At 64.9% G+C, this 230,686-nt stretch carries 190 protein-coding genes, 1 tRNA gene and 3 pseudogenes (2 of these 194 cut by a window edge); 90 read left to right on the top strand and 104 right to left on the bottom strand.

What is annotated here, in order from left to right; all coding sequences use genetic code 11:
- The 3 genes in view from ACXAEH_RS10925 to ACXAEH_RS10915 are tightly spaced (at most 19 nt apart) and all read left to right on the top strand, a layout consistent with a single transcriptional unit that may run on beyond the window.
- A protein-coding gene (locus ACXAEH_RS10925) for an NAD(P)/FAD-dependent oxidoreductase (protein ID WP_475032715.1) crosses the window boundary here: on the top strand, positions 1-69 show its 3' portion. The gene continues 1,134 nt to the left of window position 1, outside the view; only the last 69 of its 1,203 coding nucleotides appear in the window; its start codon lies beyond the left edge, outside the window; the stop codon is at positions 67-69.
- A 19-nt stretch (positions 70-88) separates the two neighbouring features.
- Positions 89-1,006, top strand: coding sequence for a LysR substrate-binding domain-containing protein (locus tag ACXAEH_RS10920; protein WP_475032712.1), 918 nt, complete (start codon positions 89-91; stop codon positions 1,004-1,006).
- Entirely contained in the window at positions 1,003-1,755 is a 753-nt protein-coding gene (locus tag ACXAEH_RS10915) for an SDR family NAD(P)-dependent oxidoreductase (protein WP_475032710.1), read from the top strand. The genes ACXAEH_RS10920 and ACXAEH_RS10915 overlap by 4 nt, the downstream gene beginning before the upstream one ends.
- A gap of 281 nt (positions 1,756-2,036) precedes the next feature.
- Here ACXAEH_RS10915 and ACXAEH_RS10910 read toward each other — a convergent pair whose 3' ends face one another.
- On the bottom strand, positions 2,037-4,403 hold the full coding sequence (locus ACXAEH_RS10910) for a methyl-accepting chemotaxis protein (protein ID WP_475032708.1): 2,367 nt from the start codon (positions 4,401-4,403) through the stop codon (positions 2,037-2,039).
- A 600-nt stretch (positions 4,404-5,003) separates the two neighbouring features.
- Here ACXAEH_RS10910 and ACXAEH_RS10905 point away from each other — a divergent pair.
- The gene (locus tag ACXAEH_RS10905) at positions 5,004-5,717 is read left to right on the top strand and encodes a trypsin-like serine peptidase (protein WP_475032706.1); all 714 of its coding nucleotides are present in this window, start codon (positions 5,004-5,006) and stop codon (positions 5,715-5,717) included.
- Positions 5,718-5,750: 33 nt separating this feature from the next.
- On the opposite strand, the gene ACXAEH_RS10900 is transcribed toward ACXAEH_RS10905, so the two are convergent.
- From ACXAEH_RS10900 to ACXAEH_RS10880, 5 genes are all read right to left on the bottom strand, one after another.
- Complete coding sequence (locus tag ACXAEH_RS10900; protein WP_475035563.1) at positions 5,751-6,923, bottom strand: HlyD family type I secretion periplasmic adaptor subunit; 1,173 nt, start codon at positions 6,921-6,923, stop codon at positions 5,751-5,753.
- A 2-nt stretch (positions 6,924-6,925) separates the two neighbouring features.
- Positions 6,926-9,250 (bottom strand): type I secretion system permease/ATPase, encoded by a 2,325-nt coding sequence (locus ACXAEH_RS10895; RefSeq protein WP_475032704.1) that lies wholly within the window; start codon positions 9,248-9,250, stop codon positions 6,926-6,928.
- Positions 9,247-10,539 carry a TolC family protein gene (locus ACXAEH_RS10890; RefSeq protein WP_475032700.1) on the bottom strand — a complete coding sequence of 431 codons (1,293 nt, stop codon included), beginning with the start codon at positions 10,537-10,539 and terminating at the stop codon, positions 9,247-9,249. The genes ACXAEH_RS10895 and ACXAEH_RS10890 overlap by 4 nt, the downstream gene beginning before the upstream one ends.
- A 74-nt stretch (positions 10,540-10,613) precedes the next feature.
- On the bottom strand, positions 10,614-13,715 hold the full coding sequence (locus ACXAEH_RS10885) for an Ig-like domain-containing protein (protein WP_475032697.1): 3,102 nt from the start codon (positions 13,713-13,715) through the stop codon (positions 10,614-10,616).
- A gap of 11 nt (positions 13,716-13,726) precedes the next feature.
- Positions 13,727-14,116 carry a hypothetical protein gene (locus ACXAEH_RS10880; RefSeq protein ID WP_475032695.1) on the bottom strand — a complete coding sequence of 130 codons (390 nt, stop codon included), beginning with the start codon at positions 14,114-14,116 and terminating at the stop codon, positions 13,727-13,729.
- Positions 14,117-14,448: 332 nt separating this feature from the next.
- Here ACXAEH_RS10880 and ACXAEH_RS10875 point away from each other — a divergent pair, with 332 nt between their 5' ends.
- The 3 genes from ACXAEH_RS10875 to ACXAEH_RS10865 are packed head-to-tail and all read left to right on the top strand — an operon-like array spanning position 14,449 to position 19,240.
- A complete protein-coding gene (locus ACXAEH_RS10875; RefSeq protein WP_475032694.1) occupies positions 14,449-16,383 on the top strand; it encodes a PrkA family serine protein kinase in 1,935 nt (644 codons plus the stop codon).
- Positions 16,384-16,401: 18 nt separating this feature from the next.
- Entirely contained in the window at positions 16,402-17,739 is a 1,338-nt protein-coding gene (locus tag ACXAEH_RS10870; RefSeq protein ID WP_475032691.1) for a YeaH/YhbH family protein, read from the top strand.
- Positions 17,726-19,240 carry a SpoVR family protein gene (locus ACXAEH_RS10865; RefSeq protein ID WP_475032689.1) on the top strand — a complete coding sequence of 505 codons (1,515 nt, stop codon included), beginning with the start codon at positions 17,726-17,728 and terminating at the stop codon, positions 19,238-19,240. The genes ACXAEH_RS10870 and ACXAEH_RS10865 overlap by 14 nt, the downstream gene beginning before the upstream one ends.
- Positions 19,241-19,328: 88 nt before the next feature.
- On the opposite strand, the gene ACXAEH_RS10860 is transcribed toward ACXAEH_RS10865, so the two are convergent.
- Entirely contained in the window at positions 19,329-20,441 is a 1,113-nt protein-coding gene (locus tag ACXAEH_RS10860) for an S-(hydroxymethyl)glutathione dehydrogenase/class III alcohol dehydrogenase (protein ID WP_475035561.1), read from the bottom strand.
- Positions 20,442-20,798: 357 nt separating this feature from the next.
- Between ACXAEH_RS10860 and ACXAEH_RS10855 the strand changes: the two genes are divergently transcribed.
- Positions 20,799-23,306 (top strand): heavy metal translocating P-type ATPase, encoded by a 2,508-nt coding sequence (locus ACXAEH_RS10855; RefSeq protein ID WP_475032687.1) that lies wholly within the window; start codon positions 20,799-20,801, stop codon positions 23,304-23,306.
- Entirely contained in the window at positions 23,303-23,692 is a 390-nt protein-coding gene (gene cueR / locus ACXAEH_RS10850) for a Cu(I)-responsive transcriptional regulator (RefSeq protein WP_475032685.1), read from the top strand. Before ACXAEH_RS10855 ends, cueR begins: the two co-directional genes overlap by 4 nt.
- A gap of 63 nt (positions 23,693-23,755) precedes the next feature.
- Here the strand turns inward: cueR and ACXAEH_RS10845 are convergent, their stop codons facing one another.
- The 5 genes from ACXAEH_RS10845 to pcaC form a co-directional block, all read right to left on the bottom strand.
- Positions 23,756-24,418 carry an HAD family hydrolase gene (locus ACXAEH_RS10845; protein ID WP_475032682.1) on the bottom strand — a complete coding sequence of 221 codons (663 nt, stop codon included), beginning with the start codon at positions 24,416-24,418 and terminating at the stop codon, positions 23,756-23,758.
- A 76-nt stretch (positions 24,419-24,494) separates the two neighbouring features.
- Complete coding sequence (locus tag ACXAEH_RS10840) at positions 24,495-25,325, bottom strand: 3-oxoadipate:acetyl-CoA acetyltransferase (RefSeq protein ID WP_475032681.1); 831 nt, start codon at positions 25,323-25,325, stop codon at positions 24,495-24,497.
- Positions 25,326-25,336: 11 nt separating this feature from the next.
- Entirely contained in the window at positions 25,337-25,957 is a 621-nt protein-coding gene (gene pcaG, locus ACXAEH_RS10835; RefSeq protein WP_475032680.1) for a protocatechuate 3,4-dioxygenase subunit alpha, read from the bottom strand.
- Positions 25,957-26,685: a protocatechuate 3,4-dioxygenase subunit beta gene (gene pcaH, locus ACXAEH_RS10830; protein WP_475032678.1), complete on the bottom strand. Its 729-nt coding sequence runs from the start codon at positions 26,683-26,685 to the stop codon at positions 25,957-25,959. The genes pcaG and pcaH overlap by 1 nt, the downstream gene beginning before the upstream one ends.
- A gap of 11 nt (positions 26,686-26,696) precedes the next feature.
- A complete protein-coding gene (pcaC, locus tag ACXAEH_RS10825) occupies positions 26,697-27,089 on the bottom strand; it encodes a 4-carboxymuconolactone decarboxylase (RefSeq protein WP_475032677.1) in 393 nt (130 codons plus the stop codon).
- A gap of 106 nt (positions 27,090-27,195) precedes the next feature.
- Between pcaC and pcaQ the strand changes: the two genes are divergently transcribed.
- From pcaQ to bfr, 6 genes are all read left to right on the top strand, one after another.
- Positions 27,196-28,107, top strand: a complete 912-nt coding sequence (gene pcaQ, locus ACXAEH_RS10820; protein WP_475032675.1) for a pca operon transcription factor PcaQ — start codon at positions 27,196-27,198, stop codon at positions 28,105-28,107.
- 123 nt (positions 28,108-28,230) lie between these two features.
- Positions 28,231-29,139, top strand: coding sequence for an MBL fold metallo-hydrolase (locus ACXAEH_RS10815; RefSeq protein WP_475032673.1), 909 nt, complete (start codon positions 28,231-28,233; stop codon positions 29,137-29,139).
- A 339-nt stretch (positions 29,140-29,478) separates the two neighbouring features.
- A complete protein-coding gene (locus tag ACXAEH_RS10810) occupies positions 29,479-31,137 on the top strand; it encodes a transcriptional regulator (protein ID WP_475032671.1) in 1,659 nt (552 codons plus the stop codon).
- Positions 31,138-31,309: 172 nt separating this feature from the next.
- Positions 31,310-31,768, top strand: coding sequence for a hypothetical protein (locus tag ACXAEH_RS10805; RefSeq protein WP_475032670.1), 459 nt, complete (start codon positions 31,310-31,312; stop codon positions 31,766-31,768).
- A gap of 240 nt (positions 31,769-32,008) precedes the next feature.
- Complete coding sequence (locus ACXAEH_RS10800; RefSeq protein WP_475032668.1) at positions 32,009-34,651, top strand: methyl-accepting chemotaxis protein; 2,643 nt, start codon at positions 32,009-32,011, stop codon at positions 34,649-34,651.
- Between the two features lie 328 nt (positions 34,652-34,979).
- Positions 34,980-35,465 (top strand): bacterioferritin, encoded by a 486-nt coding sequence (gene bfr, locus ACXAEH_RS10795; RefSeq protein ID WP_475032667.1) that lies wholly within the window; start codon positions 34,980-34,982, stop codon positions 35,463-35,465.
- Positions 35,466-35,611: 146 nt separating this feature from the next.
- Here the strand turns inward: bfr and tolA are convergent, their stop codons facing one another.
- From tolA to ACXAEH_RS10770, 5 genes are all read right to left on the bottom strand, one after another.
- The gene (gene tolA / locus ACXAEH_RS10790) at positions 35,612-36,376 is read right to left on the bottom strand and encodes a cell envelope integrity protein TolA (RefSeq protein ID WP_475032666.1); all 765 of its coding nucleotides are present in this window, start codon (positions 36,374-36,376) and stop codon (positions 35,612-35,614) included.
- 113 nt (positions 36,377-36,489) lie between these two features.
- A complete protein-coding gene (locus ACXAEH_RS10785) occupies positions 36,490-36,873 on the bottom strand; it encodes an ExbD/TolR family protein (protein ID WP_475032664.1) in 384 nt (127 codons plus the stop codon).
- Positions 36,874-36,883: 10 nt separating this feature from the next.
- The gene (locus ACXAEH_RS10780) at positions 36,884-37,261 is read right to left on the bottom strand and encodes an ExbD/TolR family protein (protein WP_475032662.1); all 378 of its coding nucleotides are present in this window, start codon (positions 37,259-37,261) and stop codon (positions 36,884-36,886) included.
- Positions 37,262-37,265: 4 nt separating this feature from the next.
- Complete coding sequence (locus tag ACXAEH_RS10775; RefSeq protein WP_475032661.1) at positions 37,266-38,285, bottom strand: MotA/TolQ/ExbB proton channel family protein; 1,020 nt, start codon at positions 38,283-38,285, stop codon at positions 37,266-37,268.
- 316 nt (positions 38,286-38,601) lie between these two features.
- Positions 38,602-38,904, bottom strand: coding sequence for a DUF2218 domain-containing protein (locus ACXAEH_RS10770; protein WP_475032660.1), 303 nt, complete (start codon positions 38,902-38,904; stop codon positions 38,602-38,604).
- A 290-nt stretch (positions 38,905-39,194) separates the two neighbouring features.
- Here ACXAEH_RS10770 and ACXAEH_RS10765 point away from each other — a divergent pair, with 290 nt between their 5' ends.
- Positions 39,195-41,024, top strand: a complete 1,830-nt coding sequence (locus ACXAEH_RS10765) for an ABC transporter ATP-binding protein (RefSeq protein ID WP_475032658.1) — start codon at positions 39,195-39,197, stop codon at positions 41,022-41,024.
- An 81-nt stretch (positions 41,025-41,105) separates the two neighbouring features.
- On the opposite strand, the gene ACXAEH_RS10760 is transcribed toward ACXAEH_RS10765, so the two are convergent.
- The 10 genes from ACXAEH_RS10760 to speA form a co-directional block, all read right to left on the bottom strand.
- Positions 41,106-41,945: a sugar phosphate isomerase/epimerase family protein gene (locus ACXAEH_RS10760; protein ID WP_475032657.1), complete on the bottom strand. Its 840-nt coding sequence runs from the start codon at positions 41,943-41,945 to the stop codon at positions 41,106-41,108.
- Positions 41,942-43,240 (bottom strand): DUF6005 family protein, encoded by a 1,299-nt coding sequence (locus tag ACXAEH_RS10755; RefSeq protein WP_475032655.1) that lies wholly within the window; start codon positions 43,238-43,240, stop codon positions 41,942-41,944. The genes ACXAEH_RS10760 and ACXAEH_RS10755 overlap by 4 nt, the downstream gene beginning before the upstream one ends.
- Positions 43,237-44,496, bottom strand: a complete 1,260-nt coding sequence (locus ACXAEH_RS10750) for an AMP-binding protein (RefSeq protein WP_475032654.1) — start codon at positions 44,494-44,496, stop codon at positions 43,237-43,239. The genes ACXAEH_RS10755 and ACXAEH_RS10750 overlap by 4 nt, the downstream gene beginning before the upstream one ends.
- A gap of 2 nt (positions 44,497-44,498) precedes the next feature.
- The gene (locus ACXAEH_RS10745; RefSeq protein ID WP_475032652.1) at positions 44,499-46,094 is read right to left on the bottom strand and encodes an IucA/IucC family protein; all 1,596 of its coding nucleotides are present in this window, start codon (positions 46,092-46,094) and stop codon (positions 44,499-44,501) included.
- Positions 46,095-46,197: 103 nt separating this feature from the next.
- Positions 46,198-47,967, bottom strand: coding sequence for an IucA/IucC family protein (locus ACXAEH_RS10740; protein ID WP_475032651.1), 1,770 nt, complete (start codon positions 47,965-47,967; stop codon positions 46,198-46,200).
- Between the two features lie 316 nt (positions 47,968-48,283).
- Positions 48,284-50,272, bottom strand: a complete 1,989-nt coding sequence (locus tag ACXAEH_RS10735; RefSeq protein WP_475032648.1) for a TonB-dependent receptor plug domain-containing protein — start codon at positions 50,270-50,272, stop codon at positions 48,284-48,286.
- A 241-nt stretch (positions 50,273-50,513) separates the two neighbouring features.
- The gene (speB, locus tag ACXAEH_RS10730) at positions 50,514-51,374 is read right to left on the bottom strand and encodes an agmatinase (protein ID WP_475032647.1); all 861 of its coding nucleotides are present in this window, start codon (positions 51,372-51,374) and stop codon (positions 50,514-50,516) included.
- Positions 51,371-52,549, bottom strand: coding sequence for a carboxynorspermidine decarboxylase (locus ACXAEH_RS10725; protein WP_475032646.1), 1,179 nt, complete (start codon positions 52,547-52,549; stop codon positions 51,371-51,373). Before ACXAEH_RS10725 ends, speB begins: the two co-directional genes overlap by 4 nt.
- 13 nt (positions 52,550-52,562) lie before the next feature.
- Positions 52,563-53,768 carry a saccharopine dehydrogenase family protein gene (locus tag ACXAEH_RS10720; protein ID WP_475032644.1) on the bottom strand — a complete coding sequence of 402 codons (1,206 nt, stop codon included), beginning with the start codon at positions 53,766-53,768 and terminating at the stop codon, positions 52,563-52,565.
- Positions 53,769-53,812: 44 nt separating this feature from the next.
- On the bottom strand, positions 53,813-55,702 hold the full coding sequence (gene speA / locus ACXAEH_RS10715) for a biosynthetic arginine decarboxylase (RefSeq protein WP_475032643.1): 1,890 nt from the start codon (positions 55,700-55,702) through the stop codon (positions 53,813-53,815).
- A 395-nt stretch (positions 55,703-56,097) separates the two neighbouring features.
- Here speA and ACXAEH_RS10710 point away from each other — a divergent pair, with 395 nt between their 5' ends.
- The 4 genes from ACXAEH_RS10710 to ACXAEH_RS10695 are packed head-to-tail and all read left to right on the top strand — an operon-like array spanning position 56,098 to position 59,686.
- Positions 56,098-57,009 (top strand): siderophore ABC transporter substrate-binding protein, encoded by a 912-nt coding sequence (locus ACXAEH_RS10710; protein ID WP_475032642.1) that lies wholly within the window; start codon positions 56,098-56,100, stop codon positions 57,007-57,009.
- A gap of 31 nt (positions 57,010-57,040) precedes the next feature.
- Positions 57,041-57,994: an ABC transporter permease gene (locus ACXAEH_RS10705; protein ID WP_475032640.1), complete on the top strand. Its 954-nt coding sequence runs from the start codon at positions 57,041-57,043 to the stop codon at positions 57,992-57,994.
- Positions 57,987-58,931 carry an iron chelate uptake ABC transporter family permease subunit gene (locus ACXAEH_RS10700; protein WP_475032639.1) on the top strand — a complete coding sequence of 315 codons (945 nt, stop codon included), beginning with the start codon at positions 57,987-57,989 and terminating at the stop codon, positions 58,929-58,931. Before ACXAEH_RS10705 ends, ACXAEH_RS10700 begins: the two co-directional genes overlap by 8 nt.
- Positions 58,928-59,686, top strand: coding sequence for an iron ABC transporter ATP-binding protein (locus tag ACXAEH_RS10695; protein ID WP_475032637.1), 759 nt, complete (start codon positions 58,928-58,930; stop codon positions 59,684-59,686). Before ACXAEH_RS10700 ends, ACXAEH_RS10695 begins: the two co-directional genes overlap by 4 nt.
- Positions 59,687-59,849: 163 nt before the next feature.
- On the opposite strand, the gene ACXAEH_RS10690 is transcribed toward ACXAEH_RS10695, so the two are convergent.
- From ACXAEH_RS10690 to ACXAEH_RS10655, 8 genes are all read right to left on the bottom strand, one after another.
- Positions 59,850-61,201 (bottom strand): IS3 family transposase gene (locus ACXAEH_RS10690; RefSeq protein ID WP_475031037.1). Its coding sequence is split into 2 segments (ribosomal slippage): positions 59,850-60,865 and positions 60,865-61,201, totalling 1,353 coding nucleotides; the frame shifts between segments, so codons are not numbered across the junction.
- 106 nt (positions 61,202-61,307) lie between these two features.
- A tRNA-Gln gene (locus tag ACXAEH_RS10685) sits at positions 61,308-61,382 on the bottom strand.
- 301 nt (positions 61,383-61,683) lie between these two features.
- Complete coding sequence (locus ACXAEH_RS10680) at positions 61,684-63,615, bottom strand: acyl CoA:acetate/3-ketoacid CoA transferase (RefSeq protein WP_475032635.1); 1,932 nt, start codon at positions 63,613-63,615, stop codon at positions 61,684-61,686.
- Between the two features lie 239 nt (positions 63,616-63,854).
- A complete protein-coding gene (locus ACXAEH_RS10675; protein WP_475032633.1) occupies positions 63,855-65,969 on the bottom strand; it encodes a peroxidase family protein in 2,115 nt (704 codons plus the stop codon).
- A gap of 218 nt (positions 65,970-66,187) precedes the next feature.
- Positions 66,188-68,575 carry a response regulator gene (locus ACXAEH_RS10670; protein WP_475032631.1) on the bottom strand — a complete coding sequence of 796 codons (2,388 nt, stop codon included), beginning with the start codon at positions 68,573-68,575 and terminating at the stop codon, positions 66,188-66,190.
- A 25-nt stretch (positions 68,576-68,600) separates the two neighbouring features.
- Positions 68,601-69,602 carry a cytochrome-c peroxidase gene (locus tag ACXAEH_RS10665; RefSeq protein ID WP_475032629.1) on the bottom strand — a complete coding sequence of 334 codons (1,002 nt, stop codon included), beginning with the start codon at positions 69,600-69,602 and terminating at the stop codon, positions 68,601-68,603.
- 74 nt (positions 69,603-69,676) lie between these two features.
- Complete coding sequence (locus tag ACXAEH_RS10660) at positions 69,677-70,912, bottom strand: NnrS family protein (RefSeq protein ID WP_475032628.1); 1,236 nt, start codon at positions 70,910-70,912, stop codon at positions 69,677-69,679.
- Positions 70,913-71,201: 289 nt separating this feature from the next.
- On the bottom strand, positions 71,202-71,450 hold the full coding sequence (locus tag ACXAEH_RS10655; RefSeq protein WP_039131296.1) for an EF-hand domain-containing protein: 249 nt from the start codon (positions 71,448-71,450) through the stop codon (positions 71,202-71,204).
- Positions 71,451-71,821: 371 nt separating this feature from the next.
- On the opposite strand from ACXAEH_RS10655, the gene ACXAEH_RS10650 reads away from it, so the two are divergent.
- Together ACXAEH_RS10650 and ACXAEH_RS10645 are read left to right on the top strand one after the other, a co-directional pair.
- Positions 71,822-72,952: a GNAT family N-acetyltransferase gene (locus ACXAEH_RS10650; protein WP_475032627.1), complete on the top strand. Its 1,131-nt coding sequence runs from the start codon at positions 71,822-71,824 to the stop codon at positions 72,950-72,952.
- Positions 72,953-72,973: 21 nt separating this feature from the next.
- Positions 72,974-74,206 carry a polysaccharide biosynthesis/export family protein gene (locus tag ACXAEH_RS10645; protein WP_475032625.1) on the top strand — a complete coding sequence of 411 codons (1,233 nt, stop codon included), beginning with the start codon at positions 72,974-72,976 and terminating at the stop codon, positions 74,204-74,206.
- 37 nt (positions 74,207-74,243) lie between these two features.
- Here the strand turns inward: ACXAEH_RS10645 and ACXAEH_RS10640 are convergent, their stop codons facing one another.
- Complete coding sequence (locus tag ACXAEH_RS10640) at positions 74,244-75,410, bottom strand: glycosyltransferase (RefSeq protein WP_475032623.1); 1,167 nt, start codon at positions 75,408-75,410, stop codon at positions 74,244-74,246.
- 186 nt (positions 75,411-75,596) lie between these two features.
- Here ACXAEH_RS10640 and ACXAEH_RS10635 point away from each other — a divergent pair, with 186 nt between their 5' ends.
- Entirely contained in the window at positions 75,597-76,304 is a 708-nt protein-coding gene (locus ACXAEH_RS10635) for a polysaccharide lyase family protein (RefSeq protein ID WP_475032621.1), read from the top strand.
- 48 nt (positions 76,305-76,352) lie between these two features.
- Here the strand turns inward: ACXAEH_RS10635 and ACXAEH_RS10630 are convergent, their stop codons facing one another.
- Both ACXAEH_RS10630 and murJ read right to left on the bottom strand, forming a co-directional pair.
- Positions 76,353-77,450, bottom strand: a complete 1,098-nt coding sequence (locus ACXAEH_RS10630; protein ID WP_475032619.1) for a DegT/DnrJ/EryC1/StrS family aminotransferase — start codon at positions 77,448-77,450, stop codon at positions 76,353-76,355.
- Positions 77,447-79,015 carry a murein biosynthesis integral membrane protein MurJ gene (murJ, locus tag ACXAEH_RS10625; RefSeq protein ID WP_475032617.1) on the bottom strand — a complete coding sequence of 523 codons (1,569 nt, stop codon included), beginning with the start codon at positions 79,013-79,015 and terminating at the stop codon, positions 77,447-77,449. Before murJ ends, ACXAEH_RS10630 begins: the two co-directional genes overlap by 4 nt.
- 334 nt (positions 79,016-79,349) lie before the next feature.
- On the opposite strand from murJ, the gene ACXAEH_RS10620 reads away from it, so the two are divergent.
- From ACXAEH_RS10620 to ACXAEH_RS10570, 11 genes are all read left to right on the top strand, one after another.
- Complete coding sequence (locus tag ACXAEH_RS10620) at positions 79,350-80,594, top strand: sugar transferase (protein ID WP_475032616.1); 1,245 nt, start codon at positions 79,350-79,352, stop codon at positions 80,592-80,594.
- Positions 80,595-80,706: 112 nt separating this feature from the next.
- Positions 80,707-82,146 (top strand): hypothetical protein, encoded by a 1,440-nt coding sequence (locus ACXAEH_RS10615; RefSeq protein ID WP_475032615.1) that lies wholly within the window; start codon positions 80,707-80,709, stop codon positions 82,144-82,146.
- A 17-nt stretch (positions 82,147-82,163) separates the two neighbouring features.
- Entirely contained in the window at positions 82,164-83,480 is a 1,317-nt protein-coding gene (locus ACXAEH_RS10610; RefSeq protein ID WP_475032613.1) for a polysaccharide deacetylase family protein, read from the top strand.
- Positions 83,477-84,973 carry an O-antigen ligase family protein gene (locus ACXAEH_RS10605; protein ID WP_475032612.1) on the top strand — a complete coding sequence of 499 codons (1,497 nt, stop codon included), beginning with the start codon at positions 83,477-83,479 and terminating at the stop codon, positions 84,971-84,973. The genes ACXAEH_RS10610 and ACXAEH_RS10605 overlap by 4 nt, the downstream gene beginning before the upstream one ends.
- A complete protein-coding gene (locus ACXAEH_RS10600; protein ID WP_475032610.1) occupies positions 84,960-86,198 on the top strand; it encodes a glycosyltransferase family 4 protein in 1,239 nt (412 codons plus the stop codon). Before ACXAEH_RS10605 ends, ACXAEH_RS10600 begins: the two co-directional genes overlap by 14 nt.
- Positions 86,195-87,358, top strand: a complete 1,164-nt coding sequence (locus ACXAEH_RS10595) for a glycosyltransferase (RefSeq protein WP_475032608.1) — start codon at positions 86,195-86,197, stop codon at positions 87,356-87,358. Before ACXAEH_RS10600 ends, ACXAEH_RS10595 begins: the two co-directional genes overlap by 4 nt.
- Entirely contained in the window at positions 87,351-88,343 is a 993-nt protein-coding gene (locus tag ACXAEH_RS10590; protein ID WP_475032607.1) for a GNAT family N-acetyltransferase, read from the top strand. Before ACXAEH_RS10595 ends, ACXAEH_RS10590 begins: the two co-directional genes overlap by 8 nt.
- Positions 88,313-88,525: a hypothetical protein gene (locus tag ACXAEH_RS10585; protein WP_475032605.1), complete on the top strand. Its 213-nt coding sequence runs from the start codon at positions 88,313-88,315 to the stop codon at positions 88,523-88,525. Before ACXAEH_RS10590 ends, ACXAEH_RS10585 begins: the two co-directional genes overlap by 31 nt.
- Positions 88,522-89,622 (top strand): GNAT family N-acetyltransferase, encoded by a 1,101-nt coding sequence (locus tag ACXAEH_RS10580; protein WP_475032604.1) that lies wholly within the window; start codon positions 88,522-88,524, stop codon positions 89,620-89,622. The genes ACXAEH_RS10585 and ACXAEH_RS10580 overlap by 4 nt, the downstream gene beginning before the upstream one ends.
- On the top strand, positions 89,619-90,551 hold the full coding sequence (locus ACXAEH_RS10575) for a sulfotransferase (protein ID WP_475032602.1): 933 nt from the start codon (positions 89,619-89,621) through the stop codon (positions 90,549-90,551). Before ACXAEH_RS10580 ends, ACXAEH_RS10575 begins: the two co-directional genes overlap by 4 nt.
- Before the next feature lie 10 nt (positions 90,552-90,561).
- Positions 90,562-91,659 carry a GNAT family N-acetyltransferase gene (locus ACXAEH_RS10570; RefSeq protein ID WP_475032601.1) on the top strand — a complete coding sequence of 366 codons (1,098 nt, stop codon included), beginning with the start codon at positions 90,562-90,564 and terminating at the stop codon, positions 91,657-91,659.
- Positions 91,660-91,725: 66 nt separating this feature from the next.
- Here the strand turns inward: ACXAEH_RS10570 and ACXAEH_RS10565 are convergent, their stop codons facing one another.
- The 9 genes from ACXAEH_RS10565 to ACXAEH_RS10525 all read right to left on the bottom strand — a co-directional run bounded on the left by ACXAEH_RS10565 (position 91,726) and on the right by ACXAEH_RS10525 (position 101,457).
- Complete coding sequence (locus ACXAEH_RS10565; RefSeq protein ID WP_475032599.1) at positions 91,726-93,144, bottom strand: hypothetical protein; 1,419 nt, start codon at positions 93,142-93,144, stop codon at positions 91,726-91,728.
- Between the two features lie 378 nt (positions 93,145-93,522).
- Positions 93,523-94,665, bottom strand: coding sequence for a M56 family metallopeptidase (locus ACXAEH_RS10560; RefSeq protein ID WP_475032597.1), 1,143 nt, complete (start codon positions 94,663-94,665; stop codon positions 93,523-93,525).
- Positions 94,655-95,071 (bottom strand): BlaI/MecI/CopY family transcriptional regulator, encoded by a 417-nt coding sequence (locus ACXAEH_RS10555; protein WP_475032595.1) that lies wholly within the window; start codon positions 95,069-95,071, stop codon positions 94,655-94,657. Before ACXAEH_RS10555 ends, ACXAEH_RS10560 begins: the two co-directional genes overlap by 11 nt.
- A gap of 375 nt (positions 95,072-95,446) precedes the next feature.
- On the bottom strand, positions 95,447-95,725 hold the full coding sequence (locus tag ACXAEH_RS10550) for a DUF2160 domain-containing protein (RefSeq protein ID WP_039150888.1): 279 nt from the start codon (positions 95,723-95,725) through the stop codon (positions 95,447-95,449).
- The gene (locus ACXAEH_RS10545; protein ID WP_260016048.1) at positions 95,726-96,523 is read right to left on the bottom strand and encodes a carbohydrate ABC transporter permease; all 798 of its coding nucleotides are present in this window, start codon (positions 96,521-96,523) and stop codon (positions 95,726-95,728) included. It lies immediately after the preceding gene.
- Positions 96,524-96,536: 13 nt separating this feature from the next.
- On the bottom strand, positions 96,537-97,400 hold the full coding sequence (locus ACXAEH_RS10540) for a carbohydrate ABC transporter permease (RefSeq protein ID WP_475032593.1): 864 nt from the start codon (positions 97,398-97,400) through the stop codon (positions 96,537-96,539).
- Positions 97,400-98,494, bottom strand: a complete 1,095-nt coding sequence (locus tag ACXAEH_RS10535; protein WP_475032591.1) for an ABC transporter ATP-binding protein — start codon at positions 98,492-98,494, stop codon at positions 97,400-97,402. Before ACXAEH_RS10535 ends, ACXAEH_RS10540 begins: the two co-directional genes overlap by 1 nt.
- A 7-nt stretch (positions 98,495-98,501) precedes the next feature.
- On the bottom strand, positions 98,502-99,566 hold the full coding sequence (locus ACXAEH_RS10530) for an ABC transporter ATP-binding protein (RefSeq protein WP_475032590.1): 1,065 nt from the start codon (positions 99,564-99,566) through the stop codon (positions 98,502-98,504).
- Between the two features lie 157 nt (positions 99,567-99,723).
- Positions 99,724-101,457, bottom strand: coding sequence for an ABC transporter substrate-binding protein (locus tag ACXAEH_RS10525; protein WP_475032589.1), 1,734 nt, complete (start codon positions 101,455-101,457; stop codon positions 99,724-99,726).
- A 278-nt stretch (positions 101,458-101,735) separates the two neighbouring features.
- Here ACXAEH_RS10525 and ACXAEH_RS10520 point away from each other — a divergent pair, with 278 nt between their 5' ends.
- Positions 101,736-102,854 (top strand): THUMP domain-containing class I SAM-dependent RNA methyltransferase, encoded by a 1,119-nt coding sequence (locus ACXAEH_RS10520; RefSeq protein WP_475032587.1) that lies wholly within the window; start codon positions 101,736-101,738, stop codon positions 102,852-102,854.
- 16 nt (positions 102,855-102,870) lie between these two features.
- Here ACXAEH_RS10520 and ACXAEH_RS10515 read toward each other — a convergent pair whose 3' ends face one another.
- From ACXAEH_RS10515 to ACXAEH_RS10500, 4 genes are all read right to left on the bottom strand, one after another.
- Positions 102,871-104,904: a dipeptide ABC transporter ATP-binding protein gene (locus ACXAEH_RS10515; RefSeq protein ID WP_475032586.1), complete on the bottom strand. Its 2,034-nt coding sequence runs from the start codon at positions 104,902-104,904 to the stop codon at positions 102,871-102,873.
- Between the two features lie 10 nt (positions 104,905-104,914).
- The gene (locus tag ACXAEH_RS10510) at positions 104,915-105,757 is read right to left on the bottom strand and encodes an ABC transporter permease (protein ID WP_475032584.1); all 843 of its coding nucleotides are present in this window, start codon (positions 105,755-105,757) and stop codon (positions 104,915-104,917) included.
- A gap of 1 nt (position 105,758) precedes the next feature.
- The gene (locus tag ACXAEH_RS10505; protein ID WP_475032583.1) at positions 105,759-106,709 is read right to left on the bottom strand and encodes an ABC transporter permease; all 951 of its coding nucleotides are present in this window, start codon (positions 106,707-106,709) and stop codon (positions 105,759-105,761) included.
- A 95-nt stretch (positions 106,710-106,804) separates the two neighbouring features.
- Complete coding sequence (locus ACXAEH_RS10500) at positions 106,805-108,301, bottom strand: ABC transporter substrate-binding protein (RefSeq protein ID WP_475032581.1); 1,497 nt, start codon at positions 108,299-108,301, stop codon at positions 106,805-106,807.
- 283 nt (positions 108,302-108,584) lie between these two features.
- On the opposite strand from ACXAEH_RS10500, the gene ACXAEH_RS10495 reads away from it, so the two are divergent.
- A complete protein-coding gene (locus tag ACXAEH_RS10495) occupies positions 108,585-109,478 on the top strand; it encodes a LysR family transcriptional regulator (RefSeq protein ID WP_475032579.1) in 894 nt (297 codons plus the stop codon).
- 57 nt (positions 109,479-109,535) lie between these two features.
- Here the strand turns inward: ACXAEH_RS10495 and ACXAEH_RS10490 are convergent, their stop codons facing one another.
- Positions 109,536-111,053 (bottom strand): hypothetical protein, encoded by a 1,518-nt coding sequence (locus ACXAEH_RS10490; protein ID WP_475032577.1) that lies wholly within the window; start codon positions 111,051-111,053, stop codon positions 109,536-109,538.
- Between the two features lie 363 nt (positions 111,054-111,416).
- On the opposite strand from ACXAEH_RS10490, the gene ACXAEH_RS10485 reads away from it, so the two are divergent.
- Both ACXAEH_RS10485 and ACXAEH_RS10480 read left to right on the top strand, forming a co-directional pair.
- A complete protein-coding gene (locus ACXAEH_RS10485; protein ID WP_475032575.1) occupies positions 111,417-112,430 on the top strand; it encodes a hypothetical protein in 1,014 nt (337 codons plus the stop codon).
- A 91-nt stretch (positions 112,431-112,521) separates the two neighbouring features.
- A complete protein-coding gene (locus ACXAEH_RS10480; RefSeq protein WP_475032574.1) occupies positions 112,522-113,331 on the top strand; it encodes a TIGR03084 family metal-binding protein in 810 nt (269 codons plus the stop codon).
- Between the two features lie 218 nt (positions 113,332-113,549).
- Here ACXAEH_RS10480 and ACXAEH_RS10475 read toward each other — a convergent pair whose 3' ends face one another.
- Positions 113,550-114,392, bottom strand: a complete 843-nt coding sequence (locus ACXAEH_RS10475; RefSeq protein WP_475032572.1) for a 2-dehydro-3-deoxygalactonokinase — start codon at positions 114,390-114,392, stop codon at positions 113,550-113,552.
- Between the two features lie 451 nt (positions 114,393-114,843).
- Here ACXAEH_RS10475 and ACXAEH_RS10470 point away from each other — a divergent pair, with 451 nt between their 5' ends.
- From ACXAEH_RS10470 to ACXAEH_RS10455, 4 genes are all read left to right on the top strand, one after another.
- Positions 114,844-115,854, top strand: a complete 1,011-nt coding sequence (locus tag ACXAEH_RS10470) for an AraC family transcriptional regulator (protein ID WP_475032570.1) — start codon at positions 114,844-114,846, stop codon at positions 115,852-115,854.
- 506 nt (positions 115,855-116,360) lie between these two features.
- The gene (locus tag ACXAEH_RS10465; RefSeq protein WP_475035559.1) at positions 116,361-117,050 is read left to right on the top strand and encodes a sugar transferase; all 690 of its coding nucleotides are present in this window, start codon (positions 116,361-116,363) and stop codon (positions 117,048-117,050) included.
- A gap of 75 nt (positions 117,051-117,125) precedes the next feature.
- Positions 117,126-118,031 carry a CpsD/CapB family tyrosine-protein kinase gene (locus tag ACXAEH_RS10460; RefSeq protein WP_475032568.1) on the top strand — a complete coding sequence of 302 codons (906 nt, stop codon included), beginning with the start codon at positions 117,126-117,128 and terminating at the stop codon, positions 118,029-118,031.
- A gap of 102 nt (positions 118,032-118,133) precedes the next feature.
- Complete coding sequence (locus ACXAEH_RS10455; RefSeq protein WP_475032566.1) at positions 118,134-119,372, top strand: GumC domain-containing protein; 1,239 nt, start codon at positions 118,134-118,136, stop codon at positions 119,370-119,372.
- A 63-nt stretch (positions 119,373-119,435) separates the two neighbouring features.
- Here ACXAEH_RS10455 and ACXAEH_RS10450 read toward each other — a convergent pair whose 3' ends face one another.
- A complete protein-coding gene (locus tag ACXAEH_RS10450; protein ID WP_475032564.1) occupies positions 119,436-120,806 on the bottom strand; it encodes an oligosaccharide flippase family protein in 1,371 nt (456 codons plus the stop codon).
- Between the two features lie 234 nt (positions 120,807-121,040).
- Between ACXAEH_RS10450 and ACXAEH_RS10445 the strand changes: the two genes are divergently transcribed.
- Complete coding sequence (locus ACXAEH_RS10445; RefSeq protein WP_475032563.1) at positions 121,041-122,246, top strand: glycosyltransferase; 1,206 nt, start codon at positions 121,041-121,043, stop codon at positions 122,244-122,246.
- Between the two features lie 168 nt (positions 122,247-122,414).
- Here ACXAEH_RS10445 and ACXAEH_RS10440 read toward each other — a convergent pair whose 3' ends face one another.
- The 8 genes from ACXAEH_RS10440 to ACXAEH_RS10405 all read right to left on the bottom strand — a co-directional run bounded on the left by ACXAEH_RS10440 (position 122,415) and on the right by ACXAEH_RS10405 (position 141,111).
- Positions 122,415-123,251, bottom strand: coding sequence for a glycosyltransferase family 2 protein (locus ACXAEH_RS10440; RefSeq protein WP_475032562.1), 837 nt, complete (start codon positions 123,249-123,251; stop codon positions 122,415-122,417).
- Complete coding sequence (locus ACXAEH_RS10435; protein ID WP_475032560.1) at positions 123,248-125,749, bottom strand: hypothetical protein; 2,502 nt, start codon at positions 125,747-125,749, stop codon at positions 123,248-123,250. The genes ACXAEH_RS10440 and ACXAEH_RS10435 overlap by 4 nt, the downstream gene beginning before the upstream one ends.
- Positions 125,746-126,678 carry a hypothetical protein gene (locus ACXAEH_RS10430; RefSeq protein WP_475035557.1) on the bottom strand — a complete coding sequence of 311 codons (933 nt, stop codon included), beginning with the start codon at positions 126,676-126,678 and terminating at the stop codon, positions 125,746-125,748. Before ACXAEH_RS10430 ends, ACXAEH_RS10435 begins: the two co-directional genes overlap by 4 nt.
- Complete coding sequence (locus ACXAEH_RS10425) at positions 126,678-127,367, bottom strand: 4'-phosphopantetheinyl transferase family protein (RefSeq protein ID WP_475032559.1); 690 nt, start codon at positions 127,365-127,367, stop codon at positions 126,678-126,680. Before ACXAEH_RS10425 ends, ACXAEH_RS10430 begins: the two co-directional genes overlap by 1 nt.
- A complete protein-coding gene (locus tag ACXAEH_RS10420; protein WP_475032557.1) occupies positions 127,364-131,929 on the bottom strand; it encodes a MupA/Atu3671 family FMN-dependent luciferase-like monooxygenase in 4,566 nt (1,521 codons plus the stop codon). The genes ACXAEH_RS10425 and ACXAEH_RS10420 overlap by 4 nt, the downstream gene beginning before the upstream one ends.
- A complete protein-coding gene (locus ACXAEH_RS10415; RefSeq protein WP_475032556.1) occupies positions 131,926-132,936 on the bottom strand; it encodes a glycosyltransferase family 2 protein in 1,011 nt (336 codons plus the stop codon). Before ACXAEH_RS10415 ends, ACXAEH_RS10420 begins: the two co-directional genes overlap by 4 nt.
- Positions 132,937-132,940: 4 nt before the next feature.
- Positions 132,941-139,387, bottom strand: a complete 6,447-nt coding sequence (locus ACXAEH_RS10410) for a type I polyketide synthase (protein ID WP_475035556.1) — start codon at positions 139,385-139,387, stop codon at positions 132,941-132,943.
- Positions 139,388-139,647: 260 nt separating this feature from the next.
- Positions 139,648-141,111 carry a hypothetical protein gene (locus ACXAEH_RS10405; protein WP_475032555.1) on the bottom strand — a complete coding sequence of 488 codons (1,464 nt, stop codon included), beginning with the start codon at positions 141,109-141,111 and terminating at the stop codon, positions 139,648-139,650.
- Positions 141,112-141,314: 203 nt separating this feature from the next.
- Between ACXAEH_RS10405 and ACXAEH_RS10400 the strand changes: the two genes are divergently transcribed.
- Positions 141,315-142,067, top strand: coding sequence for a WecB/TagA/CpsF family glycosyltransferase (locus ACXAEH_RS10400; protein WP_475032553.1), 753 nt, complete (start codon positions 141,315-141,317; stop codon positions 142,065-142,067).
- A gap of 229 nt (positions 142,068-142,296) precedes the next feature.
- On the opposite strand, the gene ACXAEH_RS10395 is transcribed toward ACXAEH_RS10400, so the two are convergent.
- Positions 142,297-143,259, bottom strand: coding sequence for a glycosyltransferase family 2 protein (locus tag ACXAEH_RS10395; RefSeq protein ID WP_475032552.1), 963 nt, complete (start codon positions 143,257-143,259; stop codon positions 142,297-142,299).
- Positions 143,256-144,305: a glycosyltransferase family 2 protein gene (locus tag ACXAEH_RS10390; RefSeq protein ID WP_475032551.1), complete on the bottom strand. Its 1,050-nt coding sequence runs from the start codon at positions 144,303-144,305 to the stop codon at positions 143,256-143,258. The genes ACXAEH_RS10395 and ACXAEH_RS10390 overlap by 4 nt, the downstream gene beginning before the upstream one ends.
- A gap of 151 nt (positions 144,306-144,456) precedes the next feature.
- On the opposite strand from ACXAEH_RS10390, the gene ACXAEH_RS10385 reads away from it, so the two are divergent.
- Positions 144,457-145,470, top strand: a complete 1,014-nt coding sequence (locus ACXAEH_RS10385) for a glucokinase (RefSeq protein WP_475032549.1) — start codon at positions 144,457-144,459, stop codon at positions 145,468-145,470.
- Here the strand turns inward: ACXAEH_RS10385 and ACXAEH_RS10380 are convergent.
- The gene (locus ACXAEH_RS10380) at positions 145,454-149,077 is read right to left on the bottom strand and encodes a translocation/assembly module TamB domain-containing protein (protein WP_475032548.1); all 3,624 of its coding nucleotides are present in this window, start codon (positions 149,075-149,077) and stop codon (positions 145,454-145,456) included. The genes ACXAEH_RS10385 and ACXAEH_RS10380 overlap by 17 nt on opposite strands.
- Positions 149,074-150,874 (bottom strand): annotated as a pseudogene (locus ACXAEH_RS10375) (autotransporter assembly complex protein TamA). The gene ACXAEH_RS10380 and the pseudogene ACXAEH_RS10375 overlap by 4 nt, the downstream one beginning before the upstream one ends.
- Positions 150,875-151,365: 491 nt before the next feature.
- On the opposite strand from ACXAEH_RS10375, the gene ACXAEH_RS10370 reads away from it, so the two are divergent.
- Together ACXAEH_RS10370 and ACXAEH_RS10365 are read left to right on the top strand one after the other, a co-directional pair.
- Positions 151,366-151,668, top strand: coding sequence for a hypothetical protein (locus tag ACXAEH_RS10370; RefSeq protein WP_475032547.1), 303 nt, complete (start codon positions 151,366-151,368; stop codon positions 151,666-151,668).
- Positions 151,669-151,734: 66 nt separating this feature from the next.
- Complete coding sequence (locus tag ACXAEH_RS10365) at positions 151,735-152,343, top strand: hypothetical protein (RefSeq protein WP_475032545.1); 609 nt, start codon at positions 151,735-151,737, stop codon at positions 152,341-152,343.
- Positions 152,344-152,395: 52 nt separating this feature from the next.
- Here the strand turns inward: ACXAEH_RS10365 and ACXAEH_RS10360 are convergent, their stop codons facing one another.
- From ACXAEH_RS10360 to ACXAEH_RS10350, 3 genes are all read right to left on the bottom strand, one after another.
- Positions 152,396-153,379: a type I glyceraldehyde-3-phosphate dehydrogenase gene (locus ACXAEH_RS10360; RefSeq protein ID WP_475032544.1), complete on the bottom strand. Its 984-nt coding sequence runs from the start codon at positions 153,377-153,379 to the stop codon at positions 152,396-152,398.
- A gap of 120 nt (positions 153,380-153,499) precedes the next feature.
- Positions 153,500-153,823: a hypothetical protein gene (locus tag ACXAEH_RS10355; protein ID WP_475032543.1), complete on the bottom strand. Its 324-nt coding sequence runs from the start codon at positions 153,821-153,823 to the stop codon at positions 153,500-153,502.
- 84 nt (positions 153,824-153,907) lie between these two features.
- A complete protein-coding gene (locus ACXAEH_RS10350) occupies positions 153,908-154,684 on the bottom strand; it encodes an IclR family transcriptional regulator domain-containing protein (RefSeq protein ID WP_475032541.1) in 777 nt (258 codons plus the stop codon).
- Positions 154,685-154,898: 214 nt separating this feature from the next.
- Here ACXAEH_RS10350 and ACXAEH_RS10345 point away from each other — a divergent pair, with 214 nt between their 5' ends.
- The gene (locus ACXAEH_RS10345) at positions 154,899-156,347 is read left to right on the top strand and encodes a glutamine synthetase family protein (protein ID WP_475032539.1); all 1,449 of its coding nucleotides are present in this window, start codon (positions 154,899-154,901) and stop codon (positions 156,345-156,347) included.
- 195 nt (positions 156,348-156,542) lie between these two features.
- Positions 156,543-156,903 (top strand): annotated as a pseudogene (gene gcvH, locus ACXAEH_RS10340) (glycine cleavage system protein GcvH).
- A gap of 107 nt (positions 156,904-157,010) precedes the next feature.
- Here the strand turns inward: gcvH and ACXAEH_RS10335 are convergent.
- Complete coding sequence (locus ACXAEH_RS10335) at positions 157,011-157,946, bottom strand: 2-hydroxyacid dehydrogenase (RefSeq protein ID WP_475032537.1); 936 nt, start codon at positions 157,944-157,946, stop codon at positions 157,011-157,013.
- A gap of 140 nt (positions 157,947-158,086) precedes the next feature.
- A complete protein-coding gene (truA, locus tag ACXAEH_RS10330; RefSeq protein ID WP_475032536.1) occupies positions 158,087-158,854 on the bottom strand; it encodes a tRNA pseudouridine(38-40) synthase TruA in 768 nt (255 codons plus the stop codon).
- 112 nt (positions 158,855-158,966) lie between these two features.
- Here truA and ACXAEH_RS10325 point away from each other — a divergent pair, with 112 nt between their 5' ends.
- From ACXAEH_RS10325 to ACXAEH_RS10315, 3 genes are read left to right on the top strand one after another with little or no spacing between them, the layout of a single operon-like run.
- Complete coding sequence (locus ACXAEH_RS10325; RefSeq protein WP_475032534.1) at positions 158,967-160,382, top strand: YcjX family GTP-binding protein; 1,416 nt, start codon at positions 158,967-158,969, stop codon at positions 160,380-160,382.
- On the top strand, positions 160,379-160,834 hold the full coding sequence (locus ACXAEH_RS10320; protein ID WP_475032532.1) for an N-acetyltransferase family protein: 456 nt from the start codon (positions 160,379-160,381) through the stop codon (positions 160,832-160,834). The genes ACXAEH_RS10325 and ACXAEH_RS10320 overlap by 4 nt, the downstream gene beginning before the upstream one ends.
- Positions 160,831-161,820, top strand: a complete 990-nt coding sequence (locus ACXAEH_RS10315; protein ID WP_475032530.1) for a YcjF family protein — start codon at positions 160,831-160,833, stop codon at positions 161,818-161,820. Before ACXAEH_RS10320 ends, ACXAEH_RS10315 begins: the two co-directional genes overlap by 4 nt.
- A gap of 106 nt (positions 161,821-161,926) precedes the next feature.
- Here ACXAEH_RS10315 and ACXAEH_RS10310 read toward each other — a convergent pair whose 3' ends face one another.
- Positions 161,927-162,349: a group III truncated hemoglobin gene (locus tag ACXAEH_RS10310; protein ID WP_475032528.1), complete on the bottom strand. Its 423-nt coding sequence runs from the start codon at positions 162,347-162,349 to the stop codon at positions 161,927-161,929.
- Between the two features lie 162 nt (positions 162,350-162,511).
- On the opposite strand from ACXAEH_RS10310, the pseudogene ACXAEH_RS10305 reads away from it, so the two are divergent.
- The 6 genes and pseudogenes from ACXAEH_RS10305 to ACXAEH_RS10280 form a co-directional block, all read left to right on the top strand.
- Positions 162,512-163,774: pseudogene (locus ACXAEH_RS10305) on the top strand (SDR family oxidoreductase); the annotation flags it as partial.
- Positions 163,775-163,820: 46 nt separating this feature from the next.
- On the top strand, positions 163,821-164,309 hold the full coding sequence (locus tag ACXAEH_RS10300) for a DUF2269 family protein (protein WP_475032526.1): 489 nt from the start codon (positions 163,821-163,823) through the stop codon (positions 164,307-164,309).
- 212 nt (positions 164,310-164,521) lie between these two features.
- Positions 164,522-167,548, top strand: coding sequence for an isoleucine--tRNA ligase (gene ileS / locus ACXAEH_RS10295; RefSeq protein WP_475032524.1), 3,027 nt, complete (start codon positions 164,522-164,524; stop codon positions 167,546-167,548).
- 237 nt (positions 167,549-167,785) lie between these two features.
- Positions 167,786-168,706, top strand: coding sequence for a hypothetical protein (locus tag ACXAEH_RS10290; protein WP_475032522.1), 921 nt, complete (start codon positions 167,786-167,788; stop codon positions 168,704-168,706).
- 153 nt (positions 168,707-168,859) lie between these two features.
- Positions 168,860-169,939: a peptidoglycan-binding protein LysM gene (locus tag ACXAEH_RS10285; RefSeq protein WP_475032520.1), complete on the top strand. Its 1,080-nt coding sequence runs from the start codon at positions 168,860-168,862 to the stop codon at positions 169,937-169,939.
- Between the two features lie 12 nt (positions 169,940-169,951).
- Positions 169,952-170,974 (top strand): ABC transporter substrate-binding protein, encoded by a 1,023-nt coding sequence (locus ACXAEH_RS10280; protein WP_475032518.1) that lies wholly within the window; start codon positions 169,952-169,954, stop codon positions 170,972-170,974.
- A 22-nt stretch (positions 170,975-170,996) separates the two neighbouring features.
- On the opposite strand, the gene ACXAEH_RS10275 is transcribed toward ACXAEH_RS10280, so the two are convergent.
- Positions 170,997-171,338, bottom strand: coding sequence for a hypothetical protein (locus ACXAEH_RS10275; protein ID WP_475032516.1), 342 nt, complete (start codon positions 171,336-171,338; stop codon positions 170,997-170,999).
- 177 nt (positions 171,339-171,515) lie between these two features.
- Between ACXAEH_RS10275 and ACXAEH_RS10270 the strand changes: the two genes are divergently transcribed.
- Positions 171,516-171,998, top strand: coding sequence for a methylated-DNA--[protein]-cysteine S-methyltransferase (locus ACXAEH_RS10270; protein WP_475032515.1), 483 nt, complete (start codon positions 171,516-171,518; stop codon positions 171,996-171,998).
- A 100-nt stretch (positions 171,999-172,098) separates the two neighbouring features.
- Here ACXAEH_RS10270 and ACXAEH_RS10265 read toward each other — a convergent pair whose 3' ends face one another.
- The 6 genes from ACXAEH_RS10265 to fsa form a co-directional block, all read right to left on the bottom strand.
- Positions 172,099-172,809: a CDP-alcohol phosphatidyltransferase family protein gene (locus tag ACXAEH_RS10265; RefSeq protein WP_475032513.1), complete on the bottom strand. Its 711-nt coding sequence runs from the start codon at positions 172,807-172,809 to the stop codon at positions 172,099-172,101.
- 39 nt (positions 172,810-172,848) lie between these two features.
- Positions 172,849-173,061, bottom strand: coding sequence for a hypothetical protein (locus tag ACXAEH_RS10260; RefSeq protein ID WP_475032511.1), 213 nt, complete (start codon positions 173,059-173,061; stop codon positions 172,849-172,851).
- A 117-nt stretch (positions 173,062-173,178) separates the two neighbouring features.
- Entirely contained in the window at positions 173,179-173,397 is a 219-nt protein-coding gene (locus tag ACXAEH_RS10255) for a GDCCVxC domain-containing (seleno)protein (RefSeq protein WP_475032510.1), read from the bottom strand.
- 51 nt (positions 173,398-173,448) lie between these two features.
- A complete protein-coding gene (locus tag ACXAEH_RS10250) occupies positions 173,449-174,369 on the bottom strand; it encodes a tyrosine recombinase XerC (protein WP_475032508.1) in 921 nt (306 codons plus the stop codon).
- Positions 174,366-175,064, bottom strand: a complete 699-nt coding sequence (locus ACXAEH_RS10245; protein ID WP_475032507.1) for a DUF484 family protein — start codon at positions 175,062-175,064, stop codon at positions 174,366-174,368. The genes ACXAEH_RS10250 and ACXAEH_RS10245 overlap by 4 nt, the downstream gene beginning before the upstream one ends.
- A gap of 370 nt (positions 175,065-175,434) precedes the next feature.
- Positions 175,435-176,088, bottom strand: a complete 654-nt coding sequence (gene fsa / locus ACXAEH_RS10240; protein ID WP_475032505.1) for a fructose-6-phosphate aldolase — start codon at positions 176,086-176,088, stop codon at positions 175,435-175,437.
- 81 nt (positions 176,089-176,169) lie between these two features.
- Between fsa and ACXAEH_RS10235 the strand changes: the two genes are divergently transcribed.
- Complete coding sequence (locus ACXAEH_RS10235) at positions 176,170-178,365, top strand: primosomal protein N' (protein ID WP_475032503.1); 2,196 nt, start codon at positions 176,170-176,172, stop codon at positions 178,363-178,365.
- 142 nt (positions 178,366-178,507) lie between these two features.
- Here ACXAEH_RS10235 and ACXAEH_RS10230 read toward each other — a convergent pair whose 3' ends face one another.
- Entirely contained in the window at positions 178,508-179,569 is a 1,062-nt protein-coding gene (locus ACXAEH_RS10230) for a YeeE/YedE family protein (protein WP_475032501.1), read from the bottom strand.
- A gap of 165 nt (positions 179,570-179,734) precedes the next feature.
- On the opposite strand from ACXAEH_RS10230, the gene ACXAEH_RS10225 reads away from it, so the two are divergent.
- From ACXAEH_RS10225 to ACXAEH_RS10215, 3 genes are all read left to right on the top strand, one after another.
- Complete coding sequence (locus tag ACXAEH_RS10225) at positions 179,735-180,970, top strand: MFS transporter (protein ID WP_475032499.1); 1,236 nt, start codon at positions 179,735-179,737, stop codon at positions 180,968-180,970.
- A 147-nt stretch (positions 180,971-181,117) separates the two neighbouring features.
- Positions 181,118-181,990 (top strand): 50S ribosomal protein L11 methyltransferase, encoded by an 873-nt coding sequence (locus ACXAEH_RS10220; RefSeq protein ID WP_475032497.1) that lies wholly within the window; start codon positions 181,118-181,120, stop codon positions 181,988-181,990.
- A 103-nt stretch (positions 181,991-182,093) separates the two neighbouring features.
- A complete protein-coding gene (locus tag ACXAEH_RS10215) occupies positions 182,094-182,438 on the top strand; it encodes a hypothetical protein (protein WP_475032496.1) in 345 nt (114 codons plus the stop codon).
- A 219-nt stretch (positions 182,439-182,657) separates the two neighbouring features.
- On the opposite strand, the gene ACXAEH_RS10210 is transcribed toward ACXAEH_RS10215, so the two are convergent.
- Complete coding sequence (locus ACXAEH_RS10210) at positions 182,658-182,876, bottom strand: DUF1127 domain-containing protein (protein ID WP_475032495.1); 219 nt, start codon at positions 182,874-182,876, stop codon at positions 182,658-182,660.
- A gap of 327 nt (positions 182,877-183,203) precedes the next feature.
- Here ACXAEH_RS10210 and ruvC point away from each other — a divergent pair, with 327 nt between their 5' ends.
- The 19 genes from ruvC (at position 183,204) to folD (ending at position 200,521) form a co-directional block, all read left to right on the top strand.
- A complete protein-coding gene (ruvC, locus tag ACXAEH_RS10205; protein ID WP_475032493.1) occupies positions 183,204-183,701 on the top strand; it encodes a crossover junction endodeoxyribonuclease RuvC in 498 nt (165 codons plus the stop codon).
- Positions 183,698-184,387, top strand: coding sequence for a Holliday junction branch migration protein RuvA (gene ruvA / locus ACXAEH_RS10200; protein ID WP_475032491.1), 690 nt, complete (start codon positions 183,698-183,700; stop codon positions 184,385-184,387). The genes ruvC and ruvA overlap by 4 nt, the downstream gene beginning before the upstream one ends.
- A 141-nt stretch (positions 184,388-184,528) precedes the next feature.
- On the top strand, positions 184,529-185,548 hold the full coding sequence (gene ruvB / locus ACXAEH_RS10195) for a Holliday junction branch migration DNA helicase RuvB (protein WP_475032489.1): 1,020 nt from the start codon (positions 184,529-184,531) through the stop codon (positions 185,546-185,548).
- A gap of 14 nt (positions 185,549-185,562) precedes the next feature.
- A complete protein-coding gene (locus ACXAEH_RS10190) occupies positions 185,563-185,883 on the top strand; it encodes a nucleoside triphosphate pyrophosphohydrolase family protein (RefSeq protein ID WP_206540088.1) in 321 nt (106 codons plus the stop codon).
- Positions 185,884-186,235: 352 nt separating this feature from the next.
- Positions 186,236-186,904 (top strand): hypothetical protein, encoded by a 669-nt coding sequence (locus ACXAEH_RS10185; RefSeq protein WP_475032487.1) that lies wholly within the window; start codon positions 186,236-186,238, stop codon positions 186,902-186,904.
- Entirely contained in the window at positions 186,904-187,452 is a 549-nt protein-coding gene (thpR, locus tag ACXAEH_RS10180; RefSeq protein WP_475032486.1) for an RNA 2',3'-cyclic phosphodiesterase, read from the top strand. The genes ACXAEH_RS10185 and thpR overlap by 1 nt, the downstream gene beginning before the upstream one ends.
- Before the next feature lie 110 nt (positions 187,453-187,562).
- The gene (gene ybgC / locus ACXAEH_RS10175) at positions 187,563-187,958 is read left to right on the top strand and encodes a tol-pal system-associated acyl-CoA thioesterase (protein WP_475032485.1); all 396 of its coding nucleotides are present in this window, start codon (positions 187,563-187,565) and stop codon (positions 187,956-187,958) included.
- Between the two features lie 93 nt (positions 187,959-188,051).
- Positions 188,052-188,747 (top strand): protein TolQ, encoded by a 696-nt coding sequence (gene tolQ / locus ACXAEH_RS10170; protein WP_475032484.1) that lies wholly within the window; start codon positions 188,052-188,054, stop codon positions 188,745-188,747.
- A 3-nt stretch (positions 188,748-188,750) separates the two neighbouring features.
- The gene (gene tolR, locus ACXAEH_RS10165; protein WP_475032482.1) at positions 188,751-189,242 is read left to right on the top strand and encodes a protein TolR; all 492 of its coding nucleotides are present in this window, start codon (positions 188,751-188,753) and stop codon (positions 189,240-189,242) included.
- A gap of 15 nt (positions 189,243-189,257) precedes the next feature.
- The gene (locus tag ACXAEH_RS10160) at positions 189,258-190,400 is read left to right on the top strand and encodes an energy transducer TonB (protein ID WP_475032481.1); all 1,143 of its coding nucleotides are present in this window, start codon (positions 189,258-189,260) and stop codon (positions 190,398-190,400) included.
- Positions 190,397-191,722, top strand: coding sequence for a Tol-Pal system beta propeller repeat protein TolB (gene tolB, locus ACXAEH_RS10155; protein ID WP_475032480.1), 1,326 nt, complete (start codon positions 190,397-190,399; stop codon positions 191,720-191,722). Before ACXAEH_RS10160 ends, tolB begins: the two co-directional genes overlap by 4 nt.
- Before the next feature lie 92 nt (positions 191,723-191,814).
- Complete coding sequence (gene pal / locus ACXAEH_RS10150; RefSeq protein WP_475032479.1) at positions 191,815-192,321, top strand: peptidoglycan-associated lipoprotein Pal; 507 nt, start codon at positions 191,815-191,817, stop codon at positions 192,319-192,321.
- Between the two features lie 4 nt (positions 192,322-192,325).
- Positions 192,326-193,180 carry a tol-pal system protein YbgF gene (gene ybgF / locus ACXAEH_RS10145; protein WP_475032477.1) on the top strand — a complete coding sequence of 285 codons (855 nt, stop codon included), beginning with the start codon at positions 192,326-192,328 and terminating at the stop codon, positions 193,178-193,180.
- Positions 193,177-194,427, top strand: coding sequence for a tRNA lysidine(34) synthetase TilS (tilS, locus tag ACXAEH_RS10140; protein WP_475032476.1), 1,251 nt, complete (start codon positions 193,177-193,179; stop codon positions 194,425-194,427). The genes ybgF and tilS overlap by 4 nt, the downstream gene beginning before the upstream one ends.
- A gap of 78 nt (positions 194,428-194,505) precedes the next feature.
- Positions 194,506-196,419, top strand: a complete 1,914-nt coding sequence (ftsH, locus tag ACXAEH_RS10135; protein WP_039124231.1) for an ATP-dependent zinc metalloprotease FtsH — start codon at positions 194,506-194,508, stop codon at positions 196,417-196,419.
- A 265-nt stretch (positions 196,420-196,684) separates the two neighbouring features.
- Positions 196,685-197,260: an MOSC domain-containing protein gene (locus ACXAEH_RS10130; protein WP_475032475.1), complete on the top strand. Its 576-nt coding sequence runs from the start codon at positions 196,685-196,687 to the stop codon at positions 197,258-197,260.
- 187 nt (positions 197,261-197,447) lie between these two features.
- Positions 197,448-199,124, top strand: a complete 1,677-nt coding sequence (locus tag ACXAEH_RS10125; RefSeq protein ID WP_475032473.1) for a formate--tetrahydrofolate ligase — start codon at positions 197,448-197,450, stop codon at positions 199,122-199,124.
- A gap of 163 nt (positions 199,125-199,287) precedes the next feature.
- Positions 199,288-199,593 carry a chorismate mutase gene (locus ACXAEH_RS10120; protein WP_475032471.1) on the top strand — a complete coding sequence of 102 codons (306 nt, stop codon included), beginning with the start codon at positions 199,288-199,290 and terminating at the stop codon, positions 199,591-199,593.
- A gap of 37 nt (positions 199,594-199,630) precedes the next feature.
- Positions 199,631-200,521, top strand: a complete 891-nt coding sequence (gene folD, locus ACXAEH_RS10115) for a bifunctional methylenetetrahydrofolate dehydrogenase/methenyltetrahydrofolate cyclohydrolase FolD (RefSeq protein WP_475032469.1) — start codon at positions 199,631-199,633, stop codon at positions 200,519-200,521.
- Between the two features lie 88 nt (positions 200,522-200,609).
- Here folD and ACXAEH_RS10110 read toward each other — a convergent pair whose 3' ends face one another.
- From ACXAEH_RS10110 to ACXAEH_RS10025, 18 genes are all read right to left on the bottom strand, one after another.
- Positions 200,610-201,017 carry a PaaI family thioesterase gene (locus ACXAEH_RS10110; protein ID WP_475032468.1) on the bottom strand — a complete coding sequence of 136 codons (408 nt, stop codon included), beginning with the start codon at positions 201,015-201,017 and terminating at the stop codon, positions 200,610-200,612.
- A gap of 74 nt (positions 201,018-201,091) precedes the next feature.
- Positions 201,092-201,742 carry a ligase-associated DNA damage response endonuclease PdeM gene (pdeM, locus tag ACXAEH_RS10105; RefSeq protein WP_475032466.1) on the bottom strand — a complete coding sequence of 217 codons (651 nt, stop codon included), beginning with the start codon at positions 201,740-201,742 and terminating at the stop codon, positions 201,092-201,094.
- A 37-nt stretch (positions 201,743-201,779) separates the two neighbouring features.
- Positions 201,780-204,197, bottom strand: coding sequence for a ligase-associated DNA damage response DEXH box helicase (locus ACXAEH_RS10100; RefSeq protein ID WP_475032463.1), 2,418 nt, complete (start codon positions 204,195-204,197; stop codon positions 201,780-201,782).
- A 196-nt stretch (positions 204,198-204,393) separates the two neighbouring features.
- Entirely contained in the window at positions 204,394-204,861 is a 468-nt protein-coding gene (locus ACXAEH_RS10095) for a hypothetical protein (RefSeq protein WP_475032462.1), read from the bottom strand.
- Between the two features lie 74 nt (positions 204,862-204,935).
- Positions 204,936-206,243, bottom strand: a complete 1,308-nt coding sequence (locus ACXAEH_RS10090; RefSeq protein WP_475032460.1) for an ATPase — start codon at positions 206,241-206,243, stop codon at positions 204,936-204,938.
- A gap of 181 nt (positions 206,244-206,424) precedes the next feature.
- On the bottom strand, positions 206,425-206,922 hold the full coding sequence (locus ACXAEH_RS10085; protein ID WP_475032458.1) for a prepilin peptidase: 498 nt from the start codon (positions 206,920-206,922) through the stop codon (positions 206,425-206,427).
- A gap of 3 nt (positions 206,923-206,925) precedes the next feature.
- Complete coding sequence (locus ACXAEH_RS10080; RefSeq protein WP_475032456.1) at positions 206,926-207,774, bottom strand: tetratricopeptide repeat protein; 849 nt, start codon at positions 207,772-207,774, stop codon at positions 206,926-206,928.
- Between the two features lie 30 nt (positions 207,775-207,804).
- A complete protein-coding gene (locus ACXAEH_RS10075; RefSeq protein ID WP_475032454.1) occupies positions 207,805-208,395 on the bottom strand; it encodes a tetratricopeptide repeat protein in 591 nt (196 codons plus the stop codon).
- Positions 208,395-209,378 (bottom strand): type II secretion system F family protein, encoded by a 984-nt coding sequence (locus ACXAEH_RS10070; RefSeq protein ID WP_475032452.1) that lies wholly within the window; start codon positions 209,376-209,378, stop codon positions 208,395-208,397. Before ACXAEH_RS10070 ends, ACXAEH_RS10075 begins: the two co-directional genes overlap by 1 nt.
- A 10-nt stretch (positions 209,379-209,388) precedes the next feature.
- Positions 209,389-210,357 (bottom strand): type II secretion system F family protein, encoded by a 969-nt coding sequence (locus ACXAEH_RS10065; protein WP_475032450.1) that lies wholly within the window; start codon positions 210,355-210,357, stop codon positions 209,389-209,391.
- The gene (locus tag ACXAEH_RS10060; protein WP_475032448.1) at positions 210,357-211,796 is read right to left on the bottom strand and encodes a CpaF family protein; all 1,440 of its coding nucleotides are present in this window, start codon (positions 211,794-211,796) and stop codon (positions 210,357-210,359) included. Before ACXAEH_RS10060 ends, ACXAEH_RS10065 begins: the two co-directional genes overlap by 1 nt.
- Before the next feature lie 24 nt (positions 211,797-211,820).
- The gene (locus ACXAEH_RS10055; RefSeq protein WP_475032446.1) at positions 211,821-213,050 is read right to left on the bottom strand and encodes a CpaE/TadZ family protein; all 1,230 of its coding nucleotides are present in this window, start codon (positions 213,048-213,050) and stop codon (positions 211,821-211,823) included.
- Between the two features lie 164 nt (positions 213,051-213,214).
- Entirely contained in the window at positions 213,215-213,844 is a 630-nt protein-coding gene (locus ACXAEH_RS10050; RefSeq protein WP_475032444.1) for an OmpA family protein, read from the bottom strand.
- Between the two features lie 15 nt (positions 213,845-213,859).
- The gene (locus tag ACXAEH_RS10045; RefSeq protein WP_475032442.1) at positions 213,860-215,266 is read right to left on the bottom strand and encodes a type II and III secretion system protein family protein; all 1,407 of its coding nucleotides are present in this window, start codon (positions 215,264-215,266) and stop codon (positions 213,860-213,862) included.
- 215 nt (positions 215,267-215,481) lie between these two features.
- Positions 215,482-216,339, bottom strand: coding sequence for a Flp pilus assembly protein CpaB (cpaB, locus tag ACXAEH_RS10040; protein ID WP_475032440.1), 858 nt, complete (start codon positions 216,337-216,339; stop codon positions 215,482-215,484).
- A 146-nt stretch (positions 216,340-216,485) separates the two neighbouring features.
- Complete coding sequence (locus ACXAEH_RS10035; protein WP_475032439.1) at positions 216,486-216,662, bottom strand: hypothetical protein; 177 nt, start codon at positions 216,660-216,662, stop codon at positions 216,486-216,488.
- Between the two features lie 86 nt (positions 216,663-216,748).
- Complete coding sequence (locus ACXAEH_RS10030; RefSeq protein WP_475032438.1) at positions 216,749-216,928, bottom strand: Flp family type IVb pilin; 180 nt, start codon at positions 216,926-216,928, stop codon at positions 216,749-216,751.
- 310 nt (positions 216,929-217,238) lie between these two features.
- The gene (locus ACXAEH_RS10025) at positions 217,239-217,418 is read right to left on the bottom strand and encodes a Flp family type IVb pilin (RefSeq protein WP_475032438.1); all 180 of its coding nucleotides are present in this window, start codon (positions 217,416-217,418) and stop codon (positions 217,239-217,241) included.
- 357 nt (positions 217,419-217,775) lie between these two features.
- On the opposite strand from ACXAEH_RS10025, the gene ACXAEH_RS10020 reads away from it, so the two are divergent.
- Together ACXAEH_RS10020 and ACXAEH_RS10015 are read left to right on the top strand one after the other, a co-directional pair.
- Entirely contained in the window at positions 217,776-218,585 is an 810-nt protein-coding gene (locus ACXAEH_RS10020) for a lytic transglycosylase domain-containing protein (protein ID WP_475032437.1), read from the top strand.
- 145 nt (positions 218,586-218,730) lie between these two features.
- Entirely contained in the window at positions 218,731-219,201 is a 471-nt protein-coding gene (locus ACXAEH_RS10015) for a hypothetical protein (RefSeq protein WP_475032435.1), read from the top strand.
- Positions 219,202-219,263: 62 nt separating this feature from the next.
- Here ACXAEH_RS10015 and ACXAEH_RS10010 read toward each other — a convergent pair whose 3' ends face one another.
- The 5 genes from ACXAEH_RS10010 to tldD form a co-directional block, all read right to left on the bottom strand.
- The gene (locus ACXAEH_RS10010) at positions 219,264-219,893 is read right to left on the bottom strand and encodes a CoA transferase subunit B (protein ID WP_475032433.1); all 630 of its coding nucleotides are present in this window, start codon (positions 219,891-219,893) and stop codon (positions 219,264-219,266) included.
- A complete protein-coding gene (locus tag ACXAEH_RS10005; RefSeq protein WP_475032432.1) occupies positions 219,893-220,618 on the bottom strand; it encodes a CoA transferase subunit A in 726 nt (241 codons plus the stop codon). The genes ACXAEH_RS10010 and ACXAEH_RS10005 overlap by 1 nt, the downstream gene beginning before the upstream one ends.
- 428 nt (positions 220,619-221,046) lie before the next feature.
- A complete protein-coding gene (topA, locus tag ACXAEH_RS10000) occupies positions 221,047-223,680 on the bottom strand; it encodes a type I DNA topoisomerase (RefSeq protein ID WP_475032430.1) in 2,634 nt (877 codons plus the stop codon).
- Positions 223,681-223,868: 188 nt separating this feature from the next.
- Positions 223,869-225,056 (bottom strand): DNA-processing protein DprA, encoded by a 1,188-nt coding sequence (gene dprA, locus ACXAEH_RS09995; protein WP_475032428.1) that lies wholly within the window; start codon positions 225,054-225,056, stop codon positions 223,869-223,871.
- Positions 225,057-225,286: 230 nt separating this feature from the next.
- The gene (gene tldD, locus ACXAEH_RS09990) at positions 225,287-226,708 is read right to left on the bottom strand and encodes a metalloprotease TldD (RefSeq protein WP_475032427.1); all 1,422 of its coding nucleotides are present in this window, start codon (positions 226,706-226,708) and stop codon (positions 225,287-225,289) included.
- A gap of 193 nt (positions 226,709-226,901) precedes the next feature.
- Between tldD and coxB the strand changes: the two genes are divergently transcribed.
- From coxB to ACXAEH_RS09960, 6 genes are all read left to right on the top strand, one after another.
- A complete protein-coding gene (coxB, locus tag ACXAEH_RS09985) occupies positions 226,902-227,822 on the top strand; it encodes a cytochrome c oxidase subunit II (RefSeq protein ID WP_475032425.1) in 921 nt (306 codons plus the stop codon).
- Positions 227,823-227,918: 96 nt separating this feature from the next.
- On the top strand, positions 227,919-228,860 hold the full coding sequence (cyoE, locus tag ACXAEH_RS09980) for a heme o synthase (protein ID WP_475032423.1): 942 nt from the start codon (positions 227,919-227,921) through the stop codon (positions 228,858-228,860).
- A 1-nt stretch (position 228,861) separates the two neighbouring features.
- A complete protein-coding gene (locus tag ACXAEH_RS09975; protein WP_475032421.1) occupies positions 228,862-229,026 on the top strand; it encodes a cytochrome C oxidase assembly protein in 165 nt (54 codons plus the stop codon).
- Positions 229,026-229,613, top strand: coding sequence for a cytochrome c oxidase assembly protein (locus ACXAEH_RS09970; protein ID WP_475032419.1), 588 nt, complete (start codon positions 229,026-229,028; stop codon positions 229,611-229,613). The genes ACXAEH_RS09975 and ACXAEH_RS09970 overlap by 1 nt, the downstream gene beginning before the upstream one ends.
- A gap of 23 nt (positions 229,614-229,636) precedes the next feature.
- Positions 229,637-230,446 carry a cytochrome c oxidase subunit 3 gene (locus ACXAEH_RS09965; protein WP_475032417.1) on the top strand — a complete coding sequence of 270 codons (810 nt, stop codon included), beginning with the start codon at positions 229,637-229,639 and terminating at the stop codon, positions 230,444-230,446.
- Between the two features lie 101 nt (positions 230,447-230,547).
- Positions 230,548-230,686 carry the beginning of an SURF1 family protein gene (locus ACXAEH_RS09960; protein ID WP_475032415.1) on the top strand. It continues 524 nt past the right edge of the window, so 139 of the gene's 663 nt are visible here — the first part of the coding sequence; its start codon is at positions 230,548-230,550; the stop codon falls past the right edge of the window.

The raw sequence follows: 230,686 nt of genomic DNA, 5'->3' as shown, positions 1-230,686 counted from the left end.
GACCTGAGCGAAATCGGCTATGATCGGGTTGTCAGGAATGAGCCTTTCCTGGAAAAGGCCGTGATTTGAATAACATACCTATGGTGTCATGACCCAAAGCCGCCTCAAACTGCCGCCGCTGAACGCGCTTAAGGCGTTCCATGCGGCGGCGCGCCACAGTTCGATCCGCAGCGCCGCGGACGAGCTTTTGGTGACGCCGCAGGCGGTGAGTCAGCAAATCAAGCTGCTGGAAGACACTCTGCAGGTCACCCTGTTCGAACGCCGCGGCCGCTCGATCGAGCCGACAGAGGCCGCGATCCTGCTGGCCCGCTATGTCGAGGCCGGGTTTGAAGAACTTGCCGAAGGCGTGCGCCGGGTTACCAACCGCAAGTACAAGGACCGGATCACCCTGAACGTCTCGCCCTATTTCGCCACCCGCTATCTGCTGCCTCGGTTGGAGATGTTCCGCGAGTTCGTGCCTCAAAGCGATCTACGGATGACGACCATGGTCGACACGCCGGAATTTACCCGCGACGACATCGATGTGGCGGTGCAATGGGGGTACGGCGGCTGGGGTGATTTGGACACGACGCTGCTGCTCAAGGATCACAAGCTGATCTGCTGCACGCAAGAGGTCGCAGCGCGGATCAAGACGCCGGCAGACCTGCTGAACGAAACGCTGCTGCATCCAGTGCTGCAGAATTCGCTGTGGCAGGATATTCTGCACTTCTTTGGGCTGGATGCGGCCGGGGATTCCTCGGAAATCGCCTTTCATGACGCCGCGACTATGCGCCGGGCAACGCTTTCGGGGATGGGGGTGGGCCTGATCTCGCGCGCCGATGCCGAACGCGATATCCGCGCGGGCGATCTTGTGGCGCCGCTCGGAACAGATACCTTGCTGGCCATGCCGCCAGAGCAGATCCCCGGGTTTTACCTGGTGCTGCCGCGGGCGCACCGGCGGGTCAGCGGCGTCGGCAACTTCTGTGATTGGGTCACGGGCCAGAACTGGGAGGAGACACCCGCATGAGTGATGGGATCGCAACCGCTGTCACTGGTGCAGCTTCCGGCATAGGTGCTGCGCTGGCGCTTCGTCTGGCCCGGCCGGGAGCACGCCTGACTTTGCACACCCGCCGCTCTGCAGCCCGGTTGCAGGCGGTGGCGGACCAGGCCCGGGGCATGGGGGCGGAAGTTGAGACCGTCTTGGGAGACCTGGCCGAAGCCGGTACGGGCAGGGCCGTGGTGCAGGCACATCAGGAACGGTTCGGCGCTCTGGATGCTCTAGTGGCCAACGCTGGGTTTCCGCTTCTGGTTCCTTTCGAAGACATGGCGCCGGCTGACATCGCCTATGGCTTTCAGGGCAATAGCCAGAGCTTTTTCGAGCTCGTGCAGGCGGCGCAGCCGATGCTGGCGGCCTCCTGCCGGGGACGGGTTGTGGGTGTCAGCAGTTTCACCGCACATGTCTTTCGTACCGACATGCCGCAGTTTCCTGCATCAGCCGCATCCAAAGGCGCGGTGGAGGTTGCGGTACGCAGCCTGTCGCTGGTGCTGGCCAGGGACAGGATCACCGTGAACTGTGTGGTTCCGGGCTATATCCGCAAGGATACAGGCACCGCAGACGGTCTAGAGGCCGAAACCCTGCGGCAGATCGAAACCCGTATCCCGCTGGCCCGGCTGGGTGACCCGGAAGAGGTGGCCGGCACCATCGCCTTTCTTCTGAGCAAAGATGCCTCTTATGTGACTGGCCAGATTATCCACGTGAACGGTGGTCTGATTTGAAGCGAAGCCAATTGCATCCCGGATGCCTTGATTCCAAAGGAACTGGACTTGCCGGGCACTTTGTGTGTTTGCAGCAATGCTATGGGCATCACCCGATCTGCCGGAGCCGGCAAGCTACAAGCTGACAGAAGCCGGTTTTCAGCACGGCTTGCCTGGGGGCCAGGGCTGCCGTCAAGTCAAACCGCAGGCAGTGCCGTCACGGGAAAGACCGGCGCAGGGATTTTTCACTCTGCAATTCGAAACGGCCGGCCGGGAAAACAGCATAGAACACCTTGCCCTGTTCAGAAGTCCTCCCATTTGACCAGGCCATCTGTGCCCGTGGCAGCGGGCTGGGCCGGGCCGCTGTCAGCCGGGGGTGTTTCGCCATCCTCCCAAGTCCCGCTCATGTCCTTCTGCACCTCGGCGGCTTGAAGGGGGGGCGGAGCTGAGGGCTTGGAGCCGGCGGCGCCAGGCTGATCGCTGATCGTGAAGTGGGCCACCAGCTCCGCAAGCTTGCTTGCATCAGAGTTCAGCATATGCCCGGCGGCAGTGGCCTGCTCTACCATGGCGGCATTCTGCTGAGTCACCTGATCCAGCTGCGTCACCCCGCAATTGATCTCGTTGAGGCCGGTGGACTGCTTTACGGCCCCCTGGGCTATCCCGGAGACCAGCTGCGAGATGTGGGTCACCCGTGCCACGATGCTTTGCAGCGCTTCGCCCGCCTTGCCAACAAGATCGACACCGCGGTCAACCTGCTGAGAGCTTTCGCTGATCAGCGCCTGGATTTCCATCGCGGCATCGGAGGAGCGCTGCGCCAGCGCCCGCACCTCGGCTGCAACAACTGCAAAGCCCTTGCCGGATTCGCCAGCCCGTGCCGCCTCGACACCGGCATTCAGCGCCAGGAGGTTGGTTTGGAAGGCAATATCGTCAATCACCCCGATAATCTTGCCGATGTGGGTCGAGCTCTGCTCAATCTCGGTCATTGCCGCCATCGCGTTTTGCACCACGGTGTCGCTGGACTGCGCCTCGACACGGGCCTCTTCCATTGTGGCCTCGACGCTGCGGGCCCCTTCGGCGGCCTCGGTGACCGAGGCTGTCAGCTCATCCAGCGCCGCAGCGGTCTGTTCCAGCGTTGCCGCTTGGCTTTCGGTGCGGTGCGACAGATCATCCGAGGCCTGGCTGATTTCAGCGGCGCCATTGCGGATACTGCCGGCCGCGACGACAACCTGATGCACGGTCTCATTCAGGGTCTCCAGAGTCAGGTTGTAGTCATGGCGCAGCTGTTCGTGATCCCTGGGGAAGGCTTCGCTGATTGGCTGCGAGAAGTCCCCGGCCGACAGGCGCACCAGGCCGGCGCTCAGGCTTTCGACCACGAACTGCTGTTCCCGCTGCAATTCGTTGCGGCGTTCTTCCGCCCGGCGGGCCTGTTTCAGGTCGGCTTGCATCGACACCAATGTCTTGCCGATCTTGCCGATTTCATCCCGCCGCGAAGCGGCTTCGATACTGGTGTCCAGGTTGCCGGAGGAGACCGCCTCCATATGTTCGCAAATGCGGTTGATCGGCCGTGTTACCGAGCAGGCAAACAGCCAGCCGAGGAAAGAGATTGCGGTGGCACAGGACAACGAAACCAGCAGCATCACCTGCCGCTGCCGGGCGGCAGGGGCCAGGATGCCTGCGCGGCTGCGTTCGGCGACCACAGCCCATTGAATACCCTTGAAATTGAGCGGACCGGTTACGGCGGCAACGGTGCGGCCGTCCTCCTTTTCGACTTCGGGGTGGAACAAGACAGTCTGGGGGCCATCAGGGCCAGCGCTTGCCCCGGCCTCCAAGCCGCCGGAAAAGGCGGACTCGATATACGGCAGGTGCGGGAGTTCTTCCAGCACTTCGTGGCCGCCATCCAGGCGCGACGGTGTACGGGCCTTGAAGTCCTTTCCGATCAGGTAGACATCAAGGGTCGCCAGGTCGCCATCAAAGTTTGTGGTGATCCGGGCGATCTCGTCAATCGGGATTTGTACCGCAAAAACACCGGCAAACCGGCCGTTTTCATCCAGGATGCGGGTGGCGGCAAAGGCCGCCGGTGCATCCGCGCTGGGCGCATAGCTCTCGATGTCCGAGAAATAGACCCGCTCAGCTACGCCGGCGGCGGCCAGCCGAAACACCTTGGCCAAACCGGTCTCGCGGTAGGGGCCGGATACCATGTTGCTGGCATAGTCGCTTTCCTTGGTGACCGAGAAGATCACATCACCGGCAGGGCTGATCAGGAAAATGTCGTAAAACCCCATGCGTGTCATGACCTTCTCAAACGCTGAATGGCTGCGCTCGAAATGCAGGTCATAGGGCGATGCCGCCGAGGCAAACATCGACAGGTTCTGGACGTCCGACTGCCCGGCACCTCCCCGTGTTGACCAAGTGATACCGAGATCCTGCATGGCCTTGGTGGTGGAAGGGACTGAGGCAATAGTCAGAATGGCCGCGTCGATGCTTTTCAGGTAGGATTGCAGCGCCAGTTCCCGGTCGCGCACCATCGATTGCATGAAGACTTCGGAGTCATGGAGTACGCCGCGCCGGAAATAGTTCGTGCTGAGGGCGATCAGAATAACGGTAAGCGTCAGCGTGGTCCCGACGATCAGCAGCGGCAGCTTGTGGGCGAGTTTCAGCGATTTGAACACGGTTAACCTAACCTCCTGCGAAGAGGCATCCGTGCGCGGACGCCTCAGGCATGCGCTGTGCGCGCAAGTCCCGATTTATACAACGTTAGATGGATTTTTGATCAGTTAACACACTTGGTATTTTGTGATGGATTTTTGATTTATTTGCATAGCAACTTGCTGTGCGCGGCTTCGGACCAAGAGATTGCGGGGGCGGCGCAGGGCAGGGGCAAAGGCGGGCTGTTAACTATTTGGGCACGGAAGCATGCCTTGCCATCGGCCGTTTTCGAAAGGCATGTGCGTGCCGCGGCCAGCCGCGGGGGGCAGAAAAACAGGTGCCGAATCGTCGCCAGCTTTCGCTCACAGGGAGAAAAAATGGCTTCGTTGCAGGAAAATCCCCAGCAGACCGGCCTGTTTTCGAAAAAAATACTCAGGTTGTTCGGGTTTCCCTAGCATTGACGGGTCATTTTTTGCCATGGTTAAGCATCAATAACCGGGGGGTTAGAGAATTGTTAACGCTGCCACAATCTGTCCATAAATTCGTCTCCGCCTTGCAATATTGGGCCTCATTCCAGCCGCACGCCTGAATAACGATGCCTTTGTGGGAAGCTGGAGTGAGTAATGAGACTTCTTATTGCTGCGATTGCGGCATGCCTGTCCCTGGGCATGCCCATTGGCGCGGCCGCGGATGACACGCGGTCAGGCGTCAGGTCGATTGAAGGGTGGGAGGCCGTTGGACGGCTGAACATAAATAACAGGAACATGTGCACGGGGGCGTTGGTCGCACCTGATTTGGTGCTGACGGCGGCGCACTGTCTGTTTGATCCGCGAACCGGCGGCCGGGTTGACCCGGCCACAATCTGGTTTGAAGCGGGGCTGTCCGGCCGCCGGGCCGTGGCCTTGCGGCAGGTTGTGCGGGCGGTGATGCATCCGCAGTACAGCTACCGCCCGGCGGGTGCGCATCAGATCGGCAATGATCTGGCGGTGCTGAAGCTGGACCGGCCGATCAGCGGCAGCCAGATCCAGCCGCTGGCGATGTCGAGCGGTGCCGAGCGCGGGGACGTTCTGGGGGTGCTGTCCTATACACGCCGCCATGCCACACGCCAGCGCCTGAAGGAGTCCTGCAGCGTTCTGGCGCGCCAAAGCCGGACCCTGGTGATGTCCTGCCTGGTGGATTTCGGCGCCTCGGGCTCGCCGGTGCTGGAACTGCGTCCCGGCCAGCCGCCGCGGCTGGTGTCGGTGATCTCTGCCAAGGCGGCGATGGGCAACCGGCGGGTGTCGATCGGAACGGCCCTGGATGCGTCGCTGCGGGACCTGATGCGGCGGGCCGGCTGAACCTTCTGCCTTCCTCGCCCGGGACCGGCAGTATCAGGGCTCGCGCAGGGCTTCCCGCGACTTGTAGAGCGGTTTCAGCAGGTATTGCAGAACGGTTTTGGCACCGGTCTGCAGTTCTGCCGTGGCGCGCATGCCCGGGCGGATCTCGATGGCCTGCTGGCGCTCGGTGAAGCCGGATTTGTCGACCCGCACCGTCACCCGGTAATAGGGCTCGGCGCGCGGGTTGCGCTCATCCTCGAATGTGTCTGCGGAGACAAAATCCACCTTGCCGCGCAGCGAGCCGTAGATGGTGTAGTCATAGGCCGAGAGCTTGATGGTGGCGTCCTGGCCGGGCTGCACGCTGGCGATATCCTCGGGCTTGACCTGCGCCTCGACAAACAGCTCCTCGCCCAGCGGGATGATTTCCAGAATCTCCTCGCCCGGGCGGATCACGCCGCCGATGGTGGTGACCGCCAGGCTGTTGACGATGCCGGCCATGGGGGAGGTGATGATGGTGCGGTTCAGCTGGTCCACCGCCAGCCGCTGCTCCTGGCGCAGGGTGGTCAGCTCGCGCAGGGTCTGGGAGTATTCCTCGGCCTGCTCCAGCTCTGCCTGGGTGCCGATCTCATTGTATTTGGCCCGCGCGTCTGTGGCGGCGTTGCGGGCTTTGTTCACCTCGATCAGTGCCACGATCTTCTGCTTGTAGAGCCGCTCCATGTTGGCCAGTTCCGCGTTCAGCTGGTTCATGATCTGGCGGGCGCTGTCGCGGCGGCTGCTGAAGTCGGTCTGGCGGGCGGTCAGCAGGCCGCGTTCCGAGGCCAGAATACCGGGGGATCGCTGGGCCAGCATGTCCGGCACGGTGAACTCAAACGCGCCTTTCATCTGTGCTTCCAGCCGGTGTCGCTTGATCTCCAGCGCGTCGATCTGGTTCTGCAGTTCATCGGCTGCGGTGCGGAATTTGGTATCCTGCAGCTTGGCCAGCACCTGGCCGGCCGAGACTACATCGCCCTGGCGCACATGCAGTTCGGCCAGGATGCCGCCTTCGAGGTTCTGCACGATCTGGGCGCGGGAGGAGGAGACAACCTGACCTTCGCCACGCACGATTTCGTCGATGGAGGCAAAGGCGGCCCAGATCAGAAAGGTCAGCACCGCGGCCAGCGCCAGATAGATGATGCGGCTGGCGCTGCGCGGTGTTTCGGCGGTGCCGTAGGGGTCGTGAAGGGCCATGCTCACTTGCCTTCCCCTGCGGCCAGATGCGCCAGAACCTGATCGCGGGGGCCGTCCACCACCATCCGGCCCGATTGCAGGATCAGTGTGCGGTCGGTCAGCGACAGGATCGGCATTCTGTGGGTGGCTATCACCGCGGTGCGGCCCTCCAGCCAGCTTTCCAGGCGGCTGACCAGGGTGCGTTCCAGCGTCTGGTCCAAAGCCGCGGTGGGTTCATCCAGCAGCACAACCGAGGGGTTCTGCAGCCACAGCCGCGCCCAGCCGATCGACTGGCGCTGGCCGATCGACAGGCCATGGCCGCCGTCGCTGATCTCAAGATCCAGACCCTTGTGGTGGCTGCGCACGTGCGGCCCCAAACCTGCGAACTCCAGCGCCTCCATCAGCCGCTCGTCGTCGCGTTCCAGCTGGTTGAGGTTCAGGTTGTCGCGCAGGGTGCCGGCAAACAGCCGTACGTCCTGGCTGAGGTACCCGATGCCTGCGCGCAGATCGCGCGGGTCGATCTGGGCCATGTCGGTGCCGTCCAGCATGATGCGGCCGCGGTCGGGGGCGTAAAGGCCGGACAGCAGCTTCAGCAGGGTCGATTTGCCCGAGCCGTTCACGCCCAGCACCGCAACCTTTTGACCCGGAGTGATGGCGACGCCCTGCACGTCCACGGTCGGTGCGGCGTCATCGTCATAGCGGAACATGATCTCGCGCAGCTCGAACCGGCCTTCCAGCTTCTGGCGACGCAGATAGGTGCGTTCCTGTTCCTTTTCCTGCGGTGCCTGGGCGATGGCATCCAGCCCCTCCAGTGCTGCCTTGACGTTGCTCCAGCGTGCCAGCGTTGCGGCAAATTGGGTCAACGGCGCCAGGGTGCGGCTGGTCAGGATACCGGTGGCAATGATGGTGCCGACGGTGAATTCACCGGCAAAAACCAAGAGCGTGCCCAGAACAACGGCGGTGATATAAGTGGCTTGCTGCACACCCTGCGACCAGTAGGTGAGGGCGCTCGACAGCCTGCGCTGCTCGGTAGCGGAATGCGACGACAGCGTGTTCAGCTCATCCCATAGCCGCAGCACGCGTTCTTCACCGCGCTGCGTCTTCACGGTGTCGAGCTCGGTCACCACCTCATGCAGCAGGCGTCCGGCCTTGGCGTTTGCGCCTTGGGTCTGGCGCGTCAGGCCAATCATCTTCTTCTGCATGAAATAGGCAGGCAGCAGCATCAGGATGCCGCCGGCCACAATCACCCAGACCACGGGACCGGCAATGGAAGCAACCAGAAGCAGGAAGACGGCGATAAAAGGAATGTCGGCGAGGGTCGAAATGGTCGAGGAGGTAAAGAACTCCCGCACCGAGCTGAAATCGCGCATCGCGGCAAACAGGCCGGAGGGCGGAAGCGGTTTCTTGTCGGACCGCATACCAATCAGGCGGCGCATCAGGTTGTGCTGCACCGACAGCTCGATCTGACGGCCGGCTGCATCGGTCAGACGGGCGCGGGCCAGTTTCAGCATCGCCTCCAGCGCAATCGCCAGAAAGGCGCCAACAGCCAGCACCCACAGCGTGGCATGCGACTGATGCGGCACCACCCGGTCATAGACCTGTAGGCTGAACAGCGCCACCGAAACCGCCAGGATATTGGCGACCAGCGAGCCCAGCATGATTTCGCCCACCTGGCGGCGGTACCTGGGAAATTCGCTCCAGAACCAGTGGCCCGGATCGATCTGAGGCGTGTGTTTCGCCGCCATCTGCTTGAGCGAAGGGCGGGCCGATAGCACGGTGCCAGTGAAATAGGGGCTGAACTCTTCCAAAGGCACCTCGGTGCGGTTATCCGCGCAAGAGGTGTCATAGATTGTCAGAACATCCTCAGCCTGGCTCAGCACCAGCACGCATTGACCGCCGGACATCACCGCAAGGGCCGGCCAGAGCGCCGGGTTCAAGCTCTGTTTCTCCAGGATCTTCGGCTGCAGCCCAGCGGTTTGCACCGCCTTGGCCAGCGAATGCAGCGACAAATCACCCGGAGTTTCGCTCCACAGGAAAGCAGCTATGTCGCTGACAGGCACCTCGCTGCCCTTCAAGGCTGTCAAGGTCGCGATCAGGCTGGCGCGGTGCTGAATGCGTGCCGCGGCGCCTTCCAGCAGCGAGCCGACCTCGGGCTGTGCCTCTTGCGGCTTTGGCTTTGCCTCAGGCATGGGCTGCGGCGGCACCTGCGGGGCAGGGGAGGGGGCGTTGGCCGCAGGCTTCGTTTCGGGCACGGCCGCGGGGCTGCCGGAAGTGGGCACAGCCCGCAGCACCGGTTTTTTGCCGGCGGCGGGCTTGGGACGGGGCGGGGTTTGTGTGGTGTCGGTCAAATCTTGTCCCCATCGGCCAGAAGCCCCAGGTCGCGCGCCAGCTGCAACTGGATCAGCACCACCTCGTATTTTGCGTCGATATAGGCCTGTTCGCGGCGCACCAGCTCCTCATACACCTGGATCACTTCCATCACCGGGCGCTGGCCGGCCTCGAATTGTTTCTCGAACAGGCGGTAGGTTTCACGGCTGCGCACGACCAGCGCGGCGGTTTCGCCTTCCTGGCGCCGGTAGGAGGCGATTTGCTGAACCTGGCGGCTGTAGGTGCGCCGCGCCGCCTCCTCGGCCTCGCCGATCTGGCGGGTTGCGGCCTCCTTGGAGGCCTCAAGCGCTTGCAAGGAGGCAGGGGTGCCCAGGCCCAGCGGCTGGCCGGTGTCAAGCGTCACCCCGGAGCCGGAGCCGTCTGTTGTCAGGTTGTGGGCGACCGAGACTTGCGGCAGCAGGCCGGCGCGGCCGGATTTGGCCTGCGCGATGATGCGGTCCGCTTCGGCACTGGCCTTAAGCACCGACAGGAACCGCGCCTGCTCTGGCGGGGTGCCGATTTCCAGATGCGAAGGTTTCTGGGGAAAGGCCTGGCCGGTCATCGCCTGCAATTCGGCACGCGCGGTGGCGGCGGCGTCCTGTGCTGTGGCGGTAGCGGTGCGGATGCCGCTGATCTTGCTGTCCACCACGTTGAGATCGGCGCGGTCGGATACACCGCCGTCCACCCGGCCCTGCACAATGCGGCGGAACTCCTGCATCCTTTGCAGCGCGCGCCGGCCATAGGCCGCTTTCTCATCCCCGCGCAGGGCCGCGGCATAGAGGCCCACCGCGGTTTCAACCCGTGTGTTCATGTCCTCGGACAGGTTGACGGCAGCGACTTCGACGTCGGCGGCTGCAAATTCACGCTCGGCCTTGCGGCGGCCGTTGTCAAAGAACACCTGCTCGATCAGCAGCCCGGCCACAAGGTCGCCCAGGTCGGTCAGGCTGACCGAGGGGCCGAGTGTGGGCAGCCAGTTTTTGGAAGCCGCCTCAGCACGCAGCTTGGCGCTGATCAGCTCCGCTTCGGCGGCGCGGGAAGAGGCGGAAATGGCAGCTTCGGCCACCTGGCCATAGGCGCTGTCAGGGGTCAGCAGCGAACGGCGCTGCATCAGATCTTGGATCACTTCTGACGTGTTTTCGCCGGACTGCGCGAAATTGCTGCGGGGGGGTGTGTCCGCGGCGCTTACCGTGCCGCTGAACGGCATCATCTGGGCGCAGGCCGACAGGCTGCACATCACTGCGATGGCGCAAAGAAAGCGTCCCGGTTGCATCCTGCCCCTTGCCCTTTTGTTTAAGGCTTTTCAAAGTTTTGGGCCCGGCGGCACGCGGCTGCCGGGCCAATCGGTCAGATCACGGTGTTGACGTCTTCGTCGACGATCAGCGTAGTGCCGTCATCACCGATGGTATAGACGTTGTAGGTCTCGCCATCGATGGTTTCGGTGCCATCTGCGGTCGCCCCGGAAAGGGTCAGTTTATCGTCTGAGTCACCGTGTACGATCAGCGTGTTGTCATTGTCCGACAGTGCGTTGATGTCCGCTTCGGTCAGGGTCAGATCGACATTGTCCGCATGCACCAGGTTCAATTCGTCGATATTGAACTGCGACAGGCCCGCGTGGCCCAGCACGGAGGCATCGGCGCCGTCCTCGAGCACCACCATGTTGCCGGAGCTGTTGCCCGCGCTGTCCACCCGGTTGACCACCAGATGCGAGCCGTCCGGCACGTCGGAGTCGAAGTTGAACAGGGTATTGCCGCCGCCCAGGTCTGTTTCAGTGCCGGATACATCGGACACGGCGCCGGCACTTGTCAGCTCATGCACGGTGTCGCTGCTCTCGTAGTCGTCGCTGAAGAACCCGCTGACACCGGTGCCGGTGCTGATCACGCTGCCGATGTTGGGCGCGTCATACTCTGTATCGACGCTGAAGGTTTCGGTCAGGGTGTCGGTATTTCCGGCGGCGTCAGTCGCCTCGATTTCCGCCGTGGCAGTATAGGTGCCGTCGCGCAGGTCATCCGTCGCGAACGTTGCGCTCCAGTTGCCGTCGCCGTCCACGGTTGCGGTGCGGGTGACGCCCTGAATGGTGACCTTGACCGCAGAGCCGGGCTCTACAGTGCCGGTCATGGTGAGGCCTGCGGCCCGCTCTGCCAAGTTCACCGCGTCATCATCAGTGACACTGTTGGAAGTGAAGGGGGAAACCTCAGTGTCGATCGCCAGCGTGTCGCTGATTTCTGCAGTATTGCCGGCCGCATCGGTGGCGGTGACCACAACATCCGCGTCATAGCTGCCCTGTGGAATGTCGCCGGCTGCAAAATCCACACTCCAATTGCCGGAGGCGTCTACGGTTGCTGTTTCCGTGGCACTGCCCAGTTGCACCACCACAGTGGAGCCGGGCTCGACGGTGCCGGTCAAGGTCACCCCGTCGCTGCGCTCGGTTTCGTTGACGATATCGTCGCCCTCGACGCCTGAGTTGAGCGTGATCGGGTCGACCAGGGTGTCCACGTGCAGGTCTGCGGCCGCAGTTGCGGTATTGCCCGCTGCGTCCGTCGAGGTCACGCTGACCGTGGTGTCGTATTCGCCTGCTGGCAGCGATCCGGCCTCGAAAGTGGCCGCCCAATTGCCATCTGAATCCACCGTCGCGTTGCGGGTCACCCCTTCGACCGTCACGGCGACCGAGGCGCCTGCTTCGCCGGTGCCGGTCAGGGTCAGCCCGGCAGCTGCTTCAGTGCTGTTGACGGTGTCGTCGCCGCCTGCCTGGCCTGAATCGATTGTCACATCGGTTTCAGTGTCGACACGCAGGGTGCCGTTCACGGTGTCGGTGTTGCCGTTGGCATCAGTCGCGGTGACGCTGACCGCGGCGTCATACTCACCGGAGGCAATTTCCGACGCTGCATAATCCACGCTCCAGGTGCCATCTGCTGCAGCGGTGACCGACCGGGTGATGCCCTGGAAGGTCACCTCAACCGAAGCGCCGGCATCGGCGGTGCCTGTCAGCGTGATGCCGGCTGCGGCTTCTGCGGCGCTGACCAGGTCGTCGCCGCCGGCCTGGCCGCTGTCGATGGCAGCATTCACGGTGGTGTCGACGCGGACAGTGCTGGTCTCGACCGTTGTATTGCCATGGGCGTCGGCGCTGGTGATGGTCACCTCTAAGTCATAGTCGCCGCCGGTAATCTCGCTGGCGGCATAGCTGACCGACCAGGTGCCGTCCGCGGCCACGGTGGTGCTGCGGGTGATGCCCTGGAATTCGACTTCGATCGAGGCGCCGGCTTCACCGGTGCCGCTGAGGGTCACCCCGTCCGAGGCCTCGGATGCGTTGATCACATCGTCGCCTTCCACGATGTCCAGCGCGACGGGCGGCGCAACGGTGTCCACTGCCAGCAGGTCAGTGGTCGTCGCGCTGTTGCCGAAGTCATCGGTTGTGGTGATGGTGATCTCTGTCTGGTACTCGCCTTCGGAGATCTGATCAGACGTGAAAGTGACCGACCAGGTGCCGTCCTCTGCCACGGTAGTTGTCTGCGTCGCGCCCGCAATCGTCAGGGACACGGTCGCCCCTGGTTCGCCAGTGCCCGCGATCACCGGGCCGGCCGCTTGTTCCTCGCCGTTGACGGTGTCGCCGGTGGAGACCGCACCGCTGGTGATCTCGGCTTCCGGCGGCGTGGTGTCGATTACGACCCCGGGGCCGTCCAGGTCAAATTCTTCGCCGTCCGGGTCGACGACATGCACAGTCGAGTCATAGTCGCCATCTGGCGGCAGGTCATCGACCGGGAAGGTCACACCCCAGGTGCCGTCATCCGAAACGGTGGTGGTTTGTGTCGAGGTGCCGACAGTCACGGTGACTTCGGATCCGGGCGCCCCGGTGCCGGTGATTTCAACCGGGTCCGTCGTAGATCCGGAAACCGGATAGGATGCATCCGGGTTGTCAACTGTCGGGACGACGCTGCCGTCGCCGTCCCCGCCCCCGTCACTGCCGCCTCCGGCGATGACTGCGGCGCCAACAACCCCGGCTGCCGCCGCGCCTGCGCCCAGTCCGCCGAACAGCGGTGCAGCCAGCGGCGCCACAACCGGTTCGATCCGGTCGACGTCGAGGAACACCATTTCGTCGTAGGCGCTCCATTTGCCGGCCAGATCCAGCGGTTCGTAAGTGGCAAACAGCATGCCGCTGGATTTGTCTTCCAGCACCACTTCGATGAACTCGCCTTCCTGGCTGAGAAACAGGTTCTTGGCGCCCGCTGCGTCGTAGGAATAGAAGTTCTCCAGCACCAGCTCCTGGCCATTGGCCAGAGTGATGTGCAAATCACCGCCGTGCCGGGCGTAGCTTTCGACATCCGCAGGGCTGAGGTTCAGTGACAGGTCTTTGGCATGTGCGGCATCAATGCGCGCCGGTGTACCCTCGGAAAAACTCCCATGCTGCGTGGTGCCCGCCATATTGCGGGTAATATATGCGACCGTGCTCATTATGTTACCGCTCATCTGTTCGCGGCGCGGCCTGAAATTGGCTGCGCTGCGTGGTTCCGTTGCCTGTTTTTTGCCCAGCGGCCGTCTTTTGCGGCCATTTTGAGGCCATACTGTGACGATTTTTTCCGCCCTGTCCAGAGCGCTGCGGCAGCCTGCCTGGCAAATTGGCCGGAAACCGTGTCCTGGCTGCCGCAGATTTTTTTAGCTGTTTCACGCGGCTGTGATGGTCCGGCCTGCCTCCGGCTGGAGTTGGTGCATTGCATCTGCCGGCCAAGTGCGCAGGGGCGGCGGCGGATCTTCGGCCGGTTCGGGGACATGTGGATGAAGGTGTTAGCGGACAGGCAACCTTCGGCGGCAGAGGGGAATGAAAAGGTTGAAACGCCGCAGTGCAGAAGGGGCATGCTGCGGTGCAGATCGCCGCGATGTGATAAGAATTTCGCACAAAAGTTTCTGGCAATTAATTAAAAGTACACCACTTTCAGATAGGAAGAAGTTCGTAATTGGTGTAAGCTCGAAAGTAAGTAACACAACGCCGATAGCCCTGGACTCCGGGCGCAGGCCGCCGCCAAGAGCGGCCAGCCGGACGTATGACGCCAGCAGCGGCGCCGAGCAGAAATCAGAACTCAACACTGACGCGGACACCTATGCCCACGTGCTGGGCACTGTCTGTCCGTGCGCGAACTTAAAACGCCAGGAGGAACGGCGCCAAGTAAACCAGGAGGCTTGATCCACTATGAAAGACATTGCCGAACTTTTTGCAGAGCAGTACGGCGAGACGCGCGAGCAGGAGATGCCGCTGCAGGACTATCTGAATGCCTGCCGTGACGATCCCAGCCTGTACGCAAACGTCGCCGAGAGGATGCTGAAGGCAATTGGCGAAGAGGAGCTGGTAGACACGTCCAAGGACGCGCGGCTCGGGCCAATCTTTCAGAACCGCACGATCAAGCGCTACAGCGCCTTCCACGATTTCTTTGGCATGGAAGACACGATCGAGCGGATCGTCGGCTACTTCCGCCACGCCGCGCAGGGATTGGAGGAGCGCAAGCAGATCCTCTATCTGCTGGGGCCGGTCGGGGGCGGCAAGTCCTCGCTGGCGGAGCGGCTGAAGCGCCTGGTCGAGGATCAGCCGATTTACGTGCTGAAGGCAGGCGACCAGATCTCGCCGATTTTCGAAAGCCCCTTGGGCCTGTTCGACCCGGTCCGCATGGGCAAGGTGCTGGAAGAGGAATACGGCATTGCCCAGCACCGGCTGCCGGGGCTGATGTCGCCCTGGGCGGTTCAGCGCCTGGATGAATTCGATGGCGATATCAACAAGTTCTCGGTTGTGCGCCTGTACCCGTCGCGGCTGCGCCGGATCTGTGTCTCCAAGGTGGAGCCGGGCGACGAGAACAATCAGGACATCTCGACCCTGGTCGGCAAGGTCGACATCCGCCAGCTGGAGCATTTCAGCCAGGACAACCCGGATGCCTACAGCTTCTCCGGCGGTCTGAACCGCTCGACCCAGGGCATCCTGGAATTTGTCGAGATGTTCAAGGCGCCGATCAAGATGCTGCATCCGCTGCTGACGGCGACCCAGGAAGGCAACTACATGGGCACCGAAAGCTTTGGTGCGATCCCGTTCAACGGCCTGATCCTGGCGCATTCCAACGAAAGCGAATGGCAAAGCTTCAAGAACAACAAGAACAACGAGGCCTTCATTGACCGGGTGTCGATCGTCAAGGTGCCGTACTGCCTGCGGGTCTCCGATGAATCGCAGATCTACGACAAGCTGATCGAGAACAGCGAACTGCGCAATGCCCCTTGCGCGCCGGAGACACTGAAGATCCTCAGCCGCTTCTCGGTGCTGACCCGCCTGAAGCCGCATGAGAATTCGAACCTCTACTCAAAGATGCGCGTCTACGATGGGGAAAGCCTGAAGGATACCGATCCCAAGGCAAAGACGGTGCAGGAATACCAGGACCGCGCCGGCGTCGACGAGGGCATGAACGGCATCTCCACCCGCTTTGCCTTCAAAGTGCTGTCGACCACTTTCAACTTCGACACCGACGAGGTGGCGGCGGATCCGGTGCATCTGATGTATGTGCTGGAACAGATGATCAAGCGCGAGCAGTTCCCGCAGGAGACCGAACAGAAGTACCTCGAGTTCATCAAGACTGAACTGGCTCCGCGTTATGAGGAGTTCATCGGCAACGAGATCCAGAAGGCGTACCTCGAAAGCTATACCGAGTACGGCCAGAACGTCTTTGACCGGTATATCTCCTATGCCGACGCCTGGATTGAGGAGCAGGACTACAAGGACCCGGACACCGGCCAGCTTTATAACCGCGAGGTGCTGGATGCCGAGCTTTCCAAGATTGAAAAGCCGGTCGGCATCGCCAATCCCAAGGACTTCCGCAACGAGGTTGTGAAATTTGCCCTGCGCCACCGTGCGAACACCGGCAAGAACCCGGCCTGGAACTCCTACGAGAAGCTGCGCGATGTGATCGAGAAGCACATGTTCAGCCAGGTCGAGGAACTGCTGCCGGTGATCTCCTTCGGGTCCAAGAAGGACAGCAAGACCGAAGGCAAGCACCAGGAGTTCGTCGAGCGGATGCGCGGCCACGGCTATACCGACCGCCAGGTGCGGCGTCTGGTCGAATGGTACATGCGCGTCAACAAGGCGGGCTAAAGAGGAGCGCTGTGCAACATGCATCATTTCATCGACAGGCGCGCCAATCCGAAGGGCAAAAGCCTCGGGAACCGGCAACGGTTCCTGCGGCGGGCCCGGGAGAATATTAAGGAGCGCGTCGATCAGTCGGTCCGGGGGAAGTCGATCCAAAGCGGCAGCGGCGTTCCGGACGAAGGCGAAAAGGTCACCATACCTTCAAAAGGATTGAAAGAGCCGCGGTTCTTTCACTCCTCCAAGGGCGGCACCCGCCGCCATGTGCTCCCCGGCAACAAGGATTTTGTTGTCGGCGACACCATCAAGCGGCCGCAGGGCGGCGCAGGAGAAGGCGGCCGCAAGGCCTCTGAGGACGGGGATGGCGAGGACGAGTTTTCCTTCACCCTGACTCAGGAGGAATACCTGGAGATCCTGTTCGAGGGGCTGGAGCTGCCGGATCTGGTGGAAAAGGCCACGGTGGAGACCGAAACCATCGGCACCCGCCGGGCCGGGCTCACCACCGCGGGCACGCCCAACAACCTCAACTTGGTGCGCACCATGCGCAACTCGCTGGGACGCCGCATTGCGCTGCAGCGACCCACGACAAAAACGCAGAAGGACCTGGAAGAGCAAATCGCCGAGCTGGAGGCGCTGGATGAACGCACCGCGCCGCAGGAGGCCTTCCTGGAGGAGCTGAAAAAGCGTCTCGAAGGCATCATCCGCAAGCGCAAGGTGGTTGGCTACATCGACCCGCTGGATCTGCGCTACGACACCTTTGTGCCCGAGAAGATCCGCAATTCCCGCGCGGTGGTCTTCTGCCTGATGGATGTCTCCGGCTCCATGCAGGAACGGGAAAAGGATCTGGCGAAACGCTTCTTCCTGCTGCTGCATCTGTTCCTGGAACGCTGCTACGAGCACACCGAACTGGTGTTCGTGCGCCACACCCACCACGCCCAGGAAGTGGACGAGGAGACCTTTTTCTACGCCCGCGAAACCGGCGGCACCATCGTGTCCACCGCGCTGGAAAAGATGAAGGAAATCATCGAGGAGCGCTATCCGCCGGATGAGTGGAACATCTACGGCGCCCAGGCCTCGGATGGTGAAAACTTCGGCAATGACTCGGTCAGGTGCAAAAATCTGCTGCTGAACGATCTGCTGCCGGTCAGCCAGTTCTACGCCTATGTGGAGATCGTGGATGAGGCAGCGGAAATGCTGCTGAACAACCCGGAAGCAGGCGAAGACCTGTGGCAGAACTACCGCGAGGTGAAAGAGCAGGCGCAGCATTTCGAGATGCAGCGGGTATCGCAGCCCGGCCATATCTATCCGATCTTCCGGGAGTTCTTCCTTCCTAAGGTGAAAGGGGCGCAGAATGCAGGCAGCTGAAAAGGCGCGTGAGCCGCTGTTCGACGGGCCGGAATGGACCTTTGAGCTGATGGAAACAGCGCGCGACGCGATCGAGGAGATCGCGCTGGGCGACCTTGGTCTGGATGTTTATCCCAACCAGATCGAAATCATCTCGGCCGAGCAGATGCTGGATGCCTATTCCTGCGTTGGCCTGCCGCTGATGTACCAGCACTGGTCCTTTGGCAAGCATTTTGCCCGGGACGAGGCGCTCTACCGCACCGGCCGCCAGGGCCTGGCCTATGAGATCGTCATCAACTCCAACCCCTGCATTAGCTACAACATGGAAGAAAATACCATGGCAATGCAGACCCTGGTGATGGCGCATGCGGCCTTTGGCCATAACCACTTCTTCAAGAACAACTATCTGTTCCAGCAATGGACCGACGCGGCGGGCATTCACGACTATCTCGCCTTTGCCAAAAACTACATCGCCGCCTGCGAAGAGCGCTACGGCCTCAGCGCGGTGGAGGAGGTGCTGGACGCCGCCCATGCGATGCAGTCCCAGGGGGTGTTCCGCTACGGCCGCCCGCCCAAGCCAACCACCGAAGAACTGGTGGCGATGCAGAAGGTGCGCGAAGGCTATGAGAGCGGTCAGAGCGTGCTGGATATCTGGACTGACTCGACGCTAGGCCGGGATAAGCTGGAAGAGGTCGAAGACGCCTCCTACAGCGCGCGCCGCAAGATGATGAACCTGCCGCAGGAAAACATCCTCTATTTCCTGGAGAAACACAGCCCGGTTCTGGATGCCTGGCAATGCGAGCTTCTGCGCATTGTGCGGATGCTGGCGCAGTATCTCTATCCGCAGAAACAGACCAAGGTGATGAACGAGGGCTGCGCGACCTTTGTGCACTATTACATCATCAACAAGCTGTATGAGCAGGGCCAGATCACCCAGGGCGCCTATATGGAGATGATGCACAGCCACACCAATGTGGTTCTGCAGCCGGAGTATGACGATCCGCGGTTCTCCGGCATCAACCCTTACGCGCTGGGTTTTGCGATGATGAAGGACATCCGCCGCATCTGCCAGGATCCGACGGATGAGGACCGCGAATGGTTCCCGGACTTCGCCGGCGATCCGGATTGGCGCAAGGTGATGCGCGAAGCCTGGGCGAACTATCGCGACGAAAGCTTTATCCAGCAGTTCCTGTCGCCGAACCTGATCCGCAAGTTCAAGCTGTTCACCCTGACCAACGACGCCGATCTGCCCAATCTGGTGGTGAGCCAGATCCACAACCGGGCAGGTTACAAAGCGATCCGCCGCGACCTGGCCAAGCAATACGACCTGGCCTATCTGGAGCCGGATATTCAGGTGACCGATGCCGACCTGCGCGGTGACCGGGAGCTGAAGCTGACCCACACAGTGCGCGATGGCATCCATCTGGACGAGGAGGATCAGGAGGAGGTGCTGAAACACCTGCGCTGCCTCTGGGGCTATGGCGTCAGCCTGGATGCGGTGGAGGCTGCCAGCGAAAGCTGATCGCCCGGCCGGCGGTGCGGCGTGCAGGCTTCCAAAGAAAAACGCAGGCTCCAGGGCCTGCGTTTCTTTTCTTTAGCTTGTAAAGTCTTCAGAACTCGACAACCGCCCGGATCGACTTGCCTTCGTGCATCAGATCGAAGCCTTCGTTGATCTGGTCCAGAGTCAGCTTGTGGGTGATCATCGGGTCGATCTCAATCTTGCCGTCCATGTACCAATCCACGATCTTCGGCACATCAGTGCGGCCCGAGGCGCCGCCGAATGCGGTGCCGCGCCAGGAGCGGCCGGTCACCAGCTGGAACGGGCGGGTGGAGATCTCGGCCCCCGCCGGCGCCACGCCGATGATGATTGATTCACCCCAGCCTTTGTGCGCGCATTCCAGCGCGGTGCGCATCACATTGACATTGCCTGTGGCGTCAAAGGTGTAATCCGCGCCGCCGCCAGTGAGTTCCACCAGATGCGCCACCAGATCACCCTCGACCTCGGCCGGGTTGACGAAATCGGTCATGCCGAAATGCGTGGCCATTTCCACCTTGCCCGGGTTCAGGTCGACACCGACGATCTGGTCAGCACCGGCCATCCGCAGGCCCTGAATGACGTTGAGGCCGATGCCGCCGAGGCCGAAGACCACTGCGCGGCTGCCGATTTCCACCTTGGCGGTGTTGATCACTGCGCCGATGCCGGTGGTGACGCCGCAGCCGATGTAGCAAACCTTGTCGAAAGGCGCGTCCTCACGGATTTTCGCCAGCGCGATTTCCGGCACCACGGTGTGGTTGGCAAAGGTCGAGCAGCCCATGTAGTGGTGGATCGGGGTGCCATCCTGCATCGAAAACCGGGTGGTGCCGTCGGGCAGCAGGCCGGCGCCTTGGGTCGAGCGGATCGCCTGGCACAGGTTGGTCTTGGGGTTGAGGCAGTACTCGCACTCACGGCATTCCGGGGTGTAGAGCGGGATCACGTGGTCGCCGGGTTTCAGCGAGGTCACGCCTTCGCCGACCTCGATTACGACGCCTGCGCCCTCATGGCCCAGGATCGCCGGGAAGATACCCTCCGGGTCGTCGCCGGAGCGGGTGAATTCGTCGGTGTGGCACAAGCCGGTCGCCTTGATTTCCACCAGAACCTCGCCCGCCTTGGGGCCTTCCAGGTTCACTTCCATGATTTCCAGCGGCTTGCCAGGAGCCACGGCGACGGCGGCACGGGTCTTGATCATCGGTTGGTCCTTCGTCTTCTAACTTCGGGGCCGGGCCGCGCAGGGCGGAACCGGGGTGAATTTTTTGCGATGAGCGATGCAATATCTGTTTGCCTGACCAAGCGTTACATTTGCGGTCTGGCGCGTGCAAGCATTGCATGGCCACCCTATCAGCGCAGGTCCTCAATACTTTGCCTCAAATGCGACCGCAGACATGCTGTCCGCGCCACGCGGCGGTGAACAAAAGCACCGCTGTTCCAGAAACTTGACCGTAAGCTTCCTGTTTTTGGAAGGAAGCTTGCCGAAGTGCCTTGACCTTCCTCTGACTGGAACCCTCATATAGGCAGGCATAGGACCCAAATCAGCGGATATCCCATGTCGGACCACACCCGGATTTCATTGCGTATCACCGGTCTCAGCTGTGCAGGCTGTGCCGGGCGGGCAGAGCGTGCCCTGGCCGGGGTGGAAGGGGTGTCCTCGGCCTCGGTGAACCTGGCCAATGCCACAGGGCAGGTGGCGGCGGCCGGGGATGTGCCGCTTTCGGATCTGACCGGCGCTTTGGCGGCGGCGGGGTATCCGGCGGCGGAATCGCAGGCGGTGCTGACGGTCGGGGGGCTGAGCTGTGCGTCCTGTGTTGGCCGGGTTGAGCAGGCGCTGCTGGCAGTGCCGGGGGTGCTGTCGGCCAGTGTGAACCTGGCGAATGAAACCGCGCAGGTCAGCTACCTGACTGGTGCCGCGCGGGCTGCAGATCTGGCCCGGGCTGCTACCGAGGCGGGGTATCCCGCCCGCCTCAGTGGTGCGGCGGCGGATGAAGCAGAGCAGGCGGACCGGCGCAAGGCGGAGGAGATCACCGCCCTGAGGCGGCAGGTGCTGCTGGCTGCACTGCTGACGCTGCCGGTGTTTCTGATCGAGATGGGCGGCCACATGATCCCGGCGCTGCACCATTGGGTCGCGGCCAATATCGGTCTGCAGAACAGTCACTTGCTGCAATTCACCCTGGCCACTGCTGTGCTGGCCGGGCCAGGGCGGCAGTTCTATTCCAAGGGTTTTCCTGCGCTGCTGCGAGGTGCTCCGGACATGAATGCGCTGGTGGCGCTGGGCACTGCGGCAGCCTACGGGTTCTCGGTGCTCTCGGTCTTTGCGCCAGGGCTGCTGCCTGCGGGCACCGCCAATGTCTATTTCGAGGCCGCGGCAGTGATCGTGGTGCTGATCCTCACGGGGCGCTTTCTGGAAGCCCGCGCCAAGGGCCGCACCGGTGCCGCGATCCGCAAGCTGGCGGGATTGCAGCCCAAGACAGCGCTGGTGGTCAGCGGCGGCGACGCGGTGGACATGCCGGTGGAAGAGATCGGCGCCGGAGACCTGATCCGCAGCCGCCCGGGGGAACGGATAGCAGTGGATGGCGAGGTGATCTCCGGCAGCTCCTATGTTGACGAGAGCATGATCTCCGGCGAGCCGCTGCCGGTGGCCAAGTCCCGCGGCGACGGCGTCACGGCGGGCACGGTCAACGGCAACGGTGTGCTGGACTACCGGGCCATCCGGGTCGGGCGCAATACGGTGCTGGCGCAGATCATCCAAATGGTGGAGCAGGCACAGGGGGCCAAGCTGCCGGTGCAGGGGCTGGTGGACCGGATCACGCTGTGGTTCGTGCCAGCTGTCATGGCGGTTGCCGCACTCACGGTGCTGGCCTGGCTGGTCTTCGGCCCGGCGCCCGCGCTGCCGCTGGCATTGGTGGCCGGGGTCTCGGTGCTGATCATCGCCTGCCCCTGCGCGATGGGGCTGGCCACGCCGACCTCGATCATGGTTGGGATCGGGCGGGCGGCGCAAATGGGTGTTCTGTTCCGCAAGGGTGACGCGCTGCAGCACTTGCAGAAGGTGCAGGTGGTGGCGCTCGACAAGACCGGCACGCTGACCGAAGGCCGCCCGGTGCTGACCGAATTGATCTGTGCGGACGGCTTCAGCCGCGAGGAGGTGCTGCGCCTGTCCGGGGCAGCGGAAGCCTCCTCCGAACACCCTATCGCGCAAGCAATTGCGGCTGCGGCAGGCAGAAGCCTGCCCAAGGCAGATGCATTCGAGGCTATTCCCGGTTACGGCCTGCGCGCTGAGGTGGAAGGGCAAGAGGTTCTGGCCGGCGCGGCCCGGCTGATGGCGCGCGAGGGCATTGCCTTGGGCGGTCTGGAGGCAGAAGGGCAGCGGCTGGCGCAGCGTGGTGAGACGCCGCTGTTTGTGGCCATTGCCGGCCGGGCGGCGGCGGCGCTGGCGGTGGCGGATCCAATCAAGCCGGGCACCCCCGCGGCCATCAGGGCCTTCCACGAGCAGGGGCTTAAGGTGGCGATGATCACCGGCGATGCCACCGCCACGGCGCAGGCGATTGCCGCGCGGCTGGGGATCGACGCGGTCAAGGCGGAATGCCTGCCTGCGGATAAGGTAAGGGCGCTGCAGGAACTGCAGGCGGATCATGGCACGCTGGCCTTTGTCGGCGACGGCATCAATGATGCGCCTGCGCTGGCGGCGGCGGATGCCGGGATTGCCATCGGCACCGGCACCGATGTGGCGATCGAGGCAGCCGATGTGGTGCTGGTCTCGGGCGATCTGCGCGGCGTGGTGAGTGCACTGACCGTCAGCCGCGCCGCCATGCGCAACATCCGCCAGAACCTGGGCTGGGCCTTTGGCTACAACGTTCTGCTGGTGCCGGTGGCGGCAGGCGTTCTGTACCCCTTCGGCGGGCCGCTCTTGTCGCCTGCGCTGGCGGCAGGCGCCATGGCGCTGTCGAGCGTCTTTGTGCTGGCCAACGCCCTGCGCTTGCGCCGGCTGAAACCGGCCATAGATGAGGAGGGGGCCGGGAAGATCCCTGAAGCAGGTTCCAAGCAGGAGGCAAGCGCATGAATATCGGTGATGTGGCCAGCCGCTCAGGCCTTCCGGCCAAGACCATCCGCTATTACGAGGACATCGGCCTGATCAAGCCGCACCGCAGTGCCAACGGCTACCGCTGCTTTGCCGAAACCGATCTGCACAAGCTGGCATTTTTGGGCCGGGCCCGGGCGCTGGGCTTCACCATCGAGGACTGCCGCACGCTGATGGCGCTGTATGAGGACGAAAGCCGCGCCAGCGCCGATGTGAAACGGCTGGCGCAGAAGCATCTGGCCAAGATCGAGGCCAAGATCGCCGACCTGCAGGCGATGCGGGGCACCTTGGGCGAGCTGGTCAAAGGCTGCGCAGGCGACAGCCGCCCGGACTGCCCGATTCTCAAGGATCTCTCCGGCGAGGGATAGCGCGCGCCGCCGCTTCACGTGAGGGTGCAGAAGGTTTGAGGGAAGCGCGTGGAGCGCTGAGGCTCACCTTAGCCCAAGCAGTGCAGGCAATTGCCACATGGCACCAAAGGGCTGGGCGCCGAACAGGCGGCCGGACGGCAGCGTGCCTGCACCGGAGTAGGCAAAACAGGCCATGCCTGCCGCCTGCGCCGCTTCCAGACCGCTGGGGCTGTCCTCGATCACCGTGCAGCGCGCGGGCGGGATGCCGTGCAGCGAAGCCGCGTACAGGAACACATCCGGCGCCGGTTTGCTGCGGCCCACCTCATAGGCGGAATAGATGAGGCCTTCAAAGAACGGCAGCAGACCGGTGTGCGACAGGGTGAATTCGATCTTGCCGCGCAACCCGTTGGAGGCCGCGCAGAACGGAATGCCGGATTGAACCAGCACCTGCAGCACTTCCCGCACGCCGTCGATTGCCTGGCAGTCGCGTTCAAGCTCCACCATCGCCTGATCATAGAACGCATCCGGCCAGTCCGCCGGGACCGCCAGCCCGTTCTCCATCAAATAGGCTTCCACGTCACCCTTGCTCTTGCCGATGAATTGCGCGCAGCAATCGGCATGGGTCAGGGCAGCACCTGCCGACAGCAGGTAGCGGTGCAGGACACGCAGGAAGATCGGCTCGGAATCCACCAGGACGCCGTCGCAATCGAAAATGACCAGACCGGGTTGGGGTGTGGAAACAGGCATGGCGCGCCACCCCTGGTTGTGAATGTGTGCAATCTAGCTGTCTGAGATTGCAGTGCAAGCGGCTTGCGCAGGTTTCCTATGCCGGCCGCAGCTCCAGGATTTCGCGGGCCTGCTGCCAGGTGGCGACGGGGCGTTCGTATTTTTCACACAGCTCTGCGGCACGTTTTACCAGCGCCGCGTTGGACGGCGCCAGGGTCCCGCGGTCCAGCCGCATGTTGTCCTCCAGCCCGGTACGGGTGTGGCCGCCCGCGGCGATGGACCATTCGTTGACCAGGATTTGCCCGGGCCCGACCCCGGCGCCGCACCACTGGGCCTCCGGCGCCAGCCGCCGCATGGTCTTGACGTAGTAATCAAACACATCCTTATCGACCGGCATCGCGTTCTTCACCCCCATCACGAATTGCACATAGAGGGTTCCAGGTATGCGCCCCTCGCGGTTCATCTTCACCGCTTGGTGGATGTGCGAGAGGTCAAAGGCCTCAATCTCGGGCTTGACCTCATAAGTGCGCATTTCTGAGGCCAGCCAGTCCACCAGATCAGGCGAATTCTCATAAACCCGGGTCGGGAAGTTGTTGGAGCCCACCGACAGCGAGGCCATGTCGGGGCGCAGAGGCAGCATGCCGCCGCGTTCATGTCCGGCGCCGGAGCGGCCGCCGGTTGACAGCTGCACGATCATGCCGGGGCAATGATTTTGCAGGCCTTCCATCAGGCGGGCGAACTTCTCCGGGTCCGAGGTCGGCGTCTGGTCGTCATTGCGCACATGGCAATGGGCGATGGAGGCGCCGGCCTCAAAGGCTTCCTGCGTGCTTTCGATCTGTTCGGCGATGGTGACCGGCACCGCCGGGTTGTTGGCCTTGGTCGGCACCGAGCCGGTGATGGCGACGCAGATGATACAGGGTTTGCTCATGGCCTTTCCCCTTAAATGTCAAAGAAAACGGTTTCACCTTCGCCCTGCAGGCGTATGTCAAAGCGGTAAACAGTCAGGCCGTCCCGTTCGCCGCGCCGAGCGATCAGGGTCTGGCGGCGGCTTTCCCATTCGATCAGGTTGATCACTGGGTCTGCGGCATTTGCCTCGGCCTCATCCTCGAAATAGAGACGGGTGTTCAGGCCCACATTGATGCCGCGGGCCACGATCCACAGGTTGATATGCGGCGCCATCATCCGGCCGTTGCGCCCCATCACTGCTCCGGGCTTCACGGTGTCAAATCCCCATTCTCCACTCTCGAAATCGGTGATCACCCGGCCCCAGCCGCGGAAACCCTCCTCGACGCCGCCGGAATGTTCTGGGTGCGGATAGACGCCGTCCGCATTGGCTTGCCAGGCCTCCAGCAATACGTCCTTCACCGGTGCGCCGGTGCCATCCAGCACCACGCCCTCGACGCGGATGCGCTCACCGGCCGCATTGGGGCCTGCGATGTCCCAGCCAAGCTCCCGTTCGTAGATCTCGAACCCCGCCGCACCGGGAGCGAGGCCGATGTGCACATAAGGTCCCGCGGTTTGCGACGGCGTTTCCTTCAGGTAATCCAGCCTTTGCGTCATCAGTTCCCCTCCAGCCGGTTTTCGAACAGGGTCGAGCGCCGCCCGCGCAGCACGATGTCAAACCTGTAGGCGATGGTGTCGAGCGGGATCGTTGCGTTCATGTCCATCCGGGCAATCAGCATATCGACAGCCTCGGGGTCGGGAATGGTGTTCACGATCGGGCAGCGGGCGATCAGCGGATCGCCCTCGAAATAGAGCTGGGTGATCAGCCGCTGGGCAAAGCCGGAGCCGAAGACCGAGATGTGGATATGTGCGGGGCGCCAGTCGTTCACCCAGTTGCGCCAGGGATAGGCGCCGGGTTTCACGGTGCGGAAATGGTAGCAGCCGTTTTCATCTGTCAGGACCCGCCCGCAGCCGCCGAAATTCGGGTCCAGCGCGCCGAGGTAGGTGTCCTTCTTGTGCCGGTAGCGGCCCGAGGCATTGGCCTGCCAGATCTCCACCAGGGTATCCGGCACGGCCCGCGCGTTTTCGTCCAGCACCCGGCCATGCACGATGATCCGCTCGCCGATCGGGCTTTCGCCGGGTTTTGCAAAATTGCGCAGCAGGTCGTTGTCGCCGGGATTGATGTCATTGTGGCCGAACACCGGCCCGGTGATCTCGCTGGCGGTGTTCTCCAGGCTGATCAGCGGCAGCCGGGGCGACCGGGTCACCGAGGTCTTGTAGTCCTGCGACAGGGCGGGCGGGTGCCAGCGCCGGTCGCGCTGATAGAATTCACCGGGTTTCGGCATCTGGGTACTCCTCAGTCGGCGGCTTTTGCGGCCTCCATTTCCGCATAGGTCTGCTTGGCCAGCTTCAGTGCGCGGTTGGCCCGCGGCACCCCGGCGTAGATTGCCACATGCTGGAAGGCCTCCAGCACATCGTCGCGGCTGGCACCGGTGCGGGCGGTGGCACGGATATGCATCGGGATCTCGTCAAAATTGCCGGTCGCGGCCAGCAGCGCCAGCGTCAGCATCGAGCGTTCGCGCAGGCTGATCCGGTCTGACGCCCAGACAGTGCCCCAGGCTGTTTCGGTGATCAGCTCCTGAAATGGCTGGTCCAGCGCCGTCATGGCGGCCTCGGCGCGGTCCACATGGCTGTGCCCCAGCACTTGCCGCCGCACCGTCATGCCGCGGCTGTAACGGTCCTGCGTCATCTTGCTCTCCCTTGGCTGCGGGGAGTATCGCATACCGGGACTGGTCTGTATAATTCTGAAAACGGCATGAAATCATAATCACTTTGATATGCGGCTATCGTCATCATTGAAACTCCGCCATCTTGAGGTCTTTGTCGAAGTGGCCCGCAAGATGAGCGTCACCCAGGCTGCCGAGGCGCTGGGCATGACCCAGCCTGCGGTCACACGCAGCCTGCGCGAACTGGAGGAAGTCTGCGGCAAGCCCCTGGTCGAAAAACACGGCCGCGGCATCCGCCTCAGCACCTATGGCGAGCTGTTCCGGGAGCACGCGGGGCGCAGCCTGGCCCTGGCGCGCGACGGCGTGGCGCTGTTGCAGGGAATGGGCGAGGCCGACGGGCCGTTGGTTTCCATCGGGGCGCTGCCCACGGTGGCTGCCGATCTGGTGCCGGACACGCTGGCGCAGTTGCGCGCGGGCGGCGCACCGGGGCGGTTCATGGTCCGGACCGGCGAGAATCAGTACCTGGCCGACCAGCTGCGCCGCGGCAGTCTGGACGTTGTGGTGGGCAGGCTGCCCGCACCGGAAACCATGGCCGGCGTGGAATTCGACCCGCTGTTCCGCGAACGGGTGGTGGCCGTTGTTGCGCAGGATCACCCCTTGGCCGGTGCCGTCCATGTTCCTCCAGCTGCTTTTGACAGCTATCCGGTGCTGATGCCTTCGGAAGGGTCGATCATCCGCCCCTTTGTTGAACGGATGTTCCTGGAGCAGGGGCTGGTGACGCCGCGCTTCCCGGTCGAGACCGTCTCCGCTGTCCTGGGACGGCGTTTTGTGCTGTCGCACCGGGCTATCTGGTTCATCAGCCAGGGTGTTGTCCGGCCAGAGCTGGAGGCGGGCAGCATGGCCGCGCTGCCGTTGAATACGGATAGCACGCTGGGCGCGGTGGGGCTTTGCGTCCGGCGCGGGCACCAGCTCTCGGCTGCTGCGCATCGGTTCTGCTCTGCCCTGCGCCGCACCTGCGCGGCGCAGGGGCTGGCTAGATAGCTTCACACAATATTTTTTGCCCGCCTGCGTCAACGCGGAGTGTTTCAGTTGCTGCGGTATCTTCATATAATTCAATAAACAGTATGTATGCATTTGACGGGCGGTAACGCAAAGGGAGATGTCATGGCATTGACCAGACGGGATTTTGGCCTGGCGGCCGCAGCGGCGCTGGCATCGGCGGCATCGGCGGGCGGGGCTTCCGCGGGGATCGAACTGGGCGGCAAGCGGATTGAAACGGTTTCTGACGGTACGCTGACCCTGCCGCGTGAATTCGTTTTCGGCGGGCTGGACCCGGAGGTGCTCGAGCCGCTGCTGCAGCAGTATGGCGTGGCACCCGGGCCGCTGCAGCCGGAGATCAACGTCACCTTGCTGCGGGACGAGGGCAGGGTGGTGCTGTTCGATGCGGGGTCTGGGACAGGGTTTCAGGACAGTGCGGGCAGGCTGCCTTCGGCATTGGAGACCCTCGGAATTGCGCCTGAAGATGTGACCCACGTGGTCTTTACGCATTGCCATCCAGATCATCTCTGGGGGGTGCTGGATGATTTTGAGGACCTGCTGTTTCCAGAAGCAGTGCACATGATGGGCCAGGCAGAGTGGGACTACTGGTCCGACCCGGAAACGGCAACGCGCATCGGCAGCGGCCGGGCCGCGATGGCGGTTGGCGCCCGCCGCCGTCTCGAGGGTCTGGCGGACCGGGTGCAGCTGTTTGCGGATGGTGCCGAAATCCTGCCCGGTGTCGCGGCCCGCGCTACACCTGGCCATTCTCCGGGCCATATGTCGTATGAGATCCGCGGTGGCGGCAATAGCGTGATGATCCTGGGCGATGCCGTCGGTAACCATCACGTCAGCTTTGCCGAACCGTCCTGGCCGGTAGGCAGCGATCAGGACCCGCAAGCGGCGGCGGCAGCCCGGACACGGCTGCTGGATCAGCTTGCCGCCGAGCAGATGCAGATGGTCGGCTATCACCTGCCGGGAGGCGGCGTGGGGCGGGCCGAACGCACCGGCAGCGGTTACCGCTTTGTGCAGGATTAATGGGTCCTGACTCCAGTGAACAGCCAGTGGTTTGGAACCAAGAGGTTTACAATATGCACGCTGAGCGTGCGTTAGCCGCTCGTCCGGTTCCGTGGCGCAAATTTTCTAGAAGAGATTGCGGTTAAGGCGGAATAGCTGCGCGGTATGCCCTTCCTCTGTTGTGTTACGCAAAATTAACTATACTGTATTTGAATAAATTTACATCCAATGGTTGTTGTCGGCGCACCGCAGGGATCAAGAGCAGCTTGCGTACAATCTTAAGTTGCAAAATAGATTGCAGTAATGCAATATGATGGTGCTTTAATCTCGGGTGCAGCAAGCGTTAAGTGGGGTTAACAGATGACTGTTTTTCTTAAGATTTGCCGGTTCGGTGCTTTTGGGGTCTTTCATGCTGACGGAACCAGCGTGCAGCTGGGTGCCAAACATCAGGCACTGATGGCGCTGTTGTCCACAGCGGATGGCGGGATCCGCACGCGGGCGTTTCTGGAGAAAACCCTGTGGTGCCTGGCGCAGCCGGAACAGGCCAAGGCCAGCCTGCGCACGGCGCTGTCGACGCTGCGGCGGCATCTGGGGCCGGATGCGGCCAAGCTGTTGTTTGCCAACCGTGAGCGGGTCATTCTCGACCTGACCCGGGTGGAACTGGACAGCTGCATGGCCAATGCGGAGTTCATGGAGGGTTTCGAGCTGCCGCATGAAACCGTCTTTAACGCCTGGCTGGGCGACACCCGGGCGGAATATGCCCGGGGCACCGCCAGCCCGGCGCCGCATGCCGGGTTGCCGCCGGGCCGCATTATTCTGGACCGGCTGCTGCCTTCGATTGCGGTCCTGCCATTTGTGCATCGGTCGCCGGGGCAGACCGCGGCCCCGCTCGGTTCGCTGATGTCCGAAGAGCTGTCGCGCCACCTTTCTCGCAGCTGGGCGTTTTCTGTCACCTCCTACCTTGCCTCGCGCCAGTTTGACCCGGAAACCGTGCGCCCGGCTGAAGTGTCTTCGGTGGCTGGGGTCGATTACCTGGTGTCAGGCACCATCACCGGCGACGGCAGCCGTTTCCGGACCGAAATCGATCTGCATGATGCGGTCCGGGAGAAGGTGATTTGGTCGCGCAGCTTTGAAGGCACAAAGAGCAGTCTGATGGAAGGGCGCAGCGCCGTGCTTCGCAACGCGACCCTGCAGATCGGTCAAAGCGCGGCCGGGGAGGCGGTCCGGTTGGCTGGTTTCAAACCCTTGGCGACGCTGGAAAACCATACGCTGCTGATGGCGGCGATCTCCCTGATGCAGGAGATGGAGGCGCAGAAATTCCAGCAGGCGCATGAAATCCTGTCGCATCTTCTGGAGCGGGAGCCGAAACATGCGCTGCCGCTGACCTGGATGGGGTTCTGGCACGTGATGCGGGTCGAAAAAGGCCTGTCGCCGAACCGGGAGGAGGACAGCCGCCTGGCCAGCCGGATGGCCGATGCCGCGATTGAAGCGGCGCCGGGGTTTTCACTGGCGCACACGCTCAAAGGTGTCATTTCCAGCCATTTGACATTCCGCTTCGATCTGGCTCAGGACGCCTATGACCTGGCCTTGCGCGACAATCCCAACGAGGCGCTGGCGCTGCTGCTGAAAGGCGCGACGCTGGCTTATCAGGACATGCCGGACGAGGCGGTGCAGATGACCGACGCGGCGCGGCGGCTGACCCCCTTGGGTCCGCAGCGCTATTATTTCGACGCGATTTCGGCGCTGGCGAACCTGTCAGCCCGCAACTTTGGCCGGGCGATTGAACTGGCCGACCGTTCGCTGGAAGCCAAGCGGGCGTTCCCGGTGCCGCTGCGTTCCAAGGCAATTGCATTGCAGATGTCAGGCCGGGGCGACGAAGCCCGCACCACAGTGCAAAAGCTGCTTGAGGCAGCACCGGAATTCTGCCTGTCGCAGTTCCAGCGCGACAATCCGGCAGCTATGAGCCCCGCCGGGCAGGAGTGGGCCTCCGCCTTGCGGCAGGCCGGGGTGCCGGAATAGCAAACCAGGCTGCAACGGCCCGTCTTGGCGGGTGACGCCGGGTAATATGTGCCTTGAATACACCTTCTGTGTCAGAGTGCTGGACAGGAAGAATTGGAAAGCATGTTACCCGCCGCCGCGGGCCGGCGGCTGAAAGGGCAGGCTTGGCCTGCATCGGCCTTTGGGGGGCAGAGTGACTGACAATCTGGATTTTGAGCGCAGGTTTTCGGAGTACGGCCAGGGCGTGCGGCCCGAGGAGCGGACACAGGAGATTCTCGATGTGGTTGAGGACTTCATGCACCGCTGGGGGTATTCGGTACGCAACCTGATCGGTGCCGAACTGACTGTCGAGCATCTGGGCAGCGGGCCGGCAGAGGTGCCGGACCTGATCTTCCGCATGGCGGCGCTGGACTATTTCGAGATTGTCATCCGCGGCAGCAGCGGCATCGTCAGCTATGGCGGCTGGCTCACTGGCACCTTGCCGGTCTCGGTTTCGGGTGAGCAGGTAAACGGCCGCCCGGTGCTGCTGACCACCAGCCGTGACGGCGGGCGGATCCGCCATGTTTTCGACCCTCTGACCGGGTACCGTCCGGATTCCGAGGCCGTCAACTTGCCGCTGCATGCGGCGCGGCGCCTGTCCGGCTCAGCCTGAGAACTCGGCGCGGCCGGGCGCCGCGGCGGTTCGCTAAAATCCGAACAACTTTCTGCCGGCTCCTTATCGTTTTTTTACGCTCTTGCGCCTTTCCTGTCCGGGAGAAGCGGGCGGCGGCGCAGCTGCAGTCCCGCGTTATTGATTGCCCGGGCTGTCTCTGACGGCAGCAGGGGCCGGCCGCTGCGCCGGCACCCTGATCATTGCGGGCGCAAACTAAGGGCGGAAGCCTTGGGTGAGACAATGACTGCACAGAATGACGTTCCCGCAAAACGCAAATTCCGGCTGTTTTCCAGCATCGGCGCCAAGATGACGCTGATCTTGATGGCAATGGGGGCGGCGTCAGCAGTTGGCGGAATTCTGGTCACTCTGGTCTTTACGCAAACCGGCCGCCAGATGGAGGTGCTGACCGGCGAAAAAGTGCCGCAGCTGGAGCTGAGCAGCCAGCTGGTCACTGCGGCGGCCCGGGCCAAGAACGCAATGATCGGCGTGCTGCAGGCCGGCAATGAGCAGACACTGTTGGAGGCCGAGCAAGAGGCCTCGGCCGTCGTCGCCAGTATTGATGAAACCGTCGCCGGGCTGCCTGCCAAGGAACAGGAAATGTTCGCACCGGCCGCTGCCGCCGCGTCCGAGCGGTTGAGCAGCCTGGTCGCAGCCCGCAAGGGGGCTTTCCGCAACCAGGCCTGGATCGATACCCAGACTGCCAATCTCCAGACCCTGAGCCAGGCAGTGCAAGTCAAGCTGGTGCAGGTGGCCTCCGAAGCCAGCGACGGCCTGATGACCGGCGGCGAAGAGACCATTGGCCAAGTCGATACGGTTCTGAACAATCTTGTCGAGCAGCAATTCGGCAGCTTGCAGGCCCTGCTTGAGGCGCGGGCGGACATCAGCGTGCTGTCCGGTGCCGCGCTGGCGCTGGGTCATGTGCGCGATGTGCCCACCAAACGGGCGCTCAAGAAAATGGCAAACGATGCCCTGAAACGGCTGGAGCCGGTGATGGGCAAGCTCGAAGACCTGGGTCTGGACGCGTTCCGCGCCAAGAAGGTGCGCGAAGGCGTGGAGCTGTTCCGCTACACCCTGTCCGCCAGCCGCAAGGAACTGAAGGACAGCCGCAATGAAGTGCTGTCCGCCCGCAATGCCAGTGTCCGGCCGTTGACACAGGCGATGGACCGGATGGTGTTCACCCTCTCGATTGCGGCCACCCAAGCCAGCGCTGACAATCGTACCGCCATTCAGGGGCTGCTCGACAATCAGGTCGGGGTGCTGCAGCGCCTGCTGGAAATCAACGGCTGGACCAGCGCCTTCCAGGTCGCCGCGCTGGACATGGCAGCCGCACGTGATGCGGCGGCGGTGCAGGCTGCAGCAGAGCCGCTGCAGGCGGCCGCTGCGGCATTGCAGGGCTACACCGGTTTCCTGGACGGTGTTTTCGCGCAGGAACTGGAGGGGATGGTGGCGCTTGCAGACCCCAGCCAGGGGCTGCCGGTATTCAAAACCGCTTCGCTGGAGGCCGCCGCAGCGGCGTCGGCAGCATCGCAGGCGACGGTGGAGGCGGTGCTTGAATTTGCCCGCCGCGCCACTGGTCTGGGGGCCGCCAGCAAGCAGGAGATCACTGCCATCGCAGGCGGGCTGGCCAGCGACGTGAAGGCGGCGCAGCAGCAGTTGCAGATCCTGATGGCGGTGGCGGTGGGCGTCTTCCTGGCAGCCTTGATTCTGACCCGTATCCTCATCCTGCGCCCGCTGGCTGACATCAGTGGCACAACTGAGCGGCTGGCCGCTGGCAACCTGCGCCCGGTCTCCGGGTATGAACGGGCCAGCGACGAGATATACCGCATTGCAGCGGCGCTGTCGGTATTCCGTGACGGGCTGGTGGAGAAAGGCGAGGTGGAAGCCGCCGCAGAAGCAGAGCGGGATGCCCGGCTGGCCGAACAGGCCGAGGCCGTGACCGCCATCGGCCAGGGGCTGGAGCGCCTGTCGCAGGGCGATCTGACAATCCGGATCCGCACTGAAATGGGCGAGGGCTATGCCAAGCTGCGCGACGATTTCAATGCTGCACTGGAAAAGCTCGAAGCCTCCGTGCGCAGCCTCAGCGCCAGCGGCCAGTCGATCGCAGGCGGCACAACAGAGATTTCAGCGGCGTCGCACGATCTGTCCGAACGCTCCGAGCGCACGGCGCAGACCCTTGCAGGCACCGCAGCGGCGGTGAACCAGCTGTCGGTCTCCATCACCGGCACCGCCCAGGCCTCGGGTGAAGCGGCCGCCTCGGTTGAGACGGCCCGCAGGAACGCCGGCGACAGCATTGATGTGGTGAAGCGCACCTATGGCGCGATGGAGGCGATCAAGGACAGTTCCGAAAAGATCTCCCGGATCATCGGAATGATCGAAGCAATTGCCCAGCAGACCAACCTCCTGGCTCTGAACGCCGGCGTCGAGGCGGCGCGCGCGGGCACGGTGGGCAAGGGCTTTGCAGTGGTGGCCTCCGAAGTGCGCACCCTCGCGCACCGCTCCAAGGAAGCCGCAACCGAAATTGCTGCGCTGGTCGACGAAGCGGGTGAAAACGTCGAACTCGGCGCCGAACTTGTCGGTCAGACGCAGGCGGCGATCAGCGAGATTTCCGCATCTGTGGCCAGCGCCGCGGATCTGATGAAAAACATCTCCGAGGCCTCTTCGGAGCAATCCGGCAGCCTGCAGGAGATCAATTCGGCGATGGCCAGCCTGGATGATGCGACCACGCGCAATGCGGCCCTGTTCGAGGAGGTCACCTCCTCCAGCCTTGGCCTGTCGAAAGAAGCGCAGGCGATGGCGGGGGCCATTGGCGCGTTCCGCACAAATGAAGCGGCAGCGGAGCCTGAACAGGCGGTTGCTGATACTCCCCGGCCGTTGGCCGTGTAACGCCGGCCCGTCCCGAAAAGGGCGGGGGCGAGCAGATCAAGGTCCGGCTGCCGGGGCCTTCCCTGCGGCTGGCCAGCCTTCTCCGGGCCGCCGTTCAGCCGGGCGCATTGCGCCTGTCCGGTGTTTGCAGCCCTGATGCCGGCTAAGGGCGGAAACTTGCGCTGAAAACAAAAAACAACGGGTGCCTTAGCGCTGCAAAGGTGCAGCAGCGGCCCATTCCCCCGCACCTGCCGGCATGTTCTGGAAGCACACGTTTCATGCTACACTAGGCCCCATAAGTGCTCTCAGCATCTGCAGATGCATGTCCAGGCAGTGGAGGAGACGTTCCATGAAAGGTGACAACAAGGTTCTCGAGTATCTGAACAAGGCTCTCAAGCATGAACTGACGGCTGTGAGCCAGTATTGGCTGCACTACCGGCTGCAGGACGACTGGGGGCTGGGCAGCATGGCCAAGAAAAGCCGCGAGGAATCCATCGAGGAAATGGAGCATGCGGATAAGCTGATTGAACGGATCATCATGCTGGAAGGCCACCCCAACCTGCAGAAGCTGGATCCGCTGCGGATCGGGGAGACTCCCAAGGAAACCCTGGAATGCGATCTGGCGGCGGAACAGGATGCGCGCGCGCTCTACAAGGAAGCACGCGATGTTTGCAAAAACGCGGGCGATTATGTCTCGATGGGGCTGTTCGAGACGCTGTTGGCAGATGAGGAAGGCCATATCGACTTCCTCGAAACGCAGCTGGATCTGCTGGGGAGCATTGGCGAAGAGCGGTACGCTCAGCTGAATGCGACCAAGATGGAAGACGCGGACTGAGGGACTCCCGGCGGCGGCTGAAAAGGCCGCCCCCGCAAAAAAGACGGCCAATACTTGAAAGCATTGATTGATCCGGTGCCTGCCTGGCACAGAGACGTGACCGGCAAGGAACCGGTTTGGGGCGAGGCTTTTCGCCGTTCCGGCGCCTATTGGAAACTCATGGGGATTTCAAAGGTGCTTTGGGTTACCTGCAGTTTCTTGGGAGCCTTAGGGAACTTCCCTGCACGGGCGACGGCATTCAGTGCCGCCTGATCAAAGGCTGCGTTTCCAGAGGAATGGACAATCCGATAGCTTACTAGCTGCCCATTGCGCGCCACTGTCAGCCGGACGACGGATCTGCCGGAGCCGTCCACGCCTGCCGGGCGGCGTTTGCGGTGTTCCACGCGTGCGCGGATTTTGTTGCCCCAGATGTTTCGCAGCTTGGCCTGGCGGCCGGCATCTGCTGTGGCAGTTTGCGATCCGCCTGCCTGGCCTGCTTGGGTGTTCCCACCCGATCCCGCCGCCTGCTGCGCAGCCTGGCCCGCAGAGGTCTGTTCGGCTTTGCGGGTCTGGGGCTGTTCGGGCGCCGGTTTTGGATCCGGCTTGGCCTGCGGTTGCTGCGGCTCAGGTTCGCGGGCTGGTCTCTGCGCTGGCTCAGGCTCGGATCCCGGCTCAGGCTCCGGTTCGGGTTCCGGCGGGGGGGGCGGGGCAGTATCCACCTCCAGCGTTTCGGCCTCTTCGGGTTTGACCAGCGCGGTTTGCACGGCCGCCTGCGGTGCCTGGGCAAGTTCGATCTCCGGCATGACAGGCACATGAGCCTCCGGCAGCGGTTCGGGGAGACCGGTTTCGATCTGCGGCTTGATTTGCGGCGGGCGTTCCCAGGCTTTGACCATTGCCGCCATCGTGGCGTCAGCGGCCTGAATCGATACCATGGCATCGCCTCCGGCTCCGCTCGAGCGCACACCGGACTCCGGCGCCTTCGCAAAGAGTGCCACGTGAATCAGTGCAGCGATGACGGCAAAAACGGTGAATTCGGCAGCACGCTTCATGGCTCGCGCACAACCAATTCCACCCTGCCAAGCCCGGCAGCGGCAAGCTGGCGCAGGATGCGGGCCAATGTCTTGGCTTCCAACTGGGCGTCCGCACGCAATTGCACCGTGGCGCCGGCCCCGCCCGCCGTGGCAAGGCGCGCGACTGCGGCCTCGCCTTCGGCGCCGTCAAAATGCATCCGGCCTTCGGCATCAATGAACAGCATAGGTTCGGCTTCCGGCTCTGTTTCAAGCGCAGCGTCCGGCGGAGTCACTTCAAACGGTTCTGGTTGCGACAGCCGCGACGTCATCAGAAAGAAGATCAGCAGCAGGAACACTACATTGATCATCGGCACGATGGATTCGCCGCGCGGGCGGCGGGGCGGTTCGGTCAGATCCACGAGCGACTCCTCATTCCACCAGCACAAAACTGGTAAAGCCTGCCTTCCGCAGCAGCGCGGTCACATCTGTAATCCGCTGCAGATCAGCCCCGCCGCGGCCGCGTAACACTAGCATGTCTTCGGGCGTTGCCATCAGCGGCGCCAGCGCCTGGGTCAGGTTGCTGTCCGCCACCGGCACACCGTTCACATCAAGATTGCCCGGGCCGATACCGATCAGCCGCGGCGGGCCGTTATAGGTGCCGCCTTGGCTTGCCAACGGCAGTTGCAGCACCGCGTCTGAGCCAAAACGTGAGGCCAGCATGAAGAAGACCAGCAGCAAGAACACCACGTCGATCATCGGCGTGAGGCTCGGCTTGCGTCTGGGCTTCGGGGCTTGGGTAAACTCCATGCGTTTACTCGGCGGCCAGCTTCAGCTGCTGCGGCACATGAGCGACAAAGATGCGGGTGGCGCTGTCTTCGATATCCCGGCGGATGCGGCCGATCACCGCTTCGAACCAGGTCAGCGCCGCCGAAGCGGGGATCGCCACAGCCATGCCCGCTGCAGTGGTCAGCAGCGCCTCCCAAATACCACCCGCCAGCAGTGCGGGGTCAGCCTTGGAGCCGGCTGCTTGCAAAGCCTGGAAGGCAGCGATCATGCCCAGAACAGTGCCCAGAAGACCCAGCAGAGGCGCAATGGTTGCAATCAGTTCCAGCGCGCCTAGGCCGGTGGCAGCACTGGCCAGATGCAGCTTGGCCACACGCGCGGTCTCCTCGCGGGCGCGGTCCTCGGGCATGCTTGTGACTGCGGTGAGTGCGGTTGCGACGACTTTCGAGCGGATGCCTGCACGGCCATCGACGATCGCAAGGGCGGCGGCGGTATCGTTCTGCTCATAGGCGGCAACAGCCTTGCCCGCCTTGCCGTGCGACCAGGCGCCAATCAGCGCCAGACGCCAGATCTTCCAGAGGATCAGCGCCATGGTGATCACCGACAACGCTGCGATCGCCCAGATCGACGGGCCGCCGTCCTTAAGGAACTCCATGGCTTTGCCCGAAGCATCGCCGGCCATCTGCGTCAGCTCGTCCTGCCGGGGGGGCGGCCCCGCTGCGGGCGTGTCCTCGGCGACCGCATTAGTTTCAGCGCTGCCGCTGGCTGGGGCAATTTCCGCGTCCTGCAGGGCGCCGGTGCTTGCAGCGCCATCCCCGGCAGCAGGATCCGCAGCCGGGACGGCAGCCTCTGCTTTTGGGGAACCGCCCGCTGCAGCAGGTACGGCAGGCGCGCTCAGAACGGCAGCGGGTGTTTCGGCCTGAGGCACATCTGCAGCCGGAGCTTCCAGCGTCAGGGCAGGCACCGGAGCAGCGGGTGTTTCCTGTGCAGCAGCCAGGTGTGCCGTCAAAAGGAGAGCAGCAGCGGCTGCGGGAAAACGAAAGATCATAGGTTGCTCCAACACACTTCCGGACGGTGGTCTCCAGTCCCCGTTGAGGAGCGTACGGGCGTCCCGGGCATCAGATTCTGTGCGGTCAGCCTGTGCTTCACGGAGCTCACTCCAGCCGTTTGCGCCTTGGATTGCCTGGCGCCGGGATTTCAGTGAAATAGCTGGGCTGCCGCGGCGAAATACCGGGTACTGCCTTGCTTATTGCGTTATCGGAAAACGCAGAAGAACGCGTAAGAAGCCGTACTCGTTTTGTCAAGAAATCAGGCCGCGGTCCGGTTTGCCGGCAATACCCGCTGCACCGGACTGGCCGGATGGCTTACTGCGGAGCGGCATCTTCAGAGCGCCAGACCATCGCTTCAAACGCTTCGCGGAAGGCAAAGCGTTTTAGGTGGCTGTCAATGATTTGGCGTGCATGTTCAATGCCTTCCTGATCCTGGGCGGTAACGTCGGCGGTCAGCGCCTGATCCGTTGCGCGCAAAGTCGCCGGCCCCATGCCCAGTGCCACGGTGCCATGGCCGTCACCTTGCTGAACGTCTACCTTATGCGCAAAATGCTTGCACAGCTGCTGCAGGTATTTTTCCGCGTTAGGGGTTTCAAACCGGCCAGAATCAGAGAACATCCGTTCAAATCCTTACTGTTTTACTAAGTTTCCTGGACTGTACTTCATCGTCAGGCTGCTGCAACTAAAAACCCGCATTCTTTTCGAGGGAATCGGTTCATGCTGATTTTTGCTGAACTCGCCATTTACCGTACTGACAAAAGAACGCGGGCAGCCTAAAACGGCCGGGCTGCGGTGCAGGCATTTTTCGCAATCATTGAGGGCAACACCGGGAACTCCGGACTGCTGCTGGCGGAAGACAGCGACCCACATCTCATGCGGTTTCCATACAAACCTTGAGAGGGTCCTTTATGTTCCGGGCTTTTGAAAACCTTGTCGATCCCTTCGCCTCTGCCCAGTCCGCACCGCCGCGCGCAACGCTTTGGGCCTATCTGAGGCAGCAGCTGGCTCCTTACCGGAAATGGCTGCCGCTGATGTTTGCCACCGGTGTCCTGACCGCGCTGATGGAAAGCGGGCTGATCTTCTATTCCGGCCGGGTTGTCGACTTGATGGCGGGCACCGGCGCGCAGGCGTTCTGGGCAGAGCATGGCACGGAAATGCTTTTGGCGCTGTTTTGTGTGCTGGTTTTGCGGCCTGCACTGGTTGGCCTGAACCACCTGCTGCTGGAACAGACAATGTCGTCGAACATGCAGGAACAGGTGCGCTGGCAGGCGCATAAACATCTGCTGGGGCAGTCGGTCGGGTTTTTCCAGACCGATTTCGCCGGGCGGCTGAGCAACCGGGTCATGCAAATGGGGCCCGCGGTTCAGGACAGCATGCATATGATCTTCGAGGCGATCCTGTTCGCGGCAACCTACATGATCGGTGCGGTTGTGGTGCTGTCCCAAATCGACTGGCGGCTTGCGGTGCCGCTGGTGCTGTGGGTTGGGATCTATGTGGTCTACGTGCGCCACATTGCCCTGAATGTGGCTGCAACGGCAGAAAAATGGTCGGATGCACGGTCCAATGCGACTGGCCGGATCGTGGATGCCTATGGCAATATCGAAACCGTCAAGCTGTTTGCCCAGGATAAACAGGAGCAGCGTTACGCCTTGTCTGCGCTGCGCCGCCTGCGCACCCGCTACCAGCGCTTTATGCGGATGATGACCAAGCTTGCCTTTGGCAGCATTGCGATCAACGGGGTTTTGATCCTGATTGTGGTTGCACCGGCGATCTGGCTTTGGATGCGCGGTGCCGTCAGCGTGGGCGAAGTGGCTGCAGCCTCAGCGCTGACCATCCGCCTGAACGGCATGAGCGGCTGGATCCTCTGGGTCACCATCCGCTTGTTCGAAAACATGGGTGTGATCCGGGAAGGGCTGCGGTCTCTATCTCCTGTGCATGGCATCACCGATGCCGCGGATGCGCCGGAGCTTCAGATCAGCAAAGCCGAGGTCCGGGTCGAAAGCCTGACCCATCATTACGGCAATGAGCGCGGCGGGCTAAATAATATCGACCTGCACATTCCGGCCGGCCAGCGGGTTGGCATCGCCGGGCCGTCAGGCGCAGGCAAGTCGACGCTGATCAACCTGCTGCTGCGGTTCCGCGACCCGGAGAGCGGGCGTATTCTGATTGACGGGCAGCCAATCCAGTCCGTGACACAGGACAGTCTGCGCCGCCAAGTCGGGGTGGTGACGCAGAACACATCGCTGATCCACCGGTCGGTGCGGGCGAATATCCTCTATGGCAATCCCAGGGCCAGCGAAGCGGACATGATTGCCGCCGCAAAGCGGGCTGAGGCGCACGACTTCATCATGGGGCTGCGCGATCACGAGGGACGCACCGGGTATGATGCTCATGTCGGGGAGCGCGGAGTCACGCTGTCAGGCGGGCAGCGCCAGCGGATTGCCATTGCGCGTGTTGTGCTGAAAGACGCGCCGATCCTCGTTTTGGACGAGGCCACCTCAGCCCTGGATAGCGCGGTGGAGGCGGAGATCCAGAAAACGCTGATGGATGTGATGCAGGGCAAGACGGTGATTGCAATTGCTCACCGGTTGTCGACCATCGCACAGATGGACCGGATTGTGGTGCTGAAGGACGGAGAGATCGCCGAAGACGGCACCCATCAGAGCTTGCTGGCAGGGCAGGGAGTCTATGCGGATCTGTGGAACCGCCAGGCCGGGGAGCTTCACACCGCTGCCTGATGCCGGCGGCGAAACGGGTCAAAAAATGCCGGTGCGCCTTCAGGCGCACCGGCATTTTCTTTGCTGCCTGGTTTCCTAGGGCTATAGGGTGGCGGCTGTTTCACGCTCGGCAGGCTGCACAATGGCACGGATTTGGGCGAAATCGCCTTGCAGGGTCTGGAACACCGAGTCTCCGAACCATTCCAGCGAGGCTTCGCACTCCGGTTCCGCCGCCAGGGAGCGCAGGAAATCGCCATAATCGTAGGCGCCGGAGAACAGCGGCACCATGCCGTCGCGGCTGCCTGCGGCGCTGTAGACATTGCCGGGGGCAAAGACTGGCAGCAGGCTGCGGTCCGACACGTTCTTCAGATGGTAGTGGGCAATCCGCGGCAGCAGGATACGCCGGGCCTCCACCGGATCGTCGCCGCCCTCCCAGACATGAAGCGCATCGAAGTTGATGGCCAGCGCATCATGGCTGGTGGCATCGATCAGATCGCAGGTGGAGGCCAAGGTGTCCGCCAGAGTGCCGGGATGGGTTTCGGCCAGCAAAAGCAAGCCGTGGTCTGCCGCGATGATACAGGCTTCGCGCAGGGCGAACACCGTCTGCCGCCGCTCGTCTGGTGTGATGGCAGCGCTGCCCTTCATGCCGGCGAAGGTCCGTATTTTGCCAGCGCCCCAGGTCCTGGCCAGCGCGCATAGCGCCAAAGTGCGGGTCTTCAGCAGGTCCGGGTCATGCAGTGGCAGGTAGTCGCTGATCATTGGGATCGAAAGCCCTTGCGCTGCCATCCATTGCGCATTGTGGATGGCCAGGGATGATTGGTTGCGCGCGTGCACACCCCATAATTCGATTCCCTGGAAACCGTTGTCGCGGGCCCAGAAGGCGATGTCCTTGAGGTCGATCAGCTGATGGCGGAAGGAGATGGTGCAAAGGGAGATCTTCATGCCGGCTCCTCCTGAAGCTGGCCGTGGTCCTCCGGACTTGCGGCCTCGGCGGGCAGGGTAATTGCGCACCAGGTGTCGAACTGCGTTTTGAGCGCGGATTTGATGGTGAATTCCAGCAAGTCCAGAGCGTCCAGCGCCGCAAACAGATCGGGGATCAGGGAGCGGTCCCGGGTATGTGCGATCCGGGCAGCCAGATAATGCAGGCTGCGGAAACCGCTGCACAGGGCTTCGACGCGATCGCATTCGGCGTCGAAGTCCTCGAACGGCGTGCCCAGCTCGCGCCAGAGAAAAGCAAAAGCATGTTCATAGGCGTATTTGCGCAGCGACAAAATCGGCAGCTCGCGCAACGCGGCGTTCAAATCTGCAAGCGCGAGCGGCCTTTCTGGCAGGCAATGGTAGTCGAAAATTCCGCGCAAAGCTTCGGTCAGGACATTCTCGTCCAGCCGCATGGTCGCGTCAAAATAGGCCTTCAGATCCTGTGGACGCGGCGGCCGGGCATCCGCGCTGTTCACGATGTACCCCCCCGCCACGGCCGGCTGCGCCATCGCGTTCAGGATAGCCTCGCGCGGCAGGTCGCCCCGCCAGCGGTAGTCCGGGTCAAAGAGATGCCAGGTACCGGGATCTTCGGTCGGTTCGATGATGACGAAATGCGGAAACGGGTTCTGATTAAATTTCCTCTCGCGCTCCGGCAGATGGCACATGTCAAGTACAACGACCAACTGATCATCTTGCGACTTCGTGTTCAGCAGCTGTTCAAAACAAGCAAGGTTTTCTGCCTTGGGCTTGCTGTGGTCGTACCATTCCCGCACCGGGATATTGTACAGCCGCTCTACCCATTCGGCATAGAGATCATGTGAGATGTCCTCGCTGTGATACGACAGCCCGTAATCCGAGGTCACGGCAAAACTGCTGTCCCAGGTGCCAAAATAGAAGGGGCGGAAATTGAGCGTCTCATGCCGCCGGATTGCGGCACACAGGCAGCTGACAAAGCAATGCACGGTGATTTCGCTGGGCGCTTCGCCGGCATCAGAGGCGGTTTCCCTTGCCAGCGTTTCGCCCAGCAGCAGGCGGACAAGACTGTCCACAGTTGCAAAATCATCCTTGCTGAACTCGCGGTCGGGGACTTCGATGCCATGATCTGTTTCCAGATGCAGCATCAGGTTGATCATGATCACAGAGTCCAGATGCAGTTCATCGTTCAGCGAAGCCCCGGGGCCAAACAGCGCCATATGCTTGTTCTCCAGCGGCCCTTCCAGGGTTGCGCGGATAGCTTCCAGAATTGTTTCATAGGTCATGCGGTCACCAGGTCTATGGCCAGGTCTATGGATTGTGCGCCGTATTGCGCCGCGATGTCGCGGCGGCTGATCTTGCCGTTTTCCTGCCGGGGCAGGGCGGGTAGGCATTTGATGATCTTTGGATGCTGGTAGCTGGCGAGCCGCTCCTGGCAAGCCTTGCGCACGTTCTCTTCTGTCACGCTGCTGGCAGCATAGAGCAGGCCAACGCGCGAGCCCGAGTGCGGGTCCTCGACCCGGAACGCCACGGCATCCTGCACTCCTGGCAGGGACAGAACTGCCCTTTCGACGTCCTGCGGATAGACGCTCATGCCGGCGACGTTGATCATGTCATCAGCGCGGGCAGAAAAGACCAGCATGCCGTCCGTGTTCAGATACCCGAGGTCACCGGTGTCGATTTCCCGGCCGCCCGCGAGGACACGTACCGCACCGGGTGTGCCGTCCTGGCCGGCCGCCAGTTGGATGTGGGGCAGCGGGCGGCCAACCTCATACGGGCTTTGCAGATCCTGGTTGATGGCAATGCAGCCAGCCTCGGAACAGCCGTACTGCTGGAAGAAATGCGTGGTGCGGGCGCGGATGGTATCGAACCAACTCTCCGGCAGAACGGTGCCTGACGTGACAGCCGCGTGCAGTTTCTCCTCCTCGGGCAGCAGCCTGGCGATGGTGTGCAGCATTGCAGGCGAAGTATAAAGCACCGGGCGTTCAACCTCGCGCAGGCGGCGCAGGATGTACTTTGGGTTCACGCCGTCAATGATGACCGGCACATGCCCGCGGTGCCGGGCCACCATGACGCCGGGAATAAGGCCGTAAGAATGGGTGACCGGGCAGGCGATCACTGGCGTCATGTCCGCGCTGCCGGTGAAGAACGCCGCATAGTGTTCGACTTCCTTCGCGATATCCTCCCACGTGCGGGTGATCACCTTGGCAGCTCCGGTAGTGCCCGAGCTCATCTGCACCAGAACGCCGCCGCGTGCCGTCGCGGCGCCGGTTTGCGGGATGGTTTCCTGCCGTAGCCCATCGGTCAGCAGTATGTCGCAGCCCGCCGTTTCGGCCATGCGGCGCGCGGTTTCCGCTGGCAGATCGGCATGTATTGGGAACACACCTGCATTCCGGCTGCGCAAATAAAGCAGCGTGGACAGAACTGTGCCGGTGTTGCGCATGTGGATGGCATAGCGGTGCCCCTGGCAATCGGACAGGACACGCTGCAGCCGGGCTGTCAGGGCATTGGGGTCGATGGTGGTGTCATTCAGCACAAACATTTTTAGCAATCCTTTGCTGTGGCCAAGGAGTTAACGATCAAATGGCGGTAAGAGGAGCGCCCCGGCTTGATCTTCCGGGTTATGAGGCTTTCGGCATGAATGAGGGGCGCGAACGGGCTGAACGCCGCCTGGCGCTCTTGCAGCCCGTGTTCCGCGCCATACCTGTCCAGCCGGCCGCGCACCCGTTGCCAGAATTCCGCTTCAGAGAACCCATAACGCCGCTGCAGCAGGTCCGAGAGGTCAGAGAGGTTGAATACAAACAGCGTATCCATGACCAACTCACGCAAGCCGTCGGCGGTGGACAGTTTGTGATACGCATCCAGCGGCGCATCGGCATAAACAGGATCCAGTGCGGCCAGATCCGGGCACAGCTCAGGTCGCGACAGCAGCGGTTCGAAATACTCCACACCATCATGAAAATCGCGCGCGATGACCCCCATGGGCCAGCCGTTTTCATGGTGCAGGATCAGGTTTTGGCCATGCGCCTCCAGTCCGATGCCGTGGGCAACCATCAGATGCCAGACCGGCAGTACAGCCACTTCCACTAGTTGAGCAACCCAGGTTTCCAGCCCGTGGCGTTCGATCCAGGGCGCAATCAAAGGGGCGCCATCGGGTTCGGTCAGCGCAAGGGCGTTGAACGGCATCATCTGGTCGCCGGGCAGGCCCAGTGACTCGGGGCTTTGCCGCCAGATCGCTGCCAGATGCCCATCCAGCGGGGTGCCGCGTCCGGCGATGATGCCCGCGTATTCCGGCAGTAGGGTCAGCGGAAAATGGGTTTCGAACAGCGGATCGCTGGCGAGAACATCTGCCAGCCATTTTGAGATCGCGGGCGCAACCGTGACCGTTGCCGGGATTATCGTGCGCAATGATGATGTATTGCGCATGGCCATGGCGGTTTTGACATGCGCGCGCATCGGGGCATCGGCGTTCATCAAGGTTCGTACCGATTGCGTAGCGCAGTAGCTATCCCCGACCGGGCCGATTTCTACGGCTTGGCCCGAGGCACGCCATTCCTGAAGCAGCGGGTTATCCTGCAATTTTGCCCACTGCCAGGGATGCAACGGCAAAAGGCGGAAGTCCTGAACCGGCAGTCCCCGCTGTTCAGCCAAAGCCGTGATGCGTGCCCACTCGCGGTTGCCGAGCTCCTCTTGCCAGAAGCCATCATGGGGCAGGGACTGCTGCACCAGAGTATGGTGAAACAGGACCCCGGTCAGGCGGAAGGCCCGGCCTGCCTCGGGGCCAAAGCGCAGGTGATCATCATCGCTGAATCCGCTCCTTGCCTTGAAGCACGGGTGGTAGGGGTGGCCCTCGTGCAGGGCGGCTTCCAGCTCCGAGACCGTCAAATGATGACGCCGGGCTTTTGCGGGGACATGCAGCGCGTTCAGATCACTCAGATGCTTTGTATGCAACAAGTCAATTCTGAGGACGTCCATGGCAGGTGACGGGCCGGCAACCGCGCTCAGGACGCAATCAATGCCTGCCGGGTGCCATCCGGCACTGGTACGGGTTTCAATAGTGTTTTCCTGCAGCCGGTAGCGGCCAAAAGCCCCGCGGCGCCCGCGGGCCCGGAACTGGCTGCTGCCGAAACGCCAGCTCACAGCTGAACCGCGTTCGATCAGCAGGGACGTTGCCTGGCCTTCGCTCAGCAGCGCCTCGCACAGCTGCCGCTGCACACGCGCGCCGGTGCCGTCAAAGGTCTTTTCATGCAGGGACATCGGCAAGTTCCTTGGCGGGATGCGTTTGTGCGGCCGCAATGGGGTTGCGGATGTCCAGAAAGAGGCCTTCCTGGGTGTCGGTTTCGAGTTCGTCCAGGTCATGCACCCGGGTGAGGAGATTGGCCTTGGCGGCGAGCTTGGGTGCGGTAAGCAGGTAGTCTGCAAATCCGGCTGCCGCGCCGCTGAAACGCTGCGCAGCGGCTTCCAGGCGACGGCGCAAGTGTTGCAGCAGTTCGGCCTCACTCACCATCCCGTCACGCCCAAACCGCCGGATCACCGCGAAAACCTGGTTTACAATCAAGTAGTAGGCCAGCCGTTCATTGATATGCTCACGGGGAAAAACAAGAGCGGGCAAACCGCGCAGCCCAGGCTCCAGGGCGCTGAGCCTGGGAAAGGCGTCACGGGTGATGAAATACCCTTGATTGTCGCGGTAGAAGGCGCGCGTTGGCAGGCCCGAGCTGAGATCAAGCAAGCCATTCTGCTGATGCGCCTCTAATGCGATGCCATGCTGATCGTAGAGATCCAGGATAGGATCCAGCATGCAGCCGAGATAGGCGTCAAACCAGATGCGGGCCGTTTCGGTGTGGCTTTGGCCGCGCGCCGCCGCAAGACGCCGGACGATGCTAGTCAGCAGCGCAGTGCGGCCGGGCAAAGGATCCGCTGTCAGGGCCGCAAGGTTGTATATCCCCCTGCCTCTGCTTCCCATGAAGGGGTTCTCGCGGAATATCACCTCAAACCCGCTTTCCCGGCGGCCCGGCATATCCAGGGTAAGATAGGCCGGATCGCCGATGATCTGGAAGTTTGAACTGGCTTGTCCGAACTCCAGCTTTTGCTGCAAGCGGGCCATCGCGGCACCGACGTCCAATTCGTTGCGCAATGTCACGCGCAGGGAATTTGTAAGCCGGACCGGGATAGAGAATTTGAGCATCCAAGGGCAATCCTCGGAAAACAGCGTGCGCACCGATGACGTTGCTGAGAAGGGGCATCCGGCCTCACCCAGATCACGCAGCTTGCCGGCGGCCATAAGCGCCTGCACCGCTGGATCGAAGCGCATCGCCTGCGCTTGCAGCGGGTGCGCCGGGATCAGCATTTCGTGGCTGTTCAGTTGAAACCGCCCCGCTATTCCGGGAATTTGCATGACCATCTCTTCAACGGATGCCTCCGCGGACCCGTGCGATAGAATGTTCTTGTCGGCGGCAAAGAAGGTAAGCTGGAAACACCCCGCGTATTCAGGCGCATAGGCCTGCTGCTGCCAGTCCGTCAGCCCGTCCCTGCTTTTGGGTGTCGGATGCAGCCAGTGCCCGTAGGACAGTGCCTGCTCTGCCGCAAGGAAAGTGGCGGGTTCAGAAGCTTGTGCATTGCGGCGCAGGATCTTTTCGATCTGCGCGTTGCTGTTGAAGATCCCCCGCATGAATTCCGGCAGCTTGCCCGCAGTTTCGGCGCGGGTCCTGGCAAAGCATTCCTGCGCGAGCAGGCTGATAACCTGCACCGCTGGTGCAAGCCGCCACTTGCCAGAAGACGCAAACCGGATCCGGGCCGGGCCGAAATGATGCGGCCCGGTCTGGGAATGGTATTCCACCCTTACGCGAAGAAGGGCTGAAATGTGCGAAAGCGGTATTTCGGCTTCTCTTTCATCACCGGAATTTAATGTGCCCGGAGCGATTTCGCGGAGAAACCCGTTCAAAAGTGCCTGCAAAGTAGCCGCTTCAGCGCTTCTTTGTGCCTGGCAAACCTGTTGAATGCTCATTTTCGGCATCCAGGTTGCAAATTGTGAATGTGGAGGGTTTTCAGCATTGCCCAAGGTTTTCCCGCAGCCGCGCCCGATTGCTTCCGAATACAGGGATCAGGCCTGAAATTCAGAACGCGAGGGCAGATTTCAAAGAAAACTAGCGGGGTGGCTGGCGGCTAAGCGGTCCAATTCCTGATCCGCTTTGGCACAATATCATGTCTCGTGATTAGTTGATTCTTACGAGAGTTGAAAGAGGGCTTTGCAATCCTGGGAACTTTTCCGCCAGTTGCGGGCCTAAAAGGCCGGGCCGGGAGCGCCCGGGGAAAGCGCTCCCGGATTTGGCTCAGAACTTCACGGTTGCAACAACCGAGACTGTTCTGCCTGGTTCCTTGAGGGTGTTGAACCCAGGATAGTCGCCGCCATAGGTGGCACGGTCAGCATACTGGCGGTCAAACAGGTTTTTGACTTCAGCGCGAATGGTCACGTTCTTGGCCGACGGCGGGGTGTATTCCGCAAAGATATTGACAACTTCATACCCTTCCAGCTCTGCAACCGGATCCGCCTCGTTTGCATCGTGGCTGTAGTCCAGCGCCGCGTCCACATTGCCCCCGATCAGCAAGTTGTACTGAGGCAGTTCCTGCTGGAGTTCCAGCGCCAGGACAGTGCCCAGCGGCGCACCATAGTCGAGCACATAGAAGCTGGAGGCCTTGGCGCCGTTCACGTAGTTCTGCGAGTGGTTGGCGGTAAAGCGTGCAAAACCGCTGTCCCAATCATAGGTCGCGCCGATATTGAAACCGCGTGCCCTGAAATCGATATGGCTCGCCTCGTATCTGCCGCCCGTTGAGTTGTAGGAAGACACGCGCGCATTGTCGATTTCAGTCTGGAACCATTCGGCGCCCAGGCTCCAGTTGCCTGAGTTCCAGTCCGCACCAACGACGATGTTCTGGCCGCGCGAGGGATCGGTCAGCCCGCTGTAATCCCAAGCGTCGCCATAAAGGTAGTTGTCTTCAAGAATGATGCCGCCAAACACGTTTGAGTAGGCCCCGCGCAGAGTGAAGGCATCCGTCACATCGTAGGTCAGCGACAGGTTGCCGCTTACTCCGTTGGGCGAGTAGTTGTCCCCGTTGCGGCTGGTAAAGTCCTGCCAATCCGCCCGCAGGCCGGTCGAGACTTTGAAACGTTCGCTGGGTTCAAGCCGCGCTTGGGCGAAAATGCCAATGTTGTCGCTTTCCTCGGTTCTGGTGCCGGTAATCCAGCTGGCCTGGTAATCGTTTTGCTTGCGCTGAAAATCCACACCTGCGGTGATGGTGCTGCCGCCGCCCAAATCAAATTTGTTCTGAGCTGTGAAGGAGAGGGTGCTCGAGTCAGCATCATCACCGAACGGAACCGGCGTTTTGACGACGGTTTCGGAAAAGCCCAGCACAACAGACGGGTTCCACAGGCCGGTACCCAGCGTGTTTTCATAGCGCAGCGAAGCAATCCGGCGGCGGGTGTCATAGACCCGCAGGTCCGGGAAGGGGCCGCGTGCGGGGCGGTAACCGAAGTTGGCGCGCGCATTGCGAAGCCCGTCGTCCACCATTTCCTGTGCAGAGAATTCGACCCGGTGGCCCTCGGCGCTCTCATAACCCAGCTTCAGCAGGTGGGAGCGCAAGTCAGCCGCCGTGCCCGGCACTTCATCACCGTTTCCGTCTTCGTAATTCTCGCCAGTTGCGCGGCGGGAGTAGGCCAGTGCCTCAAAGCCATTGCTGCGGCCGGCGACGGTCAGTGCCCCCTGAACGGTGCTGCCGTTGGCGTCATAGCCGATGCGCGCTTTGCCGCCCGCGTTTTCACCGTCTTCCAGAATATCAGCCGCATCAACGGTTTCCATCACAACCCGGCCGGCGACTGCACCTGGACCCGCATCCGCGGGCGCTACGCCGGGGTCGACCCGCACAGCCTTCATCAGGCCCGGGTCGAATGCATTGGCGCTGGCGTGGTGGAACACGCGGTTGTTCTGCGACACGCCATCCACCTGGATCGCCAGGTTGAGCATGTCGACACCGTTGACATAGATCTTCTGGGCAACAGGAATCGCCCCGCCTACGGAGACCGATGCGATGCCTGCGAACAGATCCTTGAGATCGCCCAAAGCGGCCCGTTCGATTTCCGCGTCGGCAACATAAACAGAAGTGGCGCGGTCAGCTTCTTCGCCGTAGGGATCACGAGCTTTGACGATAATGGGGTCCAGCGACAGCACATCATCTTCCTCTGCGAAGGCGGCCGGCGCGGAAATAAACGTCAAGGCTGTGGTGCACAGCAGCCCTGACAGGCGGATTTTGGATTTTTGTGCCATGGTTAACCCGTAATAGTGAGAGCTGTTAGCTTGGGTTAATGCCTGGCTTGCCTTGCAAAAGGCCTGGGTCTCATATTCACCTGTTTGTTATTTTGCAAGCAGTTGCGGCTGAATTATTTTGCTACAGGTTTTGCGATGCATTTTTACACATGTTCTACTTGCACTTCAGAGGGCGTTTTTACGGTGCGCGCTCCGGCCGGGCCCGCGAAGGCGGCCAGTTATTGAAATTCCCGAAGCTGAATTATTCACTCGGGGCAAAGGACATCAGGGCGTAAACAATCTGAGCGGTGGTGAAATTGGAAACGCGGCTATCCCCGTTCGGAGCCAGCTCAACAATGTCGCAACCGGCCATTCTGCGGTTTTTGAGGGCGGATTTGATGAGGTTGAGAGCCTGATAATACCCCAGCCCGCCCGGAACCGGCGTGCCGGTGGCCGGTAGAATAGCGGGGTCCAGCCCGTCCACATCAAAGCTGACATAAATGTCGCGCGGGAAGTCTGCGGGCAGTTCAACGCTTTGAATATTCTCTGTGACCAGCAGTTCGGCATCCAGATGGAATACGCTGCAGGTCTCGCGGCGCGCCACTTCCTCCGCGCACAGCGCACGGACACCGAACTGCGCCAGCGGCAGGCCGTCTTCCCCGGTCAGCAATTGCATGACAGAGGCGTGCGAATGCGGCTCTCCCTGATAGGCCTTGCGAAGGTCTGCATGGGCGTCGATTTGCACGATGCCGACCGGGCGGCCCAATCCGCGCACCACGCCGCGCACGGCGCCGCAGGTCAGCGAATGCTCCCCTCCCAGGGTAACCGGAATGGAACCAGCTCGGACGGCAGCTTCTGTCCGTGCGGCAATATCCTCCATGACCCGCGGCAGCGGTGCCCCGCAGCCGACGGGCTGTTCCGTGTATATCCCCCTCGTACAGGGCTCGGCACCGGCGAACAGGCGTTCCAGTTCAGTACTGGCGTCCAGAATTGCATCGGGTCCGCCTGCGGCACCCCCGCCATAAGAAACGGTCCGCTCCAGCGGTACGGGGATGACGCGGAACCGCGCGGTTCCCGGGTCGCGCTCCGCGGCGCTCAGCTCGCCTTCGAGAAAACAGGTCATGACAGGCGGCTCTTGAAGTCGTCATAAGACGGGCTGCGCAACAGGCGCAGCGCATCGGTTCCGGAATGCCACAGCGCGATTGCGGGCAGGGGAACGCCGTTGAAGGTATTGGTTTTGACCATCGAATAATGCGCCTGATCCAGAAAGGCGAACCGGTCGCCAGGCTTGGGCGCAACGGCGAAGCCGTAATCGCCGATCACATCACCGGCCAAGCAGGACGGCCCGCCCAGGCGGTAGACGGGTGCGCCTTCGGTTTCCCCAAGCAATTCAGGACGGTAAGGTGCCTCCAGCACGTCTGGCATATGGCAGGTCGCGGAAACATCGGTAATGGCCAGCGGCATGCCGTTCTCGGCCACATCCAGGATTTCACCGACAAGGATGCCCGCATGCAATGCGCAGGCCTCGCCCGGCTCCAGATAGACCTCCGCATCGAAACGCGACCGCACCGCCCTGACAAAGGCGATCAGCCCTTCGCAGTCATAGCCCGGCTGCGTTATGTGATGCCCGCCGCCAAGGTTGATCCATTTGAGGCGCGGCAGGAGGCTGGCAATCCTTGGTTCCAGCGCGGCCCAGGTGCGCTTCAGCGGCTCGAAGCCTTGTTCGCACAAGGTGTGCATATGCAGCCCCTCTACGCCCTCCCAGTCCTCATCCAAAAGCTTGGAAACCGGCACGCCGAGACGCGAACAGCGCGCAGCCGGGTCGTATTTCCCGGTCCAGCCCTCGGAATGCTCCGGGTTCACGCGCAGGCCGATGCTGACGGTCTCTCCAGCTTTCCGGGCATCAGCGATCAAAGGCGCAAAGCGCCGGTGCTGGGCGGGTGAGTTGAAGATCACATGGTCCGACAGCTTCAGGATATCCGGCAGTTCCGCCGCCTTGAAACCCGCGCAGTAGGTTGTGACCACGCCGCCAAAATGCTCGCGGCCGAGCCGCGCCTCATAAAGGCCGGAGGCGCAGGTTCCTGCAAGATGCTGCCGCACCAGCGATGCAACGCAAGGCATGGAAAATGCCTTTAAAGCTAGAAGGATACGGGCACCAGATGCCTCTGCTACCTGGTTCAGAATGCTCAGGTTGCGTTCAATCGCAACTTCGTCAACGACAAAGCAGGGGGAGGGCACGCGGTGCAGCCCGAACCGCGCAAAGGCCTCCCGCGAGAGCGCTTTGGTGTCCATATCCATTGTCCTTTCCTGATCAGAACTCAGGATGGCTGCCGAGTTCAGCAACCTGCCAGGGCAGGCCTTCGGTATTGAGCATTTCCATGAAGGCGTCCGGGTCCAGCTGCTCCGTGTTCCAGACACCCGGCGCCCGCCAGATCCCCTGCATCACCATGGCTGCGCCGATCATCGCAGGCACGCCGGTGGTATAGGCCACGGCCTGGCTGCCGACCTCGGCATAGCATTCCTCGTGGTCGCAGATGTTGTAGATGTAGTAGGTCTTCTCACCCTCGGCGGTGGGGCCGGTGATGATATCGCCAATGCAGGTCTTGCCCTTGGTCAGTTTCCCCAGTTCGCTGGGATCGGGCAGCACGGTTTTCAGGAATTGCAGCGGGATGATGTCCTGGCCGTTGTGCACAACCGGATTGATGCCGGTCATGCCGACGTTCTGCAGCACCGTCACGTGGTTGATATAGGCATCGCCAAAGGTCATCCAGAACCGCGCACGCTCAATCTCTGTAAAGTGGGTGGAGAGGCTTTCCAGCTCCTCGTGATACATCAGGTACATGTTCTTCTTCCCCACCTCCGGGAAGTCGAACGCGTGCTTCCGCGTCATCGCCGGGGTTTCGACCCATGCACCGTTTTCCCAGTGGCGCGCGGGTGCGGTCACTTCGCGGATGTTGATTTCAGGGTTAAAGTTGGTGGCAAAGGGTTTGCCGTTATCCCCGCCGTTGCAGTCCAGGATATCGATCAGCCGGATTCCGTCCAGCTTGTGTTTGCGGATCCAGGCGGCAAAGATCGAGGTCACGCCCGGATCGAACCCGGCTCCGAGGATGGCGGTCAGCCCGGCCGCCTGGAAGCGCTCCTGGTAGGCCCACTGCCATTTGTATTCGAATTTCGCCTTATCTTCGGGCTCGTAGTTTGCGGTGTCGAGATAGTGAATGCCGGCTTCGAGACAGGCATCCATCAGCACCAGGTCCTGATAGGGCAGGGCCAGGTTCACCAGCAGCTGCGCGCCGGTTTCGCGGATCAGGGCGACGGTATCCTCGACCTTCATCGCATCCAGTTGCGCAGTGCGGATAACGGTGCCGTTGCGTTTTTCTACTGCGGCAGCAATCTCCTCGCACTTGGATATGGTGCGGCTGGCCAGGGTGATCTCTTTGAAGATCTCCGGATGCATTGCCATTTTGGCCACGGTGACAGCCCCGACGCCGCCGGCGCCGACAACAAGAACTCTTTCCATCTATTCTTTCCTCATTGCTGTGAGAGGCTCGCGCGCTGGCTGGCTCATTCAAAGTAAGTGCTGCCTGACAGCGCATCCTTGTAGGCGGCAATCATCTGGCGGCGTTCTCCGGCATCAGCCGTGCCGGCGGCCAGGGACTGTTCAACCCGCTTGCGGAAGGCGTCCAGGCAGTCACGCGGATCGTATTCGACGCAGGCCAGCACCTCGGCGATGCTGTCGGCCTCGGTCTCATGCTCGATGGCAAAACCGCCCTGGCCGTCCAGTGAAACCGTCACGACGTTGGCATCGCCGAACAGGTTGTGCAGGTCGCCCAGGGTTTCCTGGTAAGCACCGACAAAGAACACCCCGATGTAATAGGGCTTGCCAGGGCGCAGATCATGGACGGGCAGGGCGCTGGCGGTGCCGTCCGCCAGAATGAACTGATTGATCTTGCCGTCGCTGTCACAGGTGATGTCGCTGAAAACAGCCTGCCGCAGCGGCGCCTCGTTCAGCCGCTGCAGCGGCATGATGGGGTGCAGCTGATCAATTGCCCAGACATCCGGAAGCGATTGGAAAAGTGAGAAATTTCCGTGGTACTGATCGATGAACGGGTCAAGGGCACCGGCGGTTTGAGCCGCCGGTCCGATTTCATGTGCCGCAGCCTTGAAGCGCCCGGCAAGATACAGAAACCCCTGTTCCGCCCGCGCCAGCTGCTGCAGGCCGATCTGCCCGCGCCTGAACAGCCCCCGCAGCTCGTCCCGGTAATAGACAGCATCGTTCAGCGCTTCCTGAAACCGCGGCCCGCCGATATAGGCCTCAACAGCCATCAGGTCCCCCAGAAGGTGGTGATCCTCTTCCGGCAGCGGCGGTTTCGCGATGGCGTCATAGAGCGTGGCCCCCAGCACATCGAAGATGAAAATCGACGAATGCGCAGCGACAAAGCGGCCGCTTTCGGTGACCACGGCGGGATGCGCCAGCCCGGCCTCATCCATGGCATAGCGCAGGGTTTCGGCGATATTGGCGCAATATTCGCCAAGTGTGTAATTCACCGAATTGTCGCTTGCCCGGCGCTCGCCGGTATAGTCGACGCCCAATCCGCCTCCGAGGTCGATATGGGTCAGCGGGGCACCCAGCGATACCAGCCCGGCGTAGAACCGGCAGGCTTCGGCAGCGGCGCGGCGTATGTCGATGATATCGGGGACCTGAGACCCAAGATGGCTGTGCTGCAGGACCAGGCAGTCGATGAACCCGGTCTGCTGCAGCCGGTCCATCAGACGCACCAGTTCCTGGGCGCCAAGGCCAAAAGCAGAGCGGTCGCCGGACGAATCCTGCCACTTGCCTGAGACGCGCTCGGTCAGTTTGACCCGGACGCCCAGCAGCGGCCGGATGCCGAGCGATTGGGATACACGGTGAATGATCCCGAACTCGTCCAGGCTCTCGATCACGATGACAGTGTTGAAGCCAAGTTTGCGGGACAGGATGGCAAGGCGGATAAAGGCTTCATCCTTGGAGCCGTTGCAGATCAGCAGGGCATCCGGCGGCAGCGGCTGCGACAGCGCAATCAGCAATTCGGGTTTTGACCCGGCCTCCAGCCCGTATTGATAGGCCTGCCCAGCAGCCACCAGCCGGCTGACGACCTCTGCCTGCTGGTTCACCTTGATCGGAAATACACCCCGGTAACTGCCCCGGTAGCCTGCACTCTGGAACGCCGCGCAGAAAGTGTCGTTCAACTGCTGCAGAGCGTCATCCAGAAAGGGCTGAACCCGCAGCAGAACCGGCGCGGAAATCCCGCGCTGGGTCAGCGCTTGCATGACATCGGGCAGGGCGGTGGGAACCGCCTGCGGATCTTGCGGCGGGCAAAGTGCAACCGCGCCGTCAGCGGTGACCTCCAGCAGCCCGCCGCTCCATGCGTTCAACCCGTAGAGGGCGCCATAATGGCCCGTTTCCGCCGTCATCCGGCGCACCGGCCGGCCGGTGTGCGCCACGCGCTAAGGGGAAAATACTGCGGAAGCATCACAGGGTCCTTCTTGCCAGGGTTTCAGGCTGGGAAGTGCGTTTCCGAAACTGCAGGTGTTGCCGTTTCAGACGCAGGACCGTGCGATCGCCGATTGATTACCTTCCGTCAAATTCAACATCAAGTGTGTTTCTTGCTTCAGCGCGCAAATCTGCCGAAGTCCTCCGCTGCGGTCCGGCTGCCGCCTGCTGCCGCCGCTTGTGATCCGCTCCGGCGGCAGCACATACCGGAAATTCCGCCCGCACATCTGGACTTTCTCAACAGGCCCAAGTAGGTACTCCCCGATTTTGAGCGAGCCTGATTTGCCAGCCGATTTCCCTCACAGCAGGATCGAAAATGGCATATCGGAAGCTAATGAACTCGGCCGTTCTGGCTGTATCCCTCCTGGCCGGCTCCGCCAGTGCTCAGGACATCACGGTCAGCACCGCGCAGGGCGAGGCCAAGCTGTCCGGAATACCCCGGAAGATTGTTGTTCTGGATGTTGCAGCAGCAGACACGCTGGATGCTCTGAACGTGCCGATCGCCGCCGTGCCCGCAAAGCTCTACGTCGATTACCTGGCCCATGTTCAGGAGCAGGCTGTGTCCGTGGGTTCGTTGTTTGAACCGGATTTCGAGGCGATTGCCGAACTGGGGCCGGACCTGATCATCGCGGGCGGCCGGTCTTCCAGGCAGGTTGCCCCGTTGTCGGAAATCGCTCCGGCCCTGGATATGTCGATCTGGGGCGGCGATCATGTTGCCACATCGCTGGCGCGGCTGCAGACCTATGGCCGGATGACCGGGCAGGAGGCTGAAGCAGCACAGTTGGAAGCGGATTTCAACGCCAAGCTGGAACAAGCCAAAGCGGCCATAGCTGGCCGCGGTACAGCGCTGATCGTGATGACAAACGGCCCCAAAATCTCCGCCTACGGGGCGGAATCACGGTTCGGCTGGCTGCACAAGGCGCTGGATTTGCCTGAGGCGGTCGAAAGCGTCGATGCCCAGACCCATGGCGAGGCGATCTCGTTCGAGTTCATTGCCGAGGCTGATCCTGACTGGCTGATCATCGTCGACCGGGCAACTGCCATTGGCCAGGATAACCAATCTGCAAAGGCCACGCTGGACAATGCCTTGGTTGCCGGAACAACGGCCTGGCGCAAGGGTCAGGTCATCTATCTGACTTCTGCCAATGTCTATGTCGCCGGCGGCGGCATCCAGTCGATGAACGGGACGCTGGACGAAATTCTTGCGGGGTTCAATGCCGGTGGTTGAGTCCCGCGGGGCCGGCAAGCGCAGTGCAACAGTGCGGAAGGCCCTTGTTCTGACAGGGTTCCTGTTGTGCCTGCTGACCTGCCTAAGCTTTTTCGTGGGGGTCAACCGGATCACCATTGCCGCCGTTCTGGATGATCCCCAGGCACTGCAGGTGCTGATCATCAGCCGCATTCCGCGGACAGCCGCGGTGCTATTGACCGGCGCCGCCCTGGCGGTTGCGGGGGTGATCATGCAGCTCTTGGTGCGCAACAAATTCGTCGAGCCGGGCACCACTGGCACAAACGAGGCAGCTATGCTGGGTATGCTGGCCGTGACGCTGCTGGCCCCCTCACTTTCCATTTTCGCCAAGATGCTGTTTGCCTCGGCCGGAGCACTGGCCGGCACTGCGGTCTTCATGCTGCTGGCCCAAAGGATACCGCCGGAGCGGCCTTTGCTGATCCCGCTGGCTGGCCTGATCTACGGCGGTATCCTGACCGCCGCCGCCACCTTTGTCGCCTTTCAAACGGACCTGCTGCAATATCTGGGCATCTGGATGAGCGGCGAGTTTTCCGGCGTGCTAGCCGGGCGCTACGAAATGCTCTGGCTGGCTGGCGGGCTGGCACTGCTGTCCTATTTTGCAGCGGATCAATTCACCATTGCCGGGCTGGGCAGGCATGTGAGCCTCAATCTCGGCCTGCGCTACGGGCAGGTGCTTGCCTTTGGTGTTTTCACCGTGTCGCTGGTGTCCGCGCTGGTTGTGGTGACCGTTGGCATGCTGCCTTTCGTCGGCCTCGCCGTGCCCAACTTGGTGTCGCGCATCATGGGCGACAACCTGCGTGAAAGCCTGCCGGTTGTCGCGGCCGCTGGAGCCGGGCTGCTGCTGCTGTGCGACATTCTCGGCAGGGTGCTGCGCTATCCGTATGAAATCCCGGCAGGCACCGTTTTCGGCATCTTTGGCGCTGCCCTGTTTCTGTTCATACTGCTTGGGCGCCGGCCGCATGCCTGACAAGCGGATCCTTGCAATCGCCTGCGTGCTGGCTGCGGCAGGCGCGCTGTTCCTGTTCTGGGGCCTGCGCGGCCCAACGGTGTATGTATTGCAACTGCGGGGGGTGAAACTGGCAGGGCTGATGTGCGTTGGCGCATCGGCCGGGGTTGCGACGGTGCTGTTTCAAACCGTAAGCCACAACCGCATCCTGACCCCGTCAATCATGGGGTTTGATGCCCTGTTCCTGCTGCTGCAGACCGGGTTGGTGTTTGTGCTGGGGGCCGCCGGGCGCAGCCAGATCACCGGTCTGGCCGGCTTCTTTCTGGATGCAACGGTGATGATGGCGGCAGCGGTGGCGCTGTTCACAACCCTTTTGAGCCGCACCCGCCGCGATATTCAGCTGATGATCCTGACCGGCGTTGTCATCGGCCTGATGTTCCGCACAATCACCAGTTTTATCCAGCGGCTGATGGAGCCATCCGAGTTTACCATCGTTCAGGCGCGGATGTTCGCACAGTTCGGCAGCATTGACCGCGACGCTCTGCTGGCGGCTTCTGTGCTGATGGGGGCCGCCTTCCTGTGGCTGGCCCGCAACCACGCGGTCCTGGACGTGGCCGCATTGGGCCGCGAGCAGGCGCGCAGCTTGGGTGTGGGATACGACCGGCTGCAGATGCGGCTGCTGTGCATCGTCGCCGCGCTGGTCTCTGTTTCGACTGCGCTTGCGGGGCCGCTGGCCTTTCTGGGGCTGCTGGTGGCCAGCCTGGCGCACAGTCTGATGCGGACCCACCGCCACGCGCTGCTGCTGCCCGCTGCGGCGTTGATTGCTGCCACCGTGCTGGTGGCGGGGCAGGTGATCTTTGAACGGTTTCTGCGGCTCGAATCCAGTCTCGCCGTCGTTATAGAATTCTGCGGCGGGCTGCTCTTTATCTTCTTGCTGGTGAAAGGAAAAATCCGGTGATTGAAGTAACGGGACTGACCTGCGCCATCGCAGGAAAGCCGATAATAAAAGGGATTGATACCGTGCTGCCCGCGGGCCGGATCACTGCTTTGATCGGCCCGAACGGCGCGGGCAAGTCGACCCTGCTGCAGCTGATCGCGCAGCAGCTGACGGCCGGCAGCGGCAGGATCAGTCTGGACGGTATGGATGCCGCACAGGCCAGCCCCAAGCATCTTGCAAAGAAGATGGCGGTTGTGGCCCAGCATCTGAATGTTGCCAGCCGGGTCCGCGTCCGCGACCTGGTCGGCTTCGGCCGCTGGCCGCACAGCCAGGGAAGGCTGACCGCCGCTGACCGGAAAGCCATTGAAAATGCGCTGGACCTGTTCGATCTTGCCCCCCTGCAGCAGCGTTTCCTGGATGAGCTGTCGGGCGGTCAGCGGCAGCGCGCCTTCATCGCCATGGCCTATGCCCAGGACACCAGCTGGCTGCTGCTGGATGAACCTCTCAACAATCTGGATCTGCACCACGCGCGCAACCTGATGTCGCAACTGCGCAAACTGGCAGAGGAACACGGCAAAAGCATTGTGATTGTCCTGCATGATCTGAACTATGCGATCAGCTGGGCAGACCATGTGGTGGCGCTTCGGGATGGCTGCGTCGCCTTTGAAGGACCGGTACAGGAGGTCGCAACCGCGCCGAAACTGAGCGCGCTTTATCAGACGCCGGTAGCGATTTCCCAGGTCCAGGGGCAGCCTTTTGCGCAGTATCACCGTTAAAAGCATCAAACAGATCAAGGCGAGGGGAGCGCTCCAATTAGGTCTGCCGGGAGCTCTTTGGGGAAGGCCCTGAACAGTTCGCTTCCTTGGTGTCCGTTGTCAGGGATTTTGGGACAGATTGCGGCGTGATCTAAGAGAGGGTCTGGCTCATCTGGTGGTCTGATTATGCTGCGGATTTGCGGTGAAGCAAGCGCCGCGTTTCGATGGTCTTTCGTTTGATCCTTTCTCGTTGTTTTAGAATGGCTTGCCCTCGCCCGAAGTAGACGTCAGCGGGTGTCAGGTTCAGCAGGCTCTCGTGATAACGGTGGTGATTGTAGTGCTCGACGAAGGTGCCGATCTTCTGCCTGAGGTCGCCCGGTAGGTAGTAGTTTTCCAGCAGGACGCGGTTCTTCAAGGTCTGGTGCCACCGCTCGATCTTGCCCTGGGTTTGCGGGTGATATGGCGCACCGCGAACGTGATGCATCTGCTGATCTTCCAGCCAGTCAGCCAACTCGCCAGAGATGTAGCTGGAACCGTTGTCTGATAGCAGCCGTGGCTTGTGCAGAACCTTCGCCTGGTTGCAGCCCGAGGCTTGCAGCGCCAGATCCAGGGTGTCGGTCACGTCGCCCGTCTTCATCGTCGTGCAGAGCTTCCAAGCGATGATGTAGCGGCTGTAATCGTCCAGGATCGTGGATAGGTAGAACCAACCCCAACCGATGACCTTGAGATAGGTGAAGTCAGTCTGCCACAGCTGGTTGGGACGCGTTGTCTTGTCCTGGAACTCGTCTGCCGCCGACAGAACCACGTAAGCCGGGCTGGTGATCAAATCATAGGACTTGAGGATGCGATAGACCGAAGCCTCTGACACAAAATACTTTTCCGTGTCAGTGAAGCGCACGGCCAATTCGCGCGGCGACAGTTCGCTTTCCTTCAGGGCCAGGTCCTTGATCCTCTCCCGGACCGCCTCGGGAATGCGGTTCCAGACCCGTGGCGGCCTGGGGCGGCGGTCCTCAAGCGCCTCAGGGCCGCCAGACAGATACCGGTCATACCAGCGGTAGAAGGTCGCTCTGGGGATGCCCAGTTTGTCCAGCGTGCGTTTGGTTGGCAAATGCGATCCTTCCACCAGCCGGATGATCTCCAGCTTCTCGGATGCGGGGTACCTCATTCGCCATCGCCCCCATCCCCGAGTATGCTTTTTTTCAGAAGGCGCAGTTCCAATGCCTGCTCGGCAACGACCTCTTTAAGATCGCGCGCCTCACTTCGCAGATCCTTGACCTCGCTCGACGTCGCTGCACGCGCCGTGTCGCCCGCCAGGCGCTTCTTCCCAGCCTCGAGGAATTCCTTGGACCAACTGTAATAGAGGCTCTGAGCAATGCCCTCGCGGCGGCACAGCTCAGCAATACTGTCCTCGCCCTTCAGGCCGTCCAGAACGATCCTGATCTTCTCTTCCGCTGAATACTGCTTGCGGGTGGCCCGGCGGATATCCTTGACGACCCTCTCGCCGTGGCTCTGCTTGGTTCCGGGTTTCTGTCTCATCTCCACTCCTTGGCGGTTACGATGTGCCAGAAACCCTCTCTTATCAAATCAGCCTAAACTGTCCCATTGGCGCTGACGTCAGACAGTTTCTTGTGTGAGAGGCCGATGGCTGGGGTGGTAGGATTCGAACCTACGGTACACGGTACCAAAAACCGCTGCCTTACCACTTGGCTACACCCCATCGGTGAGGCGCTGTCTAAAGTTTGTTGCGGAGGGGTGCAAGAGGGTTTTTGAAAAAAAATGCAGTTCTTTTCTGGGCCCTGTGAAAAATCCTGCCAGGGTCGTGGCGCAGGGTCCGGATCAGGAGTGTCCAGTGGCGGAAAAGAGGAATGAAATGAGAGGTTTGACTGGCGGATACCTGTCCAGATTTCCCGCACTTGCAGGGCTCTGAAAGACGTTCTGCCCCGGCCCGGTTGAACCGGCCGGGGCAGGGGGCAAGGGTTGGTGGAGCCCTCCGCCAAGCGGGGCGGAAAGCGGCAGGTTCAGGAGCCCCAGATCGCCTGATGGGCTTCCTCGCCGCTTTCAAAGATATGCGGTTGCACACTGCGGCTGGCCAGCTCGCCCTGCATCTTCAGGCGCATGAAGGCGCTGGTGGTGTAATGGGCAATCAACTCGCTGCTGGCTTCCAGCAATTGACCAACCGCAGCCGCGTAACCGTCCTGCAGATCTTCGGCGATGCGGAAGCCGTTCTGGTTGATCACCATGCTCACGCCTGAGCCGCTCTTGGCAAAGGCCTCCTGCAGAACCCGGTGCAGGTCGTCAATGTCGCGCTTCTTCTTGACGCTCCAGCCTTCCAGGTTGAGGAACATGGTGTGGCGGGCGGCGTCATAGGTGACACGCTCCGACAGGTTGAGGTTCAGCAGATCATTCATCAGCCCCATCGGCTCGTCCCGGAAGATGCGCGGGTCCATCTGGGTGACATTCTCGATGACCGGCTTGAACTCCATCTGGTCCAGGATGTCGCGCTGCAGGTCGATGCCCGGCGCGATTTCGATCAGCTCCAGCCCCTTGTGGGTCAGCTGCAGCACGCAGCGCTCGGTGACATACAGCACCGGCTGCGAGCGTTTCGAGGCGTAAGGCCCGGAGAAGGTGATCTGTTCGATCAGGCGGACGAACTTTTTGTTGCGGCCCTCCTGAACGATACGCAACTGGCCGTCTTCGACCGCGACCTTCAGCCCGCCCGCGGTGAAAGTGCCGGCAAAGACCACCGCGCGGGAGTTTTGCGAGATGTTGATGAAGCCGCCGCAGCCATTGAGGCGGCCGCCGAAGCGGGAGGCGTTGACGCTGCCCTCGGCGTCGCATTCGGCCATGCCGAGGCAGGTGAGGTCGAGGCCGCCGCCGTCGTAGAAGTCAAACATCTGGTTCTGGTCGATCACCGCGTCCGCATTGGCCGAGGAGCCGAAGCTGGAGCCGCCCGCCAGCACGCCGCCAACCGCGCCGGCCTCGGTGGTGAGGGTGATATAGGGGGTGGCCTTTTCCTCGTTGGCAACCGCAGCCACACCATCCGGGGCGCCAACGCCGAGGTTTACCGCGCCGTTGGGCGGCAGTTCGAACGCCGCGCGGCGGGCGATGATCTTGCGCTGATCCAGCGGCATCTTGGCGATGCCCTCGACCGGGACGCGGATTTCACCTGACAGCGCCGGGTTGTGCTGCACACCATAGTTCATCCGGTGCATTTCCGGGTCATCAGCAACGCAGACACAGTCCACCAGCAGGCCGGGGATCTTCACATCCTTGGGCTTGATCGAGCCGTCCTCGACGATGCGCTCCACCTGGGCAATGACAATGCCGCCATTGTTATGGGCAGCCATCGCCTGGGCCAGGCAATCGAGCGTCAGCGCCTCGCGCTCCATGCTGATGTTGCCGGAACGGTCGGCGCTGGTGCCGCGGATCAGGGCAACGTCGATCTTGGTAGCCTTGTAGAACAGCCATTCCTCGCCCTCGACCTCGTGGTAACGGACGATATCCTCCTGGGTTTTCTTGTTGACCTTGCCGCCGCCGTGGCGCGGGTCGACATAGGTGTGCAGGCCGACCTTGGAGAACAGCCCGGGCTGGCCTGCGGCGCAGGCGCGGTAGAGCTGCGAGATCACCCCCTGTGGCAGGTTGTAGCCGCAGATCTTTTCCTCCTGCGCCGCCTGCGCCACCTTGGGCATGCGGCCGAAGTTGCCCGCGATCACCCGGCGCAGCAACCCGTCGTGATGCAGCCGCCCGGTGCCCAGGCCTTTGCTGTCGCCTGCGCCTGCGCACATGATCAGCGTGAGGTCGCGCGGCGCGCCTTCCTCAAGGAAGCGTTTCTCCAGGGCCGCGTGCAGCAATTCCGGAATGCAGCTCTGCACGAATCCGGTGGTGGTCACGACATCCCCGTCCCGGATCAGCGCCATTGCCTGTTCGGTGGTGGTTGTCTTGTCTTTCATAGCGGCGCGTCCTCCCCGATGCCTGTCGCCTTCCGCTGGGGCCTCGCAGGCTCACGGAAATCTGATCGGGCATACTAGGGGGCGGTGGTGCAACGGCAGACACCGGATTCCGTCAGCCGGTGGCGGAGTTGCGACATCACCCCGGCCGGGCAAGGGAGAAGTTTCCGATCGGCGGCTGCATGTTCCTGATGAAGCGCCCAGGCCGGACCCCGCCGTGACAGGCAGCGCCCAGGCCAGGGTCAGAACAGGCTGTCGCCAGAGTCCTGCCATTCTTTCAGGGTGACGTTTTCCAGCACAACCGACCATCCGGCCCCGTCGGACACCTTCAGCTGACCGTCCTCTTCGGTCACTTGCAGCGACTCTTCGGAGGTGCCCAGAACCTTGATCCAATCCAGGCCAAGCTCGAAATCGGTGATCGTGTCGTTGCCGTGCGCCGCGCTCCGGAACACAAAGCAATCGCTGCCGGCACCACCTGTCAGCAGGTCGTCATCCTTGCCGCCGGTCAGCGTATCGCCGTGCTTGCCGCCGTCCAGGGTGTCGTTGCCCCGGTTGCCGTGCAGGTTGTCATGGCCGCGGCCCCCAACCAGTTCGTCGCCGCCCCGGTTGCCGCGCAGATGGTCCCTGTTGGCATCGCCCATCAGGATGTCGTAGCCATATCCGCCGCTCAGGTAATCGTGGCCGCCGCCGCCGCTCAGGTAATCGTGGCCGCTGCCGCCATCCAGGCAGTCGGCGCCGCGGTTGCCGTAAAGGCTGTCATTGCCGCTGCCGCCCTGCAGGTCGTCGCAGGCGCCGAACCCGTAAAGCATGTCATCGCCGTCGCGGCCATGCAGGAAGTCCCGCAGGGAATCCCCCTTCAGCTCATCATCGCCCAGGGTGCCGATGATCCGGTCCATGCCGCCAAAGATGTCTTTCTGGATCATCTCGATATCGGTGTTGCGCAGGATGATGTCGGACAGTTTCGTGTCCCAGAGCTCTCGCATTTCCCAGGCCGGGATGCCGTCGCGCCCCTCGCTCCAGAAGGGATCGCCATCGCGCAGCCGGGTGAACTGATCCACCATCACCGTGGTGAAGGTCTCCCCCAGCATGCCGTGTCCATAGGCATCCTCGGCCAGGCCGCCGATCCAGGCATCCACCTTGCCAGTGCTGCCATAGGCCTCTTTCAGCTTGGCGGCCAGATCCGCGTCCGAGGTTATGTCGGCAAAGCTCTTGGCCCGGGCAAGGCCAAGCGCCTCGCGCAGGTCATTGTAGCTGGCAACACCCAGATCGCGGCCGCGCTGGATGTTCAGCGCTGCCAGGTCAAACCCTCCGGCCCCGGGCGGGCCGAACAGGAAGGAGCGCACGTCTTCCACCACCTTGGTGTCGATTGCCTCGGCAGTTTGCGAGGCGGCCCCGCGCATGACATCTTCGATCATGCCGTCTTCTTTCATCAGCTCCGGCTTGAAGAACGCATCCCGCAGTGCCAGCGGGTCGTATCGGGTGCCGTCTTCGCCAACCATCTGCAGATTTGCCGACAGCAGCGTGTGCCCCAGCCGGAAGACCACCGTCGAAAACTCGATGGCGATGCCCGGGTTCACCTGCGCGTCATAGCCCTGGTAGCCGCTCATGGCGTCGTCGCAGATCAGATAGGGCAGAAACTCCTTGTAGGTGACCGCCTGCACCAGCGCCTCGACCCGGGCGCGGGCCGCCTCGAACAGCTGATCGTCGCTCAGACAGGGGTCGCGTTCGGACAGCTCGTCCACCAGCCGGTTGTGCTCGCGGGTGAAAATCGTGTGCATCGAAGACAAGGCCACATTTTCAGCCGCCCGCACGTCGCCGGTCAGGAAGCCGTCGCCGTCCCGGTACAGATGGCCGTCTTCGGTCAGCTTCAGCTTGCCGCCGTCGTCCCGCATGCCATAGAGCGTCTCCGCATCCGAGCCATAGATCATCGACGCATCGATATAGGCGGTGATCTCATTGGTGTATTCGCCATAGTGCTGGTCCACCCGGGTAAACGGGATCACCGCATCGCCGGTGCCATAGGGGTCGAAATAGGGGTCGCCCTCCGGTACCGGGATATCCGCGCTTGTGCTGTGCCCGGCACTGGTCAGCGACAGGTCGTGGTCCAGGAACTGGCCCCAGATCCACAGGAAATCCGAAGCGCATTCGGCATTGTGCGTCTTGCCGTGCTGCACCGACACGATGTTGGAGATTTCGCGGGCGCCGGGCCGGTCCGCGCCGGACATCTCGCCGCCCGGCCCCAGATCGCTTGGGGCCAGGTTCAAAAGCCCGGTGCCGGTTGCGCCCCAGTCAGGATTATCAGGATGTGCGGAATAGCCATCGGCGGGGCGCGCGGCCCCGATCTGCAATTTGGACATGTGATCCCCCAATCACTCTTTACTCTTTACTTTCACCGAAAATGCCATTGCGCGCGGCCCGCAGGTCCCCTCTGCTGCCAGCGCGGGGCAAACGCCCAATACCTCCCGGAAATGCAACCCCGCCGGGACTCAGGCGTGCAGCCAGTATATCACGGATTTGTGTCAAACTGTGTGTTTTTGTGAGAACCGGGCCGGGCAGGCGCGCGCGCTGCCGCCCGTCAGGCCCGCCGTGCCCGTGCCTCCGGGCCGTCTGCGGAGCCGCGGCCTGTCCATTTGGCGATCTCATCCAGCAGCTGCTGTTTGCGGACCGGTTTGGACAGGAAACCACCCATGCCCGCCGCCCGGCAGGCTGCCTCATCCGTGCTCAGCACATTGGCCGTCAGCGCCAGGATCGGGCAGGGTGCGCGGCCGGCCTCCAGCTCCCAGGCCCGCAAGCGCCGGGTCGCCTCCAGCCCGTCCATCACCGGCATCGACATATCCATCAGCACCAGGTCGAAGCGCTGCGCGGCAAAGGTGTCCACGGCCTCCTGGCCGTTGCTGCAAAAGGTCATCCGGATCCCCGAAGGGGCCAGCATCTTTTTCAGCACCAGCTGGTTGGTGCGGTTGTCCTCAGCCACCAGCAGCCGCAGATGGCTGAAATCCCCGGGCTGCCGCCCTGCATCCAGGGGCTCGGCGGCCGGTTGGGATCCCGCAGGGCCGGCCCCGGCGCTCAGGGCCTCCTGCAGGGTGCGCAGCAGGATCCTGTTGCGGGCGGGCTTCATCAGCACGCGCACGGTTTCGCAGTCTTTCAGCCCCTGGAAACCCGAAATCGCCTGGCTGCCGGCGCAAAACACAATCGGCAGCTCGCGGCAGCCCGGCAGGCTGTGGATGCCGCGGCACAAATCGCTGGCCTGCTGCGGCGGCAGGCTGTTTTCCACCAGCACCAGATCCGGTTTGCGGCCTTCCGCGGCCAGGGCCGCCAGCTGCTCCAGCAGCTCTTCCGGGCTGGACATGGCAGCGGCGTCTGCCCCCCAATAGGCCAGCTGCCGCCGCCGCACGGCACGGGAAAACGCCAGATCCGCTGCGACCGCCACCCGGCTGCCGGCCAGCGGCCGGGTTGGGGACGGCGCCGGAGCGGCTACCGGCAGCGCCAGGCAGACCGTAAAGCAGGAGCCCTTGCCGGGCTCGGACACCGCGTCGATGCGGCCGCCCATGGCCCTGGCCAGCCGTGAAGAGATCGCCAGCCCCAGCCCGGTGCCCTCAAAGCGCCGGGCGGTGCTGCTTTCCACCTGCTCAAAGGCGTGGAAAATCTGGCCGATGGAGTCTTCGGGGATGCCGACTCCGGTGTCGCGCACATCGATGCACAGCGGAATGGCATGGGTGGCATCGTAGTTCAGGGTGATGCTGACATGGCCTTTCAGGGTGAATTTGACGGCATTGCCGACCAGGTTCATCAGGACCTGCCGCACCCGCCCGCTGTCACCGGTAAAGATGGCCGGGGTGCTTTCCGGAATATCGATGCAAATCTCCACCCCCTTGGCGGTGGCGCTGGGCGACATCAGCGTGGCCACATCATAGATCACGTCGCGCAGGTTGAAGGGCTGCTCCAGCATCTGCGCCTTGCCGGCCTCCAGCTTGGAAAAGTCGAGGATGTCGTTGACGATCCGCAGCAGCGCCTCGGAAGACGCCAGGATGGTGCCGGTGCAGGATTTCTGCTCAGGCGTCAGATCGGTTTCGTTCAGCACTTCCGCCATCCCCAGCACCCCGTTGATCGGCGTGCGGATCTCATGGCTCATGGTGGCCAGAAAACGGGATTTGGTCTCCGTCGCGGCTTCGGCCCGGGTTTTCTCCTGCTGCAGCCGTTCGGCAATGCGCTTCTTCTCCTGCAGGCTGGCGTCGAGCGTGTCGAGCGCGGTAAACACCGCGGCAATCTCGCCGCCATCCCGGGAGCTGCCATCCAGCTCCTGGCTGGCCAGCCGCCGCAGCTTGGCAGCCGCGGCCTGCATCGCGGCTGAAATCGCGTGCGCCTTGCGCATGGCAAAGATCAATGCCGCGGCCATGATCAGCGCGGTGCCGGTCAGCCCGAGCACGAAAATGCGCGACAGGGTCTTGTTCGCCGCCTCCACCGCCTGATCCGCATGCACCGCCGCCAGCGCGCTTACCATGCCGGCCTGCTTAGTGACGGCCTCGCTGCTCATCATCAGGGCGCTGAGGGTCGGGATCTCAGGCGCGGACTTGATGCCCAGCAGCACCACCGCCATCGCGCACCATTCTGCCAGAGCATCGTTCAGCGCCTCCGCTTCCCTGCGCAGCGGTGCAGGCAGCGGCAGCTCCAGCAGGGCGCCGAGATCGCGGTTGATATCCTGCAGATAGGCCTGGAACCGGCCCGCCACTTCTTTCTGAGGGATCAGCCGGGTCATGGCAATCACCTCCTGGGCATAGGTCTCGGCGGCAATGATGCCGGTGCCGACGCTGCTGGCGCGGCGGGTGACCTCCAGCGAGGCTTCCAGCACCGCGTCTTTGCGGCTGGAGGCATACATCGCCATGCTGCCCACCAGCAGCGACGCAAGCAGCGCAGCCACCGCGATGACCAGAACCGGCAGGACTATGGACCGTTTGATATTCATGGCAGAAAGCTCTCAGCAGTGCGCATCAGTTGGCCGGCAGGATAGGGGTTGGCACATTGGTTTCATTGTCCGTCAGCGTCTCAAGAAAGGCGATCAGGTCCGATATCTCCTCTTCGGTGACGGGGAAACCCTCGATATCCGCCTGCCGGCCGATGTGCGCGGCGCCGCCGCTGGCGTAATGGCGGATGACGGTGCGCAGCGAGGGCTGCGAACCGTCATGCATGTAAGGCGCGCGCAGGGCAATGTTGCGCAGCCCCGGGGTCTTGAAGCGGAAATTCTCGGCCGGATCCTGCGGTGCCACCCCGCCGCGGCCGGGATCGCTGGTCTGCAGCCCGATGTCATGCAGCTGATTGTCGGTGAACATCCAGCCGGAATGGCAGGCGGTGCAGCCCGCCTTGCCGGTGAACAGCGCAAAGCCGCGTTTGGCAGCTTCCGGCAGGGCACCGGCCTCGCCCTCCACCCAGCGGTCAAAGACGGCCACGCCGCTGACGATAGTGCGCTGATAGGTGGCCAGCGCGGTCAGGATGGTGTCCTTGCGGATACCGCGGCCGGGAAACAGCCGTTCGAACCAGGCCTTGTAGTCGCTGACTGCCGACAGCCGCGCCACGATGCCGTCAAAGGTTGCGTTCATCTCGTCCGGCGCGGTGATCGGCCCGACCGCCTGTTCCTCCAGGCTGTCCGCGCGCCCGTCCCAGAACAGCGGTGTGATCCAGGCGGCATTCAGGATCGTCGGCGCATGGCGGCGCACCTGCGCATTGGCGGCACCGATTGCTTTGGGCACCGGGGTTTCCCAGCCGAAAGAGGGGTTGTGGCAGCTGGAGCAGCTGATGTTCTGCCCGCCCGACAGCCGCGGGTCGAAGAACAGCATCTTGCCCAGAGTGGCAACCTCCCGGCTGTAGGGGGCCGACGGCGGGAACGGAATGGTTGCGGGGCGGCGGAACGCCTCCAGCCCGGCGGGTTGCGCCAGGCTCTGGACAGCCCACAGCAGCAGTGCCGCAAATGCGGCAGCAGCAGCTTTCCACTGCATCCGGGATCTCCTCTTACCTTCCAGTGCCTAATTACCTGGAATGGCATTCTCTGAGAAGGCCGTTAAGATTTGGATTACGCGGGCGGAGGGGTTCCGCGGCCGGGCCTTGCTGCCGCATCCGGCGCGCCGGAGGCCCGCTTGGGTCCCAGCCGCGGGGTGACCAGCCAGGGGCCGACCCGCAGCGCCACCAGTGCAAACCCCGCGGTCCACAAGACCGCCGACAGGGTAATGCCGTCCCAGCCCGCGGCCAGGGACGCGGTCCCGGCAGCGCGCAGCACCGCGGCGCCCAGCACCAGCGCAAAGGCGGCGGTCAGCACAGGCCCCGCCACCAGCGCCCGGCCGCTGTGCCCCATGGCGGCACGCACCATCACTGCCAAGGTCATGCCGCCAACCGCACCGATGCCCAGGAAATGCACCGCCGCCGCGGGCGCCACCAATCCAAACGGCACCGCCCCGGCCGCAAGCAGGCCCGCAGGCACCATCGCAAAGGCCGCATGCAGCATGAACAGGAGCGGCTCCCGGATCGCGGCCAGACCGCGCCAGCGCGCCAGGCGCAGGGCCTGCAGCAGCCCGGCCGCCAGCAGCAGCGCGCCGGTGAGGGCCGCCCACGGCGCCAGCACCCAGGCCAGCAGCGCCGCGGCGCCCGCCGCCAGGCTGGCGGCATCAAACCGGCCAAACGGCGCGGGCATCCGCGAAACCGCCTGTTTTGCCAGCCAGTTGCGGGTGAAGCTGGGCACGATCCGCCCGCCGATCAGCAGGATCAGAAAGATCAGCATCGCAAGACCCAGGCGCCGCGACACATCCGCAACGCCTTCGGTCATGGCTTCGATATGGAACAGGGCATTGGCCAGCCCCAGCAGCACGACCGGCACCAGGACCTTGAGGTTGCGCCAGTTTTCACCAGCGATGATCTCCCGCGCGATCATCACTGCGACGGCGGCCAGAAAACTGCAATCCGCCGCCAGCACACCAAGCGGCGGCAGCCCCAGCCAGCCCGCCAGGGCGAAACGCCCCAGCAGCCACAGGCCCAGCAGCGCCGCCAGCGGCCAGCCGCGCGCCGGCATCCGCCCGGTCCAGTTCGGCACCGCGGTGAACAGGAACCCGGCCACCACCGCGGCGCCATAGCCAAAGATCATCTCGTGGCTGTGCCAGTCAGTTGCCAGGAACGGCCCGCTGTACTCCAGCTCTCCCTGCCAGATCAGCAGCCAAAGCGGCACCGCCAGCAAGGCAAAAAGGCAGGCCGCCAGAAAGAACGGCCTGAAGCCGAAGGACAGGAAGGCTGGGCCGTCGTAGTTTTGTCGCGCGCTCATGTTCGTCTCCGCCGTGCCCAGGCTGCGGCAGGCGGCCCGGCACCGGTTCAAGTGTCGTCATGCACAGCGTTATGCGGCATCCGCGGGCGGCGGACCTTGAGCTTCCTCAACATCGCCGCGCTTTTGTCCGCGGCGCAGCGCAGGCCGGCAGCCGGGCGGGCAGCACCGGAATGGGGCAGCTGACGGAAAAAGGCCCCGCACAAGCAGGGCCCAGGAACCATTTAACATCGGGCGGGACAAGAGGTGGCAAGGCGGCCCGGTGTTCGGGGGGAGCCGCCTTGCCGCGGCATCAGCCGGCCGTTGCCAGAAGGCCGGCTTCCGCCGCTGCCTGCACCTCGGCCAGATCCGCTTCGCCATCGGCATTGGCGTCGATGGTGGCAAAGGTTTCTGCGGTCAGATCCGGGAACGCGGCCTGCAGCTCTTCCAGCGAATAGGTGCCATTGCCGTCAGCATCGGCCTCGGTGATGGATTCCATCGCGGCCAGCGGCGAAGCGGCCAGAGCAGCAAAAGCGGCGGCGGTCAGCGCGAATTTTTTCATGTGAGACACTCCGTTCATGTGTTTGTTTCTTCCTGCGGCCACGGTGTTCCGTGTGCCGTGGCCTAGAGCTAGGACCTGCGCCGGCCCGCCGCTATCCCTTTGCAGCCAAGCGGCAATTTCCGGCGCTGCCCTGCCGGAACCGGGCGCCCGGCTCGGCATTTTGCCGCCCTGCGGGACGGCTGGTCCTTTCTCCGCTCAAGGGTCGGCGCCTATCCCGCAAGTTTCTGCCGGGGCGGGGGAAATCCGCACTGCGCCCCTTGTGCCAGGCCGCCTGCGCCCAGCAGGCCTGCACTTTCTGCGCCGCCCGCGTGGACAAGGCGCAATTGCCATCTAGGTTGCAAAGAGGTGTGTATAGGTGTGCGGCGGGTGTTGTGGCTGCGAGAATAGAAATTGTAACGGATCCCGAAGCGCTGGCGGCGCTGCAGCCTGCCTGGGCAGAGCTGCACCGCGCCTCCGGCGGCGGACCGTTTTCCTCGATGGACTGGATTCAGGCCTGGACCGCGGGTTTCGGCAACGGCGCCCACCCGCGGATCGGCTGCGTGTGGCGCGACGGGCAACTGGCGGCGGCGCTGCCGATGGGCGTCAGCCGGGCCCCCCTGTGGAAGGGCGGCCCCCGGCTGCGCAGGCTGTCGATGCTGTGCAGCGACCGGGCCGGGTTTCATGACGTGCTGGCAGCCCCGGGCCATGGCCAGGACGCTGCCGCGCTGATGCAAAGCCTGCTTGCGGCCCGTGACTGGCACCTGGCGGATCTGACCCCGATGCGGGCGGCGGGCGCCTATGGCCGGATCTGCGCCGCCACCGCCCAGGGGCGTCTGCGCAACCGCCAGCGCGGCGAAATCCGCGCCGGCGTCTGCCGCCACGACGACGGCTGGGAGGCCTGCCTGTCCCGCCGCAGCCGCGACTTCCGCAAATCCCTGCGCTCCGGCCGCCGGGCGCTGGCCAAGACTGATTTCCAGCTGCTGACCGCCACCGAACCGGGAGAGGCCGCAGACCGCATAATCGACGGCGCGCTGACCGTCTCTGCCCGCACCTGGAAGGCGCGCTTGGGCACCGACATCGGCACCGACGCCGGCACCCGCCAATTCTTTCAGACCTTGTGGCGGAACATGTCCGCCAGCGGCACCATGGCGGTGCATCTGCTGGTGATCGATGGCGTTGAGGCCGCCAGCTGCATCTGCCTGGAGGCGGGGGATACCTCCTATGGGCTGATTCTCGATTTCGACGAAAGCTTCCGCAAGATCTCGCCCGGGCGGATCATGGCTGCTACCTGCATTGAGACCGCGGCCGCCCGCGGCCTGCACTACACCAACATGCTGCGCTCGACGCCGTTCCTGGACCGGCTGGCGGATGATTTCGAAAGCTTCCAGCGCCTGCGCATCTGCCGCCGCTACGGCTACGCCGATCTGCTGCTGACCGCACAGGCGCTGCTGCGGCCGGTCGGGGCCAGGGCGCGCAAACTGAAACAGCTGCGCACGCGCAAACGGTCGGCCTATGTCAGCTGACCGGCAGGGAAGGGGAAAGACATGATCTGGGGAAACAACCGGGCACTGCACATGGCACGCAAGGCGGCGGGACTGGCCGTATTTCTCTGCGGTGCGGCCCTGCCTGCAGCGGCAAGCGAACTGGTGCTGGGGCCGGGCGATGAAATCAGCGTCTCGGTGCTGAACCGCGAGGATCTCAGCCGCACCTACAAGCTGCGCCAGAACGGCCATGTCTCGCTGCATCTGGCCGGCGAAGTCCGCGCCGAAGGCCTGACCGCCGCCCAGCTTGAACTCTGGCTCGAAGAGCAGCTGACCGAACGCACCGGCCTGCCGGCCTCGGTGGCGGTCAGCGTGTCCTCCTGGCGGCCTGTCTACGCGCTTGGCGATGTGGTGACCCCGGGTGAAATCGACTTCCGCGACGGGCTGACCGTCGGGCGCATCCTGGCGGTTTCCGGCGGCCTGTACCCGCGCGAAAGCGAAAGCGCCTCCAGCCAGCTTGACATCCGCATCGCCGACGAGCAGGCCCGCATCACCGTGCGCCGCTCCACCCTGGTCGAACTGCATTCCCGGCGGCTGCGGCTGCTGGCCGAAGAATCCGGCGCGGTGGAGATTGCACCGGATGCCCAGTTCGCGGCTCTGGCGGGCCCGGAATCCGACCAGCTGATGCGCGAGCAGATGGACATCCTGCGCAGCCGCCTCGACCGCGCCCAGGTGCGCGCCTCTTCGGCTCAGGCACAGGCGGCCCTGGCCGATCAGGAGGCCCAGGCGCTGGGCCGGCAGCAGGCCATCCTGCGCGAGCAGATCGAAACCAGCGCCAAGGCACTGGCCGATCTCGAGGGGCTGCTGGACCGCGGCCTGACCAGCACCGAACGGGTGCGCCAGCTGCGCACCATCTACAATGACGAGAACATCGAACTGATGCTGGCCGCCAGCTATGAAGCCCGCGCCCGCCAGAGCGAGGCCAGCCTGCTGTCCTCGATCGAGGACGCCTACCGGGTCCGCCGTGAGGAAATTGCCACCGAACTGTCCACCGTCATGACCAGCATCCGCGCCGAGGAGTCCGAGATCGAAGCCTCGCGCGAGCTGATCCGGGCGCTGTCGGCGGCGCTGGGCGAGGTGCCCGCGACCGGCCCGCTGCTGCCCGCCGAATACCGCATCCGCCGCAACACCCGCGCAGGCGAGGAAATCCTGCCGGCGGCGCTGGAAACCCGGGTGTTGCCCGGTGACCTGGTGGAGGTCCGCCGCGGCGGATTTGTGGAGCTGGAGCCCGGTTAAACACCCCGGAACGCATTAGGCCGTAGTTCCGCCGGGGTCACCGGCTGCGCGCAGTTGCGCTGCCGTCAGGGTCCGGGGCTGCTGCATCGGCTGGCGCCAGCAGCCCGCTGGCCAGGTTTTCAAACGCCCGCACCGCCGCCGCCGCCAGGTAAGGATCTGCCGCACGCCGTGCCTCCGCCTGACCTTGCCCGCCTCCCGGGCGGCTCAGCGCGTCCCGAATTGCCGCGGACAGGGCCTGCACATTGCCAGGCTCCACCAGCACCCCGAGCCTGCCGCCCTGCAGGATCGCTTCCGGCCCCAGGCAGCGGCTGGCAATCAGCGGCGTGCCTGCGGCCAGGGCCTCTACCGCCACATTGCCGAACCCCTCCCGCAAGGAGGGCAGCACCGCCAGCTCCGCCCGCGCGAAATCCCGCAGCAGATTGCCGGAATACCCCATCAGATGCACCCGCTCCGCTGCCCCCAGCTGCCGGGCAAGCTGCTCCAGCGCGCCCCGTTCCGGCCCTGAGCCGAAAATCAGCAGCTCGGCCTGCGGGTGGGTTTCCAGAACCTCGGCAAAGGCGCGGATCAGCACATCATGGCCCTTGTCCTTGATCAGCCGCCCCGCGGCCGCGATCCGGCCCGGCAGCCGTTCCGGCGGATCCGCCAGCAGCGCCGCCAGCTCCGCGCCGTCCAGCACCGGATTGGGCAGGCAGGCCAGCGGCGGTCCCGGCAGGTTCAGCGCGTTCCGCCAGCCGTCTCCGATCGCCTGCAACGGCACCGCCAACCGGTCCGCCCGCGGATACAGCATCCGGATCAGCCGCCGCCGCAGGCGCGGGTGGCGCGCCTTGGCCAGATATTTCTCTGCCGTGGTATGCTCCGAGATCACCAGCCTGGGCCGCCGCCGGGGCGGCAGCAGCAGCACCGCCAGCGCCGCCGACAGGTTCATCGCATTGGTGCCGCTGTACAGCAGATGCACCCGGTGCCGCCGCAGCAGCCGCGCCAGCGCCCAGGCCCGCGGCACCATGCCCTTGCCGCCGCAGCCCAGCACCGGAATATCTTCCGGCAAGCCTTGCAGCAGCTCGCCTTCGCAGCGGTTCAGGATCAGCAGCGGCGCCCAGCGGCTGCGGTCCAGATGGGTCAGCAGCGCACGCACCACCACCTCGATCCCGCCCGCCTTCAGATGCGGCAGGGCAAAGGCGATCCGCTGCGGCTGGCTGTCTGGCATGCTGCTTTCCCTGATCCCTTCGATCCTCACAGTACCCGCAGCAGCACGGGCTGCAAATTTCCGGGCCGGGCAGCGCCGCCGCCCTATATCATTCAGAAGTGTTGAGTTGAGAGTAGGTCTGCCATGAACATGCTCAAGTGCATCCCGCCGTTGCCGGCGCTTTTCCTTTTCGCTGCTTTCGCCGCAATGGCTCCGCAGCCTGCAGCAGCCGAAAGCGATGCCTGCACTCCGGACAGCCGCCACTGGGTGTTCGAGGCGGCAGAGAAGAACGGCGGCTTTGCCTTTGTGCAGCTGCAGCGGGGCGAGGCCGCCCAGGTGCAGGACCCGCTTCAGCCGGGCAACCGGGTGGCGCATCTGGTGGCGGGCCCCAAGAAACGGGGCAAAGTGGGCAAGGCCGATTATGTGCACCGCTTCGATCCCTTGCCCGCGGGCACCGTGATTTCAATGCAGGCCCGGATGTATTTCCCGCCCGAAACCCCGCTCAACAGCGTCATCCTGATGGATTTGGAATGCGCCTCCTGCGGGCTCGACACCAATCCCGGCATCCGTCTTTACCTGCGCAAGGGCCTGCTCAGGGTGGACCGCCGCAAAATCGGCATCAAGCAGCCGTTCTTCTCCACCGTGCCGCGGCTGCTGCAGTCCGGGATCTGGCACCAGATCACCTGGCAGGTCACGCTTGGCAAAGGCGATGAGGGGCACTCGCTGGTGATGTTGGACGGCGAGGTGATCAGCGATGCCCGCGGCACCACGATGCTGACGCAGGAGGTCGTCTCGCAGCACACCGACATTACGGTGCAGGAACAGGTCGACCGCTTCCAGGTCGGGCTCACCGCCAACTCCAACAAGCAGGCTGCGGGTATGTTCCTGGACGATGTCCGCTTCTGCCTGCTTTGACCTGCGCCGCAATAAACCTCCGGGCCGGCTGGCTGTTCCGCAATCTCTTCACGCAACCGCTTGATGAAGGGCCGCGCAGATCCGCTGCATGTCCGCAAGCCCCAGCCCGGCATGCACCGGCAGCCGCAGCACTGAGCGTTTCAGCTCCTGCGCCTCGGGATGCTCCGACAAATCCACCGCCGGATGGAACTGCCGCCAGAACCGTACAGATTGGATGCCCGCCGCTTGCAAGCGGTGATGCACCCGGCCGGCATCCGGCGTGAACAGCGGAAAGAATGCGGGGCAGGCGCCTGCGGGCAATTCCGGCAGCAAGGGGCGCATTCCCGCCCGCCGCGGCACGCCTGCCTGCAGTTCCAGATAGTTGCGCCGGTGTGCGGCACTGACGGCGGCAGCATCGGTGCCGCGCAGCAGCAGCCGGGTCAGCACGGACATCCGTCCGCCCATATCTGATGGCGCAATTCCGGCCCGGCTGTGCCAGCCTTCGGGCTGCCGCGGGCCAGGGCCGGCTGCGGCCACGGGCGCTGCCGCGGGCAGGCTCCGCCGCATCACCCCTTTGAAACCGGCCAGCACCGCCCGCAGCGGCGGTCGCTGCAGCCGCGCCAGCGCCCCGGGATCAGGACTGCGCAGCCATAGCGCGCCGCCATCAGGCAGCGGCAGCGTCTTGACCAGGCTGAACACCGCCATATCGCCCCGGCTGCCCAGCGGCACGCTGTCCGGAGTGCGGGAAAACAGCCCCAGCGCCACATCCTCGATCAGCAGTGCGCCATGCGCCCGGGCCAGCTCCTGCAGCGCCTCAACCGGCTGGCCATAGCCGAAATAGTGGATCGCATAGACTGCCGCGATGCGGCCCCCGGCCAATTGCCGCGCCACATCCTCCAGATCCGCGGTCAGGTCCGGGTTCAGCCGGTAGAGCGCCACCCGCAGCCCGGCTGCCAGCACCGCATCAGCCTCAGAGCCGCAGTGCCAGGCCGGCAACAGCACTGCCGCGCCTTTGGGCAGCCCCAGCGCCCGCAGCCCCTCGCGGATGGCAAAGCGGCCGTTGCGGGTCAGGTGGGTGGCGGCATTGTCGAACGGAAACGGCAGCGCCGCGCCGGGCAGCCGCAGCCGCAATGGCGGCGACTTCCGGATCAAGGCGGCAGCACTCATGCGGTGCCCCGCCGCAGCGCCTTGCGCAGCACACCGCGAACGCGGGCCAGCTCCGGCACCTTCAGCACCGTTGCCACTGCCGCAAAGGCCAGCCCGCCGCAGGCCGCCGACAGAACCGCGACCGACAGCACTTCCAGCCGCCCGGCCAGCTCGCGCGCGGCCGCCGCCTGCACCATCCAGACCGCCGCCGCCGCCCCGGCAGAGGCCAGCGCCATGGCCGCAAACGGTCCCGCCTCGCGCAGCCGCACCGGGGCGCCGATGGCCTGCACCAGCCGCAGGTAGAGAACGATCAGCAGCGCCGACATCGCCGCCAGCGAGGCCAGCGGCACCGCCAGCACGCCCAGGACCGGCAGCAGCAGCCAGTTCAATCCCACCCGCACCGCCAGCGACACCGCAATACCGGTGAAGATGATCTTCAGATGCGGTGCCCCGGGGTCGGCAAACAGGGCAGAGGCCAGCGTCCCCAAGAGCGCATTCACCACCAGCAGCGGCGCCAGCAGCGCAATGATGCTGGCGGTTTGCTGCACCGCCCAGGGTTCAAAGGCGCCATGCCCCAGCAGCACCGAGACCGCCGGGCGGTTCAGCATGAACAGCGCCACCGCGGCGGGCATCACAAACAGCAAAGTCGCCCGCATCGCATCCTGCACGCTCTTGCGGAAGGCATCCTGGCGGCCGCGGGCCAGGTGGCTGGCAAACTCGGTGTAATAGACAATGATCACGCTGCTGGTCACCACACCCGGCGCCATATTGGTCATCCGCTGGGCAAACTCCAGCGTGGCGACACTGCCTGCCCCGGTGAGCGAGGCCATCGCCATGTCGATCCAGCCGGCGCCGAACAGGTGAAACTGCGCCAGCAGCATGGCCCAGATCCGGCTGCGCGAATAGGGCAGCTGACTGCCGCTGCTGTCCGGCTGCGGCCTCCAGTCCTGCGCCAGCGCCCGGCGGATGCAGACCGCAAAGAAACAGGCCATCGCCACGGTTCCGGCAGCAATCGCCAGCGCCACCGCGCCCAGCCCGAAGGCAAAGACCGGCACCAGCGCCAGCGCCGCTGCGGCGCAGGCCCGCGGCAGCAGCCGCGCAATCACCGGCAGCCGGAACAGCCGCAGCGCATTCAGCACCGCTCCGGCCAGCGCCGTGGCCGCCGACAGCGGCAGCACCGCCAGCAGGATCCGCAGGTACACCGTGGCACTGGCATGCTGCTCTAGGCTGAAACCGGGCGCCAGCAGCCGGGTGAGCGCGGGGGCAAAAACAAAAGCGGCGGCGCAGAGCACCGCCGCCGCCAGCAGGATCTGCCAGCTGCGTTTGCGCAGGTGCCTGGCCAGCACCTGCAGCCCCTCGGTTTCGGCCATCCGCACCATCGGCGGCACCTGCAGGAACTGCAGGGTCCGCTCCAGTCCGGCGGCAATGTTCGAGACCACGCGGCGGGCCAGGAAAAACGCATCCGACGACGCTCCGGCACCAAAAAGATTGGCAATTGCCAGCGCAATTGCCAGGCTTAGCGCCATTCCGATGGATTTCCAGAACGTCACCGAAATAATGCTGCGCAGGGTTCCATTCTGTTTCATGCGCAGCGCTTTCCGGCGTCCTCAAAAATCTGCTCCAGCTATTCAGTTTAGCGCCCTTCTCCGGGGCGGCCATTAAAATGTTTTATTTTTTCCAAAGCGTGCCCGAGCGGCCATGGGCAAGAGGATGGAGAATTTTATGTTTTATTGAATTTCAAAGACTTGACGGGTGGTAACCCCTTCGGCGTATGCCGCTTGGCCAATTGACACGAATCACCCTGTTCCGTTCCATCGTATGCGGGGGATGACGCAGCTGCTGCCGGGCTATTGTTGAAAGCGCGGTGAATTAGCCTGCGAAATACATTCGTACATACTGGGAATTGTATAGGGGGATACAATGAACCGGGTTTTTGTTCGCGGCTCAGCCGGGGGGGCTGATGGCGCGAAATCTATAAATGGCGAAAGATCTGTACCGTCCAGGCCGGCTGTTTCAGCGGCCAGGCCGCATGGGAGAGCGAACGAGGGACCGCAGGACAGGCCGCAGAGCCGCCCAGGCACCGGGGACAGAACCGGGGACAGACCGGAAACAGCAAACAGGCCGGAGACCGGAGCCGGGCGCGCCGCCGCGCCGCGCGGGCTGCTGAGCGGTGCCGAGCTGCGCACCGGCTACGCGCCGGGCAATCCGCTGTTCGACGCCATTCTCAACCGCGGCCTGGCGCTTGTGCTGCTGCCGCTGGTCAGCCCGCTGATGCTGCTGATCATCCTGCTGCAGAAGGCGCTGGTGCGGGGGCCGGTGTTCTATGCCGGGCCGCGGCTGGGCAAGGACCGCAAGGAGTTCAACATCCTCAAGTTCCGCACCCTCAGCTTCAAGGCAGGCACCGTCACCCGCGACCGCACCCTGCCGCGCCGCTCGATGACGGAGACCCGCATGGGCATCTACCTGCGCCGTTCGCGGCTGGATGAGCTGCCGCAGCTGATCAACATCCTGCGCGGCGACATGGTGTTCTTCGGGCCGCGCCCGATCCGCCCGGAAATCGAAGATGTCTACCGCAAGGAGGCGCCGGGCTATGAGGAGCGTTTCCGCATCCGCCCCGGGCTGGTCGGCTTTGCCCAGGCGCTGATGACCCATGAAACCCCCAAGGCCCTGCGCGCCCGCTTCAACCGCATGTGCTGCCGCACGCCGATCCGCTATGGCGCCGCAGTCAGCTTTCTCGCCTATGTCGGCTTCTGCGTCCTGCGCAAGTCCATCCGCCTTGCCGTCTGCGGCCTCACCGCCCAGTTCCGGCCGCTGGCCGAACACCGGTGGCTGCGGGCCGGTTTCAACTGCCCGCCGGACAGCCGGGTCGAGCTTGACGAAGGCAACAGCACCCATATCGGCGCCATCTGCGGCATCTCCGACGAAGTGCTGCAGTTCGTCTCGACCCGCCCGTTCCCGCAGGGCGAGCACTTCGTGATGCTGACCCGCAAGCGCCGCTCCGGCCGGGTCTGCCGCCTCAAGGTGCGGGCCAGGATCGAACACAGCGAACCGGTGGGCATCGGGCAAAGCGGCTTTGCCAATTTCGCCACCTATTCGACCACCTCCCTCGCGTCCCGGCATTTCGTCGAGAGGTACCTGCTGCAGTCTTCGGTGATTTCCTCATGACCTGGCAGGGGCGGCAGCGGGGGGCAGCCGCCCGTGCTGGATCCGAAGGGCGCAAACCGGCGCATCCTGCACCGCGGGCCTTGCAGCCCCGCGCCCTGGGGAGGATGCGGCCATGACCGCGCATTACCGGCAGCTTCTGGGGTATTACCGGGTAATGATCCTGGTGGCGTTCGTTGCGCTGGTGGGCGGCACTGCGGGGCTCAGCACCTTCTTCCTGCATGTGGCGCCGATCTATTCCAGCTCCGCCAAGGTTTCGCTGCTGCCGACCCAGACAGAGCTCGCCTACAGCCAGACCTTTGTGCGCTCCACCACCATCAACCCGGCCAATCTGCTGACCCAGACCCATGTCGAATACCTGCTCAGCCGCGAGATCTCCGCCAAGACGGTGGACCGGCTGCGGCAGGAAATGCCGCGCGGCCCCGCCTCTGCCCAGCAGGACACCGGCGCGCCGCCCAGCCTGACGGAGCAGATCGCCCAGCGGTTCCACAGCTTCCGGCGCAATTTCCGGCGTATCTACAACACCATGAACTCCGGCAAGCATGTGCCGCTGGACCCGCTGACCGATGCGGTGCTGTCGCTGCAGGACTCCATCGAGGTCGAGATGGTCGAGGGCACCTACATCATGGAGATCAAGGTGAGCCGGGACCGGCCGGCCGTCGCTGCGCTGGCCGCCAACCTGCTGGCAGAGGAATATGTCGCCCATCTGCGGGCCCAGGCCGATGCCGCCTCGCGCCAGCTGGAGGCCGTCCTGCGCCAGGAAATCGCCAAGGGCGACGGCAACTTCACTGAGCTTGAGGACCAGATCAACGCGCTGCGGCTGGCCCGCGCCAACAACTTCGCCATGCTGCGGGTGATCGATCCGGCGGTGGTGCCGATCTATCCCAGTTTCCCCAAGGTGATTGTCTTCACGGTGTTTTCCATTGTTGGCTGGGTGATGATCTCGGCCTTTCTGGTGATCAGCGCCGACACGTTCTCCAGCACCATCAAGACCGAAAGCGACCTGCAGCGGCTGTTCGGGCCGCGGGCGCTGGGCACCGTTCCGCTGCGGCGGCCCAGGCGGGCCAAGCTTGCGCAGCTGGCCAAAGCGATGAACCTGCAATGCAACGCAATGCCCTGCCAGGGCGCCGTCACGGCGCTGGGCAGCGATGAGGAGTCCCGCCGCCTGACCGCGGTGATCGAGGTGGCGATGCGCCGCCTCAAGGGCTGGCAGAAGCTCAAGGTGCGGCGCCTCGAAGGGACCGGAGCCGCGGCGCAGGACCAGGCCGGCAGCGCCGCGCTGCAGGCCGTCCCCGCAGGCGGCAGCAGCCGCCCGGTGATCCAGCTCGGCCGCCCGCTGGCGGGACGCGCCGGGGCGGCGCCGAGCAATGGCGTCAAGGTGACCGATCTGGGCGGTGCCGGCGAAAGCTTCTCGATGAGCAAGGCCTGCGGCTTCAACTGGGTGGTGATCGGCATCCGCCCGGGCGCTGTCACCGAAGAGGCGCTGCAGGGCACCGCGGCGCGGCTGCGCGAGCAGGGGGTGGAGAATGTTTTTGGCGTGTTTCTGAAAGGCTGACAGGAGGTTACCGGGGCGTGCGGCTGCACAAGACATCCTTAACCAGCCTCAGTCCGGCGGCGCGCAGGGGGCGCGGCTGCGGGCCTGGCCAATCCGGGCGCAAGGCGGAACGGCGCCGGGCGCTGCTGCTCTGGGCTGCCGGCAGCGCCGCGGTCCTGCTGTTTTGGCTGGCTGTCCCCGCGGGGACATGGCCGCGCTGGTGCGGCCTGCCGGCACTGGCAGCCTGGCTGTGGATCGCCGACGGCTGGATGCGGCGGCCGGGCGGCGTGCCCTGCCTGACCTGGCACAGCGTCAGCGCCGATGCCTCCTGGCTGCCCTGGGCCTCGGAGACCTCGGTGCGGCCGGAAACCCTGGACCGCCAGCTGGCGCTGCTGCGGCAGATGGGATGCAGCGTCATGGACAGCCGCGAGTTCATCCGCCGCCGCCGCGCCGGCGCGCCGGTCCCGGCGGGGACGGTGCTGCTGCACTTCGATGACGGCTATCTCGACAATTGGGTTGCGGCGGCGCCGGTCCTGCGCCGCCACGGCATGTGCGCCACTCTGTTTGTCTCGCTGGAATTCGCCGCCCCGGAGCGCCCCGCACCGCAAAGCCTGGACGACACGCCGCGGCCATCCCGCTGGGACGGCTACCTCAGCTGGGGCGAGATCCGGGCGCTGGACCGGCCCGGGCCGGACAAGGTGTTTGATGTGCAGCCGCATGGGATCGACCACATCCGGGTGCCGGTCGGCCCGCGCGCGGTCGGCCGCCTCACCCGCGGCAACTGGAAACGCCATGCCTGGATGCAATGGGCCGCCATGCGCGGCAGCAAGCACGACTGGTACCAAGCCGAAAAACCGCCCGCTGTCCCCGCGGGGACAGCCATCCCGGAAAGCGACGCGGCGCTGGCCGCGCCGGCCTTCACCGAAGGGCGGCTTGAGAGCGAGGCGGAATACGCAGCCCGCGTCCGTGCCGAACTGGCCCGCTGCCGGACCGAGTTCAAGGCCCGCCTGGGCAAGGTGCCGGAGCTGTTCTGCTGGCCGCAGAACCGGACCTCGGGCCTGGCCCGCCGGATCGCTGTGGAAGAAGGCTACACCGCCACCACCGCCGGCCGGGGCAGCAACCGCGCAGGCGAGGACCCGTCGGTGATCAGCCGGGTGCATGCGGGCGAGAACGCCGCGGGGTTCCGCAGCGCGCGGCTGGATGCCTGGCACTTCCGCGCCACCGTGCGCTGTTTCCAGGGCAACCACTACTGGTATCTGCTGATCCTGGCCGCGGGGCTGAGCAAGGCGTTGCACAAACGCCTGAAACGGCGCCCGCTGCGCAGGCAACAGCGCCGGGGGGCGCGGGCGGCATGATCTGGCGGCTGACCGGATACCTGCTGCTGACCGGCACCCTTGGCTTTCTGGCCTTGCTGCTGATTGCCTTCTCGCTGGTCTCGATGAAAATGGGCGCGGCCTTGGTGCCGGGCCTCGCCGTGGGCGGGCTGGTCACCCTCAACCCCTTTGCGGCGCTGATGCTGCTGGTCACCTTTGCCCATCTCGACGCGCTCGCCAGCATCCTGTCCAACGCGCTGCCGCTCTCGGCCTTCAAGCTGCTGACTGTGGCGGCGCTGGGCGGGCTGATGCTGCAAGGCTACCGCAAACCGCGGCACCTGCGGCTGGGGCCGCGCAGCCGCACCAAGTCGCTGGTGATGCTGTTCCTGCTTTGGCTGGGGATTTCCTTTCTCACCTGCGAATACCCCACGGAGGGCAAGGACCACGTGATCGGCTTCGCCAGCGTGATTGTGCTGTTTTTCCTGATTGTGGCGCTGGCCGACACCCCGCGCCGCCTGCGCTGCCTGATCTGGATCCTTGTCGGCACCGGGCTGGTCTCGGGGCTGTTTGTGCTGGCCGAAAGCTTCCTGGGGGTGCGGCTGGTGGCCACCGAGGAAGCCGCCACCAGCGCCCAGTTCGAGGGCCAGGCCCGCAGCGCCGGCGCCTCCAATTACAACCCGACGACGGCGGCGCATATGCTGCTGTGCACCGTCGTGGTTGCCGCCGTTTTATTCTTTGAACACAAACCCTTGCGCTGGTTCAGCGGGGCTGTGGTGCTGGTCGGCACCGCCGGGCTGGTGCTTACGCTGGCGCGTTCGGCAGCAATTGCCTTTGCGCTGATTGCGCTGGTCTATATGTGGCAGAACCGCGGGCACCGGATGTTCCCGCTGCTGCTGATGGCAATGGCCGCCGCCGGCGCCGCTGCGCTGCCCTTTGTGCCGGAAGTCTACTGGGAGCGGATGGGCACGATGTTTGAACAGGGCTCTGACCGGACCCTGCTGCGGCGGTTCTCCTACAACCTGATCGGCCTGCAGCTGTTGTGGGAGAACCCGGTGTTCGGCGTCGGTCCCGGCAACTATCCGCAATTCTATGCGGGCGATGAATTCCGCTGGTATCCGGGGCGCGAGCCTGCGCCGCGGCAGTTGCACAACAGCTATCTGGAGGTCGCCGCCGAACTGGGGCTGATCGGCCTGGCCCTGTTCCTGGGCGTGATGCTCAGCGCCCTGAACGCGGCAGTTCAGGCCGCCCGGGCGGGCATTCCGGGGCTGTCGGTTTTTGCCAGGGCGCTGGCCTATGGCTTCGCCGCTTTTTTGATCGCATCGCTGTTCATGCCCAACGAGGACACTAAATTCATGTGGATCCTGCCTGCGCTTTGTGTGGCGGCACGGCATCTGAGCCTTGGGGAAGGCACCGGCAGCGGCACAGCAGACACGGGCCACGAGGGGCATGGCCAAGAGGGGCATAGCCAGGAGGGACCTGGCCAAGCGGCGCCAGAGGCCCCGGGCCGGGCAGGCAGCAGGGATGGGGGGATCTGACATGCGGCTGGCGGTGATCGTCACGGAATATCCGAAATTCACCGAAACATTCATCCTGCGGGATGTGATGAAATTCATCGAGTTCGGCGCCGAGGTGCGGCTGTACCACCTGGCGCCCTACAACACCTCGGAAGTGCTGCATGACTTTGCCAAGCCGACCAAGGCCATCGCGCGCCATGTCGGGCTGGTCAGCCCGCGTACCCTGGCCAGCTTCGGCGCCCGGCTGGGCAGCATGGCGGGGCCGCTGGCGCTGATCGGGGCGCAGCAGGGCGGCAAGCCGGGGCTGGCGGGAAAATCCGCGGTGGTCTCGGTTGCGGCCAGCGCCATCGCCCGCGAGCTGGCGGAGTGGGGTGCCGACCATGTGCACGCGGAGTTCGCAGGCCATCCGGCCACTGCCGCCTGGGTGATCCACCGGCTGACCGGCATCCCCTATTCGGTGAGCTGCCGGGCGCATGACATTTTCCGCACCCAGCGGCTGCTGGCCGAAAAGCTGGGCGAGGCGTCGTTTGTGCGCACCATCAGCAATTACGGCCGCGATTTCCTGGCCAGCCACGTGCGCGGCCTGCGCGCGGACGAGATCCAGGTGATCCATTCCAGCGTTGATGTGGAGGCCATTCCGCAGCTTGGTCCGCCGCCGCAGAAAGGGCCGTTCCATGTGGTTTATGTGGGCTCCCTGCAGGTGCGCAAGGGGGTCGACCTTCTACTGCGGGCGCTGGCGGCGCTGGAGATTCCGGACTGGTGCTGCTCGCTGGCGGGCGACGGGCCCGAGCGCGCGGCACTGGAGGCGCTGGCGGCAGAGCTGGGGCTGGGGGAGCGGGTATCCTTCCTCGGCAAACAGGATTTTGCGGCCGTGAGCCGGCTCTATGAAAGCGCCAATGTGATTGCGGCGCCGTCGGTGATCGGCCCCTCGGGGCGTACCGAAGGCATCCCGAATGTGGCGATCGAGGGGCTGGCGTTCCAGCGGCCGGTGATCTCGACCAATGTGTCCGGCATCCCCGAACTGATCCGCCCCGGCCAGACCGGTTTCCTGATCGAGCCGGGCTCGGTTCCCGAGCTGCTTTACGCGCTGGAGGCCGTGCATGCGGATCCCGGCGGCGCCTACGCTATTGCCCGGCAGGGGCGGGCGCTGGTGGAGGAGGAGTTCTCGCTTCAGATCAATGCGCAGCGGCAGTTCAACCTGTTCCGGGCGTTTTCGGCAGCCGCGATGGGGAGGGCGGCGGAATGATCCTGCTGTTCTGGGTTTGCGCCGGGCTGATTGCCTTTTCGCTGCTTGGCTACGGGGGGCTGTGGTTCTTGCTGGCGGCTGTGGCCGGGCGCCGGGCGCCGCTGCCGCCAGAGCAGCCGGTGCGGGCCACCGTGCTGATTGCCGCGCGCAACGAAGAAGCCGCGATCCGCGCCAAGCTGGAAACCATTCTGGCGCAGGACTGCGGGCCGCATTGGGTAGATGTGCTGGTGGTCTCTGACGGCTCCGAAGACGGGACGCTGGCGCAGGCGCTGTCGCTGAACAGCCCGCGGATCCGCGCCTTTCAGACGCCGGGGCACGGCGGCAAGGCGCAGGCGCTGACAGCAGGGCTGGCACGGATCGAGTCGGATGTGGTGATTTTCTCGGATGCCAACAGCATGCTGGCGCCAGGCGCCTTGCGGCATCTGCTGGCGCCTTTTGCCGCGCCGGAAACCGGCGGCGTTTGCGGGCGGCTGCAGCCGCAGCGCAAGAGCGGCCGCGGCGGCTGGCTGGCGCGGGCGGAGCGGCTGTTCTGGTCTTATGATTTAAGCCTCAAGGCGGCGGAACACCGGCTGGGCGGCGCGGTCTCGGCGCAGGGCACGCTCTATGCGATGCGGCGCGATCTGGTGCCGGGGCGGGTGCCTGGTGACGTCGCGGATGATTTTTATATCTCGGTGCAGGCCCCGGCGCAGCATTGCCGCCTGGTGTTTGAGCCGCGCGCGGTGGCGCAGGAGGCGGTCACCAGCCACACCGGGGATGAGTTCATGCGGCGGGTGCGCTCGACCGAGCGCGGCTGGCGCGGTCTGATGCGGATGCGGCGGCTGATGAACCCCGGCCGCTACGGGCTGTATGCGCTGCAGCTGATGTTCCACAAGGGCTTGCGGCGGCTGGTGGCCTTCCTGCTGCCGGTGCTGCTGCTGCTGAGCCTGGCGGCGGCGGCAGAGCGGGGCGGCATCTATACCGCGGCGCTGCTGGCGCAGCTGGCCGTTTATGGCATCGGCGCCGGTTCGCTGCTGCTGCCGCCGCTGGCCCGGCTGCCGGGGTCGGGGCTGTGCCGGTTCTTCGTGATGGGCCATGCAGCGATGGGCTTTGGCATCCTGCGGGCGATGGCCGGAGTGCGCAGCGTGCGCTGGGCGCCGGCCCGGAGGATGGCGGATGAATAGCTGCGCGGCCATCCAAAGTGCGCCCAAGGCGGCGCTGGAGGTCCGGGTGCTGACCAGCTGGGCGGACCTGGCCGCGCGCGAGGCGCAGTGGCGCGCGATGCATGACAGCTGCCGCGGGCGGCTCTATTCCTCCTTCGACTGGCTGGCGGCGCAGCAGGCGGGTTTCGGGGTGCCGGGGCGGCTGCGGGTTTTCACCGTCTGGCGCGGTGCGGATATGGTGGCGGCGGCGCCGATGTGCCTGATGCGCAAGCGGTTCAGCAAGCTGCTGCCGCTTTACCGGCCGCGGGTCCTGTCCGGCTGGGTTTGCAGCTACACCGGCTTTTTCGAGTTTCTGGCCACCAGCCGCGACACTCTGCGGGCGCTGCTGGATGCGGTCTGCCGCGCAGCACCCCGGGGCGGGATCGAGCTGCCTGCCTTCCGGCTTTGCACCCGTGATGCCTTTACCACCCGCTGCCTGCGGCTGGGCGGACTGGACCTGTGGCAGGACCAAGAACAGGGCGCCTCGATTGCCGAGAACCTGTGTGATTGGGACAGCTATTGCCAGACCCGCAGCCGGTCGTTCCGCAAGAAGGTCCGCGTCAGCAAGCGCGAATTGCAGCGGGCAGGTGCCGAGGTTGAGGCGTTCCAGGCGGCGGCCGCGGTGCCGGTGCAGCGGATGCTGGCCCTGTCCGGGCGCTCCTGGAAGCAGCGGACCGGGACCGGGATCGCGGCCCTGCGCGGCGGCGACATCTTCCTGAGAGAGCTGTGGACGCGGTTTGCCGCCCGGGACAATGGCAGCCTGGTGCTGATCCGGGCCGGCGGGGCCGACATTGCCTCCTTCTGCGCGGTGCGCTGCCAGGACACCTGGTACAGCGTGTTCTCCGAGTTTGACGAAGCCCATGCCGGCCTGGCTCCGGGCCGGGCCAGCCTGTATCAGGGTCTGCAGCAGCTGATTGCGCGGGGGCGGCCGGCGCGGTGGAATTCGGCCGCCGGACGCATTTCCTGAAAGATTTCGAAACCGGGTCATTCCGGGTCCGGCGCTTGCGCGGGGTGCCGCGGGGCAGCGGCGCCTTTTGGCTGCTCAAGCTGGAGGATGAGCTGCGCATGCTGACCGGTCTGCGGGGCATGCTGCCGCGCAAGACGCTGCGCCGGGCGGATGTAACGCATCAGGGAGACGGGGAGGCATGACCATGCTGCACAAGCTGCATTGCGACACCTCCGGCCTGCGGGTCCGGGTGCACGGCAGCCTGACGCCCAAGTCAGAGCGGCGGCTGCGGGACTTTCTGGAAAACTGCCCGTCAGCCAGCTGGCTGCAATGCCCTGAATTCACCCGGCGCTGCCCGCCGCCGGGCCGCCACCGCTATGTGATGCTGAGCGCAACGGAACGCCATGGCCGGGTGGAGGGTTTCGGCCTGGCCCGGCTGTCGCGGCTGATGCCCGGGCGTTACCTGGCCAGCTTCCGCCGCGGCCCGGTGACCCGCTCGCCTGGGGATCTGGCGCGGATCCTGCCCGGATTTGCGGCGCGGCTGCGGCAGATGGGCTGCTGCTCAATGCAGTTGAACCCGCGATGGAGCGGCGCCGGGGAGGTGGCGGAGGTCACCGGCATCCTGCAGAAGGCCGGGGCCCGGCAGCTGCCTGCCGGCGAGCAATCGCTGCATGCGGCGACGGCGCTGGTCAGCCTGCGCGGCAGCCCGGACGAGCTGATGGGGCGGCTGAAACAGCGCTGCCGGCGGCAGATTCGCAAGGCGGCCAAGGCGGGGCTGGAGGTGCGCCCGGCCGCAACCGAGGCACAGGCGCAGGCCTTTGGCGCCTTGATGCGGGAGTTTTTCAAGGCCCGCGGCCTGGGGCTGGAATTGGTGCCGCCAGTGGAGCGGCAATGGGCCATGACCCGCGAGCGCGGCGCCTTTCTGCTGGCCTGGCAGCAGGACCGGCTGATGGGCGGCCATGTGATGATCGGCGACGGCGACCGGGCGTTCTGGCTGGTGCTGGCCCGGGCCGAAGGGCAGCGGGCGGCGGCCCCGGCCGGGTATCCGCTGGTCTGGGAGGCGCTGAAACTGGCGCAAGCGCAGGGGTTTGCCGCCTATGACATGGCCGGAGCGCCAGCGGACGCGGATGCGGCCGGCGCCGGGGCCCGCAACCGGGATCAGTTCAAATCGGCCTTCAATCCGGATGTGACACCGCTGGTGCCGGCCCATGTGCTGCCGCTGCGCCAGCCGGATCATGCGGTGCTGTTCAGCCTGCGCCAGCAGGCGCGCAGCCTGCGCACGGCCTGGAGGCAGCGATGACAGCGCACCCGCCCGTTCCGGTGTTCGTGCTGGGGCTGCAGCGCAGCGGCACCACGCTGGCGGCCAATCTGCTGGCAGCGCAGCCGGGCGTCGCCGCTGTGGCGGCCAGGCATCACCAGGGGGTGCATGAGAGCGTGTTCTTCTCGCATTTCGCACCCTCGCTGGAGCCCTGGCCCGGCCCCGGCTTCCGCGCCGCAGCAGCCCGGAGCTTTTTGCAGAGCGAATATTATCAACTCAGCGGCCTGGGCCTTGAATGGGGCAGGCAGGCCGCCGAGGCCGCCGCTGCCCCGGCGGCGCTGTTTTGCAGCATGATGGAGGCGCTGGCGCGGCGGCAGGATGCGGCTGCCTGGGTCGAGAAATCTCCGCATCACACGTTGCTGGCGGCCGGGATTGCTGCGCAGGTGCCAGAAGCGCGGTTCCTGTGCGTGATGCGTGAAACCCGCGGTTTCCTGCGGTCGCGGCTGTGGTCCTATGGCCGCCAGCCGCCGCCCTATCCGAGGCGCGCGGCGCTGGTGGCGCGGGCCTGCGCCTCCAATGTGTTCCACCGCCGCTATATGCGCAGCCTGCCCGGGATCCTGGGCCGGGACCGGGTGTTTCTGACCGATTTCGAAACCCTGCGCGCGGCACCGGGCACCGCGCTGGCGCCGCTGCTGGCTGAGATCGGCCTGAAACCGGGACGGCTGCGGGCGCCGGACTATGCGGCGAACTCCAGCTTTGCCAGCCCGGGCCAGCGGCGCCGGGCGCTGACCCGGCTCGATTGCGCGCTGGCGCAGGCGGCGGAGCAGGCGGCAGAAGCGGTGCCGCAGGTGCTTCTGCAGCGCATGCAGCGCCATCTGGCCCGGCGCCGCCCGCGCGCCTTTCCGCATTGGGTATGGGCCGGGGAGGCCGGCGCCCCGGCGGCCCGCTGCCGATTGAACCAGCCGGATTGAGAGGCCGCCGATGAAACACCCTTTGAGAGTGGAAATTGCCGGCAGCCCCGAAGAGCTGGAAGCGCTGGAGCGGCAATTGGAGCTGCTGGCCAAATCCTGCGGTGCCGGGGCGTTTGACCGGCCCGGGTTTTTCCTGCCCTGGGTGCGGGCTGCGGCCGCCACCGGCCAGCGGCCTGCTTGCCTCTGCCTGTTCCGCGGCAGCGAATTGACCGGGTTCCTGCCGGTTTTCTTCCGCTGCGACCGCAAGGCCTTGCTGGCGCAGCGGGGCCGGTTTCCGGAGTTTGGCTCCTCGCCGTCCTTCGATTTGCTGCTGGCGCCCTCGGAGGATGAACGCGAGGCCTGCGCGCTGCTGGCGCAGGCGCTTGACCGGCAGACCTGGCTGGATCTGACCTTTGCCAGCCTGCCGGAAGGCAACCGCCTGGCGCGCTGCCTGCCGCAGGTGTTCCAGCAGCGGGGGCTTCAGGTGCGCAGCCGGCCCGGACAAAGCTACTACATGGTCGACGGCTTCAAGGACAGCGCAACCTATCTGGCGCAGATGAAAGGCCGCAACCGGCGCAACTGGAAACGCAAGGAACGCCACCTGCGCGAGGCCTGCGACATCCACCATTTCACCCATGAGAACGACTATGAGGCTTGCCTGCCGATGATGCGGGAGGTGCTGGAAAACAGCTGGAAGTTCGATGGCCGGATGCGCAACATCGGCCTGCCGCTATACGAAGACCAGATACGGGGCACGGCCCGGGACGGGACGCTGGGGATCTGGTTTTCCTGCCTGAAGGGCAAGCCGATGGCCTTTGCCTATGAGCTGGTCGATCCGGGCGGCCATCACGGGTATTTCATGGCCTATAACCCGGATTTCGCCGCATTCGGTGCCGGTGGCGCCTTGGCATTCATGGCGATCCTGAACTGTCTGGAAAGCGGTCATTCCAGATATGATTTCTGGGCGACGCGGGGGCATTTGAGCCAATTGGCAACCTGCAGCCGCACAACCACGGTCCTGGAAGTCCGCCGCACCGGCGTGCTGCCCCGCCTGCGGCTGGCGGCGGCAGAGCAGATCCGGGCGGCGCGGCATAGGCTGAAGGCGGAAAATCCCCGCCCGCGTGCCTGAGCCGCGGACGGGGATGTGCTTGTGTCCGGCCCGGCGCATCCGGGCCGGTCCGGTCTGACAGAGGGATCAGCCCAGGATGAAGTCGCTGGAGGACAGCTCGGCGTAAGTGATCCCTTCCAGCAGCAGCGAGTCGGCGCCGTGGGTGATCAGCACGCCATTATCGCCGTCCTGCTGGACCCGCAGCGCGCCCAGTTCCGATGCATCGAATTCCAGCATCACCTTGTCGGTGCCCGCAATGAAGTCGGCTGCAACGTCGCCGCCGCTGCCGGCGCCAAACACGAAGATGTCCTTTTCCAGGCCGCCATACAGTTTGTCGTCGCCCTTGCCGCCCTTGAGCGTGTCTTCGCCCTTGCCGCCCTTGAGCGTGTCCTTGCCGGAACTGCCGTACAGCTTGTCATCGCCGAGGCCGCCCTTGAGCGTGTCATAGCCCTTGCCGCCGTTGAGCGTGTCGTTGCCGACGTTGCCGTACAGCTCATCCTTGTTGACGCCGCCGTACAGGGTGTCGTCGTTCTGGCCGCCGCGCAGGGTGTCATTGCCGTCGCCGCCGCGCAGCACGTCGTCGTTGTTGTTGCCTTTCAGGCTGTCGTTGCCGCCAAAGCCCTGGATGTCGTCCTTGGTGCCGTTGCCCGACAGAACATCCGCACCGTCGGTGCCGGTAATCTCGTTCATGCCGTTGCCGCCGCCGGGGGCCGGGTCGACCGGATCGGGATCAACCGGATCAGGATCGACCGGATCGGGATCGGGATCGACCGGCGGCTGGTTGGGGTCGATCTCGTTCACATAGACCGGGTTGGCCTCGGTGCCGGTGCGGTAGATCTCTTCGGCGAACTGCAGCGAGTCCAGCGGGTCCAGACGGTAATAGCTGTCGTTGGCGGTGCCAGGCAGATCGGTGCTCACCTCGATGTTGCGCACTGCCAGTGCGGCGTCATAGTCGTTGACGTTGGCGGTCAGGCCGACCTGCACCGTGTCGATCCAGGAGTTCGACGAGGTGGTATCGACGGTCTGGCCGTTTTCATCAACAACCTTCTTGCCGTCCAGGTACAGTTTCACTTCACCGTCGTTGCCGCGGCCCGGGCGCAGTTCCACCTTCAGCGAGTACCAGCGGCCGGTCTCCAGCTCGTCCATGTCGGCCGGCCACAGTTCCTTGATGCCGATCTTGCCGCGCTCAACGCGGATGATGCCGTCGCGGACCTGGATGCGGACACCGGGGTTGAAGCCGCTGCTGGCGGCTTTGCTTTCGATGTCGGCCAGGTAGATGTGGCTGGTGGGCATCCCGTCGGGGATCATGAAGTCGAACTCAGCGGTGACCACGCCGGAATTGTCGGTGGTGTTGATCGCGGTGCTGTAGGTCGATTTGCCGACTTTGGAACCTGCGGAGCCTGCCCGCATCAGGGTGACATTGCCGTCGTCGGAGATGTCGATCCGGCCATCTTGCAGCTGGATGAGCGTCTCTGCGTCGACGCGTTTGTAGTCGGTCTGGTACATGCCTGTTACCTCATACTTTGCACATTGCACTGTTGCGCTTCTTGTGGACTTGAGACGTGCCCGAAAGAAAGCCGCCGGAGCGGCCGGTTCCGGCGGCACAGCGGGAACCTGCCAAGCGGCAGCGGCAGAGTTGGTGAAATTTTGCTGAAAATTCCCCTCAAACCGGCAACTGAAGCGGATCAGCGTCAGGATATGCCGTATTAAGGTTGAATTTTCCGCCTTCAAGAATGCCTTAAAGGTGCCATTCTTGTCGGCGGTTTCCGGCCAGCCCCCTGCAGCAGCCGGGCAAGGCAGGAGAACAAAGCGGGAAACACGGCCGCAGCCCGCTCCGACTTAGGCCGGCGGAGGGGGCAAGGCGTCTTGCCGGGGGCGTCAAAGTTACTGGCTGGGGACAGCGAATCCGCCGTTCAGGGCGCTGACCGCGAGCTCAGGCGTGCTGTTGCGGCTGGCCATGCGCTCCAGGTTGACGATGGTCGAGAGCATGATGCGGTCATGGCTCCAGTCGCCGGGGCGCTGCAGCAGCATGGCGGTGGCCAGCACCAGACCGGCCATCAGACCCGCGACCAGCGCCCAGCCCAGCGGGCTCTGAACCTGCGGCTGCGGTGCGGTGACGGCCAGGATGCGCCGCTGCAGCGAGACGCCGCGGCGGGTCTCGCGCCGGTCGACCAGCGCCACCGCCGGGCTGCGTCGGGTGAACAGAGCGGGGCCGCGGGCGGCAAGGGCGCAGGCGCGGATCAGGCATTCGCAATAGGCCCGCACATCAAAGGCAGGCCGCGCCATCAGCGCCTGGTCGCAGGCAAACTCCCGCAACAGCCGCACTTCGCGGCGCCACAGGTAAAAGGCGGGGTTCCAGAACAGGAGCGGGCGCAGCATCTCCAGCAGAAACTCGCATTCGATGTCGCGCTGGCGGAAATGCTGCAGCTCATGGGCCACCGTCAGCCGCAGGTCGCGCGGGTCGTGCAGCAGGGCTGCGGGCAGAACCACATAGCGGCGGAAGACCCCGCGGGTGGAATAGGCCACCCGGATGCTGTCCGAGACCATCAGCTGCACCCGGCCGATGCGCTTCCAGGTGAAGGCGGCGGCCAGGTTCTGGCGCAGGCGGAACACGGAAACCGCCACATGCGCGAGGCAGACCGCGGCACAGGCGGTAAAGCCTGCGGCGAGGGCCTGGGCCCACAGCGGCTGCAGCGTGGTGAGCCCGCGCACCGCATCCTCGCGCAGGCCGAGCAGGGTTTCAAACTCGCCCGCGCTCATGCTGACGTTGCCTTGCAGATACTGCGAGACCAGCATGTCGGAGAAATTCGGCGGATGGGCGATGACGAAATGGGTGAAGGCCAGGATCAGCGCCGGACAGATGGCCAGAAGAACCGTCATCCCGTTCAAGAGCCGCAACTGCGGCTGGTAGGCGCGGCCCAGCCTGCTGCGCGCCAGGGCCTTGCGCGCGCCGATCCACAGGGCGGCGCCGGCCAGCAGCAGGATATTCAGATCGATATAGGCATTCAGCAGAACATCAGTTGGCATTGTCCCCCAGCCTTTCCTCCAAGAGCGCCCGCATCTCCTCGAGCATCTCGTCGGTCACATCCTCATCATCGACCAGCCGGGCGACCAAAGCCGCCGGCGCACCGTTGAAGAGCTTGCTCGAAAGGTTTTTCAGAGATGTTTTCTGATACTCTGCCTTGGGAACAGCGGGGCGGTAGACCAAGGAGCGGTCCTTGCGCTCGCTGGTGAGAAAGCCCTTCTGCTCCATGATCTTGAGAACCGTGGCCACCGAGGTATAGGCGCGTTCCTGTGCCTTGTTCAGCTCGGCCAGGATATCGCGCACGGTGCCGCCGCCGAGGTCCCAGACCACGGTCATGAATTCCAGCTCCACTTCGGTCAGCAGAGAAGTGTCCTGTTTCTTGCGCATGGGATCGGCAGTCCGGCTCATGTGATCGTTCCAGTCATGCTAGGGGATGGGAGGGCATGTGAAAACTATTTTTTTAGGAGACGTGCGGCGGCGGCGCTGCTGTTGCCAAAATGTGCGCTGCCGCGCGAGTTTATTCAGCAAGTTGCAAGGTGATGGGCCGGTCTTTGAGACAGTGACAGGCGCACCCGTTGGTCGTTTTGGCTGAGAAGGCCTTGAAGGGCAGGTGTGCCTTCAAGGCCCGGCTCAATTGTGTTTTTCTTTGCGCGTCAAGGGCAAGCCGCTGCGCGGGGCCTGCGGCCCCCTTGACCCGCAGGGGCAGCGCCAAACATGACCCGCAGGGGCAGTGCCAAACATGACCCGCAGGGGCAGCGCCAAACATGGCCCGGTCCGCCGGCGTCAGACCTTCCAGAAGCAGAAGATGCCCCATGCAATCGACAGCCCCAGCGGCCACCAAAGCGGCATCCCCACCAGGCCCAGCCAGGCCAGGAAGATGTAGGAGGTGCCCAACAGGCTGATGAACAGCCGGTCGCCGCGGGTGGTGGTGAGGCCCAGCACGCCTTTGCGCGCGGCCCCGCCGGGGTGGCGGATCTCGGCGATGATCAGCACGCCGATGGCGCTGAAGATGCCGATGAACAACAGCGCTGTGGGCCAGGTCCAGGCCATCCATGAAAGCATTTAAACCCTCCCCATCGCGAAACCCTTCGCGATGTAGTTGCGGACGAACCAGATCACGATGGCGCCCGGAATGATTGTCAGTGTGCCGGCCGCTGCCAAGAGCCCCAGTTCGTAGCCCGCGCTGGAGGCGGTCTTGGTCATGGTGGCGGCAATCGGCTTGGCGGCGACGGCGGTGAGGGTCTTGGCCAGCAAGAGCTCCACCCAGGAGAACATGAAGCAGAAGAACGCTGCCACACCCACGCCCGCCTTGATCGACGGCACAAAGATCGTCGCAAAGAAGCGCGGGAAGGAATAGCCGTCAACGAATGCGGTTTCGTCCAGCTCCTTGGGCACGCCGCCCATGAAACCCTCAAGGATCCACACCGCCAGCGGGATATTGAACAGGCAATGGGCCAGGGCCACGGCCAGATGGGTATCAAACAGTTCCACAGCGGAATAAAGCTGGAAGAACGGCAGCGCGAAGACGGCAGCCGGCGCCATCCGGTTGGTCAAGAGCCAGAAGAACAGCTGCTTGTCGCCGAGGAACCGGTAACGGCTGAAGGCATAGGCCGCGGGCAGGGCAACGGCGATGGAGATCACCGTGTTGATCGACACGTAAAGGATCGAGTTGATGTAGCCCCAGTACCAGCTGGGATCGGTGAAAATAGTCTTGTAATTGTCCAGGGTGAAGGTCTGCGGGAACAGCGAGAAGCCCGACAGGATTTCGTTCGTCGTCTTGAAGCTCATCGCCACCAGCCAGTAGATCGGCAGCATCAGGAACAGGATATAGACGATGGGGACGATAGATCGTTTCTGCATCGTGATCCCTCCCTTAGTTCAGGTCGTCTTTGGTCATCAGCGTGTAGAACAGCCAGCTGACCAACAGAGTGATTGCGAAATAGATGAGCGACATGGCCGCAGCGGGGCCGAGGTCGAACTGGCCAAGCGCGATTTTCACCAGGTCGATCGACAGCAGCGTGGTGGAGTTGCCGGGGCCGCCGCCGGTCAGCACGAACGGCTCGGTGTAGATGTTGAAGCTGTCCATGAAGCGCAGCAGGATGGCGATGGTCAGCACCGTCTTCATCTTCGGCAGTTGGATGAACCGGAACACCGCCCAATTGGAGGCGCCGTCGATCTTGGCTGCTTGGTAATAGGCGTCGGGGATCGACACCAGGCCGGCATAGCTCAGCAGCACCACCAGCGAGGTCCAGTGCCACACATCCATGGTGACGATGGTCACCCAGGCCGCAACCGGGTCCTGCGTCATGTCATAGCTGATGCCCAGCACATGGTTCAGGAAGTACCCCAAAAGGCCGATGTCGGGCAGGGTGAAGATGTTCCACATCGCGCCCACCACATTCCACGGGATCAGCATCGGCAAGGCCATCAGCACCAGGCACACCGGCACCCAGAAGCCCTTGCGGGGCATCGACAGCGCAATGGCGATGCCCAGCGGCACCTCGATGATCAGGATCAGGAAGGTGAACATGAACTGCCGCCCAAGCGCTGCGTGGAAGCGGTCAGAACGCAGGATCTGCTGGAACCAGTCCAGGCCCTGCCAGAAGAACACGTTGTCGCCAAAGGTCTCCTGCACCGAATAGTTGACCACCGTCATCATCGGAATGAGCGCGTTGAAGGCGACCAGCAGCAGCACCGGCAGCACAAAGAACCAGGCTTTCTGGTTTTCGGTTTTCATCAGGCCGCTCCTTGTTCGTCTGCAGCGGGGGAGGTGGCGATCCAGCCATCCACGTAAAGCCGGGTCATGTCCTGGCGGAAAGCCAGATGCACGGAACTGCCTTTGTCTGGTGCATTGCCTTCGGTCACGGCGTTGATGCGGCAGCCGCCGGCCTCGCATTCCACAACCGTGTGGCGGCCAACGTCCGAGACCTTGGTGACCGTAGCGGGCAGACCGCGGTCTGCCAGCGCGACGAACTCCGGGCGGATGCCAATTTCGGTTTGACCGTCAGCCTCGCCCTGAATGGGGCCTTCCAGCGGGATCGCCTGACCGGCAAAGACGGCGGCGCCGTTTTGCACGCTGCAAGGCAGGATGTTCATGCCGGGCGAGCCGATGAAATGGCCGACAAAGGTATGCGCGGGGCGTTCGAACAGCTCGACCGGCGTGCCGATCTGCACAACTTCGCCCAGTTGCATCACCACCACCTGATCGGCAAAGGTCAGCGCTTCGGTCTGGTCGTGGGTGACGTAGATCATCGTCGCCTTCACCCGCTGGTGCAGCTCCTTCAGCTTGGAGCGCAGCTTCCACTTCAGATGCGGGTCGATCACCGTGAGCGGCTCGTCGAACATCACCACGTTCACATCCTCGCGCACCAGGCCGCGGCCCATGGAGATCTTCTGTTTATTGTCCGGTGACAGGCCTGCTGCCTTCTGGTCCAGCATCTCCGTGACTTCGAGCATTTCGGCAATTGCCATCACACGCTGGTGCACGGTGGCCTCATCCCGGCCGCGGTTGCGCAGGGGGAAGGCCAGGTTGTCGTAAACCGTCATGGTGTCGTAGATCACCGGGAACTGGAACACCTGGGCGATGTTGCGCTGGTCCGGGGGCAGGGCGGTCACGTCCTGGCCGTCGAACAGGATCTGGCCTTCTGACGGGACCAGCAGTCCCGAGATGATATTGAGCAAGGTGGATTTGCCGCAACCCGAGGGGCCGAGCAGCGCATAGGCGCCGCCGTCGGTCCAGTCGAGGTCGATTTCCTTCAGCGCGTAGTCCGAGGCGGACTTAGGGCTGGAAAAATAGCTGTGGCGCAGTTTGGAGAGTGTTATTTTAGCCATTGATGCCTCACGCCGCGCGGCTGCCGTCGGGGGCAAAGAAATAGGCCTGCGCAGGGTCCATGTAGAAATCGTGCAGCTCACCCACCCGGTAGGGGTGGACGCCGTGGGCGAGGGAGACCCAGCTGCCGGAACCCATGTCGAAATGGGCAGAGCTTTCAGAGCCGGAAAGCTCGGTCACCTGCACCTGGCCTGACAGCTGCACATGGGCGCCGTTGCGCGCGACCGGCAGCACGTGGTGCGGGCGGATGGCGATGGTATAGGGGCCGTCGCTGAGGTTCGCGGCGTCGCCGCTCAGCTCCCAGGTGACACCTGCGCCAAGGCGCGCGGTGCTGCCCTGCTTGGTGATCTCGGCGGTGTTGATCGGAGGGTCGGAGAACACCCGCGCCGCGTCGACATTGCCGGGGTTGCGGTAAATCTCGGCGGTGGGGCCGAACTGGGTCACCCGCCCGTCGCGCATCAGCGCGGTCCTGCCGCCCAGGAGCAGCGCCTCCTCCGGTTCCGAGGTGGCGTAGACCACCACCGCGCCGCGGCCGGCAAACAGTTCGGGCAACTGGTCGCGCAGTTCCTCGCGCAGCTTGTAGTCGAGGTTGGCGAGCGGCTCATCCAGGAACACCGCGCGGCTTTCCTTGGCGATTGCACGGGCCAGGGCGCAGCGCTGCTGCTGGCCGCCGGACAGCTCATGCGGGCGGCGGTGCAGCATCGGCTTCAACTGCAGGATTTCTGCGGCTTCCTCGACCCGGCCGGCAATTTCCGACTTGGCCATGCCTGCCACTTTCAGCGGCGAGGCGATGTTTTCGAACACCGTCATATGCGGGTAGTTGATGAAGAACTGATGCACCAGGCTGATGTTGCGTTTCTGGGTGCTGAGACGGCTGACATCCTCGCCATCCATCAGCACCTGGCCGCTGGCCATCGGGTCGAGGCCCGCCATCAGTTTGATAAGGGACGTCTTGCCTGAGCCAGTGGCGCCCAGCAGGACATTAAAGTGACCGGGTTCCAGCAGCAGCGAGGCTTCCTTGATGTGCTGAATGGCGCCGACGCGCTTGGTCACGTCTTTGAGTTCGAGTGCCATCTTGCTTTGACTTTCCGGCAGGCGGCCTGTTTGCGCACCGGCATCCGGCGCGCGCGGTCTTTTGGGGAAGAAGGCCCCGGAAGACGGGAAAGGGTCTCCGGGGCCTGGTTCAGCCCGGCCGGGCGATGGGGAGCCTGGCCGGACCGGGAGGAGTTCCTTACTGCGTTGCCCAGCGGGCGACCAGCTCGTCATAGTTGACGGTCTGGCCCGCAGGCTTCTCGTTCTCCAGCGGCGGCTTGGCGCCGCCATTGGCGTACCACCACTCCGCGTCCTTCTCCTCGTTCAGGCGCGGGCCGCAGCCGCCATAGACATTCGCCTGCTCGTCCGCGCGCTGCATCCGGGCCATGGTGATGTCCATTTCCTCAGCCAGGCGGTCCATCGCTTCCTGCGGGGTGAAGGCGCCCGAGTTCACGTCGCCGATCTGCTGCCACCAGATCTGCGCCAGCTTCGGATAATCCGGCACGTTCACGCCGGTCGGCGACCAGGCCACACGGTCCGGCGAGCGGTAGAACTCGACCAGGCCGCCCAGCTTGGGTGCGCGCTCGGTGAAGCTTGCGTGGTTGATCGAGCTATCGCGGATGAAGGTCAGGCCCACGTGGGATTTCTTCACGTCCACGGTCTTGGAGACCACGAACTGGGCATAGAGCCAAGCTGCCTGCGCCCGGTCCACCGGCGTGGACTTCAGGAAAGTCCAGGACCCCACGTCCTGATAGCCAACCTTCTGGCCTTTTTCCCAATAGGGACCATGCGGGCTCGGCGCCATCCGCCACAGCGGGGTGCCGCTGGCGTCAACGGTGTTGTTGCCTTCGGACTGCGGCTTGACCATGTCGGCAGTGAACGCAGTGTACCAGAAGATCTGCTGCGCCACATTGCCCTGCGCCAGTGCCGGCAGCGACTGGTAGAAGTCATAAGACGCCGCACCCGGAGGCGCGTATTTGCGCAGCCATTCGTCCCACTTGCGGATCGCATAGACCGCCGCCGGGCCGTTGGCAGCACCGCCGCGGGTCACGCTGGCACCCTGCGGGTTGCAGGTCCCTGCATCCATGCGGATGCCCCATTCGTCGATCGGCACGCCGTTCGGCTCACCCTTGGAACCGGCGCCCGCCATCGACAGCCAGGCATCAGTCATCCGCCAGCCCAGGTCAGGCGCGCGCTTGCCGTAATCCATGTGGCCATAGATCGCGGTGCCGTCGATTTCCTTCACCTGCTCGCTGAAGAACTCAGCGATGTCTTCATAGGCAGACCAGTTGACCGGCACGCCCAGCTCATAGCCGTATTTCTCTTTGAAGGCCGCCTTCAGGTCCTCGCGATCAAACCAGTCCTTGCGGAACCAGTAGAGGTTGGCGAACTGCTGGTCGGGCAGCTGATAGAGATCGCCATCCGGGCCGGTGGTGAACTGGGTGCCCATGAAGTCGCCCAGGTCCAGGCCGGGGTTGGTCACGTCCTTGAACTCGCCCGCCATCATGTCGGTCAGGTTATAAGCCAGCTGCAGGCGCGAATGGGTGCCGATCAGGTCGGAGTCATTGACGTAGCCGTCATAGAGGTTCCGCTTGGTCTGCATCTGGGTCTGCACGGCCTGAACGACCTCGCCCTCGCCGAGGATCTGGTGGTTCACCTTGATGCCGGTGATTTCCTCAAACGCCTTGGTCAGCACTTCGGACTCATAGCTGTGCGTCGGAATACCCTCCGATAGCACGTTGATTTCCATGCCCTTGTAAGGCTCGGCCGCCTTGATGAACCACTGCATTTCTGCCAGCTGCTCATCCTTGGTCAGCACCGACGGCTGAAACTCTTCATCAATCCATTTTCTGGCGGCCGTCTCATCGGCATACGCCATCGATCCCGCAACCACGGCGCAAACGGCGGCTGCGGACAAAAGATACTTGCGCATCTTTTCCTCCCTGAAAGTCTATTAAGGCCAGCTGTGCATTGGCTGCATCTGACTGGCATAGAGCTTTCATAGGTTGGAAGTTGTTGTCAAACTAATTTTTTAGTAATCGTTAGTTGTTTGAAATTGAACGGTAAAATTAAGCTTCGCGAGGTGTGGGTTCGCCTCGTTCTGATTGCCGCATTGCAGCATCAGCAGGTGTGACGCAACGGTATTTTCCGCCTCTGCGGCCCCGCAAAAAACGGTCGCCGCGCCTGCGCTTTGCGGATAAGGAGGCGGGCATGACAGCTGAAAACACATTCGAGATCTTCCTGACCGCCGCACCGGGCCTGGAGCAGGCGCTGTTGGCTGAGGTCAAAAAGCTTGGCTTTGCCGCGCCCAAGGCAGTGCCCGGCGGGGTGACGGTGCAGGGCAATTGGCGGGAGGTCTGGCGCGCCAATCTCTCTTTGCGCGGTGCGGCCCGGGTGCTGGCCCGGATCGGCGAATTCCGCGCCTTCCACCTGGCCCAGCTCGACAAGCGGTCGCGCAAGTTCCCCTGGGGCGACGTGCTGCGCCCGGATGTGCCGGTGAAGGTCGAGGTTGCCACCAACAAAAAATCCAAGATCTACCACGCCGGCGCCGCCGCCCAGCGGGTGGAAAAGGCGATTGCCGAGACCCTCGGCGCGCCGGTCACCAAGGACGCGGAGCTGACGGTAAAGCTCCGGATCGAGGACAACCTCTGCGTCTTCAGCGTCGACACCTCGGGCGAAGGGCTGCACAAGCGCGGTCATAAATCCGCCGTCGGCAAGGCCCCGATGCGCGAAAACCTGGCGGCTCTGTTTCTGCGCGAATGCGGCTATGACGGGGCTGAGCCGGTGGTCGACCCGATGTGCGGCTCCGGCACCTTCGTTATCGAGGCCGCCGAGATCGCCAGGCGGCTGCTGCCCGGCCGCAGCCGCAGCTTTGCCTTTGAACAACTGGCCACTTTTGACGCCGCCGCCTGGGAAGAGCTGAAACAGCAGGGCGCAGCGCAGGAGACTGATCTGCTGTTCCACGGCTCCGATCGCAATGCCGGTGCGGTGGAAATGTCCGCCGCCAATGCAGACCGCGCCGGCGTGGCGGAGTGTACCCGGTTTGCCCAGGCGGCGGTCAGCGATTTGCAGCGCCCCGACGGCCCGCCCGGTCTGGTGATCGTCAACCCGCCCTACGGAGCCCGGATCGGCAACAAGAAACTGCTCTACGCCCTCTACGGCGCCTTGGGACAGGTGCTGATGGAGCGGTTCTCTGGCTGGCGCGTGGGCATCGTCACCTCGGAAACCTCTCTGGCCAAGGCGACCAGCTTGCCGTTCCTGCCCTTTGGCGCGCCGGTGGCCCATGGAGGGCTGAAAATCCGCCTGTTCAAAACGGATCCGCTGCCCTGAGACAGCGGACCAGCTTTCACTCAGCAGGCACCAATTCGGGCGCCGCGGCCGCTTCCTGACATCCGGCAGCGCTCATCTGAAGATGACAGTGGATGACATGCCCGTTCGCCAGTTCCTGCGCGGGCGGCACCTCTCTATCGCAGATCGATCCGATCCGCTTGGCGCAGCGGCGCTGGAACGGGCAGCCGGTGGCAGGCGGGGCCTTTTCACTCATGTCATTGGCCAGAAGGGCTGGGGCGGCGTCCGGATCCGGCTCCAGCACCGCCCCCATCAGCGTCTGGGTATAGGGGTGATAGGGCGGCGCATAGACCTGCTCCGCCGGACCGATCTCGCAGATCCGCCCTTGGTACAGCACTGCCACCCGGTCCGAGACAGCCCGCACCACCGCCAGATCGTGGCTGACAAAGATATAGGACGATCCGTTTTCCTTTTGCAGCCGCGTCAGCAGCGCCAGCGCCGCCGCTTGCACCGAGACATCCAGCGCGCTGGTCACCTCATCGCAGAGCGTGACCTCCGGATTGGCGGCAAAGGCCCGGGCAACGCCCACACGCTGCTTCTCGCCGCCTGACAACTGTCCAGGAAAGCGGGACATATAGCGCGCAGGCAAGCGCACGGCCTCCAACAGCGCCTCGGCCCGCGCCTGCGCCTCCGCCCCCTTGAGACCAAAGTACAACCGCAGCGGCGCCATCAGGATCTCGCCGATGCTCTGACGCGGGTTCAGCGACGCGTCGGCGTTCTGAAAGATCATCTGCACCCGGCGCAGGGTCTCGCGGTCGCGGCCTGCCACCGGCGCATTGAGGCTCTCACCATCACCCAAAGTCACCGCCCCCTTGCGGGTGCCCGCCAGCCCTGCAATGGCCCGCAGGATGGTGGATTTGCCGGAGCCGGACTCCCCCACCAGCCCTAGAGTTTCGCCTTTCTTCAGTGTGAATTCAGCGCGGTCCACGGTCGGCGCGGGCTCCGGCTTCTTCAGCCAGCGCTCCAAGAGACCCGGCTTGTGATAGCTGATCGCCACCTCCCGCAGTTCCAGCGCGCGCACCTCCTGCACCTGCGGTTCACGAACCGTACTGACGTGCTCCGGCGCAGGTTCACCAGCAAAAGGGCAGCGCACAAGGGCGCGGCCGCGGCGCTCCAGCATGGGCACGCCATCCAAGCACGCGGGCCGCATCTGCGGGCAGCGGCCGGCAAAGGCGCAAGCCGTCAGCTCCGAGCCCACCGCAGGCGGCACACCCGGCATCGAGGCTGGAATGCCCGGCGCCCCCAGCCGCGGGATCGAGGCCAAGAGCCCGCGGGTATAGGGATGGTCTGGCGCCCGCAGCACGTCGCGCGTCGGGCCTTCCTCCACCAGCATGCCCGCATACATCACCGCCACCCGGTCTGCGACGCGGGCAATCACGCCGAGGTTGTGGCTCACATAGATCATCGCCACCCCCAGCTCCTTGGCAAGCGCGCGCAGGAACTCCAGGATATGCGCCTGGGTGGTCACATCCAGCCCGGTGGTCGGCTCATCCAAGAGCAGCGCTTTGGCATTGCCCGCCAGCGCCATCGCCACCGCGGCGCGCTGCTGCTGGCCGCCCGACAGCTCATGCGGATAGCGTTCGGCAATGTCTTCGGGGCTGGGCAGGCGCACCCGTTCCAGCAGCTCCAGCACCTTGGCGCGGCGCCCCCCGATCCCCAGCGCGGTGTGCAGCCGCAGCGCCTCGCCAATCTGCTGGCCGATCTTCAGCGTCGGTGTCAGCGCCTGGCCCGCGTTCTGCGGGATCAGCGCAATCGAGGAGCCGCGCAGGCGTGCCCGCTGCTTTTCCGGCAAGGCAAACATGTCGTTGCCGTCAAACACCGCCCGGCCGCGGAACACCGACAGGCCGGGTTTCAGATAGCCCATCATCGCCAGCGCCACGGTGGACTTGCCAGAGCCGCTTTCACCGACGATGCCCAGCGTCTCGCCCGGCGCCAGCTCCAGCGACAGCCCGCGCAGGATCGGGGCCTGGCGGCCGTCCTTGGCGGTGAACCCCAGGGACAGGTCTTCGATCTTGATCAATGGTTCAGCCATGACATTCCCCTCACACGGCAACTGCGGTTGCACGGTCCAGACCCAGGGCCTTGCCCGCGGCGTCCGCCAGCAGGTTGATCCCGATAATCAGCGAGCTCAGCGCCACACAGGGCCAGAACACGCCCCAGGGTGCGGTCGACAGCAGCCCGCGCTCCTGCGCCACCATCAGGCCCCAGTCCGGTGTTGGCGGGGTGGCGCCAAAGCCCAGGAACGACAGCGAGGAGAACGCCAGCAGCATCCAGCTCCAGCGCATCGCGCCCTCGACCAGCAGGATGTCGGAGAGGTTCGGGAACATCTCGCGCGTCAGGATCACCCGCAGTGTCTCGCCGCGCGCCTTGGCGGCGGTGACAAAATCCCGCGCTGCCACCTGCATCGCAGCCCCCCGCACCACGCGCAGCACCGCCACGCCATAGAAAAAGCCCAGCGTCGGAATGATGGTCAGCGGCCCGGCGCCGCCGATTGAGATGATGAGCAACAGGAACAGCAGCCACGGCATCGACAGAAAGGCATCCACGATGCGCATGGAATACTCGTCCATCCGCCCGCCAACGGTGCCAAAGAAGATACCGGCAAAGCCGCCCCAGAGGGTGGCAATCACCGCCGCGGTGAAGGTGACCGCAATGGCGAGCCGCCCGCCGTAAACCACACGGCTGAACACGTCGCGGCCCAGCGTGTCGGTGCCCATCCAGTGGGTCGCGTTGGGCGCCAGCAGGACCGCGTCGGCGTTCTGCGCGGTTGGATCAAATGGCGCAATCCAAGGGGCCAGCAGTGCCACCGCCAGATGAAACAATGTCAGCCCAAGGCCAAGCGCGCCGGAAGGTTTCGACGCAATAGAGCAAAGCAGTTTCAGCATATCAGTGCCCTTTCCGGCGCAGGCGCGGGTCCAGGGCAAGCGCGGCAAGATCCGCCGCGAGGTTCACCCCCACATAGATGACGGAAAAGATCAGCGCGATGGCCTGCACCAGCGGCAGGTCGCGGTCGTGGATCGCCTGGATCATCAGCGTGCCAAGGCCCGGGTAGTTAAAGACTTTCTCGACCACCACAACGCCGGCCAGCAGCCAGGCAATGGTCAGCGCAATCACATTCAGCGCCGGGATCATCGCATTCGGCACCACGTGTTTCCAGATGATCTGCCGCTCCGGCACGCCCTTCAGCCGCGCCATCTGCACATAGTCCGAGGCCATCGCATCAATCACCGAGGCCCGCATCATCCGCATGATATGTGCGATCAGTACCGCGCTCAGCACAATCACCGGCAGGACAATGTTCGGCAGCATCTGCATGAAGCCTGCACCAGGCGAGACAATCGTCACCGCGGGGAACCACTGCAGCGAGATGGCAAAGACATAGATCAGCGCAGTGGCCGTCACGAACTCAGGGATTGTCATCGCCAGCATTGCAGCGCCAGACAACGACAGGTCCAAAGGCCTGTCCCGCCTGACCCCGGCAGCGATGCCCAGGAAGATAGCGAAGGGAATGGCCAAGAGCGCCGCCAGCCCGCCCAGCAGGGCAGTGTTGCGGAAGCGTTCCCAGATCAGCTCATTGATCGGTTTGCGCTTCTTCAGCGAGTAGCCGAAATCGCCCTGCGCGGCGCCCAGGGCCCAATCGCCGTAGCGGGCCAGGGCAGACCGGTCCAGCCCCTGCTGTTCGATGCAGCGCTCCAGCCGCGGGCCCTGGGCAAACCGCTGCAGGAAAGAGGTGCAGACATTGCCGGGCAGCGCCTCGACAGCAGCAAACATGACAATCGACACAAAGCCGATGGTGAAGGCCGCAAAGCCAAAGCGGCGCAGGATCAGGGATGGCATTGGCTGGCCCTTTCGGGAAAAGGAAGGGGTGCGGCCTGCAGATCGTGGGGAAGGCCGCGCCAGTTTGAAGGGGGAGACACCCCTTTGATTATCGATCAGGAGCCGGAGCCTGCCTTCACGACATCCTCATAGCGGATCGAGAAATCCTCGACGGCTTCGATGCCTGACAGTTTGGAGCTGAAGGCGCGGACGGTGTTCAGGTGGACCGGAATGAAGGACCCGCCGTTCTCCCACAGCTCTTTCTGCAACTCGCCATACAGCGCCTTACGCGTGTCAAAGTCCAGCTCGGCGCGGGCGGCGTCCAGCTTGGCGTCGAACTCGCCGCTGTTCCACGCGGTCTCATTCCAGGCTGCGGTGGACCGGTAGGCCTCGTTCAGGATCTGGTCTGCGGGCCGTTGCGACCAGCCGGTGGCAAAGAAAGGTTCTTTCATCCACACATCGCCCCAATAGCCATCGGACGGCGCCGGAACCAGCTCGATCGCGATGCCCGCGTCCTTGGCCTGGTTCTGCAGAACCTCGGCCATCTTCACCGCCCCTTCCGAGATGTCGGAGACAAACAGTTCAACCGTCAGCCCATCCGCATAACCGGCCTCGGCCAGCAGCGCGCGGGCGCCCTCGATGTCGCGGGCGCAGTCGATCTCTGCGCGGTACTGGTCGCCGGACCAGACCGGGTGGTCGCAGGAGGTGATATAGCCGTCCTTGCCGTAAACCAGCTTGCCCAGGGCGTCACGGTCCGCCGACATGCGGATCGCCTTGCGCACACGCGGGTCGTTGAAGGGCGCTTCTTGCGTATTCATCACCAGGCCAACCCAACGGCCGGTCGGAACCGACTGCACGGTGAAACCCGGGTTGTTTGCAAACAGCGGAACCTGCTCGGCCGACAGCGCATAGACAAAGTCGATCTGGCCTGCCTGCAGCGCGGCAACACGGGCGTCCTGGTCGGCAATCGCGATCAGCTCCATGTTCCCGGTGCCAACGGTGCCGCCATAGTAGTTGTCGAACCGCTTCAGCGTTGTGGTGCCCAGCGGGTCATAATCCACCAGCTGAAACGGGCCGGTGCCGATACCGCTTTCACACAGCGCATCCAGATCGCCCCCGCAGGTCTCGGCGTCGAGCATCTTGATGCGGTAATCCATCACCAGCAGCGGGAAGTCGGCGTGAGTTTGCTTCAGCACCACTTTGGCAGTCAGCTCGTCCACCACTTCAACGCGGTCGATCACCGCCATTACACCCTTGGTCGGGCTGTCGATGGTCTCCGACTGGGTGCGCATCAGCGAGAACGCGACGTCCCCGGCGGTGAAGGCATTGCCGTTGTGGAAGGTCACGCCCGGGCGCAGCTTGAACGTCCACTCCTTGGCATCCGGGGTGGCGGACCATTCCAGCGCCAGATCGGCAGCGGGACGGCCGTCCGCGCCCTGGCGGACCAGGCGGGAGTACACATTCTGGATCGCTTCATAAAAGCGCTGCGGTGAAATCGGGTCGATTGATTCCGAACCGCCATAGCCCAGTTCATGCGGGATGCGCAGGGTTTCGGCGGTGGCGGCAGAGCTGGCCATGGCGATGGCAGCGGTAAGCAAAAGCGGCTTTTTCATGGGTCTACCTCGGGGCGTTGCCCGCTGGAAATTGTGGAGGCGTGAGTGCCTGCCGCAGGGAATTGCTGGCGCCGGTGACAGATTTGTGACGGGGCAGGGGGGCTTCAGGCGCCCTTTCGGCAAGCCGCGCCCCAGGCCCCTTGTTTTCAAGGCGCTGCGGCGGGCTGCGCCGCTAAGGCTTTCAGAAAATTCACAAAAGCTTCACACACTCCCCCTGTCAAAACAGGGTTTGGCTCGGGTATTTTCATCGCCAGATGCGAAAAATTTAATGGGATAGCCCGCGGTGTGGAGCGACTCGAACCTCAATCTCTCGTGGCTCGCGGCCTTTGACGCCGCCGCCCGGCACCGGAATTTCACCAAGGCGGCGGAAGAGCTGCAGCTGACACAAGGCGCGGTCTCGATCCAGATCCGCAAGCTGGAGCAGGCACTGGATGCCGCCCTGTTCGAACGCCGCGGCCGCCATGTGGTGCTGACGGACGAAGGCTTGGCCTACCACCCGCATGTGGCCGACGCGCTGCAGTCGCTGTCGGTCTCTACCTCGCGGCTGTTCACCGCCTCCCGCCGCAATGTGGTCAGCATCGGGTGCTACTCCCCCACATTCGCCAGCCTCTGGCTGCTGCCGCGGCTGCGGCGGCTGATGGCGGACATTCCGGAAGCTGAGATCAGCCTCACCATCGACTATCAGGCCAGCGGCAGCCGGGCGGCCCGCGATGACCTTGTCTTTACTTATGAACAGGCCGCCACCTCCACCTTCCTGCCGCTGGTGCGCGAAAGCCTGCAAGCGGTCTGCGCGCCGTCTTACCTTGCTGCGCACGGTGAAAACTGGGGCCGCGGCGTGCTGATCGAGACCGCAGGCCCGCGCGGCACCTGGCCCGCCTGGCGCGCCGCCACCGGCGGCCGGGTGCCACTGGACGGGCGGATGCTGCAGGTGAATTCGATGGCCGCCGCCCTTGATCTGGCACGCGCAGGGGCCGGCGCTGCGCTGGTGGCGCATCCCTTTGCCAACGCGGCGATCAAGTCAGGCGCTCTGCTGGAAATCCAGCCCGGCAAACGAATGCCTGGCAAGTTCCACGGGCTTCAGGCGATTGATCTGGAGGCCGCGCGCCCGCTCACCAAACGGGTGGCGGCCTGGCTGCTGCAAGAGGCAGGCCAGCATGTGCCGGATTACCTGCATTAAAGACAAAAAGAGGGCACCGGCAGGCGCCCTCCCTGGTGTTTACGGAACCGCAGAGGCTCAGGCGTAATCGTACATGCCGCCCGAGCCGCCGCTGGCACCGGTGCCGGGCATGGTGCCGCCCACCGGCTGGTTCATCAGCGCCATGATGTCCTCGGTGCCGGGCTCGCTGCTGCCGCTGAACTGGCCCGCAAGATTGGCGTCATACCAGTTGCTCAGCCCATCTCCGCTCACCCCGCCATTGGCATAGCCGGTACCGGTGCTGGCTGCCGCCGCCGGGTCATAGCCGCCCTCCAGCACCTCTTGCGAGCCGTCCGGGTTGCTGATCACCAGCGACATGCTGCTGAGGTCGATGTCCTCCAGCGACAGCCCGGCATCGGACCACAGGGTAAAGTTGGCATTGGTCACGGTGCCCTCGGTGCTGTCCGGCACCTGGCCGAATTGCACCTTGGCGTCAAAGTTCTCCGGCACCGTGGCGCCATCGTCCAGCTGGTTGACCGCATTGGCGCTGGCCTCGTGGCCAGTGACCGGCAGCGCGTTCTCATCCGGAAAGAAGTTCAGCCCGTCGAGCTTGGCTTCATTTGCGAAGTTGAAGAACACCCCGTCGATATCCGCGACCTCACCGTCAAAGGAGGTGGGCTCCAGCTTGATGAACAGCTGGTTCTCCGGCGTCTGCAGCACTTCGACAGTCACGCTTGGGTCGCCATTGCCGCCGATCTCGAAGAAGACCGAGGTCTTGCCGTCACCACCGCCATTGCCGTCACCGCCGGATCCCTTGGTTCCACCGGTCCCTTTGGTTCCACCGCTTCCCTTGGTGCCGCCGGTGCCAGAGCCACCAGTGCCGGAGCCCCGGGTGCCGCTGCCGCAGCCATGGCTTCCGCCGGACCCGCCCGACCCGCGGGTGCCGCCTGATCCCCCCGAACCGCGGGTGCCGCCGGAGCCGTCGTTCCAGTCATCCTCCTCGCGGTACCACCAATGTTTCTTGCCGTAATGGCCTTTGCCGCCACAGCCCCTGGTGCCGCCGGACCCCTTGGTGCCGCCGGACCCCTTGGTGCCGCCGGACCCCTTGGTGCCGCCGGACCCTTTGGTGCCACCGGACCCTTTGGTGCCACCGGACCCCTTGGTTCCACCGGACCCCTTGGTGCCACCGGACCCTTTGGTGCCACCGGACCCCTTGGTTCCACCGGACCCCTTGGTGCCGCCGGACCCTTTGGTGCCGCCGGACCCTTTGGTTCCACCGGACCCCTTGGTGCCGCCGGACCCTTTGGTTCCATCGGATCCCTTGGTGCCGCCGGACCCTTTGGTTCCATCGGATCCCTTGGTGCCATCAGACCCTCTGGTTCCGTCAGACCCCTTGGTGCTGCCGGTTCCGTCTTCATCCTCGTCGCGGTTCTTCTGCCAGGACTTATAGCCCTTGCCCTTCCAGCCATAGCGGTCGGACAGGTTGCCGTCATACCAGCGGCTGAAATTGCCGCCTTGCACGCCGCCGTTGTAATAGCTGTTGCCGCCGCAAGCCTGCTTGCCTGCCCAGGACGAGCGACCGCCCCCCCAGCCCCATGAATAATGTCCCCGGCCCATTTCCTACCCCCCAGGCAAAACCTTGAATCACATTTGCACCGCGGCTTTCGGCAGGCCGCAGGCGCGCATTGGACGAGGGTAGGAAAGCGGGCAGGAAGGGCCAAATTTTCGGCGCATTTTAGCCAAATTACCGGTTTCAGCGCGCGCCGAAGGAAACAATCCGGCGGAGCCTTTCGGAATTGTGCCGGGTTTCCGTCCAATGGCTGCGGCAGGCATAGGCAACCGGGGCGCGAATCGGGGGTCGGCCCTTTGGAATTGCCCCAATCTGTCCCGAAAAACGCCCTCTTTACCCGCTAAAGGGTTAAGCGATCAGGGGTGCGCCGCGCCGTTTTTCGCGTGGCGGGTTGGGAAAGGGCACAGGGTATGGCTGACGGCAAATTCGATGACCGCACCGCGTATATCGCGGGCGCGGCCTGGGAAGTTCTCGGCGAGGAGCCGGTGGAGATCACCGCCCCGGGCGGCAAGTCGCGCTCCTCGCTGCGGCTGCATTTCAAGGACCGCACCGTCATCGCCACCCTGCGCGCCAATTTCCGCCGCACCCATCTGGAGGCCTTTGTGCTGGAGCAGCTGGCGCCCCATTGCGACGACATCCCCAAGGTGCTGGGGGTGCATAATGACGTGCTGTTCCAGTCCGACACCGGTGCGACCCGGCTGAGCGAGGAGATCATCGAGCACGAGGAGGGCGACCAGCTGGAGCTGGCCGCCGAGGCCTGCGCCGCGATCTTCCGCATCCAGGCCGCCGCCCGCAAGACAGAGCTGCATACGGTGCTTCCGCATCTGGGGGCCAACCGCAGCTGGATCCGCAACTTCGTCAGCTCGGTGGAGGCGCTGGAGGCTTATTCCATGGGCATCCCGGAGGCTTTCGATTACCCGGCGGTGGCGGAATACATGGAACATCCCGGCGTGCAGTTCCTCAAATGGGACTGCCGCTCCGGCAATGCGGCGATCGGCGAGGACGGCTTTGTCCGCTGGTTCGATTTCGAATATGCCGGCCTGCGCCACGGCGCCGAGGATTTCGCCTGGCTGATCGGGGATGAAACCTGGCCCATCGCACCCGGCAAGATGGCCGACGTGATGATCGAGACCTTCGATCCGGGCTGCGGCCATGAGATCGGCGCTTACCTGGAGTATCTCTCGGCCTATACCGCGCTGCATTGCGTGCAGCGGCTGGAGCTGATCCAGAAAGAAGTGAAGAGCCGCGGCTGGCTGACCCAGGAAAAGGTGCGCAAATTCGACGATGCCGGGGTGCATCCGGAGTTTGCCGCCCAGCTCTGCCGCACCGGTGCGTATTATGCGGCGCAGTCCCGGCTCACTGCGCCGCTCAGCCGCAATTTCGAGGCCGCGGGCAAGGCCTTCACGGCGATGTCCGAGAGCTGAGCCTCTTTCTCCCCGATGTGACGTGCGGTCCGGGTTTCTTGCAGGAAGCCCGGGCCGTTATGCTTTTGCAGCACGTGAGAAGGGGGAAACCATGCAGCAGGCCGAAGATTTCCGCGCCGAAAGCCGCGCCTTGGCGGCAATCCTGGAGGACCTGCCAGAGGCCGAGTTCCGCCAGCCGACCCAGTTCAAGGGCTGGACCATCGATCATGTGCTGGGCCATTTGCATCTGTTCAACGCTGCGGCCGGGGCATCGCTGCAGGGGGAGGAGGCCTTTGCGGCTTTCATCGCGCCGGTCCTGAGGGACATGCAGGCCGGCAAACCCATCCTGGACTGCCAGTTCCCCTGGCTGAACGGGCTGTCGGGCCGGGCCTTGTTCGGCGCGTGGAAAGCGGGGGCCGAGGCCTGCGCTGATGCCTTTGCCGGCGCCGACCCCAAGGCGCGGCTGAAATGGGTCGGCCCGGACATGAGCGCGCTGAGTTCGGTGACGGCGCGGCAGATGGAGACCTGGGCGCATGGCCAGGAGGTGTTCGATCTTCTGGGGCAGGAGCGGCAGGAGCTCGACCGCATCCGCAACATCGCGCATTTGGGGGTGGCGACCTATGGCTGGAGTTTCCGGAACCGCGGGCTGCAGGTGCCGGAGCCTGCACCCCATGTGCAGCTGACCGGGCCGTCCGGCGCCGTTTGGGAATGGAATGCACCGCAAGCGGACAATTTCGTCAAAGGCACGGCGGTGGAATTCGCCCAGGTGGCGGCTCAGGTGCGCAGTCTTGAAGACACCGGGCTGCGGCTTGCGGGCGCCACCGCCCAAAGCTGGATGCGCATCGCCCAGTGCTTTGCCGGCCCGCCCGAAGACCCGCCCGGCAAAGGCGTGCGTTTCAAGACGGAGCCGTCACGCAGCTGACGGAGCAGGGACGCACTCCCGCCCGGCTTCACCCTTCCTGGCGGAAGGCCTCAGCCCGTTGGGCGTAGCGCCGCGCTCTGCGCGGCGCTACGCCCAAGGCTGCCAAGGGGGCTCGGCACCGCCGGGGCAGCTGCAGGCGCGGGAGAGCCCGGTTTCCTTGCAAGGGGCTTGCCTGCCAGTCAGGGCGGCGGACCGGGTTTTGGCAAAGCCTCGCAGGTTCAGCCGCCGCCCCTTGCGCCGGCCAGGCCTGCCACTGCCATCCGGCCGGGATCGGTCAGGGTGACCGGCAGGCCCTGTGCCTCCAGCGCAGCGGCGTAAAGGGGCTGCAGCGTTTCACCGGCGATCAGCGCCAGGTTCTGGCCCAGCCAATAGGGCCGGGCTGCCGCCAGTTCGGCCCCCAGGAACAAGCCCCAAAGCCGCCCCAGCGCGCTGTCGGCGCTGATCTGCCCCAGCTCTGCCGCCGCCTGCACCTCTGCCAGCCGGGCTGCCAGCAGTTGCGGCTTGGCGAGGCCATCATCCACCGCCGCTGCCAGCGCCGCCCTGTCCCAGGCCCCGGCCGCCTCCAGCCCGATGCCCTGCGCTGCGCCGCGCGCCAGCCGCCCGGTCAGGCTGCTTTGAAAACTCACCGCCTCGCGGGCGCTCACCTGCACCCAATGGGTCACCTCCCCGGCCAGGCAGACCACTCCGTCCCATTCGGGGTTCAGCCGCAGGAACCCGGCCAGCCGGGCCACCGCACCGCGCATCACCGCGCAAGGCGCGCCCTGGCCTAAGGCGGGCAGGGCCTGCACCGCCAGATCCTCCAGGCGCAGTTCCGCCAGCGGCAGTTCCGCCAGCGGCACCGGCACCGGCTGCAGCGGCGCCCAGGGGCTGCCGCCCAGCACCACCGGGCAGGCCCCGCCCGCCAGGACCTGCCGCAGCCCGTCCGCCACGGCGGCCGGCGCGCTGCTCTGCAGATGCAGCACCCGGGCGGGGCCGGGCGTGCCATCGCGCACCTCCCAGGCGGTCAGCGTGTTTTCATCCTGATTGGCGGCCAGCCAGGCGCCGCTGCGGGGAAAGGCCATGGTGTCCTCGCGTCCTCTGCCATCTCGTCTGCGGTGGTTATGGCGGTGATTCCCATGCCCGGCAAGACGCCGCCCCATCCCTTCGTACAGGTGCAAATACCCGTTAGGAGAAGGCCGGCGCCGCAGGTATGCCCGTCATAGGCTAAAGTGCCCGGGATTTAAGCAAAAGACCGCCCGGGCAGGCCTGCGCCCGGGCCCATAAATCCGGTAACATATGGACACTTCCAGACCCGGGGCGGCACCGCGCTCCGCCGGTCCGGACCGCAGCAGAAAGGCTGCACCGCACCCGGAAGGCACGCCTCCAAGGCGTGCGCCGGGGCAGGCGGCAGGATGCGGCAGACAGCCTTCTGCCCCGCCGCGCCGTGCCCTGTCCCTGTGCCGGACAACCGCGAAGACAGCAAGGAATACTGACAAACCCCGCAACCCGCAAACCGCCAGGAGGCACCCGTTAATGCCAGAGACCCCGCCGCCCCAATACGCGTTTTCCGCCCAGCTGGCCGCCCGCCGGCTGCTGGAGCAGGGCCACACGCCCGCCGCTGTGTTCGCCGGAACCGGGTTGAGCCAGTCTCTGCTGGACCAGGAAGATCCAACCGCTCCCTTTACCGCGGTCGCCGGGTTCTTCTCCCACGCGGCGGAGCTGTCCGGTGATCCGCTGTTCGGCTTCCGCCTCGGCTGCGGCAGCGACCTGCGCCATGCCGGGCTGCTGGGCTACATTGCCTGCAGCTCGCCTTCGGTGGGCTGCTTCCTGCGCAACACCGCCCGCTATGCCGCGGTGATGAGCGATGCCTGGCAGCTCGATACCTCCCGGCTTGCCTCGCATGGCGAATGCGCCTGGGACTGCAAGGATCCGGCCGCCGGGCAGGCGCAACAGTATACCGAATTCCTGGCGGCCGCTTTCTTTGCCGCCCTGCGCGAGGCGGCACCGCTTCGCATCGAACCGCGCGAGGCGGCCTTCATCCATCCGCGCAGCACCGGCACCGCAGAGATCGAAGCCTATTTCGGCTGCCCGGTGCAATTCGGCGCCCCGCGCAGCCGGATGGTCTTCAAACCGGAAGACCTGGAGCTGCCGCTGGCCAGCGCCGACCGGCGGCTCCTGCGGCTCCTGCGCGCCTATGGCGACCGGTTGCTTGGCGGGCAGGCCAGGCAAGGCAGCGGCCTTGCAGCCCAGGTCGGGGAGGCGGTCTCTGCCCGGCTGTCGGACGGGTCGGCGTCGCTGGGCAATGTGGCCGCGGACCTGGGCATGAGCCCGCGCACCCTGTCGCGCAGGCTGGCTCAGGCGGGCACCAGCTACTTCGCTATTTTGGAGGAGTTGCGCAAAGCCCTGGCAATCCGCTATCTACGGGAGAGCGAATTGGCGCTGGCTGAGGTCGCCTATCTGCTTGGCTATTCCGGGTTGAGCAGCTTCAGCGAGGCCTTCCGGCGCTGGACCGGCCAAAGCCCCGGTCAATTCCGGGGGCGCTGAGGAGGAAAGCGGACGCTGGCCGGCTTGCATCCGGTGCTGCGCCTTTCTGATTCTGCTGCCTTTTGCACGTCATGCGGACAATTGCCGCCAATTTCCCCGATTGTTTCCCTGGCGCTGCTGTAAATCTTGCTGTTTCAGAAGTTTGACCGGGTTTTTTCACAATTTGCGCGCATTTGCCTAAAATTGCCCTAATTAGGGTTGGGTGCAGTTATGCACTGCCGCTGGAATTGGAGCGGCAACGGAAAAAACCGGCGCGGGCGCGTGGGGGCGCGCCCCGTTTTGAAGCTGAAAATCAGTGATGGCAGTCCGCGGCCGATAGCCGCCGGAACGCCCGGTATAAGTGTGAACAGCCAGTCCCGGGGGGGACAGCTGTCCGGCTGTTTTGCGGCCGGAAGAGCGGGGGTATTGGAATGAAAGACATGGTTCCCGGCGGGGCGGGGCTGTCTTTTGTGCAGGTTGAGGTTCAGGGCAGGCGGCCGGCCGAGGCTGCTAATCCCGTGCAGCCTATGCGCATGCAGCCGGCGAATATGAATGCGGCCTTGCAAAACCTGGCCCAGGCCGGGCAGGCCGGGCGGCAGGCTGCTGCCGGCAGCTATGCCTCCGCGGGCAAGAGGCTGCTGGACGTGGCCCTGGTGCTGCTGAGCCTGCCGCTGGTGCTGCCGGTGATCGCCCTTTGCGCCGCGGCGCTGTGGCTCGAAGGCGGCCGGCCCTTCTACACCCAGGCGCGCCTGGGCCGCGGCGGGCGCGCCTTCCGCATCCTCAAGCTGCGCACCATGGTGCGCGATGCCGACGCGCTGCTGCAGCATTATCTGGACAGCGACCCGGAGCTGCGCCGCGAATGGGACGAGACCCAGAAGCTGAAGAACGATCCGCGCATCACCCGGGTCGGGCGCGTCTTGCGCGCCACGTCGCTGGATGAGCTGCCGCAGCTGTGGAACGTGCTTAGGGGCGACATGAGCCTGGTCGGGCCGCGGCCGATGATGCCCGGGCAGCTGCCGCTCTATGGCGATGCGCGGGCCTATTTTGCGCTGCGCCCCGGGATCACCGGCCTCTGGCAGGTGTCGGTCCGCAACGAGGACGGCTTTGGCAGCCGGGTGCGGGCAGATATCGAGTATCAGCGGGGGCTGTCGCTGGGCCTCGACCTCGGCCTGATCTGGCGCACCGTTGGCGTGGTGCTGAAGGGGACGGGATATTAACCTCTGTCTGATCCGCTGCAGGCCCGCCGCCCGGCGCCTGCTGCCGTTCAGCCAGCCATTGCGGGGAACGCGGTTGTGAAGCATTTTGCAGTATCAGGGGCGATTGCCGCCAGCCCGGCGCATGGCCTGCAACAGGGAGAAGACACCGGCATGAGCGAGCAGGGCTTCAAGCGCTTCCGCCGCCGCCGCGCCGCCCCGGCGGCAATGGCGCCCGCGGCGGAGCCCTCCGCCGGCAGGCCGCTGGCCGCGGCTGCCGCGCAGCTGCCCGCAACCCTGCCCGAACCCTGGGACCGGATCCGCCAACTGCCCTTTGACACCGCGGCGCAGGCAAAGGCCGGCCTGCCGCTGGTCAGCCGCTTCCGCCGCGACCCCGCGGCCAAGTCCTTTGACCTCCTGCGCACCCGGCTTCTTCACACGCTGAAGGACCGCGGCTGGAAGCGGGTGGCAGTGACCGCGCCTTCGGCAGGCTGCGGCACCACGTTTTCGGCGGTCAATCTGGCCCTCAGCCTGGCCCGGGTGCCGGGCAGCCGCACCGTCCTGATGGACATGAATTTCCGCCGCCCCGGCGTGGCCCGGGCACTTGGCATGCAGCCCCATGGCGATCTTGCGCGGTTTCTCTCCGGCGCGGTGCAGATGGAAGACCAGCTGCTGCGCCCCATGCCTTCGCTGGCGGTTGGCCTCAATGGCACTGCGGATCAGGACGCGGCCGAGCTGCTGCATGGCCGCGGCTGTACCGCCGCGCTGGACGACTTGATGCTGCGCAGCGCGGCAGACACTGCCATCTTCGACCTGCCGCCGGTGCTGGAGCATGATGACACCGCCGCCTTCCTGCCGCAGGTGGACGCGGTTCTGCTGATCTCGGACGGCACCGCCACCACCGCCGCCCAGCTGGCCGCCTGCGAGAAGATGCTGGCCGGCCACACCCAGCTTTTGGGTGTGGTGCTGAACCGCGCCCGCCGCGCTGACAGCCCGCTGAGCTAGCAAAAGGCGCCATAGTTTTGCCCGGTTGCTATGGTCAAAATCCGGGCAGCGGATTGGAAACGGCAACCGGACGGGCAATGGCCGGGGCAAGAGAGCAGACAGATGGGTCCTATCTATTCACTGGGCGATTTCCTGGACATGGTGCGGCGCAGGCTGTTCACCATCTTCTGCGTGTTTGCCCTCGGCTGCCTGGCCTCGCTGTGGTTCGCGGCCAGCCAGAGCCATGAATACGAAACCGCCGAGGTGCTGCAGATCACCCAGCCGCAGATCGCCGGCGAACTTGCGAAATCCACTGTCGAGGGCTCCTCCGCCCGCCGCATGCAGCTGATCGAACAGCGCCTGATGGCGCGCGGCACAGTGCTGGAAATCATCGAAAAATTCAGCCTCTACGCCGATATGGAAGCGCTCACCGAGCTGCAAAAGGTGGTGCTCCTGCGCGAGTTTGTGCGGATCACAGGCGTCGCCGCTGCCCGCGAAGGCTTTGCCGATGACGGCACCATCTCGGTGCTGACCATCACCGCCCGCATGCCCACCGCCGAACAGGCGCAGCAGGTGGCCCGCGAGTTTGGCCGCCGCACCATCGAGCTCAGCACCGCCACCCGCATCGACCAGGCCCGCGAGACCCTCAGCTTCTTTGCCGAAAAGGAGGCCGCGCTGGCCGATCAGGTCGCCGCGCTCGAGGATGAGATCGCCGCCTACCGCAACGCCAATGACGTGACCCTGCCCGGCACCATCGAATTCCGCCGTGCCGAGATTGCGGCGATGAACGAGGGCCTCTTGGAGATCGCCCGCGAGCGTATCGAGATCCGCCGCGCCGCCGACCAGGCCCAGGCCACCGAACGCCCCGCCACCGCCCGCCGCCTGCAAGCCGAGGCCGCGCAGCAGCTGGCCACCCTGGACGCCCAGCAGGCACTGCTGAGCGCGCGCAAGGCAGAGCTGGAGGCCTCGCTGCAGACCACCCCCGAGGTCGAGCGCCAGCTGGGTGCCTATGACCGCCGCCTGGCGCAGTTGCAGGGCGAGCTTGGCCAGATGACCGCCCGGCGCAACGAGGCAGAGGTGGGTTTCCGCCTGGAAACCTCCCGCCAGGCCGAGCGGCTGACCGTGCTCGAACCGGCGCCCCTGCCGGACTACCCGGTGACCGGCGCCCGCAAGACCAAGGCGCTGATGGGCGCTGCCGCCAGCCTGATCCTGGCGCTGCTGGCCGCCTTCCTGCTGGAACTGCGCCGCCCGGTGCTGCGCACCGCCGCGCAGATGGAGCGCGAAACCGGGCTGATGCCGGTGGTCTCAATCCCGGTGATGGACACAAGGACACGCCGCGGCTGGTTCCGGCGCAAGACTTAGCAAATAGATCCCTTCGCCTTCCGGCAGGGGGGCAGCCCAATGCGGTCTGATTGCAAGACGTGCTCAGGGGCCGCTGAGGGCAGCTGTCATCTCTGCGATCTCCGCCCAATGCCAGCTCAGCGCCGCACCGCCCGCCAGCAGTGTCAGCAGCGCATAAGCGCCATCATGCAGCGGGTCCCAGACGTGATGTTTGCGGGCCAGCCGCACCAGCACCGGATAGGCCGCCAGCATCGCCAGCCCCAGCGCCGCAATGCCGCCCGCGAGGCCAAACCAGGCCACCCCGCCCAGGAACAGGCCCGTCTGCAGGCAGGCCCGCGCGGCGGAGAACACAAAGAAGCCGCGGCTGTCGCCCGCTGCCAGCGCCGCCTGGTCATAGGTCATGGTGATCACCGCCGGCGCCAGCGCCAGCGCAATCAGCACGATCATCGGCCCGGCCAGGACATAGCGGTCGTCATACAGGATCTGCACCAGCCAGGGCCCCATCCAGGCCATCATCAGCAGCATTGCCAGAATGCCCGCGGTCAGCCCGGCGCGCAGCTGCCGCTGCCGCTGCAGGTTCTCTGGCGCTGCCCGTGCGGGCTTGTCGCGGTAGACCGGTATCATCAGCCGCTGGTTCACCGCATGGCCCAGCAGCATCGGAAAGCTCGCCAGGAAATAGCCAATGTTGTAGATGCCCAGCACCTCCAGCGGGACAAATTTCCCCAGGATCGCCCGGTCGCCCTGCGAAGTCAGGAACCAGAAGGCGGTGGACAGGAAAATCCACTTGCCGAAATGGATCAGCTCGCCTGCCGCCGCCTTCTCCCAGCGGAAGCGGTTCACGGCACCCGGCAGGCCATAGTGGCACAAGGCCAGCTTGGCCGCCGCCTGGATCACCCCGCCCAGCACCAGCGCGATCACCGACTGGGTGACCAGCGCCAGCGCAATCATCGCCGCCAGCCCGATCATCTGGCCGCCCAGATCCAGCGCCGTGACACGGCCCGCCAGCAAATGCCGGTGCGCGGTCTCGATCCGGGTCGGGTTGAAGCCCGCAATCGCCAGCCCGGCGCCGGCAATGGGCAGGTACAGCAGCAGCTCCGGCGCGCCATAAAACGCCGCCGCAGGCCAGGCCAGCAGCGCCGTTGCCGCCCACAACCCAAAGCCGCGGATCACCTGGATGGTCCAGGCGGTATCCAGAAAATCGGGATCGTCACCGCGCCGGTTCTGGGCAATCGACGGTCCGATGCCAACATCCGAGAACAGCGACAGCCCCACCGTCACCACCGTGACCAGCGCCATCAGGCCAAAGGCCTCGGGGAACAGGATCCGGGTCAGGATCAGGTTCGAGGCCAGCCGCAAGGCCTGGCTGCCGCCATAGCCCAGCATCAGCCAGGAGGCCGAGCGCAGCACCCGCGCCATCATCCCCTGGCCTGCAAATAGCGATGCAACCCGCTGCATGTCCCTCTCTGCCCCCCATGCTCTGACCAAAGGCTAGGGGCGCGGCGCGGGGGCGTCAATCACAGCGGGCCGCGGGGCAGGGGATTGCGGCCAAAAGCCTGAATTTAACTGACAATCCTGTGCTCTGTGCCGCATTCTCCACGGCTGCGAGACAAGCGGCGCAGGGTGCTGGGCAAGCCGCGGTTCCGCCGCTAACCTGCCGCCAGCCCTTGCCTTTGCCCGGAACCTGCACCGTTGAAAACCGCCTATGTCCTGAACACCTACCCGCAGCCCTCGCACAGCTTCATCCGCCGCGAGCTGCTGGCGCTGGAGGCCCAAGGCCTGGAGATCACCCGCCTTGCAATGCGCCCATCAGAGGCGGCCCTGGTGGACCCCGGCGACCAGGCCGAGGCGGCGCGCACCGAATATGTGCTGCAGGCCGGGTCCCTGCGGCTGCTGGCGGCCCTGGCGTGCGAAACCGCATCGCCAGGCCGGTTTGCGCACGCCTTGCGGCTGGCGCTGAAACTGGCCCGCGCCTCGGACAAGGGTGTCCTGCGGCACTTGATCTACCTGGGCGAGGCGGCCCATGTGAAACAGCGCTGCGCGGCGGAGGGCGTCCAGCATATGCATGCGCATTTCGGCACCAACTCCGCAGCGGTGGCGATGCTGGCGCATGTGCTGGGCGGCCCGGGCTATAGTTTCACCGTGCACGGCCCGGAGGAGTTCGACGCGCCCCACGCGCTGTCGCTGGGCGGGAAGATCAGCCGGGCGCGCTTCACTGTGGCGGTCAGCAGTTTCGGCAAGAGCCAGCTCAGCCGCTGGGCCGCCTTTGGCAAATGGGACAGCTTGAAAGTGGTGCACTGCGGCATCGAGCCCGCCCGGTTCGCGGATCCTGCGCCGCTGCCGGACGGCCCGCTGCGGCTGGCGGCCATCGGGCGCTTTGCCGAACAGAAGGGCCAGATGGTGCTGATCCGGGCCATGGCGCAGCTGGTGCGCGGCCTGCCGGACCTGCATCTGTCGCTGATCGGGGACGGCGAAATGCGCCCGGAGCTGGAGGCCGCGATCCGGGCGCTCGGGCTGGAGCAGAACATCACCCTGACCGGCTGGCTTGCCGAAGACGGGGTGCGGCAGGAGCTGGCCCGCGCCCATGCGCTGGTGATGCCGTCCTTTGCCGAAGGCCTGCCGATGGTGGTGATGGAGGCGATGGCAGCCGCCCGCCCGGTGATAGCCACCTATATTGCCGGCACGCCGGAACTGGTGGTGCCGGGGCAAACCGGCTGGCTGGTGCCGGCTGGCGATGAGGCTGCGCTGGCCGGGGCAGTGCGGGCGCTGGCAGCGGCCTCCAGGCAGGACTTGCAGGCAATGGGGCAGGCCGGACGGGCGCGGGTGCTGGCGCGGCACGACAGCGCCGCAGAGGCTGCAAAACTCGCGGCGCATTTCCGCGAAGCTATCCGTCAGTAGCATCAGGTGCTCTCCCGCCCGTCGCCGGTGCATTTGAAAATGCACCGCTCCCGTTGGGCCAGGCTCAGCGCCTTTGGCGCTGAGCCTGGCCCAAGGCCGCCAAGGGTGGCCTGGCGCAGCCAGGGCCTCCTGCGGGCGCGGGAGCGCCCCGGCCGCCGTAAAGCGGCGTCAGCGGCCGCGGGTCCAGCGGGTGCGGGAGGCAAAGAGCGGCGTTTTCACCGCCAGAGTAACAAGCGCGTAAACCAGAAACCCCGCCGGGTCCGCCAGCAGCAGCCTCAGCGGCGACGGGCCGCCCTGCGCCGCGCCGCCGCCGTTGGCCAGCAGATGCGGATAGCGGGCCGCGACCTCGGCCACTCCCGCATTCTGCCGCCGCCGCACCCGCACCAGGTTGCGGAACCCCTCGACCATTGGCCAGCTATAGCCCGCCGGGACCTGCACCCGCTCCTCCGGGGCAAAGCTCAGCCGCGCAAATGTGTCGTCGGAAATGATATCCGGCCAGTCTCCCCAGCGGGCGCGCCCCGCGCGGGTCATGGCAAAGACGCCAAATCCGGGTGCCACGCTGTTGAAAAACGGCAACCGCGCCCACAGCCGCGCATAGGCCCGGGTGACCGTGCTGCGGGGGGGCGCCACTGCCGGGCGGCCGCCGGCATAGCGCGGCGCACCATCGGCCAGAGCTGCCGCCAGCTGCGGGATCAGCGCCGGGCTGACTGTAACATCTGCGTCCAGATAGATCAGGATACCGCCGCTTGCCGCCGCATCGCCTGCGTTCAAAGCGCCAAGCTTGCCGCCCTTGGGCAGCTCCAGCACCCGTAGCACCCAGCCCGCAGGCGCTTCCAAGCCCCGCGCCAAGGCCGCCGTTTCATCCGAACAGCCATTGGCCAGCACCAGAACCTCGCCCGCCATCCCCGCGGGCAGCGGATCGGAAGCAAACACCGCGGCAAGGCACGCCCCGATATAGGCGGCCTCGTTATGGGCCGGGATCAGCACCGACACCCGCAGGCTCATTTTACCATCTCCAGCGCGTCCCAGCGCGGGTTCGTGTCGCTAAGACTGCGCAAAGCGCCCCAGCTGCCCCATTTGCCGGGCACCCCCACATCGGCGTAGGCGGTGAACAGCGACCCGCCAAGCGCCCGCCAGCCCGCCAGCAGTTCGCGGTAGAGCGCGCCCATTTCGGGGGTGTAGTTGAAATGGGTAAAAAACCCGGTGAGCGCGTCATCTTCCACCATCGGGCCGATCCCCACCACATGGCTGCCGCCCTCATACATGATCAGCGCCAGCCCGTGTTTCCGCGCGACATCCGCATGATAGGGCAGCACCCGGCCCAAAAGATCCGCCAGCGTGTCGGCGGGATCTCCCGAAATCAGCCCGTCGCGCAGCTCCGCGCCTGCCTGGGCCGAGGCCGCATCATACCGGTGCCGCTTGGCAAATGCCGCTGCCGCAGCGCCCGTCAGCCCGCGCTCCGCCGCCACCGCCCGGGCCTGCTCCCGGCTGTCCGCGATCCAGGCACGGACCTGCCCGGCGCGCTCCCTGAGGCCCAGAATGCCGCCAAAGTAACCAGTCACCGCATAGGCGTCGAAATAGGCGGCAGGCGCCAGCCGCTCGGCCCGCTCTGCTTTCCACAAGGGCGCGCTCAGCACCTGCTCCTCCAGCCCCAGCCAGCCGGTCTGCGAGGAGATCACCCGCACCAGCCGCCCGCTGTCTTCACCGAACACCTGCGTCCAGATCTGCGCCACTTCCGCCGCCCGGCCGCCATAGAACTGCATCCAAAGGCCCTCGCCGCCCCAGCGCGCCTGCGCCTGGGCATCGGCCCAGGCAGCCTGCTGGAACTGCCAGTTCCAGACCTCGTTCGAATACTCCACATAGGCGCGCAGGTCTTCGTCCAGCCCCTGTTCCGCCAGCCGGGCAAAGTTGCGCACATAGGTATCATCCGCCATATGCGGCATGGTAAACCAGGGATCCGCGCCCAGGGTATTGGCCAGCGCCAGCATCACCTCCGCCGGCACGCCCTTCAGCGCCCAGGTGTAATCCTGCGGCAGCGGCCGGTCCTCCCAGCCGGTCTGGTTTGAGTCATTGGTGGCCATCCAGTCCATGAACCGCAGCGCCGCAAACCCGTCCAGCCGGTCCAGCCACAGCGGGTTGAACAGCGCGCCCCGGGCAAAGGCCTCCAGATGCTCTTCTTTGACCACTGAGATGTTGCGCACATAGTCGCCGTCCCGGCCGGTGCGCTGGATGCGGATTTCGACCGGCCCGGGACCGGGGGTGTAATCAAACCGCACCTCGCCCTTGCCATAGCGCACGTTTTCCGCCCGGCCCGAGACCTCGACAATGCCCTGACCCTCGAACCGCAGCACATAGCGGCCGGCAAGAGACACGGCGCGCTCCGGCAGGTCGGTCAGGATCACCGTGCCGATCGAGCCAAGCTCCGGCGGGATTGCGGTGGGCCAGCCGTCCGGGTCCAGATAGCCGGCCGCCAGCAGATCGCCATGATCCGCACCGCCCCAGCGGCGGGGCAGGTGGCCGATCCAGGGCCGCGCGGTCTTGAAATGATCCAGGAACGGCGCCTGGGTGCTCCAGTCAGCGATGCTTGCAAGGTTGATGGCGATGGGCTGGCGGGCAGGGCTGATCTCCAGCGGCGCCTCCTCGGCCTGCACCGCGTTGAGCACCGGCAGCACGGCCTCGCCCGGCAGCGCCCCTGGCTCCGGCGGCAGTGCAGCGGTTTGCACAGAGCCGCCCCGCGCCGCCGCCCAGGCGATGTCCTGCAGCCGCGCCGCCAGCTCCGGCGAGGGCGCCGCATAGGGCTTGCCCCAGCGGTCCGCCAGCCGGTGCGGCAGGCCGGCAGGGTGTTTGCCGGTCAGCACCGCATATTGCAGCAGCGCCAGAAAATAGAAGCCGGTGGCATTGGGGTGGATATCATCGGCAAAGACATCGCGGATACCGCTCAGCCCCGGCATGGTGCCCGCCCGGATCGCATCGTCCAGCCGCGCCATTGCCTGACCCGCGGGCAGCAGTTTCACATCGCCGCCGGTGGCGGCACTGGCCGCATCCGCCACCATCTGCCAGCGCGGCAGATCCTGCTCCAGCCGCGCCCGCCACGGCATATCCGCGCCGTCGTCAAAGGGCACTTCGGCCCCGGTGCCGCTGTTCAGGCTGTGCCAGGTTTCCTGCAGGTAGAAATCCACATCGGGGTTTGCCGCCCGCGCCAGCTCATAATACCGGGTGACGGCCCCTTCGGTATCGCTCCACTTCAGATGGTTGGCCAGAGGCACCGCCTCGGTCACGATCACCGCGCTGGCCGGCTGGCGCAGCCTTTCACGTAAATCAACGCCCTCGGCGCTGCCGCTGTGCTGCCAGTTATAACTCAGCGGCGCGCCGTTGATGATCTGCGCCTCGACCACGGCCTCGCCGCGCGCATCCAAAAGCTGCTCCAGCATCGCCGGGTTGTCATGCCCCATGAGCGAGTGCCCGATCATCACAACCGACGTGATCAATGCCTCCAGGTTCATCGTGCCCCCCCAGCTGCAACCCCGGTGCGGGGCAGGGCGCGCACCACGTCCCAGACGATCTGCTGCACCTTGGCGGCTCCCTCGGCGCTGACTGCCTCCGCCGGGCTGCCATCCCGGCGGGCCAGCTGGTGCGGCAGGCCCAGGGGCGCGCGCTGATACAGCACCGTGTAATGGGTCAGCGCCACAATGTAGGCACCCAGATCGTTGACATGAATGCCGTCCAGTTCGCCTTCGGGGGTGCGGGCAAACAGCGATTCACGTGAAGCCAGCCCGGGGACCTCTCCGGCCTCAGCGGCCCGCGCCACTGCCGCCAGCACCTGGCCGCCGGGGATCAGATAGACCGGCTGGCCGGGGTTGCGGCGGCTGTCCGGCCCCAGCAGCTTGCGGGTCCAGAGAGTTTCCAGATCGCCGTCAATGCGTTCCAGCCAGCCGTCCGCATCCTCCAGGCGGTGCCAGGTCTCATACAGGTAAAGCCGCGGCGCAGGCGAGGCGCTCCGCGCCAGATCCGCCCATTTCCCCAGATACCTGGCCCCGTCGAAATACCTCAGGGCATCGCGCAGCTCGACCATTTCGGTCAGCACCACCGCGCCGTATTTGCCCGAGCCGACCGCCGCCTTGGCGTCCCGGTAGGCAGGCGGCTTATTGGCGGTCTCAAAGTCGAGGATATTTTCCTCTGGCTCCCAATGCGCCCGCAAAGACGTGCCGGAGCCCAGCTGGCTGTTATAGCCATGCCCCTGCGGCGCCAGCTGCGCCAGCATGTGCGGCATGTCCGGCCCGACCAGCGAATGGCCCAGGTGAAACACCTGCAACGGCCCCTCGGGCGGCGCCAGCGGCGGCGGTATGGGCACCGTGCGGCTGCGGGTGGCAAACACCATCAGCCCGGCCAGGGCCGCCACGCCCGCCGCGGCCAGAAACCCCCGCCGCCCCATCATCCGCGCCCCCGGATTTCCGCCGCGGTCATGATCAGCCCGGCACCAATGGCAAAGCGTCCCGCAACCGCCTCGCCGCGCGCAAACGGCGGCCGGTCGGCGGTAAAGAAGGCCTGAAAGGCACCCGCGGCCAGATCGAACTCCAGCTCCATCCCGTCAAACCCGTAAAACGCCCGGCTCAAGCTGTACTGCGCCTTATAGGCCGCCTCCTTGGCGGAAAAGATCACCTTGGCCATCTGCCCCGGATTGTCCTGGCCCTGCAGCCAGGCCTGCTCGCGCGCTGAGCAGATCGCGGGCTGCAGCTCTGCCTTCAGCGGCGTGTCTTCCTCGACATCAATCCCCAGCCCCTGCACGGCGCCGGACCTGGCCACCACCGCCATGGCGCAGCTTTTGGTATGGGTGATCGAGCCCACCAGCCCCGCGGGCCAGATGGGTGCCCGGTCGCTGCCCGCAAGCACCGGTTCCGGCTTCCAGCCCAGCTGCCGCATCGCCTGCCGGACCGAGTCCCGGCCCGCCGCAAACTCCTTGCGCCGCTTGGCCACCGCATTGGGCGACAAGGCGGCGGCTTCCTCCGGGTAGGGCGCGGGCGGGTTGCCCAGCGGGTCCGCCCCGGCCAAGGCCACGTCAGAGGCAAAAAGCGGCCGGACCAGTGCCAGCCGCTCTGCAAGTTTGCTGTTGATCCCTGTCATCCGGCCCTTGCCCTGCGGTTTGCCCGCATCGCGCGGCGCTTCGACATGGTGCCGGCGCGGTCCGGAGCTGCGGTCTCTTGCGGCTGTTCTTCCGCATTTGCCGGGGTGCCCGCAAGCCCCTCGATATGCGCCGCCAGCCCCGCCAGCGTCGGGAAGCGGAAAATATCGGTGATCGACAGTTTTGCCGTGCCCAGCGCGTCCTTCAGCTCCCGGTGCGCCTGAACCGCCAGCAGCGAATGGCCGCCAAGGGCAAAGAAATTGTCCTGCGCCCCGATGCCGCTGACACCAAGGATCCGGCTCCAGACCGTGGCGATTTTCGCCTGCGCACCATCGTCCAAGGCTGCCGACGGAGCAGTCTCCGCCCGGCCGGGCAGCGGATCGGGCAGCGCCTTGCGGTCGATTTTCTTGTTTGGCGTCAGCGGGAAAGCCTCCAGCGTGACGATATGGGCCGGCACCATCACCTCCGCCAGCCTGCCCGCCAGCGACTGTCTCAAAGCTTCCGCAGAGACCGGCGCCGAGGTTGTGATATAGCCCGCCAGCTGCTCTGCACCTGCCGCGCCGCGCGGCACCGCAACCGCACCGGTCACACCGGGGAAGGCAGCCATGGCGGCCTCGATCTCGCCCAGCTCGATCCGCTGGCCGCGGATCTTCACCTGATGGTCGCTGCGCCCCAGGAAGGCCAGGGTTCCGCCGGCCGTCCAGCGCACCAGGTCGCCGGTGCGGTAGAGGGGCGTTGCCGCGAACGCTGCCTTAACAAACCGTTCAGAGGTCAGCGCCTCACGCTGCCAGTAACCTGCCGTGACCCCGGCTCCGCCGATGTACAATTCCCCGGGCGTCCCCGCGGGGACAGGTGCTTGGTTTTCATCCAGCACGTAGACTTGAGTATTGGCAACCGGCGTGCCAATCCCGGCTGTCCCCGCGGGGACAGCGGAGATTTTCTCCACCGTCGACCAGATCGTGGTCTCGGTCGGCCCGTACATGTTATGAATTTCAGCGCCCGTCGCCCCCTGCAAGGCTTGCACCAGATCCCCCGGCAGCGCCTCACCGCCCACCAGCAGATGCTGCAGGTGGCCCAGGCAGGCGCTGGCGTCGTTGTCGCTTGCAATCATCCGCGCCATCGACGGGGTGCATTGCATGTGGCTGACCCCATGGCGCACGATCTGTGCTGCCAGCGAAAAGTCATCCGCCGCCAGCTCCTGCGGCGCGTTGGACAGCCGCAGCACTTCGGCCAGCGGTTTCAGTCCTTCCAGCACCACATCCGGCGCGATGCCATAGTCAATCAGACAGGCTATCTCATCGACGCCTATGCGCTTCAGCTGCTCGACCCGCTGGCACGCGTCCCCGATGGTACCGAACAATCCGGAGTCCTCAAAGTAGCGCTCAAACGCAAAGTCGAGGATCGCCTCCAGCTCCTCTTCCGACAGCGCGCCAAGGTCCATCTCAAACGGGTTCTTCACGCCTTCCGGTTTCTTGAACGCGGGGAAGGCCCAGGCATACTGCTTGATCAGCCCGGCGGCCGAGCGCAGGTAGTCCTTCATCGGCTCCCGCGCCACCCGGCGGGCTTCCTCGCGGGTTCCGGCCAGATAGCTGTGCAGCATCAGTGTGACCTTGAAATCCGCGGGGTCATGGCCGGCGTTGCGCAATGCGTCGTGGTAGATGCGGATCTTGCCGGCAACCTCGTCAATGCTCTGGCCCAAAAGATGGGTCAGCACATTTGCCCCGATCGCACCTGCCTCGCGCCAGGTCTCCGGGTTGCCCGCGGTGGTGACCCAGACCGGCAGCTCCCTGGAGACCGGGCGCGGCTGGGTGATCACAGCATGTTCGCTGCCGTCCCCGCGGGGAAAACCCACCTCCTCGCCGCGCCACAGCTTGCGCACGGTTTCAATGCTTTCGAACAGTGCAGGCTTGTTGGCGGGCGGCGTGTTCTCGGGGCGCAGGATGAAATCGTCCGGCTGCCAGCCCGAGGCAAAACCAATGCCCGCCCGCCCGGCGGTCAGGTTGTCGATCACCGCCCATTCCTCGGCAATCCGCGCGCTGTGGTGCAAGGGCGCGACGCAAGACCCCGCCCGCACACCGATGTTCCGCGTCACCGCGGCGACAGCGGCGCCGGTGACCGAGGGGTTTGGATAAGGCCCGCCAAAGGCGTGGAAATGCCGCTCCGGCGTCCAGACCGCGTTGAAGCCGTGCTGGTCGGCGAATTTGGCGCCCTCCAGCAGCAGATGGTATTTCTGCGGCCCCGGCCCGTCGTCATTGCCCCAGTAGAACAGGTTGAAATCCATCTTCCTGTCCGACAGCGCCACCGGCCCCTTGGACAGCTCCAGCCGGCTTTCGTCGCTGGACAGAACCAGCTTCAGCCCGCGCGAAAGGGTCCAGAACAGTTCCAGCACCGAGATGTCAAAGCTGAGGCTGGTCACCGCCAGCCAGCTGTCTCCCGGCTGATGCGGGATGCGGGCGTCCATGCCGGTGAAGAAGTTCGAGACATTGGCGTGGGTGACCATCACCCCCTTGGGCAGGCCGGTGGAGCCGGAGGTGTAGATCAGATAGGCCAGATCGCTGCCAGTAGCGCCCCCGTCAATGTTTGCGGCGCCTGTCCCCGCGGGGACAGTTTCAATTTCCAGCACCTGTGCGTCTGAGGCCGGCAGGCTGCCGGCCAGCGCGGCTTGGGTCACGATCACCTGCGCCCGGGCATCGCTGATGTAATGTGCGATGCGGTCGGCGGGGTAGGCGGGGTCGAGCGGCACATAGGCGCCGCCGGCCTTCATGACGCCAAGCGCAGCAAAGACCAGCTCCGGCGCGCGGCGGATATGGATGCCCACATGGCTGCCGGGTTTTACGCCCATGTCACGCAGCCGTGCAGCCACAGCATTGGCACGGGCGTTGGCCTCTGCGTAGGTAAAGCTCTGGTCTTCGAACTCCAGCGCCACAGCCTCCGGAGTTCTGGCAGCCTGGGCCTCGAACGCGGCGTGGATCGTCAGGTCTGCGGGGTAGTCCGCAGCGGTCTGGTTCCAGTCCTGCAGCAGCATCTTGCGTTCCGCATCGGGCAGGATGGGCAAGGCGGAGACCCTTTGGCCCGGGTCGCCGGCGATGGCGCCCAGCACCAGCTCCAGCCGCGCGGCAAGCAGGCCGGCGGCCGCTTCGTCAAGCTTGGACGTGTCCGTGTGCAGGACCACTGCGCTGCCGGTGCAGCCGGCGGTTGCGGCGCAGCCCTCTACCGGTTCGCCCTTGCCCAGGGACAGGCCGATGGCGGGTTGCGATTGTGCGGCGATCTCCGGCGCGCGCGCCAGCAGGTCCTCGGCAAAGCCGCCGTATTTCCGCGCATTTCCAATGCCCTGCGCAGTGCGTTCACACAGGCTGGCCACGGTTTCGTCCCGCCGGGCCTGCAACGGCACCCAGGAGGAGATCAGCCCCGGAACCGCAGTCATGCTGCCAGCGGACAGGGCCACATCGGCGGCCGCCTCGCCGCTGCAAAGCAACGCCCAGGCCAGCACCCCGGCTGCCGCCTGCGCTTCGCTGAGGCCTGCGGGGAGGGTGATCTCCCGGCGGGCAAAACCCGTGCAGCCGGTGCTGGACGCCAGCGGCATCTGAACCGGTTGCATCGCAGCAAGCGCCTTGCGCCAATGGCTTTCGCCGCCCTGTGCCGCGGCCATTTGCCCGGTGAGGGTTCTGGCGGCGGCATCAGACAGGGCGGGCAGCACGTCACCCGTCTTGAAGAGGCCGGAGACATCCGCCGGTTTGCCCGCAGAGGTGGTCAGGCGCGACAGCGTCAGCGCGCCGTCGCCGGTGGCAACTGTCACGCTGTCTTTGCGGACGTCCAGCACCGCGCCCGGGGCGCCGGAGCCCTCTGCAATGCCTGCTGCGCCGGCAAGCACCACTGCCTCGCCGGCCCGCAGCTTGGCCGCGCACATCGGGTTCCAGTAACCGCCGGTGTCCAGGGCGCGCACCAGCCGGGCCAGTTCAGCGGCGGGGCGGGTGAAATCCAGCAAGCCCCCGGCGGCGGGGCGGTCGGATTTGGCGAAAACGCGGCGCTGCGACAGGTCCTGCGGCTGGCGGTGCAAATCGCCGCTTTCCAGTTGCGCCATCACCTCGCCAAAGCTGTCCATTGCCGCGGCGTAGCATTTGGAGTTGAGGCTGAAGGCGGTCTCATCCCCGGCCACATCAAACAGGCGCTGGGCGAGGATGTCGCCCTCGTCGACGCCGCTGGTCATCAGGTGCCAGGTGATGCCGTGCTGCGGTTCGCCGTTGATCAGCGCCCAGTTCGGCGTGTTGAGGCCCGCATAATGGGGCAGCGGGCCGTCGTGGAAGTTCACCGCGCCCTTGGCGGCGCGCGCCAGCACCTCCTGCGGGATCACGGTGAGGTTGGCAATCGACAGCAGCCAGTCAAAACCCGCGGTCAGATCACGCTGATTTTCCAGCACCGTCAGCCCCTTGTCCTCGGCCCAGCTGCGGATATCGGCGTCCTGCGTCACCACCGCGCTGATGCTGTGGCCGCGCGCCAGCAACGCCTCGGCGCAGCCGATCAAGAGGGATTCACTCCCAATCAGGGCACAGGAAAAAGAGGTCATTTCTGCTCCTTTGCAAGCGGAGAGAGGGGGCGCGTTTCCGAAGGTGTCTTGCGGCCCAGGCCGCAGGTGGCGCGCAGCCCGTGCAGGATCAGGTCGGACAGGAAATGCGGCGGGTCTGCCTGAGGCTTGTCCGAGATCAGGCGGCGCAGCCCGTAGATCAGGCTGCCGGTGACGCGGGCCAGGGTGGCGAGCGCGGCGCCGGTGTAGCCGTGGTGTTTCACGAAGTAATGCCGCCGCGAGTCGAACCAGTACTGCGGGGTGCGGCGCCAGCCCTTCATGCCGGTGGAGGCGGAGCCCACATGGGCGACTTCGCTTTGCGGCACATAGTGGGTGCGCCAGCCCGCGTGGGCGGCGCGGCGGCAGAGGTCGGTTTCCTCGAAATAGAGAAAGAAGCGCTCGTCAAAGCCGCCGGTTTCCTCGATCACCTCGCGGCGGATCATCAGGCTGGCGCCGGCGGTCCAGTCGACCTGAACCTCTTCCCGGGGCATCTCCATCGCGACGACCCAGGGCTTCAGCAGCCGGGTGAAGATGCCGGTGCGCACGGCGGCCTCGAACTCGCCCGCGGCGGAGGGGAAGCGGAAGGCGGTGCGGTGCGGCACCCAGTCTGTGCCGCGCACATATGAACCCGCGAGGCCCGCGCCGGGGCGTTCCAGCAGGAAGTCGCGCAGGGTGCGGATGGCGTCGCCCTGCACAAAGGCGTCGGAGTTGAGGAGATAGTAGAACTCCGGCGCGCTGCCGTCTGCGAGGCCGGCTTGCATGCCAATGTTCATGCCGGCGCCAAAGCCGCCGTTGACGGGGGAGCGCAGCAGCCGCAGGCGGGTGCCGTCCAGCCAGCCGCGGTCCTGCGCGCCTTGCTGCAGCCGTTCCCAGGACTCATCGCCTGAGCCGTTTTCGACGATAAGGATCTCGCCGGGCAGGTCCTCCATGCCGCGCAGGGCGGCCTCGGCGGCCTCAAGGGTCATGTCCGGGGTGCGGTAGTTCAGGATGATGGTCAGGACGCGCTGCATTTTCCTACTCCGCCGCCTTGAGGGCAGGGGGCGCGGGACGGGCGGCTGCATCGGCAGTGTCCAGAAGCTGTTTCAGCTGCCCGGCCAGCACCGCCACATTGGGCACCAGCACCATGCTGTCGTGATCGCCCGGCACCTCAAAGACCTCGGTCCGGGGCGCCCATTTGCGCCAGTCGTTGTCATCAAACACATATTCGCGCGCGGTGCTGACCCATTGGCCGCCGGACACGCTCCAGCGCCGGTCGAGCGGCGGGCGGAACAGGCTTAGCGGGCCGTTCCAGGTTTCGGTATCATAGGCGGCGAGCGCGGTGCGGAAGGCGGTTTCCATCTTTGTGTTGTCAAAACCGGCAGCGGCGGGCGCGGGCTGCGGTGCCTTGCGGCGTCCGACTTCCCAGGCGATGCGGTTTCTGGCCCATTCGCCGAGGTAGCGCGGCCCCTTGCTGCGCAGTTCCGCCAGTTTGATCAGCAGCTTGTCGCGGCGGCTGAGAGCCGGGCGCAGCGGCAGCGGGGTGTCCAGCAGGATCAGCGCGGCGGTCTCTTCGCCCGCGGTATTCAGCTGCTGCGCCATTTCATAAGCGGTGATGCCGCCGCCGGAAAAGCCGCCCAGCAGATAGGGGCCATGGGGCTGCACCTGGCGGATTTCCAGCAGACAGTCGCGGGCGGCCTCCACCAGCGAGGTATGCGGCGCCGCATCGCCGGTGAGCCCCCTGGCCTGCAGGCCATAGACCGGGCGGTCCTTGCCGACCAGCAGCGCCAGGTGGCGCAGGTTCAGCACATTGCCGAACATGCCCGCGACCAGGAAGAAGGGCCGCCGCCCGGTGCCGTCGCCCGGGTGCAGCTGCACCAGATGGGTGTAGTGCGGTTTGTTGTCCTGTGCTTGCGGGGCATCCCCGGGTTCGGCTGCCACGCCGCCGCCGCTGCGCTCGATGATGCGTTCGGCCAGGGCGGCAACGCTGGGGGCTTCAAACAGCACCGACATCGGGAATTCCACGCCAAAGCTGCGTTTGACCTGGGCAAACAGGCGGACGGCAATCAACGAGTGGCCGCCGAGGTCAAAGAAACTGTCCTCGATGCCAACCTGGCTGACGCCGAGGAGGGAGGCAAAGAGTTTGGCCAGGCCTTCTTCCACCGGGTTGCGCGGGGCGATGTAGTCGGTGTCGAGCTGTGGCCGGTCGAAGGTCTGGGCCTCGCCTGCTGCCGGAGCCGCGGTCTGGGCCGCTTGGGTGATCAGGGCGGGCAGCTCGAGCGAGGAGACCACCACCTGCGGCAGGCCGGCGGCCAGGGCGCGGGACAGGGCTTCGCCGCCGTCTTCGGCCTTGATGCCGTTTGCGATGTTGAGCTGCAGGCGCTGCTCTTCCGGCGACAGCGGCTGCGCGGTGCGGGCCGGTTCCAGCCCCAGCTGTGCGGCGGTGGCGTCGGGGCCCTCCGGGACGGCCGAGGCGTCAAACCCGTCTGCCAGGCGCTGCATCCGGAAGCTTTCGATCTCTGCCAGAACGGTGCCGTCCGGATCGGTCAGGGTGATGTCAAATGCGGCAGAGCTGCCATCCGGGGTGCCGGACAGGCGCACATGGCTGCAGATTTGCGGAGTGAGCGGGGCAAAGATGCGGATGGTGCCGTAGGACACCGGCACCCAGAGCGCCTTGCCCTCATAGCCGGGGATCAGCTGCATCGCCCAGCCGGTGGCCAGATCCATCAGCCCGGGATGCAGCAAGGTGCCGTCCTGCGCCGCGGCTTCGGGGAGGGAAAGATGTGCCAGCCCCTCGCCGCTGCCCAGGCACATGCGGTCCAGCACATGCCAGCGGGGGCCGAAAGCCAGATGCGCCTCCTGCGGGGAACGCAGGCGGCCGCTGATTGGCGCCTGCTGTTCCGAACAGCGAGAGGAAATCATCTGGAGGTTTAGTGCGGCGGGGCGTTCTGCCGCCGCCGCTGTGACCAGTATTGCTTGACTGATTAAACGGTAACCTTTTGTACATGCCGAGTAAACAAAGAGTTCATAACCATTTTCATTAGCTTCTAGACGAACCAGAATGGTCTGCGGTTTTCCGTCTTCCACAACCAATGGGCGCAGAAAGTAGAGGCCGCGGATTTCAAACGGGCCGGTAGCGCCAATAGCGGCCAGCGCCTCGGCGGCGATCTCGATATAGCCGGTGCCGGGCACCAGGGCGGTGCCGTCCTTGGTCCGGTGCTCATCCAGCAGCCAGTCGGCGGTGCTGAACTGCGGCGTGAAGATGGGGTTGCCGCCGGCATCAAAGGCGCGCTGTTGCAGCAGCGGCTGCGGGCAGGGTTCGGGCGTGCTGGCGCCTGCGGCGCTGTTGCGGGTGGCCATGGCGTCGGCGGCCATGCCAGTGTCTGCCCAGACGCCCCAGTCCACCGCAATGACGCGGGTCTGCCCGCCGGCGCGGTGTTTGGCCCAGGCGTTCAGGAACTCATTGGCGGCGATGTAGTCCGCCTGGCCTGCGGGGCGGGTCACGGTGGACGAAGACGAAAACAGCACCATCAGCTCCAGGCTGCCGTCCGGGAACACGGTGTCGAGCGCGCGCAGCCCGCTGACCTTGGGGGCCAGCACCTGGGCGATCTGGTCCTCGCCCTTGGCCAGCAGCGGGCCGTCACTGATGACGCCGGCGCCGTGGATCACACCGGTGAGGGGGCCGTGTTCTGCCTCGGCCTGTTCGCGGGCGGCTTGCAATTCGCCGCTGTTGCAGACGTCGGCGGCCAGCGGCAGCACCTGGCCGCCGGCGGCGTCCTCCAGCGCCAGCACTGCGCGGATGCGCCGGGCGGTGCGGTTGGCGGGGCTGTGGCTGGCGAGGTGGCGCTCCCAAGCGCCGCGCGGCGGCAGGCCGTCGCGGGAGATCAGCGAGATTTTGGCACTGTGCTCGCGCATCAGGTAGCCGGCGATGGTGAGGCCAATGCCGCCGTAACCGCCGGTGATCAGGTAGTGGCCGCCCTGCTTGAACACCGGCGTTTCCGGTTCGGGCAAGGGCTGCGGGCGCCAGGTGAGTTTAAACCGTTTCCCGCCGCGCCAGGCGGCGGAGGTATTGGCCGGTTCCGCCATCAGCTCTTCCAGCAGGCGCGGGGTGATGTCCGTGTCCGCCGGGGTGCGGCGGGCAAAGAGACCCTGCGGGGCTTGCGGCAGCTCGATGTCGACGGTGGCGCAGCTGAGGCCCGGCAGCTCGCGCGGGATGACGCCGGCGGGGCCTGCGATCATTGCCTTTTCGGGATAGGGCAGGGGTTCATCACGGACCTGGGCGGCGCCGGTGGTGAAGACGGTGATATGGGCCCGGCCGGGCAGATCGGCATTGCCCAGCTCCTGCGCCAGCGCGGTGAGGGCGTGGAAGCCCATCTCGAGGTTGCGGTCAAAGAAGGAGGCGCCGGGGCGGAATGTTTCCCCCTCTGTCACCAGCCAGAAATGGGCGATACGGTCCGGCAGCAGACCGGCGTCCGCCAGGTCCGCCAGCAGCGCGCCATAGGCGGGGCGGCCCTGCTCGGGCGGCAGGATGTATTCGGAGGGTGAGAGCTGCGCATAGGTGTCGCCTGCGCGCACGCGGGCGACGCTGTGGCCTGCGGCCTGCAGGCGCTCAGCGGTGCGGGCGGCGTGGCCGGCCTCATCCTCGAAGATCAGCCAGCTATGCGGTTCCTGGTCCAGTTCGTGTTCAACGTCCAGGCTGCAATCGGCCAGCCGGGGCCGCCAGGCCGGACGGTAGCCCCAATCCTTGAGGTCTTCGTGGCGTTCGGGTGCGGCCTCTTCCTCCACCGCCGGTTTGCCCGGCTCGATGAAATAGCGGCTGCGCTGGAAGGCGTAGCCCGGCAAGGGCAGGCGGTTGCGGCGCGCCTCGCCCCAGATCTGCGGCCAGTCGGCCTCCACCCCGCAGGCCCAGAGCCGGCCGATGACGCCGAAGAAATAGCTGTCGTCCATCACCTGCTGGTCAGGGTGGCGCAAGCTGCTGAGCACCTGGCCCGTCTGCACGCGAGGCGACATTTGCGCCAGCGCGCTGAGGGCCTTGCCGGGGCCAACCTCCAAGAACACCCGGTTCGGGGTTTTGGCAAGGGTTTCGATGCAGTCGGCATAGCGCACGGTATTGCGCAGCTGGCCCACCCAGTACTCGGCGCTGGTGGCCTGGTCTGCGGTCAGCAGGGTGCCGGTGCGGTTGGAGATCACCGGCAGCTTGGGTGCCGCCAGTGTCAGCGAGCGGAGGAAACCGCCGTATTCTTGCAGGATGCCGTCCAGCATCCGCGAATGCGCGGCGATGTCGATGGGGATGCGCTGGTGTTCCACCTCGCGTGCGGTGAGCTCTGCCGAGAGGCGGTCCAGCGCCTCTTGCGGGCCGGAGACGGCGGTGAGCGAGGGGGCGTTGACGCTGGCAATGTCGAGATCGTCCCCGATGATGGCCTCAACCTCGGTCAGGGGCAGGGCGATGGAGAGCATCCCGCCGGCGGGCACGGTGTCGAACAGGCGGCCGCGCAGCAGCACCAGGCCGATACAGTCCTCGAAGGACATCACGCCGGCCAGGCAGGCGGCGGTGTTCTCGCCCATGGAGTGGCCGACCAGCGCGGCGGGCTTCACGCCCCAGCTGATCCACAGCTGCGCCAGCGCGTATTCCACAATCATGATCAGCGGCAGCTGCACCGAGGGCTGCTGAAGCTTGGCGTTGGCGGCGTCCTCTTCCCCGTCTTCGGGCAGCCAGATGGCGCGGATGTCGTAGTCGAGGCTTTGCTGCAGGTGATCCAGCCCGCGGTCCATCCAGTCGGCAAAGACCGGTTCGGTCTCATAAAGGTCGCGCGCCATGCCGGCATATTGCGCGCCGCCGCCGGGGAACATGAAGACGACCTCAGGGCTGTCGCCCAAGCGGTCATGGGTAAAGACTTTGCGGGGGTCGTTTTCTTCAATGAGCTGGGCGGCTTCGGATGCGGATTTTGCCACCAGCACCCGGCGTTTGGCAAAGCCGCGGCGGCCTTCCTTCAGCGTAAAGGCCACGTCGGCCAGATCGGCCTCCGGGTTGGCCTTTAGATACTCCGCTAGTCCTCGCGTATTGGCGTCCAGCGCCGCCTTGGACTGGCCGGAGACGCAGAGGATCTGGAACGGGAAATCGCTTTCTTCCGAAGGCGCGCGTTCGGGGGCTTCTTCCAGGATTACATGGGCATTGGTGCCGCCGACGCCCAGCGAGTTGATGCCGGCGCGGCGCGGCCCCTTGTGCGGGGTCCAGGGGGTGAGGGCGGCGTTCACGCGGAACGGCGAGGTCTCGAAATCAATCGCCGGGTTCGGCGCCTCGTAACCCAGCGAGGGCGGAATTTCCCTGTGATGCAGCGCCAGCGCGGTCTTGGTCAGGCTGGCGACGCCGGCGGCGGTGTCCAGATGGCCGATGTTGGTCTTGACCGAACCGATGCGGCAGAAGCCTGTGTCCTGCGTCGTGGCGCGGTAGGCGTCAGTGAGGGCGGTGACCTCGATCGGGTCGCCCAGATAGGTGCCGGTGCCGTGGCATTCCACATAGTCGATGGTGTCCGCCGGGGTGCCCGCGGCTGTCAGCGCCTGTTGCACCGCTGCCGATTGGCCGCCGACCGAAGGCGCCAGATAGCCCGCCTTGTCCGCGCCGTCATTGTTGATGGCAGAGCCCTTGATCACCGCCCAGATGTGGTCGCCATCGGCAATCGCATCCTCCAAGCGGCGCAGCGCCACGGCGCCGGCGCCGGAGCCGAAGACGGTGCCCTGAGCCCTATGGTCGAAGGCGTGGCAATGGCCGTCCGGCGACAGGATCTCGTTTTCCTTGTAGAGATAGCCGCGGCCTTGCGGCAGCTCGATGGTGACACCGCCCGCCAAGGCCATATCGCACTCGCCTTCGCGCAGGGCTTTACAGGCGTAATGCACCGCCACCAGCGAGGTGGAGCAGGCGGTCTGCACATTGACCGAAGGCCCGTGCAGGTCAAACACATGGCTCACACGGGTCGACAGGAAGTCCTTGTCATTGCCGGTATGGCGCAAGAGGAACATGCCGACGTCATCGACCAGCGCCGGGTTCGAGCAGATGTTGAAATAGAAATAGCTGCCCATGCCGCAGCCGGCATAAACACCGACGGGGCCATTGATGGTTTCGGGCGGGTGGCCCGCGTTTTCCATCGCGCCCCAGGCCACTTCCAGAAACTTGCGGTGCTGCGGGTCGAGGATGGCGGCTTCCTTGGGGCTGAAGCCGAAGAACTCGGCGTCGAATTCGTCAAACCCCTGCAAGCGGGCGGAGGCGGGAACGTAGTTCGGGTCGGCCAGGGCTGAGGCCCGCTCGCCATTGGCCAGCAACGTGTCCCGGTCCAGCACCTCGATCAATTCGATGCCGCCGCGCAGGTTCTGCCAGAAAGCCTCGGCCGAGCCTGCGCCCGGCACTGCCACCGACAGCCCGACAATCGCGACATCTCCGCCCGTAGCCCTGCCGGCAGCGCCCCCCGCCGCGGGTTTTCCATCCTGCATCGTCATTACCTGACTCACTGGCCCTTCAGAAACGGCCCGGCGCACTGGGGAAGGCCCGCGTTTTACTGGCCTGCCTGCTGCCCGCCGGACGGGTTGTTATCAAAGCCGGGTTTCTCTCCGGCTGGTCGTCCGCACTGTCTTGCAAGATCCCCATCCGCAAGGGCAGGCGCGGGTCGTTCCTTATATTTTCTTCAATCCATAGGGCGTGCCTGTGGACGCATTGTGTCGAATTCGGCCGGAAAAGCGGAAAGATTGCGGCATCACAGGATACTGCGCCGCCCGGCCCCGGCGGTGTCAGGCGCCAAGGCCTGCGCACCGCCAAATAGCGCGGGTTTGCGTTTAAACAAGCCGGGGTAGAGCAGCCGCTCGGCATAGCCCAGCACCGAACCGGCGCACATCCAGGTGATCGGGATCAGCGTCGCGTTCAGCAGCATGTCCACCAGCGTCGCCGCCAGGATCAGCGCAATCGGCGCCGCATAGGGCGAAACGCTGCCTGCGGGCAGCCGCCGCGCGGCGCGGGCGAGCAGGAACAGCGGCAGTGCCAGGAGGCCCATTTCAGCGATATAGCCAAGCCAGCCGAAAGTGCCAAAGACGATGATCCAGCGGCCGTCCGGGATCGACAGGATCTGGCCGGTCTCGGCGTGGCGCACCAGGTTGCGGCCCCAGCCGCCCCAGCCGAACCAGGTCTTCTCGGCAGCGCGCGCCAAGAGCTGCGCCTCGTTGTCAAAGCGGTAGTTCAGCGACTGCGCCCGCTCGGCGCTGATTGCCTCGGCCTGGGCCACCAGCGCCTCGGTCGGCACCAGCCCGGTGTTGCGCAGCACCGGATAGGCCACCGCGATCACTCCCAGGACCAGCGCAACCCGCAGCTGCCAGCGCAAGGGGGCCAGCGCCACCACCGGCGTGAAAGCCAGCGCATAGGCCAGCGAGGCCAGGCTTTTGCACAGTACCAGAACGATGAAGAGATACCCTGCGGCCAGGGCCAGGCGCAGCCGGTCTTTGCGCTGCGAGGCGCGGGCCAGGGCGGCGGCAGCCAGCACGGCTGACATCATGAAAAACGCCAGCCACAGCGCATGCGGCAGGAACACGATGGGGCGGAAGCCGCCCTGGCGGATCATCTGGCTGAAATCATGCTGGAAGAAGCCGTAGACCCAGACATTGATCTGCGGGCTGAGCCGGATCTCGATCAGCGACGGGATGGTATAGGCGAGCCCCCCGAGCATCAGCGCCAGGAGCAGTTCGCGCTGCGCCTCCGGCGTCGACAGGTAGCGGCGTGCCAGCAGGAACGGCATCAGCACGATCACCTGGTTGATCACCACAGAGCCAAGGTCGCGCCACCGGAGGCCGGGCAGCTGATCGGTCAGGAAGATGATCGGATCCGAGTTGGCGATCTTGCGGAACTGGATCGGCTCGCTGTTGGTCAGCACGGTGGGGATGACGCCAAAGACAAAAAGCACCGCCAGCGCCCGGGCCGCGGGATGCCGCGGCAGCAGCGGTACCGGTTTGCGCAAGAGAACGGCGCAGAGCAGGAAGGCCATCACCGAGGGGATGGCAAACTTATCCATGTCCGGGACCAGCGGCAGGTCGAACTCGGCCAGCGGCGGCAGCAGCAGGTAGCCGGCGATAAGGCACCACAAGAGCGCCCGCTCCAGCGGCAGGCGCCGGAACAGGATCAGGCTGGCCAGCGGCCAGGCCAGCAGCATCAGATAGGCCAAGGCATTGGGCAAAGGCCGGTTTCCCCCTCGTGTCCCTTCAATTCCCTGTAATTGTGTCAAAGTTTACCCGTTGCGGCCGCTGCTGTCCCGTGGATTTGCAAAAGGAGGTAAATGGCTTGCAGCTTTGCCACGCCTTGGGTGCGGCCATGGCAGCGGTGCTGGCCAGCCGGCAGCGCCAGCGCTATGAGAAAGCGGCGTGAGGGATGGAGGCAGCAGTGTTTTTCGAATTTCAGGGCCGCCGGGTTGCGGTGAACATGCCCGCCCGGGCCGGGCTGGAAGCGGAGATCCGGGCCCGCTTTGCCGCCCGCCGGGGGTTTGCGTTGGCCACGGTCAACCTGGACCATCTGGTCAAGATGGCAGACAGCCCGGAATTCCTGTCCGCCTATCAGGCCCAGGACCTGGTGGTGGCGGACGGCCGCCCGATCGTCTGGCTGTCGCGGCTGGCGCGCCGCCCGGTGGAGCTGATGCCGGGTTCCGACATGGTGCTGCCGCTGTGCCGGCTGGCGGCTGAGGCCGGGGTGCCGGTAGCCCTGGCTGGCAGCACGGAGGCGGCGCTGCAGGATGCGCGGCAGGCGCTGATGGCGCAGGTGCCGGGGCTGCAGATCGCCTGGGTGCATGCGCCGTCCGGCCGCTTTGACCCCGACGGCGCGGAGGCGGATCAGATCCTGCACCGGCTGGATGAAACCGGCGTTGGCCTCTGCTTCCTGGCGCTGGGCGCGCCCAAGCAGGAACGCCTGGCGCAGCGCGGCCGCCGCCTGGCGCCGGGCTGCGGCTTTGCCTCGGTCGGCGCGGGGCTGGATTTCCTCGGCGGCCACCAGAAGCGGGCGCCGGCCTGGGTGCGGGCAATTGCCATGGAATGGCTGTGGCGGGCGCTCTCCAGCCCCGCGCGGCTGCTGCCGCGCTACGCCAAATGCCTGGCAATCCTGCCCGGGCAGTGTCTCAGAGCCTGGCGCATCCGGGCGCGCTGACCTCTGGCGGGAGCACTGTTCCGAAGCCGGGGGTGCGAGGCTCTGCCTCGCGCTCCGGGATATTTCCGGCCAGAAGAAGGGCGGATCCATTCTTCATCTGACCCCAAATATCCTGGGGTGAATTGGCCGTCAGGCCAAGAGGGGCAACGCCCCTGCGCCGCGCGCCCGCGCGGCGCCCGGCCCAACTGGCGGAGGCTGCCCGCAGGGCGGCTGAGGCCGGGCGGGAGCGCTACTTGTACTCCAGAAGGCCCCGGGCCTTGCCGCGCCTGCGGTTCCAGTAGAATTCCAGCGCGCCGGCGGCTTCGGCAAATTTTCCGAGCACCGTGAACAGGGCGCGTTCTGCTCCCATCCGCCGGGACAGGCGGCCAGCCTGGGCCGGGTATACAAGGGCGGCCAGCAGGAAAAGCGGTTCCACCAGCGCCGCCAGCCCGATGGCAGCAGGCAGCGCGGCGCCCCAAAGCAAGGCGCGGCGGGTCTCTGCCACCCAGTGGCGCTCCGGGCCTGACCCGTGCAGGGCGGCGCCTTCGGCAAAGGCATGGCCCGCGCGGCGGCTGCGCTGCCACCATTGGCTGAAACGCAGCATCTGCGCGTCATGCAGCGTCATCTCCGCGTCCAGCCGCCAGATTTGCCAGCCCCTGCGCCGCAGCCGCAGGCACAGTTCCGGCTCTTCGCCGGCAATCAGGCTCTCGCGGTAGCCGCCCGCCGCCCGCACCGCGGCAACACGCATCAGCGCATCACCGCCGCAGGCCAGAGCCTCGCCCAGAGGCGTGTCCCATTCCGCGTCGCACAGGCGGTTGTAGACTGAGGCCCCGGGAAACCGCTCCCGCCGGCGCCCGCAGGCCACTGCGGCCTTGGGATGGCTGTGAAGATAGGCGGCTGCGGTGGCAACCCAGTCCGGGTCCGCCTCGCAATCGCCATCCACGAATTGCACGTATTCGAGACCGGCATCCAGCACCGCCAGCCCGGCATTGCGGGCGCGGGCGGCGGTAAAGGGCTGCGACAGGTCGAGATCCACCACTTGCGCGCCCAGTTCCCGGGCTGCTGCGGCCGACCCGTCGCTGGAGCCGCTGTCCACATAGACCAGCTGCTGCACCTGGCCCTGCAGGGACTGCAGGCAGCGGATCAGCCGCGCGCCTTCGTTGCGGCCGATCACCACAGCGCCGGCCTTTGGAACACGCACAGGGGCGGTCACTGGCTGCCCCCGGCCAGATAGGCAGAGTAGGCGGGGGCGCGGCGCAGGAAGCCCAATTGCTGGAGGTCCCCGATACCGGCGGTCTCCAGCGCGTCTTCGGACCAGAGGCTCAGCTCCGGCTGCGCCTGCATCGCCGCCGAGCGCAGCCGGTCTTCGCCATGCTCCGAGACGGCCTCTGCCTGAATTTGCAGGTCGCGGGCCAGGCTGTTGCCGGCAAACTTGTAGTGGCGGATCAGCCCTTCGGCATCGGCCACCCGCACGCCCGCGGAGGCATGCGGATGCACCGCCGCCTGCACGCCCGGCCCGTTGAACACCAAAGGGTGCTTGCTGAGGCAGCAGGCCTCGCCAAAGACCTTGCCGCGCACGCCGCCGAACAGCATCCGCGCGCCGCCCGGCGGCGGGGCGTTCTGGCGCAGCCAGTAGGCGAAGCCAGTGTCATCGGACATGTAGTCCACTGCCCGCAGCGCGCTGACATCCGAGTACCGGAAACTGTCCACCGCTGCGGCGTAGGGCAGCCCTCCGGCGGCGGCCAGCGGTCCCTTGGGGAACATCTCCAGCATCTGTGCCTGCATCGCGGTATAGCCCGCCTGCGCCAGATAGGCGGTCAGCCCTTCCAGGCCCGCGGCGGTGCGGCCCTCAAAGTCGAACAGCTCATCCATATCGGCAAACAGGCACCAGCGGTCCCGGCCGTACCGGCGGGCGGCATAGGCGCGGAACGTGTTTTCAAACTGCAGCCAGGGCAGGGTTGAGCGCAGGATGGCGGTGCCAGGCTCCTGCCGGATGCGCTCCACCGTGCCATCCGATGAGCCGTTGTCGAAGAACACGAAGGAGGAGACCCCCAGCCGCCGGTAGTGCTCGAAAAACACATCGAGGTAGTATGCCCCGTTGCGCACCAGTGCGATCAGAACCACCTCCTGCGGCGCGGCAAAGCGGCGGACCGGCCCGTGCAGATGCCGCAGCGAGGCGCGGAACCGCGCGCTGTGCAGGATGGCTTGCGCCTTCCGCCTGCTGCGCTCTGCCAGCCTTTGCCCCATGGATGCCTGCACGCTTGCCCCTGATTTGCGCCTGCCGGAAAATCCCTGTCAAATTGCAGGGTTCCATGGCAGGCTGCAAGCTCCGGGATGCGGCTCAATTGCAAATGCGGCGGGAATGCTGCAGTCTCGAAACCGGGGAGACCATCGGAAAGGAACGCGGAATATGGCGGCTGAGCTGACTGTTCTGGCGGGAGATGTGGGCGGCAGCCGGACCCGGCTGGCGCTGGCAGCGCCCGGCATCGGGGTCACCGCGATGCAGAGTTTTTCCAACGACAGTTTCGACAGTCTGCTGGATGTGCTGCAAGCCTATTGCGCCCAGCCCGGCCTGCCGCCGCTGCACGGCGCCTGCCTGGCGGTGGCGGGGCCGGTCCGGGGCGGGGCGTTCCAGCTCAGCAACCGCAACTGGCGCGGCGAGGCCAGCGGCATTGCCGCGGCGCTGGGGCTGGCGGACGCGGGCAGGGTAAAGCTGGTCAACGACCTGGCAGCGCTGTGCCATGCGTTGCCTGTTTTGATCCCGGGGCAGCTGTCCAGCCTGCGCCCCGGCCGGCAAGGCGGCGGCCAGGCGCTGGTGGCGGGCATCGGCACCGGCTTCAATGTCTCAGCTTCGCTGAACGGGACCGCGCTGGAGGCGGAACTGGGCCACGCGGGGCTGCCGCAGCTGCTGTGCCGCCGCCTGCAGGTGCTGCTGGAGCACGCGCCGGATGAGTTCGCCAGTATCGAGGCGCTGTTCTCCGGCGCCGGGCTGGTACGGTTCCACCAGGCGCTGACCGGCACCGCGGCCAGCAGCGCCGAAGGGATCGAGGCGGCGTTTCTGGCGGACCCGGCCGCGCCGGAAGCACGGACCGTGCGCGAATGGGCGCATCTGCTGGGCCTGCTGGCGCGGGAGCTGACGGCAGCCTATATGCCGGGGCAGGGGCTGTTCTTTGCCGGCAGCGTGGCGCGCGGCATTCTGAACACGCCCGCGCGCGAGAACTTTCTGCAAAGCTACACCGCGCCCGGCGGGCGGCTGGGCGAGGTCTGCGCCGAGGTGCCGCTGTGGCTGATCACCGATGATGCCGCCGGGGTGAGCGGCGCTGCGCAGGTGGCTTTGGCCGCAGCTGGGGCGGCTGGGGGCGCACCGGAATCCGGCGCGGGAAACGGCTTTGGACCGCGGGCGGCTGTCAGTAGTCGCGTTTGAAGAACAGGCCGAAGCCGGTCTCGCCTTCGCTGTCCACCGTGCCCTGCACTGTCAGGCTGTCCGTCACATCCAGATTGAGGCTCAGCTCGCTGTCGCCACGGGTGTTGACGTTGAAATCGGTATAGACGTTCTCGGCCACGTAGCCGCCCAGCCCCAGCTGGCCGGCACCCAGATTGTCAGCACCAATATCGACATCCGAGGCGCCGGTGGCGCTCCTCACCCGTTCCTGGGCACCGCCGCCGCGGCCGCTGAGGGTCAGCGCCGAGCCCGCCAGCCGGGCCAGTGCCAGCGGCGAGATATCCTGGATATTGTCGCCGAACAGCAGCAGCGCCAGCGCCTCCTCGGAGGGGCGCGGCGGGTCCGAAGTCACCTTGATCTCGGGTGCGTCGACCCGGCCGGAGATTTCCAGCGTCGCGGTGCCCTGATCGGTGGCGGCGGAGGATTTGAACGCGAGGTAGGGTTTCAGATCGCCCAGCAGAGTAATGCGGCCCTCGTCCAGCTCCAGCCGCCGGCCGAGGATGTCAAAGGTGCCGCGGATCAGGCTGATCTGGCCCGAGGGCGACAGCCGCGCGGTGGTGCCGCGCAGGCGGATCTCGCCGCCGAGTTCGGAGCGCAAACCGCGGCCGCGGGCAAAGATCCGCGAGGGGGCGCTGATCAGGATGTCCAACTCGGTCTTGCCGGAGCCGCCGGCGCCGCTGCTGCCGCCAGTCAGGCCCGCGCGGGCCAGGGTCCGGCGCACATCCGCCGGCGCGCCCACATGGCGGATCGGCGGGATCGGCGCGGCCGAGACCGAGCCGCCGGCGGTGTTCAGGTTGATATTGGTCTCGCCCACATCGATGCGGCCGGTGATCCGGTTGCTGCCCGCCATGGCGCCGGACATCGTGAGCGACCCGTTCAGCAGGGTTTCATAAGACAGGTGGTCGCTCACCACCACATCGCCGATGGCGATCTGCAGATTGCCGTTGAAAGGCGGCAGCAGCCCCACCGGGCCGCTGATCCGCACCGTGCCGCCGTCGCGCGGGCGTGCGTCGATCTGCAACCGGGCGCTGGAGCGGGCAATGGAAACCGTGGCGTTGATGCCGTCCACCCGCTGCGCCGCCGCCGGAATGGCCAGCGAGGCGCCGGGGACCGAGATGGTGCCGCTGAGCGCCTCCAGCCCCGGCGCGCCTTTCAGTGCCAGATCGAAACTGGCAGGCCCCTGCAATAGGTTGGGAGAGATGAAGGGGTTTACCCCTTCCAGCCGCAGCATGCCCTTGGCGGTCACGTCGGCTGTGCCGTCTGCCTCGTTCCAGCTGCCCGCAACCCGGCTGTCGATACCGGCGGGGCCGCTGGCGGTGCTGTCCACCGTCCAGGTGCCATCGCGGCGGCTGGCATTGCCCTTGGCGGTCAGCCGGCCCGGCAGGTCGGGCACCAGCCGCTGCAACTGTTCCAGCACCGCATCAAACCGCAGATCGGCGCTGCCGTCGCCCTCGGCAAAGCTGCCTTCGAAGCCGGCGGCAGATCCTGTGGGCCCTGCCACCGCGGCCGAGAACTGCCAGTCTCCGTTGCGGCGCCTGGCGGTGCCATCGGCGCTCAGCTTGCCCGGAAGCTGCGGCACAAAGCGCTCCAGCTCATGCAGCGCGGCGGCGAAATTGAAATCGGCGTCGCCCTCCAGCGTGACCGAACCGTCCAGCCTGGCGCCGGAGCTGTGCGGGCCGGTCAGCTCCGCCACACCGCTGAGCCGGTTGCCGTTGCGGGTGAGGGTGGTGGCCAGCGCCAGCGTGCCGGGGTTCTGCGGCACCAGCACCTCCAGTTTCCTGAGTTCGGCAGTGATCTCCATCCGCCCGGCATCGCTGTTCAGGCTGCCGGCCGCAGTGGCGGCGATGGCACTGCCTGCAAGGTCGAAGTGGTCGATGGCGATGCCGGTCTCGTCCCGCGCGGCCTTGAGCTGCAGGGTGGTGGTGCCCGCCAGCAGCGCATCCGCCTGGCTGATGCCGGCAGAGAGGTCCCGGGCGATGACTTCCAGGTCAGTGGCAAAGGCGCCGGAGAGCGGCGTGAAGGTGCCCTTGACCGTGCCGCGCACCGCCCCGCCCAACGGACGGGCGGCCAGATCCGAAAAACGGGAGAGATCCGCAGCGCCCGCAGCCAGGTCCGCGGTCACTTTCAACCCGCTTTCCAAACCGTCCAGCGCCACATCGCCGCTGGCCTGATAATCGCTGCCGCTGAGTTCCATACCGGTGATCCGCAGCGCGCCGGGGCCTTTGGTGCTGAGGGTGCCCTCAAAGCGGATGTCATCCCCGGTGGCCTTGGCCAGCGCCGGGTCGCGGGGCTGGAAATTGCTGAGGCCGGCACTCAGGCGGCCCTCCAGCGCAAAGCCGCTGCTCTGGTCCAGGGTGCCGCGGCCTGCAATCTCGGCCTGGCCGATCAGGGCGCCCGGGTGGCTCAGCTGGTTCAGGAGGCCGTCCAGGGTCCAGCCGCCTTCGGAGGTTTTGGTGAGCTGCAAATCCGCTGCCGCCAGCGTGGTCTGGCCGCCTGCAACCGGCAGGGTGACGGCGGCCAGGCCTTCGGGCGGAGTGATGGCGGTTTTCAGGTTGGCAGTGTCCAGCTTGCCGCCTGCATCCAGCGAGGCTGCACCGGTCACCTGCAGCGCGCTGGTGCGCAGGACCAGCGTGTTCAGATCTACCGCGCCGCTGCCCGTGCGGGTGCCCTTGACGTTTAGGCGCAGGCCGGGGCCGAAGAAGGGCCGGTGCACCGGCGGCAGCAGCGGGTCGATATTGCCGCCAAGGTCAGCGGAGAAGGTGATGCTGCGCGGGGTGTCCGGTGCGGCATCCGCGGGCAGGGGAACGGCAGCCAGCACCACCTGGCCCGCGAGCCGTTCGGTGCCATTGGTGCCAAAGCTGATGCCGGCAGTGAAATCGCTGACCGGGCCTTCGCCCTTGGCGGTCAGCAGCAGGTCGGGGCGGCCCGGCAGGTCCAGGCTGCGGGAGATCAAGCCGCCCGGAGCCTCTTGCAGCGCCAGGTCCAGGGTGATCTGCTGCGTTTCATTGGCATAACTTGCGTCTAGCCGCAGGTGGTCGCCCGGCTTGTCCAGCCGGGCGGCGTCCAGCCTGGTGTCCAGTGCGCCGTCGGCCAGTTTCAGCGATCCCTCGACGGCGAGGCTGGCGGCCGTGCCCGCCAGGGCCTCGCCCAATTCGATCCGGGCGGCCCTGATCTGGCCGAGCTCGATCGAGACCGGCAGGTCCGGCAGCGCAAAGGGGGCGGCCTCGGGTGCGGGCAGCTCCGGGTCCTGCGGCACCGGTTCCGGCGCGCGCTCGACCGCGATGCGCTCGGCGGACAGCTGGTTGACCGAGAAGCGGCCGCGCAGCAGTTCCAGCCGGTTCCAGTCCAGCTCGGCGCCTTCGATGGTCAGCCAGATGCCGCCCGCATCGGCCACGGTGATCTTTTCGATACTGGCCTGAGAGGAAAACGCGCCCTCGAGCCCGGTGACGGTGATATAGCGGCTGTCGCCGGACAGCGTGTCCTCCAGGAAATCGACCAGCAGGCCGCCGCTTTCCTCGGCGCTGTCCTGCGCCAGTGCGGGGGTGAGGGCCAGGCCAAGGGCCAGACCATAGGCGAGGGAGTGTTTCAAAACGCCTGTCCTATGCCGATGTAGAATTGCAGCCCGTCCTCGGACCCGCCGTCAACGGGGTAGGCGAGGTCGAGCCGGAGCGGGCCGATGCCGGCCACATCATAACGCAGGCCCAGGCCTGCGCCAGCATGGCGGGCTGAGGAGCCGGAGACAAAGCTGTCCGCATCGACCAAGCCGATGTCATAGAAACCGACCAGCGAGATCTTGTCGGTGACCTTGCCGCGCAGCTCGCCCGACAGCGCCAGGAAACTGCGCCCGCCCGCGGTGCCGCCGCCCACTGGCACGCCCAGCGACTGGAACTCATGCCCGCGCACCGATCCGGCGCCGCCGGAGAAGAACAGCAGCGTCGGGGACACATCGCTGAGCGACGGGCCGATGACCGAGCCCAGCTGCAGCCGGCCCGCCAGCACGATCCGGTCCTCCGCCCCCAGCCCGTAATAGGCGCGCCCGTCGCCTTTCAGCTGCAGGCCGGATGTATTGCCGTCAATGCCGATGAAAGGAGTGGCGCCGGCCTGAAGGAAATAGCCGTTGGCCGGGTTCACCCGGCTGTCGCGGGCGTCATATTCGGCGCGGATGCGGCCCGCCAGGTATTTGAACCGGCGCTTGCCGAACACATCCGTTGCCAGGGTGGAAGAGACGCCCAAAGCGGCCTCGGCAAAGAAAATGTCCGAGAAGGTGCGCCGGGCACCGATGGCGCCAAGCACCTGGGTGGCGGTGTAATGCTCCTCGTCCAGCCGTTCGGCCTCGGCGAGGTAGAAGATCAGGTCATCCGGCCCCAGCGCTGCGGGGCGGTCCAGCCGCACCGCGATGCGGCCGTCAATGTCGTTGCTGCTGCCGATGCCGCTGAGGCGGGCTTCGATGCGCAGTTTCTCGGCGGCGCCGAACAGGTTGCGGTGCATCCAGCTGCCCGACAGCTCGATCCCGTCCGAAGAGCTGATTTCGGCGCCGAAGGTCAGGCGGCGCGGCGGCAGGTCTTCGACCTGGGCGGTGAAATCCAGGGTGCCGTCCGGGTTGGGCTGTTCCGCCTCGCTGAGGACCACGGTCGAAAACGTGCCGGTGCGGCGCAGCCGGGTGGCGGATTTGGCGGCCAGATCGGGGTGGAATTCCTCGCCCGCCGGGAAGCCCGCGATGCGGCGGATGGCGTCTTCGCGCACCGTGGTTTCGCCGGTGACCTGCATCCGGCCAAAGCGCAGCCGCGGCCCTGGCGCCAGCCGCAGCCGGGCGTCCAGCCGGGCCTGCACATGGCTGGCGGTGATGTTCTGCTCTGCCACTGTGGCCTTGGCGTGGCCCGCGCGGCGCCAGGCCTTGACGCCGGCAATCGCGGCATCGCGGATCACACCGGTGCCGGCCGCGGCCTGGGGCAAAGCCCTCGGGGATCTTCACCTCGCTGTTTTGCGGGAAAGGCGCCAGCTCTGCCGCGCCAAAGGCAAAGCGCGGTCCGGGCTGAACAGTGATCTCGACCCTGGAAACCGATTTGGGCGGGTTCAGCGGCTGGATCCGCGCCGCCTCGCGCCCGTCGAGACGGATGTTCACCACCGGCGAGAAATGACCGGCGTCATACAGCACCTGCACCAGCGTGCGGTAATCCGACAGCGCGGCCGCCAGCAGCTCCTGCACGTTGGTCTCGCCGCTGGCCGCGACTGAGGCAGAAGCGCCGCGCAGCCGTTCTGCCAGCGCGTCACCGGCGCCGGGCGCTTGCAGCACGGTCTCGGCGCCAAAGGCAGCGGGCGGCAGCAGGGTCAGGAGGCTGAAGGCAGCGGCGCGCGCCATTTGGCGCGGGCGGTAGGGAAAATTCATGTCTGCTCCCGGACGCGGGCGTAATAATCCGGCCTGGCCCGGCGGGGCAGCAGGCGCCGTGGGCAAGCCTAGCACGGGAATTTTGCGGGATGGAACCGGCAAAGCGGCAGCTTTCCGCCAAGATCCTGCCCGGGCACCGCAGCGGCGGATTGCCGCGCACGGCGCCCCCGCCGCCAGGCAGGCGGCGCAGCTGGGCGCAATTCAGCCGGTTTGGCGCCAGCGCGGAACAAATGGCGGCAAATATGATTTGGCAAGCGGAAGGGAAAATGTACTATCCAGTTCAGCTCCGGCAGCCAAAACTGCCGGAGCTGGCACTGATTAACAAAGCTACATTGGGTTAACGTCAGGCGCAGCCACCACTCACATGAAGCCAAGCCTGGCGGGAATGATACCACGCAGAATATTACTGTCTATATAATTGTCAGTTTGATAATTTTGCGTGGTATCATTTTTAGTAAGTGAAACGGATTGCGGTTAAGCGGGGACAGGGTTTGGACAGGCTGAAATCGATATTCGAACTGCGGGACATGCTGTTTCAAATGGAGCGCGACATCGGCCTGGACCGGCTCAGCCCGGTTGAGCGGGACGTGCTTTTGGCGGCCCATGCGCTGACCGAAAGCCCGGGCGCACCGGTGCAATCCGATCAGATCCGCAGCCACCGCCTGGTGCGGGGGATTGCCCAGGCGACCTATCACCGGTCGCTGAAGTCGCTGCTGGAAATGGGGGTGCTGGAGCGGGCCGGCGGCACCAGGGCCAAGCATTACGTGGTCCGTTTCGACCCAGCAGCGCCCTGACGCCAGCCCCCCTATTTGCTACAACATATGGTTGCGGCGCCCGTGTGCTGCGACTACACCGGGTATATGATAAATGTTTCCCTGGTCCTGTCCCGGCTGCAGGTTTTTACCGTTATCACCGCCGTCTATATCATCTGCCACGGGCTGACCGCCTGGGGTGTGACACCGGTGCAAAAGCTGTTCCTGCCCGAACTCACCGTCTTTGCCAGCCTGGCCTACCTGCCGCATGGGGTGCGGGTGCTCAGCGTCTGGCTGTTCGGCTGGAAGGCGGTGCTGCCGCTGGCTGCTGGCGCCTTTCTGTCGGAGCTGATGTTCACCTCTGCCGGCATCCGCCAGCTGATGCAGCCGGTGCTGCTGGAATCGATTGCGGTGGGGGCCATGTCGGCGCTGGCCGCCTTTGGGCTGCTGCGGCTGCTGGGGCGTCCGCTGAGTGCCGGGCAGGCGCGGCGGGTGGATTGGAAATGGCTGCTGGCAGCAGGCGCTGTTGCCTCCGTGATCAACTCCATCGGCCAGTCGCTGGTGTTTTCCGGGCTGATCTTCCCGGGCGACCAGCTGCCGGTGATGGCCATCTATGCCGCGGGCGATCTCATCGGCCTGGCGGTCTGCATGGTGGCGCTGATGCTGATGTTCCGCTGGCTGCGCCTGTCCGGGCAGGGGCGCCAGAAGCAGAAATAGCAAAGCCCGCCAGCGGCGGGCCTGCCAGGGAAACCGGGGGCAAAGCCCGGGATCAGCCGGCCATCAGCCGCGCTACATCCAGCATCCGCGCCGAAAAGCCCCATTCATTGTCGTACCAGCCAAAGACCCGCACCTGGGCATCGCCTGCCATGCGGGTCTCGGGGCCGGCGATCACCAGCAACTCGGGCCGCGACCGCAGATCCGACGACACCAGCGGCATATCGGTCCAGCCCAGCACTTGGGAGGCGGCAACCCCCTCGCGCAGGGCGGCGGTGAATTCCGCTTCGCTCATCGGCGTCTTCAGATGCGCCACCAGATCCACTGCCGAGACGCTGGCGGTCGGCACCCGCACCGCGGCGCCGCTGACCCGGCCTTTCAGATGCGGCAGCACCTCGTCGATCAGATGCATGGCGGAGGTGGTGGTCGGCACCATCGACTGGGCACCCCCGCGCGAGCGGGCAAAATCGCCGCGCGGCGCATCCACCATCGGCTGCGAGTTGGTGTAGCAGTGGATCGTTGTCATATGCGCGGTGTCGATGCCGGCGATGCCGTCCAGCAGCTTGACCAGCGGCGTGAGGCCATTGGTGGTGCAGGAGGCGTTGGAGACGATGCGGGCGTCGCCCAGCTGTTCTTCGTTGGCGCCCAGCACCACCGTCAGCTCGGCGGCCGGGGAGGGGCCGGAGATCAGCACCTTGCCGGCACCTGCCTTGATGCCGCGTTCCGCCACATCCGAGGTGCGGGCGATGCCGGTGCATTCCAGCACCAGATCGACGCCGCTGAGGTCCACTTTGGTCAGGTCGGGCTCATGGCTGACGGGGATGGTGCGGCCCATCACCTGCAGCGCATCGCCGCCGTGCTCCACCGGATGGGCAAAGGGGCCGAACGTGCTGTCGTACTGGAACAGATAGGCGCACATGTCCAAGGGTGCGATATCATTGATCCGCACCACTTCGATGCCGTCTCCGCGCGATGTGGTCAGAATCTGGCGCAGGATGGCGCGGCCAATGCGGCCGAATCCGTTGATAGCAAGTTTCATGGGCAATCTATGGCAGGCGCGCCGGGGCGGCTCAATCCGTGCGCCCGGGAAAATGATCACATTTCACGGGGAGGATGTTTCAGAAAAATCCGTAAAACCGGAGAACCGTCAGAGGCCCCCCTATTTGCGGCAGATCATCTGGGCGTAATAGGTGCCCGAGATGGTGCGCACCATGGTGTCCAGGTTGACGCTGCAGCCAGTGGCCGCGCGCATGGCCCTGACCGCCTGGCGTGCTGTCAGCACCGCGGGCGGCCGGAACGGCAGGTGCTCCAGGTTCAGCCGGGTGGCGCTGTAGCGGCCGGCAATGTCCTCCACCGGTGCCACCAGCCAGTCGCGGCCCAGCACGGTCACCTGTTTGCCTTCCACGCCCTTGGCCAGGGCCGGGACGGCGGGGATGGCGGCGAGAGCGGCGGCGAGGGCGGCCGCCAGGGCAGTCTGTTTCATCATCGAAAGGCTCCTGCGGAAATCTCTGCCTTCAGCCTAGCGCCGGGCCGGGGCATTGCAAGGCAGGGTTTTCCGCAAAACACGTCAAAGATGATCTACCGCCTCGGCCTGGCGCAGCTCGGCGGCGCACAGCTGCAACCCGCGCAGCAGCCGTTCGGCATCGGCCTCGGGGGCCAGCCCGCGCGGCGCGGAGCTGCCCACCACCACCGGCGTGCTGCCCGGGCGGGAGACCGGCACCGCATAGCCGGTGATGCCCGCCTCAAACTCGCTGCCGGTGATGCAATAGCCCTGCGCGCGGGCCTGGGCCGCCCGTTCGAGAATGGCGGCGGGGTCTTGCAGCGACTGCTCGGTGTGGCGGGGCAGGTCTTCTGCCGCCAGCAAGGCGGCGGCGTCCTCGGGCGGCAGCCCGGCCAGCAGCATCCGCCCCAGGCTGGTGTGGGCCAAGGGGATATGCGAGCCGGCGGTGAAGCCATAGGTGATATGGCCATGCTCGACGGTGGATTGCGCCAGCAAGAGCACCCGGTTCTGGTCCAGCATCGCCAGGGTCACCTCGACCTCCAGCTGCCGCGCATGGCGGTTCAGGACGGGTTGCACCTTGCGGCCGAACTGGTTGGCCTGCAGGAACCCGCCCGCCAGTGCCAGCACCCGCGGGGTCAGCGACAGCATCCGCCCGTCCTGGCGCAGGTAGCCTGCCTGCACCAGTGTCAGCGCCCCCCGGCGGGCGGTGGCGCGGTCCTGGCCGCTGCGCCTTGCGATCTCGGCCAGGGTCATGCTGGGGGTGGCGGCGTCAAACACCGCCAGCACCGCCAGCCCCTTGGCAAAGCTTGAAGAAATATTCCTGTCCTGCTCCGAAACCGTCATCTGCTGCCTGCTGTCACTTGAAATTGCTGCCGCGCGGATTGGCGGCTATTGTGCGAATGCTGCACACAATGTGCGCTTGCTGAACGCTGTCAAGGCGCAAATCCGGCACTGTTAGGGGAATGCGCAGCCAGATGCGGCAAATGCCGCTGCCACGCTGGACGCGGGGGGCATTTGTGGTGCAATTTCAAACCGCTCGCTATCCAAGAGGCCGCCCATGGCGCAAGATTTCACATCCGGCAAACTGGCCCGTCTGGGGCTGCTGACTCCTGAGGATTGCCGCAAGGCCGCCGAGATCGCCGCCCGCGCGCAATTCGACGGGATCGAGACGGTGCGCGTGCTGTTCCCCGATCAGCACGGGCTGCTGCGCGGCAAGACGGTGATGGCAGAGGCTTTTGCCAGCATCTTTGAGCGCGGGTTGAACGTGCCCGCGACATTGTTGCTGAAAGACACCTCCCACCGCACCGCCTTTCCGGTCTGGGAGGGCGGCAGCGGGCTGGCGGGGCCGATGCAGGGGGCGGGCGACGTGCTGCTGGTGCCGCGCCCTGACACCTACCGGGCGCTGCCCTGGTCCGGCCATTCTGCCTGGATCTTCTGCGAGCCGGTCTATCAGGACGGGCGGGCGATCCCCTTTGCCTCCGGCACTGTGCTGCAACGGCAGGTGGCGCGGCTGGCCGCGCAGGGGATGGCGGCGACCTTCGGACTGGAGGTCGAGTTCCACATCTTCGAGCTGGCGGACAAATCCGCCGCGCATGAACAGGCCGGCCGCCCCGGCGCGCCGGTGCAGACCCGCAACCTGATGCAGGGGTATCAGTATCTGACCGAAACCCGCTATGGCGAGGTGGAGGGGGTGCTGGACCTGCTGCGCCGCAATGCTCAGAAACTGGGGCTGCCGGTGCGCTCGGTCGAGATCGAGATGGGCCCCAGCCAGGTCGAGTTCACCTTTGCCCCCGATGGCGCCATGGCGCAGGCCGATGCGATGGTGATGTTCCGCACCATGGTCAAGGAGGTCTGCGCCCGCAATGGGCTGCACGCCAGCTTCATGGCCAAGCCGCGGCTGGATAACGCCATGGCCAACGGCTGGCATGTGCATCAATCGCTGCAGGATCTGGCCACGGGGCGCAACCTGTTCATGCCGGAAACGGCAGGGATGCTGACGCCGCCCGCCAGTGCCTGGATGGCGGGGCTGCTGAAACACGCCGCAGAGACCTCGCTGCTGATTGCGCCGACGGTGAACAGCTACAAGCGCTATCTGCCCTATCAGCTGGCGCCGAACCGGATCGGCTGGGGCGAGGACAACCGCGGCGCCATGCTGCGGGCGCTGATGCATCCCCTTGACCCCGCCAGCCGGATCGAGAACCGGGCCCCGGACAGTTCCGCCAACCCGTATTACGCGCTGGCGGCGCAGATCATCGCAGGCTCGGCAGGCCTCGCCGAAGGGCTGGAAGCGCCGCGGCCCACGCTGTCGCCCTACAGCGAGGACAGTGAAAAACTGCCGCGCTCGCTGGGCCAGGCGCTGGCGGCCTTTGCAGGTTCCGCCCTGTGCCGCGAGGCGCTGGGCGAAGACGCGGCGGCCTATTTGCACCATCTCAAGCGGTTCGAATGGGAGCGTTATCTGGACACCGTCAGCGAATGGGAGCAAGCGGAGTATTTCAACCTGTTCTGAGCCTCCGCGGGGCGGGCAGGGGCTGCAAAAAACTTGCCGGAAGCGGGAATTGCCGTCTTGATCGGGGGCGGAGGCCGTTGCTAGCGTATGCCCGCGTATGCAGAGGGCGGCGCGCTGCGCCTCTGTTTCCTGCGGCGCCACTCCGGCGGCCAAGACACTTATCAAACCTGTGATTTTCTAAGGGAAAACAGAAACATGAAATACACCGAGGAACACGAGTGGCTGCTGCCCGAAGGCGATCTGATCACTGTCGGCATCACCGCCCACGCCGCCGAGCAGCTGGGTGAGGTGGTCTATGTCGAGCTGCCGGAGCCGGGCACCGAAGTGTCCAAGGATGACGAGATCGTGGTGATTGAATCCGTGAAGGCCGCCTCGGACATCCTGGCGCCGCTGGACGGCGAGGTGGTCGAGGTGAACGAAGCCCTGGCCGATGATCCCGGCAAGGTGAACGAGGACCCCGAAGGCGGCGCCTGGTTCTTCAAGCTGAAGCCGTCGGATCTGTCGCCGATGGACGATTACATGGATGAGGCCGGCTGACAAGGATTTCATCGGCTGATCCTGTTGCCCGTGCAGGAATCCGGCTTTTCCCAAAGGAAAAGCCGGTGCCTCCGGCGGGGATATTTTTTGGCCAGAAGAAGCAGGGGCGCTCTGCCGCAGGCCCCGTCAGTAGCCGCGCTGGCGGTCGACCTCGTGCAACAGTGCCTCGTCCGCCTGAAGGCGGCGGTAGTTTTCCACCACATCCTTCATCGCATCGCCCAGGTGCCAGCCCGAGACATGCGGGGTGATGGTGACGCCCGGATGGGTCCAGAGCGGGCTCTCTGCAGGAAGCGGCTCCTGGCTGGTCACATCCAGCACAGCGCGGCCCGGGGTGCCCTTGTCCAGGGCGGTGATGAGAGCGGCCTCGTCAATCAGGTCGCCGCGGCCGGCGTTGATCAGCACCGCACCGGGCTTCATCGCCGCCAGCGTTTCCGCATTCATCAAATGGCGGGTGGCCGGGGTTGAGGGCAGGATGGCGCAGACATAGTCGCATTCGCCCAGCATCTGCAGCAGCGCGGCCTCTCCGTGGCGGCAGTCAACACCTTCGATCTCCTTGGGCGAGCGGCTCCAGCCCAGCACCCGGAACCGCAGGTCCCGCATCAGCCTTGCCGTCATGCCGCCGATATGGCCGAGGCCGAGCACGCCGACGGTGGTGTGTGTTGGGCGTTTCGGTGCCAGCGGCTCCCAGGCGCTGCGTTTTTGCGAGGCCTCGTGCCGGGCCATGTTGCGCTGGCCGTGCAGCACGTAAGACAGGCAGTATTCCGCGATCTCATGCGCCGGCTCGTTTGGCTTCAGCCGGGTGACGCGCACATGCGGCGGCAGGCTGGGGTGGGCGACGATGCTGTCGACGCCCGCGCCCAGTTTCTGCACCAGCTGCAGGTTCGGCAGCTGTTCCGGCAGCCCGTCTTGCAGCACGGTGGTGGCCAGCATGGTGACCGCTGCCAGATCGCCGGGTTCGCTTGACGGGCGGATGTCCAGTTCCGGTGCCAGCGCCTGCAGCTCTGCTGCCAGTTCCTCATCCGTGTACCAGTTGCCGAATCCGGCGTTGACCAGAAGCGCCATGCTGCTTTCTCCCTCAGTTGGCCTGTATCCGGCGGACTTAGCCACGGCTGCCGCCGCCGTGTAAAGCCGGGAATTGCGGCAGGCCGGTGCACAGGCGGTGTACAGGCGGTGCACGCAATGCACCTGGCCGGTTGCGGGGGTCAGGCGAAGGGATCGCCGGGGTAGCCGACCCGCGCCAGATAGAGCCCGTGCCCGGGGCAGACCGGCCCGCAGGCGGCGCGGTCGCGGGCCTCCAGCGCGGCCTTCACATCAGCGGGGGCCCAGGCGCCGGCGCCCACCCGCTCCAGGGTGCCGACAAAGCTGCGCACCTGGTTGTGCAGGAAGCTGCGGGCGCGCACGTGGAAATGGATCTCCGGCCCGGAGAAGCCCTGCACCCGCTCCACCCGCAGTTCGTCCAGCGTCTTGACCGGGCTCGCCGCCTGGCAGATCGAAGAACGGAAGGTGGTGAAATCATGGTTGCCAATCAGATAGTTGGCCGCTTCCTGCATGGCGTCCGCGTCCAAATCATGGTTCAGCTGCCAGACCTGGCCCGCGTCATGGGTGGCCGGCGCGCGGCGGATCAGGATGCGGAACAGATACTGCCGCTCCACCGCCGAGAACCGCGCGTGCCAGTCATCGTCGACACGGGCGCAATCCACGATCGCCACAGGATCGGGTTTCAGGTGATAATTCAGCGCCTCCGACAGGCGGAACGGGTCCCAGTCCTTGGCCATGTCGCAATGCGCCACCTGGCCCAGCCCGTGCACGCCGGTGTCGGTGCGTCCGGCGGCGGCTATGGTGTGCTCGCCCGGCTCCAGCTTCGCCAGCGCAGCCTCGATCGCACCCTGCACCGAGGGCAGGTCCTTCTGCCTTTGCCAGCCGGCAAAAGGCTTCCCGTGGTATTCGACTTTCAAAGCAAAACGCGGCATGGGCGGCCAAGTAGCAATGCAACAGCGGCGGGGCAAGTCCCTGTCGCGCTCTGGTAACCCGCAGGCGTGCTGCCTATCTTGCAGTCAGCAAGAACAGAGCAGGATCAGGGCCTTGGTGTTAACCTCCCTTGCAGACGGGGTGATGAGCAGCGTGGAGAGCGCCGCCAGCGGTGTTTCGGCGGCGCTGTTCGACCGGCCGTTGCGGCTGGGGGTTACCGGGCTGGCGCGCTCCGGCAAGACGGTGTTCATCACCTCGCTGGTGGCCAACCTGCTGGACCGGGACCGGATGCTGCAGCTCAATGCCGCGCGTGAGGGGCGGATCGAGGCCGCCTTTTTGCAGCCGCAGCCGGACGACACCGTGCCGCGCTTTGACTATGAAAACCACGTTGCGGCGCTGACCGGGCCGTCACCCCATTGGCCTGACAGCACACGGGCGGTGTCGGAGCTGCGTCTCAGTCTGAAGGTGCGGCCCGCCGGCCTGCTGTCGGGCTGGCAGGGGCCGCGCACCCTGCATCTGGATATCGTCGACTATCCGGGCGAATGGCTGCTGGACCTGGCGCTCTTGGATAAATCTTATGCGGAGTGGTCGCAGGATGTGCTTGCCCGTATTGCAAACCGTCCGCAGGCCCAGGCTTTTCTGGCGGCAAATGCCCAGGCGGTCCCTGCGGAGACGCATGACGAGCCGCAGGCCCTGGCCCTGGCGGCGGGGTTCACCAAATACCTGAATGCGGCCCGCGCGGCCGGTTTTTACGATTGCACCCCAGGCCGCTTCCTGCTGCCTGGCGATCTGGCAGGCTCGCCGGCGCTGACCTTTGCCCCTTTGCCCCCCGGCCCCGGCGCGCCGCGTGGCAGCCTCTGGCGTGAGATGGAGCGGCGTTTTGAGGCCTATAAGTCCAAGGTTGTGAAACCCTTTTTCCGTGATCATTTCGCCCGTATCGACCGCCAGGTGGTGCTGGTCGATGCGCTTTCGGCGATCCATTCCGGCCCGCAGGCGGTGGAGGATCTGCGCCACGCGATGGCGGACATCCTCAGCGCCTTCAAGCCGGGTCGGAACCATTTCCTGACCAGGCTTCTGGGCGGCAAGCGGGTGGAGAAAATCCTCTTTGCCGCCACCAAGGCCGATCATTTGCACCACGTCCAGCACGAGGCGATGACCGCCATCATCGAGGCGCTGACCCGCGAAGCACAGGACCGCGCCCGCTTTGCCGGAGCGGAGACGGCGGCGCTGGCCATGGCCTCGCTGCGCACCACCACCGAGGAGATGCGCGCCCACAACGGCCAGGACCTGCCCTGCGTGCGCGGCACCCTCTTGGACAGCGGCAAGCAGGCGGCCTTTTATCCTGGTGCTTTGCCGGAGGATCCGGCACAGCTGCTCACCCCGGCGCGGCAAGGGGCGGAGGCTTGGCTGGAGGGCGGCTACCAGACGATGGCCTTTGCGCCTGCGCCGCTTACCCTGAAACACGGCAGCGGCCCGCCGCATATCCGCCTCGACCGCGCCGCCGAATTCCTGATCGGAGATGCCCTGTGACCTTCTCCCTGCGCCCCGCCAACCCGCTCGACGCCGGGGCCGTGGGCGATATTCTGTACCGCTTTCAGCAGGATACCGAGTGGATGCCCAAGCTTTATACTGCCGCTGAAGTGATCTTTTTCTGCGGCATGATGATTGACCGCGGCTGGGTGACCGTGGCTGAGCGGAACGGGCGCATCCAGGGCTTTCTGGCGCGCAAGGAAGAAGAGGTCTGCTCTCTCTACCTGGCGCCGGAAGCCCGCGGCCAGAGGGCAGGGCGGGCGCTTCTGGACGCGGCCAAGGCTGCTACGCCGCGGCTCACCCTCAATACGTTTGAGGCCAATATCCGCGCCCAGCGGTTCTACCGGCGCGAAGGCTTTGCCGAGACCGGACGCGGTGACGGCTCAAACAACGAGGAGGGCCTGCCGGATATCACCTATGAGTGGCGTGCAGCACAGGAGGCTGCGGCGTGAGCAAGAAGCCTGTCCTGTTCGACCTGGAAGAGGAGGCCGCACCGCCGCCGGTGGCCGAGGCGCCGCCGGTGCCCGAGGTGCCTGTTCCGGCAGAACGCCCCGCGGCGATGGAGCAGGCGGCGCGTCTGGCCGCCCGCAGGCCGTCGCGGCTGACCCGCTGGTTCTGGGCGCTGCTGGCGGCGGTTGCCGGCGCCATGGCCTCGGTCGCGGCCTGGGATTTTGCAACCGGGCTGATCACCCGGTTCCCGGTTCTGGGCTGGGCAGTGAGCGCAGGCCTGGCGGCATTGGCGCTGATGGCGCTGCTGATGGCCCTGCGCGAGCTGGCGGCGCTGGCGCGGCTGCGCCGGGTTGATGCGCTGCGCCATGCGGCGGGGGAATGCCGGGATCTGGAGGAGGCCCGCCGTTTCGCTGCCCGGCTGGAAGCCTTTTACGCCGGCCGCGAGGATCTCACCTGGAACCAGGCCCGTCTGGCGGAGCTGAAGGCTGAGGTGATGGATGGCGATGCCCTCCTGCGGCTGGCAGAGGAAGAGCTGCTGGTGCCGCTCGATGCCCTCGCCTTGCGCGAGGTCGAGGCCGCGGCCCGGCAGGTTGCCACGGTGACCGCATTGGTGCCGATGGCGCTGGCGGATGTGCTGACGGCGCTGGTCTCCAGCTTGCGGATGATCCGCCGGGTGGCAGGCATCTATGGCGGCCGCCCCGGGGTCTTCAGCTCCTGGCGCCTCACCCGCGCGGTGCTGGCGCATCTTGCCGCCACCGGCGCCGTCGCCGCAGGCGATGACCTGCTGGAGCCGGTGCTGGGCGGTTCGGTGCTGTCGAAACTCTCCCGCCGGTTTGGCGAGGGGCTGGTCAACGGCGCCCTGTCGGCGCGGGTGGGGATTGCCGCCATGGAGGTCTGCCGCCCGATGCCGTTCTCCGAAGGGCGCAAGCCCAGCACCCGCAAGGTGGTGCAGCGGGCGCTGGCCGGGCTGTTCTCAAAGGCGCCCTGAAGGGGGGCGCCAGGCTCATGCGCAGCATGAGCCCTGCCCAAGCCTGCTGCGGCTGTCCGGCGCAGCCGGACAGCGGCCAGGCGCGGGAGCGCTCCGCTGCGCGGGATCAGAACAGTTTCGGCGGCTGGTCCTTGGGCTGGCGCATCGCAACGACACCAGTGCGGAAGCCCTCGCCAATGCGGTCCGCCAAGGCACCCCATTGCAGCGCGGTCTTTTCTGGCAGCTCGGCGCGCAGCACCTCGTGGAACAGTCCCAGCCAGACCGGAAAATGCTCCGCCTTCACGTCCGGGCGGCTGACATGAACCCGCATCGGATTGCCGTTATAGCTCTTCTCCCGCAGGATCGCGTTGCGCCAGAAGCTGGCGATTTTCTCCTCATGCTCCGGCCAGTCCGTGACATGGGCGGCAAAGACCGGCCCCAGCACGTCATGGCTGCGCACCCGCGCGTAGAAGACGGTAACCACCCGCGAGATGTCTGCGGCGGTGATTTCGAACCGCGCCAGCGGATTTGCGGTGTCTGCCTGGGTCATCGGGAACTCCGGTCTGATGCGCCGGTCGGTTAGATAAGCGGAAGCGGCGGTAAGGAAAAGAGCCCGGGCGCATCTGCCGCAGCGCGGCTTGGCATCTCGCTGCTGGAACCGGCGCGCAATGCCGTTATGGTGGGCGGGAGGTTTGCTAAAAGGCATTGATTTATGGCGCAGAAATCCGGCCGGGTCGTGGTGCTGGGAGGCTATGGGTTCATCGGGGCAGAAGTGGTGCGGGCGCTGCGGGCAGAAGGGTTCCGTGTGCCCGCTTTGGGCCGCAGCCCGAAGCAGGCCGCGCAGGTGCTGCCTGGGGTGCCCTTTGCGCAGGCGGATCTGCGGCAATTGAACAGGGCGGCGGATTGGACACCGCTGCTGAGCGGTGCGGATGCCGTTGTCAACTGCGCGGGCATACTGCAGGACATGGCACCAGGAGAGCTGGAGGCGGTGCATCACACGGCCATTGCCGCGCTTGGCGAGGCCTGCGCGGAACCGGGTGTCCGGGTGGTTCAGCTCTCGGCTGCCGGCGCCGGAGACAGGGCCGCGACGGAATTCATGCGCAGCAAGGGACGCGGAGATGCGGCCTTACTGGCATCCGGGGCGCAGGCGCATATCCTGCGGCCCGGGCTGGTGACCGGGCAGAGTGCCTTTGGCGGCACCCGGCTGTTGCGGATGCTGGCGGCGGTGCCGCTGGTTCAGCCGGTGGCGCTGGCAGACGCACCGGTGCAATGCGTTGGAATGGACGATGTGGCCCAGGCGGTCGTGGCTGCGGTCCGGCAGGACCTGCCGCCCGGTATTTACGATCTGGTGGAAGATCAGCCGCAGACCTTGGAGCAGGTCCTCACCGCCACCCGCAACTGGCTGGGCTTTGCTCCGCCCAAAACGATGCTGCGCTTCCCCGGGTTCCTGCTGCCTGCAGTGACGGCTTGTGCTGATGGGTTGGGGCGGCTGGGCTGGCGGTCTCCCTTGCGGTCCACGGCGGTAGCCGAGATCCGCTCCGGTGTCCAAGGCGATCCGGAGCCTTACCGCCAGGCCGCGGGGCAAGGGCTGGCACCGCTGCCAGAAATTCTGCGTGCGCTGCCGTCAGGGAGGGAGCAGCGGCTGGATGCCCGCATGGCCCTGCTGATGCCCTTTGCTGTTGGGGTGCTGAGCCTGTTCTGGCTGGCCTCCGGCATGATTGGCCTCTGGCAATTGGAGGCCGCTGCCCATGTGCTGGCCGGCCAGGGCTGGGATGGTTTCATCGCAAAGGCCAGCGTGGTGTTCTGGTCGTTTGCAGACATCGCCTTGGGGGCGGCAATCCTATGGCGCCCTTGGGCGGCACGCGCCTGCCTCGGCATGGCAACGGTGTCGCTGATCTATCTGATAGCCGCCAGCCTGGTTGCGCCGCAGATGTGGGCGGATCCGCTGGGGCCGCTGGTCAAGGTGCTGCCGGGGCTGCTGCTGGCGCTGATCACCCATCAATTGCTGCAGGAGCGCTGTGATGGACCTGGACCTGATCTTGCGCTGGCTGCATGTGACCGGCGCCTGCGTGCTGCTGGGCACTGGCGCAGGGATTGCCTTTTTCATGCTGATGGCGCACCGCACCCGCGATGCGTTTCTGATTGCCCATACCGCAAGCGTGGTGGTGCTGGCGGATCTTCTGTTCACGACTACAGCGGTGGTCGTGCAGCCCATCACCGGCGGGCTTTTGGCCTGGCGGCTGGGCTGGCCGCTGAGCGAAGGCTGGCTGGCGCTGTCGCTGATCCTCTATGTGCTGACCGGTGCTTTCTGGCTGCCGGTGGTCTGGATCCAGCTGCGCCTGCGCGACCTGGCGCGGGCGGCAGCAGAATCGGGCAAAGCACTTCCCGCCCGCTATCACCGCTTGTTTGCGGTCTGGTTTGCCTGCGGTTTCCCAGCCTTCGCCGCGGTGCTGGCCATTGTCTGGCTGATGCTGGCACGACCGGATCTCGGGATATGGCTGGTGCGCTAGCGGGCCCTTCTGCGAAATGCCCCGCATCTGCCGCTTTACCCTCTGGCTGCTCCGGCCTATAAGGCCATTCATGTCCCACTTCGAGGCCATCATTATTCGAATTATATCCCCGGCGCTCTGAAACCATTGAGCCGCCGGGCAAAGGCGCTTGAGCCATCGCGCCGAACCGAATATCCCCATTTCCGACCTTGATCATCCGAAGGACGCAGCACATGTGCGCCGACACGCCTCAGACGCCTGACTATAAAGACACCCTGAACCTGCCCAAAACCGCTTTCCCGATGCGCGCGGGCCTGCCCAAGCGCGAGCCCGGCTGGCTGGAGCGCTGGGCGCAGATCGGCGTCTATGACAAGCTGCGCGAGAAAGCCGCCGCGGCCAAGGGCGGCGACGCGGAGCGCAAGCCTTTCACCCTGCATGACGGCCCTCCTTACGCCAACGGCCACCTGCACATCGGCCACGCGCTGAACAAGACCATCAAGGACATGATCGTCCGCTCGCATCAGATGATGGGCTTTGACAGCCGTTACGTGCCGGGCTGGGACTGCCACGGCCTGCCGATCGAGTGGAAGATCGAGGAGCAGTACCGCAAGAAGGGCAAGAACAAGGATGCGGTGCCGGTTGTGGAATTCCGCCAGGAATGCCGCGCCTTTGCTGACAGCTGGGTCGACATCCAGCGCGAGGAGTTCAAGCGTCTGGGCATCACCGGCAATTGGGATGACCCGTATCTGACCATGAACTACCACGCCGAGGCGGTCATCGCAGACGAGTTCATGAAATTCCTGATGAACGGCACGCTGTATCAGGGCTCCAAGCCGGTGATGTGGTCGCCGGTCGAGAAAACCGCGCTGGCCGAGGCCGAGGTGGAGTATCACGACAAGGAAAGCTTCACCATCTGGGTGAAATTCAAGGTGGCCGCGTCTGATCCAGAAAAGCTGGGTGCAATTGTTGTCGCGGGCGACGATTTGCATGAGCAGTGGAAAGAGGAAAAAGCGCGCCTCACCAGTGCGGCGGCAGAACTGGTCGGATCCAATGTTGTGATCTGGACCACCACACCGTGGACCATGCCGTCGAACAAGGCAGTGGTGTATGGCGAAGAGATTGACTATGGCCTCTATGAAGTTACCGGCACTCCGGAGGAGTGCTGGACCGCTGTAGGCGAGAAGTACATTCTGGCCGACAATCTCGCGGCGGATGTTTTTAAGCGAGCACGTCTGGGCGAAGATCAATATCGCAAGGTTCGGCAAGTCACCGAGAAGGAACTTCGTACTCTTTCCCTGACCCACCCGCTGGCTGGCGCCGAGGGTGGCAATGGCGAATGGGACGATATCCGCGATTTCCGCGCCGCCGGTTTCGTGACCGACACCGAAGGCACCGGCTTTGTGCACTGTGCTCCGTCCCACGGTATGGAGGAATTCGAGCTCTACCGCGACCTGAACATGCTGGAGCAGGTCATCACCTACAACGTGATGGACGACGGCTCCTTCCGCGCCGATCTGCCGTTCTTTGGCGGCAAGTTCATCCTGTCGCGCAAAGGCGGCGAGGGCGATGCCAACAAGGCGGTGATCGACAAGCTGGTTGAGGTCGGCGGCCTCTTGGCACGCGGCAAGATCAAGCACAGCTACCCGCATTCCTGGCGCTCCAAGGCGCCGATCATCTACCGCAACACGCCGCAGTGGTTTGCCTCCGTTGACCGCAAGATGGACGACGGCATGGGCGAGATGGGCGACACCATCCGCACCCGCGCGCTGCGCTCCATCGACGAGCTGGTGAAATGGTGGCCGCAGACTGGGCGCAACCGCCTGTTCTCGATGATCGAAAGCCGCCCGGACTGGGTGCTGTCGCGTCAGCGCGCCTGGGGCGTGCCGCTGACCTGCTTCACCAAGAAGGGCGCGCTGCCGACCGATGCGGACTTCCTGTTGCGCAATGAAGAGGTGAACAAGCGTGTCGTAGCCGAGTTCGAGGCGCACGGTGCCGACGTCTGGTACACCGAGGGTTTCAAGGCCAAGGTGCTGGGCGGCATTGTCGATGCGGACGCCTATGACCAGGTGTTCGACGTGCTGGATGTGTGGTTTGACTCCGGCTCGACCCATGCCTTTGTGCTGCGCGACCGCGAGGACGGCACCGAGGACGGCATTGCGGACGTCTATATGGAAGGCACCGACCAGCACCGGGGTTGGTTCCACTCCTCGCTGCTGCAGGCCTGCGGCACCAAGGGGCGGGCGCCCTACCGCAATGTGGTGACCCACGGTTTCACGCTGGACGAGAAGGGCATGAAGATGTCCAAGTCGCTCGGCAATACCATCGTGCCGGACGAGGTCGTCAAGCAGTACGGCGCCGACATCCTGCGCCTGTGGGTGGCCCAGACCGACTACACCGCCGACCAGCGGATCGGACCGGAGATCCTGAAAGGCACCGCCGACAGCTACCGCCGCCTGCGCAACACCATGCGCTTCCTGTTGGGTTCCTTGGGGGATTTCACCGAAGACCAGCGGGTGGAGCCTGCGGATATGCCGGAGCTGGAGCAGTGGGTGCTGCACCGTCTGGCAGAGCTGGATCACAAGGTGCGCACCGGCTATCAGACCTTTGATTTCCAGGGTGTGTTCTCGGCGGTCTTCAACTTTGCCACCGTGGACCTGTCGGCCTTCTACTTCGACATCCGCAAGGACGCGCTCTACTGCGACGGTGACACGCTGAACGCCCGTGCGGCGCGCACCGTGCTGGACATCCTGTTCCACCGCCTGACCACCTGGCTGGCGCCGGTCCTGGTCTTCACCATGGAAGAGGTCTGGCTGGAGAAATACCCGGGCGAGGGCTCTTCGGTGCATCTGCAGGACATCCCCAACACGCCGGCCGACTGGCTGAACGAACCGCTGGCTGCCAAATGGTCGAAGATCCGCCAGGCCCGCCGGGTGGTGACGGCGGCGCTGGAGGTGCAGCGCACCGACAAGGTGATCGGCGCCTCGCTGGAGGCCGCTCCGGTGGTGCATGTGCGTGACGGCGAAGCGCTGGAGGCGCTGAAGTCGGTGAACTTTGCCGATGTCTGCATCACCTCGGACATCCTGCTGACCGGCGACCCGGCGCCTGCCGAAGCCTTCCGCATGCCGGAGGTGGATGGCGTTTCCGTCGTGTTCGAAAAGGCGGAGGGCGGCAAGTGCCAGCGCTGCTGGAAGATCCTGCCGGATGTGGGAAACCACAACCACGAGGGTGTATGCAGCCGCTGCGACAGCGCCCTGGCATAACCTGCCTTCTTCAGCTTTAAAGTGTTTGCGACGCCCGGCCTCATCGCCGGGCGTTGTTGTTTTGCGCTATTGTTACGGTATTTCCTGCACTTTTTCCGGGTGTGGCCTTGTGTCAGCCCTATTTAGATTCCTCTAGATGTTGACCGGTTTTCCACAAGTGGTTAAAAAATTGTTAATTCCATGAAGATATTCAGCCGTGAGTTCGAAACATGGCATGGAGCAGGGGGGCAGTTTTCAATGCTGAAGCTGAAAGCGGACGCGCAACCGGCGGATGAGCCGGGGAAGACGCGCGGCACGGCAGTCCGGATTGAAGGGGTATCGGCGCCGAAGAACATGAAAATCGGGCTGGTTGCCAGCAGCGCCGGGCAGGACGCTGACGCGGATGCCGCGGGCGGTCAGGCCAGGGCGGCGCCGGCGGAAGCGGAACCCGCCAAATCCGCATCTGGCAAGCCGCAATCTGCCGCCGGGAAACCTGCTGCGGTCAAAGACGCCAAGCCTGGCAAGCCCGCCCTGGCCCCCAAGCAGCCCGCAGCGGGGCAAAAGCCGGCCGCGGCAGGGCGCTTTGCTGCTGCCCGGAAGGCGGCAAAACCGGCCGCTTCGTCGGAGAGCCGCACATCCCTGCCAGAGCCGCAGCCCTTTGCGCCGGCCCAGGCCGAAACCAGCAGCGCGCTGCCAAAGCTGGGCCTGGCCGCGGCAGGTCTGGCGGCGGCGTCGGCCATGCTGTTGTTTTTCCAGTTCGGCGGCGGCACCGCTGAGGAGGAGGCTGCTGCTGCAACCCCGCAGGCGGAGGCCGCAGAAACCGCGCCTGCCGGCGCCCTGCTGCCCGCTGGGGCGGCGCAGGCAGCAGCGCAGGAACCGGCGGATGCCAGCGGCGAAGACGCATTGGTGGCCCGTATCACTGCCGGAACGCTGGCGGCGTTGCGCAACAAGCAGGCCGAGCCGGAGGCCGCGGCCCTGCCGCCCGCCGCACCGGCCGAGGGCACTGCGCTGTTCAAGATGGTGATGGCCGCCGCCGCCCAGGGGCAGTCGGAGGCCTATATCGACCAGCTGGTGAACGGCGCCTATGAGCGCCAGGAGATCACCGTGCCCGCCAGCCTGATCGGCGCGGACGGGCGCGTCGACACGGCAACGCTGCTGACGCTGTTTGTCGGCAACTGACCTTTAAAATCTGCTCCGGCGGCAGCGCCGGAGGCGCACCCGGCGCTTGCAGCCATGCGCAGCCGCATGCGGCGCCGGGCAAAATCAATCAACAAGATGAACGGGCGCCGCAGGCCGGAACAGGCTGCGGTGCAAAAGACTTCCGGGGGGACTATGAAGAAGACCATCGCTGCCGCTGCCATGAGCCTGTTCGGCCTTGCAGCCACATCTGCCGCTGCCGAAACCTGCGGCGGGTTCTATACCGTGCAATCCGGCGACAGCCTGTCGGTGATTGCTGACAAACTGTACAAAGATGCGGGCAAGTGGAGCGCCATCCATAACCGCAACATCGACAAGATCGGTCCCAAGCCGAACGCCATCCGCGTCGGCATGAAACTGTCGCTGGCCTGCCTCGAGGGCCTGCCCCTGGGGCTGCCGGGCGGCAAGGAAATCTCTGCCTCCGCCCCGGTCGCGGCGGTGCCGGTCAAGGTGCAGCCGGGCAATGCCGCGGTGCGCAAGCGGATCAACTTGCTGACCGGCGATGACTTTGCCCCCTTCACTGCCAAGGCGGCGCATAACGGCGGCCTGCTGAACGAGGTGGTCGACGCAGCAATGGGCGAAGCGGCCCCCAAGGAAGGCTACTCGATCCATTGGGTCAACGACTGGTCGGCACATCTGGAGCCGCTCTTGTCCAATGCGCTGCTGGACCTCGGTTTCCCCTGGTACAAGCCGGACTGCGCCGCGGATCCGGACAATTTCCGCTGCGCCAACTTCCACTTCTCCGAGCCGATGTTCGAGATGCTGATCCTGCTGTTCGCGGACAGCTCCAAACCGTTTCAATTTGCCCAGGACACGGATATCGAGGGCAAGACCCTGTGCCGCCCGGCCGGTTACTTCACCCATGACCTGGATGAAAACGGCCGCAACTGGCTGCAGGACGGCAAGATCACCCTGAAGCAGCCGGACAGCGTCAAGGACTGCTTTGACATGGTGCTGGAAGGCGGGGCCGACGCGGTGGCGCTGAACGAATTCACCGGCCGCACCGCGATCAAGGACCATGGGCTGGAGGAGCAAATCACCATTCTGCCGCAGCCGCTGTCGGTCGCAGGCCTGCATGTGGTGGTGCACAAGTCGCACCCGCAGGCAGAACAGATGCTGACCATGATCAATGGCGGCCTGCGCGGCATCCAGGAGGATGGCAGCTATCAGGCGATTATCGAAGATCATATGGCCAGGATCTGGGCCGGCTTCTGAGGAGGATAGTCCATGAAACGGTTCTTTTCACGGATCCTGCAGCTGGCGGCGGCGCTGAGTTTTGCCCCTGCCGCGGCCTGGGCGATCTGCGATGTCGACTATGTGGCCCAGCCCGGCGACACGCTGTTCACAATCGCCGAGATCCACTATGGCGACCGCGAACGCTGGACGCTGGTCTATTACCGCAACCAGAAACTGCTGGCGGGCGCCACGGTGCTGCCGGGCCGCAAGCTGTTTATCCCCTGCATCACCGGGGCGACGGCGCCGGACGCCACGCCGCTGCGCCAGGAAAAGGCAGAGCTGACCCTGCTCACCGGCAGCGGCTATGCGCCGTTCACCGACCGCAGCCTGCCGGGGCAGGGGATGGTGACCGAGCTGGTCAACGCGGCGCTGGAACTGGCACCCTCGCCGGTCAGCTATTCGGTGAGCTGGGAGGATGATTGGTCCCAGCATCTGTTCCCGATGCTGGACAAAAAGGAATTCGACATGGGCTTTCCTTGGCTGAAGCCCGATTGCGCGGCCGAGCCGGGCAACGAGCGCTGTGTGAATTTCCACTTCTCCGAGCCGGTGATGACCATGCCGATCATGCTGTTCGTGCGGGCGGACAGCGGATTTGCCTATGATGCGGATTCAGATGTCGAAGGCCGCACCCTGTGCCGCCCGGCGGGTTATTTCACCCATGACCTGAACCGCGCCGGCCGCCGCTGGCTGGAGGACGGCAAGATCACCCTGGTGCAGCCGGAAACCCCGGGCGATTGTTTCCGCATGGTGGCCGAGGGGCAGGTGGACGCCGCCGCGGTCAACCTGTTCCTGGGCGCCAACACCATCGTTCAGGAGGATCTGCGCGACACGGTTGTGCCGCTGGAAAAACCGCTGTCGGAGGAGGGGCTGCATGTGGTGATCTCCAAGCGCCACTGGCGCGGCACCACCCATCTCTACCGGATCAACGCGGGCCTGCAGAAGCTGCGCGGCAGCGGCCGGTTTGAGGAGATCATGTCGCGCCACCTGGAGCTGTTCTGGGCGCAGCTGCAATAGCGGCTGTTCCCGGCCCGCGGGATCAATAGGCCTTGCGGGCCGCCAGGTAATTGGCTTCTGCGGCCAGAACGCTGGCAGGTTTCGGCCCGGCCTGGCAGCCATTGGCCAGATCCATGTAATAGGCCGCCATGTCGAGGCCGTTCATCTGCTTCAGGTTCAGCGCCTCGGTACGGGCGGCTTCGCGGGCCGGGCCGATATACTGCGGGGTCAGCGCGTCCGGGCGTTCGCCGCTCAGCGCCTGGTCGCGCGCCACGCTGCGGGCGTGGCCCTGGGCAACGCCATCGGCCAGCGGTACATCCGCCGGCTGGCCGCCGGCTTCGGCAATGGCGGGCTGGCGCTGGTAGGCGTCCTGCATCTGTTTCATGCTATTGTACAGGCTGGCGGTGCTGGAGACTGCAGACAGCATTTGATTACCCTTAGTTCCGTTCTTGAAACTCACTTTATTCTAATTTGATGCAATACGGTGAGGTTTCCTTAGGACTGGTTAACGAAGTGTTAACAGCACAGAGCCCGCTTGCATCCCGCGGCGGCACACAGGACAGTGGCAGTCAGCCATGCGGAGGGCAGCAGCGTGATATCAGCCAGTCTTGAAACCCCGGTCGGCGCGCTCAGCGTGACGGAACGCGATGGCGCCATCGTGCGGCTCTCCTGGTCGGCAGAGGCCACCGGGCACACGGTGCTGCTGGCGCGGGCGCTGGCGCAGCTGCGGGCCTATTTTGCCGGCGAGCTGACCGTTTTCGACCTGCCCTTGCAGGTGGAGGGCTCTGATTTCCAGCGCGCGGTCTGCGATGCGATGCTGGCCATTCCGTTTGGCGAAACCCGCACCTACGGCGATATCGCCAAGGATCTCAAGGCGCCGCCGCAGCCGGTGGGCAACGCCTGCGGCGGCAATCCGGTCCCGGTGATCATTCCCTGCCACCGGGTGCTGAGCGCCACCGGCCTCGGCGGCTTCTCGGGCCAGGGCGGGGTGGAAACCAAAGTGGCGCTGCTGAAGCACGAAGGCGCCGCCAGCCTGCTGATCTGAACCGCCGGCCGGATGCGCCCTTTGCGCTTCTTTCTGGTTGAAAATACTCCGGGGTGAATGCGTCCCGGCAGGGGCGCAGAGGGGCAGCGCCCCTTCATCCTCAAACGGTGGAGGACTTGCGCCGCCGCTCGGGCACGATTTGCTGGGCAATGCCGACAAACAGCAGGTAGACGGAGGTCACCACCAGCCCCCAATGGGCCCAGCTGGCCGGGTGGAAATCAACCCAGGCCGCCCAGCCGGCAAAAAAGGTCCAGGCCAGGGCCATCGGCAAGGAGATCTTGCGCCATCGCTCTGTGCGCACCGGGTGGATGAACTTCAGCGGCAGGAACATGGCAATCGCCAGCAGCGTCACCAGCACCAGGCTGGTCCAGTGGCTGGGCTCCAGCGCAAAGATCACCAGCACCAGCATGTTCCAGCAGCCGGGAAAGCCGGAAAAGGAATTGTCCTTGGTCTTCATCCTGGTGTCGGCAAAATACATCGCGCTGCCAAAGGTGATCACGATGATCGCAAACCAGCCGGTCCAGCCGGCCATCAGCCCCGATTGGAACAGGGCAAAGGCCGGGATGAAGACATAGGTGAGATAGTCGATGATCAGATCCAGCAGCACACCGTCGAATTCCGGCGAGTAGCGCTTGACGTGGTAATGCCGCGCCAGCGGGCCGTCGACGCCGTCCACGGCAAAGGCAACCACCAGCCAGACAAACATCAGGCTCCATTTGCCTTCGGCAGCAGCCAGCATCGCCAGCATGGCAAACACGGCTCCGGTTGCGGTCAGCAGGTGAACGGAAAGGGCACGGATCTGAGGTGTCATGCCTCTCTGATGGCGAATTTGCCCCGGAGCCGCAAGCGCTCAATGCTGGGTTGGGCGGAATTCCGTACCTGCGGCAAACTGAATGCGGGCCATGCGGCGGCCATGCGGGGCAGGATCTGAGATGCCGGGGGCGGAAAACGGAGCCCGTGCCGGAAGATCGTCAATCCGCGCATAAGGCACGCTGCCCGGCGGCGGGGCAGGGGCCGCGGGGGCGCCATCGGCAAACAGGGCAGCAAAACCAGGAATGGTCATGGCAGAAATCCTTTCTGGATCGGTTTCTGCCATCTGGCCCGCCCGGGCTTAACAGGGCCTTTCCCGGCAGCGCCGAAATGCGTTGCATTTTAAGGAAACCGGCCCGCGACAGCGGGTTCAGCTGCAGCAGCTGCCGCTTTCCTGCACCGGCGGGCAGGGCACGCTGCCATAGGAGCAGAAAACGCAGCAATCCCCGGATTGCGGCCGCAAAACCCTGCGGCAGGTGCGGCATTCGTAGAACCATTGGCAGGCATCCTGCGGCATTGCCTCCGCCGCCGCATATCCGCAGGCGGGGCAGGTCAGCACGCTGGTCAGGATCACTTTGGCTGCACACATCGCAAGGTCTCCCTGCCGCCATCACAGGCCAATCAGGCCTGCCAGGTCAAATCACGCTTTGGGGTGGGCCCGGTTGTAGACCTCCATCAGATGGGTGGTGTCCACCGCCGTATAGGCCTGGGTGGTGGAGAGGGAGGCATGGCCGAGAAGCTCCTGGATGGCGCGCAGGTCGCCGCCTGCCTCCAGCAGATGGGTGGCAAAGCTGTGGCGCAGCGCATGCGGGGTCGCGGTGGCGGGCAGGCCAAGCTGGGCCCGGGTCCTGGCCATCACGCCTTGGATCTGGCGCGGGTTCAGCGCACCGCCGCGCACGCCGCGGAACAGCGGCGCGTCTGCCTCCTGAGGATGCGGGCACAGCTCCAGGTAACGGTCCACCGCATCACGGGCTGCGGGCAGCACCGGCACCACCCGTTCTTTCCTGCCCTTGCCCAGAATGCGCAGCACCGGCGGCAGCGGCGCGTCGCGGCCCTTCAGCCCCAATGCCTCGGAAATCCTGAGCCCGCAGCCGTAAAGCAGTGTCACAACAGCGGTGTCCCGGGCTGCGACCCAATCCTGCTGCGATTGCAGCTCCACCGTTTCCAGCACGGCCTTGGCAGCCTCCGGTGCCAGCGGCCGGGGCAGTTTCTTCTGGAACTTCGGCGCCCGCGCCAGCAGGACAGCAGCGGGTTCGAACCCTTCGCGCTCTGCCAGCCAGCGGTAGAAATTCTTGACCGCCGACAGCTTGCGCGCCAGCGACCGGGCACCGGTGCCGGAGTTGCGCTCGGATGCCATCCAGGCGCGCATGTCGGCGGTGGTGATTTTCGCCAGCGCGCCAAACCCCTGCGGGCCGCCGGTGTGGGCGGTCATGAAGGCCAGGAAGGCGGTGACGTCGCCGCGGTAGGCGGTGAGGGTGTTTTCCGAGGCATCCTCCAGCCCGCCGAGCCGCTGCAGCCAGAGCTGCAGCGCATCGCGGCAGGCGGGGGAGATCATCATCATGACAGCCAGCAGCGCATCGAGCGTTCGAAGACGCCGGCAAAGAAGGTCAGCAGATCGGTGCCCTGCATCGGCGAGAACTGATGCGGATCCTCCGAGCCCATGACCAGCATGCCGGGCAGGCGGCCGTCGCCGAGGTCCAGCATCAGGCAGGCCTCCGAGCGGATCCACTCGGCCTTGCCGCCGTAAAGGCGGGGGCTGCCGCCCTGGGTCTGCCGCAGCGTGACAGGGCGCCCGACGCCGGACTGGCCGGCGTAGCTGCTGGTGAAACCGGGGCCGGCCAGTTTCAGCGCGCCGGACTTGCGCTCCACGTCGGCGCCGCCGGGCTGGGCGGTTTCCAGCACCAGGGTCAAGGCGTTCACGCGCAGGATCTCCGGCATGTCCGTTTCCAGGCAGGCGAGGAATGTGTTGAAATCCTGCGGTTCCATCAGCCGCAACACGGCCCGGTGGATCAGGTTGGTGCCGGCCAGATTGTCATAAGCCGCGGCAATCACCGAGCGGTGGGTGTCTTCCAGCCGGTCGAGCCGGGCCGCCATCCGCTCCATCGCGATACCGCGCAGGTCGACCACGTTGGAGCCCATGGCGCGTTCGTTGGCGGCCACCAGTGCGTTCATCAGATGCTGGTCTTCCAGCACGGCGTCGGGTTTGGCGAGGATGGCCTCGCGCAGCTGGCTTTCCAAAGTGGCGGAACTGCTCATGTGTCGAAACTCTTGCGGATAGGGACCTCTGGCGGGTTTGCACCGTGTATAACACGGGATTTGCGCAATGCTGCGGAAAAATGCAGCCCGGCCGGGATTCGTGCCGTGGTGGCGCTCCCGCCCGCCGCCGGTGCATTGGCATGCCCCGCGCCCGTTGGGCCGGGCGCCGGGCCAGTGCCCGGCGCCGCGGCGTGAAACGCCGCAGCAGCGCGCCGCAGGCGCGCTGCCGGGCCCAAGCCGCCTGTGCGGCCCGGCGGCAGCCGGGGAGGGCAGCGGCGCGGGAGGGCTTGGGGGATTGCAATGGGCCCCGGCACAGAAAAAGGCGCTCCGGGATGGAGCGCCTTTCACGGGTTTGTCCAGCCGGAAGGGATCAGAGGATCTTGATCTCAGCCGCCTTGATGTCGGCCAGGAAGGCGTCCAGGCCCTTGTCGGTCAGCGGGTGGTTCACCATCGCCTTGATCACCGCGGGCGGTGCGGTGATCACATCGGCGCCGATGCGGGCAAACTCCAGCACGTGGTTCACCGAGCGGATCGAGGCGGCCAGGATCTGGGTCTCAAACCCGTAGTTGTCATAGATGGTGCGGATGTCTTCGATCAGCTCCATGCCGTCCAGGTTGATGTCATCCAGACGGCCGATGAACGGCGAGATGAACGTCGCACCCGCCTTGGCGGCCAGCAGCGCCTGGTTGGCGGAGAAGCACAGGGTCACATTCACCATGTGGCCATCGTCTGTCAGGGTTTTGCAGGCCTTCAGGCCATCCCAGGTCAGCGGCACTTTCACCGCGATGTTTTCGGCGATCTCCACCAGCTTGCGGCCTTCGGCGATCATGGTCTCCGCATCGGTCGCGGTTACTTCCGCCGACACCGGACCGTCGACCAGATCGCAGATCTCCTTGGTCACTTCGATGATGTCGCGGCCGGACTTCTTGATCAGCGAGGGGTTGGTGGTGACACCGTCCACCATGCCCAGATCGTTCAGCTCGGCAATGGCGCCGATCTCGGCAGTATCTACGAAGAATTTCATGGGGCAGTCCTTTGGATGGGTTGGCCTCGGTCGCTTCTGCCTTTACCTCATGGGATTACGGGCGGCAACATGGGGCTCAGCATGAGCGGGCAGGAGTTCTTTCAGGCAGGCGAGCGGGTCGGGGTTCTGACCACGCAACCCCTTGACCGGCTTCTGGATTACCGCGCGCCGGAGGGCGGCTGTTTCCTCGGCGCCTATGTCGAGGTGCCGCTGGGCCCGCGCAAGGTGCTGGGCGTGGTCTGGGGGCCGGGTGCCGGGGACTTCGATTCGGCCAAGCTGCGCGCGGTGATCCGGGTGCTGGACGTGGCGCCGATGCGGGGTGAGATGCGCCAGTTCCTCGGAAAAGCCGCCGACTACACCCTGACCCCGATGCCGGCGATGCTGCGGCTGGCGACCCGGGCGCCGGGCCTGAGCGATCCGCCCTCGATGCGCAAGATCCTTCGCCGCGGCGAGGGCGTGCCGGACCGGATGACCGATGCGCGCACCCGGGTGCTGGAGGTGCTGGAGGAGTTCGGCGGCCTCGCTTTCACACCCAAGGAACTGGCGGATATGGCCGATGTGACGCCCTCTGTGGTCAAGGGGCTGGTCAAGCAGGGCGCCCTGCGCGAGGAGGAAGCCCCCCGCGACACGCCCTATCCGCATCTGGACCCGGAACTGCCCTCCAAGCAGCTGACCGAGGACCAGGCCAAGGCCGCCGCCGCGTTGGCCGAAGGTGTGCACAGCGGGCGCTACGGCACCACGCTGCTGAAGGGCGTCACCGGTTCCGGTAAGACGGAAGTTTATCTGGAAGCGGTCGCTGCCGCCCTGCGCGCCGGGCGGCAGGCGCTGGTGCTGCTGCCTGAAATCGCCCTGACCGCCGAATTCCTGACCCGCGTCGAGGCGCGCTTTGGCGCCAAACCGGCGGAATGGCATTCCGGTGCCACCATGACCGAACGCCGCCGGGTCTGGAAAATGGTCGGGCAAGGCGCGGCACAGCTGGTGATCGGTGCCCGTTCCGCGCTGTTCCTGCCGTTCCGCGACCTGGGCCTGATCATCGTCGATGAGGAGCACGACACCTCCTACAAGCAAGAGGACGGGGTTCTGTATAACGCCCGCGACATGGCGGTGCTGCGCGCGGCGATGTGTTCGGCACAGGTGGTGCTGGCCTCGGCCACGCCGTCGCTGGAGACTTGGGCCAATGCCGAGGCCGGCAAGTACAAGCGGCTGAACCTGACCTCGCGTTTCGGCGCCTCGGTGCTGCCGGAGATGCGCAGTATCGACATGCGCTCCGAGGACCTGCTGCCCTCGACCTGGATTTCGCCCACGCTGAAACAGGCGATGAAACTGCGGATGGAGCGCGGCGAGCAGTCGCTGCTGTTCCTCAACCGCCGCGGCTTTGCTCCGGTCACCATCTGCCGCGCCTGCGGCGCGCAGGTGGCTTGCGACCATTGCGACGCGCGGATGGTCGAGCACCGGTTTATGAAGCGGCTGATGTGCCATCAGTGCGGCGAAACCAAACCGGTGCCGGAGGCCTGCCCCTCCTGCGAGGTGGAGGGCAAGATGGCCCCGGTCGGCCCCGGCATCGAGCGGTTGGCGGAGGAAGCCACAGCGCTGTTCCCCGAGGCGCGTATCGCGGTGCTCAGTTCCGACCTGTTCGGCTCCGCCCGCGCGCTGAAGCAGCGGATCGAGGAAATCGCCGCGGGCGAGGCCGACATCATCCTTGGCACCCAGCTGGTCGCCAAGGGCCACAACTTCCCGCTCTTGACGCTGGTGGGGGTGATTGATGCCGACCTTGGCCTGCAAGGCTCGGACCTGCGCGCAGCAGAGCGGACCTTTCAATTGATGCGCCAGGTGGCGGGCCGGGCGGGCCGCGCAGAACGCCCGGGCGAGGCGCTGATGCAAACCTTCCAGCCGGAGCACCCGGTGATCCGCGCGATCCTGTCGGGGGATGAGGAAAGCTTCTGGAAGGCTGAAGCCGCTGAGCGCCAGGCGGCTGGCGTGCCGCCCTATGGCCGGATGGCGGGGGTTATCCTGTCGGGGCCGGATCTTGCAGCGGTGTTTGATCTGGGCAACGCGATGGCCCGAAACGACGGGCCCCTGCGCCAGATCGGCGCCCAGCTGTTCGGGCCCGCGCCTGCGCCGATTGCCCGCGTCCGCGGCCGTCACCGGGTGCGGCTGCTGGTCAAGGCGCCTAAGGGGGTGCCGCTGCAGGATGCCATCGCCCGCTGGACCGCGCCGTTGCGTCTGAAGGGGGATTTGCGGCTGAGCATTGATATTGATCCGCAGAGCTTTTTCTGAGGCTAGGGTGGCAGGGGGGCGCTGCCCCCGGCCCTTGCGGGCCTCCCCCGGGATATTTGAAGCCAGAAGAAGAGAGGATCCATTATTCTTCTGGCTTCAAATATCCCGGAGCGCGAGGCAGAGCCTCGCATCGGATACCGGCTCAGGCCGCTGCGGATTCGGCCGGAGCGCGGGTCAGGGTGCTGGTGGCCACGGCGCCGGTCCACATGCAGAACAGTGCCGCCCAGGCGGTGCCGGCAAAAATAGAGCCGCCTGTAACACCTGCCCCGATAGCGCAGCCGCCTGCCAGCATGCCGCCAAAACCCATCAGCGCCGCCCCGATCATCGCTTTGCGCATTGTTGCGGCATCATCAAAGGCCTGCAGCTTCATCTCCCCGGCCAGCGCGGCAGCCAGCATCGCGCCGATGAACACTCCGGGCACCAGTCCGATGTCGAATTCCAGCACCGCATTTCTGTCCAGGAAGAACATCAGCGTATGCGCCGAGGGCCCGGTGAATGTCGCGCTTTCGATTTGCACCGGGTCAAAGGCCACCTGGCTCAGTGCATAGGTCAGCACCCAGCCGAGCGCCACTGCAAAGCCGACGCCGGAGGCAAACATCAGCCGCGCCGCGCCGATCCGGTTGCGCTGCGCCAGCACCAGGGCCAGCGCTGCTGTGCCCATACCCAGCACCAGCCCGCCGGTTTGCGGCAGGCCGAGGGCGGCCAGCAGGTCCAGGTTGCGGCCGCCTTCGGTGATCCACAATCGAGCCAGCGAGTCCCGGGCCGGCGACAACAGGCCAGAGAGGCTCATCTGCGCCACCACTGCGAAGATCAGTCCGGACACCACCGAGCGCAGATTGCCGGTGGCCGCCAGCACCAAAAGCCGCCCCGAGCAGCCGCGTGCCAGCACCATGCCGCAGCCGAACATCAGCCCGCCGAGGATGGCGCCGGACCAGCTGCCGGGCACCGCCATCATCCGGGCATCGGCGCTTTCCATCAGCCCCAAGAGCTGCGCTGCCTGTACCCAGACCACGGCAGTGGAGAAGGTCAGCAGCCAAACTGCCACCTTGTCCCCCAGCCGGCCGCTGGCGAATTCCACCGTGGCCGCCCGCAGGCAAAAGCGGGACCGCTGCGCCGCAACGCCAAAGACAATGCCGGTCGAAAGGCCCAGCAGCGCCGCTGCGGGCGCTTCGCCGGTCTGCTCGATCAGGGGAACCAGATCCATCACACACCTCCAAATTCACTAAATTGCATATGTGATTTCGAGGGGAGCCGTCTTGATACAGATCAGAGACGGGCGGCGTGCCGTTTTCTGCGCGCTGATGCGAGGGTTGGTGTGCAGGCCGTCTTTGCCCTCGCCAAAGGCTCCGGACAGGCGTACATCCAGGGCATGTTTAAACCGATGCCCCTGCATGAGGCGCAAGGCCTCCCGTTCTGGCGCCGCCCCGTGACGCTCTTGTTCCTGATGGCGCTGGCGATGCCGATAGCCTTCAACGCCTGGAGCGCGCTGCTCAACAACTTCGTGATCGAGGCGGCGCAGTTTGATGGCGCCGATATCGGCCTGCTGCATACGGTGCGCGAGATCCCGGGCTTCCTGGCGGTCGGCGTGATCGCCGTCATCCTGTTCATCCGCGAGCAGGTGCTGGGTCTGATCTCGCTGATGCTGCTGGGGGTGGCCACCGCCGTCACCGCCTGGTTCCCAAGCTTGGGCGGGCTCCTGATGGTGACGCTGCTCAGCTCGATCGGGTTTCATTACTACGAGACGGTGAACCAGTCGCTGCAGCTGCAATGGCTCAGCAAGGAGAAGGCGCCGCAGACGCTGGGCTGGCTGGTGGCGGCAGGCTCTGCTGCGACGCTGGTGGTCTATGGCCTCATCGTGCTGACCTGGGACCGGTTCGATCTGGCCTATAATACCGTGTTTCTGGCGGCTGGCGGGGGAACGGCGCTGATTGCGCTGATTGCGCTCTTTGCCTATCCGCAGTTTGACGCACCGCACCCGCAGACCAAGAAACTGATCCTGCGCAAACGCTACTGGCTCTATTACGCGCTGCAGTTCATGGCCGGCGCACGGCGGCAGATCTTTGTGGTCTTTGCCGGCTTCATGATGGTCGAGAAATTCGGGTTTGACGTGCATGAGCTGACCGGGCTCTACCTGATCAACCTGGTGATCAACATGACCGTGGCACCGATGCTGGGCAAGGCAGTGGCGGTCTTTGGCGAGCGGCGCACGCTGATCTTTGAATATGCAGGTCTGGCGATTGTCTTTGCGGCCTACGGCGGCATCTACTGGTTCGGCTGGGGCGTGGTGATTGCTGCGGTTCTTTATGTGGTGGACCACGTGCTGTTTGCCCTGGCGCTGGCGCTCAAGACCTATTTCCAGAAGATCGCCGATCCGGGCGACATTGCCCCCACGGCGGCGGTGGCCTTTACCATCAATCATATCGCGGCAGTATTCCTGCCGGTGCTGCTGGGCCTGCTGTGGGTCTATGAGCCGGGCCTGGTCTTTGCCCTGGCGGCTGCAATGGCGCTGATCTCGCTGGCACTGTCGCTCCTGATCCCGCGCCATCCTGAGCCTGGCAACGAGACGATCTTCAGCAAATACGCAAGCCCGGCGCCGGCCGGGTGACCCTGCAGCCCCGTGGCGCCAGCCGCGGGGCGTGCGCCCGCGCACACTGTGAGCGCGGGCGCTGCCTGGCCCAGGGCCAGGCTCTGGGCGCTTGACGCGGGGCGCGTGTCAGCCTAGGCGCTTGCCAACAGTTTCAGGAGCGACGCCATGCCCACATACACCGCCCTCACCACCCTCACCGGAAAAGCCCAGGCCGAGGCGCTGGGTGAAGCGATGGAGCGGCTGATCCCGGAACCCACCGGTGTTGGCGTCTTCGAGATGGAGGACGGCTCCGGCCTGTGGGAAGTGGGCGGCTATTTCACCGAGGCACCGGATGAAGCGGGTCTTGCGCTGCTGGAAGCCATGCATGGCGCCAAACCTTTCGTGGTCTCGGAAGTGCCGGAAACCGATTGGGTGGCGCATGTGCGCCGTGAGCTGGCGCCGGTGGAAGCGGGACGTTTCTTCGTCTACGGCTCCCATGACGCGGACAAACTGCCGGAGGGACGCATCCCGCTGCTGATTGAGGCGGCGATGGCCTTTGGCACCGGCCACCACGGCACCACGCTCGGCTGCCTCAAGGCGCTGGACCACTTGCTAGACCAGGGCTTCCGTGGCGAAAAAGTGGCAGACATCGGTTGCGGCACCGCGGTGCTGGCCATGGCCGCCGCACGGGTCTGGGACGGCACCATCATGGCCAGCGACATCGACGAAGTGGCGGTGGAAGTGGCGGAGGCAAATCTCAAGGCCAACGGCATGGAAGGCCAGGTTGCCTGCCTGGAGGCCGCCGGTTTTGACAATCCGGAGTTGCAGGCGCAGGCGCCCTTTGATCTCATCTTTGCCAATATTCTGAAGGGCCCTCTGGTGGCTCTAGCCCCGGATGTGGCCGCGAATCTGCGCCCCGGCGGCTATGCAATTCTCTCTGGCATCCTGAATGAGCAGGCAGACAACGTGGTCAGCGTTTATGCACAGAACGGCATCAATTTGGACCGCCGGGACGAAATTGGTGAATGGACAACGTTACTTCTCCGTAAAGCGGGCTGATTGAAACAAGTTTGCCGCTAATTTGAGGGGTTTGCCCCATTTTTGCCCCATTTCGAGCCAATGATGGGCCATCCGCTGGTGGGGGCCAGTTCGGAGGCTCGTAATGGGCGAACATCGTGATCAGTTCCAGGCGCGTTTGAAGCAAATCAACCGCAAGCATGAAGCCATGTCCGGAGGCTATTCGGCAAAACTGCGGCCCGACGGGCTGCTGGTGGTCAAGCCGCGCCGGGTGCAGTCCCGGATCTCCGGGCGCTCGGTTGTGTTCTTCGTGGCGGCATTTCTTCTGTTCAAGGGCTTCCTGATGGCGGCGCTTGGCTTTGGCAGCTATGACGAACGGGTCAGGTCCCTGGCGCAGGGCAGCGCGGTGGAGCGCGCCGGCGCCTTTGTGATGCAGGCCGATCCGCTGTCCGTCTTTATCGCGCAGAAAATCGGGCCGGTGCTGCGGTGACCGGAAAGACCGGGCTGACAGGAGATCTGACAGGACATTCAGGCTGACGGGGAAACCAGCCGCTGGGGGGCTGAAAAGGCCGCGGGCATCCAGCCTGCGGCCTTTTTCATTCCGGGCAGCGGTGCATTGCCTGCCAGCAACAAAAAACGCCGCGGCCTTTTCAGGTCCGCGGCGTTTCCTATTCGCCCCGAGGGAGGAGGAGGGGCGGAAACAGGTGTCTCAGAAGACGGATTTGCCTTTGGCAACGTTGTCGATGTCGCCGCGCGACATGCCGATGTCGGCCAGTTCGCGGTCGCTCAGACCGGACAGGGCGTTGCGGGTTGCGCGCTCGTCATTCCAAGCGGCAAAAGCGCCTGCTGCGGTGGACAGCAGAGCTCCGAAACGGCCAAACAGGCCGGTGGAACCATAAGTGGTGCGGGTGGTGTCAAATGCGGCCATATCCTTGTCCTCTGATTAGGTGTTAGCTTGCGTTCGCGTCGTTGCGATGGACCGCATCTAGGGCCGAACAATTTCCGCAGCAAGGCCTGAAATTGCATGTGTCATATGCGCTCTGTGCATAGCTTTGAGCCTTAAAAACAAGGGGTAAACGCCCGGTTGCCAAAATGTGGCGAAAATGTCGGTGCCGCATCTGCAGAGGGTCGGATTCAGACCTCGCAGGGGCGGGTCTGCAATTGCCGGGTGAGGGAAAGCAATTGGACATGTTCGCGTTTTGTGCTAATTGTGGGCAAAATAATTTCGAAACGACGGGCAGGGGCCGGGCAGAACATGCGGATTTTGGGAATTGATCCGGGGTTGCGGAACCTCGGATGGGGCGTGATCGAATCGCGCGGCACCCGGCTGAGCCATGTTGCCAACGGCGTCTGCACCTCTGATGGCGATGATCTGGGCGAGCGTCTGTTGTCGCTGCACAATCAGGTCACCGAGATCATAGAAGACTATGCGCCGGATCAGGCGGCGATCGAACAGACCTTCGTGAACAAGGACGGGGCGGGCACGCTGAAACTGGGCCAGGCGCGCGGCGTGGCGCTGCTGACGCTGGCCAAGGCCGGGCTGGTGGTGGGCGAATATGCTCCGAACCGGGTCAAGAAGACGGTGGTGGGGGTCGGCCACGCCGAGAAGGAGCAGGTCATGCATATGGTCAAGCTGCAGCTGCCTGGCTGCCTGCCGAAAAACGCCGATGCTGCGGATGCGCTGGCGATTGCCATCTGCCACGCCTATTACGGCGGCACGCAGCAGCGGCAGCTGAAGGAGAAACGCGCATGATCGGCAAGCTGACGGGACGGCTGGATTACCGGGCGCAGGACCACGTGCTGATTGACGTGCGCGGCGTCGGTTACATCGTCTATTGCTCCGACCGGACCATGGCGGCGCTGCCGGGCACGGGCGAGGCCATCGCGCTCTATACTGACATGGTGGTGCGCGAAGACCTGATGCAGCTTTACGGCTTCACCTCGCTGGTCGAAAAGGAATGGCACCGGTTGCTGACTTCGGTGCAGGGGGTGGGGGCCAAGGTCTCGCTGGCCATCCTCGGCGCGCTGGGGCCGGACGGGGTAAGCCGGGCGATTGCCCTGGGCGACTGGGCCTCGGTCAAGGCGGCCAAGGGGGTCGGCCCCAAGACCGCGCAGCGGATTGTGCTGGACCTCAAGGACAAGGCGCCGGGCGTGATGGCTATGGGCGGCACCGTTGTTGATGCGATGGACGGCCCGGGTCTGCAGGTGATCGAGGATGCAGATCCCGCGCCTGCTGCCAAACCGGCCCGCAAGGCGCCGCCAAAGAAGCCCTCCGGGGCAGCGGCGGCTTCTGCCGGGGCGCTGTCGGCCTTGGGCAACCTGGGCTATGGTCCGTCGGATGCCGCTGCCGCAGTGGCTGAGGCTGCGGCCACCTATCCGGATGCGGATGAAGCAGAGCTGATCCGCGCCGCGCTGCGCTTGCTGGCGCCGAAGGGGTGATGATGTTGATGACTAAGCGAATAGGGCAGCGTCCGGCCGCGGGCGGAAAGCGAAGCGCCCGCCCGGGGGGGCGGACGGGCGCTGCCCGGCCTATCGGCCTGGCGGTTCATTTGAATGAGATCCTGGAGCGGAGTATTGCCTATGATTGATGCCGACCCCGCCCTGCGCCCCGACCCGCTGCCGGAAGATAACGACCGCGCCTTGCGTCCGCAGGGGCTTGGCGAGTTCATCGGCCAGGCCGAAGCCCGCGCCAACCTGCGGGTCTTCATCGAAAGCGCCCGGCGCCGCGGCGAGGCGATGGACCACACGCTGTTTCATGGGCCCCCGGGCCTCGGCAAGACCACGCTGGCCCAGATCGTCGCGCGCGAACTGGGGGTGAACTTCCGCATGACCTCCGGCCCCGTTCTGGCCAAGGCGGGCGACCTGGCAGCGATCCTCACCAACCTGGAAGCCCGCGACGTGCTGTTCATCGACGAGATCCACCGGCTGAACCCGGCGGTGGAGGAGGTGCTCTATCCGGCGATGGAGGATTTCGAGCTGGACCTGGTGATCGGCGAAGGCCCGGCCGCCCGCACCGTGCGGATCGAGCTGCAGCCCTTCACGCTTGTCGGCGCCACCACCCGCATGGGCCTCTTGACCACGCCCTTGCGCGACCGGTTCGGCATCCCGACCCGGCTGCAATTCTACACCATCGACGAGCTGTTTGAGATCGTCAGCCGCAACGCCCGCAAGCTGGGCGCGCCGGCAGATGACGCCGGCGCCCGCGAGATCGCGCGGCGCGCCCGCGGGACCCCCAGGATCGCCGGGCGGCTCTTGCGCCGCGTGGTGGACTTTGCGGTTGTGGAGGGCGATGGAACCATCACCCGGGAACTGGCCGATGGCGCCTTGACGCGGCTGGGGGTGGATCAGCTGGGTCTGGACGGAGCCGACCGGCGGTATCTGACGCTGATTGCCGAAAACTACGGCGGCGGGCCGGTGGGGATCGAGACGATCTCGGCGGCCTTGTCGGAAAGCCGGGATGCGCTGGAGGAGGTGATCGAGCCCTATCTGCTGCAGCAGGGGCTGATCCAGCGCACGCCGCGCGGCCGGATGCTGGCGCAGAAGGCCTGGACGCACCTGGGCATGGCGCCGCCGCGGTCGCAGAATGACCTGTTCGGGTGAAGGCTGGAGGCGGGATGGAGGCCGGAGCGCGCAGCGATAGTATTGCCGGGCTGACGGAACTGGCGCGGCTGGTTGCGGACGCTTATGCCGAGCGGTTCGGCATTGCCCGCGATCCGGCGTGGTATCTTGGCAAGATGACCGAAGAACTGGGCGAAGTGGCCTCTGCGTATCTCAAACTTGCCGGCCAGGGCCGGGGTGAGGCAGCGCGCCGGGACTTGGAAGATGAGGTCGCGGATCTTCTGGGATTTCTGCTGCTGTTTGCGGAGTGGCAGGGGATCGATCCGGCACAGGCTCTGCGGCGCAAGTGGGGCGGCTATCTGCCGCCCTCTGCCTGAATTTCCAGGCGGGTCTCTCGCCCGTCGCGGCGGCATCCAAGATGCCTTGCTCCCGTTGGGCCAGGCGCCGCGCTGGCGCGCGGCGTGCCTCCGGCGGGGATACGTGAGGCAAGAGGAGACAGCTGTCAGCGGCAAATGAGCAGACCGGAGCTTTCCGCTGTTTCCCGGCTGGTCCGGCGGCGGCCGTCCGGTGCACGTGCAGCCAGCGCTACCGCGCCGCGCCAGCGGCGCCGGGCCCAAAGCCGCCAAGAGGGCTGGCGCAGCCAGGCATCTGCGGGTGCGGGAGCTTTCCCGCCCTCTTGCTACCGTGCGCGCCAGGCGGCATAGACGGGGCAGCACCAAGGAGACGCCGATGACCGCCCAGTTGCCAGACCTGACGCCGGAACAGATTGAAGCCCTGTTCACCCGCCATGACGGCTCTTATGCCTTTGCCCGCTGGGGGCGGCCGGTGGCGCCGATCGTGTTCGGCGTTCAGGACGAGACCCTGAAGACCGTCAAGGGCGCCTTGGAGGCGGTGATGACCTTGGCGGGCCATCAGATGGCCGAGACGGATCCGGAGCTGGGCTCGAATCTGATGTTCTTCTTTTTCCTGGACTGGGAGGAGCTGCTGGCAGTGCCGGATCTGGACCGGCTGATCCCGGGGCTGCAACTGCTGGTCGGGCGGCTGAAAGAGGCGGATGCCAGCCAGTACCGCGCCTTCCGCTTTGACGATCAGGGCGCGATCCAGGCGGCGTTTGTGTTCCTGCGGATGAAGGGCGCCCTGGCGCAGATGCCGGCCGAGACTCTGGCGCTGACCCAGGCGGTGCAGGTGGCGCTGATGTGGGGCGACGGGGCTTTTGCTGACACTTCGCCGCTGGCGGTGATACCTGAGACCGGCGCCACCATTTTGCGGCCGGAGATCGCCGGGGTGATCGCTGCGGCCTATGACCGGATGATGCCGGTGGCGGCAGAGGACAAATCCCACGCGCTGCGCCTGTTTGCGCGGCTGCAGGCGCCGGCGGCGGAACCGCCGCAGAGCTGATGCGCGCCTTTGTGGGCCTGCCGCTGCCGGATGCCGCTCTGGATGCGCTGGAGCGGGTGCAGGAAGGGCTGCGTGCCGGGCGGCTGGTGCCTGCAGACAACATGCACCTGACGCTGGCGTTTCTGGATGATCAGCCGGAGGCCGTCCTTCAGGCGTTGCATCAGACGCTGTCAGAGATCAGTCTGCCGCCTGTGCCGCTGGCGTTCCGCGGGCTGGAAACCTTTGGCGGCAAGCTGCCGCGGGTGCTGGCGGCCGAGGTGCAGAAGGCGCCGGAATTGACCCATCTGCGTGATCGTGTCCGCAGCGCTTGCCGTCACGCCGGGATCGATTTGTCCCGCGAACGGTTCCGGCCGCATGTCACGCTGGCACGCTTTCCCCGTCACTTGGAGGCGGGGCAGGTGGAGAAGATCGCAGGTTTCCTGAGTGATGCGGCGGGGTTCCGGCTGGATTGCGAGGTCGAGGCGTTTGCGCTGTTCCAGTCGACGCTGGCACCGGAGGGCGCGCGCTATGATGTGCTGGCGGAGTATCCGCTGGCGGCGGCGGTGTAGCGCGTGCGAATGGCCGGCTGCGGGGCGGCGGGGGGATTGCCTGCCCTGCGGGTTGTTGAAGCTGCGTCCGCTGCGCTCTAGGGTGCAGCGGTGAGCGCGAGGAGCAGGCAATGAACCACCAATTCCCCGTCCGGGTTTACTACGAAGACACCGACATGGGCGGGATCGTCTATCACGCCAACTACCTGCGTTTCATTGAGCGCGCCCGCAGCGACTGGGTGCGCGGCATTGGCGTTGATCAGAATGCCATGCGCGCGGCCGGGCGGATCTATGTGGTGCGCCGGATCGAGGCGGACTACCTGGCGCCCGCCAAATTCGACGAGGAGCTGCTGGTCTCCACCACGCTGGACAGCGTGACGCCTGCGCGGATGGTGTTGAATCAGGAGGTCTCGCGCGCAGGCAAGCCGCTGTTCCGGGCCCAGGTCACCATTGTCTGCATCACCACCGGCGGCAAACCGGCCCGGCTTCCGGCAGAGATTCGCGCACTGGGGTCACAATCGGCGTGAGCCCGCCTGTTTTATTGGCCTTTCCTTTTGTTCTGCGCTAGCTTTGCCGCAAATAAGGCCGGAAAAACGGCCGGGACATCGAAGAGCAGGCGAATGGAAGCAGAAACTCTGGCGCTGGCGCAGGAGATTGATTTCTCCATGTGGGGCCTTTTCGCGCGGGCCACCGTAACCGTGAAACTGGTGATGCTGATGCTGATCGGGGCCTCGGTCTGGTCCTGGGGCATCATCATTCAGAAGATGATCAACTATCGCCGGGCGCGGGGCGAGGCGGATGCGTTTGACCGCGCCTTCTGGTCCGGCAACCCGCTGGATGAGCTGTTTGACCAGCTGGGGGCGGAGCCGCCCGGCCAGGCGGCACGGATTTTCTCTGCGGGCATGACCGAATGGCGGCGCAGCCACCGCAGCGACGGCGGGCTGATCCCGGGTGCGCAAGCGCGCATCGACCGGTCGATGGATGTGGCCATCGCCAAGGAAACGGAAGGGCTGCAAAGCGGGCTGTCGGTGCTGGCCACCGTCGGCTCGACCGCGCCATTTGTCGGCTTGTTCGGCACCGTCTGGGGCATCATGACCGCCTTCATCGAGATCGCGGAACAGCAGAACACCAACCTCGCCGTGGTGGCTCCGGGCATTGCCGAAGCGCTGATGGCGACCGGCCTGGGCCTGCTGGCGGCAATCCCGGCAGTTGTCTTTTACAACAAGCTGAGCGCGGACAGCGACCGTATCATCGGCGGCTACGAGGCCTTTGCCGATGAGTTCGCCACCATTCTCAGCCGCCAGCTGGACGCCTGAGCCATGGGGGCCGCAGTCCAGCAGCCGCAAGGCGGCGGCAACCGCCGCCGGGGACGCCGCCGCCGCGGCGGGCGTCCGATGTCGGAAATCAACGTGACGCCCTTTGTGGATGTGATGCTGGTGCTGCTGATCATCTTCATGGTGGCGGCACCCCTGATGACAGTTGGCGTGCCGGTGGAGCTGCCCAAGACGGCTGCCGGCGCCTTGCCCGGCGATGATGAGGAGCCGCTTACCGTGACCATGACCGCGGCAGGCGGGGTGGAAATCCAGACCACGCCGGTGGCCCGTGACGAGCTGGTGCCCCGGCTGCAGGCCATCGCAGCCGAGCGGTCCTCGGACCGGGTGTTTCTGCGGGCGGACGGCAAGATTGCCTATTCGCAAGTGATGCAGGTGATGGGTGCGCTCAATGCCGGCGGCTTCTCCAACGTGGGGCTGGTGACCGATACCGGCGGCCCGGCGCTGAACGGGCAGCCGTCCGAGGGCACGGGGCAGTAGGCGGGGACGCACAGGGTGCAGACCGGAACCAAGATTTCGCTGGCGGGACACGGGCTCTTGATGGGCTGGGTGGTCTTTGGCGCCTGGTTCCCGTCCGAACCGCTGCCCTTTGAGGTGCAGCAGGTGGCGCTGATTTCGGCGGAGCAGTTCGAAAAGCTGAGCCAGCAGCGCCAGGCGCCGCTGGTCGCGCCCGAGCCTGCGCCGCTGAATGAGCCGGAGGCAGTGCAGCCCGCGCCGGAGCCTGCGCCGCAGCCCGACCCCGAGCCCGAGGTCGCACAGCCCGAACAGGTGGCGCCGGCAGAGCCGGACCCGCAAGTGGCGGCGCTGCCGGAGCCGCAGCCCGAACCGGAGGTGCCGGTTGAGCTGCCGTCCGCGGTGGAAGAACCTGAAGTGCCTTCGCTGGTGCCGCAGGTGGCCCCGGAGGCGCAGCAGCGACCGTCGGACCGGGTGGCCCCGGTGCCGGTGGCGCGGCCGGAGCCGGACACGGCGGTGGCCGAGATCGAGCAGCCTGAGGTCGCACCTGAGGAAGGTGCCGAGACCGAGCAGGAGGTGCAGGAGGCCACTGCGCCCGAAGAGGCCAGCGACCGGATTGTGACCGAAGAGAACGAGGGCGAAGAGCTGGTTGCCTCGGCAGCCCCTGCGGCCTCGCTGCGGCCCAGAACCCGCCCCGCGCGGCCTCAGCCGCAGCCGGAAGAGGTTGTGGAGGCGGCGCAGCCCGCCGAGCCGGAGCAGCCTGCGGAAGAACCGCCGTCAGATACGCCGTCCGCCGTCGAAGACGCGCTGGCCGAGGCGCTGGCGGGCGGTGCGGATGCGGAGGCGCCGGAACCCTCCGGCCCGCCGCTGACATTGGGTGAGAAGGATGCCCTGCGGGTGGCGGTCTCGCAGTGCTGGAATGTGGGTTCGCTGTCGACGGATGCGTTGAATACAACCGTAGTTGTAGGCGTGTCGCTGAGTGAGGACGGCAAGCCGGATGGCGGTTCGATCCGGATGCTGTCCAGCACTGGCGGGTCGGTCACGGCGGCAAAACAGGCTTATGAGGCCGCACGGCGGGCGATTATCCGCTGCGGCAGCAGGGGTTTCAAACTTCCCCCTGAAAAATACGCGCAATGGCGCGATATTGAGATGACATTCAATCCGGAAAGGATGCGGATCAAATGAGGAATTTCCTGGCAGCTCTCCTGTTCGGGGCTTCGGCGCTGGCCGGAGCGGGCGCCGCGGCGGCGCAGAACGGCCCGCTGCGCATTGAAATCGACCAGGGTGTGATCGAGCCGCTGCCCTACGCGGTGCCGGATTTCATCCCCGAGACCTCTGCCGCATCAGAGGTCGCGAGGCAGATTGCCCGGGTGATTGCATCGGATCTGAGCGGCACAGGCCTGTTCCGGGAAGTGCCCGCCAGCGCCCATATCTCCAAGGTGACGGGCTTCGACAACCCGGTGAAATACGCCGACTGGAAAGCGGTCAACGCCCAGGCGCTGATCACCGGTGCAGTCAGCGTCAACGGCAGCCGGCTGACGGTGCGCTTCCGCGGCTATGATGTCTTTGCCGAAAACGAGCTGGGCACCGGGCTGCAGTTCACCGGCACCACCGATGGCTGGCGGCGGATGGCGCATAAGGTGTCGGATGCGATCTACAGCCGGATCACCGGCGAGAGCGGCTATTTCGACAGCCGGGTGGTCTATGTCTCCGAAAGCGGCCCCAAGAACGACCGTCGCAAGCGGCTGGCGATCATGGATTACGATGGCGCCAATGTGCAGTATCTGACCAACAGTGCCGCCATCGTGCTGGCGCCGCGGTTCTCGCCCACCGGCGACCGGGTGCTTTATACCAGCTATGAAAGCGGCTTTCCGCAGATCCATGTGCTGGATGTGGGCAAGGTGCAGCGCAAGATCCTGTCGAGCGGTGACGGCATCATGAGCTTTGCGCCGCGGTTTGCCCCGGACGGGCGCACCGTGGTCTATTCGCAGACCCAGGGCGGCAATACCGATCTCTATTCGATGGACATCGCCACCGGCGCCAAGACGCGGCTGACCTCGGCGCCCTCGATCGAGACGGCGCCGTCGTTCTCGCCCGATGGTGCGCAAATCGTGTTTGAAAGCGACCGCTCCGGCAGCCAGCAGCTGTATGTGATGCCCGTGGGCGGCGGCGAGGCGCGGCGGATCAGTTTTGGCAAGGGGCGTTACGGCACGCCCGTCTGGTCGCCGCGCGGCGACATGATTGCCTTTACCAAGCAGAACAAGGGCCGGTTCCACATCGGCGTGATGCGCACCGACGGCAGCGAGGAGCGGCTGCTGACCGCCTCTTTCCTGGATGAGGGGCCGACCTGGGCCCCCAACGGAAGGGTGATCATGTTCACCCGTGAAAGCCAGGGCAGCACCGGCCGGGCGCTGCTCTATTCGGTGGACATCACCGGCCGCAATCTGAAGCCGGTCAAGACCCCGGACGGGGCCTCAGACCCGGCCTGGTCGCCGCTGCAGCAGTAAAAGGCCCGTTAAGGCGGGGATACCTGCATAGAACCGGACCCGGTCATGTGGTAATTTCGGGTCAAGAAACAAGAATGGGATAGGCAGACGAGATGAGCGGTTTGAAATTGGCAATGGCGGCAGTGGCCGTGCTGGGGCTGTCGGCGTGCGGCAGCAACCCGTGGAATGACGATCTGAACGGCGGTGCCGGGGCAGGCGGCGCAGGCGCCGGGGCAGGGGCCCTGGATCCGGCCAGCCCGGCCTATTTCCAGCAGACCGTGGGCGACCGGGTGCTGTTTGCGGTGGATCAGTCGAACCTGTCGCCTGCTGCTCAGTCAACATTGCAGGGCCAGGCGCGCTGGCTGGCGCAGAATGCGGATTACGTGGTCACCATAGAAGGCCATGCCGATGAACAGGGCACCCGCGAATACAACCTCGGCCTGGGGGCGAAACGCGCCAATGCGGCCCGGGAATACCTGATTTCCCAAGGGATTGCGGGCAGCCGCATCAAGGTGGTGAGCTTTGGCAAGGAACGCCCGCTGGAGATCTGCTCGGACGAGACCTGCTATTCCAAGAACCGCCGCGCGGTCACCGTGCTGGCCGGCGGTCTGACGGGGTAACGCCATGAAACGCCTGCGCACCGCCCTTCTGGCTTCTGTCCTGCTGCTGCCGCTGCCGCTGGCGGCGCAGGACCAGCAGACATTGGCGGATATCCGTCAGGAACTGACCGTCCTGCATGTCGAGATCCAGCGCCTCAAGCGGGAGCTGTCGACCACCGGCGCACCTTCGGCCGATGCGTCGGGCAACACGGTGCTGGACCGGGTCGGCGCGATCGAGACTGAGCTTCAGCGGCTGACCTTGCAGACCGAGGAACTGGGCCACCGGATCGACCGGATCGTGACCGACGGGACCAACCGGATCGGCGATCTGGAGTTCCGCCTGGTGGAGCTGGAGGGTGGTGACATTGGCGCTCTGGGCGAAACCACGACGCTGGGCGGCGGTGAACTGCCCGAGGCGGGGGCAGTCATTGGCGAAACCGGCGGCGGTTTGACCGGCGGGGCAACCGGCGGGCAAGCGGACACCGGCGGCGAGCTGGCAATCGGCGAGCAGGCGGATTTCGAGGCTGCCGAGAAACTGCTGACAGAAGGGCTCTATCAGGACGCAGCTGAGAAGTTTGCGGCGTTCAACCAGGCCTATCCGGGCAGCCCGCTGGCCTCGCAAGCCGAGTTCAGCCGGGGCAAGGCGCTGGACGGGCTGGGCGACACCCGCGAAGCGGCGCGGGCTTACCTGGCGGCCTTTACCGGCAATTCGTCCGGCCCGGTTGCGCCCAAGGCGCTGTTTGAACTGGGGGCGGCCTTGGGGCGGCTGGGGCAGACCGATCAGGCCTGTGTAACGCTTTCGGAGGTTGGAGTGCGCTTCCCCGGTGCCGGCCCGGAGACGGAGGCCAGGGCCGAAATGGCCAAGCTGGGCTGTTCTTGACACCCGCACAGCGCGATATCAAGGCGCTGGTGTGCAAGCAGTTCCGCGCGGCACTGCCAGATAAAGTGGGCATAGCCCTGTCCGGCGGCGGCGATTCGATGGCGCTGCTGCATCTGCTGCATGAGTGTTTCGGCACTGAGGTGCAGCTGCAGGCGGCGACCGTGGATCATGGCCTGCGGCCGGAAGCCGCGGAAGAGGCCAGGGCTGCGGCCGCGGCGGCAGCCCGGCTGGGCGTTGGCCACGAAGTGCTCAAATGGGAGATCGGACCGCGCGAAGGCAACCTGCAGAATCAGGCCCGCGAGGCGCGCTACGGCTTGCTGACCGCCTGGGCGCGGCGCCACGAAATCCCGGTGCTGGCGCTTGGTCATACTGCCGACGATCAGGCAGAGACGGTGCTGATGCGGATGGCGCGGTCCTCGGGCGTGACCGGGTTGTCCGGCATGGCGGAGCGCCGCACCCACAATGGTGTGACGCTGCTGCGGCCGCTGCTGGAGGTGACCCGGGCCGAGCTGCGGCACTACCTGGAAAGCCGGGGTGTCGGCTGGGCCGAGGATCCCAGCAACGAGGACCGCAGATTCGAGCGGGTGCGGATGCGCCGGGCGCTGCAGGAACTGGCGCCCCTGGGGCTGACACCGGAGGTGTTTGCCAGGGTCGCCAGCAATATGACCAAGGCCCGCGAGGCGCTGGACTGGTATTCGTTTCTGGCCGCCCGCGACCTGGCCCATGTGCAGGCGGGCGCGGTGGTTCTGTGCCAGCGGAAATTCCGGACCCTGCCCAGCGAAATCGGCCACCGGCTGCTGGTGCGGGCCTTCCAATGGATTTCCGGCGCCCAATATCCGCCGCGCCGGGTGCCGATGGAAAAAGCGGTTCTGGCGGCGCGCACTGGCGGCTCTGTCACTTTGGCCGGCTGCCGGCTGCTGACAACAACCAAACAGATCTGGGTCTGCCGCGAATACAAGGCGGTCTGCTGCGAAGCCGCCTTGCCGGGGCAGGTCTGGGATAGACGCTGGAAGTTTTTTGGCGGTGACGCAAAGGGTTGCGAGGTGCGGGCCCTGGGCCGACATGGCCTGTTGTCCTGCCCGGACTGGCGTGATTCCGGGGTGCCGGGCCCGGTTCTGGAGGCCACGCCGGCCCTGTGGCGCGGCACCGAACTTCTGGCCGCACCGGCTGCCGGATTGGCCAATGGATGGTCGACGGAAACGGCGGGAAGCGAAGAAGAGTTCTTTGCATCCCTTTTATCGCATTGAACCTGCCCGAATGATCCTTATTTTAAGCACAACGCAGGCGGCCGGCGCGGCCCGCCTCATTGATAGGGAGAGCTTTCCTTGGGCAACGCACGCAATATCGCCTTTTGGGTTGTTCTGTTTCTGCTGATTCTGGCGCTGTTCAATCTGTTCAGCGGCTCTGGCAGCACGATGCAGAGCCGCGAAAAGGTATTTTCTGACTTCGTGAGCTCGGTCGAGGCCGGCAAGGTCAGCACCGTGACACTGGATGGCGAGCAGGTCCGCTACACCACCACCGACGGTCAGAGCTATGTCACCATCAAGCCGGGCGACGCCGAAGTCACTGCGCTGCTGATCGAGAACGACATTCCGGTGCGGGCAGAGAAACAGCAGCAGTCGGGCTTCCAGTCCTTCCTGATCACCCTGCTGCCCTTCCTGCTGCTGATCGGTGTCTGGATCTATTTCATGAACCGGATGCAGGGCGGCGGCAAAGGCGGCGCCATGGGATTCGGAAAATCCAAGGCCAAGATGCTGACCGAGAAGCACGGCCGTGTCACTTTTGACGACGTGGCGGGCATTGATGAGGCGAAGGAAGAGCTGGAAGAAATCGTCGAATTCCTGCGCAACCCGCAGAAATTCTCGCGCCTTGGCGGCAAGATCCCCAAGGGCGCGCTGCTGGTCGGCCCTCCGGGCACCGGTAAGACGCTGCTGGCGCGTGCGATTGCAGGCGAGGCCGGGGTGCCGTTCTTCACCATCTCGGGCTCCGACTTTGTCGAGATGTTCGTGGGTGTCGGTGCCAGCCGTGTCCGTGACATGTTCGAACAGGCCAAGAAAAACGCGCCCTGCATCGTCTTCATCGACGAAATCGACGCTGTCGGCCGCCACCGCGGCGCCGGTTATGGCGGCGGCAACGATGAGCGCGAGCAGACCCTGAACCAGCTGCTGGTGGAGATGGACGGCTTTGAGGCCAACGAGGGTGTCATCATCCTGGCGGCCACCAACCGCAAGGACGTGCTGGACCCGGCACTGCTGCGCCCCGGCCGTTTCGACCGCAACGTGACCGTCGGCAACCCCGACATCAAAGGCCGCGAAAAGATCCTTGGCGTGCACGCCCGCAAGACCCCGCTGGGGCCCGACGTGGACCTGCGCATCATCGCCCGCGGCACGCCCGGTTTCTCGGGGGCGGATTTGGCCAACCTGGTCAATGAGGCGGCGCTGATGGCCGCGCGTGTCGGCCGCCGCTTTGTCACCATGGAAGATTTCGAATCGGCCAAGGACAAGGTGATGATGGGGGCCGAGCGCCGCTCGATGGTGCTGACCCAGGACCAGAAGGAAAAGACCGCCTACCACGAAGCAGGCCACGCGGTTGTCGGCCTGGTGCTGCCGGAATGCGATCCGGTCTACAAGGCCACGATCATCCCCCGCGGCGGCGCGCTGGGCATGGTGGTGTCGCTGCCGGAAATGGACCGGCTGAACTGGCACCGCGACGAATGCCAGCAGAAGCTGGCTATGACCATGGCGGGCAAGGCTGCGGAAGTGATCAAATACGGTGAAGATCATGTCTCCAACGGTCCCGCTGGCGACATCCAGCAGGCCAGCCAGCTGGCCCGTGCCATGGTGATGCGCTGGGGCATGTCGGACAAGGTCGGCAACATCGACTATGCCGAAGCGCATGAGGGCTACTCGGGCAACACCGCCGGTTTCTCGGTTTCGGCCCATACCAAGGAGCTGATCGAGGAAGAGGTCAAAGGCTTCATCCAGGAAGGCTATGACCGTGCCCACCAGATCCTGACAGAGCATCACGAGGAGTGGGAGCGCCTGGCGCAGGGCCTGCTGGAGTACGAGACGCTGACCGGCGACGAGATCAAGCGTGTCATGAACGGCGAGCCGCCGCAGGCGGGTGACGATGAGGACGGCAACGAGGACCAGGGCAATGCCTCGGTCACGGCAATCCCGAAGGCCAAGCCGAAGAAGTCCCCGCCGGAAGGCGGCATGGAGCCTGAGCCGACGGCCTGAAACCATATCTGAGAGACCTGAAACGCCCTGGGAAACCGGGGCGTTTCGTGTTTCAGGGGGGCGGGGGCCGCGGCGGGCAGCGCTGCTGCCCGCCGCGGCCCCCGCCCGGATCGGATCGCCTTGCGATCCGATCCGCAGGCGCGGTGCGCCTGCGATGCCCCTGCTGGCCAGGGTGTTTCCTCCGCTTGCCGGTTTCCGCTGGCACCCGGGACGAAAGCGTGTACCGTCCTTTTTGCCGTGACTGAGGACAGCAGGGAGGACGGTCATGCCGGTATTGCGCGACAGCGGTTTCAAGGGCGAGATAACGTGGCTGGGCCATGTCCCGGCAGGGAGCGGGCTGCAGTCTGTGCCGTCGGACTGTCTGCAGCTGGGCTTCGGCGGCATCGCGGGGGAGCGCCATGTGGGCGAAAACCGCGCATCTTGCGTGCGGGTGCGCAATCTCTATCCGGAGGGCACCGAAATCCGCAACGTGCGCCAGATCACCATCCTGTCGGAAGAGGAACTGGCTCGGATTGCCGCGGACATGGATATGGAGCGGATCGACCCGGTGCATCTGGGGGCCACCATTGTTCTGCGGGGCATTCCGGACTTTACCTTTGTGCCGCCGTCCTCGCGGCTGCAGGGGCCGGACGGAGTGACCCTCACGGTGGATATGGAGAACCGCCCCTGTGTTCTGCCGGGGCGCGAGATCGAAAAGGACCACTCCGGCCTTGGCGCCCGCTTTAAGCCCGCAGCGCAGAACCGCCGGGGAATCACTGCCTGGGTGGAACGGCCCGGCGCGCTGTTGCTGGGGGAAAAATTGTCTCTCTTTGTTCCGGATCAACGTTCCTGGAAGCCATGAATTCCCTTCTGCAGGGAAATGAGTTTCCTTTAAGGGGCTGGCGGGAAACACCGGAGGGGCTCTGCGCCGCTTCGGGGCAGGATAATGTCGGAAATCACGCGCGTGTTTTGCCGCGGATTGGCTAAATCTACCGCCAACCCGGCATTCTGTGCCGGCGATTGTATGCAAACTCAGCAGGAATCTTGCCATGAGCTACAAGAGTGACATTGAGATTGCGCGTGAAGCGCAGAAGAAGCCGATCCAGGAGATTGGTGCGAAGATCGGGATTTCGAATGACGATCTGCTGCCCTACGGCCACGACAAGGCGAAGGTGAGCCAGGCGTTCATCAACTCCGTTCAGGACAAGGAAGACGGCAAGCTGATCCTGGTGACCGCGATCAACCCGACGCCGGCGGGCGAAGGCAAGACCACCACCACCGTGGGCCTGGGCGACGGTCTGAACCGGATCGGCAAGAACGCGATGATCTGTATCCGTGAGGCATCGCTCGGCCCGAACTTCGGCATGAAGGGCGGCGCTGCAGGCGGCGGCTATGCACAGGTCGTGCCGATGGAGGAGATGAACCTCCACTTCACCGGCGACTTCCACGCCATCACCTCGGCCCACTCGCTGCTGTCGGCAATGATCGACAACCACATCTACTGGGGCAATGAGTGCGACATCGACACCCGCCGCGTCGCCTGGCGCCGGGTTGTGGACATGAACGACCGCGCCCTGCGCACCATCACCGCCTCGCTGGGCGGCGTCTCCAACGGCTTCCCGCGCGAAGCCGGCTTTGACATCACCGTGGCCTCGGAAGTCATGGCGATCCTGTGCCTGGCGAACGACCTCAAGGACCTGGAAAAGCGCCTGGGCGACATCATCGTGGCCTACCGCCGCGACAAGACCCCGGTCTACTGCCGCGACATCAAGGCAGAAGGCGCCATGACCGTTCTGCTGAAGGACGCAATGCAGCCGAACCTGGTGCAGACCCTGGAAAACAACCCGGCCTTCGTGCACGGCGGCCCGTTCGCCAACATCGCGCACGGCTGCAACTCGGTGATCGCCACCAAGACCGCGCTGAAAGTGGCTGACTATGTCGTGACCGAAGCGGGCTTCGGCGCTGACCTCGGTGCCGAGAAGTTCATGAACATCAAATGCCGCAAGGCAGGCATCGCACCCTCCGCGGTTGTGCTGGTGGCCACCGTGCGCGCGATGAAGATGAACGGCGGCGTGGCCAAGGCGGATCTCGGTGCCGAGAACGTCGACGCGGTGAACTCGGGCTGTGCCAACCTCGGCCGCCACATCGAGAACGTCAAATCCTTCGGCGTGCCGGTTGTGGTTGCGATCAACCACTTCGTGACCGACACCGATGCCGAAGTGCAGGCGGTGAAGGACTATTGCGCCAGCCACGGTGTCGAAGCAGTGCTGTCGCGCCACTGGGAGCTGGGCTCGGAAGGCTCTGCGCCGCTGGCCGAGAAAGTTGTCGAGATCGTCGATGCCGGCACCGCCAACTTCGCGCCGATCTACCCGGACGACATGCCGCTGTTCGAGAAGATCGAAACCATCGCCAAGCGCATCTACCGCGCCGACGAGGTGCTGGCGGACAACAAGATCCGCAACCAGCTGAAGGAATGGGAAGACGCGGGCTACGGCAACCTGCCGGTCTGCATGGCGAAGACCCAGTACTCCTTCTCGACCGATCCGAGCTTGCGCGGTGCGCCCACCGGCCATTCGGTGCCGGTGCGGGAAGTCCGCCTGTCTGCAGGCGCCGGCTTCATCGTTGCGGTCTGCGGCGAGATCATGACCATGCCGGGCCTGCCGCGCAAACCGGCGGCGGAAACCATCCGCCTGAACGAGGACGGCCAGATCGAAGGCTTGTTCTAAGACGCAAAATGCGCTTTTTGCGGCCCGGGGGAGCACCCCGGGCCGCAAGAGTTTCAAGCGCAATCCGAAAAGTGGGAACCGGTTTTCGGAATCAATTGCGCGCCCGCCAAAAATGGTCAGAACCTCACATGGCCCAAAGCAATGAAAGCCGAGGTTCTGACGCATGAGCACAGAAACACCGCCGCAGGACTGCCAGTCGATGGCAGAGGTGCGGGCCCAGATTGACCGGCTCGACCGGGACCTGATCGCCCTGCTGGCCGTCCGCGCCGGCTATATCGACCGGGCCACCGAACTGAAGCAGCTCAATGGCTGGCCGGCGCGGATCCCTAGCCGGGTTGAGGAAGTGGTCATGAATGCCCGCGCCGCCGCGCAAGGGGAGGGGCTGGACCCCGATCTGATCGAAGACCTGTGGCGGCAGCTGGTGGACTGGTCGATTGCCCGCGAGGCGCGGGTGATCCGCGAAGAATAGGCAGGCTTCCGGCCTGCGGCAAAAAGGAAGAGATCAAATGGCAGCAACTCTGATTGACGGCAAGGCCTTTGCGGCCAAGGTGCGCGGCCAGGTGGCCGAGCATGTGGCGCGGCTGAAAGAGGAAAACGGCATCACCCCCGGCCTGGCGGTGGTTCTGGTCGGCGAGGACCCGGCGTCGCAAGTGTACGTGCGCTCCAAGGGCAAGCAGACCGTCGAGGTCGGCATGAACTCCTATGAGCACAAGCTGGAGGCGGACACCTCGGAAGCCGACCTGCTGGCGCTGATCGACCAGCTGAACAACGACGCATCCGTCCATGGCATCCTGGTGCAGCTGCCGCTGCCGAAACACCTGGACGAGGATCTGGTGATCAACTCGATCGCGCCGGAGAAGGACGTGGACGGCTTCCACATCTCCAACGTCGGCCTTCTGGGAACGGGGCAGAAATCGATGGTGCCCTGCACGCCGCTGGGCTGCCTGATGATGCTGCGCGACCACCACGGGAGCCTCTCCGGCATGGATGCGGTTGTGATCGGCCGCTCCAACATCGTCGGCAAGCCGATGGCGCAGCTCCTCTTGGGCGACAGCTGCACCGTGACCATCGCGCACAGCCGCACCAAGGACCTGCCCGAAGTGGTGCGCCGCGCCGACATCGTGGTGGCGGCGGTGGGCCGTCCGGAGATGGTGCCGGGCGACTGGATCAAGGAAGGCGCCACGGTGATTGACGTGGGCATCAACCGCATTGAGCGCGACGGCAAGAACGTGCTGGTCGGCGACGTCGACTTCGCTTCCGCGGCGGAACGCGCCGGCGCCATCACCCCGGTCCCCGGCGGCGTCGGCCCGATGACCATCGCTTGCCTTCTGGCCAACACCGTCACCGCCTGCTGCCGCGCCAACAACCTGGCCGAGCCCGAAGGCCTCACCGCCTGAAGCGCAGAACGCTGAGCTTCGAACAGATTTGCTCCCGCCGGGCGGCCCCGGCGGGAGTATTTTTTTGGAAAGATGAAATGAGGGGCGTTTAAGCGGAGACAGGCACCATGGTGCCTTGCAGGAGGGCAACCAGCTTTCCCTCTTCGCCCGTCACCGCATGGACCTCTGCCGTGACGATCACCAGGCGCCGGCCGGGCTTGATCACCTTGCCGGTGGCCCGCAGATAGTCCCCTGCACCAGGGGCCAGCAGGTTGATCTTCATTTCCGCTGTCATCACTTCGCTGTCCTCCGGCATCATTGTGAGCGCCGCGTAGCCCGCCGCGGTGTCGCCGATGGCAAAGCTGAGCGCGGCATGGGCCACATCGTGCTGCTGGCGGCTGCCGGGCAGAATAGGGGCGGTGATCACCACTTCGCCCGGCGCGACACTGGCGATTTCCGCACCCAGGGTCTGCATCATGCTTTGTTTGGCGAAACTGCTGCGGATGCGGTTGTCCATCACATCTGTCCTTCTGCTGTTGAATGCCAGCATAGTGAAGGCATGGCCGCCATGGGCCTGTGACGCTGCGCCACTTAGCGGGGCATTGGCACCGGCAGCACCTGCGGGCCGGTCAGGATGGCCAGCGCGTCAGGTGCCATCAGCGCGGTGAGCGCGGAGTTGGTGCTGCGCAAGCCGCCTGTGTAGGTGCCGAAGGCAGGCAGGATCAGCCGGGACCTGTCCAGCAGGAAACAGGGGCGGGAAGTGCTGCGCATGCGCGCCTTGGGGTGGTAGTGGCCGGAGACCTCTGCTGTTGCCGCAGGATCGGCGATATGGCGGAAGGTGAGGGAGGGAAGATGCAGCTCTGCCATCTGCTCGCCGCCCAGATCCGCAGGCACGGGATCGTGGTTGCCGGTGATCCAGATCCAGCGTCGGTTCCGCATCAGCGCGGCCAGCTGGGAATGCTCGGCATCCGGCAAGGCCTGCGAGGCGGCGTCATCGTCGAAACTGTCGCCAAGGCAGACCACCGTGTCCGGCTGCAGGGCAGACACGAGTTCGGCGAGGCGGACAAGCGTGTCCCGCGTCTCATAAGGCGGCAAGGCGGTTCCGCCGCGCCGGATGTGGCGCTCGGATTTGCCCAAGTGCAGGTCAGAGACGCAGAGCAGGCGCTCTGCGGTCCACCAGAGCGCACCGGAGCCAAGAGCTGTGAGGCGAGCGCCTGCGAGAGTGAAGTCATATCCGGCCATGGCTTGGGTTTATCTGTCACAGCCGGGCTGGCAAGGGCTATTGCGGCAGATTGTCCAGCCCGGATCGCTGCATCAGCGCCGCGGCCTCCTGCTGCAGCAGTTTCTCCTCTGCCGCACCTTTGACCGGGACTTTGCCAACTTCCAGCAGCAAGGGGGCAGCGAGGGGGGAAATACGCTCCAGCCGGCGGAGCGTGATGTGGCCGCCGATCCGCTCCAGCATCTCGTCGATGCGGCCGAAGTCGACCAGCCCGCGCAGGGCTTCCTCGCGGGTGATGCCTATCAGCAGGTGATCAGGGTCGTACTTGCGCAGCGTGTCATAAAGGATATCGGAGGAGAACGTCGCCTGCCGCCCGTTCTTGCGTGCGCCCGGCGTGTTGCGTTCAATGAGGCCCGCGATGGTGGCCGCACCGCGGAAGGCGCGTTTCATCACCGCATTGCCGGCCAGCCAGCCCTCCAGCCCGTCATGCAGGGCATCCGGGTCGAACAGGGGCGCGGGGTCGGTGACCTCTTGCAGACCCCAGATCAGGGTGGCGTAATCGGTGGCAACAAAGCCCAAGGGGTCAAGGTCCAGTTCCTCCATCCGTTTGGTCAGCAAGAGGCCCAGGGTCTGCTGGGCGTTGCGGCCGGCAAAGCCGTAGATGCATATGTGTTCGCGGCTGTTATGCGGGAAGCTCTCGATCAGAAGGGACCCTGAGCGGGGAAGTTCGGAAACTTCGCGCTGCAGCGCCAGCCAATCCGCCGTATGGCGGGGCAGGGCAGGCCAGCTGTCCTGTTTGAACATCTCCAGAATGCGGGCGCTGAGCTGGGTGGAGGTGGCGAATTTGGTGCCGGAGAATACTGCGATCTTGGGCTTCTTGCCGGGGTTGCGGGTGACCTCAACGGTCATTTCGCGCAGGCCTTCATAGCGCACGGTCTGGCCGCCGATCAGGAAGGTGTCGCCAGGGGTGAGGGTGGCGGCAAAGGCTTCCTCCACCTCGCCCAATGGTTTGCCGCCGCGGCTGCGCTTCAGGCGGACCTTGATCAGGTCGGCGTCCTGGATGGTGCCAAGGTTCATGCGGATGCGCTGTGCGGCGCGCGGGTCGCGCAGCTGCCACTTTCCATCCGGGCGTTGCAGCAGCCGCTGCCACTGATCATAAGCTTTCAGCGCATAGCCGCCGGTGGCGCAGAACTCGAGACAGGCATCAAACGCGGCGCGGGTCAGGGTGGCGTAGGCACCGGCCCGTGTCATCTCCGCATAAAGGTCATCCGAGTCAAAGGGGCCGGCGCAGGCGGCAATCAGAATGTGCTGGCACAAAACATCCCGGGGGCCTGCGCTGCGCGGATCACCATCCAGATCGCCTGCGCGCACGGCTTCCAGGGCGGCGCGGCATTCGACCACCTCGAACCGGTTGGCAGGCACCAAGAGCGCCTTGGACGGGGCGTTGTAGCGGTGGTTGGCGCGGCCGATGCGCTGGACCAGGCGTTTCACGTTTTTCGGCGCGCCGATCTGGATCACCAGATCCACGTCGCCCCAGTCTATGCCGAGGTCCAGTGAACCGGTGCAGACGATGGCGCGCAGCTCTCCCCGGACCATCGCCGCCTCGACCCGTTCCCGCTGGACCCGGTCAAGCGAGCCGTGGTGGATGCCGATGGGTAAGGCCCCCGCGTTGGCGAGCCAGAGATTGCGGAAGAAGATCTCTGCCTGGGCGCGGGTGTTGTGGAAGATCAGCGTGGTCTTGTGCGCCTTGATCTGCTCCATCACTGCCGGGATCGCATAGGCCGCGCCGCCGCCGGCCCAAGGTGGAGCCTCTTCTGTCTCCAGCATCCGGATGTCCGGCGCCGGGCCGGGGTCGGCCAGCACGATACCGCAGGGGTCCGGGTGGCGGGCCAGGTAGCCGGCGATGGCCTGCGGGTCGTCCACCGTGGCCGACAGCCCCACCCGGCGCAGATCCGGGCACAGCGTCTGCAGCCGCGCCAGCGCCAGCATCAGCTGGTCGCCGCGCTTGCTTTCGGCGAGGGCGTGGATCTCGTCCACCACCACCCGTTTCAGCCCTTTGAAGGTCCGGGCGGCGTCCTCGTAGGAGGTGAGCAGCGCCAGGCTTTCCGGCGTCGTCAGCAGGATATGCGGCGGGTCGGCGCGCTGGCGCCTCTTGCGGGAGGCGGGCGTGTCGCCGGTGCGGTCGTCGATGCGCACGGGCAGGCCCATTTCTTCAACCGGCGTGCGCAGGTTGCGCTTGATGTCCGCAGCCAGCGCCTTGAGCGGCGAGACATAGAGCGTGTGCAGCCCGTCGTGGCTGCCGTCTGCCAGCTCCGCCAAAGTGGGCAGGAAACCGGCCATGGTCTTGCCGCCGCCGGTCGGGGCGATCAGCAGGGTGCAGGGGGCGCAAGCCCGCTCCAGCATGGCGTGCTGATGCGGATGGATGGTCCAGCCTTTGGAGGTGAACCAGTTGGTGATGATCTCAGGCAGCGGCGGCATGCTCCCTGTCTAATCCAGCCGCAGCGCTCTGCCAATCGCGGCAGGAACCCTCCCGCGCCCGCATAGGCTCCGGCTGGCGCCGGACCCCATTGGCGGCCTTGGGCGTGGCACCGCGCCAAGGCGCGGTGCCACGCCCAACGGGCGGAAATCTGTTCGCAGAACAGGTGGACGACGGGCGGGAGCGGCGGGCACTGCGTCAGCTGATGGGAAGGCAGAATTCCAAACGGTACTGCTCCAGCAGCGAGATAAACAGGCTGGCCTGCTCAGGCTCTGCCTGCTCTTGGTGCAAGATGAAAAAACTGGTCTTGTCCTTGTAGACATAGCTGTCCGGCCCCTGCCGCGGCGACGGCCGGTGCGGCGGTTTTGGATCCCGCCGCACCGCCATCTCGTGGCGGGCCACCGCTCCTTCGGCCATGCCGAAGGGCATCAGGGCGGCGCCCTTGCCGTTGGAGAACTCCGGTATCCAGATGTAGCGGCGCCCGTCCTGTTGCGGGTCCGGCAATTCCAGATCCTTGAGGTTGAACAGAAAGGAGGACCACAGCACCTTGCCGTGGTCTTCCCACTCTTCATAGACGTAGGTGGTGATTGAACAGTGGCTGACACGGATCTCGTGCCGCCGCTCGCTGGTTTCGTTGAAACCCGCAGCCTCCAGCCGTGCAGCCATTCGCTGCCGTGCATTATCCGCCTGGGCCGTGCCGCCAAGCAAGGCAGCGGCCAGTGCGGCGGAAAGAAACCGCTTCACTTCACGATCTTCTCATCCTTGACGAACATGTTTGCCCAGGCGCGGTCGATCAGGTCGGGGGTCATCTGGTAGGGGATGCCCTCGAATTCGCAGATGGCAATCATCTGGTCGATCAGGAACACCGGCTGGTAGTTCGCATAGACGTTGCTGATCGTGGGGTATTTGCGTTTCAGCAGATGCACCAGCGCGGCCTCATCCAGCGGCATGCCTTTCTTGCGGGCCACCAGCGCAAAGATCTTGAGGTAGTTTTCCTGGTCCGGCCCGTCGATCTTGATCTTGAAGAAGATCCGGCGCAGCGCTGCCTGGTCGAAGATCTCGTTCGGGTGGAAGTTGGTGGAGAAGATCACCAGCGTGTCGAATGGCACCTCGAATTTCTCGCCCGACTGCAGTGCCAGGATGTCCTTGCTTTCCTCCAGCGGCACGATCCAGCGGTTGACCAGCGATTGCGGCGGTTCCGCCTGCCGGCCAAGGTCGTCGACGATGAAGATGCCGCCTGTGGACTTCAGCTGCAGGGGTGCCTGATAGGTGCGCGCGGTCGGGTTGTAGACCAGGTCAAGCATATCCAGCGACAGCTCGCCGCCGGTGATCACGGTGGGGCGCTGGCACATCACATAGCGGGTGTCGAACCGTTTGCGGCGGCGCAGGGCATTGGGATCCTCCGGTTCCTGCTCCACTTCGGTGTGCACGATCGGGTCATAGACGGTGATCACCTGGCCGGAGTATTCGATGGCACGCGGCACATAAACATGATCCCCCAGCGCATCGCGGATGCCGTTGGAGATTGAGGATTTACCGTTGCCGGGCGGGCCGTACATCAGGATCGAGCGGCCGGCGCTGACAGCGGGCCCGAGGTGGTCCAGCAGGCTGTCGGGCAGGATCAGGTGGCCCATCGCATTGGTCAGCTGGTCGCGCGTCACCTGGATGTTGCGGATCGACTGGCGTTTCACCTGTTCGCGGTAGACATCCAGGGGCACCGGCATGGCGCCGAAATATTCCGACTGGCTGAGCGCATCCAGGGCGCGGGATTTACCGGCGTCGGTCAGCTGATAGCCCATCTCGTTGCCGCTGTTGGCGTTGAGAGTGCCGGTGGCCTCCAGCAGCTTCTGCTCGCGGGCAATGTCCACCAGCTCCTGGGTGACGGAAGCGGGCAGGCAGATCGCCTCGGCGATCTCCGTCACGTTTTCCACGTTCTTGCGGAAGATGGTCTTGAGCAGGATGTCCCGCATCATCACCAGCGGCAGCTGCATCTGCTCCAGCCCGCGGGGGGCGGGAGGGGCCATCACGGTGAGGTTCTGCATATTCATGGCGGTGCCTGCTCCTGAACTCCGGATTCGTGCCCGCTTGAATGAGGCACGCTTTGGAAACAGACTATTCAGGACTGTGGCAGCAGCGGGGCAGAGCTGGGCCAATTCCGCGAAGGCAGCGGGAAAACCGGATAAGTTTTAGGGGGCTGCCAGTTTTGCGGGCCTGCAGGCTGCAAGCTGTTTAACTGCCGTGAAAGGCTGCCAGGAGCAGGTAGATCGCCAGGGCGCCGCCCAGGCACAGGCCCATTGGAAAGCTCTTTCCGGTCTCCCAGCTTTGCCAGTGCGGCGCCAGCCGCCGCAGCGGCGTGTGCTTGGCGATCCGGTGGGCGGTGAAGCCGGCCAGCAGGGTGGCGGCGAAGATTATCATCAGAAGCCGCAGGTCGCCGAGCGCAAAGAACGGCGCCGCGGCGCCGGCGAATTTGGCATCGCCTGCGCCCACGGCACCAGCGGCATAGAACAGGAAGCCCAAGCCGATGCCGATGGGCAGATGCAGCAGGTGCCAGCCATAGTCGCTCCAGCTCGGCATGATCAGGAGGCCGATGGCAACATAGACCGCGATCAGCAGATCAACGGTCCAGTTGGGAATGCGCATGCCGCGCAGGTCCGTCAGCGCCACCGTATAGCAGAGCGGCAGCACAAACGGCAGGAACCACAGGGCGGCATGGGCCGGAAAATGCATGGATCAGCCGTTCTCCAGCGCTTCCAGCGCGCTGGCCGCTTCCTCGAAATGCTGCGGGTGGGTGTCGATGGCTTCGCGCAGCAGGCCTTCGCCGGTTTTGACGTCGCCCTGTTTCACCGCCGACAGCGCCAGCGTGTGCAGCAGCAGCGCGCGCTCGGTCTGCTGCATCGGGATCACCGGCAGGGTGTAGTTGCGCTGCGCGCCGCGGGCCAGCACCAGATTGTTCTTGGCGGTGAACAGGGTTTGGTCCTGGCGGATCGACTCGCCGAACAGCCGCTCAGCCCCGGCAAAATCGCCGCGGGTCAGCTTGGAATAGCCCCAGTTGTTCATCACCTTGGCAGGCGTCGTGGTCAGCCCTGCGGCGATCTCATAGAAGCTGTCAGCGCGTTTCCAGTCCTTGCCGGCGTCTGCGACCACCGCTTCCAGCCTGTAGCGTTCATAGGTCTCGTGGGTGGGCGGCACCTGGTCCAGCTCCGCCTTGGCGGCGTCCCATTCGCCGCTGCGCACCAGGGCCCCGGCCAATTGCACCCGGTCTTCGCTGGTGGCGCCTTTCATCGACACCACTTTCTTCCAGGCGGCGGTGCCTTCGGTGGTGCGCTTGGCGCGGATCAGGGAATGTGCCAGGCCGCGCTGCAGGTCAATCCGTTCCGGGTTGTTCTGGGCGGTGCGCTGGAAATGGGCGACCGCCTCGTTCGGGTCGGCGACGGTCAGCATGACATCGTTGAGATTGCTCTCGTCGATGACATTCACGTCCTGAAAGGCCCGTTCCACGGTTTCATCGGCTTTCTCCGCGCAGGCCGCCAGGACCAGCGCCCCTGCCAGAGAAGCGGATAGGAAAAACTGCTGGCGCATTGGTGCGTCCTTTTTACTGCTCTGCCTCGGTCATGGTGTCTGGCGAATCAGGTAGCTGCCGCCGCCTTGCCGCACCAATTTATAGTCTTCGTTTTGAGGCTCAGTATGCGCAGGATTTTCCAGTTTTGCGAGTGCCAGGCGTAAATTATCGCGGATTGCGTCACTTTCGCCATTGTCAAGCGCATAGGCACGCTGAAACACCTGCACGGCTTCCGCGGTCTTGCCGCGTTCCATCAGTACCACACCAAGGTTGTTCATCGGCTCCGGCCAGGCTGGATCTGCATCCACCGCCTGGCGCAGCAGCCCCTCCGCCTGGCCCAGCCGCCGCAGGCCAAGCTTGGCCGAACCCATGCCAGAGAGCACTTCGGGTGTCAGCCCCTGGTCGAGGGCGGCGCGGGTAAAGGCCTCCAGTGCCAGCTCATGCTCGCCCGCGGCCATCAGCCGGTTTCCGACCAACAGCCCGTCCTCGGCCTCGCGCCGGTGATCGGCGCCGGGTGCCCAGGGGCTGCCCTTGTCCTGCTTCAGCCCGCCCGGCGCGCAAGCCGCCGCCAGCGCAAGGGCACTGGCGGCGGCAGCCGCTGGCAGCAGACGGGCAGCCAGTGCCCGTGGCTTTGTCTTCATTACTGGGGTCCTGCGTTGCCCATGTTCATAATGCCTTGTATCGACGGGCCGACCAGGATGATCAGCAAGGGCGGAACCGTCAGCCCCATTGTGGCAAGGGTCATCTTCACGGGCAACTTGTTTGCGGCCTCTTCGGCGCGCATCACGCGCTTGTCACGCATTTCCCCGGCATAAACCCGCAGGGCGTCGGCAATCGAGGTGCCGAAGCTGGCGGACTGGATCATCACGGTGACAAAGGAGGACACATCCTGCACTCCGCAGCGGGTGCCCATGTCGCGCAGCACCTTGTCCTTTTCCTTGCCGGCCTTCATTTCATAGGCGACGACCTCGAATTCCTCGGCCAGTTCCGGGAAGGAGGCGTGCAGCTCCTTGGCGACGCGGACAATGGCCTGATCCAGCGACTGGCCCGCTTCGACGCAGACCAGCATCATGTCGAGCGCGTCGGGGAAGCCTTCGGTGATCTTCTGCTTGCGTTCTTCGATCCGGCGGGTGACCCAGTATTTGGGCAGCATATAGCCGGCCACGCCTGGGCCGATGATGCGGATTGCCATCTGCTGGCTGTCATAGTCCATATCGGCGTTCAGCACATAGACAAAGAACAGCCCGCAGCCCAGGCCGACCAGGCCAAGCGCAAACTGGGCAAAATGGAACAGCCGCACCGAGTCCTTGGAATGATAGCCCGCCTGGCGCAGCTTCAGCTCCATCGCAGAGAGATCCTCGGCGTTCTGCGGTTCCAGGAAACTGGCGAACTTCTGCAGCTGCTCGTTGCGGTCAGCCTGGCGCAGCCGCTCTTTCTTGGGCTTGGTCCGGGTCTCGGGCGCGATGTTCTTCTGCAGCTTCTTCAGCGGGTCCTCGGGCTGGTTCAGCATCAGGGGAACCGCCAGCAGGATCATGAACAGGCCGGCAATGCCAAGCGCGAGCAGCGGGCCGAGATCGCCGAAGTTTGCAGTCAGGTAGTCATTGATTCCGGTCAGAAACTCCATCGGCGCCTCCTCAGACTTTGATGTTGGTCAGCATGCGCATGACAAAGAGGTTGACGGTCAGCATCGTGCCCACCAGGAAACAGGCGGGAATGAACCAGGGATGATCCAGCACGGTGTCGTAATAGTTCGGGTCCTTGACCAGAATGGCGCCCAGGCAGAACAGCGGGAAGCCTGACAGGAACTTGCCCGACCATTGCGCCTCGGCGGTGATGGCCTTGACCCGGCGGAACAGGCGGAAGCGGGCGCGGATCACCTTGGCGAGGCCATCCAGAACTTCGGCCAGGTTGCCGCCCGATTGCTGCTGAATGGTCACCGCAACGGCGAGGAAGCGCATATCCTGCATGTCCAGCCGCTCGGCCATTTCCTTGAGCGCCTCGCCGACATCGCGGCCATAGGCGCATTCGTCCGAGATGATCCCGAATTCGGTGGCCAGCGGGTCCTCGACCTCATTGGCGACAATCTGCACCGCCGAGGTAAAGGGGTGGCCGACGCGCAAGGAGCGCACCATCAGCTCCACCGCGTCGGGCAACTGTTCCTCGATCATCGCCATCCGCTTGGCGGCTTTCTTGTTGACCCAGAAGAACACCGCGCCGACGCCGATAATGACCGACCCCAGAACCTTGACGGGCAGGGGGGCAGAGGTGCCGATGCTGAGCCCGACAAAGGCAATGCCCGCGAGACCCGCCATGATCAGAATCAGCTGTTTCGGAGAAAAGGCGATGGCCGCCTTCTGCGCCCGGTCCGACAGCAGCGAATAAAGCGGGATCGACTGCGATCTGGCGTGCTGGCCCAGCTCCTTGCGCAGCTGCTCCAGCACCTGCTCGCGGTTGCTGCCCTTCTCCATCATCTCCAGCCGGCGGTTGACCTTGCTGTTGAGGCTGATGGATTTGCCGAAGGTGAACAGATAGAGACCTTCGACCAGGGCCAGAACCCCGAAGAAGATCAAGCCGTAGATAAGCGGTTCAGCACTCAGTTGCATCAGCGCGCCTCCATCACGGTGGGTTCATAGATCGAGGCCGGCAGGTCAAAGCCCCACAGGCGGAAGCGCTCGGAGAAATGGCTGCGCACGCCGGTGGCGGTGAAATGGCCGATGATCTTGTTGTCCGGGGTCAGCCCGACCCGCTGGAAGCGGAAGATTTCCTGCATCGAGATCACGTCGCCTTCCATGCCGGTGACTTCGGTGATCGAGGTCATCCGGCGTGAGCCGTCTTGCAGGCGCGACGCCTGCACGATCAGGTTCACAGCCGAGGAGATCTGGCTGCGCACCGCCTTGAGCGGCATTTCGATGCCGGCCATGGCAATCATGTTTTCCAGGCGGGAGATCCCGTCGCGTGCGTTGTTGGCGTGGATGGTGGTCATCGAACCGTCGTGGCCGGTGTTCATCGCCTGCAGCATGTCGATCACTTCCTCGCCGCGGGTCTCGCCGACGATGATGCGGTCGGGGCGCATCCGCAGTGCGTTTTTCAGACAGTCGCGCGGCGATACCTCGCCCTTGCCTTCGACGTTCGGGGGGCGGCTTTCCATCCGGCCCACATGGGTCTGCTGCAGCTGAAGTTCCGCGGTGTCCTCGATGGTGAGGATCCGCTCGGAATTGTCGATGAAAGACGACAGCGCGTTGAGGGTGGTGGTTTTACCGGAGCCGGTACCGCCGGAGACGATCACGTTCAGCCGGGTAGAGACCGCGGCTTGCAGATAGGCTGCCATTTCCTCGGTGAAAGCGCCGAATTGCACCAGATCGTCGATGCCCAGTTTGTCCTTTTTGAACTTCCGGATCGACACCAGAGAGCCGTCTACCGCAATCGGCGGCACCATCGCGTTGAAACGCGAGCCGTCGGCCAGGCGGGCGTCCACATAGGGGTTGCTTTCATCGACACGGCGTCCCACGGCAGAGACGATCTTGTCGATGATCCGCATCAGGTGCTTCTCATCCTTGAAGGTAATGTCGCTGAGCTGCAGTTTGCCGCTGCGTTCGACAAAGATCTGCTGCGGGCCGTTGACCAGAATATCGCTGACGGTGTCGTCCTGCAGCAGCGCTTCCAGCGGCCCGAGGCCGGTGACCTCGTCATACAGCTCCTTGTTCAGCTGCTGCCGGTCTTCGCGGTTCAGCACGATGCTCTTTTCGGCCAGAATCTCGGTTGCGATGGAGGCGATCTCAGCGCGCAGCTCGGCCTCGACGGCGTTTTCCAGCGCTGCCAGGTTCAGGTTTTCCAGCAGTTCCCGGTGCAGCTGGATCTTGATCTCGCTCAGCCGCTCCTTGCGCTTGCGCTCCTTGTCCATCGGCGCGGCTTCGGCGGCCTTGCGCTGGACCGGGCGGCGCAGGCTGGCGGCCGGCGCGGCAGCAGCAGCGGCCGGCGCGGCGGCAGGCTGCGGTGCGGGCGCGGCCGGTTTGGCCGCTTGCTTCTTGTATTTGGAAAACATCAACTCACCCCCAGTTCAAGCCGCTCAGGCGGCTTCGGCTTCACTCCGGCCCAGCTCGTGCAGCGAGGCTGCCAGCTTGGCGATTTCCTTGCGCAAGGGATTCTTCGCAGCCGAAACGGCCAGCGGCAGCCCGTGGTCGCAGCTCTGCAGCACCTGCTTGCCGCCGTCGGGCAGCTGCAGATCGATCGAGATGCTCAGGGATTCCGCCATCCGCTTGACCCGGCTTTTGCCGGTGAGGTCGGTAAACTTCGGCGCCCGGTTCAGGGCAAAGCGCAATTTTTCGAACGGCAGGTCCTCGGACTGCAGCGCCCGCTTCATGCGCAGCGCGTTCTGGGCCGAGCGCATGTCCAGTTCGATCAGCGCAAAATACACATGCGCTGTGCTCAGCACGGTTTCGGACCATTGCACCAGCGTGTGCGGCATGTCGATGACGACAAAGTCGAAGTGGCTGCGCGCCATTTCAATCACCCGGGCGATGTCGTCGGGCGACAAGAGATCCAGCGGCACCATCTCGGACGGAGCGGTCAGCACTTGCAGCTTTTCCTGGAACGGCTGCAGCGCCTGGCCGAACAGTTCCTCATCCATGCTTTCGGTTTCGCTGAGCATTTCCATCACCGCTTCGCGGCGGGGCAGGTCCAGATAGGTCGAGACCGAACCGCTTTGCAGGTCGAAATCCAGCAGACAGACGCTGGGCTCTTCGTGTTCGCTGAGCGCTGCCAGTTCCCACGCCAGGTTCACCGCCATGGTGGTGGAGCCGGAGCCGCCTGCCAGGCCGTGGCAGACCACCACCGCGCCCTCGCGCTGGGTGCCGGTCTGCAGCTGATGCGGGTTCACCGCGACTTCGGGTGCAGGGGCCTGCAGCCGTTCGATGGCCGCTTGCAGTTCCTGTTCCGGCAGCGGGTAGGGGACAAACTCGTCCGCACCCTGGCGCAGCAGCGTGTGCAGCGCGGCCGGGGTGACGTCTTCGGCGATCAGGATAACCTTGATGCCGCGCGCCTTGGCCTGGGTGATGATCTCGCCCATCAGGGGCAGGTCGCCCTCGTCGGCGCTGTCGATGGCAAGCGCGACAAATTGCAGGGGTTCCGCTTCGGCCTGTGCAAAGAAGGCCAGCGCCTCTGTAAAGCCAAGGTCCCCCCAGGCCTCGCCCAGAGCGGTTTCCATGTCTTCGATCAGAAGGTCGAAATTCTGCACGTCACGGCTGATCGTGCAGGCAACAATCGCTGGTGTCTCTGTTTGCGGCATTCCGCTGCTCATCGCCATCATCCTTGTTCACATGGGCAGACCGGGCCTTGGGCACAGTCCGCCTCTTGGAAACAATGTCGATGGCAATCTGGGCGATATTGGGGCCAAAAAGCCCCAAATATAGGGAATTGTTAATACCTTGGCCGCGCCCGGACAGAGGAAGTCAATGGAAACAGTTACTCCAGCGTGCGTTCCAGTGATTTCTGCTCGGTCAGCGTCGTGGCCGGAACCGCGCTTTCCAGATATTCGCGGTAGATGATCTGGGCATATTTGCCGTCCAGCACCGTCGGATGGCGCTTGAGGAACCCGCTTACCTCGGTGACGGTGCGGCGGTTGCGGCGCTCCCGGTTCGGGGTCGGCACCAGCGGCTGGGTTTCGCCATGGGAGACCACCGCCTCCAGCCTGCTGCGGCTGATGCCACGCGACACCAGGTAACTGACCGCAGCACGGGCCCTGCGCAGCCCCAGCCGCCGGTTGTAGGCGTTGCTGCCGACAGCGTCGGTGTGGCCGAAGACGCGGAAGCGGACTTCGGGGAACTGCTTGATCCAGTTCGCCTGGCTGTCCAGCACTGCGCGGGCGTCGGCGTCCAGGCGGGCGCTGTCAAAGTCGAAATTGATGATGGTCGGCACTTCCTTGGCGAACCGGCTGGCCAGCTGGATGGCAAAGCTGCGCTCGCCGCTCATCACCGCTGCATTGTTGAGGGTCGCCTCGCCAAAGGCGCCGCCTCTGTACAGTTCGCGCCCTGCTTCCCGTTCACAGGCAGCGGCGGCCAGGACAAGGCCGAGAATTGCAGCGGTTCTGATCATCTGTGCCACTCCTTATCAGTCCAGCACGTAGCCGTAAGAGCCGTTGAAATCCTGCTTCGCCACTTCCGCAGCCGGACCGTTCTTGGTGCGGGTGGTGCGCCCGAACAGGAACAGATCCTTTTCGCTGGGCGGGGCCACACGGTCGGTCGGCAGGGTCAGGGCCTCGCCGCGGGTCGGGGTGACCAGATGGGCGCTGACGATGATCACCAGTTCGGTCTGCTCGCGCTGGTAATCGGCACTGCGGAACAGGGCGCCCAGCACCGGCACGTCGCCCAGCCAGGGCAGCTGCGAAGAGTTGTCGAGGAATTCGTCGCTGATCAGCCCGGCAATGGCGAAGCTTTCGCCGTCGCGCATCTCGACCGTTGTTGAGGTTTCGCGCCGGGAGAAGGCGTCGATGGTAAAGTTGTTCAGTGTCAGCGAGTTAGCCGGGTCGATGGCCGATACCGCGGCATTCAGTTCCAGATTGATCAGATCGCCGTCGACCACCCGGGGAATGAAGTTCAGCTCGATACCGAAGGGTTTGAACTCAATGGTGATGACACCGTCTTCCTGGGCCACGGGCACCGGGTATTCGCCGCCGGCCAGGAACTTCGCTTCCTGTCCCGACAGGGCAGAGAGGTTCGGTTCGGCCAGGGTGCGGACAACGCCCTTCTGCTCCAGCGCTTCCAGCAGCAGGCTGACCTGGACGGAGCCTGCGTTGAAGCCGAACAGGAAGGCGCCGGTGTTGTTGTTGGCGGCAGGGATATTGCCGGCCAGCGAGTTGGCCAGCGCGCCCGAGGTGTTCAGGGTGTTGATACCACCGGTGCGGCCATTGCCGGAGCCGCCGTTAAAGCCCAGCGAGGCGCTCAGCGATTTGGACACCGTGCGCTGCATTTCGGCAAAGCGGACCTTGAGCATCACCTGCTGCACGCCGCCCACCGACATCAGGTTGCTGACCCGTTCCGGCGCGTAACGCTCGGCCAGGTCCAGCGCCCGCTGCAGCCGGGCCGCGCTGGACACGGTGCCGGACAGCACGATGCCGTCATTGGCGGTGCGCACCTCGATCTTCTCGTTGGGCAGGATCTGGCGCAGCCGCTGTTTGAATTCGGTGACATCCGCGGCCACCCGCACATCCACATTGGTGATCAGCCGGCCGGAGCCGTCGAGCAGCGTCAGCGTGGTCAGGCCGGGGGATTTGCCCAGCACATAGATGGTGCGGTCAGACAGCGAGGAGATATCCGCGATGCTGGGGTTGGCGATGCTGAGCTCAGCAAAGGGTGTTTCGCTTTCCACCACCACTGCGCGGTTCATGGGCACATCCAGCGTTGCCGCCGTGCCCTTTTTCACCACCCGCAGGGATTGCGCCGATGCCCCATCCGCCTGCGGCATGCCAACAAGCGATAGCCCCATCAGGGCCGCCGCTACGAACCTTCGAATTGCCATGTGACCTGCCTTTCCGATCACGCCTCAAAATCCGGGTCTTTTTGCCCGCTCTTTCGGGCACTGTGCTGCAGATCCCGAATTATTGCAAGAATCAATGGCTTCGGAGTGATTCCCTAGGGCCGCCCATTGTGGGGCCAGGGCAACAGGCAATTCAGCCACCCTTCGCTGAGAAGAGGCGGCTGACGCTGCTAACAGCTTGCCCGGAAATGGATTTTTCAGTTGGTGCAAGGGATCGGGATTTCCACAACTTCGGCGCCGCGGCGGGTGCGGATGGTGCAGACTTTCTTCTGTTCCACCTCCTGCGGCGCTTCCAGCGCGCCCAGGCCCAGCAGTTTGCGCTGATCCACTTCGACAACCGCAGCGATGGTGTCGTCACCGGCGCCGACCAGGGCCAGGGACAGCCGGCCGGTGGTTTGGGCCTGTGCCAGGGCGGCCACTTGTTCAGGGTGCGCCGCAACCGTGACGGTGCGGGCAATGATCGCTTCGTTGATGTCGCCGCCGGCGCTTTGGTCCACGGCCACCAGCTCGACATTGGTTTCGATCAGCCGGGTCACTTCGCCATGGGTGCCGCCGGCCCGGGGCATAACGCCGGTCCAGTAGACATCCACCTTGTCGCCGGGGCGCAGGAAGCCGGACACGCCTGAGGAGACGTCAACCTTGATTGCAAAAGCACGCATGCCGCGGGCCAGGCGCGAGGTGATGCCGGCGTCTTCGCCCGGCCGGGTGACCTTGATGGCCATCACCGCCTCATCCTTTTCCATGGCGCGCAGCACCACGCGCAACTCGTCGCCGCTTTCCGGCGGGAACAGGGTTTCCAGAGAGGTAAAGGCGCCTTCGGGGATGGCGTTTTCCGGCCAGCGCACCGCGCGCACAGCTTCTTTGGACAGCCGTTCGCCGTATTTCAGCGCTTTGGTGGCGACATAGACGTCCACCGTCGGCACCGCCTCGGCGCGGGCAGCGCGTTCGCGTGCCAGTTCGTTCTGGTAGGCCGAAATGTAGTTCTTCGCCATCATGACAGCGCCGCCGGCGAGGGCGACACCGACAATCAGCACAAGTCCGAAAACTGCTCGCATTGCGTTACCTCTCATCAACTCGAGCCGGAGTCCCACGGGTGGAACCGGCTGCTGGATTATTCAAACTGCTGTAGAACCGCCGGCCTTCTGCCGCGTCAGCGATGCGGCCAGAAAGGCCGTGCGGCTAAGGGCGGCTTGCGGCGCCCTTAACTGAATGACCAGTTTGTCATGTAGGCTGCGACCAGATTGGCCAGTCCCAGCGCGCCATCCTCCATCGAGGCGGCAATCAACGCTGCCAGTCCAACAACTGCGGCGCAAAGAACAACCCAGTCAACAGTGATCGCGCCCTCATCCCGGGCAAGATATGACTTCAGCTTATTCACGTTCTCAACCTCTCTGCCTTGAGTAGAAATCCGGGGCAGGAGCGGCGCTAGGCAAAGCCAGCGCCGCGGGTGATGTCAGACCGTGATCAGGACGGTGCCTGGGTCGCCAGGAAGGTGCTGGTCTGGTCGGTCAGGTCGTCTGCGCCGTCTTCGATGGCAGTGTAGACAACGCCGCCCAGTGCGGCCACGGCTGCGGTCAGCACAACCCAGTCAACAGTCACGGCGCCGGATTCGTCTTTGCGGAAGTTTTTGAAGAATTTGATCATGGTTTGGTCCCTCCAAAGGAAATTTGAATGTCTGATCGATCCTGCCGGAGTGTGTGGCCCGCTCTCTCACATTGGGCCGCCCCGTCAGGTGATAAGTCTATTAAGCTTTGTGAATGGGGCGTTAATTTGACGTAATCCTGTGCTTTCTGCCCAAAAGCAGAAAAACCTTAACGCCGGTTCGGACGTTTTTTAGGAAAGCCCGGGTTGCACCCAGACTGGGCGCAGGCAGCTGAAAAGAAAGCAGGAATCAGAAAGGGCCGCCCTGAAGCAGGACGGCCCGGAAGCGATCGTCTGTGACCGCGATGCGAACTTAGGACGGTGCCTGGGTCGCCAGGAAGGTGCTGGTCTGGTCGGTCAGGTCATCTGCGCCGTCTTCGATGGCGGTGTAGACAACGCCGCCCAGAGCGGCCACGGCTGCGGTCAGCACAACCCAGTCAACAGTCACGGCGCCGGATTCGTCTTTGCGGAAGTTTTTGAAGAATTTGATCATGGTTTGGTCCCTCCAAAGGATCTCAGAATTTGCGTTATCCCGCCTTCTCGCCAGGGTCTGCTCTCTCACCTGCTCGACCACTGTCCGGCTTGGATGAGTACATATAGCCAGTGCAGCGTGGCAGGATTTGGGCTGAAAGCCGGAAAAGGCTGCCCAATTTTTACTTTTCGGCAAGAATTTGATTATCCATTTGATTTTGTGTGATTAATTTTTCGTTACTGCATGTGGCGGCGTGGTATTTTGGCGCCAGACGGGGGCAAATATGGCGAACACGCCAAATTCCGGGGCGGAAAAGCTGGATTTTGCGGCCCAGGTTCCCGAGTCTGCTGTAAAAGAAAACCACAGGCAGGCCGGGCAATGACATTCCGCACAGCAGTTCTGGCGCTGGCTGCCTGCGCCATGCCTCTGGCCGCACCGGGGCAGGAGCAGCAGCCGGCCCCCTTTCCCCAGTTCGAGGCCAAGCGGGTCAAGCCGCCTGCGCCAGGAACCGGCAAGCGCATCACCATTCAGATCGAGCCAGCGCTGGAACCGGCCCCCGAAGAGCAAGCGGCGGCGACCGCCCCCGGAGAGGAGAGGCCGGCGGCGGGGCGCTACGGCTGGTTCTGGGACAAGGTCACGCCCGGGCTTGAGGCTGCGGGGCCGGGACGGCTGGAGAGCGCGCTGCAGGCCTTGACCGGCGCCAAGGATCTGGCGGCGCCGCGGCTGCAGCTGATGCAGGAGATTGCCCAGGCCCGCGGCGTGCATATTCTGACCGAAAGCGCGGGCACCCGTGTGTCGCCCGCATTGGTGCTTGCGGTGATCGCCGTCGAATCCGCAGGCAAGGCGGATGCGGTCAGCTCAGCCGGGGCACAGGGGCTGATGCAGCTGATGCCCGATACCGCGGCCCGTTTTGGCGTCAGCGACGCGCTGCAGGCACAGCAGAACATTTCCGGCGGCATTCAGTACCTGGATTGGCTGATGGGTGAATTCGGCGGCGACCCGATTCTGGTCCTGGCGGGCTACAATGCGGGCGAAGGCGCGGTGCGCAATCATCAGGGGGTGCCGCCTTTTGCCGAAACGCGGGACTACGTCCCCAAGGTTCTGACGGCCTATCAGGTGGCGCGGGGCCTTTGCCTGACGCCGCCTGAGCTGATTTCCGATGGCTGCGTCTTCCGGGTGATGAAGTAGCGGCGGCCCAGACCGCAACACGCCGATTAACCAATAATTTTCGATAAATTTGCATTACCCTGCTCCGGTGGTGTCTATGCTGCCGGAAGGGGCAGTTCCCGGCCTGCATTTTCAGGTTTCAAGACATTGGAGAAAGACATTGGATTTGGGTATTGATCCATCGGCAATTGCCGTGGGCTCGCAAGGGCTGTCCAGCAAGCTCATGCTGCTTGGTTTCATCGCATTTGTTGGTTTTTTCGGGCGGATGGTCTTTGTGGCCTTTGCGCCGGGTGCCGCCAAAGCCAGCCCGTTCCGGAATTTCTCTGGCCCAGGCTTTATCCTGCTGGCGGCAGGCCTGTTTGCCGGCGCGCTGTATGTTTCCGGCAAGCAGACCAAGGCCATGGTCCTTTTCAAACGGCATCTGGTGGATCCGGTCACCGTGACTTGGCTGGGCAAGGATAGCTGCGACCCGGCAGAGGGCAGCTATTGCGTGGTGGTCTTCGAGGACGAGGGCGAGAAGATCGTCAACTGGTATGACAAGCGGGTCTACATGTGGGAAATCGTCAACCCGCCGGAAGGCGCGGTCTGGCACACGCTGCGGCCCCGTGCCCGGCCCGGGGCTGCTGCCGGAGTCTGAGCGGCAAAGAAAAAGCCCGGCGGTCTCCCGCCGGGCCTTTCCCGAAATCCTTGACGGCAGGCTCAGTCCACGATCGCGGCCTGGGTTGCGGCGCGAAGCTCGTCCTCGCTGACACCGTCGGCCAGCTCGACAATCTTCAGCCCGCCATCCACAACATCCAGCACGCCCAGATTGGTGATGATGCGGTCGACCACGCCCTTGCCGGTCAGCGGCAGGGTGCATTCCTTCAGCACCTTGCTGTCGCCGTGCTTGTTTGTGTGGTCCATCACCACCACCACACGGCCGACGCCCGCAACCAGATCCATGGCGCCGCCCATGCCCTTAACCAGCTTGCCGGGGATCATCCAGTTCGCCAGGTCGCCGTTCTCGGCCACTTCCATCGCGCCCAGGATCGCCATGGCGATCTTGCCGCCGCGGATCATCGCAAAGCTTTGTGCCGAGTCGAAATAGGCGGTCTGCGGCAGCTCGGTGATGGTCTGCTTGCCCGCATTGATCAGGTCGGGGTCCTCTTCGCCCTCAAAGGGGAAGGGGCCCATGCCCAGCATGCCGTTTTCCGACTGCAAGGTCACTTCCACACCCTCGGGGATGTAGTTGGAGACCAGCGTCGGGATGCCGATGCCCAGGTTCACATACCAGCCGTCCTGCAGCTCCTGCGCGGCGCGTGCCGCCATCTGATTGCGGTCCCAAGGCATTATGCTTGCTCCTTCTTCTGACGGACGGTGCGCTGTTCGATGCGTTTCTCGTGGTCGCCCTGGATCAGGCGGTTCACATAGATGCCGGGCAGGTGGATCGAGTCCGGGTCCAGCGATCCGGTGGGCACGATTTCTTCCACTTCGGCCACGCAGATCTTCCCGCAGGTGGCGGCCGGCGCGTTGAAGTTGCGCGCGGTCTTGCGGAACACCAGGTTGCCGGTCTCATCGGCTTTCCAGGCCTTGACGATGGCGAGGTCGGCAAAGATGCCTTCCTCCATGATGTAATCCTCCATCGCGCCGTCCGGCCCGGTGGGGAACTGCTTCTCCACCTTGCCCTCGGCAATCACGGTGCCGACGCCGGTCTTGGTGAAGAAGCCCGGAATGCCTGCGCCGCCGGCGCGCATGCGCTCGGCCAGGGTGCCTTGCGGGTTGAATTCCAGCTCCAGCTCGCCGCTCAGGTACTGGCGCATGAATTCCGCGTTCTCACCCACGTAGGAGGAGATCATCTTCTTCACCTGCCGGGTCTGCAACAGGATGCCGATGCCGAAATCGTCAACGCCCGCGTTGTTGGAGGCAAAGGTCAGGTCCTTGGTGCCCGCGTCCTTGATCGCCTGCAAGAGCAGCTCGGGGATGCCGCAGAGGCCAAAGCCGCCCGCAGCGATGAACATGCCGTCGTGAAGCAGCCCGTCGAGTGCTTCAGCGGCGCTGGAATATACCTTTTTCATGGAGATCTCCCATTGTGCCGGTTGCAGCGATTTCTGGCGCCCGGGCGGGGGAAAGTCAACGAATACGGAGCCGGGCAGGTATTTCTACGGTAGGCAGGACAGGAGAGGCTCCCGCGCCTTCCGGGCGCTTTTGCCGCTGGCAAATGCTCCAACAGGCTTGGGCGTGGCGCCGCTGCGCGGCGCAAGGGGGGGCTGAGAAGCCCTGCAAGGGCAGGTCTGCCCTTTCAGGGCGTTCGCCAGTGTGTCCTTGTGTCCCAGCGCCTCAAGGGCAAGCCTCTGGCGCGGCGGCTGCGCCGCCCTTGACCCGCTGCGAAACGGAGGGCAGGGCCGGAAAAGGGAACCGCCCGCGCCGCGTCAGCGGCGCCGGGCCCAACGGGGAAGTGCGCATGTCCATGCGCCCGGAGCCGGCGGGAGCACCCCGACAGCGGTCACTCCTTGGCGGCAGCTTTCTTTGGCGCGGCCTTTTTCTTGGCGGCCGTCTTCTTCTTGCCGCCCTTGGAGGATTTCTCGGCAATCAGCTGCACCGCCATTTCCATGGTCACGTCCTTGGGCTCCACGTCCTTGGGCAGGGTGGCGTTCACCTTCTCCCATTTGACGTACGGCCCGTACCGCCCGTCCATGATGTTGATGGCGCCGCCGCTCTCGGGGTGCTCCCCCAGTTCCTTCAGCGGCTTGGCCGCGGCCCGGCTGCCGCGGCGGCCCGGGTTGGCGCGTTTCTCGGCCAGCATCTCAACCGCGCGGTTCATGCCGATCTCAAAGACGTCCAGCGTCTCCTTGAGGTTCACATAGACCGGCTTTTCCTCATTCGGCAGCTGGTGCGCGATATATGGCCCGAACCGGCCCAGGTTGGACTGGATTGCACCGCCGTCCGGGTGCAGGCCGATGTCGCGCGGCAGGGTCAGCAGGGTCAGGGCCTGTTCCAGCGTGACCTCATTCGGCCCCCAGCCGGGCAGGAAATCCTTGCCTTGCTTGGGCAGCGAAGAACGCGGCGGCTTCTTGTTTTCCGGTGTGGCTTCGCCGCGCTGCACATAAGGGCCGAAACGGCCGGACTTCAGGTGGATCTCGTCGCCTGCGTCCTCGCCCAGGATACGTTCGTAGCCTTCCGCCCCTTCGCCTGAGATCGGCCGGGTGTAATTGCATTCCGGGTAGTTGCCGCAGCCGACAAAACCGCCGGTGCGCGAGGTTTTCAGATGCAGCTGGCCTGCGCCGCATTTCGGGCAGCTGCGCGGGTCGGTGCCATCCTCGCGCGGCGGATAGAGCTGCGGTGCAAGGGCCGCGTCCAGCACGTCCAGCACTTCGGTGATGCGCAGGTCCGATGTCTCGGTAATCGCCGCCGAGAAATCGCGCCAGAACTTGCCCAGCAGGTCCTTGTAGTCGCGGGCGCCGGCGCTCACGTCATCCAGCTCTTCCTCCAGGTTGGCGGTGAACTCGTAGCCCACGTATTTGCGGAAGAAGTTCAAAAGGAAGATGGTGACGATCCGGCCCTTGTCCTCGGGGAACAGGCGGTTCTTCTCCTTGCGGACGTATTCGCGGTCCTGGATCGTGGTGATCACCGACGCATAGGTCGAGGGGCGCCCGATGCCCAGCTCTTCCATGCGTTTGACCAAGGTTGCCTCGGTATAGCGCGGCGGCGGCTGGGTGTGGTGCTGCAGCGCCAGCACGGCGCCGTTTTCAGACAGTACCGACGCGTCCTTGCCGGCCTTTTCGGCCTGCGCCGCCAGCGAGGAGGCAAATTTCAGCGCTTCTCCCTGCATGATCTGCGGCAGGCGTTTGTCGTCCTCGTCCGAGACGTCGTCGCGGCCTTCCTCGTAAACACGCATGAAACCGTCGAACAGCACCACCTGGCCGGTTGCGCGCAGCACAATCTGGCGGTCGTCCGAGCCGATGTCGACGGTGGTGCGTTCCAGCCGGGCGCCTTCCATCTGGCAGGACAGGGTGCGCTTCCAGATCAGGTCATACAGCTTGCGCTGATCGTCATCCGTGACCTTCAGCGCCTTGGCGTCACGGCTCATGTCCGTCGGGCGGATACATTCGTGCGCTTCCTGCGCGTTCTTGGCCTTGTTCTTGTAGATCCGCGGGCTGGAGGGCACGTATTCGGCACCATAGCGCTTTTCGATCTCGGCGCGGGCTTCCTGCACGGCTTCCGGCGCCATATCGATGCCGTCGGTCCGCATATAGGTGATATAGCCCGCTTCATAGAGCCGCTGCGCCGCATTCATGGTCTGGCGCGCGCCCATGCCGAACTTGCGGCTGGCTTCCTGCTGCAGGGTCGAGGTCATGAAGGGTGCAGAGGGGTTGCGGGCGGCAGGTTTCGCCTCCACCGACAGCACTGACAGGCTGCGTGAAGCAACCGCCTGCACTGCCAGTTCGGCAGCGGTGGCGTTTTTCAAGGAATATTTGTCGAGCTTTTCGCCGCCCAGAACGGTCAGGCGTGCTTCAAATTCCTGGCTGCGCGGAGTGGCCAGCTGCGCCCGCACCGACCAGTACTCCTGAGCGTTGAAGGCCTCGATTTCCATCTCGCGCTCGACGATCAGCCGCAGACAGACCGACTGCACCCGGCCCGCAGAGCGGGCACCGGGCAGTTTGCGCCACAACACCGGCGACAGGTTGAAGCCCACCAGATAGTCCAGCGCGCGCCGCGCCAGGTAGGCTTCGACCAGCGGCATGTCGACCTGGCGGGGTTTGCTCATCGCCTCGGTCACCGCTTCCTTGGTGATGGCGTTGAAGGTCACCCGGCTGACCGGCGTGTCCTTCTTGATCGAGCGGCGCTTGGTCAGCGCCTCCTGCAGATGCCAGCTGATTGCCTCCCCCTCGCGGTCGGGGTCGGTGGCGAGAATCAGCGCATTGTCCTCTTTCAGCGCGTCGGCGATGGCCTTCACATGTTTGCGGGAATCAGCGCCGACCTCCCAGGTCATGCCAAATCCGTCGTCGGGATCGACCGACCCGTCCTTGCGCGGCAGGTCGCGCACATGGCCGTAAGACGCCAGAACCGTATAGCCGGAGCCCAGGTACTTATTGATTGTTTTTGCTTTGGCCGGGGATTCGACAACAACAACTGGCATTAATTCTGATACCTCTTCGGACCGCTTCTGCGGGTTCTATGGCGGGGCAAGATGTGGGGCGCAAGGGGGGATTGTCAATCCGGGCCCAATGGACGCGGCGGCAAACGCAGTGTTTGCGCTGCTGTTGCGGCGGTCAGCAAAGGGAGCTTTGCGGCGCCGGTTCAGGGTGTTTGGCGGGGCTGGGGGAGTCAGTCTTTCTCCTCTGGCAGCGCCTTGGACAGCAGGCCGCCGGGCTGGCGGGTGATCGTGCCTTCAAGTTCGAGATCGGTCAGCGCCGGCGCCAGATCCTGCGGCGGCAGTGCGAGGTCGCGCAGCAGATCGGTCTCGGACGTGGGCGTGGGGCCCAGCCGGCCAAGGATCTGCTGATGCAGGGCGTGGGTCTCTGCCAGGCTGCGCTGCTGGGGCGGCGGCGGCGGCAAATCCGCCAGCGCCTGCTGCAGGCTGGCTGCCGGTGCAGCCTTCATGGCCGCCGGAGCAATATCCTGCGGCGGCAGTGCGTCCAACACGTCGGCTGCATCGCGGATCAGCACGGCGCCGTCGCGGATCAGCCGGTTGCAGCCGGAGGAGCGGGCGTCAAACGGATGCCCGGGCACCGCCAGCACCTCGCGGCCATAGTCAAGTGCGTCCCGGGCGGTGATCAGGCTGCCGGACTTTGCCGCCGCCTCAACCACCACCACGGCGCGCGGCATGCCGGCAATGATCCGGTTGCGCTTGGGAAAATCGCGGGCCTGGGGCGTCATGCCGACCGGCTGTTCTGAGAGGCGCAGGCCTGTTTCGCTGATACGCCCGGCCAGGCCAGCGTTTTCTGCCGGATAGATCACATCTGCGCCGCCTGCCAGCACTGCAATGGTTCCGGTCTGCAGCGCGGCCTGATGCGCGGCGGTGTCGACGCCGCGGGCCATGCCTGAGACCACCGTATAGCCGGCTTCGCCCAGGCTCTGCGCCAGCGAGCGGGCCATGCGCAGCCCCAGCGAGGAGGCATTGCGGGCGCCCACGATCGAGATCATCGGGCGCTCCAGCACGGAAAGGTCGCCAATGGCCCACAGCAGGGGCGGCGCATCTTTCAGCCCGGACAGAAGAGCGGGGTATAGCGGATCCGAAAAGCACAAAAGCCGCGCTTTGGCGGCTTTTGCGGCCTTAATTTCGGCGTCCACCGCACTGGCAGGGCATGTTTCATACCCCTTGATACCTGCGGAGCGTGCCATTTCAGGCAGCGCATCCAGCGCGTTCTGCGCTGAACCGTATTGAGCGAGCAGCCGGTGAAACGTCACCGGGCCTACCCGCTTGGAGCGCAACAGACGAAGCCAGGAATACTGCGTATCTTCCGTGGTGGGTGGGAGTGGGGGGTGAGTGGAAGAATGTGCTTCTTCAGTCATCCGCAGCTCCGCCTGTTTGCAGAACCAGAATTAACCTTGAGGGGGTTAACAGGTGGTGAACGCAGTGAGGTTTTTTAGAAATTTCCCGAAAATTTTCGTAAGTAGCGAAAACAAATGGAGAATTGGGTTTCGCCCGCAGGTTGCGGGAGGCTGCTTTCAGTCAATCCGGCCCGGATGCAACGGCATCCAGGCCGGAAACGTTGGAGGTTGGACCCATTGGGCAGGCAGCCTCAAGCCGCCGAGCCGCCAACCGTCAGGCCGCCCATCAGCACCGAAGGCTGGCCGACGCCGACAGGCACCCATTGGCCTGCCTTGCCGCAATTGCCCATGCCGGGGTCCAGCGCCATGTCGTTGCCAAGCCCGCGAATCTGTTTCAGCGCGGTGGCGCCGTCGCCGATCAGCGTGGCGCCTTTGACCGGCGCGCCGACCTTGCCGTCCTTGACCCGGTAGGCTTCGGTGCAGGAGAACACGAACTTGCCATTGGTGATGTCCACCTGGCCGCCGCCAAAACCGACGGCCCAGATGCCGTCCTTGATGCCGGCCACCAGTTCGCCCGGATCGGTCCCGCCGCCCAGCATATAGGTGTTGGTCATCCGCGGCATCGGCGGATGGGCATAGCTCTGCCGCCGTCCGTTGCCGGTGGGGGAGACCCCCATCAGCCGGGCGTTCTGGCGGTCCTGCATGAAGCCGACCAGCACGCCGTCCTCGATCAGGGTGGTTTTCTGGCTCGGGGTGCCCTCGTCGTCGACAGTGATCGAGCCGCGCCGGTCCGGGATGGTGCCGTCATCCAGCACAGTGACCCCCTTGGCGGCGATTTGCTGGCCCATCAGCCCGGCAAAGGCAGAGGACCCCTTGCGGTTGAAGTCGCCTTCCAGGCCATGGCCGATGGCCTCGTGCAGCAGGATGCCGGGCCAGCCGGGGCCAAGCACCACATCCATCTCGCCCGCAGGTGCCGGGACCGCGTCCAGATTGACCAGCGCGATCCGCAGCGCCTCCTGCACTTGGGCCTGCCAGTGCTTGGGATCGACCAGCCCGTCGAGCCCCAGCCGCCCGCCGCCGCCGGCAGAGCCGCTTTCGCGGCGGCCGTCCTTTTCGACGATCACAGAGACATTCAGCCGGGCCATCGGGCGGGTATCGCTGACCCGCGCCCCGTCGGCGCGCAGGATCTCCACTTCCTGCAGCGAGGCGGCCAGTGACGCGGAAACCTGCACCACGCGTTGATCCAGATCACGTGCGTAGGCATCAATTTCGCGCAGCGTCTCTACCTTGACCGGGAACGGCATGGCGCTGATCGGATCGGCATCGGTGTAGAGCTTCGTGTTGGTTGCCTGCGGTGCCGCCGAATAGGTGCCGCCGCCATCACCCACCGCCAGCCGGGCGGTTTCCGCTGCCCGCTTCAGCGACGCGATGGAGACCTCGGTGGAATGGGCATACCCGGCCACATCGCCATTCACCGCCCTTAAACCAAAGCCTTCGGAGGCATCATAGCTGGCACTGCGCAGCCGCCCGTCATCAAAGGACAGCGCCTCGGACTTGCGGCGCTCGGCAAAGATCTCGCCATCCTCGGCCCCGTTCAGCGCGTCGCGCAAACAGGCCAGGGCCTCATCTTCGGGAAGCGCGGTTTCAAATGGGCGGAAGGCTGGGTTTTCCATGGCACGGTCCTCGGGTTTTTTTGATGTAAATCAAGAAAGCGACGGTTTGACGCTTGGCTGCCTCTTTATCTGTGCCTCTGAATATGATTTTAAGCTGCCTCAAAGACAACGGGGCAGGTGCGTTTTGTGGAATCATTGATTCCCCGATTTCGTGCTGCCGCAGGAACATGCGATCAACCGATCAGGACAGAACATGAAAAACGCTTTGATGCTTTCGGGCCTTTTCGCCGGCCTTGCAAGCCTTCCAGCCACAGCGCAAGAAGGCCTTGAAACCATTGGCAAGCCGGTCGACGGCGGCCTGAATTTCCAGCCCGCGGCGACCTCCTTGATGGACGGGATCCATAAGCTGGACTGGATGATCCTGGTGATCATCACCGTGATCTGCGTCTTTGTCGCTGGCCTGCTGCTGTTCGCGATCCTGCGTTTCAACCGCCGCGCCAACCCGACCCCGGCGAAATTCACCCACCACACCCCGATCGAAATCGCCTGGACCGTGATCCCGATCCTGGTTCTGGTTTTCATCGGTTCCTTCTCGCTGCCGCAGCTGTTTGCCCAGCAGGAAATCCCCGAGGGCGACATCACCATCAAGGTGACGGGCTACCAGTGGTACTGGGGGTATGAATATGTGGACGAAGGCGTCGAGTTCGAAAGCTACATGCTGGGCAACCCGTCGACCCTCGATCCGGCAACCCGTCCGGCAGACGCCGACGTCACCCCGTTCGTGCTGGATGACGCGATGCGCGCCAAGCTGACCGACGCGGGCTTCAACGAAGACGAGTTCCTGCTGGCCACCGACACCTCGGTTGTGGTGCCGTCGGGCAAGACCATTGTGATGCAGGTGACCGCCGCCGACGTGATCCACTCCTGGACCATCCCGGCCTTCGGCGTGAAGCAGGACGCGGTGCCCGGCCGCCTGGCGGAACTGTGGTTCAACGTCGACGAAGGCAAGGAGGGCGTCTACTTCGGCCAGTGCTCCGAACTGTGCGGCAAGGACCACGCCTATATGCCGATCACCGTCAAGGTCGTGACCCAGGCCGAGTACGACGCCTGGCTGGCTGCCACCAAGGAAGAACTGGCGGGCACCCCGCAATCCTTCCAGGTCGCCTCGAACTGATAACTGACTATATGGAGCCCAAGGGAGCTCCGTATGTTTCAGAGAAAAGACCCGGCTGCGCAGCAATGCGCAGTTGCTGCCGCCAAAGGACGCAAGATGACCGACGCAAGCATCAATGCCAGCCGCGCATATGAAGACGAGGCCAGCTTCGGCGATTACTTCGCCCTGCTGAAGCCGCGTGTGATGTCGCTGGTTGTGTTCACCGCGCTGGTCGGCCTGCTGGCGGCTCCGGTTGGCGTGCATCCTGTTGTCGGCTTCTGCGCCATCCTGTTCATCGCCATCGGCGGCGGCGCCTCCGGTGCGCTGAACATGTGGTGGGATGCCGATATCGACAAGGTGATGAAACGCACCAAGGGCCGCCCGATCCCGGCCGGCAAGGTCGAGCCCGGCGAGGCCCTGGCCCTGGGCCTGGCGCTGTCGGGCCTGTCGGTGATCATGCTGGCGCTGGCCGCCAATATCTTTGCAGGCGCTTTCCTGGCTTTCACCATCTTCTTCTACGTGGTGGTCTACACCATGTGGCTCAAGCGGGCGACGCCGCAGAACATCGTGATCGGCGGCGCCGCGGGCGCCTTCCCGCCGGTGATCGGCTGGATCGCCGCCACCGGCACCATGTCGGTCGAGCCCTGGCTGATGTTCCTGCTCACTTTCATGTGGACCCCGCCGCATTTCTGGGCGCTGGCGTTGTTCATGCGCTCTGATTACGACGACGCGGGCGTGCCGATGCTGACCGTGACCCACGGCCGCCGCGCGACCCGCCTCCATATCCTCGCCTATACCGTGCTGCTGGCCGTGCTGGCCGTTGGCACCGCTTTCTCCAGCATCGGCGGCCCGCTGTATCTGGCCGTCGCCCTGGTGCTGAACGCGCTGTTCCTGCATGGCGCCTGGAAGATCACCCGCCGCAATGAGGACGATTCCGAGGCCGACAATTTCAAGGTGGAACGCAGCTTCTTCAAATTGTCGCTGCTGTATCTGTTCCTGCATTTCGGCGCCATTCTGGCCGAAGCCCTGCTGAAACCCTTCGGGCTGGGAGGCTGGTAACATGGCATTGCGCAAGGACCATGAAATCCACAAGCGCCGCTCGGGCCTCAATATCGGCGTCGGCATTCTGCTGGCCGCCTTTGTGGTGCTGATCATGGCGCTGACCATGGTCAAGGTCACCTCCTCTGGCTTCAAGTTCCCGGACGCGCAGGGGGAGCAGAACTGATGGCTCTGCAAGGACCCCAGAAAACTGTCGTCCAGCTGGTGGGCGTGGTTGTCCTGATGGGCGGCCTGTCGTGGGCCTCGGTGCCGTTTTACGACTGGTTCTGCCGGGTGACCGGCTTTGGCGGTGTCACTCAGGTGGCCAATGGCGGTTCCGACACCGTGCTGGACCGGACCATCAAAGTGCGCTTCGACGCCTCCAAGGCGCTTGGCATGCCGTGGGAGTTCAAGCCCGTGGTGCGCGAGATGGAGATCAAGCTGGGCGAGACCGGGCTTGCCTTCTACGAGGCCTACAACCCGACCGACCGCCCGGTAGCGGGCCAGGCATCCTATAATGTGGTGCCGTATGAGGCCGGTTACTTCTTCGAAAAAATCGACTGCTTCTGCTTTACCGAGCAGGTGCTTCAGCCTGGGGAGCGGGTGCAGATGCCCGTGACCTTCTATGTTGACCCGGAAATCATTGATGACCGGGACGCAAAATACGTGCATACGATCACGCTGTCGTACACGTTCAATGAAATCGATCTGCCCGAGGGATACGCAGCCCTCGAGACCGGGGATAACACCGGGGCAGGCACAACCACGAACTAGGCCGCTAGGTGAGGGACACTTAAATGGCGCACGCTAAAAATCACGATTATCACATTCTGCCGCCGTCGATCTGGCCGCTGCTGAGCTCCTTGGGCACCTTCTTCATGCTGTTCGGCGCAGTGCTGTGGATGCAGGGGATCACCTCCTACCTGTTCTGGGGCGCGCTGGTGCTGGTGCTGTACTCGGCATTTGCCTGGTGGTCCGAAGTCGTCAAGGAAAGCGGCCAGGGCGACCACACGCCGGTCGTGCGCATCGGCCTGCGTTATGGCTTCATCCTGTTTGTGATGTCCGAGGTGATGTTCTTCTTTGCCTGGTTCTGGTCGTTCTTCAAACACGCCATGTACCCGATGGAGACCTATGCCGGCACCGAGTACATCGCCCCGGCGATCTACCCGGTCGACCCTTTCCACCTGCCGCTGATCAACACCCTGATCTTGCTGCTGTCCGGCTGTGCCGTGACCTGGGCGCACCACGCGCTGGTCCACAACAATGACCGCAAGGCGCTGATCCAGGGCCTGTCCATCGGTATCGCCCTGGGCATCGCCTTCACCGGCCTGCAGGGCTATGAATACTACCACCTGCTGCACGAAGGCTGGCAGTTCGGCGGCGACGAGTTCTATTCGAACTTCTTCATGGCCACCGGCTTCCACGGCTTCCACGTTGTGATCGGCACCATCTTCCTGACCGTCTGCCTGTTCCGCGCGATGAAGGGCCACTTCACCCCCGAGCAGCACGTCGGTTTCGAGGCCGCCGCCTGGTACTGGCACTTTGTGGACGTCGTCTGGCTGTTCCTCTTCGTAGCCGTCTACATCTGGGGCACCGCTGGTTTGTAATGGTTACATGTTTGCGGTTGATTATCCGCATCCATGAAGTCACACACGGGGCGCGCAAGGGACACCTTGCGCGCCTTGAATTTTGAAGCGGAGCAGCGTCGATGCGGCGTGTCATCTTCCTGTTGATCGTTGGCGGTGCCGGGGTTGCGGTGCTGGTCGGGCTTGGCGTCTGGCAGCTTCAGCGCCTGGCCGAAAAGGAAGGCCTTTTGCGGACGATTGAGGCCAATATAGCGGCTGCGC

It is taken from the genome of Leisingera sp. ABM4_060 (genome assembly GCF_056158765.1).
The sequence above is the reverse complement of the archived record's forward strand: the minus strand, read 5'-3'. Positions and strand labels throughout refer to the sequence as shown.

Bases quoted from the DNA above. Each gene is read 5' to 3' on its own strand.
- ACXAEH_RS10235 (WP_475032503.1), top strand. From the start codon at position 176,170: ATGAGCGGGCAGGAGTTCTTTCAGGCAGGCGAGCGGGTCGGGGTTCTG.
- ACXAEH_RS10450 (WP_475032564.1), bottom strand. From the start codon at position 120,806: ATGCAGCGGGTTGCATCGCTATTTGCAGGCCAGGGGATGATGGCGCGG.
- ACXAEH_RS10110 (WP_475032468.1), bottom strand. From the start codon at position 201,017: ATGGACAACCGCATCCGCAGCAGTTTCGCCAAACAAAGCATGATGCAG.
- pdeM (WP_475032466.1), bottom strand. From the start codon at position 201,742: ATGGCCGGATATGACTTCACTCTCGCAGGCGCTCGCCTCACAGCTCTT.
- ACXAEH_RS09975 (WP_475032421.1), top strand. From the start codon at position 228,862: ATGGCATTGCGCAAGGACCATGAAATCCACAAGCGCCGCTCGGGCCTC.
- ACXAEH_RS10365 (WP_475032545.1), top strand. From the start codon at position 151,735: ATGATAAATGTTTCCCTGGTCCTGTCCCGGCTGCAGGTTTTTACCGTT.
- ACXAEH_RS10740 (WP_475032651.1), bottom strand. From the start codon at position 47,967: ATGCCGAAAATGAGCATTCAACAGGTTTGCCAGGCACAAAGAAGCGCT.
- ACXAEH_RS10050 (WP_475032444.1), bottom strand. From the start codon at position 213,844: ATGATCAGAACCGCTGCAATTCTCGGCCTTGTCCTGGCCGCCGCTGCC.
- ACXAEH_RS10245 (WP_475032507.1), bottom strand. From the start codon at position 175,064: ATGAGCAGTTCCGCCACTTTGGAAAGCCAGCTGCGCGAGGCCATCCTC.
- ACXAEH_RS10505 (WP_475032583.1), bottom strand. From the start codon at position 106,709: ATGCCATCCCTGATCCTGCGCCGCTTTGGCTTTGCGGCCTTCACCATC.
- ybgC (WP_475032485.1), top strand. From the start codon at position 187,563: ATGAACCACCAATTCCCCGTCCGGGTTTACTACGAAGACACCGACATG.
- ACXAEH_RS10350 (WP_475032541.1), bottom strand. From the start codon at position 154,684: ATGACGGTTTCGGAGCAGGACAGGAATATTTCTTCAAGCTTTGCCAAG.
- ACXAEH_RS10780 (WP_475032662.1), bottom strand. From the start codon at position 37,261: ATGGAGTTTACCCAAGCCCCGAAGCCCAGACGCAAGCCGAGCCTCACG.
- ACXAEH_RS10545 (WP_260016048.1), bottom strand. From the start codon at position 96,523: ATGCAGAAACGATCTATCGTCCCCATCGTCTATATCCTGTTCCTGATG.
- ACXAEH_RS10720 (WP_475032644.1), bottom strand. From the start codon at position 53,768: ATGGAAAGAGTTCTTGTTGTCGGCGCCGGCGGCGTCGGGGCTGTCACC.
- tolR (WP_475032482.1), top strand. From the start codon at position 188,751: ATGGGGGCCGCAGTCCAGCAGCCGCAAGGCGGCGGCAACCGCCGCCGG.
- ACXAEH_RS10575 (WP_475032602.1), top strand. From the start codon at position 89,619: ATGACAGCGCACCCGCCCGTTCCGGTGTTCGTGCTGGGGCTGCAGCGC.
- murJ (WP_475032617.1), bottom strand. From the start codon at position 79,015: ATGAAACAGAATGGAACCCTGCGCAGCATTATTTCGGTGACGTTCTGG.
- ACXAEH_RS10555 (WP_475032595.1), bottom strand. From the start codon at position 95,071: ATGAGCCGGACTGCCGATCCCATGCGCAAGAAACAGGACACTTCTCTG.
- ileS (WP_475032524.1), top strand. From the start codon at position 164,522: ATGTGCGCCGACACGCCTCAGACGCCTGACTATAAAGACACCCTGAAC.
- ACXAEH_RS10085 (WP_475032458.1), bottom strand. From the start codon at position 206,922: ATGCATTTTCCGGCCCATGCCGCCCTGTGGTTCCTGCCGTTTGTGCTG.
- ACXAEH_RS10920 (WP_475032712.1), top strand. From the start codon at position 89: ATGACCCAAAGCCGCCTCAAACTGCCGCCGCTGAACGCGCTTAAGGCG.
- fsa (WP_475032505.1), bottom strand. From the start codon at position 176,088: ATGAAATTCTTCGTAGATACTGCCGAGATCGGCGCCATTGCCGAGCTG.
- topA (WP_475032430.1), bottom strand. From the start codon at position 223,680: ATGCCAGTTGTTGTTGTCGAATCCCCGGCCAAAGCAAAAACAATCAAT.
- ACXAEH_RS10885 (WP_475032697.1), bottom strand. From the start codon at position 13,715: ATGAGCACGGTCGCATATATTACCCGCAATATGGCGGGCACCACGCAG.
- ACXAEH_RS10475 (WP_475032572.1), bottom strand. From the start codon at position 114,392: ATGGCCTTTCCCCGCAGCGGCGCCTGGCTGGCCGCCAATCAGGATGAA.
- tolB (WP_475032480.1), top strand. From the start codon at position 190,397: ATGAGGAATTTCCTGGCAGCTCTCCTGTTCGGGGCTTCGGCGCTGGCC.
- ACXAEH_RS10845 (WP_475032682.1), bottom strand. From the start codon at position 24,418: ATGCCTGTTTCCACACCCCAACCCGGTCTGGTCATTTTCGATTGCGAC.
- ACXAEH_RS09970 (WP_475032419.1), top strand. From the start codon at position 229,026: ATGGCTCTGCAAGGACCCCAGAAAACTGTCGTCCAGCTGGTGGGCGTG.
- ACXAEH_RS10710 (WP_475032642.1), top strand. From the start codon at position 56,098: ATGGCATATCGGAAGCTAATGAACTCGGCCGTTCTGGCTGTATCCCTC.
- ACXAEH_RS10865 (WP_475032689.1), top strand. From the start codon at position 17,726: ATGCAGGCAGCTGAAAAGGCGCGTGAGCCGCTGTTCGACGGGCCGGAA.
- ACXAEH_RS10215 (WP_475032496.1), top strand. From the start codon at position 182,094: ATGGGCGAACATCGTGATCAGTTCCAGGCGCGTTTGAAGCAAATCAAC.
- ACXAEH_RS10280 (WP_475032518.1), top strand. From the start codon at position 169,952: ATGAAACGGTTCTTTTCACGGATCCTGCAGCTGGCGGCGGCGCTGAGT.
- ACXAEH_RS10030 (WP_475032438.1), bottom strand. From the start codon at position 216,928: ATGATCAAATTCTTCAAAAACTTCCGCAAAGACGAATCCGGCGCCGTG.
- ACXAEH_RS10220 (WP_475032497.1), top strand. From the start codon at position 181,118: ATGCCCACATACACCGCCCTCACCACCCTCACCGGAAAAGCCCAGGCC.
- ACXAEH_RS10120 (WP_475032471.1), top strand. From the start codon at position 199,288: ATGAGCACAGAAACACCGCCGCAGGACTGCCAGTCGATGGCAGAGGTG.
- ACXAEH_RS10300 (WP_475032526.1), top strand. From the start codon at position 163,821: ATGGACCTGGACCTGATCTTGCGCTGGCTGCATGTGACCGGCGCCTGC.
- ACXAEH_RS10735 (WP_475032648.1), bottom strand. From the start codon at position 50,272: ATGGCACAAAAATCCAAAATCCGCCTGTCAGGGCTGCTGTGCACCACA.
- ACXAEH_RS10005 (WP_475032432.1), bottom strand. From the start codon at position 220,618: ATGAAAAAGGTATATTCCAGCGCCGCTGAAGCACTCGACGGGCTGCTT.
- ACXAEH_RS10880 (WP_475032695.1), bottom strand. From the start codon at position 14,116: ATGCCCCTTCTGCACTGCGGCGTTTCAACCTTTTCATTCCCCTCTGCC.
- ACXAEH_RS10125 (WP_475032473.1), top strand. From the start codon at position 197,448: ATGAGCTACAAGAGTGACATTGAGATTGCGCGTGAAGCGCAGAAGAAG.
- ACXAEH_RS10285 (WP_475032520.1), top strand. From the start codon at position 168,860: ATGAAGAAGACCATCGCTGCCGCTGCCATGAGCCTGTTCGGCCTTGCA.
- ACXAEH_RS10360 (WP_475032544.1), bottom strand. From the start codon at position 153,379: ATGAAACTTGCTATCAACGGATTCGGCCGCATTGGCCGCGCCATCCTG.
- ACXAEH_RS10430 (WP_475035557.1), bottom strand. From the start codon at position 126,678: ATGGGGCGGCGGGGGTTTCTGGCCGCGGCGGGCGTGGCGGCCCTGGCC.
- cpaB (WP_475032440.1), bottom strand. From the start codon at position 216,339: ATGCGAGCAGTTTTCGGACTTGTGCTGATTGTCGGTGTCGCCCTCGCC.
- ACXAEH_RS10915 (WP_475032710.1), top strand. From the start codon at position 1,003: ATGAGTGATGGGATCGCAACCGCTGTCACTGGTGCAGCTTCCGGCATA.
- ACXAEH_RS10700 (WP_475032639.1), top strand. From the start codon at position 57,987: ATGCCTGACAAGCGGATCCTTGCAATCGCCTGCGTGCTGGCTGCGGCA.
- ACXAEH_RS10345 (WP_475032539.1), top strand. From the start codon at position 154,899: ATGGCGCAAGATTTCACATCCGGCAAACTGGCCCGTCTGGGGCTGCTG.
- ACXAEH_RS10265 (WP_475032513.1), bottom strand. From the start codon at position 172,809: ATGACACCTCAGATCCGTGCCCTTTCCGTTCACCTGCTGACCGCAACC.
- ACXAEH_RS10560 (WP_475032597.1), bottom strand. From the start codon at position 94,665: ATGCCAACTGATGTTCTGCTGAATGCCTATATCGATCTGAATATCCTG.
- ACXAEH_RS10090 (WP_475032460.1), bottom strand. From the start codon at position 206,243: ATGAATATGCAGAACCTCACCGTGATGGCCCCTCCCGCCCCCCGCGGG.
- ACXAEH_RS10275 (WP_475032516.1), bottom strand. From the start codon at position 171,338: ATGAAACAGATGCAGGACGCCTACCAGCGCCAGCCCGCCATTGCCGAA.
- folD (WP_475032469.1), top strand. From the start codon at position 199,631: ATGGCAGCAACTCTGATTGACGGCAAGGCCTTTGCGGCCAAGGTGCGC.
- pcaH (WP_475032678.1), bottom strand. From the start codon at position 26,685: ATGCCGAAACCCGGTGAATTCTATCAGCGCGACCGGCGCTGGCACCCG.
- ACXAEH_RS10800 (WP_475032668.1), top strand. From the start codon at position 32,009: ATGACTGCACAGAATGACGTTCCCGCAAAACGCAAATTCCGGCTGTTT.
- ACXAEH_RS10635 (WP_475032621.1), top strand. From the start codon at position 75,597: ATGGCTCCGCAGCCTGCAGCAGCCGAAAGCGATGCCTGCACTCCGGAC.
- ACXAEH_RS10480 (WP_475032574.1), top strand. From the start codon at position 112,522: ATGCAGCAGGCCGAAGATTTCCGCGCCGAAAGCCGCGCCTTGGCGGCA.
- ACXAEH_RS10570 (WP_475032601.1), top strand. From the start codon at position 90,562: ATGAAACACCCTTTGAGAGTGGAAATTGCCGGCAGCCCCGAAGAGCTG.
- ACXAEH_RS10675 (WP_475032633.1), bottom strand. From the start codon at position 65,969: ATGTCCAAATTGCAGATCGGGGCCGCGCGCCCCGCCGATGGCTATTCC.
- ACXAEH_RS10595 (WP_475032608.1), top strand. From the start codon at position 86,195: ATGATCCTGCTGTTCTGGGTTTGCGCCGGGCTGATTGCCTTTTCGCTG.
- tolQ (WP_475032484.1), top strand. From the start codon at position 188,052: ATGGAAGCAGAAACTCTGGCGCTGGCGCAGGAGATTGATTTCTCCATG.
- ACXAEH_RS10750 (WP_475032654.1), bottom strand. From the start codon at position 44,496: ATGTTTGTGCTGAATGACACCACCATCGACCCCAATGCCCTGACAGCC.
- ACXAEH_RS10455 (WP_475032566.1), top strand. From the start codon at position 118,134: ATGGGTCCTATCTATTCACTGGGCGATTTCCTGGACATGGTGCGGCGC.
- ACXAEH_RS10025 (WP_475032438.1), bottom strand. From the start codon at position 217,418: ATGATCAAATTCTTCAAAAACTTCCGCAAAGACGAATCCGGCGCCGTG.
- ACXAEH_RS10185 (WP_475032487.1), top strand. From the start codon at position 186,236: ATGACCGCCCAGTTGCCAGACCTGACGCCGGAACAGATTGAAGCCCTG.
- ACXAEH_RS10250 (WP_475032508.1), bottom strand. From the start codon at position 174,369: ATGATGATGATCTCCCCCGCCTGCCGCGATGCGCTGCAGCTCTGGCTG.
- ACXAEH_RS10605 (WP_475032612.1), top strand. From the start codon at position 83,477: ATGATCTGGCGGCTGACCGGATACCTGCTGCTGACCGGCACCCTTGGC.
- ACXAEH_RS10415 (WP_475032556.1), bottom strand. From the start codon at position 132,936: ATGCAGCGCGTCCTGACCATCATCCTGAACTACCGCACCCCGGACATG.
- ACXAEH_RS10290 (WP_475032522.1), top strand. From the start codon at position 167,786: ATGCTGAAGCTGAAAGCGGACGCGCAACCGGCGGATGAGCCGGGGAAG.
- ACXAEH_RS10065 (WP_475032450.1), bottom strand. From the start codon at position 210,357: ATGCAACTGAGTGCTGAACCGCTTATCTACGGCTTGATCTTCTTCGGG.
- ACXAEH_RS10725 (WP_475032646.1), bottom strand. From the start codon at position 52,549: ATGGATATGGACACCAAAGCGCTCTCGCGGGAGGCCTTTGCGCGGTTC.
- ACXAEH_RS10130 (WP_475032475.1), top strand. From the start codon at position 196,685: ATGCCGGTATTGCGCGACAGCGGTTTCAAGGGCGAGATAACGTGGCTG.
- ACXAEH_RS10335 (WP_475032537.1), bottom strand. From the start codon at position 157,946: ATGGCGCTTCTGGTCAACGCCGGATTCGGCAACTGGTACACGGATGAG.
- ACXAEH_RS10260 (WP_475032511.1), bottom strand. From the start codon at position 173,061: ATGACCATTCCTGGTTTTGCTGCCCTGTTTGCCGATGGCGCCCCCGCG.
- ruvC (WP_475032493.1), top strand. From the start codon at position 183,204: ATGCGGATTTTGGGAATTGATCCGGGGTTGCGGAACCTCGGATGGGGC.
- ACXAEH_RS10815 (WP_475032673.1), top strand. From the start codon at position 28,231: ATGGCATTGACCAGACGGGATTTTGGCCTGGCGGCCGCAGCGGCGCTG.
- ACXAEH_RS10435 (WP_475032560.1), bottom strand. From the start codon at position 125,749: ATGAACCTGGAGGCATTGATCACGTCGGTTGTGATGATCGGGCACTCG.
- ACXAEH_RS10670 (WP_475032631.1), bottom strand. From the start codon at position 68,575: ATGAATATCAAACGGTCCATAGTCCTGCCGGTTCTGGTCATCGCGGTG.
- ruvA (WP_475032491.1), top strand. From the start codon at position 183,698: ATGATCGGCAAGCTGACGGGACGGCTGGATTACCGGGCGCAGGACCAC.
- ACXAEH_RS10310 (WP_475032528.1), bottom strand. From the start codon at position 162,349: ATGACCCAGGCAGACACCGCAAATCCGCTGGCGCGGTTCGAAATCACC.
- ACXAEH_RS10770 (WP_475032660.1), bottom strand. From the start codon at position 38,904: ATGTTCTCTGATTCTGGCCGGTTTGAAACCCCTAACGCGGAAAAATAC.
- pal (WP_475032479.1), top strand. From the start codon at position 191,815: ATGAGCGGTTTGAAATTGGCAATGGCGGCAGTGGCCGTGCTGGGGCTG.
- ACXAEH_RS10385 (WP_475032549.1), top strand. From the start codon at position 144,457: ATGGCGGCTGAGCTGACTGTTCTGGCGGGAGATGTGGGCGGCAGCCGG.
- ACXAEH_RS10630 (WP_475032619.1), bottom strand. From the start codon at position 77,450: ATGAGTGCTGCCGCCTTGATCCGGAAGTCGCCGCCATTGCGGCTGCGG.
- ACXAEH_RS10775 (WP_475032661.1), bottom strand. From the start codon at position 38,285: ATGATCTTTCGTTTTCCCGCAGCCGCTGCTGCTCTCCTTTTGACGGCA.
- speA (WP_475032643.1), bottom strand. From the start codon at position 55,702: ATGACGGCGGAAACGGGCCATTATGGCGCCCTCTACGGGTTGAACGCA.
- ACXAEH_RS10045 (WP_475032442.1), bottom strand. From the start codon at position 215,266: ATGGCAATTCGAAGGTTCGTAGCGGCGGCCCTGATGGGGCTATCGCTT.
- truA (WP_475032536.1), bottom strand. From the start codon at position 158,854: ATGCCGCGTTTTGCTTTGAAAGTCGAATACCACGGGAAGCCTTTTGCC.
- ACXAEH_RS10230 (WP_475032501.1), bottom strand. From the start codon at position 179,569: ATGGATCTGGTTCCCCTGATCGAGCAGACCGGCGAAGCGCCCGCAGCG.
- ACXAEH_RS10905 (WP_475032706.1), top strand. From the start codon at position 5,004: ATGAGACTTCTTATTGCTGCGATTGCGGCATGCCTGTCCCTGGGCATG.
- ACXAEH_RS10485 (WP_475032575.1), top strand. From the start codon at position 111,417: ATGGCTGACGGCAAATTCGATGACCGCACCGCGTATATCGCGGGCGCG.
- ACXAEH_RS10060 (WP_475032448.1), bottom strand. From the start codon at position 211,796: ATGTTTTCCAAATACAAGAAGCAAGCGGCCAAACCGGCCGCGCCCGCA.
- ACXAEH_RS10530 (WP_475032590.1), bottom strand. From the start codon at position 99,566: ATGGCACTCGAACTCAAAGACGTGACCAAGCGCGTCGGCGCCATTCAG.
- ACXAEH_RS10080 (WP_475032456.1), bottom strand. From the start codon at position 207,774: ATGCGCCAGCAGTTTTTCCTATCCGCTTCTCTGGCAGGGGCGCTGGTC.
- ACXAEH_RS10410 (WP_475035556.1), bottom strand. From the start codon at position 139,387: ATGCAGGATGGAAAACCCGCGGCGGGGGGCGCTGCCGGCAGGGCTACG.
- ACXAEH_RS10890 (WP_475032700.1), bottom strand. From the start codon at position 10,539: ATGCAACCGGGACGCTTTCTTTGCGCCATCGCAGTGATGTGCAGCCTG.
- ACXAEH_RS10535 (WP_475032591.1), bottom strand. From the start codon at position 98,494: ATGGCTAAAATAACACTCTCCAAACTGCGCCACAGCTATTTTTCCAGC.
- ACXAEH_RS10210 (WP_475032495.1), bottom strand. From the start codon at position 182,876: ATGGCCGCATTTGACACCACCCGCACCACTTATGGTTCCACCGGCCTG.
- ACXAEH_RS10565 (WP_475032599.1), bottom strand. From the start codon at position 93,144: ATGTACCAGACCGACTACAAACGCGTCGACGCAGAGACGCTCATCCAG.
- ACXAEH_RS10600 (WP_475032610.1), top strand. From the start codon at position 84,960: ATGGGGGGATCTGACATGCGGCTGGCGGTGATCGTCACGGAATATCCG.
- ACXAEH_RS10070 (WP_475032452.1), bottom strand. From the start codon at position 209,378: ATGGAGTTTCTGACCGGAATCAATGACTACCTGACTGCAAACTTCGGC.
- ACXAEH_RS10075 (WP_475032454.1), bottom strand. From the start codon at position 208,395: ATGAAGACAAAGCCACGGGCACTGGCTGCCCGTCTGCTGCCAGCGGCT.
- ACXAEH_RS10425 (WP_475032559.1), bottom strand. From the start codon at position 127,367: ATGACAGGGATCAACAGCAAACTTGCAGAGCGGCTGGCACTGGTCCGG.
- ACXAEH_RS10465 (WP_475035559.1), top strand. From the start codon at position 116,361: ATGCGCATGCAGCCGGCGAATATGAATGCGGCCTTGCAAAACCTGGCC.
- cyoE (WP_475032423.1), top strand. From the start codon at position 227,919: ATGACCGACGCAAGCATCAATGCCAGCCGCGCATATGAAGACGAGGCC.
- ACXAEH_RS10810 (WP_475032671.1), top strand. From the start codon at position 29,479: ATGACTGTTTTTCTTAAGATTTGCCGGTTCGGTGCTTTTGGGGTCTTT.
- ACXAEH_RS10660 (WP_475032628.1), bottom strand. From the start codon at position 70,912: ATGAGCGCGCGACAAAACTACGACGGCCCAGCCTTCCTGTCCTTCGGC.
- ACXAEH_RS10440 (WP_475032562.1), bottom strand. From the start codon at position 123,251: ATGAGCCTGCGGGTGTCGGTGCTGATCCCGGCCCATAACGAGGCCGCC.
- ACXAEH_RS10095 (WP_475032462.1), bottom strand. From the start codon at position 204,861: ATGGCTGCACGGCTGGAGGCTGCGGGTTTCAACGAAACCAGCGAGCGG.
- ACXAEH_RS10640 (WP_475032623.1), bottom strand. From the start codon at position 75,410: ATGCCAGACAGCCAGCCGCAGCGGATCGCCTTTGCCCTGCCGCATCTG.
- ACXAEH_RS10590 (WP_475032607.1), top strand. From the start codon at position 87,351: ATGAATAGCTGCGCGGCCATCCAAAGTGCGCCCAAGGCGGCGCTGGAG.
- ACXAEH_RS10490 (WP_475032577.1), bottom strand. From the start codon at position 111,053: ATGGGCCGGGGACATTATTCATGGGGCTGGGGGGGCGGTCGCTCGTCC.
- dprA (WP_475032428.1), bottom strand. From the start codon at position 225,056: ATGACTGAAGAAGCACATTCTTCCACTCACCCCCCACTCCCACCCACC.
- ACXAEH_RS10020 (WP_475032437.1), top strand. From the start codon at position 217,776: ATGACATTCCGCACAGCAGTTCTGGCGCTGGCTGCCTGCGCCATGCCT.
- ACXAEH_RS10620 (WP_475032616.1), top strand. From the start codon at position 79,350: ATGAACCGGGTTTTTGTTCGCGGCTCAGCCGGGGGGGCTGATGGCGCG.
- ACXAEH_RS10645 (WP_475032625.1), top strand. From the start codon at position 72,974: ATGATCTGGGGAAACAACCGGGCACTGCACATGGCACGCAAGGCGGCG.
- tldD (WP_475032427.1), bottom strand. From the start codon at position 226,708: ATGGAAAACCCAGCCTTCCGCCCATTTGAAACCGCGCTTCCCGAAGAT.
- ACXAEH_RS10840 (WP_475032681.1), bottom strand. From the start codon at position 25,325: ATGAGCAAACCCTGTATCATCTGCGTCGCCATCACCGGCTCGGTGCCG.
- ACXAEH_RS10875 (WP_475032694.1), top strand. From the start codon at position 14,449: ATGAAAGACATTGCCGAACTTTTTGCAGAGCAGTACGGCGAGACGCGC.
- ruvB (WP_475032489.1), top strand. From the start codon at position 184,529: ATGATTGATGCCGACCCCGCCCTGCGCCCCGACCCGCTGCCGGAAGAT.
- ACXAEH_RS10755 (WP_475032655.1), bottom strand. From the start codon at position 43,240: ATGACCTATGAAACAATTCTGGAAGCTATCCGCGCAACCCTGGAAGGG.
- ACXAEH_RS10225 (WP_475032499.1), top strand. From the start codon at position 179,735: ATGTTTAAACCGATGCCCCTGCATGAGGCGCAAGGCCTCCCGTTCTGG.
- ACXAEH_RS10765 (WP_475032658.1), top strand. From the start codon at position 39,195: ATGTTCCGGGCTTTTGAAAACCTTGTCGATCCCTTCGCCTCTGCCCAG.
- ACXAEH_RS10500 (WP_475032581.1), bottom strand. From the start codon at position 108,301: ATGAAAAAGCCGCTTTTGCTTACCGCTGCCATCGCCATGGCCAGCTCT.
- tolA (WP_475032666.1), bottom strand. From the start codon at position 36,376: ATGGTATCGATTCAGGCCGCTGACGCCACGATGGCGGCAATGGTCAAA.
- ybgF (WP_475032477.1), top strand. From the start codon at position 192,326: ATGAAACGCCTGCGCACCGCCCTTCTGGCTTCTGTCCTGCTGCTGCCG.
- ACXAEH_RS09965 (WP_475032417.1), top strand. From the start codon at position 229,637: ATGGCGCACGCTAAAAATCACGATTATCACATTCTGCCGCCGTCGATC.
- ACXAEH_RS10665 (WP_475032629.1), bottom strand. From the start codon at position 69,602: ATGCAGTGGAAAGCTGCTGCTGCCGCATTTGCGGCACTGCTGCTGTGG.
- ACXAEH_RS10540 (WP_475032593.1), bottom strand. From the start codon at position 97,400: ATGAAAACCGAAAACCAGAAAGCCTGGTTCTTTGTGCTGCCGGTGCTG.
- ACXAEH_RS10255 (WP_475032510.1), bottom strand. From the start codon at position 173,397: ATGTGTGCAGCCAAAGTGATCCTGACCAGCGTGCTGACCTGCCCCGCC.
- ACXAEH_RS10100 (WP_475032463.1), bottom strand. From the start codon at position 204,197: ATGCCGCCGCTGCCTGAGATCATCACCAACTGGTTCACCTCCAAAGGC.
- ACXAEH_RS10900 (WP_475035563.1), bottom strand. From the start codon at position 6,923: ATGGCCCTTCACGACCCCTACGGCACCGCCGAAACACCGCGCAGCGCC.
- ACXAEH_RS10550 (WP_039150888.1), bottom strand. From the start codon at position 95,725: ATGCTTTCATGGATGGCCTGGACCTGGCCCACAGCGCTGTTGTTCATC.
- ACXAEH_RS10655 (WP_039131296.1), bottom strand. From the start codon at position 71,450: ATGAAAAAATTCGCGCTGACCGCCGCCGCTTTTGCTGCTCTGGCCGCT.
- ACXAEH_RS10580 (WP_475032604.1), top strand. From the start codon at position 88,522: ATGACCATGCTGCACAAGCTGCATTGCGACACCTCCGGCCTGCGGGTC.
- ACXAEH_RS10510 (WP_475032584.1), bottom strand. From the start codon at position 105,757: ATGCTGAAACTGCTTTGCTCTATTGCGTCGAAACCTTCCGGCGCGCTT.
- ACXAEH_RS10615 (WP_475032615.1), top strand. From the start codon at position 80,707: ATGACCGCGCATTACCGGCAGCTTCTGGGGTATTACCGGGTAATGATC.
- ACXAEH_RS10190 (WP_206540088.1), top strand. From the start codon at position 185,563: ATGGAGGCCGGAGCGCGCAGCGATAGTATTGCCGGGCTGACGGAACTG.
- cueR (WP_475032685.1), top strand. From the start codon at position 23,303: ATGAATATCGGTGATGTGGCCAGCCGCTCAGGCCTTCCGGCCAAGACC.
- speB (WP_475032647.1), bottom strand. From the start codon at position 51,374: ATGACCTGTTTTCTCGAAGGCGAGCTGAGCGCCGCGGAGCGCGACCCG.
- coxB (WP_475032425.1), top strand. From the start codon at position 226,902: ATGAAAAACGCTTTGATGCTTTCGGGCCTTTTCGCCGGCCTTGCAAGC.
- ACXAEH_RS10680 (WP_475032635.1), bottom strand. From the start codon at position 63,615: ATGAAAGACAAGACAACCACCACCGAACAGGCAATGGCGCTGATCCGG.
- ACXAEH_RS10420 (WP_475032557.1), bottom strand. From the start codon at position 131,929: ATGACCTCTTTTTCCTGTGCCCTGATTGGGAGTGAATCCCTCTTGATC.
- pcaG (WP_475032680.1), bottom strand. From the start codon at position 25,957: ATGACGCAAAGGCTGGATTACCTGAAGGAAACGCCGTCGCAAACCGCG.
- ACXAEH_RS10055 (WP_475032446.1), bottom strand. From the start codon at position 213,050: ATGAGCAGCGGAATGCCGCAAACAGAGACACCAGCGATTGTTGCCTGC.
- ACXAEH_RS10520 (WP_475032587.1), top strand. From the start codon at position 101,736: ATGACAGCTGAAAACACATTCGAGATCTTCCTGACCGCCGCACCGGGC.
- ACXAEH_RS10470 (WP_475032570.1), top strand. From the start codon at position 114,844: ATGCCAGAGACCCCGCCGCCCCAATACGCGTTTTCCGCCCAGCTGGCC.
- bfr (WP_475032667.1), top strand. From the start codon at position 34,980: ATGAAAGGTGACAACAAGGTTCTCGAGTATCTGAACAAGGCTCTCAAG.
- ACXAEH_RS10760 (WP_475032657.1), bottom strand. From the start codon at position 41,945: ATGAAGATCTCCCTTTGCACCATCTCCTTCCGCCATCAGCTGATCGAC.
- ACXAEH_RS10855 (WP_475032687.1), top strand. From the start codon at position 20,799: ATGTCGGACCACACCCGGATTTCATTGCGTATCACCGGTCTCAGCTGT.
- ACXAEH_RS10525 (WP_475032589.1), bottom strand. From the start codon at position 101,457: ATGCGCAAGTATCTTTTGTCCGCAGCCGCCGTTTGCGCCGTGGTTGCG.
- ACXAEH_RS10870 (WP_475032691.1), top strand. From the start codon at position 16,402: ATGCATCATTTCATCGACAGGCGCGCCAATCCGAAGGGCAAAAGCCTC.
- ACXAEH_RS10515 (WP_475032586.1), bottom strand. From the start codon at position 104,904: ATGGCTGAACCATTGATCAAGATCGAAGACCTGTCCCTGGGGTTCACC.
- pcaC (WP_475032677.1), bottom strand. From the start codon at position 27,089: ATGACGCAGGACCGTTACAGCCGCGGCATGACGGTGCGGCGGCAAGTG.
- thpR (WP_475032486.1), top strand. From the start codon at position 186,904: ATGCGCGCCTTTGTGGGCCTGCCGCTGCCGGATGCCGCTCTGGATGCG.
- ACXAEH_RS10355 (WP_475032543.1), bottom strand. From the start codon at position 153,823: ATGAAACAGACTGCCCTGGCGGCCGCCCTCGCCGCCGCTCTCGCCGCC.
- ACXAEH_RS10010 (WP_475032433.1), bottom strand. From the start codon at position 219,893: ATGCCTTGGGACCGCAATCAGATGGCGGCACGCGCCGCGCAGGAGCTG.